The organism is Streptomyces sp. NPDC020965 (assembly GCF_044333555.1).
In the GTDB taxonomy this organism is placed as follows: Bacteria; Actinomycetota; Actinomycetes; order Streptomycetales; family Streptomycetaceae; genus Streptomyces.
In genome coordinates, this window is record NZ_JBIRRE010000009.1 from 74,615 (window position 1) to 301,467 (window position 226,853).

A 226,853-nucleotide genomic window follows, 5' to 3' on the forward strand; every position below is an offset into this window, starting at 1 on the left:
ACACGGGCGACGCGACCGCCGGGGGGTGGGAACCTTTCAGTCCTCCGGCAGTTCCACCGGAGCGATCTCGTCATAGACGTCGCCCGGCCCCGGGTTCCCCGGATCGGTGGCGCCACCGAAGTGCGCCATCACCCCCCACACCGCGTTCAGCGCGGTCTGCACGGCGCCCTCCGCCCACCCCGCCGTCCAGGAGATGTCGTCGCCCGCCAGGAAGATGCCCCGCTTGTCCTCGGGCAGCGCGTCCTGCATGAAGTGCGTGAACAGCCGCCGCTGGTAGCGGTAGTGACCGGGCAGGTTCGCCTTGAACGCGCCCATAAAGTAGGGCTCGTTCTCCCAGGACACGGTGACCGGGTTGCCGATGACATGGCTGCGGATGTCGACCCGCGGATAGATCTCGCCGAGCGACTTCAACATGACCTCCATCCGCTCGTGCGCGGAGAGCGGCAGCCACTTCAGGCTGTCGTCGCACCAGGTGTACGAGAGGCAGATGACGGCCGGCTTGTCCGGGCCGTTGTCCAGCAGATACGTCCCCCGGGTCATTCGGTCGGTCAGCGTCATCGACATGGTGTCCCGGCCGGTCACCTCGTCCTTGTCCAGCCAGAACGGCCGGTCGACCGGGACGAACAGCTTGGACGACTCCATGTAGTGGGTGCGCTCGATCGCGGTCCAGTGGTCGATCGGGAAGAGCGAGTCATCGCAGGCGATCTTGGACAGCAGCATCCAGGACTGCGCGGTGAAGACGGCGGCGTCGTAGGTACGGATGTCCCCGGAGGCGTCCGTCACCGTGATCCGGTTGCCGGCCGTCCGGTTCAGCCGGGTCACCGCGGGCTTCGGCTCGCCACCGTGCAGCGAGGAGAGCGAGGTCCCCAGCGGCCAGTGGGTGATCTTCGCGGGTTCGCGGTCCCACAGTCTCAGCGGCAGCTGCTGGCTGCCCTCGACGATGCCGCGGTGGTGGTCGTCGGCCTCGGAGTAGACCACCCGCAGGATCTCCAGGATGGAGTTGGGGAAGTCGGTGTCCCAGCCGCCGGTACCGAAGCCGACCTGTCCGAAGATCTCCCGGTGCCGGAAGGACTTGAACGACTCGGCGTCGCAGAGGAACCCGTAGAACGTCTGGTTGTCGAGCTTCTCGACCAGCCGCGCCCAGATCTCCCGGATGCGGGGCACATCGCGTTCGCGCATGGCGCGGTTCATGTCGGAGAAGTCCGCGCCCTCCTCCAGGCAGGCGTTCCACGCGTCCATCACATCGCGGTAGACCTGGGGCAGATCGTCGATGGTCTCGGCGTAGTGCGACTCCCCCTTGAGGTCGACGACGGTCGACGGGGTGGTCGGGGCCAGCGGGTTGGGGAACGGCGTGGTGGTCAGCCCCACCAGGTCGATGTAGTGCTGTAGGGCGGTGGACGACGGCGGGAACCGCATCGCGCCCATCTCGGCGCTCAGCTCGGGATCGCAGCCCTCGAAGCCGACCGTGCGCAGCCGTCCACCGATCTGGTCGGCCTCGTAGACGACCGGCTTGAGGCCCATCTTCATCAGTTCGTACGCGGCGACCAGGCCGGAGAGCCCACCGCCGATGATCGCGACCTCGGTGCCGTGCTCGGTCGCCGGGATCTGCCCGAGTCCGGCCGGATGGGCCAGGAAATCGTCGTACGCGTACGGGAAGTCCGGACCGAACATGGTGATCGGCGGCTGCGCGTCGGTGTGCTGGACGGCGGTGGGCACCGTGGACGTCATGGGGTACGGACTCCTTGCGGGTGGTACGCGCGAGGTGAGGGGGTCAGCTCGGCGTCGGGTGGAGCGCGGGACGGTGGTCCCGGTGCCGGCCGTGCCGCCCCCCCGGCGGGCGGGACGGGGCACGGCGGCATGGCTGACCTGGGTCGGCGGCAATGTATGGGGGCAGGCAGGCTTCCGGGGGAAGTTCCCGGGAGATTTCCCGGGAACTTCCGAGGGGTGCGGAAGATGTTCAAAACGGTACGTTCCCGGGGCATGGCCGGACAAGGCGCGACCGTTGCGCGCCGATGAGCGATTCATTGCGCGATCCGGGCCGGATCCGGCGATTCATTGCGCGGAAGACCGCATCGGCGGCGGGCCGGCCCGGTGGGGACCGCGCGGGCGCCCCACCCGCGGGGGGCCGCGCCCGTACGCCGGGGGCAGCTCAGCCGGGCGAGCCGGAGGAGAAGCGGCGCAGCAGCGGTGACAGCACCAGGACCGACTTGGTGCGCTCCACGAAGGGCTCGCCCGCGATCCGCTCCAGCACCCGCTCGAAGTGGCGCATATCGGAGGCGAAGACCTGGACGATCGCGTCCGCCGCACCGGTGACGGTCGAGGCCGACGCGACCTCGGGATAGCGTTCGAGGCCGCGTTCGATGGCCTCGGGCGAGGTGTTGCTCCGGCAGTACAGCTCGATGAACCCCTCGGTCGCCCAGCCGAGCGCCGCGGGGTCCACCCGTACGGTGAATCCGGTGATGGCGCCGACGGCTCGCAGCCGGTCCACCCGCCTCTTCACCGCGGGGGCGGAGAGTCCCACCAGCGAGCCGATGTCGGCGTAGGAGCGGCGGGCGTCCTCCGCGAGGGCGTGGACGATGCGTTCGTCGAGGTCGTTGAGTCGCACTGCGGATGGATCACTTCTCTGCCGGGCCGGTCGGGGGACGGAATATGCCGTCACCGCAGTAGAACACGCCTACGGACCTGATCCGGGACAGCCGGGTCGCGGCCGTACGGGCGGTCCGGGACTGGCGGTTCGGGACGGGCGGTCCAGGGCGGTCCGGGACGGGCGGAACCGATCCATGGGCCCGGCCCGCCGGGGGGGCCCACGTGGGGCGGTGCGGCCCCCGTGCTGGCGGTTCGGACAGAGGGGCGGACAGCGCGACTACCCCCGGGTAGCCCCCGGCGTTCGGGCCGCACGACCCGGGTCATATCCGCCATGCTCCATGAGGTGTACGCGGCCGAGCCGACCCGAACCGCCCTTGACACCTGGCCGGTTCTGCCGCATCGTGCCGCCTCGGTCCATCGACCCGGAACCCCCGGTCCAGCATCTCTCCGCCAGGGCCCCCTCCCGTCCCTCCCGATCCCATGTTCGAGATCCGATGTCCCGCACCCCGGAGGCACCCATGACGACCTGGCTCGATCCCCGTCCCTTCCTCCGCGGGGTGGCCTGGCTGGACGAGGGACGCCCGGTGCGCGCGGACCCGGCCGATCGGGGCAGGCTGCCGTGGGACGTCTGTGAGCGCGCGGCACTGCCCATCGGCGTACGGCTGGAATTCATCGCCGAGGGGGCCGCTGCGGTCGAGATCCGCTACCGGGCCGCGGGCAGCGACGGCACGGCACACGGGGACTCCGGCGATCCGGCGCGGGGAAGGACCGCACTGCCCGACTGTTTCGCCCTCTGGCACAGCGGGGGCCGGGTCGGTGAGACCTATGTCGAACCAGCGGCGGAGGCCGTGGTGACCGTCCCGCTGCCCGCCACGGAGGACGCCCGGCTGCGCCGTCTCATCGTCCATCCGCCGGAGTCACGCTCCCCCGAGTTCCTGGGGCTGCGTGCCGTCGGCGGCCGTATCGCGCCGGCCCCGGCGCAGCCGCGCTGGCTCGTCCACGGCGACTCCATCACCGAAGGCTGGTGGTCCACCCGCCCCGCGCACTCCTGGCCCGCCCGGGTCGGCCGGTCCCTCGGTCTGGACACCGTCAATCTGGGTTACGCGGGCTCGGCGCACGGGGAGCCGGCCGTCGCGGAACAGTTGGCGACACTGCCCGCCGACCTCATCACGCTCGCCTTCGGCACCAACTGCTGGACCGATGTGCCCAGCTCCCCGCCGCTGCTGTACGAGACGGTCCGGGCGTTCCTCACCGTCGTGCGGCAGGGTCATCCGCGTACCCCGCTGCTGGTGGTCTCCCCGGTGGTGCGGCCGGAGGCGGAGCACGTACCGAACCGGCTGGGAGCCACCTTCGCCGAGCTGCGCACGGCGCTGGAACGGGCGGTCACCGACCGGATCGGCGACGCGGACACCCGGCTCGCGCTGTTGCCGGGGCGCGATGTGATCGGCCCCGGGCAGCTCGCCGACGGTGTCCACCCCCATGACGAGGGCCACGCCGCACTGGCTGTGGCAGTGGGCGAGGCCCTGAGGTCACTGGGGGTCTGTGCGGCCGGGGTCTCCGGAGTAGCCCGGGTTCCCTGGCGGAGGCGGCTACTCCACCACGAGCAGGCCCTCGCGCAGTCGGGTCGTGATCCGCGTCAGCAGCCGGGAGACGTGCATCTGTGACACACCGAGCCGGGCGCCGATCTCCGACTGGGTCAGCTCGTCACCGAAACGCATCCGCAGGATCTGCCGGTCCCGCTCGTCGAGCTCCTCGATGAGCGGCTTGAGCGCCTGGACGTTCTCCGCGATCTCCAGATCGGCGTCGGGCGCGCCCAGCCGGTCGGAGAGCGGCGATGCCGCGTGGTCGGATGAGTCGTCCATGGGCATGTCGATCGAGCCGGCCGTGTAGCCGTTGCTGGCGACGACGCCCTCGATGACCTCGTGCTCCTCGATCCCGAGATGGGCGGCGAGCTCGGCGGTCGTCGGCGAGCGGTCCAGGTCCTGGGAGAGCGCGTCCGTCGCCTTCGCCAGATCGATCCGCAGCTCCTGGAGCCGGCGGGGGACGTGGACGGCCCAGCTCGTGTCACGGAAGAATCGTTTGATCTCACCGACGATGTACGGGACGGCGAAGGTGGCGAACTCGACCTCCCGGCTCAGCTCGAAGCGGTCGATCGCCTTGATCAGCCCGATGGTGCCGACCTGGACGATGTCCTCCATCTGCTCGGCCCGGTTCCGGAAACGCCCGGCCGCGTACTTCACCAGCGCCAGATTCAGCTCGATGAGCGTGTTCCGTACGTACTGGTGGTCGCGGGTGCCCTCCTCCAGCGCCGCCAGCCGGACGAAGAAGATCCTGGAGATCTCGCGTGCGTCCTTGGGGGCGACAGCCCCAGGGTTCGGCACGTCCGGCAGATCCAGCTTCATGCCGGCGCATCGTGTACCAGGCTGTGTGAGTTCGGTCGCGACCGTGCTCGCCGTGGACACTTAGTCCCTCCCCTGCTCCGTGGTCAGTGCAAAGCGCGCCTACCCCGGCTCATACCTTCCATGCCTGCTAATTCCGAGAGTTGGCCGAACCGGCCCCGGAGCCCTTCCCAACGACCGCGCCAGGCCCGTCACAACGGTCCGGCGACGCCGCCGAAAACCGGCCGGCGCCAGGGGACGAACGGGACGATACGGGGTGAAATCCCGGCCGGACAAGGGGTGGTCGTCCGCCGGGGGGCGCCCTCCGCGGCAACGCGGAGGAGCCGGGCCCGAACAGGGCCCGGCTCCAACGGCGCATGTCCCGATGCCCCCACGGCCGGCAGGCGGTGCGGACGGCGGCGCTCAGCTCCAGCTTGCGTGCAGCGGCTTGCCCTCGGCATATCCGGCGGCGCTCTGCACGCCGACGATCGCCCGCTCGGCGAACTCCTCCAGGGAGTTCGCGCCCGCGTAGGTGCAGGACGAACGGACGCCCGCGACGATCGAGTCGATCAGGTCCTCGACACCCGGACGGGCCGGGTCCAGGAACATCCGCGAGGTGGAGATGCCCTCCTCGAAGAGGGCCTTGCGGGCACGGTCGTACGCCGACTCCTCGCTCGTACGGTTGCGGACGGCGCGCGCGGAGGCCATGCCGAAGGACTCCTTGTACAGCCGCCCGTCGGCGGACTGCTGGAGGTCGCCCGGGGACTCGTACGTACCGGCGAACCAGGAGCCGACCATCACATTGGAGGCGCCGGCCGCCAGCGCCATGGCGACATCGCGCGGATGCCGCACTCCGCCATCGGCCCATACGTGCTTGCCGTACTTCTTGGCCTCGGCCGCGCACTCCAGCACGGCGGAGAACTGCGGCCGGCCGACGCCGGTCATCATGCGGGTGGTGCACATGGCGCCGGGACCGACACCGACCTTGATGATGTCGGCGCCCGCCTCGATGAGGTCGCGCACCCCCTCGGCGGCGACGATGTTGCCGGCGACGATCGGGACCTGCGGGTCAAGCGCGCGGACCGCCTTGATCGCGGAGATCATCGACTCCTGGTGGCCGTGCGCGGTGTCGACGACGAGCGTGTCGACGCCCGCGTCGAGGAGCTGCTTGGCCTTGCCCGCCACATCGCCGTTGATACCGACGGCCGCGGCGATCCGCAGCTTGCCCTGGGCATCGACGGCGGGGGTGTAGAGGGTCGCGCGGAGCGCACCCCGGCGGGTGAGGATGCCGGCGAGCCGGCCGTCCTGGTCGACGGCGGGGGCGTAGCGCCGGTTGGCGTTGTCGAGCTGGTGGAACGCCTCGCGCGGGTCTATGTCGGCGTCGAGGAGCAGCAGGTCCTTCGACATGACCTCGGAGAGCTGGGTGAAGCGGTCGACGCCGGACAGGTCGGCGTCGGTGACGACACCGACCGGGCGGTGGTCCTCGTCCACGACGACGCCGGCGTCGTGCGCCCGCTTCGGCAGCAGGGACAGCGCGTCGGCGACGGTCTGGTGGGGGGCGAGCACGATCGGCGTGTCGAGGACGAGGTGGCGGGTCTTGACCCAGGAGACGACCTCGGTGACGACCTCGATCGGAATGTCCTGGGGGATGACGACCAGGCCGCCACGGCGGGCGAGCGTCTCGGCCATCCGACGGCCGGCGATGGCCGTCATATTGGCGACGACCAGCGGAATCGTGGTGCCGGTGCCATCGGGGGACGAGAGGTCCACAGCCTGTCGCGAACCGACGGCCGAGCGGCTCGGCACCATGAACACGTCGTCGTACGTGAGGTCGTACGGCGGCTTCAGATCATTGAGGAAACGCACGTGCTGAACATCCCAGTCGATCGGAGTTGGCCCCCGGGCATTGCAGCCGGGGAAACGCACGTACTTCAGTGTCCCACGGGTGGGCCGTCGCGCGTTCTGGGAGAAAGCTCCAGCTCATGGCGGTGCGCTCAAGCGGATCGTCCAAGGACCTCGGCTCGCGGGCCCGGGGTGCGGGCCGGATCGCGCAGGGTTCCGGCCCGCACCCCTGGGGTGTCAGGGACCCTCGCGCGGGCGCGGGCTTCCGGCGTGCCGGTCAGGCGTCGGGGTCGGCGCGCTCCAGCGCGGGCCGGACCCCGGCCGGGGCCGCCAGCAGCAGGTCGGCCGCCGCGGTGTCCGTCACCAGGCTGGTGACGAGGCCGGAGCGGAGCACCGCGCCGATCGCCTCCGCCTTGCGCTGCCCGCCCGCGATGGCCACCACCTCGGGGATGCGGCGCAGCCGGTCGGCCTCCACCGTGATGCAGCGCTCCCCCAGATCCCGGCCGACCCGGCGGCCGTCCCGGTCGAAGAGGTGCGCGGACATCTCGGCCGCGACGCCGTACGAGGCGTACCGCGCCCGCTCGTCCTCGGCGAGCATGTCGTGGACCGTCGAGACGCCCGGCTCCCACGAGCCGATCGAGACGGCTGCGACGGTCACCTTGTCGAAGTAGTCGAAGGCGCGGGCGATACCGGTCTGGTGCCGCAGGGCGGTGGCGGTCGCCGCGTCGGGCAGCAGCATCGGTGCGTAGATCGGGTGGGCGTCGCCGCCGGAGACCTGGGCGGCGCGTCGGACGGCCTCCACCGAACCCCGTTCGGCGGTGCCCGCGTCGTACACGCCGGTGAGCTGGACGACGGTGCACGGCGGCAGCCGGTCGAGCGCGGCGGCCATGTGGATCGTGGACCGGCCCCAGGCGAGACCCAGTACAGCGCCCTCGTCCACCAGCTCGCCGAGCAGGTCCGCGGCCACCTCGCCCAGGTTCTCCGGGTCCGGCGACTCCTCGGCCTCGGCGGGGGACTCCACGACGACCGCGTGCCGCAGTCCGAAGTGGGCGCGGAGGGCGTCGGAGCGCTCGGCGTCCAGTTCGGCGGGGACCCGGATCTCGATGCGTACGAGATCACGTTCCAGCGCCGTCTCCAGGACCCGCGCGACCTTGAACCGGCTGACGCCGAACTCCTCCGCGATCTGGATCTTGGACTTGCCCTCCAGATAGAAGCGGCGGGCCATGGCCGCCGCCTGCACCAGCTCCGCGGGTCCCATCCGCAGGGCAGCCCGTCCCGCCGACCTAGCAGACACCGCGTTCTCCTCACTGCTGTTCACACTTCGGATCCGCAATCCTGTCAGATCCGACGGATGTCGATCAGCCCCGATGGGCCGAGTTCACTTGCTCATGGTTCAGTCGTCGCACGCGCGTGGCTCAGTGTGCGCGGGCGCTTCGGTTCAGTGACCGCAGGCCCAGCCGGCCGCGGTGGTGCTCTGTTCGGCGCGGGCCCGCAGCGACCGCACGGCAGCCGCCGGGTCACTGGCTCCGTAGACGGCCGACCCGGCGACGAAGACATCGGCACCGGCCTCGGCGCAGCGCTCGATGGTGGCCTCGGAGACTCCGCCGTCCACCTGGAGCCAGAGTTCGAGTCCGTGCTTGGCGATCAGCTCACGGGTGCGGCGGATCTTCGGAAGCATGATGTCGAGAAATGCCTGCCCGCCGAAACCGGGCTCCACGGTCATGATCAGCAGCATGTCGAGCTCGGGGAGGAGGTCCTCGTACGGCTCGATCGGCGTGGCGGGCTTGAGCGCCATCGAGGCGCGGGCGCCCTGGGCGCGGATCTCCCGCGCCAGCCGTACGGGCGCGGCGGCGGCCTCGACGTGGAAGGTGACGGAGCCGGCCCCCGCCTCGACGTACTGGGGCGCCCAGCGGTCCGGGTCGGCGATCATCAGATGGCAGTCCAGCGGAGTCCGCGTCGCCCGGCTGAGGGATTCCACGATCGGCACGCCCAGGGTCAGATTGGGCACGAAGTGGTTGTCCATCACATCGACATGCAGCCAGTCGGCACCCTCGACGGCCTCGGCCTCTTCCGCGAGGCGGGAGAAGTCTGCGGAGAGGATGCTGGGGTTGATCTGTACGGCCATGGCCCAAGCCTGCCATGCTCCGGGGCCGTTCCCGTCCCCGGTGCCGGTTCCGGTACAGACCAATTCGGCGCGGCGGCACGAAAGTCCCGACAATCCCGGCTTTTCACCTGGCGCTCTGGACGGAGGCGCAGGCCATCACCTCGTACGGAAACCGCCCCCAGGTGCGGCGACGTGCCGGCCGGGGTGGTGGGCCCCGGCCCGCACGTCAGGAGCGGGCGCCCCTCGGTGGACGCGTCACGCGGTCCGCCGCAGCAGCGCCAGATACATCGCGTCCGTCCCGTGCTTGTGCGGCCAGAGCTGCACATCGGGCCCGTCACCCAGGTCCGGCACACCCGGCATCAGCGGGCGGGCGTCGACCCACTCGGCGGCCACCGGCGATCCGCCACGCCCGCGCAGCACGTCGTCCACGACCACCCGGGTCTCGGCGAGATGGGGCGAGCAGGTCGCGTACCCCACCACTCCCCCGACCCGGACCGCGCTCAGCGCCTCCCGCAGCAGGCCGCGCTGGAGCGGGGCGAACCCCTCCAGGTCCTCCGGGCGACGGCGCCAGCGCGCCTCCGGACGGCGGCGCAGCGCGCCAAGGCCGGTGCACGGGACATCGACCAGCACACGGTCGAAGACGCCCGGCAGCCACGGCGGACGGGTGCCGTCGGCGGCGATCACCTGGTACGGACCCGGATTCCCGGTCAGCGCGCGCTCCACCAGCCTGGCCCGGTGCGGCTGCTTCTCCGAGGCCAGCAGCGCGGCACCGCGGCCCGCCGCGAGCGCGGCCAGCAGTGCCGCCTTGCCCCCGGGGCCGGCGCAGGCGTCCAGCCAGCGGGCGTCGGAACCCTCCAGCGGCGCGTTGGCCAGGGCGAGGGCGACGAGCTGACTGCCCTCGTCCTGGACACCGGCCCGCCCCTCCCGCACCGCGTCGACCGCGCCCGGCTCGCCGCCCTCGACGAGCCGTACGGCATACGGCGACCAGCGGCCGGGCAGCCCGGCCTCCTCCCCCAGCGCGTCGAGCAGCTCATCGGCCGTGGCCCGGCCCGGCCGGGCCACCAGGGTCACCTCGGGCCGTTCGTTGTCGGCCTCCAGCAGGGCCTCGATCCCGGCGCGGCCACCGCCCGCAGCGTCCCAGAGCGCGGAGACGATCCAGCGCGGATGCGAGTGCACCACGGCGAGGTGTTCCTCCGCGTCCTCGTCGTAGGGCGGGGCGACCCGTTCGAGCCAGGCGTCGAGATCGTCCCGGGAGATCTTGCGCAGGACGGCGTTGACGAATTTGGCCCGACCGTCGCCGAGCACCACCCGGGCGAGCTCCACACTGGCCGACACCGCGGCGTGCGTGGGGATACGGGTCCCCAGGAGCTGATGGGCGCCGAGCGCCAGCACATCGAGCACCGGGGGGTCCACCTCGCGCAGCGGCCGGTCGATACAGGCCGCGATGATCGCGTCATAGGTGCCCTGGCGGCGCAGCGTGCCGTAGACCAGCTCGGTCGCGAGCGCCGCGTCCCGCGCGTCGAAGTCCTCCTGCTCCTCCCGGGCCTTCCGCAGCAGCGGCGGGAGGACGAGGTTGGCGTACGCGTCCCGCTCGTCGACGGCTCGCAGCGCCTCGAAGGCCAGGATCCGCACGGGGTCCTTCTGCGGGCGGCGGTAGGGCTTGTGGGGGCGGCGAGGCCGGTGGGGGCGTGCCTGGTCGTTCAAAGGTGCTCCGCGGTAGAAAAAGGGTCGAACCAAAGGGGTACGAACCCATTCAGCCTACGTCCGCCGCGCCCAGCCGCTCGTCCGGGGCGATCCGCACCCCACGCGCCCAGTCGGCGGCGCGCATCGGCTTCTTGCCCTGCGGCTGCACCCAGAGCAGCTCGACGGCGTGCGATCCGGTGCCGACGTGGACGTTGTTCTTGCCCGCGGCGAGCACACCGGGGGCCAGTTCGGTACGGTCCGGGACCGGCTGTACGGAGACCAGCTTGAGCCGCTCGCCGCGGAACTCCGTCCATGCGCCGGGGACGGGGGTGCAGCCGCGCACCACCCGGTCGACACGGAGGGCGGGGGCCCGCCAGTCGACGCGGGCGTCGTCGACGGAGAGCTTCGGGGCCAACGAGACGCCCTCGGCGGGCTGGGGCACGGCCCGCAGGGTGCCGTCCTCGATGCCGTCCATGGTGGCGGCGAGCAGCCCGGAGCCGGCGAACGCGAGCCGGGTGAGCAGGTCACCGCTGGTGTCGGTGGGCCGGACGCGCTCGGTGAGCACCCCGTAGACCGGGCCCGAGTCGAGCCCCTCCTCGATGAGGAAGGTCGCGGCGCCCGTCATCTCGTCCCCGGCGATCACGGCGTGCTGGACGGGGGCGGCGCCGCGCCAGGCGGGCAGCAGCGAGAAGTGCAGATTGACCCAGCCGTGGGCGGGGATGTCGAGCGCGACCCTCGGGAGCAGGGCGCCGTAGGCGACGACCGGGCAGCAGTCGGGCGCGATCTCGCGCAGCCGGGCCAGGAAGTCCTCGTCACGCGGCCGACGCGGCTTGAGGACCTCGATACCGGCCTCCTCGGCGCGCTGGGCGACGGGGCTGGCGACCAGCCGGCGCCCGCGACCGGCCGGCGCGTCGGGCCGGGTCACGACGGCGGCGACCTCGTGCCGGTCGGAGGCGATCAGGGCGTCCAGGGCCGGTACGGCGACCTCGGGGGTACCTGCGAAGACGAGCTTCATCGGTGCTGACTGCCTCTCGGGCTGATACATGCGGTGTGCTCAGGGCGGGGAGCGCACCAGTCTAAGTCGCTTCCGACGGGTCCCGCCGTGCCGCCCCGGATCGTGGGTCGCCAGGGGGCGTACGGCCGCTTGTGCGCCCTGCGCGGACGCGCATACGCCCCCGCACCGTGACCACATCGGCCGGTGGCGCGTTGGTCAAGAGAGATTGACCAAGCGGGCCGCCTGGATGCGGCCCGACTCCTTTTCAACGCCGGTTCGAGAGGCTTCCCCATGGCCGACCACGCAACCCACGACGCCCAAGCCCGGGCGAGTCTGCACCTCTTGGTGCGGGACATCGAGCGGGTCCGCCGGCAGGTGGACGCATTGCGCACGCTCACCGCCCAGCTAGGCAATGTCTACCGCCCGCGGCGCTCCGGTCCCTCCACGGGCTTCGTCGTCTACGGCAGGGCCCCCGCCCCGACCGTCCGCCTCGCGCAGGAGCTGCGGGACAGCGTCGAGACGCTGGTGACGGCGGCGGTGGACTTCGACCGCTCCCTGGGATTCTCGTGGGACGCGGTGGGCTCGGCGCTCGGGGTGACCAAACAGGCCGTGCACCGCCGGTACGGAGCGCGCCGCGCCGCGCCGCCGACCGGGGGCACGGAGGTGGAACACGGCCCGGACGCGCCGACCAGGACACTGCCGGCCCTGCCCCCGCTGCCACCGCTGCCGGCCGCGGTGCCCGCCGCCCGCGCGATGCCGCCCCAGCCGACGGTGCAGTCGTTCCGCGAGGAGACCCGGCCGAGCGCCTTTCCGGGTCCGCGCAACGGCTGACGCGCGCCCCCGACGACACCCGCCGCCGGGCCGCACCGGTTTGCTCTCCGGTCCGTACCGCCCCCGGCCCGGCAGGGCGGAGGCGGCACGGACCCACCCCCACAATCGCTCGTACGTTCGATCAAGAGCTCCCGGCCGACGCCCCGGGTTCCCCCGGCCCCTGTCGCGCCGACCGACGGCATCAGACCGGTCCGGCGCCATCGCGCTAACCGATGTCCAGGGGATCGACCCTGATCCGGACCTGGCCCGTGCCCCCGCGGGCCAGCCGGGCCGCCTGCGCCGACTTCAGCGCCGCCGCGAGCGCGGCGCCGCTGCCCGGGGGAACCCGCAGCAGCGCACGCTCCCAGACCTCCCCCACCGGCGGGTCACCCGGCCGCCGTGGTCTGCCCGCCGGCGGGACAGCCAGCGGCACCGGTCCCAGGATCTCCACATCGCCGGGCAGCTCCGCCGTCGCCAGGAAGGCGCCGACGACATCCGCGCGCCCGGTCACGGCCGCCATCCGGGAGACGGGTGGAAAGCCCAGCTCGGCCCGCTCGGCCAGCTCGCGCCGGGCGTGACCGGCCGGATCCCAGCGCACCAGGGCCTGGACCGGGCGCAGGGTCGGCTCGGCGACGATCACCACGGTGCCGCCGTCGCCCTGGGGCCGGACCAGCGAGGCCGCGTCCAGCCAGCGCCGCAGCGCATCCTCGGCGGCCCGCAGATCGGGGCGGCCCAGCATCGCCCAGCCGTCCAGCAGAAGGGCCGCCGCGTACCCCTCGTCGGCGACGGGCTCGGCGCCCGGGGTGCTCACCACCAGCGCGGGCCGCGCGGGCACGGTGTCCAGCACATGGTCCCGGCCGGAGGTCCGCACCGGGACGGCGGGGAAGGCCCGACCCAGCTCTTCCGCCGTCCGCCGCGCGCCCACCACCTGGGCCCTCAGCCGTCGGCCCCCGCAGGCGGCGCAGTGCCAGTCCACCGCGCCGTGTCCACACCAGCGGCAGGTCAGACCGCGTTGGTCAGGGGCCTCCAGCGGTCCGGAGCACTCCCGGCAGCGTGCGGGGGCCCGGCAGTGCTCGCACGCGAGCGCGGGCACATAGCCGCGCCGCGGCACCTGCACCAGCACAGGACCGGTCTTCAGGCCCTCCCGCACGGCCTGCCAGGCGAGACTGGGCAGCCGTGCGGCGCGGGCCGCCTCGTCCCGGGCGAGGTCGTGATCGCCGACGGTACGGACGCGGGGGGCCGCCCGGCGCACCTCGTCGCGGTCGGCGGCCAGCGGCAGGGCCCAGCCGCTCTCCACGAGCTGGGCCGCCTCCACCGTGCAACTGGTGCTCCCGACGAGGAAGGCACACGATTCGTGGGTGGCCCGTAGTTCGAGGACCTCCCGGACATGCGGGAAGGGGGCGTTCTCGTCGCTGTGACTGGAGTCGCCGTCGTCCCAGACGGCGACCAGGCCCAGGTCCCGTACGGGGGCGAACATCGCGGCCCGCGTCCCGACCACGGCACGCACCGAACCGCGGCGCACCGCGAGCCACTGTCGGTACCGCTTCTCGGGCCCGGACTCGGCGGTGAGCACGGCGTGATGACCCGCGCCCAGCAGCGCGGTGAGCGCGGCGTCCACCCGGGCGGCACGGCGCCCGTCGGGCACGACGACCAGGGCGCCGCGCCCGGAGGCGAGGGTGGCGGCCACGGCCCGCGCCAGCTCGTCCGGCCAGGTGGGGCCGGGCAGCGCGGTCCACACGGCCCGGGGTGCCCCACCGCCGGCGAGCGCCTCCAGGAATGCCGCGCCCCGGCCGTACCGCAGCCAGCCACCCGGCTCGGGGGCGGCGGGCGGCGGCAGCGGCTCGGGCGACGGCTTGGACTCGGCCCGGCCGTTTCTGGGCGGGACGGCGAGCTGGAGCACATCGGCCAGGGAGCCCGCATACCGATCCGCGACGGCACGGGTGAGGGCGAGCATCTCGGGGCCGAGGACGGGCTCGGGCGAGACGACATAGGCGAGGGCGGCCAGCGCTCCCCCGTAATCCGTGTCGGCACGCCGCTCGATCAGGAAGCCGTCGATCAGCCCGCCGCCCTCGCGCCGCCCGTCCCGCACCCGGTGCGCACCGGCGCCGAACCGCACCCGCACCCGCACCCCGGGCTGCGCCTGAGCGTCCAGCTCCGCGGGCACGGCGTAGTCGAAGAACTGATCGAGATGAAGCACGCCCTTATTGACCAGCACCCGGGCGACGGGCAACTCCGTCGCCAGCGCGGCCCCCCGCCAGGTCCGTGGCTTGGCCTTCGGCACCTTGGCCCGCCGCACCGTCTCCCGGATGAGCGCAAGCTGCTCGGGCCCGCTCTCCGCGGGCTCGCCGGGCCGCTCGTCGTCGCTGCTCACAGCCGAATTCCTATCAGACACCACTGACACCGGCACCGGACGGACGTTCGTACGCCGGAGGCCCCGGCGCCCATTCCTGGGCGCCGGGGCCTCCGGCGTACGACGCTACTTCGACGACACGACCTACAGGCCCGCCGCCGTGCGGAGGGCGTCCACACGGTCCGTGCGCTCCCAGGTGAAGTCCGCCAGCGCGCGGCCGAAGTGGCCGTACGCCGCCGTCTGGGCGTAGATCGGGCGGAGCAGGTCAAGGTCCCGGATGATCGCGGCCGGGCGGAGGTCGAAGACGTCCCCGATGGCCTGCTCGATCTTCTCGACGTCGACCGTCGCCGTGCCGAAGGTCTCGACGAAGAGTCCGACCGGCTCGGCCTTGCCGATGGCGTAGGCGACCTGGACCTCGCAGCGCGCCGCCAGGCCCGCCGCGACGACGTTCTTCGCGACCCAGCGCATGGCGTACGCGGCCGAGCGGTCCACCTTCGACGGGTCCTTGCCCGAGAAGGCGCCACCGCCGTGGCGGGCCATGCCGCCGTAGGTGTCGATGATGATCTTGCGGCCGGTGAGGCCCGCGTCACCCATCGGGCCGCCGATCTCGAAGCGGCCGGTCGGGTTCACCAGGAGGCGGTAGCCCTCGGTGTCCAGCTTGATGCCGTCCTCGATGAGCTGGGCGAGCACATGCTCGACCACGAACTCGCGGATGTCCGGCGCGAGCAGCGACTCCAGGTCGATGTCCGAGGCGTGCTGCGAGGAGACGACGACGGTGTCCAGCCGGACCGCCTTGTCGCCGTCGTACTCGATGGTGACCTGGGTCTTGCCGTCCGGGCGCAGGTACGGGATGGTGCCGTTCTTGCGGACCTCGGAGAGCCGGCGCGAGAGCCGGTGCGCCAGGTGGATCGGCAGCGGCATCAGCTCGGGCGTCTCGTCGCAGGCGTAGCCGAACATCAGGCCCTGGTCGCCCGCGCCCTGCTTGTCGAGGTCGTCGCCCTCTTCGCCGGCGGCACCCTGGACCCGCTTCTCGTACGCGGTGTCCACACCCTGCGCGATGTCCGGCGACTGCGCGCCGATCGAGACCGAGACTCCACAGGACGCGCCGTCGAAGCCCTTCTTCGAGGAGTCGTAGCCGATCTCCAGGATCTTGTTGCGCACCAGCGTCGGGATGTCGGCGTACGCCTTGGTGGTGACCTCACCGGCGACGTGCACCAGGCCGGTGGTGATCAGGGTCTCCACGGCGACCCGGGAGGTCGGGTCCTCACGGAGAAGGGCGTCGAGAATGGTGTCGCTGATCTGGTCGGCGATCTTGTCGGGGTGACCTTCGGTCACAGACTCCGAGGTGAAGAGACGGCGGGACACATCGCTCCCTGGGGTTGCAGCGGCTGCTGGCTGATCATTGGCGGACCGGCAGGGGGCTGCGCCCCGCGACGTTCCACGGACCAGTTTATCGGTCGACCTCCCTCGGTGGTCCACCCGTCTCGCTCCGTGGGAGTCGGACAGGGGTCGAATAGGGGTCGGTCAAGCCCGCTCCCACCTGCGTCGAAGGGGCGGGGCAGGGGGTTTGGGACCGGAAAACACGAGTCGTGTGCCGTGTTTCACGCACCCCTGCACACATAACAGAGGTCACAGAAGACGCGGGAGCACCAGGTCCCACACCATGTCCGCGAGTGCCTCCTTGGGCCCGTACGGCACCGAAGTCTCCCCGCCGTCCGCGGCGAGCACCACCGCCTCGTTCTCCTCCGAGCCGAAGGTCTTGCGCTCGCCGACCTCATTGACCACGAGCAGATCGCACCCCTTGCGGCGCAGCTTCTCGCGGCCGTTGGCGAGGACGTCGTCCGTCTCCGCGGCGAAGCCGACGATCACCTGGTCGGCCCGGGGCCGTTCGGCGGAGATCTCGGCGAGGACGTCGGGGTTGCGGACCAGCGCCACGGGCGCCGGTTCCCGGCCGTCCTTCTTCTTGATCTTGCCGGAGGCATATTCGGCGGGCCTGAAGTCGGCGACGGCCGCCGCCATCACCACCGCGTCGGCGTCGCCCGCGGCCTTGATCACGGCTTCACGGAGCTGGACGGCCGTGCCCACCCGGACCACATCGACACCGGCCGGATCGGCCATCGAGGTGTTCGCGGCGATCAGGGTCACCCGGGCGCCGCGGGCGGCGGCCGTCCGGGCCAGGGCGTACCCCTGCTTCCCGGAGGAACGGTTCCCCAGGAAGCGGACCGGGTCCAGCGGCTCCCGGGTGCCGCCCGCGCTGACGACCACATGGCGGCCGGCCAGATCGGGCGCCACGGCGCCGCGCGCCAGCACCCGGCGGCAGACCTCGAAGATCTCACCCGGGTCCGGCAGCCGCCCCTTGCCCGTGTCGACGCCGGTGAGCCGGCCCACGGCGGGCTCGATGACGATCGCACCACGGCGGCGCAGTGTGGCCACGTTCTCCCGGGTGGCGGGGTGCTCCCACATCTCGGTGTGCATCGCCGGCGCGAAGACGACCGGACAGCGGGCGGTGAGCAGGGTGTTGGTGAGCAGATCACCGGCGAGGCCGTGCGCCGCCTTGGCGAGCAGGTCCGCGGTGGCCGGCGCGACGATCACCAGATCGGCCTGCTGGCCGATCCGCACATGCGGGACCTCGTGCACATCGGACCAGACCTCGGTCGAGACCGGGTGTCCGGAGAGGGCCGACCAGGTCGCCTCGCCCACGAAGTGGAGGGCCGATTCGGTCGGCACGACCCGTACGTCATGGCCGGACTCCGTCAGTCTGCGCAGCAGCTCGCACGCCTTGTACGCGGCGACGCCGCCACCGACTCCCAGAACGACCTTCGGCTTCTCCACTGTGGCTCCCCAGACTCGATCGGTTCACCCCTATGACACACCACAGGCCCGGCGGACGCGGCCGCCGGGCCTGTGGAAGGAGAATGCTGAACGCTGCTGACTACTGCGCGGGGCCCTCGATGGCCTCGGAGGTCAGCAGACCCGCGTTGATCTCACGCAGGGCGATCGAGAGCGGCTTCTCGTGGACGTGGGTGTCCACGAGCGGACCGACGTACTCCAGCAGGCCCTCGCCCAGCTGCGAGTAGTACGCGTTGATCTGACGCGCCCGCTTCGCCGCGTAGATCACGAGGCTGTACTTCGAGTCCGTGGCCTCAAGCAGCTCGTCGATCGGCGGGTTGATGATGCCCTCGGGCGCGGTGATGGAAGAGGACACGCTCTACCTTCCAAAGATGGGAAAAGATCGAAAGGTGTACGGATCCGGGGATCGTTCCCCGAAGAGTCCGGGATCCCGTCAAGCGGATCCCCGTCAGGCACCGGAAGGTCACTCTCCGGTGGACACCGCCACCAAGGCTAGCAGCTCACGCGCGACATCCTCGACGGAGGTGTTGACCAGGGTGGTGTCGAACTCCGACTCGGCCGCCAGCTCCACCTTCGCGGCGGCCAGCCTGCGCTCGATCACCTCGGCCGACTCGGTGCCCCGGCCGGTGAGCCGGCGGACCAGCTCGTCCCAGCTCGGCGGGGCGAGGAAGACCAGCCGGGAGTCGGCCATGGACTCCTTGACCTGCCGGGCTCCCTGGAGGTCGATCTCCAGCAGCACGGGCTCACCCGACTCCAGCCGCTCCAGGACCGCGCCGCGCGGTGTGCCGTACCGGTTTCCCGCGAATTCGGCCCACTCCAACAGCTCGCCATTGGCGATCAGCTTGTCGAATTCATCGTCGGAGACGAAGAAATACTGAACGCCGTGACGCTCGCCGGGTCGCGGCCTTCTCGTGGTGGCCGACACCGAGAGCCAGACCTCGGGGTGAACCTTGCGCATATGCGCGACGACCGTGCTCTTACCCACCCCGGAGGGGCCGGAGAGCACGGTCAGCCGCGGACGTACTTCTGCTGCCATGCAGCAGATTATCCAGGTTCCCGGGAGTGCCCGAGAACGTCAGGCGGCGCCACCGCCGAACTCGCGCTCCAAAGACGCGATCTGATTCGAGCCGAGACCACGGACCCGTCGGCTCTCGGAGATCCCGAGCCGCTCCATGATCTGCTTGGCACGGACCTTGCCCACACCGGGCAGGGACTCAAGCAGGGCGGAGACCTTCATCTTGCCGATGACGTCGTTCTCCTGGCCCTGCTTGATGACCTCGTGGAGCGAAGCGCCGGAGTGCTTGAGTCGATTTTTGACCTCGGCCCGCTCCCGGCGAGCCGCGGCGGCCTTTTCGAGCGCGGCTGCGCGCTGTTCAGGGGTAAGGGGCGGAAGAGCCACGCCTACGTCACCTCGGATGTCGAACTGTCGGATACGGACCGGTGAGGAACCTAGTCGCCCCACACCAGGCGAGCAACGAGCAACGCGTTGCACGTTCACTCTTCGACGGAGACTAGCGGCCATCACCGCTCCAGTCAGCGAGAACAGACGAAAAGTCCTGGTCAGCATCGACCGACCAGGACTTTCCCGACATAACGACTGAGATTTTCCCCAAGTTTCCGTCAAGACGGCGTCGGACAGGTTTCGCCGGGAACCCCCACGGGGTGTGCGCCGGGCGCCCGGACGGCGCGCGGTGCTGCCCCGATCCGGACATCGGACCGTACTAAATGGCCGAGACCGCCGCCCTGACCTCGTCCGCGAACCTCGCCGCCGCCGAGCGCAGCGCCGCCGCGTCCGGTCCGTGGCGGAGCACTCCCCGGCTCACGCTCGGCACCACATCGCCGACCGCCGAGCCGAAGACCCGCGGCAGATCGGCGGGGGTGGCGCCCTGGGCGCCGATACCCGGGGCCAGCAGCGGGCCGTTGATCGCCAGCTCCACCCCGGCGTCGTGCAGCGTCGCGCCGACCACGGCGCCGACCGAGCCGAGCGGGACCGCGCCCGCGTTCTCCGCCGCCATGTGGTCGAGCATCACCTGCGCCAGCGAACGCCCGTCCGCCGCGGTGGCGCGCTGGACCTCCGCGCCCTCCGGGTTGGAGGTGAGCGCGAGGACGAAGACACCGGCGCCCGCCGCGGCCGCCGCGTCCAGGGCGGGGCGCAGCGAGCCGAAGCCGAGGTACGGGGAGACCGTCACCGCGTCGGAGAACAGGGGCGATTCGGGGGCGAGGTAGGTCGCGGCGTACGCGGCCATCGTGGAGCCGATGTCGCCGCGCTTGGCGTCCATCAGCACCAGCGCGCCCGCCGACCGGGCCTCCGCCACCGCCTTCTCCAGGACGGCGACTCCGCGCGAGCCGAACCGCTCGAAGAACGCGGACTGCGGCTTGAGCACGGCGACCCGGTCGGCCAGCGCCTCCACCGTCGTACGGGTGAACCGCTCCAGGCCGGCGACGGTGTCGTCCAGGCCCCAGTCCGCCAGCAGGGACGCGTGCGGGTCGATGCCGACGCAGAGCGGGCCCCGGGTGTCCATCGCGGTACGGAGCCGGGCGCCGAAGGGGACGGGGGCGGTGGTGGTGGTGGTCGCGGTCATGCGGCGGCCTGCTTCCGGAGGTCGTGGATGTCGTGCTCCCCGTGCGTACGGGTGCGGGGCCGGCGCGCCTCGTGACGCGTACGGGTGTCGGGCCGGGCCCGCTCCCCGTGTGCGGGGGCGTCGGGCCCGGGCGCGTCACCTGAGGGGTGGCGGATCTCACCCGTACGCGTGACCGGTCCCGTGCGGGTGACCGGTGTGGCGCCGACGGTGGTGCCCGGGGCCCGCCGATCAGTCGCGGGGAGCGTCACGCGGCGGCCTTCCCGGTGGGGCGGGCATCCGCGCCGACCGCCTCCGCGAGGGTGGCGTACGGGCTGGCCGCCAGGCGCGCGGCGAGCCCCCGGTGGACGGCGCGGCTCCAGAACGGGCCCTCGTAGACGAAGGCGCTGTAGCCCTGCACCAGGGTCGCCCCGGCGAGAATGCGCTGCCAGGCGTCCTCGGCGTCCGTCACGCCCCCGACGCCGACCAGGGTGATCCGGTCGCCGACCCGCGCGTACAGCCGGCGCAGCACGTCCAGCGAGCGTTCCTTCAGCGGCGCCCCCGAGAGTCCGCCGGCATGCTCGGTGAGGGCCGGCTCGGAGAGCAGTCCCTCCCGCGCGATGGTGGTGTTGGTGGCGATGATCCCGTCGAGCCCCAGCTCCACGGCGAGATCGGCGACCGCGTCGATATCGGCGTCGGCGAGGTCGGGCGCGATCTTGACGAGGAGGGGGACGCGGCGGCCGGTGACCGAGCGGTCGGCGGCCTCGCGCACCGCCGAGAGCAGCGGGCGGAGGGACTCCGTCGCCTGGAGGTTCCGCAGTCCCGGGGTGTTCGGGGAGGAGACGTTCACCACGAGGTAGTCGGCGTGCCGGGCCAGCCGCTCGGTGGAGGTGACGTAGTCGGCGACCGCCTCGGACTCCGGGACGATCTTGGTCTTGCCGATGTTGACGCCGACGACGGTCCGGAAGGCCGCCCGGCGCTCGCCGAGCCGCTGGGCGACGGCGGCCGAGCCCTCGTTGTTGAAGCCCATCCGGTTGATCAGCGCCCGGTCGGGGACCAGCCGGAAGAGGCGCTGCTGGGGGTTGCCGGGCTGGGCCATGGCCGTGACCGTGCCGATCTCGACATGGTCGAAACCTAGCATCGACAGACCGTCGATCCCGGTCGCGTTCTTGTCGAAGCCGGCCGCGAGTCCGAAGGGTCCGTGCATCCGCAGGCCGAGGGCCTCCGTCCGCAGCGCCTTGTGGCGGGGCGCGAGCACGGCGGCGACGAAGGTGCGCAGCACGGGGACGCGGGCGATCAGCCGGATCCAGCCGAAGGCGAGGTGGTGGGCCCGCTCCGGGTCCATCCGCTTGAAGACGAGGTCGAAGAGCAGTTTGTACATGGTGGGGTCCTCAGGGGTCCTCATCAGAAGGGGGACACCGGTTCCGGTGTCCCCCTTCCCGTTCGCCAGGTTCGCTAGGGAGTGTTTTCGATGCGGCGGGACCGAGAAAGCACTCGCTAGTCGCGCGCCGCGGTCAGTCGCTGGGCGTGCTCCTGGAGGGAGCGGACGCCGACGTCACCACGGTTGAGGGCGTCGATGCCCTGGACCGCGGCGGCGAGCGCCTGGACCGTGGTCAGGCAGGGGACGGAGCGGGCCACCGCGGCCGTACGGATGTCGTAGCCGTCGAGCCGGCCGCCGGTGCCGTACGGGGTGTTGACGATGAGGTCGACCTCGCCGTCGTGGATCAGCTGGACGATGGTCTTCTCGCCCTGGGGGCCCACGCCCTCGCTCTGCTTGCGCACGACGGTGGCGCTGATGCCGTTGCGCCTGAGGACCTCGGCCGTGCCGGAGGTGGCCATCAGCTCGAAGCCGTGGGCGACCAGCTCGCGCGCCGGGAAGATCATCGAGCGCTTGTCGCGGTTGGCGACGGAGATGAAGGCGCGGCCCTTGGTGGGCAGCGGGCCGTACGCGCCGGCCTGGGACTTGGCGTACGCGGTGCCGAAGACGGAGTCGATGCCCATGACCTCGCCGGTGGAGCGCATCTCCGGGCCGAGGATGGTGTCCACCCCGCGGCCGTGGATGTCCCGGAAGCGGGACCACGGCATCACGGCCTCCTTGACGGAGATCGGGGCGTCCAGCGGGAGGGTGCCGCCGTCCCCGGAGGCGGGCAGCAGTCCCTCGGCGCGCAGTTCGGCGACGGTCGCGCCGAGCGAGATCCGGGCGGCGGCCTTCGCCAGCGGTACGGCGGTCGCCTTCGAGGTGAAGGGGACGGTCCGGGACGCGCGCGGGTTGGCCTCCAGGACGTAGAGGATGTCCCCGGCCAGCGCGAACTGGATGTTGATCAGTCCACGGACGCCGACACCGCGCGCGATGGCCTCGGTGGAGGCGCGCAGCCGCTTGATGTCGAAGCCGCCGAGGGTGATCGGGGGCAGGGCACAGGCGGAGTCGCCGGAGTGGATACCGGCCTCCTCGATGTGCTCCATGACGCCGCCGAGGTAGAGCTCGTGACCGTCGTAGAGCGCGTCGACGTCGATCTCGATGGCGTCGTCGAGGAAGCGGTCGACCAGGACCGGCCGGGTGGGGCTGATCTCGGTGGACTCGGCGATGTACGACTGGAGGCGGGCCTCCTCGTACACGATCTCCATCCCGCGACCGCCGAGCACGTAGGACGGGCGGACGAGGACGGGGTAGCCGATCTCGTCGGCGATGGCCTTGGCCTCGGCGAAGGTGGTGGCGGTGCCGTGCTTGGGCGCGGGCAGGCCGGCCTCGTGCAGGACCCGGCCGAAGGCGCCGCGGTCCTCGGCGGCGTGGATCGCCTCCGGGGAGGTGCCGACGACGGGGACGCCGTTGTCCTTGAGTGCCTGGGCGAGGCCGAGCGGGGTCTGGCCGCCGAGCTGGACGATGACGCCCGCGATCGGGCCGGCGAGCGACTCGGCGTGCACGATCTCCAGCACGTCCTCCAGGGTGAGCGGCTCGAAGTAGAGCCGGTCGGAGGTGTCGTAGTCGGTGGAGACGGTCTCGGGGTTGCAGTTGACCATCACGGTCTCGTACCCCGCGTCGCTCAGCGCGAAGGAGGCGTGGACGCAGGAGTAGTCGAACTCGATGCCCTGGCCGATCCGGTTCGGACCCGAGCCGAGGATGATCACGGCGGGCTTCTCGCGCGGCGCGACCTCGGTCTCCTCGTCGTAGGAGGAGTAGAAGTACGGGGTCCGGGCGGCGAACTCGGCGGCGCAGGTGTCGACGGTCTTGTAGACCGGGCGGATGCCGAGCGCGTGCCGGACCTCGCGGACGACGTCCTCGCGCAGACCGCGGATACCGGCGATCTGTGCGTCGGAGAAGCCGTGCCGCTTGGCCTCGGCGAGCAGCTCGGGGACGAGCTTCTCGGCGCCGGCCAGCTCGTCCGCGTATTCCTTGATCAGGAAGAGCTGGTCCACGAACCAGGGGTCGATCCGGGTCGCGTCGAAGACCTCGTCGGGGGTGGCGCCCGCGCGGATGGCCGCCATCACCGTGTTGATCCGGCCGTCGGTGGGCCGGACGGCCTCGCGCAGCAGCTCGGCCTTGTCGCCGACGGGGCCGGTGAAGTCGAACTGGCTGCCCTTCTTCTCCAGCGAGCGCAGGGCCTTCTGGAGCGCCTCGGTGAAGTTCCGGCCGATCGCCATGGCCTCGCCCACCGACTTCATGGTGGTGGTGAGGGAGGAGTCGGCGGAGGGGAACTTCTCGAAGGCGAAGCGGGGGGCCTTGACCACGACGTAGTCGAGGGTGGGCTCGAAGGACGCGGGGGTCTTCTCGGTGATGTCGTTGGGGATCTCGTCCAGCGTGTAGCCGACGGCGAGCTTCGCGGCGATCTTGGCGATGGGGAAGCCGGTGGCCTTGGAGGCCAGCGCCGAGGACCGGGAGACGCGGGGGTTCATCTCGATGACGATGATCCGGCCGTCGTCGGGGTTGACGGCGAACTGGATGTTGCAGCCGCCGGTGTCGACGCCGACCTCGCGGATGATCGCGATACCGATGTCGCGGAGCCGCTGGTACTCGCGGTCGGTCAGCGTCATCGCGGGGGCGACGGTGATCGAGTCGCCGGTGTGGACGCCCATGGGGTCGAAGTTCTCGATGGAGCAGACGACTACGACGTTGTCGTTCTTGTCGCGCATCAGCTCCAGCTCGTACTCCTTCCAGCCGAGGATGGACTCCTCCAGGAGGACCTCGGTGGTCGGGGAGAGCGTGAGGCCCTGGCCGGCGATCCGGCGCAGCTCGTCCTCGTCGTGGGCGAAGCCGGAGCCGGCGCCGCCCATGGTGAAGGAGGGGCGGACGACGACGGGGTAGCCGCCGAGCGTGTCGACGCCGGCGATGACGTCGTCCATGGTGTGGCAGATGACCGAGCGGGCGGACTCGCCGTGGCCGATCTTCGCCCGTACCGCTTCGACGACCCCCTTGAAGAGGTCGCGGTCCTCGCCCTTGTTGATGGCCTCGACATTGGCGCCGATCAGTTCCACACCGTACTTCTCCAGCACTCCCTGCTCGTGCATGGAGATGGCGGTGTTGAGCGCGGTCTGGCCGCCGAGGGTGGGCAGCAGGGTGTCGGGGCGCTCCTTGGCGATGATCTTCTCGACGAACTCCGGGGTGATCGGCTCGACGTAGGTGGCGTCGGCGATCTCCGGGTCGGTCATGATCGTGGCCGGGTTGGAGTTGACCAGGATGACGCGCAGGCCCTCGGCCTTGAGGACCCGGCACGCCTGGGTGCCGGAGTAGTCGAACTCGGCGGCCTGGCCGATGACGATCGGGCCGGAGCCGATGACGAGGACGGACTGGATGTCGGTGCGCTTAGGCACGCTGGCCCTCCATCAGGGATACGAAGCGGTCGAACAGGTACGCGGCGTCGTGCGGGCCCGCGGCCGCCTCGGGGTGGTACTGGACGCTGAAGGCCGGCCGGTCGAGGAGCCTGAGCCCCTCCACCACGTCGTCGTTGAGACAGACGTGGGAGACCTCGGCGCGGCCGTAGGGGGTGTCGGAGACGGTGTCGAGCGGTGCGTCGACGGCGAATCCGTGGTTGTGGGCGGTGACCTCGACCTTGCCCGTGGAGCGGTCCTGGACGGGCTGGTTGATACCGCGGTGGCCGTACTTCAGCTTGTAGGTGCCGAAGCCGAGGGCGCGGCCGAGGAGCTGGTTGCCGAAGCAGATGCCGAAGAGCGGGGTGCCCCGCTCCAGGACCGCCTTGACGACGGTCAGGTCGGCGGTGGCCGGGTCGCCGGGCCCGTTGGAGAGGAAGACGCCGTCGGGGGCGACCGCGTACACCTCGTCGACGGTGGCGGTGGCGGGCAGGACGTGCACCTCTATGCCGCGTTCGGCCATCCGGCGCGGGGTCATGCCCTTGATGCCGAGGTCGATGGCGGCGACGGTGAAGCGCTTGGTCCCGATCGCGGGGACGACGTACGACTCCGCGGTGGCGACCTGCGCGGAGAGGTCGGCGCCGGTCATCGGCGGGGCGGCGAGGACGCGCGCGAGCAGTTCCTTCTCGTCGGCGACGCCGGCGCCGGAGGTGTTCCTCAGCGCGTCGCCGGAGAAGATGCCGACGCGCATGGCGCCGCGCTCGCGGAGGTGGCGGGTGAGGGCGCGGGTGTCGATGCCGCTGATGCCGACGACGCCCTGGGTAATCAGCTCGTCGTCCAGGGTGCGCCGGGAGCGCCAGTTGGAGCTGACGCGGGCGGGGTCCCGTACGACATAGCCGGCGACCCAGATCCGCCGCGACTCGTCGTCCTCGTCGTTGACGCCGGTGTTGCCGACGTGCGGGGCGGTCATCACCACGACCTGGCGGTGGTACGAGGGGTCGGTGAGCGTCTCCTGGTAGCCGGTCATTCCGGTGTTGAACACCGCCTCGCCGAAGGTCTCCCCCACGGCCCCGTAGGCACGGCCGCGGAAGGTGCGGCCGTCCTCCAGGACGAGTACGGCGGGAGCCTGGGCTCCCCGGGTGGAGGTGGTCATCGTGCGCCTTCCGTCGTGCTGGTCAGGTGGTTCAGGGTGGTGACCCATTCGGCGTGCTCGGCCACCCGCTCGGAGCGGAAGCCGGAGTCGAGCAGGGTGCCGCCGTGCTCCCAGGTGATGATCAGGAGTCCGCCCTCGGCGAGGACCTTGCCCGCGATGCCCTTGTCGAGGCGGGCCTCGCGGACGGCGTCCAGCGGGATGAAGAAGTCGGTCGCCCCGGGCCGTACGACATCGAGTCCCGCGTCGGTCAGGGTCAGCTCGACCCTGCTGCGGACGCCGAGGCCGTGGGCCACGATCCGGTCGAGCCAGTGACCGGCGGTGGTCGAGCCGTGGTAGCGGCCGGTCAGGGTGGCGCGCGCCGCGCCGGGGATCTCCGGGGCGGTCGGGAGTTCCGGCAGCCCGGACTGGAGGCTGCCGCGCCACTTCCACCCCTGGCGCATCAGCCAGTAGACGAAGGCGACGAAGAGCAGCAGGCCGATGACCCAGCCGATACGGGCCGACCAGTCGGTCACCTCCGCCGACTTCTGCTCGGCCGCGAGCAGCGCGGCGCCGGAGTGCGAGGTGATGAGGTTGAGAGATGTCACGCGAGTTTCCCGTCGACGACCGTTGCCCGGCCCCGCAGGAAGGTGTGGGTGACGCGTCCCGGCAGCTCACGGCCCTCGTAGGGGGTGTTGCGGCTGCGGGAGGCGAAGCCCGCGGGGTCCACCGCTCCACGGTATGCCGGATCCACCAGCGTCAGGTTGGCGGGCTCGCCCACCGCAATCGGGCGGCCGTGGCCGGACAGCCTGCCGATCCGCGCCGGGCGGAAGGACATCCGGTCGGCGACGCCGGCCCAGTCCAGCAGACCGGTCTCGACCATCGTCTCCTGGACGACGGAGAGCGCGGTCTCCAGACCGACCATGCCCATGGCCGCCGCGCCCCACTCGCAGTCCTTGTCCTCGTGCGGGTGCGGGGCGTGGTCGGTGGCGACGCAGTCGATGGTGCCGTCGGCGAGCGCCTCGCGCAGGGCCAGTACGTCGGCCTGGGTGCGCAGCGGCGGGTTCACCTTGTAGACGGGGTTGTAGCTGCGGACCAGCTCGTCGGTGAGGAGGAGGTGGTGCGGGGTGACCTCGGCGGTGACGTTCCACCCCTTGGACTTGGCCCAGCGGACGATCTCGACGGAGCCGGCCGTGGAGAGGTGACAGATGTGCACCCGGGAGTCGACGTGGGCGGCGAGGAGGACATCGCGGGCGATGATCGACTCCTCGGCGACGGCGGGCCAGCCGCCGAGGCCCAGCTCGGCGGAGACGACGCCCTCGTTCATCTGGGCGCCCTCGGTGAGCCGGGGCTCCTGGGCGTGCTGGGCGACGACACCGTCGAACGCCTTCACGTACTCCAGCGCGCGGCGCATGATCACGGCGTCGTCCACGCACTTGCCGTCGTCGGAGAAGACCTTCACCCGGGCGGCGGAGTCGTGCATCGCGCCCAGCTCGGCGAGCTGCTTGCCCTCCAGGCCGACGGTGACGGCGCCGACGGGCTGGACGTCGCAGTAGCCGGACTCCTTGCCGAGCCGGTAGACCTGCTCGACCACGCCGGCGGTGTCGGCGACGGGGAAGGTGTTGGCCATCGCGTGCACGGCGGTGAATCCGCCGACGGCGGCGGCCTTGGTGCCGGTGAGGACGGTTTCGGAGTCCTCCCGGCCGGGCTCGCGCAGATGGGTGTGGAGGTCCACCAGACCGGGGAGCAGAACGCTGCCCCCGGCCTCGATCACCGTCGCGTCGCCCGCCGGGATCGCCTCGCCGATCTCGGCGACGGTCTCGCCGTCGATCAGCACGTCCCGCGTCTCGCCGCCGAGCACCTTCGCGCCACGGATAAGAATCTTGCTCATGGTTACTTGGTCTCCTCGGTACGGGCGGGGGTAACGGCGGGCTCGGCGCCGCCCAGCAGCAGGTACAGGACGGCCATCCGGATGGAGACACCGTTGGCGACCTGCTCGACCACGGTGCAGCGGTCGGAGTCGGCGACCTCGGCCGTGATCTCCATGCCGCGGTTCATCGGGCCGGGGTGCATCACGATGGCGTGCTCCGGCATCCGTGCCATCCGCTCGCCGTTCAGTCCGTAGCGGCGGGCGTACTCGCGCTCGGTGGGGAAGAAGGCGTCGCTCATCCGCTCGCGCTGGACGCGCAGCATCATCACGGCGTCGGACTTGGGGAGCACCTCGTCCAGGTTGTACGAGACCTCACAGGGCCAGCTCTCGACGCCGACGGGCACCAGGGTCGGCGGGGCCACGAGGGTGACCTCGGCGCCGAGGGTGTGCAGCAGCAGGACGTTGGAGCGGGCGACCCGGCTGTGCAGGATGTCGCCGACGACGGTGATCCGGCGGCCGTCGAGGTCGCGGCCGATGCCCGCGTCGTGGCCGACGAGGCGGCGGCGCATGGTGAACGCGTCGAGCAGGGCCTGGGTGGGGTGCTCATGGGTGCCGTCACCGGCGTTGACGACGGCGCCGTCGATCCAGCCGGAGTTCGCCAGCCGGTAGGGGGCGCCGGAGGCGTGGTGGCGGATGACGACGGCGTCCGCGCCCATCGCCTCCAGGGTCAGCGCGGTGTCCTTGAGCGATTCGCCCTTGGAGACCGACGAGCCCTTGGCGGAGAAGTTGATGACGTCGGCGGAGAGCCGCTTGGCGGCGGCCTCGAACGAGATCCGGGTCCTGGTCGAGTCCTCGAAGAAGAGGTTGACGACGGTACGGCCCCGGAGGGTGGGCAGCTTCTTGATCGGCCGGTCGGCGACGCGGGCCATTTCCTCGGCGGTGTCGAGGATGAGGACGGCGTCGTCACGGGTGAGGTCGGCGGCCGAGATGAGGTGATGCTTCATCTGGGGGGCTCCGGTGTGTCGGCAGGGTCAGCGGTCGGAGTGCGGGGGCTCGCGCCGTCGCCGCCCGGTCGGCCGGGCTCCCCGCTGGGGGCTCGGTGGGCATACGGGCGCGCGGGACCCGCGGGCTGGTGGCGGGGGGCCGTACGGGAAGGGGGTCGCTAGCGCTCGGTGGCGAGCGCGGCACCCGGGGCGGCCTCGCGCAGACCGAGCAGCACGGTGTCGCGACCGTCCTCCTCGGCGAGCTGGACCTTGACCGTCTCCCGCAGCGAGGTGGGGAGGTTCTTGCCCACGTAGTCGGCGCGGATGGGCAGTTCGCGGTGGCCCCGGTCGACGAGGACCGCGAGCTGTACGGCGCGCGGGCGGCCGATGTCGCCGAGCGCGTCGAGGGCGGCGCGGATGGTCCGGCCGGAGAAGAGCACATCGTCGACGAGCACGACCAGGCGGCCGTCGACGCCCTCACCGGGGATGTCGGTGCGGGCCAGCGCGCGGGCGGGCCGCAGGCGCAGGTCGTCGCGGTACATGGTGATGTCGAGCGAGCCGACCGGCATCACACGGCCGGTGATCTCTTCGAGCTTCTCGGCGAGCCTGCGGGCGAGGAAGACGCCGCGGGTCGGGATGCCGAGGAGAACCACGTCGTCGGCGCCCTTGGCGCGTTCGACGATCTCGTGGGCGATGCGGGTCAGTACCCGCGCGATGTCGGGTGCCTCAAGAACGGCACGGGCAACATCGGGATTGTCGGTGTCCATAAGAAACGGACCTCCTTCTCCGCCTCACGGGACGGACCTTAAAGGACGTCGGATTTGCGTCATCCACCGTATCAGGCCCCGCTCCGCACGCCGACCCGGCCCGCGCGCCGGACGACCACGGTCCGGATCATGACAACCGACCGGTCCGGACCATTCGGCTTGACGCATCCAAGTAACGCTGCGTAACCTCACAGTGAGTTACCAGACTTCGTCCGGGGAGCTATATGTCCAGCGAATACGCAAAGCAGCTCGGGGCCAAGCTCCGCGCCATCCGCACGCAGCAGGGGCTGTCCCTCCACGGTGTGGAAGAGAAGTCCCAGGGCCGCTGGAAGGCCGTTGTGGTCGGGTCGTACGAGCGCGGCGACCGCGCCGTGACCGTGCAGCGGCTGGCCGAGCTGGCCGATTTCTACGGGGTCCCGGTGCAGGAACTGCTGCCCGGCACCACGCCTGGCGGGGCCGCCGAGCCGCCGCCGAAGCTCGTGCTGGACCTGGAGCGGCTGGCGCATGTGCCGGCCGAGAAGGCGGGTCCGCTCCAGCGGTACGCCGCCACGATCCAGTCCCAGCGCGGCGACTACAACGGCAAGGTGCTGTCGATCCGCCAGGACGACCTGCGCACCCTCGCGGTCATCTACGACCAGTCGCCGTCGGTCCTGACCGAGCAGCTCATCAGCTGGGGCGTGCTGGACGCGGACGCGCGCCGCGCGGTCACACACGAGGACGTCTGAAGCCTCACAACGCCGTCTCCGCTTGAGGAGAAACGTCACATCGAGGGTCTTTCGTTTGGATCAGGCTGGATCAGTGAGCCCAGCAAGATCCAAACGAGAGGCCCTAGGGGCGGACCCGGACGACCGGGTCCGCCCCTTCTGTGTTTCCCCAGGACCCCGGGGTCCTGATGCCTCGGGGATGCCGTCGAACGAGCGTGCGCACCAGGGCGCGGCGGTCGGACAGGACGTCGTGGCACAGCCCCCGGAGAGCGGCCGTCACCCGCGCGGAGCAGTGCGGTCATACCGGTTGCCGAGCGACCCTCCCGTACCGCCGTCACAGGCCGTACGGTCGGGCAGGAGGGCGCCGCGCCGGCCTGGGGGCCCCGGGTGTCCCCCGGAACCGCCACCAGCTCCTACGGCCGGTGTACGCCGCCCCGGAGTCTCCCCCGCGACCTCTCCCGGCCGGGGAGCCACGGGCGGGAGAGCCGTACGGCGGTCACCCGATTCGCCCCGTACTCCCGTCCGCCGGGAAATCTCCGCCACCGGCCTGCGCCGTTCGGGTCCCCCGACCGCCCTGACCGGCCACGGGGAGTGGCGTCCCGCTCCGGTCACGCCGCTCCAGGCGCCCTCGGCGGCTCCGGGAACGCCATCGGCCCGGCCCGGAGGACGAGGTGTCCTCCGGGCCGGGCCGGTGCCGTGCGGGCGGCGGCGGGGTTCCTCCCACCGGCGCGACTAGTCGCGGCGCAGACTCGGCTTGAGCTCCTTGAAGCGGCCGAGCAGACCGTTGACGAACGAGGGGGACTCGGCCGTGGAGAACTCCTTGGCGAGCTGCACCGCCTCGTCGATGACCACCGCGTCGGGAGTCCCGTCCACCCAGACCAGTTCGTACGCGCCGAGCCGGATGATGTTCCGGTCGACGACCGGCATCCGGTCGAGGTCCCAGTCGACCGCGTACGTGACGATCAGCTCGTCGATGCGGTCCGCGTACTCCGCGTACCCCTCGACCAGCTCCATCGTGTACTCGGTGACCGGAGGCTGCCGGGTGTCGGTCCGTGAGTGCCGGATCCAGTCGGCGAGGACCGTCTGCACGGTCGTCCCGCGCTGGTCGGCCTCGAAGAGGATCTGGAAGGCGCGCTTACGGGCCTTGTTGCGGGCGGCCACGGTTAGCTGTTCACCCGGCTGAGGTAGTCGCCGGAGCGGGTGTCGACCTTGATCTTCTCGCCAGTGGTGATGAAGAGCGGGACCTGGACGGTGAAGCCGGTCTCCAGCGTCGCCGGCTTGGTGCCACCGGTGGAGCGGTCGCCCTGGACGCCGGGCTCGGTCTCCTGGATGACCAGCTCGACGGCGGCGGGCAGCTCCACGTAGAGCACCTCACCCACGTGGGTGGCGACGGTGGCCGTGAAGCCCTCGATCAGGAAGTTCGCGGCGTCACCGACGGCGGGGCGCGCGACATGCAGCTGGTCGTACGTCTGCATGTCCATGAAGACGAAGTAGTCGCCGTCCATGTACGAGAACTGCATGTCGCGGCGGTCGACGGTGGCCGTCTCGACCTTCACGCCGGCGTTGAACGTCTTGTCGACGATCTTGCCGGAGAGCACGTTCTTGAGCTTGGTGCGCACGAATGCCGGGCCCTTGCCGGGCTTGACGTGCTGGAACTCGACGACGGACCAGAGCTGGTCGTTGTCGAGCTTGAGCACCATGCCGTTCTTGAGGTCGTTCGTGGAAGCCACGGTTGCGGAATCTCCTGGACTGACGCTGGTGGACGACCGGGGGGCTACGGCGTACGCGCTCAGAGCGCGAGCAGCTCCTTGGTCGTGATGGTGAGTAGCTCGGGTCCGCCGTCCGCCTCCTGGCGTACGACGAGCGTGTCATCGATCCGGACGCCGCCCCGGCCCGGGAGGTGGACCCCCGGTTCGACGGTGACCGGCACGCAAGCGTCCAGTTTACCCATGGCTGCCGGGGCCAACTGCGGGTCCTCGTTGATTTCGAGGCCGACCCCGTGTCCGGTGAGCGGCGCGAGGCCCTCGCCGTGGCCCGCGGCGTCCAGGATCTGGCGGGCCGCACGGTCCACGTCGCGGCAGGCGGCGCCCGGCAGCAGAGCCTCGCGCGCGGCCCGTTGAGCGGCGAAGACCAGGTCGTACAGCTCGATCTGCCACTCCGCCGGACTCGTACCGATGACGAACGTCCGGCCGATCTCACAACGGTAGCCACGGTACTCCGCACCGACACGGACAGTGAGGAAATCTCCCTCCTCGACCCGCCGGTCGGTGGGCCGGTGGCCGCGGCGCCCCGAGTTCGGGCCGGTGGCGACGGAGGTGGCGAAGGCGGGTCCGTCGGCGCCGTGGTCGATGAGCCGGCGTTCCAGCTCCAGGGCGAGATGCCGCTCGGTGCGGCCCACCAGGATGGACTCCAGCAACTCGCCGAGGGCCTGATCGGTGATCTCGGCGGCGATGCGGAGGCAGGCGATCTCCTCCTCGTCCTTCACGATCCGCTGCTGTTCGACGGCGAGACCGAGATCGGCGATGCGCAGCCGGGACGCGACCGACCGGATGGCGCGGTGCCGGGCGACCGTGAGGTGGTGTTCCTCGACGGCGAGCGAGTCGGCGCCGGCCGTCCGGGCCAGTTCGGCGGCGGCCACCGCGGGATCGCCGGCCGAGGTCGGCAGGGCCGTCAGCCGTAGCTGTTCGTCGGGGCGGCCGTCGGCGGTGTCGCCGGGGGAACGGGGGCAGAGCAGCACATCGTCGACCGGACCGAGGAGCAGTACGGCCCCGAGGGGCGCACCGCCCGCGAGATAGCGCACATTAGCGGGCCGGGAGACCAGGGCCGCTGCGCTGCCGGTGGCCGCGCAGCGGTCGCGCAGACGGGCGCGGCGGAGACCGAACACCTCTGACATGGTCCGAGCGTACGAGCGGGTGGGCGGGACGGCCCGGCCAGCGCGTCCGACCGGGGCGGGGGCCGCGGCGGGGCCTGTCCGGGGCGGCCGGTACGCGCGGGTGGCCGCGAACCGCGATCCGGCAGCGGGCGGGCGGGGAGTGGCGGGCAGCAGGCGGCGGACAGGGAGCAGCAGGTGGCGGGCGGGGAGTGGCGGGCAGCAGGTGGGGCTACCAGCTCAGGGGGCTGGAGATGGAGCGGGCCAGCACATCGTCCAGCACCCGGGCCGTCGTCTCCACGTCGTACCCGGAATTGTCGATGATCGGCAGACCCGAGCCGTACCACCCGGCCATCCGGCCGTGGATGGTCGCGACCTCCTCGTCCGAGAGCCGTCGGTTCCCACTGCGCCCGGCGTTGCGCTCCAGCACGATCTCCAGGCCGGGGAGGAGGACGACCGGCAGCAGACCGGGGCCGACATGGCGCTTCCAGCCGCCGAGGCCGACGACGGGCCGGTCCGGGAAGACGGCGTCGTCGAGGATGCAGGAGATGTTGTTCGCGAGGAAATTGCGGGCGGCGAAACCGCAGGTGCGGCGGGCGAGGCGGTACTGCGCCTCGGAGTGGTCGTTCCAGCCCGTCTGGGGATCGGCGAAGCCGGAGCGGACCCACTCGCGGACATCGTCCAGGCTGATGTGGGCGGTGGGCACCCGGCGACGGGTGGCCCAGTGCCGGGCGACGGTCGTCTTGCCCGCGCCGGCCGGGCCGATCAGCAGAACGGCGAGGATGGCGGCGCCGGTGCCGCTGTCGGCCGGCGGTGGCGCGGGGAGGCCCACCGGGGCTCCCGGGGGGAGCTGCACATAACCCGTCGTTTCGCGGGCGTCGCGGGCGTCACGCGGCGCGACGGGGTGGTGGTGAGGCGGCTGGGGAGGGTGTGGCACGGCGCCCGGGGTGGTCCAGCCGGACGCGGGCCCGGTGCCGGACATCTGCCGCGGCGGTGCGGGGGGCGCGGGCGGGCCGGGGGGAACAGGCGGCCCGGGAGGAACCGGCGGGCCGGGAGGCGCTGGCGGAACCGGCGGCCCGGGAGGCACGGGCGGGACCGGTGGCTCCGGAGGCACGGGCGGGCCGGCCGGACCGCCGCTGGGACCTCCCGGTGGCGGCGGATACCGGTCCCCCGATGAACCCGGGCGGTGATCTGCCGTGGGGGCCGGCTGACCGCCGCCCTCCGACCCTCCGGCCGGTCCCCGCCCCGGGCCAGGGGGCGGCGGCAGCGGAGCCCCCACTGCGTGCTCCATCCGGTGCCCACTCCGTCTCGTACGACTGACGCCGATCGGGCGACAGCTCGACCGCCCGTGTCCTCGAACGGTACCCCGAAGCCGCGCGGCCACGCGGCCGCGCGGCCATGTCGCCCAACGTCCCGGCCGTCACGGGGTGAACGGCCGGCAGGCGCCCGAAGTGCCCCCCGCCGGCGCGGTGATGCGGGCGGGGGGCGGCGTCAGGCGGAGAGTTCCTCGGCCAGCGCGCGCAGGGCGAGCCGGTAGGAGCCGATGCCGAAGCCCGCGATCGTGCCGCTGGCAACAGCGGCGACCACCGAGGTGTGCCGGAACGCCTCACGCGCGTACGGATTGGAGATGTGCACCTCGATCAGCGGGGCGGTGCGCTGGGCCGCCGCGTCCCGCACCCCGTACGAGTAGTGCGTGAACGCGGCGGGGTTGAGCACCACCGGGATCGCGCCGTCCGCCGCCTCGTGGAGCCAGCGGATCAGTTCGCCCTCGTCATTGGTCTCCCGGACCTCCACGTCCAGGTCCAACTCCTTGCCGAGCGCCTGACAGCTCTCCACCAGACCGGCGTACGAGGTCGCCCCGTAGACATCGGGCTCGCGGGAGCCGAGCCGCCCCAGATTGGGGCCGTTGAGCACCAGCACCCGGCGGGTCACTCGGACACCTCCCCGTACGCGGCGAGCAGCACGGCCGGGTCGGGGCCCTCCAGCACGGTCGGCCTGCCGAGACCGTCGAGGACGATGAAGCGGAGCAGATTGCCCCGGGACTTCTTGTCGACCTTCATGGTCTCCAGCAGCTTGGGCCACTGGTCGCCCCGGTAGGTCAGCGGCAGTCCGACCGACTTCAGCACGGCCCGGTGCCGGTCGGCCGTGGTGTCGTCCAGCCGGCCGGCCAGCCGGCCGAGTTCGGCGGCGAAGACCATGCCGATGGAGACGGCGGCGCCGTGCCGCCACTTGTACCGCTCGTTCTTCTCGATGGCGTGGGCGAGGGTGTGCCCGTAGTTGAGGATCTCGCGCCGGCCGGACTCCTTGAGATCGCCGGAGACGACCTCCGCCTTGACCCGGATGGCGCGTTCGATCAGCTCGGCGGTGTGCGGACCGGACGGCGTCCGCGCGCCCTCCGGATCGGCCTCGATCAGATCGAGGATCACCGGGTCGGCGATGAAACCGGCCTTGATGATCTCGGCCAGGCCACTGACGTAGTCATGGACGCCGAGCGAGTCCAGCGCGGCCAGGTCACAGAGCACACCGGCCGGCGGGTGGAAGGCGCCGACCAGGTTCTTGCCCTCGGCCGTGTTGATGCCGGTCTTGCCGCCGACCGCCGCGTCCACCATGCCGAGCACGGTCGTCGGCACGGCGATCCAGCGCACTCCGCGCAGCCAGGTCGCCGCCACGAAGCCGGCGACGTCGGTGGTGGCGCCGCCGCCGACACCGACGATCACGTCGCTGCGGGTGAAGCCGGTCTGGCCGAGCGCCTTCCAGCAGTACGCGGCGACCTCGACGGTCTTGGACTCCTCGGCGTTCGGGAGCTGGATCGCGATGGCCTCGTACCCCTGGGCGGCGAGGTCCTCACGGATCGCCTCCCCGGTCCCGGCGAGCGCCTCGGGGTGCAGCACCGCGACCCGTCGTCCGGCCCCGCCGATCAGCCCGGGAAGCTCGTCGAGGAGCTGCCTGCCCACCAGGACCTCGTACGGGTCGGTGCCTTCCGACCCGCCGACCTGGATACGGGTCACAGTCCGATCGGTCATACCTTGTTCAGCTCCAAAGCGTCGAGCACCGCCTGGGCGACCTCTTCTGGGGTGCGTTCGTCGGTGGCCACGGTCACCCGGGCCACCTCGGTGTACAGCGGACGGCGCGCGTCCATCAGCTCCCGCCACTGGCGGCGCGGGTTGATGGCGAGCAGCGGCCGGGCCTGGTTGAGACCGACGCGCCGGACCGCCTCCTCCACCTCCAGGGAGAGGTAGACCACGGGCAGTCCGGTCAGCAGCGCGCGGGTCTCCGCGTCCAGGACCGCGCCGCCGCCGAGGGCGAGCACACCGGTGTGCCCGGCGACCGCCTCCCGGACGGCCGCGCGCTCCAGCTCGCGGAAGTGCGGCTCGCCCTCTTCGACGAAGAGGTCCGCGATCTCACGGCCCTGGGCGGCGACGATATCGGCGTCGGTGTCCCGGTAGGCCACCTGGAGCCGCTGGGCGAGCAGTTCGCCGACCGTGGACTTGCCCGATCCCATGGGCCCGACCAGGACGATCAGTGGGCCGCTCACCGAATGTGCAGATTGTCGAGGTAGGAACGGACGTTGCGGCGGGTCTCCACCACATTGTCGCCACCGAACTTCTCGGCGACCGCGTCCGCGAGGATCAGCGCGACCATCGCCTCGGCCACGATGCCCGCGGCGGGCACCGCAGCGACGTCGGAGCGCTGGTGGTGGGCGGCGGCGGCCTCGCCGGTGGTGATGTCGACGGTGGCCAGCGCCTTCGGCACGGTCGCGATGGGCTTCATCGCCGCCCGCACCCGCAGCAGTTCACCGGTGGACATGCCGCCTTCGGTGCCGCCGGCGCGGCCGGTGGTGCGGCGCAGGCCCTCATCGGTGGCCACGATCTCGTCATGGGCCTGCGAGCCCGGCACCCGCGCCAGACCGAAGCCGTCGCCGATCTCGACGCCCTTGATGGCCTGGATGCCCATCAGGGCGCCCGCGAGCCGGGAGTCGAGCCGTCGGTCCCAGTGGCCGTACGAGCCGAGGCCGACCGGCACGCCGTAGGCCAGCACCTCGACCACACCGCCGAGGGTGTCAGCGTCCTTGTGGGCCTGGTCGATCTCCGCGACCATCGCCTTGCTGGCGTCCGCGTCGAGGCAGCGCACCGGGTCGGCGTCCAGCTTCGCCACATCGGCGGGCGTGGGGTAGACGCCGTACGGGGCCTTGGCGCCGGCCAGCTCCACCACATGGGAGACGATCTCGATGCCGGCCGTCTCCTTGAGGTAGGAGCGGGCCACGGCACCCAGCGCGACACGCGCGGCGGTCTCCCGGGCGCTGGCGCGCTCCAGGACCGGCCGGGCCTCGTCCAGTCCGTACTTCTGCATCCCGGCCAGGTCGGCGTGGCCGGGGCGGGGACGGGTCAGCGGGGCGTTACGGGCGAGCGCGGCCAGCTCGTCGAGGTCGACGGGGTCGGCCGCCATGACCTTCTCCCACTTCGGCCACTCGCTGTTGCCCACCATGATCGCGACCGGCGACCCCATGGTCAGCCCGTGCCGTACGCCACCGAGGAAGGTCACCTCGTCGCGCTCGAACTTCATCCGGGCGCCGCGGCCGTAGCCCAGCCGGCGCCGGGCCAGGTGGTCCGCCACCATCTCCGTGGTGATCGGCACACCGGCGGGAAGACCCTCCAGCGTCGCCACCAGTGCGGGGCCGTGCGACTCCCCCGCTGTCAGCCAACGCAACCTGCTCAACGGTGCTCCTCCTGATCGCGCCCGGAACTACGGCGGCGCGACCGGGTGCGCGGCCCTGGTCCGCCTGGTCCGATCCTCCCATGTCCGAGAACGGAAGCGGCCTCCGGTCCAGCAGACGGACGGCGGCGGGAGCGGCGGGAGGAGCTTCCGGAAGGCCCCGCTCCGAGGTGTCCCCGGGCAGCCCGCGACCGCCGTGTCCCCGCCTCGCCACACGGGAACGGGCGTCCGGCACCCGCACGGGAGCACGGCCGGAAGCGCGGCGGCGAGGCCGCTGTCCGGCCGCCCGGGCGGGAGGATCAGGTGTCATGGAATCGTAATCACGGCGTCACAGACGGCCCGGCCGGGGCCCACTGCACGGCCCCGAAGGGCCCCGCACCCGCGCCACCGTCCGGTACCGGGGACGCGGCGTGGCCGGGCCGGGAGTGCTACCGGCCGCGGAGCGCCCGCTCCCCCGCCGCCCGCATCACGGCCAGCGGAGCCGGGGCACAGCCGGTCATCGACTCGACCTGGAGGACCGCCTGGTGCACCAGCAGGTCGAGACCGCCCACGACGGCCCCGCCCCGCGCCGACCAGGAGGCCGCGAGCGCCGTGGGCCACGGCTCGTACAGCACGTCGAAGAGCGTGCCGGGCCGCTCCGGCACCCCGGCCGCCAGGCCGTCGGTGCTCCCGGCCGGCGTCGTGGCGATCACCAGCGGCGCGCTCAGCGCCTCGGCGGCCCTGCCCCACTCCTCGGTCCGCACCTCGATCCCCAGCCGCCCACCCCAGCCGCGCATCTCCACGGCCCGGGCCTCCGTGCGCACATACGCGGTGACCGGGCCGGTGCAGATGCGGGCGAGCGCCGCGAGCGCCGATGACGCCGTCGCGCCCGCGCCGAGCACGGCCGCCGACTCCACCTTGTCGACACCGCGCTCCCGGAGGGCGGCGACCATGCCGGGGATGTCGGTGTTGTCGCCGACGAGACGGCCGTCCCCGGTGCGGAGCACGGTGTTGACCGCCTCCACCGACGCCGCCGTGTCACTGATCCCGTCGAGCGACGGGATGATCGCCCGTTTCAGCGGCATGGTCAGCGACAGCCCGGCCCAGGATCCGTCCAGCCGCTCCAGGAACTCCACCAGCGTGGTCTCGTCCACCTCGAACCGGTCGTACGACCAGTGGTCGAGGCCCAGCTCGGCGTAGGCCGCGCGGTGCAGGACCGGGGAGAGGGAGTGGGCGATGGGCGATCCGAGGACCGCCGCGCGCCGTGTGGTCGTCTTGGTCACTGGTCCGACTTCTTCTGCTGTTCCAGATACTTCTGACGCGCCCGCTCGTGCTCCTCGTTGGTCGCCGAGAAGACCGTGTCGTCCTCGGTGATCGACACGAAGTAGTACCAGGGGCCGGGCTTCGGGTTGAGCGACGAGGAGAAGGCGTCCAGACCGGGGTTTCCGATCGGCCCCGGCGGTAGACCCGTGTTCCGGTACGTGTTGTACGGGTGCTTGATCGTGCGCAGCTTGTCGACCGAACCGATGGCCAGCTTGCTCTCGCCCCTGAAGTAATTGACGGTGGAGTCGAACTCCAGCCGGCCGACCGTCTCGATGTTGTCGGGCTTGAGACGGTTGTAGACGACCCGGGCGACCTTGTCGAAGTCATCCTGGGACTTGCCCTCGGCCTGGACGAGGCTGGCGACGGTCAGCAACTGGAGCGGGGAGTCGAGCCCCTGCTTCCGGGCCTCGGCCGCGAGATTCGCCTTGTCGAACTCCCGGGTCGCCTCGGCGACCATCTTCTTCAGGATGGCCTCGGGCTTCATCCCCTTGGCGACGGGGTAGGTGGCCGGGAACAGGAAGCCTTCCAGCGGGTCCATGAGCCCCTTGGCATTGGCCCACGCCGGCAGTCCGAGGGTGTTCGCCTTCGCCTTGGCGACGGCCGCGGTGGTGCCCTTCTTGAGGTCGAGGCGCTTGTCGATCTCCTTGTAGACCGTGATGTTGCGCGAGCCGGGGATGACCAGCAGGTTGTTGCGGCTCTTCGGGTCGAGCATCAGCTTGACCGCGTTGCCGCCCGACATGCCCTCGGCGAGGGTGTAGACACCCGCCGAGATGGCCTTGCCGTCGGCGGCCGAGACGAAGGCGCCGGCGCTCTTGACGACGCCCGCCTTCTTCAGGATGTCGCCGATTTCCTGGAGCACCGCGCCCCTGGGGACCTCGACCTGGACGGAGCCGCTGCCGACACCGGAGTAGTCCTCGGGGGCGCCGAACTTGCCCTCCCAGAACTGGTAGCCGAAGTAGCTGACACCGCCGACACCGCCGACGAGGACCAGGGAGACGAAGAGACAGGCGAAGCCATTGCGGCTCTTCTTCTTGCCCTTGCCCCGGCGGTCACCACCACCGCCGTCGCCACCGCGGCGGCGGGGCTCGCGCGCGTCGTCACCGTCGGCGGCGTCGGGGCCGTCCTCGCCGGTGAAGAAGGGGTGCTGCTCGTCGCCGGCGGCCTCTGCCTCGGCCTCCCAGGGCGTGGGCTCCGGCTCGGCGCGGCGCCGGCTCGGCGGCTCCGGCGGCGGATACGCCTCGGGGGTGGCGTAGTAGTCGGCCTCCTGCTGGCTGTTGTAGCCGGGGGGCGCTCCGCCGTAGCCGTCGGCCGGGGTCCCGCCGTACGGCATCGCGGTCTGCTGGCCCGTGTCCCAGCCACCGTTGTACTGCTGCGGGTCCTGGCCGGGCTGCTGTCCCTGCTGGCCGGGCTGCTGCTGGGGATGCTGCTGGCCTTGTTGTCCGGGGTGGCCGGGCTGCTGTCCCTGCTGGGGATGGTGTCCCTGCTGAGCCGCACCCTGGCCGTCGAAACCCTGCCCAGGGTGCCCCGTGTACGGCTGACCGTCCTGCCCGTGGGGACCGCCCTGACCGTGCTGGTCCGGCTGACCGTGCTGGGCGGCCTGCGCGTACTGCCCGGACTGATCGTGCTGCCCGTACGGCTGGCCCTGCTGCCCGCCCTGCCCGTACGACTGCGCACCCTGCTGACCTGTCTGGTCCTGCTGACCCCCGTACGGCTGCTGGCCGTCGTACTGCTGGCCGTACTGCTGCTGGTACGGGTCCTGCGCCGGGTACTGCTGCTGCGGGTACTGGCCGCCGTAGGGGGCGTGGCCGTTCGCGGCCTGCTGTCCGTCCCATCCCTGGTCACCGTAGAGAGGGTCATCGGGATGCCACGGTTCGGAGCCGGGGCCCCGGCCATAATCAGTCATCGATCCCCTAGGGCCGCGAATGGGGCGGTGTGACCGCCCTCGCCATGTGCTGTGCGGCGGCTGTTCGAACACCGCCGCTTGGCGCGGAACGTTACCGTATCGCGATCAGACAACCACTTCGACGGACTCGCCGGGGGCCACCCCTGACGCCCGTTCGGACTCCAGAGCGTTCTGAAGGATCACCACAGCGGCAGCCTGGTCGATGACAGAGCGGCCCTTTCTGGACTTCACACCCGAGGCCCGGAGGCCCTGGGCGGCCGTCACTGTGGTCATCCTCTCGTCCAGCAGCCGGACCGAGACCGGGGCGATGCCGCGCGCCAGCTCCTGGGCGAACGCCCGGACCTTGGTCGCGGCCGGGCCCTCCCCACCACTGAGCGAACGCGGCAGGCCGACGACGACCTCCAGCGGCTCGTACTCCTCGACCAGTTGGCGCAGTCGCCGGTGGGCGGCCGGGACATCGCGTCCCGGCACGGTCTCCACCGGGGTGGCGAGGACCCCGTCGGGGTCGCACGAGGCGACCCCGATCCGGGCGTCCCCGACATCGATCGCGAGACGTCGGCCGCGCCTCACGAGGTCTCGGCCACCAGACGCTCGACGGCGGCCACCGCGTCGTCCAGGGCGGCCGGGTTCTGGCCGCCGCCCTGGGCGACGTCCGGCTTGCCGCCACCGCCGCCGCCGAGGGTCTTGGCGGCGGCCCGGACCAGGTCACCGGCCTTGAGCCCGCGCTCGCGGGCGGCCTCGTTGGTGGCGATGACGGTCAGCGGACGGCCGTTGGCGACGGTGAAGAGCGCCACCACGGCCGGACGGCCGCCCTGGACGCGGCCACGGACGTCGAGGACGAGCTTGCGCAGGTCGTCGGCCGAGGTGCCGTCGGGCACCTGCCCGGTCACCAGCGCCACACCGTGGACGTCCTTGGCCCCCTGGGCGAGCCCGGCGGCGGCCTGGAGGACCTTCTCCGCGCGGAACCGCTCGATCTCCTTCTCGGCGTCCTTCAGCTTGGCGAGCATCCCGGAGATCTTCTCCGGCAGCTCCTCCGAGCGGCCCTTGACCAGCTCCTGGAGCTGGGCGACGACCGTGTGCTCCTTGGCGAGGAAGTTGTACGCGTCCACCCCGACGAGGGCTTCGATACGGCGCACGCCGGAGCCGATCGACGACTCGCCGAGCAGCTTCACCAGCCCGAGCTGGGCGGTGTTGTGGACGTGCGTGCCGCCACACAGCTCCTTGGAGAAGTCGCCGATGGTGACCACGCGCACCCGCTCGCCGTACTTCTCGCCGAACTCGGCGATGGCGCCCTGCTTCTTGGCGTCGTCGATGCTCATGACCTCGGCCTGGACGTCCAGCTCCCGGGAGAGGACCTCATTGATCCGCTGCTCGACATCGGTGAGGACCGTGCCGGGTACGGCGGCGGGCGAACCGAAGTCGAAGCGGAACCGGCCCGGCGAGTTCTCCGAACCGGCCTGGGCGGCCGTCGGGCCGAGCGCGTCGCGCAGGGCCTGGTGGGTGAGGTGGGTGGCGCTGTGGGCACGGGCGATGGCACGCCGGCGCCCGGTGTCGATGGCGGCGTAGGCGGGGGCGCCCACGGTGACCTCGCCGACCTGGACCGATCCCTTGTGCACCGAGACACCGGGGACCGGCTGCTGGACGTCGCGGATCTGGATGACGGCGCCGGAGTCGAGCTTGATACGTCCCTGGTCGGCGAGCTGGCCGCCGCCCTCGGCGTAGAACGGGGTGCGGTCGAGGACGACCTCGACCTCATCGCCCTCGGTGGCGGCGGGCGAGGGCACACCGTCCACGAGCAGGCCGACGATGGTCGACTCGCCCTCGGTGGCGGTGTAGCCGGTGAACTCGGTGGAGCCGGAGGTGTCGGCGACCGCGCGGTAGGCGGAGAGGTCGGCGTGACCGGTCTTCTTGGCCCTGGCGTCGGCCTTGGCCTTCTCCCGCTGCTCCTTCATGAGCCGGCGGAAGCCGTCCTCGTCCACCGAGAGGCCCTGTTCGGCCGCCATCTCCAGGGTGAGGTCGATCGGGAAGCCCCAGGTGTCGTGGAGCAGGAACGCCTTGTCGCCGGCGAGGACCTGGGCACCGCTGCCCTTGGCCTCGGTGATGGCGGTGTCGAGGATGTTGGTGCCGGCCTTCAGGGTCTTGAGGAAGGCGGCCTCCTCGGCGAGGGCGACGGTCTCGATCCGCTGACGGTCGGTGAGCAGCTCGGGGTACTGCTCGCCCATGGTGGTGATGACGGTGTCGGCCAGCTCGGCGACGACCGGTCCGGTGGCGCCCATGAGGCGCATATTGCGGATGGCGCGGCGCATGATGCGGCGCAGCACATAGCCGCGGCCCTCGTTGCCGGGGGTGACGCCGTCGCCGATGAGCATGACGGACGTGCGGATGTGGTCGGCCACCACGCGCAGCGAGACGTCCGAACCGTGCTCGGCGCCGTACCGCACGCCGGTCAGCTCGGTGGCCTTCTCCATGACGACGCGCAGGGTGTCGGTCTCGTACATGTTCTGTACGTCCTGCAGGATCATCGCGAGGCGTTCGAGGCCGAGGCCGGTGTCGATGTTCTTCGACGGCAGCTCGCCGAGGATCGGGAAGTCCTCCTTGCCCTCGCCCGGACCGCGCTCGTACTGCATGAAGACCAGGTTCCAGATCTCCACGTAGCGCTCGTCGTTGACGGCGGGGCCGCCCTCCTCGCCGAAGGCGGGGCCACGGTCGTAGTTGATCTCGGAGCAGGGGCCGCAGGGGCCGGGGACGCCCATGGACCAGAAGTTGGGGCCCATGCCGAGGCGCTGAATGCGCTCGGCGGGCACGCCGATGACCTCGCGCCAGATCCGCTCGGCCTCGTCGTCCTCCTGGTAGACCGTGATCCACAGGCGCTCCGGGTCGAGGCCGTAGCCACCGCTCGCGACGGAGCTGGTGAGCAGCTCCCAGGCGAGCTTGATGGCGCCTTCCTTGAAGTAGTCACCGAAGGAGAAGTTGCCGCACATCTGGAAGAACGTGCCGTGCCGGGTGGTCTTGCCGACCTCTTCGATGTCCGGGGTGCGGACGCACTTCTGCACGCTCGTGACGCGCGGGGCCGGCGGCTTGACCTCGCCGAGGAAGTACGGCTTGAAGGGGACCATGCCCGCGGGGACCAGCAGCAGAGTCGGGTCGTCCGCGATGAGCGACGCCGAAGGGACGACGGTGTGACCGCGCTCCTCGAAGAAGCTCAGCCAGCGGCGGCGGATTTCAGCCGACTCCATTAGTGGTCCTCATTCCGGTTGTACGAGTTGTAGGAGTACGTGTCGTGTGTGTGGTCGGGGTGCCCGATCGCGCGGGGCGGGCGCTGTGCGGGCAGCTCGGGACCGGCCGGGGCGCGCGTGCCCAGCACTTCACCCAACTGTTCCTCGCGCTGGATCATTCCGGCCCGGACGTCGAGCGCGAAGTCCTTGAGCCGGTGGCCCGCGTCGACGGCCTTGTTCGCGGCCTGCGCCGCGAGGCTCTCGGGTGTGAGCTGCTTGAGCTTGCTGTTGACCTTGGTGGTGGCCCAGACGCCGGCTGCGGCGCCCGCGGTGAACCAGAACGTGCGGCGGAACATATGCGTCAGCCCTTCCTGCCCCAGCGGGTGCGCCGACCGGCGGGCGGCACGGAGCGGCCGGCGACGACCGTCGCGCGGGACCGCTTCCGGGGGGCTTCGTCGGTGGTGCGGCTCATCGCCTGGCGTACGCCGTACCCGAAGGCGGCGACCTTCACCAGGGGGCCGCCGAAAGTGGAGGCGACGGTCGTGGAGAGTGCGGAGGCGTTGGAGGTGACCTCCTGGACGTCCGTGGCGATGGCGTCGACCCGGTCGAGCTGGGTCTGTGCGGAGCGGACCGTCGCGGAGGCGTCCGCCAGCAGGGGCACCGCCTGCTCGGTCACGTCCGCCACCAGCCGGGTGGTCGCCTTGAGCGTCTGGGCCAGCCTCACCAACACCACGGCGAGGAACGAGACCAGGATCGCCCAGAAGACGGCCACCAGGATCCCGGCAACCTCTCCACCGGTCACACCGCACCGCTCTCTGTTCGTCCGTACGTCCATCCGGTCTTCGATCGTGTCGCCGAAGACCGGTGAAAACCTCTGGAAACCCTATCGCGCCCGGGGTCTCGCCCCGTACCCGATTACGCCCCCCGTACGGCCCTCCCGACGGCCCCGGAAACGCGGGAGCCCGCCGTCTCCACCGCCGCGAACGGTGGGGAGACGACGGGCTGAAGCGCGGGGTACCGCGCCCGGATCAGCGGGCGTAGTACTCGACGACGAGCTGCTCGTCGCAGATCACGGGGACTTCCTTGCGCTGCGGGTCACGGTCCAGGCGGAACGCCAGGGCCTTCAGGTTGACCTGCAGGTAGCGCGGGGTCTCACCGTCGGGGGCGAAGCCACCCTCACGCGAGACCTGGAACAGGGTCTTCTCGCGGGAGCGCTCGCGGACCATCACGACGTCGTCGGGACGGACACGGAAGGACGGCTTGTCGACCTTGCCGCCGTTGACCTCGATGTGGCCGTGGACGACCATCTGGCGGGCCTGGTAGATCGTGCGGGCGATGCCCGAACGCAGAACCAGGGCGTCGAGACGACGCTCCAGCTCGATGACCAGCGCCTCGCCGGTCTTGCCCTCGGCCTTGCGGGCGCGGTCGTAGGCACGCGCCATCTGGCGCTCGCTGATGTCGTACTGGGCGCGCAGGCGCTGCTTCTCCAGCAGACGGACCTTGTAGTCCGAGTTCTGCTTGCGCCCACGGCCGTGCTCGCCCGGCGGGTAGGGGCGGGCCTCGAAGTACTTGACGGCCTTCGGCGTCAGCGCAATGCCGAGCGCACGAGACTTCTTGACCTTGGGACGCGACTGGTTAGGCACGTTCTCCAGACCTCCGTTGTAGGTTAGGTTAGGCTCACCTTACTCAAGGAGATCGCATGTCTCGCCCTGGGAACACCAAGCGCATCACGGACAGCACAAAAGACGCCGACGCCTCAACGGGCGACGAGGTGACGGAGGTCCGATCAGCTCATGGTCAGCCGCGTCCCAGCGGGCTTGAAATCACTCGGATGCCGTCAGCAGCCGAGCGCACACGAACTCTCGTACAGAGTACATGCTCCGCCGTGCTGCTCATCCCCGGTATGGACGGCCCCCGCCCGGAGACGCCCGCGCCGCAGCCGCGGGTCGTGGGCGTCGACGGCGAGGTGTTCCTGATCCACCCGGTGGATTCACCGGCCGTGCGCGCCGCCACCCACGCCCAGGACGACGAGCTCTCCGCCGTGCTGGAGATCACGGATGTCGCGCCGGTCTCCGTGCCGCACCGCATCCGTGGCCGGGCCTGGGTCTCCGGCTGGCTCACCTGCGTCCCCGGGCTCGCCGAGGCCGGTTCCATGATGCTCCGCCTGGAGGTCGGCGAACTGTACGTGGACGATCTGTGGGGAGCGACCGCGGTCGAACCCGACGACTTCGCCCGCGCGGCGGCCGACCCGCTGGTGGCCCATGAGGCGGAGCTGCTCCAGCATCTGCACTCCGCGCACGGTGAGCAGCTCCAGGAGCTGTGCGGACTCCTCGGTGACCGGGTGGAGGGGACGGGCGCCGGGCGGCAGCGGGCCGTGCCCCTGGCGCTGGACCGGTTCGGGCTGCGGGTGCGGTTCGTCGGTCGGAACTGCTTCGACGCCCGCTTCGACTTCCCTGAACCGGTGCGGGACGTCACCGAACTGCGGCGGGCCATGCACACGCTCTTCGAGGCCGCCGCGCACTGACGCCCCGTACCGCCCCCGTACGCGAGAACCGGGGCGCCCGCGCCCGGGGTCTCTCCTTGTGGCCCTCGCCCGGGTGACGCATGCGCGCTCGCGCGTCCACGCCCGCGCGTTCGGAGCCGCTCGGCGCGCACCCGTACGTACCAACGGCTCGCGCGCGCCCGTATACGCCGGCCGGCTCACTCGGAGCGCAGCCGCTCCCGCACCTTCTCCACCACGTCCGCGTACCGCGCCTCCGCTCCATAGCGCGTCGGCTCGTAGTACCGCTTGCCGTGGATCGCGTCCGGCGCGTACTGCTGGGCCGCGATGGCGCCGGGGACGTCGTGGGGATACACATACCCCTGGGCATGGCCGAGCTTCGCCGCGCCCTTGTAGTGGCCGTCCCGCAGATGCGTGGGGACCGGGCCCGCCAGCCCCGCCCGCACATCGGCGAGCGCCGCGCCGATCGCCGTGGTGGCGGTGTTGGACTTCGGGGCGAGCGCCAGCGCGATGGTGGCGTGGCTGAGGGTGAGCGCGGCCTCCGGGAATCCGATCAGGGCCACCGCCTGTGCCGCGGCGACGGCGATGGGGAGCGCGGTCGGGTCGGCGAGGCCGATGTCCTCACTCGCCGAGATCATCAGCCGGCGCGCGATGAACCGTGGGTCCTCCCCCGCCTCGACCATCCGGGCCAGATAGTGCAGCGCCGCGTCCACGTCGGAGCCACGGATGGACTTGATCAGGGCGCTCGCCACGTCATAGTGCTGGTCGCCGTCCCGGTCGTAGGTCACCGCGGCGCGGTCGACCGTCTCCTCCAGGGTCCGGAGGGAGATCTCCGCCTCGCCCTGCTCCAGGGCGGCGCCGGCCGCGGCCTCCAGCGCGGTCAGCGCCCGGCGCGCGTCACCGCCCGCGATCCGCAGCAGATGCGCCTCGGCGTCCCCGGCGAGGGTGAGGGCACCGCCCAGACCGCGCTCGTCGGTCAGCGCCCGGCTCAGCAGGCCGGTCAGATCGTCGGCGGTCAGCGGCTCCAGCGTCAGCAGCAGGGAGCGGGAGAGCAGCGGGGAGATCACCGAGAAGTACGGATTCTCGGTGGTGGCGGCGATCAGGGTCACCCAGCGGTTCTCCACGGCGGGGAGCAGGGAGTCCTGCTGGGCCTTGGAGAAGCGGTGGATCTCGTCCAGGAAGAGGACGGTCTCCTTGCCATAACCCCCGACCGCGCGACGGGCGCCGTCGATGACCGCGCGGACCTCCTTGACGCCGGCGGTGATCGCGGACAGCTCCACGAAGCGCTTGTTGGTCGCCTGGGAGACCACATGGGCGAGGGTGGTCTTGCCGGTCCCCGGCGGGCCCCAGAGTATGACGGAGGACGCGCCCGCGGGGCCACCGCCACCGCCCACGAGCCGCCGCAGGGGTGAGCCGGGTTTGAGCAGATGCCGCTGCCCGACGACTTCCTCAAGGGTGCGGGGGCGCATCCGGGCAGCCAGGGGGCTGCTGGACGGATCCTTCTCCTGGCGGTCTTCGGCTGCGGCGGTAAAGAGGTCGGGCTCCACGCTGGAAGCCTATGTCAGCCCACTGACAACGCCCCCGGACAGGGGCCGGAGCGGCCGGGGGGGGGACCCTCGGTCAGCTAGTCCAGAAGTCCCACCAGCGGGTCAGGATGAGCATCCCGATGATGCCGATCCAGAGCACCGGCGGCATCCAGTGGAACTCCAGCAGCGCGCTGCGCAGCCCCTCGGGCACCTTGATCGTCCGGTGCCGGACGTTGTGCGTGGTGACGTAGCAGAACATCACGATCGTGGCGGCCCAGGCGAGGGAGCACCACAGACAGAGGGAGTTGATGTTGTACAGCGACTGGTACATCAGCCAGGTGCAGAAGACGACGCCGAAGGCACAGCCCGCGTTCAGGCCGAGCCAGTACCAGCGCTTGAAGCGGGCGCCCGAGAGCAGGGCGACGCCGATCGCGATCACCATGGAGTAGGTCACCAGGCCCAGCATCGGGTTCGGGAAGCCGAACACCGCCGCCTGGTCGCTCTTCATGATGTTGCCGCAGGAGACGACCGGGTTGAGGCTGCACCCGGGGGTGAAGGACGGGTCCTCCAGCAGTTTGAACTTGTCGATCGTGATGACCCAGGAGGCCAGCAGGCCGGCCGCGCCCGTGATCACCAGAAGCCAGGAGAAGGCACGGCCGGCGCCGATCCCGCCGGTCGGGCCGGCCGTCCGCTCACCGGATGACACGTCGTCCACCGCTGCTGTCGTCATGTCGCCGCTTCCTCGCTCGGGGTGTGCTCGGGCACGTCATTCTGCCGCACCGGGAACGACGTCCACCGTTCGATGGACATAAGGATGTACGCATGGTCGTTCCCCGGACACGCTCCGCGACCACGCTGACCGTGAGGGCAGAAGTGACAGAACTCGCGGTGAAGGTATCCGGACTTCGGAGGCGCCACGGCGATGTCCAGGCCGTCGACGACCTGGACCTGGGCATCAGCGGGGGCTGGTCTCGGGGGTCTTCGGGATCCTCGGCCCGGACGGAGCGGGCCGGAGCACCGCGGTGGAGATCTTCCAGTGCCATCGCGAACGGGACGCGGGCGGGGTGTTCGTCCTCGGCGCCGATCCCGCCACCGGGAGCCGGCTCCCCGACGGTCCCGAATCGACTCCGTCCGGCAGGATGAATCGGCGCCTGCCGAGTTGACGGCGCGGGAGACGGGCACCCGTTTCGCCGAGTACCGCCCCCACCCCGGGCCCCCGAAGAGGTCATCTCGCCGGCCGGTCTCATGGAGAAGGCGGACAGCCGGGTCGAGCAACCCTCCGGAGGGCGGCGACGGCACCTCGATGGGGCGCTCGGCGGGTCAGGAGGTCGCCGAGGGCGACCCGTCCGATCCGCGGGAGAGGTACGGCACCGGGTCCCCGGGCCCCTACAGGCAGAGTGGCCCGGGGTGCGCGCACCCCGGGCCACTCTCCTGTCACACCGGCACCTCAGCCCAGCCGGGCGCGCAGCTCCGCTTCGACCTCGGCCAGCTTCACCGCCGTCTGCTCACCCGACGCCATGTCCTTGAGCTGGACGACGCCCTCGGCGAGATCCCGCTCACCCGCCACGATCGTGAAGCGGGCGCCGGAGCGGTTGGCCGCCTTCATCGCGCCCTTCAGCCCCCGGCCGCCGTACGAGAAGTCCGCCGCGACGCCCGCCCTGCGGAGCCGGGTGACGACGCCGAACAGCACCTTGCGGGCCTCCTCGCCCAGCGGGACCGCGAACACGCTGGTGGTGGCCGGGAGGTCCAGCACGATCCCCTCCGCCTCCAGCGCCAGCACCGTACGGTCGACACCCAGCGCCCAGCCCACCGAAGGCAGCGCGGGGCCACCGATCATCTCGGAGAGACCGTCGTAGCGACCGCCGCCGCCCACGGCGGACTGCGAGCCCAGACCGTCGTGGACGAACTCGAAGGTCGTCCTGGTGTAGTAGTCGAGACCGCGCACCAGCCGCTCGTCGTCCTCGAAGGGGACGCCCTCCTCGATCAGCAGCTCGCGCACCTCGCGGTGGTACGCGCGGCAGGCGTCGCAGAGGTAGTCACGCAGCAGCGGCGCCCCCACCAACTGCTTCTGGACGTCGGCGCGCTTGTCGTCGAGGACCCGCAGGGGGTTGATCTCGATCCGGCGCCGGGTCTCGTCGTCCAGGTCGAGTCCGCGCAGGAAGCCCTGGAGCGCCTCGCGGTAGACCGGTCGGCACTCCTTGTCACCGAGCGAGTTGAGCAGGACGCGGAAGTTCCGCAGACCGAGGGCCCGGTACGCCTGGTCGGCCAGGATGATCAGCTCGGCGTCCAGCGCCGGGTCCTCCGCGCCGATCGCCTCGGCACCGACCTGGGAGAAGTGGCGGTAGCGGCCCTTCTGCGGGCGCTCGTAGCGGTAGTACGAGCCCGAGTACCAGAGCTTGACGGGCAGCGCGCCCTGCTTGTGGAGGTTGGCCTCCAGGGCGGCGCGCAGCACGGACGCGGTGCCCTCGGGGCGCAGCGCGAGCCGGTCGCCGCCCTTGGTCTCGAAGGCGTACATCTCCTTGCTCACGATGTCGGTGGACTCACCGACACCGCGCGCGAAGAGTTCGACGTTCTCGAAACCGGGCGTCTCGACGTAGCCGTAACCGGAGTTCCGCAGCGGCGCGGCGATGGCCTCGCGCACCGCGAGGAAGGTCGCGGAGTTCGGCGGGATCAGGTCGTACGTGCCCTTGGGGGCCTGAAAAGTGCTCACAGAACTCTCTTGTCACATTCCTCGTCGGGGAGCTTCGGCGCTCCCGAGGCCGGCGGCCACATCCCGCAGATAGGGATTGGTGGCGCGCTCACGGCCGATGGTCGTCTGGGGACCGTGCCCCGACAGCACTACGGTCGAGTCGTCGAGCGGCAGGCACACACGGGCCAGCGATTCGAGCATCTCGGCGTGGTCGCCGCCGGGCAGGTCGGTGCGTCCGATGGAGCCGGCGAAGAGCAGGTCACCCGAGAAGAAGACCGACGGAACGTCGTCCGCCGCGGGCATCCTGAACGCCACCGACCCCTTGGTATGGCCGGGCGCGTGCGACACGGTCAGCTCCAGACCGGCCAGGCTCAACTGGGCCCCATCCGTCAGTTGCCGCAGGTCGGACGGCTCTCCTACGGTCAGCTCACCCATCAACTGGGCGCCGATGGAGCGCCCGAGTGCCGCCTCCGGATCGCTCATCATGTACCGGTCGGCGGGATGGATCCACGCGGGCACGTCATGGGCGCCGCAGACCGGGACGACCGAGGCGACATGATCGATGTGGCCGTGGGTGAGCACGACGGCGACGGGCTTCAACCGGTGCTTGGCGACCGCATCGGCGACGCCGTCGGCGGCCTGGTGGCCCGGGTCGATGATCACGCACTCTTCGCCCGCGGCGGGGGCGACCAGGTAACAGTTGGTCCCCCAGGCCCCGGCGGGGAACCCGGCAATAAGCACGATCGTCCTCAATGTGGTCGCGGAGAGGAATTCTTGCTGTGTCGAATTGCAGCAGTTCAGAGCCTACCGGCGCTGCTCCTCACACAGCCAACCCGTATACGGTACGGGCACACGCGGCATGACGTAGAAGAGAAGAGGGAGAAGACCCGGTGGTCACCAGCGATCAGCGGCGGCGGCAGCTCGCCAGGGAAAAGTTCGAGCGCCAGCAGCAGCGCAGGACGCAGTCCCGCAAGAAGAAGCAGCGGAACACGATCATCGCGGCCACGCTCGCCGTGGTACTCGCCGCGGGCGCGGCGGCGTACGCCTCCATCGGGCTGTCCGACGGGGACGGCGACAAGGAGAGCCCGGCCGCGAGCGGCAAGGGGACCGAGGCGGCGAGCCCGAAGCCGTCCGAGGCCAAGAGTCCCGAGCCTGCCTTGTCGATCGACAAGAAGGCCAAGTACGCGATGACGCTCACCACGAACCAGGGCGCCATCAAGATCGGGATGGACGCGGCGAAGACGCCCCGTACCGTGAACTCGTTCAAGGCCCTCGCGGACAAGGGCTACTTCGACGGTACGAAGTGTCACCGGATGACCACACAGGGCATCTATGTGCTCCAGTGCGGCGATCCGAAGGGCGACGGGACCGGCGGCCCCGGCTACACGATCCCGGACGAGAACCTCACCGGACTGGGCAAGGCCGCCGCCGACGGCACCGTCACCTATCCGCCGGGGACGGTGGCGATGGCCAATACCGGCCAGCCGGGCACGGGTGGCAGCCAGTTCTTCCTGGTCTACAAGGACACCAAACTCCCGCCCACCTACACGCCGTTCGGCACGATGGACGCCGCGGGCCTGAAGGTGGTGGAGAAGGTGGCCAAGGCCGGAGTCACTGGAGGCGGCGGCGACGGCGCCCCGAAGTCCCCGGTCACCGTGACCAAGGCGGCCGTCACCAAGGGATGACCGCCGACGCGCGGCCGGGGGAATTTCGGCCGCGCGGAGTGCGGACAGGCGGGCGGCCGGTCGCCTAGATTGGCGTTGTGCAGGGCGGGCGCGGCCCGCCCCCAGGAACTGTGGACGATGCCCGGGGGGCGAACCCTTCGCGGGTATCAGGTGGAGGAGGCGCTGTGAGCAGCGACCCGTGGGGCCGTGTCGACGAGACGGGCACCGTGTACGTGCGTACAGCCGATGGCGAGCAGGTCGTCGGATCGTGGCAGGCCGGGACTCCCGAGGAGGCACTGGCCTATTTCGAGCGCAAGTACGAGGGCTTGGTGGTCGAGATCGGCCTCCTCGAACGGCGAGTGAAGACCACCGATCTGTCGGCCAAGGACGCCCAGGCCGCCATCGACCATCTGCGTCAGCAGGTGGTCGAGCATCACGCCGTGGGCGATCTGGACGCGCTGGGCAAGCGGCTGGACGCCCTCGTGGAGGCCGTCGACAAGCGCCGCGAGGAGCGCAAGGTCCAGCGGGCGAAGCAGCACGACGAGTCCCGGGTGGCCAAGGAGAAGCTGGTCACCGAGGCCGAGGAGCTGGCCCGCAGTGAGCAGTGGCGGTCGGCCGGTGAGCGGCTGCGGGCCCTGGTGGACACCTGGAAGGGGCTCCCCCGGCTCGACCGGAAGTCCGACGACGAGCTGTGGCACCGCTTCTCGCACGCCCGCTCGGCGTTCTCCAAGCGCCGCAAGGCGCACTTCGCCTCGCTGGACGCGCAGCGCGAGGAGGCCCGCAAGGCCAAGGAGAAGTTGGTCACCGAGGCCGAGTCGCTGGCCGGCTCCACCGACTGGGGCACCACGGCCGCCCGCTACCGCGATCTGATGGCGGAGTGGAAGGCCGCGGGCCGCGCCCAGCGCGAGGCCGAGGACGATCTGTGGAACCGGTTCCGGGGTGCGCAGGACGTCTTCTTCGCGGCGCGCAGCGGGGTCTTCGCCGAGCGGGACGCCGAGCAGGCGGAGAACCTCAAGCTCAAGGAGGAGCTCGCGGCCGAGGCCGAGAAGCTGGTGCCGGTGACGGATCTGAAGGCCGCGCGGGCCGCCTTCCGGGCCCTCAACGAACGCTGGGAAGCGATCGGCCATGTGCCCCGGGACGCCCGTCCCCGGGTGGAGGGCCGGATGCACACCGTGGAGCGCGCCCTCCAGGAGTCCGAGGACAACGAATGGCGCCGGACCAACCCTGAGGCGCGGGCGCGTGCCGCGGGTCTGACGGGGCAGCTCCAGGCGGCCGTGGACAAGCTGCGCGGTCAGATCGACACCGCGCGGGCGACCGGCAACAACGCCCGGGCGGACAAGCTCGCCAAGGAGTTGGAGGGGCGGCAGGCGCTGCTCGACCAGGCACTGAAGGGCCTGGAGGAGTTCGGCGGCTGACACCCGGACCGGCGCCCGGCGCATCCGGGGGTCGTACGTACGCAGAAGGGCCTCCCGCACATCGTGTGCGGGAGGCCCTTCTGCGTGGCCGGGGTCGTGCGGTCGTCGGCGCGGGAGCCGGGGCTGTGTGGCGCGCTCCGGGCCCCGGACTACGGTCGGCGGGCCGAGGTGACCCGGTACACGTCGTAGACGCCCTCCACGCCGCGTACCGCCTTCAGGACGTGTCCGAGGTGCTTGGGGTCGCCCATCTCGAAGGTGAACCGGGAGGTGGCCACCCGGTCGCGGGAGGTCTGGACGGCCGCGGAGAGGATGTTGACGTGCTGGTCGGAGAGGACCCGGGTGACGTCCGACAGCAGCCGGGACCGGTCCAGCGCCTCGACCTGGATGGCGACCAGGAAGACCGACGACTGGGTGGGTGCCCATTCGACGTCGAGGATGCGCTCGGGCTGCTGTGACAGCGAGTCGACGTTGACGCAGTCGGCGCGGTGCACCGACACTCCGCTGCCCCGGGTGACGAAGCCGATGATCGGGTCGCCCGGCACCGGGGTGCAGCAGCGGGCGAGCTTGACCCAGACGTCCTCGACGCCCTTGACGACGACGCCGGGATCGGCGTTGGCGCGGCGCTTGGAGCGGCTGCGCGAGGGTGGGGTCGACTCCGCGATGTCCTCGTTGGCGGCCTCCTCACCGCCGAGCGCCTGCACCAGCTTCTGGACGACGCCCTGCGCGGCGACATGGCCCTCGCCGATCGCCGCGTACAGCGATGAGATGTCGGGGTAGCGCATCTCGTGCGCGAGGGTGACCAGCGAGTCACCGGTGAGGATGCGCTGGATCGGCAGATTCTGCTTGCGCATGGCCCGGACGATGGCGTCCTTGCCCTGCTCGATCGCCTCGTCGCGGCGCTCCTTGGAGAACCAGGCGCGGATCTTGTTGCGGGCCCGGGGCGATTTGACGAATCCGAGCCAGTCCCGGGAGGGTCCGGCGCCTTCGGCCTTGGAGGTGAAGACCTCGACGAGATCGCCGTTGTCGAGCGTGGACTCCAGAGGGACGAGCCGTCCGTTGACCCGGGCGCCTATGGTGCGGTGGCCGACCTCCGTATGGACGGCGTACGCGAAGTCGACGGGGGTCGCCCCCGCCGGGAGCGCTATGACGTCGCCCTTGGGCGTGAAGACGAAGACCTCGTTGCGGGAGAGGTCGAAGCGCAGCGACTCCAGGAACTCCGAGGGGTCCTCGGTCTCCTTCTGCCAGTCCAGCAGTTGGCGCAACCACGCCATGTCGTTGATGTGGTCGTCCTTGCCGGCCTTCTTCGGTACGTCGGTGCGCACCTTGGAGGCGCCGGCGACGGCCTCCTGCTTGTACTTCCAGTGCGCGGCGATGCCGTACTCGGCGCGGCGGTGCATGTCGAAGGTGCGGATCTGGAGTTCGACGGGCTTGCCGTTGGGGCCGATGACCGTCGTGTGCAGCGACTGGTACATGTTGAACTTCGGCATCGCGATGTAGTCCTTGAACCGGCCGGGGACCGGGTTCCATCGCGCGTGGACGGTGCCGAGCGCCGCGTAACAGTCGCGGACCGTGTCCACGAGGACGCGGATGCCGACCAGGTCGTAGATCTCCGCGAAGTCACGACCGCGGACGATCATCTTCTGGTAGACGCTGTAGTAGTGCTTGGGGCGCCCGGTGACGGTGGCCTTGATCCGGGCGGAGCGCAGATCGGACTGGACCTCGTCGGTCACTATGGCGAGGTACTCGTCCCGCTTGGGCGCCCGCTCGGCGACGAGCCGCACGATCTCGTCGTACATCTTGGGGTAGAGGATCGCGAAGGCGAGGTCCTCCAGCTCCCACTTGATGGTGTTCATGCCCAGCCGGTGGGCGAGCGGGGCGTAGATCTCCAGCGTCTCGCGGGCCTTCTTCTCCTGCTTCTCCCGCTTGAGATAGCGCATGGTGCGCATGTTGTGCAGTCGGTCGGCGAGCTTGATCACCAGGACCCGGGGGTCCTTGGCCATCGCGACGACCATCTTGCGCACGGTCTCGGCCTGCGCGGCCTCGCCGAACTTGACCTTGTCCAGCTTGGTGACGCCGTCCACGAGCAGGGCGACCTGGTCGCCGAAGTCGCGGCGGAGGGTGTCCAGGCCGTACTCGGTGTCCTCCACGGTGTCGTGGAGCAGCCCGGCCATCAGGGTGGCCGGGTCCATGCCCAACTCGGCGAGGATGGTGGTGACGGCCAGCGGGTGGGTGATGTACGGGTCGCCGCTCTTGCGCTTCTGGCCCCGGTGCCAGCGCTCGGCGACCTGGTAGGAGCGCTCGATCTGGCGGAGTGTGGCGGTCTCGATCTTGGGATCGTTGCCGCGCACTATGCGCAGCAGGGGTTCCAGGACCGGGTTGTACGGGGACGAGCGCTGCACGCCCAAGCGGGCGAGACGGGCCCGCACCCGGTTCGACGAGGCGGCGCCGCGGGCGGCGGCCGAGGGGGCGGACGTCGTCCGCGGCTTGTACGCCGATGCCGGGGTGGCGGGCTTCAGGGCCGATGCCGGGAGCGCGCCCTTCGCCCGCTCGGGCTGGGCCGGCGCGGGCCGCTCGGCCGGCGTCTTCTCGGGCGTCACAGCGCCCGCCGCGGCCTTGTCGGCCTGCTGGGCGGGGTGCGCGGCGGTGGCGGGACGGGCCTCGTCTGGCAAGAGCGCTCCTCGTGCGGTTCCGGGTCCCCCGGGACAGGTCCGGAGAGGCCATCGTATCGACCTCGGCGTACTGGTGCTCCAGGGGATGAAACGGGCCCCTGGGGTCCTGGAATTCCCAGGACGCCCCCAGGGGCCCGTTCCGACAGCCTCGGAAGGCGTGGCTCACAGGGTGAGCAGCGCCTCCAGCGGAGCTCCGCGCAGGGCGGGCTCCAGGCGGTCACGGCCGCCGAGGAAGCCCAGCTCCATCAGGACCGAGACGCCCGCCACCTCGGCGCCGCCGCGGCGGATCAGCTCCAGCGCGGCTCCGGCGGTGCCACCGGTGGCGAGCACATCGTCGATGACCATGACCCGGTCGCCCGGCCGCAGGTCCTCGGCGTGCACCTCGATCTCGGCGGAGCCGTACTCCAGGTCGTACCCCTGCGAGAGGGTGACTCCGGGGAGCTTGCCCGCCTTGCGCACGGGGACGAATCCCAGCCCGGCGCGGACCGCCACGGGGGCGCCCAGGATGAAGCCGCGCGCCTCCAGACCGACGATCTTCGTGGCCCCGTGCCGCACGCACAGACCGACGAGCGCGTCGGTCAGGGCGGTGAACGCCTCGGGGTCAGCGAGCAGCGGGGTGATGTCCTTGAAGACCACTCCCGGCTGCGGATAGTCGGGTACGTCACGGATGCGGCTGAGGAGCAACTCCTGGGGGACGGTGGTCATCGGCGTCGGTCCGACGAACGGCCGCGACCCCGGCCACGCGGGCCGACCACGGCACCGGCGGCACCCGCGGCGGCGGTGTCACCGGGCAGCGCATCACCCTCGGACCCCTCCGAACCGTCGGTGTCGTCCGGGGACTCGCCCCTGGCCTCGGCGGCTGCACGCTTGGCGAGCACCCGCTTCTTCAGGGCCTTCATCTGCGGGTCGCGTTCCTTGAAGTCGGCGACGAGCGGGGTGGCGATGAAGATGGAGGAGTACGCACCGGCCGCGAGGCCGACGAAGAGCGACAGGGAGATGTCGTTCAACATGCCGGCGCCGAGGAAGCCACCGCCGATGAAGAGCAGACCGGCGACCGGGAGCAGGGCGACCACGGTGGTGTTGATGGAACGCACCAGGGTGGCGTTGAGGCTGCGGTTGGCGACCTCGCTGTAGGTCGATTGCGTCTGTTTAGTGATCCCGACGGCGCCCTCCTTGAGACCGTCGAACACGACGACGGTGTCGTAGAGGGAGTAACCAAGGATCGTGAGCAGACCGATCACCGTGCCCGGGGTGACCTCGAAGCCGACCAGTGCGTAGACACCGACGGTGATGGTGAGGTCGTGGATGAGCGCGATGAGCGCGGCGAGCGCCATTCTCCACTCGAAGGCGATGGCCAGATAGATCACCACCAGCACCATGAAGATGGCGAGGCCGGTCCATGCCTTGTTGGCGATCTGCTTGCCCCAGCTCGGACCGACCAGCTCCGCGTCGATCTTGTCCGCGGGGATCTTCATGTCCTGCGCGAGCTGGTTTTGGATCTTGGTGGCCTGGGCCGTGTCCAGGCCACTGACCTGGATGCGCATCGTGCCGTTGCCCAGCTTCTGGACGATGGCGTCGTGGCCGGATGCCTCTTCCGCGTACTCCTTGGCGTGAGTCACGGAGACGCTGGTCTTCGGGGTGGTGAAGACCGCGCCGCCCTTGAACTCGATGCCCATGTTGAGGCCCCGGATCGCCAGGCCCGCGATGGCCGCGATGGTGATCAGGATCGAGACGGCATACCAGAACTTGCGCTTGGCGACGAAGTCGTAACCGATCTCGCCGCGATAGAGCTTGGCACCAATGGTGCTGAGACGCGACATCTCACGCCTCCTTCGGGTCGGTGGGGGCGGAAGCGACGCGGCGCGAGCGACGCAGCGGGGGCTTGGCTCCCAGACGCGTCGGATCGAGACCGGACCAGGGGTGACCGCCGGCGAAGAACTCGGTACGGGCGAGGATGGTCATGATCGGCTTGGTGAAGAAGAACACCACGACGACGTCGAGCAGGGTGGTCAGACCGAGCGTGAACGCGAAGCCCTGGACCTTGCCGACCGTGACGAGGAAGAGCACCGCGGCGGCGAGGAACGACACGAAGTCGGAGACCAGGATGGTGCGCCGCGCGCGCGGCCAGGCACGCTGCACGGCCGGCCCGAGCGTGCGGCCCTCGCGGATCTCATCTCGGATGCGTTCGAAGTACACGATGAACGAGTCCGCGGTGATACCGATGGCGACGATAGCGCCACAGACGGCGGGCAGGTTCAGCGCGAAGCCGATGGCCGGGCCGAGCAGTGCCATCAGCGAGTAGGTGAGACCGGCCGAGACCAGGAGGCTCAGGATGGCGACCATGGCCAGACCGCGGTAGTAGGCGATCAGGTAGATGATGACCAGCGCGAGACCGATGGCACCGGCGATCAGACCGGCCTTCAACTGCTCACCGCCGAGCGCCGCGCTCACGGTGGTGACGCTCTGCTCCTCGAAGGTCAGGGGCAGCGCGCCGTACGACAGGATGTTGCCGAGGTCCTGCGCCGACTGCTGGTTGAAGTTGCCGGAGATCTCGGCGTTGGCGCTGAGCGTCTGGTTGACCTGCGGGGCCGAGACGACCTCGCCGTCCAGGACGATCGCGAACTGGTTCTGCGGCGACTGCGACTGCGACAGCTTGCTGGTGATCTTCTGGAACTTCTTCGAGCCGGAGCTGGTGAAGTCCATCGTGACGATCCACATGCCGCGCTGCTGGTCGAGCTGGCCCTTGGCGTCGTCGACGTCCTTGCCGTCGACCTCGGCCGGGCCGAGGATGTACTTCTCCCACTGGTCGGCGCCGTTCTTGCCACAGGCGACCGTGGGCTCCTCGGGCCGGACATTGTCACCGACCGCGCCGCGCGCCTTGGGGTCGAGGCAGTTCAGCGCGGTGAACTTCTTCTCCAGCTCGGCCGCGCCCGGAGGGGCGGAGGGGGTCGGGGCCGGGGGCTCCGACGCCTTCGGCGTGCCGGACGGGGTACCGGAGGCGGCCGGCGTGGGAGCCTTCAGCCCTTCGGTGACGGCGCGGCCCTGGGGACTGCCGCTGGGGTTCGACTCACCGGACGGGGGGGTCGCCTTCTCGGCGTCCTTGTCTGTCTTGCCGTCGGTGGGCTTGCCCTTGGCGGACTCCGAGGGGCTCGGGACGGGCGCCGGGGTCGTGCCCCCCGCGGCGACGTTCAGAACGGGCCGGAAGTAGAGCTGGGCGGTGGTACCGACCTGCTTACGGGCCTGCTCGGAATTGGTCCCCTTGGGGATGTTGACGATGATGTTCTCGCGGCCCTGGGTCTGGACCTCGGCCTCCGAGACACCCAGACCATTGACACGGCGCTCGATGATGCCGACCGCGGTGTTCATATTGGTCTCGTTGATCGCGCTTTCCTTGCCGGGCTCAGCCTCGGCCTTCAGCGTGATCGTCGTACCGCCCGCGAGATCGATGCCCAGCCGCGGCGTGGTGTGTCCGGAGACAAACATCCCGGCGGTCAGTGCGACCATGGCGATCAGGATCAGAACCAGGGTGCGCCCCGGCTTTCCCTGAGCCCCCGCGGGCCTTCGGCCCCTCTTCGGTGCTGCCACCTTCTCGATTCTCCCTGTCCAACCGCCCCGCGCCGGGTACGCGCCGGGGCGGCCACGAAGTGTTGTGGGGACCTGCCCCCGCAGAAGTCAACACGACCAAGGGACCGCGCGGCACCGGTCAGAGCCGCCGCGGTCCCAGAACCTGGCTACTTGTCGCTGTCGCCCTTGCCGTCCTTGGGCTCGTCGGCGGCGTCCGTGCTCCCGGTCTCCTCCGACTCGGGCTTCTTGCCGAGGTCGATCTTGGGCGCATCCGACGCGGCGGAGTCGTCGGAGCCGGTCAGCGAGGAGGCGTCGTCCGGGACGACCGGCGTCTCTTCGTCGGCCACCTGAGCGTCGCCGTGCACGATGCGGTTGTACTCGTCGTCGTCGAGAACCGCGCCGATGGCGTTCTTCGCATAGATGGCGTGGACGCCGGGGGCGACCTCAAGGAGCACGGTGTCGTCGTGAAGCTCCTTGACGGTGGCGTACATGCCCCCGATCGTCCGCACGCCGGTGCCTGGCTGCATCGAGTCACGCATCTGCGCGGCCTGCTGCTGCTTCTTCTTGGCGGACCGGGTCATCAGGAACATGGCCCCGATGAGCACAATGAAGGGGAGGAGGGTCACGAGACTCACGGGAAGAAACTTCCTTCACACGACCGCGTCGGAGAGGCGGCCTATCTACGGGGGTGGGTACGCCGACGTGGAAGGTCGGCATCGGCGGAGTCTAAGCGAGTCCGCATCATTGGAACAACGCCCAGCATCCCACTGTGGTTCCTGCCCGGCCCGGTGCCCGCGCCGTCACGCCCCGAACAACCCGGGTTGTCCGCTTGCGCCCGGTGTCTGCGGTGGGGGTACGAGACCGAGATGAGCCCAGGCCGCAGGGGTGGCGACCCGGCCGCGCGGGGTGCGGGCCAGCAGTCCCTCCCGTACGAGGAAGGGCTCCGCGACCTCCTCGACGGTCTCCCGCTCCTCCCCCACGGCCACCGCGAGCGTCGACAGGCCCACCGGGCCGCCGCCGAACAGCTTGAGCAGGGCCTGGAGCACGGCGCGGTCGAGCCGGTCGAGGCCGCGGTGATCCACCTCGTACACCCGCAGGGCGGCGGCGGCCACCTCACGGGTGATCCGGCCGTCCACCTTGACCTGGGAGTAGTCGCGGACCCGGCGGAGCAGGCGGTTGGCGATACGGGGGGTGCCCCGGGAGCGGCCGGCGATCTCCGCGGCGCCCTCGACGTCGATCTCCAGGTCGAGCAATTGGGCCGAACGGTGGATGACCCGCTCCAGCTCGGCCGGGTCGTAGAACTCCATGTGACCGGTGAAGCCGAACCGGTCACGCAGCGGGGGCGGCAGCAGTCCGGCCCGGGTGGTGGCGCCGACCAGGGTGAACGGCGGCAGCTCCAGCGGGATGGCGGTGGCGCCGGGGCCCTTGCCCACGATCACGTCGACCCGGAAGTCCTCCATGGCCATGTAGAGCATTTCCTCGGCGGGCCGGGACATCCGGTGGATCTCGTCGAGGAAGAGGACCTCGCCCTCCTGGAGGGAGGAGAGGATCGCGGCGAGATCACCGGCGTGCTGGATGGCGGGGCCCGAGGTGATCCGGATCGGCGCCTTCATCTCCGCCGCGATGATCATCGACAGGGTGGTCTTGCCGAGCCCCGGTGCACCGGAGAGCAGGACGTGGTCGGCGGTGGCGCCACGGGCGAGAGCCGCCTTCAGGACGAGGTCGAGCTGCTCACGGACGCGCTCCTGGCCCACGAACTCGCCCAGCGACTTCGGCCGCAGGGCCGCCTCGACGGCCTGGTCCTCGCCGTCGGCGGAGGCGCCGACGAGCCGTCCGTCGGCCGGGGCCGGGGCGTCATCGGCCGGGGCGGGAGTGCTGTCGTCCCAGTTCACTGCGGATGTGCCTCATGTGGTCGGGGCGGCGGGAGCCACCTGCGGTCAGGTCTTGATCCATGAGAAGCGCGAATCGACTAGCGCTCCTCCCGTACGGAAGTGGCTGCTGCCGGGCCCGGTACCGTCCGGCGCGGAACAGTCGCGCCGGTCGACCAGCGCATCGACTCGGAGCGGGGCCGGGGTCCGCGAGTGACTCACGGCCCTCCCGCCGGGGGGGACCCGCGTCATCTCGTGCGGTTCAGGGTTTGGAGGGCGGCCTTGAGCAACCGGCCGACCTGGGGCTCCCCGGCCATCGCCTCGGCCTCCGGGGTGACCGCCGCCACCGCCTCGTCGGCCTCGCGGGTGGCGTACCCGAGGCCGATCAGGGCGGCGTGGAGCTGGTCCCGCCAGGACGGGGTGACCGCGCTGCCGACCCCCCGCAGGGCGCCCGGGGTCCCGACGGGCTCCCCGAGGCGGTCCCGCAGCTCCAGGAGCAGCTTCTGCGCGCCCTTCTTTCCGATGCCGGGGACGGCGGTCAGCGCCTTCTCGTCACCGGAGGCGACGGCGATACGCAGCGCGTCGGGGCTGTGCACGGCGAGCATCGCCTGTGCCAACCGGGGGCCGACACCACTCGCCGTCTGGAGCAGCTCGAAGATCTGGCGCTCGTCGTCGTCCGCGAAGCCGTACAGGGTGAGGGAGTCCTCGCGGACCACCAGGGAGGTCGCGAGCCTGGCCGGCTGTCCCAGCCGGAGCCCAGCGAGGGTGTTCGGCGCGCACTGGACGGCCATCCCGACACCGCCGACCTCGATCACGGCGGTGGTGGGGGCGAGGGCGGCGACCGGGCCGCTCACAAAGGCGATCATGCGGTACGGCCTTTCGCTGCGTGCTGGGCTACTGCCCGCTGGAGACGGTTCTGCGCGGGGGTGCGCCAGATGTGACAGATGGCGAGCGCGAGGGCGTCCGCCGCGTCCGCGGGCTTCGGCGGGGCGTCGAGCCTCAGCAGCCGGGTCACCATCGCGCCGACCTGGGCCTTGTCGGCACGACCGCTGCCGGTGACGGCGGCCTTCACCTCGCTGGGGGTGTGCAGGACGACCGGGAGGCCGCGGCGGGAGGCGCAGAGCATGGCCACCGCGCTGGCCTGGGCGGTGCCCATCACCGTACGCACGTTGTGCTGGCTGAACACCCGCTCCACGGCGACGCATTCGGGCTGGTACTCGTCGAGCCACTGCTCGATACCGCGCTCGATGGCGACCAGCCGGGTGCCCAGCTCCGCGTCGGCCGCGGTGCGGACGACGCCAACGCCGAGCATCGTCAGCGGGCGGCCGGCGACACCCTCGACGACGCCGACACCGCACCGCGTCAGCCCTGGGTCCACCCCGAGAACGCGCACGCACCCCTCCTTGGTTCAGCTGTTCGTGCAGGCTATCCGCTCGCACTGACAACGCACACGGAACGGGCCGACGGGGATGTCTCTCCCGTCGGCCCGTTCTCGGCGGCAACCATGAGCAGGTCCGTGTGAAGGCGTGGCGGACCGGCTCCGTGCGCGGCTGTCAGACGTCGACCTTCTCCATGACCTCATCGGACACGTCGAAGTTGGCGAAGACGTTCTGCACGTCGTCGCTGTCCTCCAGCGCGTCGATCAGCTTGAAGATCTTCCGCGCACCGTCCTCGTCCAGCTCGACCTGCATGGTCGGGACGAAGTTGGCCTCGGCGGAGTCGTAGTCGATGCCCTCGGCCTGGAGCGCGGTACGGACCGCGACCAGGTCGGTGGCCTCGCTGAGCACCTCGAAGGACTCACCGAGGTCGTTGACTTCCTCGGCGCCCGCGTCGAGCACCGCACCGAGCACGTCGTCCTCGCTCAGCCCGGCCTTGGGGACGATCACCACGCCCTTGCGGTGGAAGAGGTAGGAGACCGAGCCGGGGTCCGCCATCGAGCCGCCGTTGCGGGTCATCGCGACGCGGACGTCGGAGGCCGCGCGGTTGCGGTTGTCGGTGAGGCACTCGATGAGCACGGCGACGCCGTTCGGGCCATACCCCTCGTACATGATCGTCTCGTAGTCGGCGCCGCCGGCCTCCAGGCCGGCGCCGCGCTTGAGGGCCGAGTCGATGTTCTTATTGGGAACCGACTGCTTCTTCGCCTTCTGAATGGCGTCGAAGAGGGTCGGGTTGCCTTCGACATCGGCGCCGCCGGTCCGGGCCGCGACCTCGATGTTCTTGATCAGCTTCGCGAAGAGCTTGCCGCGCTTGGCGTCGATCACGGCCTTCTTGTGCTTCGTCGTAGCCCATTTAGAGTGGCCGGACATCTGCCTGTCTCCTTCGCGTTACCCATTGCTGCTGCGTTCGGCAGCGATCCTACCGGGAGCGCGTCATCGGGCCGCGCGCACCATATCCACGAAGAATCCGTGCACCCGGTGGTCTCCGGTGAGTTCGGGGTGGAAGGAGGTCGCGAGCGCCCGGCCCTGTCGTACGGCGACGACATGACCGTCGTACTCGGCGAGCACCTCGACCTCCGCGCCGATCGACTCCACCCAGGGCGCCCGGATGAAGACGCCCTCGACCGGGCCGCCCTCGATCCCCGTCAGTTCGACGGCCGCCTCGAAGGATTCGTTCTGGCGGCCGAAGGCGTTACGGCGGACGATCATGTCGATGCCGCCGATGGTCTCCTGGCCGGACCGGGGGTCGAGGATCTTGTCGGCGAGCATGATCAGACCGGCGCAGGTGCCGTACACGGGAAGGCCGGCGCGGACCCGCTCACGCAGCGGCTCCATCATGCCGAAGAGGTTCGCCAGCCGGGACATGGTGGTCGACTCGCCACCGGGCACGACCAGGCCGTCGATCTCGGCCAGCTCTTCCGGGCGCCTGACCGGCCTGGCCACGGCGTCCACCGCGGCCAGGGCGATCAGATGCTCCCGTACATCGCCCTGGAGAGCCAGGACACCGATCACGGGAGTGGTCATCACCAGCCCCGGTTGGCGTAACGCTCGGCCTCGGGCAGGGTGTCGCAGTTGATGCCGACCATGGCCTCGCCCAGGTTGCGGGAGGCGTCCGCGATGACCTTGGGGTCGTCGTAGAAGGTGGTGGCCTTCACGATCGCGGCGGCGCGCTTGGCCGGGTCACCGGACTTGAAGATGCCGGAGCCGACGAAGACGCCCTCGGCACCGAGCTGGCGCATCAGCGCGGCGTCGGCGGGGGTGGCCACACCACCGGCCGAGAAGAGGACCACGGGCAGCTTGCCCAGCTCCGCGACCTCCTTGACCAGCTCGTAGGGGGCGCGCAGTTCCTTGGCCGCGGCGTACAGCTCGTTGTTGTCGTAGCCGCGGAGCCGGGCGATCTCGTTCTTGATCTGCCGCAGGTGGCGGACGGCCTCGACCACATTGCCGGTGCCGGCCTCGCCCTTGGAGCGGATCATCGCGGCGCCCTCGGCGATCCGGCGCAGGGCCTCGCCCAGATTGGTGGCACCACAGACGAAGGGCGTGGTGAAGGCCCACTTGTCGGAGTGGTTGACCTCGTCGGCGGGGGTCAGCACCTCGGACTCGTCGATGTAGTCCACTCCGAGCGACTGGAGCACCTGGGCCTCGACGAAGTGGCCGATCCGGGACTTCGCCATGACCGGGATGGAGACCGCCTCGATGATCTCCTCGATCATGTTCGGGTCGGACATCCGGGCCACTCCGCCGTCCTTGCGGATATCGGCGGGGACCCGCTCCAGGGCCATGACGGCGACCGCGCCGGCGTCCTCGGCGATCTTGGCCTGCGCGGCGTCGACCACGTCCATGATGACGCCGCCCTTGAGCTGCTCGGCCATGCCGCGCTTGACGCGGGCGGTGCCGGTCGCCGGGCTGCCGGCCGACTGCGGGGTGCTGGAGAGCGTGCTGGACACGGAGAGACCTCACTGGATGACGACAACGGGGGATGTGTCATCGATGGAACAACTCGCGACCAGTCCACAGCAAGGGCCAATGAATAGCCGGTGGATCGTTTTCGACCGGCGTTCCGCCCGCCACGCGCGGGGGTGTGGTCGGGGACGGCCGGGCGGGTGGCTCAGGTGACGGGTGGCTCAGGTGACGGAGCGATCCGCCAGCGCGGTCGGCGGCTCGTCGTCCATCTCGAAGGCCAGCGGGAACGGCGCGTGGCCGGCCAGCCGGAACCAGCGCACCGTGCGGTGGCGGCGGAGCGCCCTGGCCGCGCGCACGGTGTCGTTGTGGAACCGCCGTGCCATCGGGACCCGGCGTACGGACTGCGCCAGCTCGACGGTGGCGTCCTCGCCGCCCGGCACCTCGCGGACCGCCTCGACCTGCGCCGTCTCCTCGAACACGGCCCGCAGGGCGGCGCTCAGCTCGCTCTCGGAGACCTCGCGGTTCTCCTCCTCCGCCTGGCGGGCGGCGTGGGCCGCCTCGTACAGCACGATCGAGGCGGCCGGGTCGAGCACCCCGGAGGTGGCCAATTCCTGGGTGACCGAGGCGCGTCGCAGGAGTTGGGCGTCGAGGGCGGCGCGGGCGGCGTCGATACGGGCGTGGAGGCGGTCGAGACGGCCGGCGGTCCAGCTCAGGTACATGCCGATGAGGAGGAGGGCGACGAGGATCCAGATGAGCGTTGCGGTCACGGCGCCCAAGGCTACCGCTGTGGGGGGCTGCGGCTGGTCGTGCGGCCGGTTACCCCCGGCAGCGGTCCGTTTCTCTGTGGCTCCCTGGGCACGAGGGTCCGTCCTCAATCGCCGGACGGGCTGGGAATGCGGCCCCCCGGCACGAAGGTCCGTCCTCAAACGCCGGACCGGCTGGGAATCGGCCCCCCGGCACGAAGGTCCGCCCTCAAACGCCGGACCGGCTGGGAATCGGCCCCCCGGCACGAAGGTCCGCCCTCAAACGCCGGACCGGCTGGGAATCGGCCCCCCGGCACGAAGGTCCGCCCTCAAACGCCGGACCGGCTGGGAATGCGGGCCCCATCCTCCGGCGGCCCGCTGGGAATGCGGGCCGGGGGAGGAAATTCAGCCCGTCCGGCGATTGAGGACAAGCCCCGGGGCCAGGAGGCCGAGGTAGAAATCCAGCCCGTCCGGCGATTGAGGACAAGCCCCGGAGCCAGGAGGCCCAGGATGACCCCGCCCCCCCGGAGGGGTCAGCCGCGGGCGAGGCCGAAGCGGGCGCGCAGCCCGGGGCGTTCATCCGCGGCCACCGATGCCGCGCCGTCGGTCACCGTCTCGTACACCGACAGGATGTCCGCCCCCACCGTCGACCAGTCGAAGCGCCGTACGTGCGCGCTCCCCCTGTCCCGTAGCTCCGCCCGCCGCCGGGGGTCCCCCAGCAGCCGGATCGCCGCGCCCGCCAGCGCGTCCGCGTCCTCATTGGCGAAGAGCTCCCCCGCCTCGCCCCGGTCGAGGACCTGGGTGAACGCGTCCAGGTCGCTCGCGAGCACGGGCGCGCCCGCCGACAGCGCCTCGACCAGAATGATCCCGAAGCTCTCGCCGCCCGTGTTGGGCGCGACGTACACATCGACACTGCGCAGCAGCCGCGCCTTGTCCTCGTCGCTGACCATGCCGAGGAATTCGACGCTCCCGCGCATCTCCTTCGGCAGTGCGGCGACCGCCTCCCGCTCGTCCCCGCGCCCCGCCACCAGCAGCCGGGTCTCCGGGTACGCGGCCAGGATCGCGGGCAGCGCCTTCATCAGCACCGGCAGTCCCTTGCGGGGCTCGTCGATGCGGCCGATGAAGCCGATGGTGCCGCCCTGCCAGTCGGGGTTCGGTTCCGCTCGTTCGAAGAAGCCGACGTCGACGCCGTTGGGGATGACGACCGCATCCCCGCCCAGATGTTCCACGAGGGTCCGCCGCGCGTACTCGCTGACCGCGATCCGCGCACTGATCTTCTCCAGCGCGGGCTGCAGGATCGGGTACGCGGCGATCATCGCGCGGGAGCGCGGGTTGGAGGTGTGGAAGGTCGCCACGATCGGCCCCTGCGCCGCCCAGCAACTGAGCAGCCCCAGCGAGGGCGTGGCCGGTTCATGGATGTGGATGACGTCGAAGGTGCCGTCGTGCAGCCAGCGCCGGACCCGCGCGGCGGAGAGGAACCCGAAGTTGAGCCGCGCGACCGAGCCGTTGTACGGGACGGGCACGGCCCGGCCGGCCGAGACGACGAAGGGCGGCAGCGGGGTCTCGTCGTCGGCCGGGGCCAGCACGGAGACCTCGTGGCCGAGCCGGATGAGGTGGTCCGCCAGATCCCGGATGTGGAACTGGACGCCGCCCGGCACGTCCCAGGAGTACGGGCAGACGATGCCGATCCTCACGACCGGCCCTCCGGGGATGTGCGGGGTTCGAGATCCGCGAGCCAGAGCCGCTGAAGCATGTGCCAGTCCTCCGGGTGCTCGGCGATTCCGGTGGCGTAGACGTCCGCCAGCGCCTGGGTCATGACCGCCCCCTTCTCGGCCCGGGTGCCCGTCTCCGGCACCTCGATGGGCGCGTGGATCCGCCCGTACATCCGGGGCGCGTCCCCGTACCAGAGGGTGACCGGCAGCAGCGCGGCGCCGGTCTGCTGGGCCAGCATCGCGGGTCCGGCCGGCATCCGGGCCGTCTCGCCGAAGTAGGACACCTCGACGCCGGACGCCGACAGGTCGCGGTCGGCGACGAGGCAGACCAGACCGCCCGCGCGCAGCCGCCGCGCCAGGGTGCCGAAGGCCGAGCCGCCCGCGTGCGGCAGCACCTCCATGCCCAGGCTCTCGCGGTAGGCCACGAACCGGTCGTACAGCGATTCGGGCTTCAGTCGCTCGGCGACGGTGGTGAAGGGGATGCCGAGCGTCCGGGTCGCCCACACGCCCGCGAGGTCCCAGTTGGCCAGGTGTGGCAGGGCGACGATCGCCCCCCGGCCGGAGTCGATGGCCTCCAGCAGATGGTGCGTGTCCTTGATCTGCACATTCTCGCGGACCTGGTCGGCGCTCCAGGTGGGCAGCCGGAAGGATTCCATCCAGTACCGCATGTACGAGCGCATCCCGGCCTTCGACAGCTCGGCGAGGCGCTCGGAACCGGCGTCGGGGACGACGCGGGCGAGGTTGGACTCCAGTCGGAGCACGCCCTGGCCACGGCGTTTCCACGCCACGTCGGCGACGGTGCGGCCGAGCGCGGCGGCCACCGGCTCCGGCAGCTTCTTGACGGTGCTCCAGCCCGCGCCGTACAGCTTGTCGGTCAGACGGTCGCGCATCAGCTCGCCTCCGCCTCGCTGCGGGCGGCGGCGTCGGCCTCCGCGGACTCCCGGCGTACCGTCACGACACGCTGTCCCAGGGTCACCGCGCTGCCGACGGCCACGATCCAGAGCGCGATCGGCAGCAGGACGTCAATACCGGGCACGCCGAAGCCGTGCAGTCCGGCCAGACCCGCCGCGACCAGAGTGATGACCAACCGTTCGGCGCGCTCGATCAGGCCGTTGACGGCGACCGGCAGTCCGATGGCCTCGCCGCGCGCCTTGGTGTACGAGACGACCTGGCCACTGGCGAGGCAGAAGATCGACACGGCGCAGAGCGCGTTGTTGTCGCCGTCGCCCGCGTACCAGAGCGCGAGCCCGCCGAAGATCGCGCCGTCGGCGACCCGGTCGAGGGTCGAGTCGAGGAACGCGCCCCATCGGCTGGAGACGCCCGCCTGGCGGGCCATATTGCCGTCAATGAGGTCCGAGAAGACGAACAGCGTGATGACGATCGTGCCCCAGAAGAACTCTCCCCGGGGGAAGAAGACCAGCGCACCCGCCATGACTCCGGCCGTACCGATGAGAGTGACCGCGTCGGGGCTCACTCCACGGCGGAGCAGAAATGCGGCGAGCGGTGTGAGGACACGCGTAAAGAATGCACGCGCGTACTTGTTCAGCATGGCCTTCCCGAGGTTTGGCTGGGCCGTGTGGCCCCATCGGCCACCGGCTGGCCCATCGTAGCCACGACGGACGCCCTCCACCGCTGGGACCCGTCGTCGCCGGCCCGTGCGCGGCGGTGCCTGGTGGTCCCCCCGGCGGTGTACGGGGGCCGGGCGTGGCGGCGGGCGGACGGAATCCGGCCGGTGCCGCCGCCACCGTCCACCTCGGCGGCGTACGACGTATGGACGCGCCCTGACCGGAGTGGAAAGCTCGAAAGACGACTGCGGGCTCCCAGGAGCCGCCACCGGACGCCGTCCGGTGGCCATCGCCCTTGTTTCCCCGCGCCCGCGGCCCCATCTCCTCACCGTGCCATCGACGCGATCGATCGGGAGGCAAGAAACATGGGCGACAAGGCGAAGAACGCACATCCCGGAGCCGCCGGCAGGGCTACAACGGCCGACCAGCCCGCATCCGTACGGAATGTGGTGCTGGTCGGCCACAGCGGATCCGGCAAGACCACCTTGATCGAGGCGCTCGCCCTCACCGCGGGAGCGGTGAACCGGGCCGGCCGGGTCGAGGACGGGGCGACGATCTCCGACTACGACGAGATCGAGCACCGGCAGCAGCGTTCCGTGCAGCTCTCGCTCGTCCCCGTCGAATGGGGCGGGTACAAGGTCAATCTGCTGGACACCCCCGGGTACGCCGATTTCGTGGGGGAGCTGAGGGCCGGTCTGCGCGCGGCGGACGCGGCCCTCTTCGTCGTATCGGCTGCGCAGGAGCCCGAGGCCGTGGCGGGCGCGACCCGCGCGGTGTGGGAGGAGTGCGCCGCGGTCGGGATGCCGCGGGCGATCGTGGTGACCCATCTGGAGACCGCCCGGACGGGGTACGACGAGCTGACCCGGGTCTGCGGGGACATCTTCGGCGGCGACGACCCGGACGCGGTGCTGCCGCTGTATCTGCCGCAGTACGGGGCACCGGGGCCGGACGGCCACCCGCCCGTCACCGGCCTGGTCGGACTGCTCACCCGGAAGATCTTCGACTACTCCTCCGGCGAGCGTAAGGAGACCCCGCCGGCCCCCGAACAGACGCCGCTGATCGAGACGGCCCGGAACCGGCTGATCGAGGGGATCATCGCCGAGAGCGAGGACGAGACCCTGATGGACCGCTACCTCAGCGGCGCGGACATCGATCTCGGCACCCTGATCGCCGATCTGGAGAAGGCCGTCGCGCGCGGCATCTTCCATCCGGTGCTGGCCGCCGCCCCCGCGGCCGATGGCGCCCGGCAGGGGCTGGGCACCGTCGAACTCCTGGATCTGATCACCGGTGGCTTCCCCACCCCGCTGGAGCCCGAGAGCCCGCTCGTCACCACTCCGCAGGGCGCGCCGCGCCCGCCGATCACCTGCGATCCCGGGGGGCCGCTGGTGGCCGAGGTGGTCAAGACCACCTCCGACCCGTACGTCGGCCGGATCTCCCTCGTCCGCGTCTTCTCCGGCACCCTGCGCAGCGACGAGACGGTGCATGTCTCCGGGCACGGTCTCACCGACCACCGGCGGGACGGCCATGACCTGCACGAGGCCAATGAGCGCGTCGGCGCGCTCTCCGTACCCTTCGGCAAGCAGCAGCGTCCGCTCGGACAGGTCGTCGCGGGCGATCTCGCCTGTGTCGCCAAACTGTCCCGCGCGGAGACCGGCGACACGCTGTCGTCGAAGGACGATCCGCTGCTGATGGACCCGTGGACGATGCCGGATCCACTGCTGCCGCTGGCGATCCAGGCGCACAGCAAGGCCGACGAGGACAAGCTCTCGCAGGGGCTGTCGAGGCTGGTCGCGGAGGATCCGACCATGCGTCTTGAACAGAACCGCGCCACCCGCCAGGTAGTGCTCTGGTGTCTGGGCGAGGCCCATGCCGATGTCGCCCTGGAGCGGCTGCGCAGCCGTTACGGCGTCCAGGTGGACGTGGTCCCGCACAAGGTGTCGTTGCGGGAGACCTTCGGGGAGCCGGCGGCGGGGCGGGGCCGGCACGTCAAGCAGTCGGGGGGCCACGGGCAGTACGCCATCTGCGAGATACGGGTGGAGCCGCTGCCCGCCGGTTCCGGTATCGAGTTCGTGGACAAGGTGGTGGGTGGCGCGGTGCCCCGCCAGTTCATCCCGTCGGTGGAGAAGGGGGTGCGCGCACAGGCGGCGCGCGGCGTGGTGGCCGGCTATCCATTGGTGGACATCCGGATCACCCTCCTGGACGGGAAGGCGCATTCGGTGGACTCGTCCGACGCCGCCTTCCAGACCGCTGGCGGGCTGGCGCTCCGCGAGGCCGCGGCGGACACCCGTATCCATCTGCTGGAGCCGGTGGCCGAAGTCCGGGTACTGGTTTCGGACGAATACGTCGGCCCGGTGATGAGCGATCTGTCCGGGCGGCGCGGCCGGGTCGTCGGTACGGAGCAGTCCTCGGGCTCCCGGACGCTCGTGCGCGCGGAGGTGCCGGAGATCGAGATCGGCCGGTACGCGATCGATCTGCGCTCCATCTCACACGGGACGGGCCAGTTCAGCCGCGCTTACGCCCGGCACGAGCCGATGCCGGCGCAGGTCGCCGACAAGGTCAGGGAGGGCACCGGGGCCGCCGTCTGACCCCCGTACGGAATGCCGCCGGCCACCCGCCCCCGGGTGGTTGGACGGCGGCGTTCCGCCACCCGCTCGCCGCCCCGGACGGGCCCCCTGTCGAAGTCACCTGACGCGGACGACGCACCCCGGATACGCTGAGGTGCCCAGTTCAGCAGGTGTGCCGGGCGCGGTAGTTGGGAACAGGCCGCAGAGCGGACGGCGACGCGGCGTTGGGGGCAGGTAGTGACGAGTGACGGTTTCGATTTCAGTCCCGGTGCCCAGATCCCGATCATGGGGTCGGCGGGACAGACCGCGGCGACGCACGCGCTGGCCTCGGCCGCGTACCGCGACAGCCCGGTCGCGGAGATCCTCACGGCGAACAGCGAGTGGCACAAGTCCGCTGTGACGGCGGGCAAGTTCTCGCTCTTCGAGCCCAATCTGGGCGAGGCGTTCTCCCGCGCGGTCCAGATGCGGACGCTCGGCGGCGGGCGCGGCGCCCTGATCCAGTCCTTCGGCACCGAGCCGCGGACGGTGGTCGAGCACTGCCTGTCCGCCAACCGCATCCGTAAGGAGCGCGACGCCAAACTCACGGCCATCACCGGGGTCTTCGGACTGCTCTTCCTGCCCGGGATGCTGCTGTGGATGGGCATCTTCCAGCTCCGCCGCACGATGGCGGGCTCCCAGGACAAGAAGGCGGGTGCCCTCGGCGTCCTGCTGATGCTCGGCATCGGCGTACTCGCCGTGATCTTCCTCATCAAACTGCCGTTCACCGGCATCCTCTCCTACTATCTGCGCGCCATGATCGTCGCCCCGGTGCTGGGCTGGTTCCTGGCGAAACAGATCTGTGAGGCCACCGCCAAGGATCTGCGGGACCGCTGGGACGGGCTGCTCTCCGGCGGCGGGGTCGCCGCCAAGGTGCCCGAGGCGGTGCCCGGGAACCCCGGCGAGACCTCGCGGGAGGAGCTGCGGCAGAACCTGGAGAAGCTCACCGCCGAGCAGCACTCCAACGCCGTCTTCTACGCCGGTCCCAAGGGGATACTCGGCATGGGCACCCGCTGGGGCAGTTGGCAGTTGGCCGAGGAGCTGGTCTCCAAGGAGCCGGGCAAGGACATCAACCAGTTCCGTAGCTGGGACGTGATACGCGCCATCCACGACCGGCTGAAGCTGCTGGAGCGCGGCCCGCTGAATTCGGGCGGGTTCCCCACTCCGTCGGTCAAGCACTGGATCGTCTCCCCGGTCGGCGAGAACGCCGGATCGGTGTCCCGGCCGGAGGGCCAGGATGTGGAGGCGTTCCAGGTCAAGGGCCATGAGCTACAGCGCATCTGCAATCACCAGCAGTTCGGCGGCGGCAATCGCCACTATCTGGGCGTGCAGTTCACGCTCTGGGACGGCCAGTTGGTGATCACCATGATGATCACGGTGACGGTGCTGCACGAGACGCTCCGCATCGAGGTCACCGGCCATGCGCTCGGCCCGGTGCACGGGCTCTTCACCAGCAAGTCGTCGCCGAAGACGGTCACGGTGAGCAAGACGGTCCGGTTCTGGGAGACCCGTACCCGGACGCTACCGCTGATCGACGCGCCGGAGGTCGTCCGCCTCGCGGTGCGCGCGCCCTTCACCTGGTACCCGCCGATCCTCGACTTCCTCGGCGGCAAGCTGGTGCTGCCGGAGCCGTTCGGGCTGCGGCACGCCTGGGCGCAGCAGCCTTGGCGGCACCGGTTCATGGCGGACGACGCGATGCGCGCGGCCACGCCGGTGCTGCGGGTGGCGCACGCGGCGGCGATGAAGGTCCTGGAGGAGAACGGCGTGGACACCGAGCGCTTCAGCAGCCGCGCCGGTTCGCTCAGTGGAGGCATCCAGGAGGCGGCGCCGAAGAAGGCCGATCTGTACGACGCCTAGCCGTTCGAGGCGGCCGAGGTTCGAGGCGGCCGAAGTCGGAGGTGTCCAGGGCGGTCGGAGGTGTCCGGGGCCGGTGGATCATCGGCCCCGGACCCGGACACCCGGACCCTCGCGTGCGGACCGGTCAGACCGGCCAGGCCGCCGCCAGCATCGCCCGCGTGTCCGCGAGGAGCTGCGGCAGCACCTTCGTATGGCCGACGACCGGCATGAAATTGGTGTCCCCGCCCCATCTCGGCACGATGTGCTGGTGCAGATGGGCCGCGATGCCGGCCCCGGCCGACACCCCCTGGTTCATCCCGATGTTGAAGCCGTGCGCGCCGGACGCCGCGCGCAGCGCGGTCATCGCCCGCTTGGTGAACAGGGCCAGCTCGGCGGTCTCCGCCTCGTCCAGCTCCGTGTAGTCGGCGACGTGCCGGAAGGGCACGACCATCAGATGTCCGCCGTTGTACGGGTAGAGGTTGAGCACCGCGTACACGGTCTCGCCCCGCGCGATCACCAGCCCGTCCTCGTCGGACTTGGCGGGGATGGAGCAGAAGGGGCAGCCGTCACCGGCCTCGGGCCCGCTCGGCTTGTTCTCACCCTGGATGTAGGCCATCCGGTGGGGCGTCCACAGGCGCTGGAACGCGTCGGGCGTCCCCACTCCGATCTGCTGCTCCGGCTCACTCGTCATGCTGTGCAGCATATTGCTTCGCCCATACGGATCGTGTCGTCGGGGGCGGCCTCCCGCCGGGGGCCGCGATGCTGGGCGGATGAGCGACGAGAGCGGGCTGTCGGAGTGGCGCCGGCGCACGGAGGTCCCCCTGTTCGCGGCGTCGGGGCTCTTCCTCGCGTCCTACGCGGTCCGGGTGCTCGCCACGGATCTGCCCCAGGGCTGGCGGGACACCTGTCTGGCGGTGACCTACGCGGCGTGGGCGCTGTTCGTCGTGGACTACGTGGTGTGCTGGCGGCTCAGCGGCGAGGGCGCCTCCTACGTCCGGCGGCATCCACTGGACGCGATCGTGGTGGTGCTGCCGCTGCTGCGCCCGCTGCGGGTGGTCCGGATCTACGAGTCGGTCCAGCACCGGCGCGCCCGTCCCCGGCTGGCGCTGCACGCCCGCGTGATCGTCTACTCGGGCATGTCCGCGGTGCTGCTGGGGTTCGCGGGCGCGCTGGCGGTGTACGCGTACGAGCGCGGGGCGCCGGGGGCGACGATCAGGACGTTCGGCGACTCGGTGTGGTGGGCCTGCTCCACGCTGACGACGGTGGGGTACGGGGACGTGGCGCCGGTGACCTTCATGGGCCGGACGGTGGCGGTGGTGATGATGGCGGGCGGGCTGGCGCTGCTGGGGGCGGTGACGGGGTCGTTCTCGTCGTGGCTGATCCAGACCTTCTCGATGGACGAGGACAGCGGGCCCCCGGGGAACACCCCGGGGGCCCGCCAGTAGGTCCCTGTCCGGGCGATCTTCGAGCCCGACAAGCTCGCCCGGACAGGGACCTGAGCGGCCCGGTGGGCCGCGATCACGCTCAGACCTGGCTGCGGTCCTCGACGACCTGCACCAGCTTCGCGAGGGCGGCCTCGCGCGGGATGCCGTTCTCCTGGGAGCCGTCGCGGTAGCGGAAGGAGACCGTGCCCGCGTTCATGTCCTCGTCACCGACGATGATCATGAAGGGAACCTTGAGCTTCTGGTGGTTCCTGATCTTCTTCTGCATCCGGTCGGAGGACGCGTCGACCTCGACCCGCAGACCCTTCTTCTTCGCGTCGGCGGCGAACTCCCGCAGGTAGTCGACGTGTCCGTCACCGATCGGGATGCCGACCGCCTGGACCGGGGCCAGCCACGGCGGCATGGCGCCCGCGTAGTGCTCCAGGAGCACGGCGAAGAACCGCTCGATCGAGCCGAAGAGCGCCCGGTGGATCATGACCGGCTGCTGTCGCGAGCCGTCCGGGGAGGTGTACTCCAGGTTGAACCGCTCGGGCAGGTTGAAGTCGAGCTGGATCGTCGACATCTGCCAGGTCCGGCCGATGGCGTCGCGCGCCTGCACCGAGATCTTCGGGCCGTAGAAGGCCGCGCCGCCGGGGTCGGGGGTCAGCGGGAGGCCCTGCTTCTCGGCCACCTGGCGCAGCACCTCGGTGGCCTCCTCCCAGGCGTCGTCCGAACCGACGTACTTCTCCGGGTCCTTGGTCGACAGCTCCAGGTAGAAGTCGGTCAGACCGTAGTCCCGCAGGAGGTTCAGGACGAAGGTGAGGGTGCGGTCGAGCTCCTCCGCCATCTGCTCGCGGGTGCAGTAGATGTGCGCGTCGTCCTGGGTGAAGCCGCGGGCCCGGGTCAGTCCGTGGACCACGCCCGACTTCTCGTACCGGTACACCGTGCCGAACTCGAACAGCCGGAGCGGCAGCTCGCGGTACGAGCGCCCCCGGGCATCGAAGATCAGATTGTGCATCGGGCAGTTCATGGGCTTGAGGTAGTAGTCGGTACCACCGTCGAGCTGCATGGGGGGGTACATGCCCTCCGCGTACCAGTCGAGGTGACCGCTCTTCTCGAAGAGGGCGCCCTTGGTGGCGTGCGGGGTGTAGACGAACTCGTACCCCTCCTCCTCGTGCCGGCGGCGCGAGTAGTCCTCCATCACCCGGCGCACGATGCCGCCGCGCGGATGGAAGACGGCGAGGCCGGAACCGATCTCGTCCGGTACGGAGAAGAGGTCCAGCTCGCTGCCGAGCTTGCGGTGGTCGCGCTTCTCGGCCTCGGCGAGGAATTCGAGGTGCGCCTTCAGCTCGTCCTTGGACGGCCAGGCGGTGCCGTAGATCCGCTGGAGCATCGGGTTCTTCTCGCTGCCCCGCCAGTACGCCGCGGCGTTCCGCATCAGCTTGAACGCCGGGATGTTCCGGGTGGTGGGCAGGTGCGGACCCCGGCAGAGGTCCTTCCAGCACAGCTCGCCGGTCTTGGCGTCCAGGTTGTCGTAGATGGTCAGCTCGCCGGCGCCCACCTCGACGTTCGCGCCGTCGTCGCTGGAGGCCGAGCCCTTGAGCCCGATCAGCTCCAGCTTGTACGGCTCGGCCGCCAGCTCCTCGCGGGCGGCCTCGTCGGTCACCACCCGGCGGGAGAAGCGCTGGCCGCGCTTCTGGATCTCCTGCATCTTCTTCTCGACGGCCTTGAGGTCCTCGGGCGTGAAGGGCTTCTCGACGTCGAAGTCGTAGTAGAAGCCGTCCTTGACCGGGGGGCCGATGCCGAGCTTGGCGTCGGGGAACAGCTCCTGCACGGCCTGCGCCATGACGTGCGCGGCCGAGTGGCGCAGGATGTCGAGGCCGTCGGGGGAGGAGATCTCGACGGGTTCGATCTCCTCGCCGTCCGACACGACGTACGCGAGGTCCTTCAGCTCGCCCGCGACCCGGGCGGCGACGATGGTGCGCTCACCGGCGAAGAGGTCCGCGGCCGTCGTCCCCGTCGTCACCACGCGCTCGTCCCGCTCGGAATCGCGTTGGATGATCACACGGACGTCTGACACCGGTCTCTCCTGACTGAGGGAAATGCGCCAGTGGACACTGCGCGCGCCTGAATCGTACCGAGCCGACCGGGCCGTCCGCTAAACGAATAGCCCTCAGCGCTCCTGGTCGGCCGCGGCGCCGCGGCTCCCCCGGTCCTGGCGGGCTTCGCCGACCGGGGCGGAGACCACGTTCGACGCGTCGGTGAGACGCCGGAAGCCACCCCGGCTCTCCAGCCGCCCCACCACCCGGATCGGCACCCCGGCGAGATGGGCGTGGCCCGCCGTGCGGTACGCGTCCTCCTCCAGCGCGACCCGGATGTGCGGCACCTCCGCACCCGCCAGCACTCTCAGCCGTACCGTGCCCGGTCCGGCCGGGGCCGCGCGGCTCATCCGTACCACCGTGCCCGTGATCCGGACCGGGACAGAGGGCTCGGACCGCAGGTAGCGCTCGCTCGCCAGGCGCAGCGCGGGCAGGTCGCCGGGCGAGAACTCCACCGGCTCGTGCCGGGCCGGGCAGCCGTCGGGCACCCCGGCCACCGGTGACCACGCCAGCGAGATCCGGGCCCCCTCCGAGCCGCGCACCAGCGCGACGACCGCCTCGGTGAGCTCCCGGCTCACGCCCAGCGCGACCGCGGTGTCGAAGGCCCCCATGCCCCCGGTGGCCAACTGTCGGTCGGTGGCCGCCCGCGCCGCCCTGAGTGCGTGGTGGAGCCGGACCGTGACCGCGCGTCCGCTGTCGACCGGGACGAAGGCGGTGAGCGCGCGCCCGCCGGGCGCCACGCCCACGAGGACGCCGTCGAGCGACGCCAGCGCCCGGCGCCGGTGGCGCGCGCCGTGGTAGCCCGCCCGGCCCCGCACGGCGAGGGCGCCCGCCATCAGTATCTGCCGGGCGGCGGCGCGCAGTTGTTCCTGTGCGGTCCAGGAGACGGCGAGGCCCTGGGGGACATCGCGCCACCAGCGGATCTCATCACTGGGCACGGTGAGGCCGACGAGCACCTCACGGGCGGAGGGGGCGGCGCTGTGGGCGAGCGCGGTGAGGGCCTCGCAGAGCAGGTCCTCGCAGTCGGGGAAGGAGCGGCTCTCCGGTACGAGCACACTGGTGGCGCCCCCGGTGTGGCCCGGTGGCGTCCAGCGCGCGTACCGTCCGGCCGCTCCGGCGCGACGGCGCCAGCCGTGCCGGTGGAGCAGGGCGCCGAGGACGACCGGGTCGACCTGGGCCGGATCCGGCTCCGCCGCGTACCGGGGTTGGGCCGCCCGCGCCGTGGCGTGGGGGCGGACGGAGTCGTCGTGGGGCCGGTGCATCAGGGTCTCCCTCCCGCCCCGACCCTCCTGGTGAGTTTCGCGGACGCCCGGTCGCCGGCGATCCGTGGGGTCGGGATCCGCACAATGGTCCTGCGCGCGCCCGTCACCGGGGCGGTCCGCCAGGATGGTGCCTCAGAGCCTGTCTTCCGGATCGAGCCGGCGCGCCCCCCGGCGCCTCGCACGAGGCACCGGTGGCCCGCGGGGTCCTGCCGGTCCCCCGACCCGCATGTCCGGACAGGGCGTCAGATGTCGTCCCCGTCATCTGTGTTGTCACCGCCCCGCGTACGGCGCAAACGGTCCGGGTATCACCGATTCGGCGCGTGACGCGCCATTCGCCGAGCAGGGACGAGGAGTTCGGCCATGACGCTCTGGTACGACGGCCCCCTGGCCGCTTTCGACACGAAGACCACAGGAGTCGACGTCGAGCGGGACCGCGTCGTCTCGGCCTCGGTGGTGGTCCAGGACGCGGCGGGCGGTCCGCCGCGGATCACCCGCTGGCTGGTCGGCCCCGGGGTGCCGGTGCCGGCCGCCGCGGTGGAGGCGCACGGGCTCACCGACGACCGCCTCCGGCGCGACGGGCGCTGGCCGGCGCCCGTGCTGGAGGAGGTGGCGCGGTCGCTGGCCGAACAGTGCGCGGCGGCCCGCCCGCTGGTGGTCGTGGACGCGCCGTTCGGCCTGACCCTCCTCGACCGTGAGCTGCGGCGGCACCGAGCGGCGCCGCTCTCCCGCTATCTGGAGCACGTATCGCTGTGTGTGCTCGACCCACGTGTACTGGACAGACAGCTGGACCGCTACCGCAAGGGGCCTCGCACGCTCACCGATCTCCGCGAGCGGTACGGGGTGTCGTCCGACGGCACACCCGACACGGTGGCCGACGCGCTGGCGGCGCTGGAGGTGACCCGGGCGGTGGGCCGTCGGTTCGCCGCCCGGCTGGAGCGGCTGTCCGCGCCCGAGCTGCACACCCTTCAGGCGGTGTGGCACGCGGCGCACACGCGCGGGCCGCAGGCGTGGTTCGCCCGCGGGGGCGCACCCGATGTGGTGGATCCGGCGTGGCCGCTCCGGACCGAACTGCGCGCCTCCGTCTGACGCGTGCGCGCCCGCGGCGGGGCCTGGAAGCGGTGATCCGGAGAGCGAGGACGGGCGACCGGAAACAGACGAGGCCGGTCCGTCGATGACGGACCGGCCTCTTCCCGGTGGGCGATACTGGGTTCGAACCAGTGACCTCTTCGGTGTGAACGAAGCGCTCTCCCACTGAGCTAATCGCCCGGGAACGGACTGAACCATACAGGCCCCGGCCGCCCACCTTCAAATTCCGCTCACCGGGAGCGCAGCCGGGCGGCGAGACCGCGCCGCCCGGACCGCATCATGATCGCGTGGTTGGCCCGGAACAGCGGGCGGCAGGCGGGTGCGAGCCGTCGCATCAGGGGTTTGCGCACCTCCACCTCCTGGTCGTAGCGGACCCGGGTGCCGGTGCCGCGCGCCGTCAGCGTCCAGCGCGCCCAGCCCGTCAGATCGCCCGTCATACCGACCTCCAGCAGCAGCGCCCCGGGATCGCGCCGCCGCGCGCGGACGGTGACCCGGAGGTCGTACGGGAGGACGGAGCGGAAGCGCACGATCCCGCTCTCCTCGTCGACCGGGGTCACCTCGCGGACCTGCGGCCACCACAGGGGGTACTCCGCCGCCCGCTCCAGCACGGCGTAGACGGCGGGTGGTTCGGCGCTGAGGTCCCAGATGCTGTGGAAGCGGTAGTGGCACCAGTTCATGGGGCGAGTCTGCGCTCCCGGCCGACGGTACGGGGGCGGTACGCGCCCGGCACCCGGCCGGCGACCAACGACCAGCCGAAGGCTGCGGGCTGCGGGCTGCGGGCTGCGGGCTGCGGGCTGCGGGCTGCGGGCTGCGGGCTGCGGGGCATCGTGTGCCGGCCGGGCTGACCCTCGGTCACGCCGAAGGCCCCGGAGACTCACTGAGTCTCCGGGGCCTTCGATCCGGGTGGGCGATACTGGGTTCGAACCAGTGACCTCTTCGGTGTGAACGAAGCGCTCTCCCACTGAGCTAATCGCCCGGGCGCACCGCAAACATTACCCCATGTCAGCGGGTCCCCCCGACCGGTTTCCGGTCAGGATTCGATCTTCCACGGCAGGGTGATACCGAACTTCCAGAGGTAGATCCCGGCGAGCACCGCACAGATCGTCACACCGGCCGTGGTGAGGATGATGTTGCGCCGCCGCACCCTCGGATCGAGCGCGCGCTGTGCCGCCTCGCTCACCTTGCGCTTGGTCCAGCGCAGGACGAGCTGGGCCCAGACGAACTCGGTCGCCCAGATCGCCATACCGCCGAAGATCACGACCCAGCCGGGACCGGGCAGCACCAGCATGGCCACACCGGCGGAGACCACCGCGAGCCCGACCACGAAGACGCCGACCTGCCAGCTCAGATGCAGGGTTCGGCGCGCCTGGACATAAGCAGGCGCTCGCGACCCGAGGGGTTTCTCGGCGTCTTTTCCGTCACCGTCCGTCGTCGTGCCCCCAGCCGGTTCCGCACCGTCGGCGGGCTTCTCCCCGTCCGTCGGCTTCACTTCCTCAGCGGCCGCCATCGCGACCTCCGTGCCGTTACTCCCCGTGTTCATGCAAGCCAATCTACCCGACCGGGTGGAGTCACCGGAATGGTCCCAGGGAACGAAGAATCACTCCGCCGTTAGGGGTACCTAAACGCACCCAAAACCCTCAGAGGGGTTTACAACGGCACCGTAGGTGGCATGTCGATTTCGCCGACGTGCGAATCCCCGAGCGCACACTGAGCGAAAGGCCCTGGCGCTTATGAACACCACGGTCAGCTGCGAGCTGCACCTGCGCCTCGTTGTATCGAGCGAGTCTTCACTGCCTGTACCCGCGGGCCTGCGGTATGACACGGCCGATCCCTATGCCGTGCACGCCACCTTCCACACCGGAGCCGAAGAGACGGTCGAATGGGTCTTCGCCCGCGATCTTCTCGCCGAGGGTCTGCACCGGCCCACCGGCACGGGTGACGTCAGAGTCTGGCCGTCCCGCAGTCATGGCCAGGGCGTCGTCTGCATCGCGCTCAGCTCCCCGGAGGGCGAAGCCCTGCTCGAGGCCCCGGCGCGGGCCCTGGAGTCGTTTCTGAAGCGGACGGACGCGGCGGTGCCACCGGGTACCGAGCACCGTCACTTCGATCTCGACACGGAACTCTCGCACATCCTGGCGGAGAGCTGAGCCAGGCCGAGAGCCGCACGGCGCCGTCCTACTCGGGGAGACGGCGCCGCGCGGACAATCACATACGGCGGACGTATCGGCGTCGGCATCGCGCATTCCAACGCGGTGACGACGCCGATACGCTTTGACACGAGCCGCTAGAGTCAGCGCAATTCTTCGGGCACCGGCCCGCAGCTGGCCAGGGAGCGAATCGTGCTGATCCCCCACGACACCAGAATTGCACTCGACATGGTCGTCGATCTGGTGAACACCGCACCGGAAGGCGACCAGGGCGACCGGCTCGCGAATGTCACCGCCCTGGAGGATTTCGTCCGGGGCCACCAGATAAGCGATGTGGGTGAGCTGACCCCCCGGGATCTGCGGGGTGTGCAGGGCGTACGCCGCCGGTTCGCGGATGTCTTCGCCTCCACCGAGAGCCGAATCGCGGCGGAGTTGATCAATGACCTCGTCGCCGCGGCGGGCACCACTCCGCAACTCACCGACCACGACGGCTACGACTGGCATGTGCACTACTTCGCACCGGGCGCCTCGGTGGCCGACCATCTCGCGGCCGACGGCGGGATGGCGCTGGCCTTCATGGTCGTCGCGGGCGAGCAGGAACGGTTGCGGCGCTGCGAGGCGCCGGACTGCGGCCGGGCGTTCGTGGATCTCTCCCGGAACCGCTCGCGCCGCTACTGCGACAGCCGCACCTGCGGCAACCGCCTCCATGTCGCCGCTTACCGCGCGCGCCGCAAGGAAGCGGCCGGCTGAGCCGCGCGGCCGGAGCACCGGTCACAGCAGGAAGAGATCGTGTACGGCGGCCATGAGCAACAGCACGCCGATCACCGCGAGGAAGATCATTAGGGGCGGCTGGGAGAGCGCGAAGAGACAGCCTCGCGGCTCCTGCGGCTCTTTCGGGGGTGCGGGGGACTCGCCCCGGGAGGTATCGAGCATCTCGGGGTGATGATGACGCAGGCCGGGGCGTGGTGATCAACCAACACGCGCCGGGATGGCGGGAGTTCACCTCGGGACGGACCACCCCCGCCTGGCATTCGCCCTGGTGACAGACGCGGAAGCTTAGATTCCGTGCTTCTTGAGGATCGCCTCGATGTCGCTGAAGTCCTCACCGGAACGCGCCGCCTTGGGCTTCGCCGACGGCGGTGCCACGGGCTGCGCAGCCGGCTTGACGGTGGGCTGCGCCGCGGGGCGGGTTCCGCCGAGGGAGGGCGCGGAGGCCGCGGGCGCGACCGCCTCGCGCTGCGCGGCCTTGGCCGCCTTGCGCTCCTTCCGGCCGCCGCCGGTGCGTCGCTCGACGGCACGGGTCGTCATGAAGAGCAGCCAGGCGCCGCCCAGCAGTCCGAAGCCGGCCCATGCCGTGGGGCTGAAGGCGGTGTCGACCGCCCACTCGACGGCGCCCGTCAGCACCAGACCGATCGGCACCAGGGAGTAGGCCGCGATCCGGGTAGCGGCGAGAAAACGCTTGCGGTACGCCGTGATCGCGGCGATGCCCAGGCCCGCCGCGGACACCGCGGAACAGATGGTCTCGGCAATCATTCCGGGTCCTCCAGGCATCGGGGGCATCGACGGGATCCCTCCGGCATTCCGGGGGGACTCCCCCTCCATCCTGCACCGACCGGGGCCGTTGCGGCCACGGTCCGGTACGACCTCAGGGAGATCTCGGGGGCGACCTCATCCCCAGGTCCCGGTCCCGTCGCAGGTGGGAGCGGTCCGGAACACCCGTCCGGACGGATTCACGGCCGCCGAACACCCCCGGCTGAGCGGGGGGATGCGCAGGCGGTCGGCCGGGCTCGCCGGCCGGCTGGGGTGACCGGTGCCCGGTTGGGCCCCGGGCCGGGGGCTGGGAGACTGCCCCCATGAACGACTCCCCCACCACCGGCCGTGCCGTCCTCGATCTCTGGTGCGATCTCCAGTGCCCCGACTGTCTGACCGCCCTCGACGATGTCCGGGCCCTGCGTGAACGCTACGGCGACCGGCTGGAGATCCGGCTGCGGCACTTCCCACTGGAGGGCCACAAGCACGCCTACGCGGCGGCCCAGGCTGCGGAGGAGGCAGCCGACCAGGGGAAGGGCCGGGAGTTCTACGAGGCCGTGCTCGACGGGGTCGATGAGCTGCGGCGCAGAGGTGAGCCGTTCCTGCTGGACACCGCTCGCGAACTGGGCCTGGACGCCGATGAATTCGACACCGCCCTCATCGACGGCCGCCATCTCCTGATCGTCGACGCCGACCAGGCCGAGGGCAAGGCGATCGGGGTGACCGGCACCCCGACCTATGTGATCGGGGACGAGCGTCTCGACGGGGGCAAGAGCCAGGACGGGCTGCGGGCCCGGATCGAGGAGATCGCCGACCGCCTCCTGGCCGACGCCGGCTGATGACCGACGGCTGATGACTGACGGCGACGGCTGACGGCTCCTCGCGTACCGCCGACCGGTCGGGGGCGGTCCGGGAACCGGCCGTCAGATCGGTGGCTTGACGAGGCCGGCTGCCGTCAGATCGGTGGCTTGACGAGATCGGCGGTCGTCAGAGCAGCGGTTTGGCGAGGTTGACGGCCGTCGTCCGGTAGCCGAGCGACTCGTAGAGGGCGAGCGCCGGGGCGTTGCCCGCGAAGACGTGCAGCCCCAGCAGACGGGTCCCGGCCTCCCGGGCGTCCCGTTCCGCGAGCAGCATCAACGACCGCCCATTGCCCCGGCCCCGGTGCGCCACGGCGACCTCGACGTCATACACGTAGGCGCCGCGCTCCCCGGGCCGGACCTCCCGCCACCCCAGATAGAGGTGGCCGACGACGGCGCCGCCCCGGACCAGGACCTGGAGCCGGACCCCCGGGGTGGCGAGGCCGTCGGGCAACCCGGAGTTCCGGTCCGCCTCCGCCTTGGCCAGCGCCAGGTCGGCCGGGAGTCCCCGCTCGGCCCAGCTCCGCGCGTACCCTTCGAGTTCGGCCTCCCACCACACCCGGAACTCGGCCTCGGTCATCGACCGTGCCTCGACGTCCGCCGGCAGCGCGGGCGGTTCCGGGTCCAGCTCCTTGAGCATGAGGCGACCGCGTTCGGTGTAGCCGAGGGCGGTGGCGAGCCGGGTCGCCCCGGTGGCCGCCGGCGGTACGGACACCTGCGCCTGGGTGCAGCCCCACCCCCGTAGCACCTCTTCGGCGGCGAGCGCGGCGACGGTCCCCCGCCCCCGGCGGCGGTCCGGCTCGTCGATGCGCAGCGAGCGGATGGTGCCGATGCCCGGCCCGAGCGAGGGCAGCGTGGCGATCTCGACCGCTCCGACGGGACGGCTGTTGACGCGGACCTCGTACTCGCGTGACCGCGCGCCGTTCGCCTCGTCCTGAAGCGGCCCGGTCGGCCGCAGAGTGGTGGTCATCTGACGTGTTCTACCTGCCACACGGTCACCCGTCACGCGGTTTTACGCAGCCTTCTCCTGAAGTACGCGCGCTCTTGGGAAACCGACGCCACCCACGGTCGGGGGCACGGGGCTCAGGACAGCCGGGGGTCCGGGTCGGCCGCCGCGCGCTCCTCGAAGACCCGCATGGCCTTGGCGGTCACCGGTCCCGGCGCATCGGCGAGCGGCCGGCCGTCGATCCCGTGGACGGCCTGCACGTCCCGGGTGCTGGAGGTCAGGAAGACCTCCTCGGCCCGCTCCAGCACGTCGAAGGGCAGCTCGGTCTCCCGGGCGCCCGCCCACTCCACGGTCAGGGCGCGGGTGATGCCCGCGAGGCAGCCGGAGGAGACGGGCGGGGTGTGGAGTTCGCCGTCGATCACGACGAAGACATTGGAGCCGGTGCCCTCGCAGAGCTGTCCGACGGTGTTGGCGAAGAGCGCCTCGGACGCGCCCCGCTCGGCCGCCCTGGCGAGGGCCACGACGTTCTCCGCGTACGAGGTGGTCTTCAGCCCGGTCAGCGCGCCGCGTTCGTTGCGGGTCCAGGGGACGGTGATGACGGCGGTGGTGTCGGGGCGGCGCGAGATCTCGCCGACACCGACGACCAGGGTCGGGCCCGCGGTGCCGCGGTCGGAGCCGAGCGGGGAGAGCCCTCCGGTGTACGTGATCCGCAGCCGGCCGCGTTCCACCGGGTTGGCGTCGAGCACGGCGGCGCAGGCGCGGCGCACCTCGTCGTGGTCGGGGGCGGCGAGTCCGAGTCCGCGTGCGGAGCGGGTCAGCCGGTCGAGGTGGAGGGTGAGGGCGAAGGGCTGTCCGTGGACGGTCTTGACCGTCTCGAAGACGCCGTCGCCGACGGTGAGGCCGTGATCGAGCACGGACACCCGGGCGTCGTCGGCGTCCCGCAGGCCGCCGTTGACCCAAAGCTTCATCTGACTGGTCCTTCCACTTGCGTGTGCGCTCGTCCCCCGGCGTCCGGGTCCGACGCTATCGCGAGCAGCCGGGACGCCTTGAGTTCGGTCTCGTCCCACTCCCGCTCGGGGTCGGAGCCCCAGGTGATGCCCGCTCCGGTGCCGAACCGCAGTTGGGCGCCGCCGTCGCCGGAGCGGTCGAGCCAGAAGGTGCGGATGCCGACGGCCAGCTCCCCGGTGCCCCGGTCGGCGTCCACCCAGCCGATGCCGCCGCAGTACGGCCCGCGGGGCGCCGTCTCCAGCGCCTCGATGATCCGCAGGGCGCTGGACTTGGGCGCCCCGGTCACCGAGCCGGGCGGGAAGGTCGCGGCGAGGAGCCGCTGCCAGCCCTCCTTGGGTCCCAGCTCGCCGCGGACGGTCGAGACGAGGTGGACCAGTCCGGGGTGGGCCTCGACCGCGCAGAGCTCGGGGACGGTGACGGTGCCGGTGGCGCAGACCCGTCCGAGGTCGTTGCGGACGAGGTCCACGATCATCACGTTCTCGGCGTGGTCCTTCTCCAGCAGGTCCGCCGCGGTCCGGCCGGTGCCCTTGATCGGCCCGGACTCGATGACCGGGCCCGTGCGGCGCAGGTACAGCTCGGGGGATGCGGTGGCTATCTCCACCCCGTGGTCGGGCAGCCGAATCGTTCCGGCATAGGGGGCGGGGTTGCCGTGGGCGAGCAGGGCGGTGAGCGCGTCCACGTCGGCGCCCACGGGGTCCGGCAGCGGTGCGGAGAGCACCCGGCAGAGGTTGGCCTGATAGACCTCGCCGGCCGCGATGTGCTCCCGTATGCGGTGGACGCCCGCGATGTACCCGGCCCGGTCCAGGGACGAGGTCCAGTCGCCGGCGGCGGGTCCCCGCCAGCGTCCCGGTACCGCCGCGGGCACCGGTTCCGTCCTCACCTCGCCGAAGCGGGCGCAGGTCAGACCGCCCTCGAAGTCGGCGGCGACGGCCCAGAAGCCGGCGGAGTCGAGGGCTTCGGGGTCGCTGGTGACGTCCCGGAGGTCGGTGGCGATCAGTCGCCCGAAGCGGGCCAGGGGAGGGAGGTCGTGCACGTCTGCGAGTCTATGACCGGCGCCGATCGGACCACGACGACCGTCGGCCGCCCCCGCCGGTCGGCCACTGCGGCACGAACACACGTCAGCACGCTGCGGAAACGCGTTTTTGTGCTGGCTCAGGAATCCGCTAGAGTTCAACACGTCGCCGGGACGCGCAGCGGATCGGAAAAAGACAAGCGGACGTGGCTCAGTTGGTAGAGCATCACCTTGCCAAGGTGAGGGTCGCGAGTTCGAATCTCGTCGTCCGCTCGAAGTGGGGGATCTTCCCGGACCCCTGCACTCCTGGTGGAGTGGCCGAGAGGCGAGGCAACGGCCTGCAAAGCCGTCTACACGGGTTCAAATCCCGTCTCCACCTCCAAGGACGATTAGCTCAGCGGGAGAGCGCTTCCCTGACACGGAAGAGGTCACTGGTTCAATCCCAGTATCGTCCACTGGATCCGCGAGGATCCCCCGCGCGATTAGCTCAGCGGGAGAGCGCTTCCCTGACACGGAAGAGGTCACTGGTTCAATCCCAGTATCGCGCACGCAGGTACAGCGACAACGCAGGTCAACAGCATATGCAGGACTTCCCGCGCGATTAGCTCAGCGGGAGAGCGCTTCCCTGACACGGAAGAGGTCACTGGTTCAATCCCAGTATCGCGCACCACCCGGAACCCCCCGGCCGTCTCGACGGCCGGGGGGTTCCGTCGTACCCGCCTCGCCCGGTACGGTCCGCCGACCCGGCCGAATCGGTCGGGTCGGCGGCGCGCGGCGGTTCAGGACGAGAAGAGCATCCGCCCGAAGCCCTTGTTGCGGTGGTGGCCCCCCTGGTGACCGCCGTGATGACCGTGGTGACCGTGGTGACCACCGTGCTGCGGCGCGCCCCAGGCGGGCGCGGGGGCGGCCGGGTACGCCTGCGGCGCGGGCGGCGCCGGCGGATACCCCTGGGGCGCGGGGGCCGCCGGCTGGTACCCCTGGGGTCCGGGCGGGGCGGGCGGCGCCTGCTGGGTCCACTGCGACTCCAGACGGGTCAGGGCCTCAAGCTCGCCGTAGTCGAGGAAGATCCCCCGGCATCCGCCGCACTGCTCGATCTGGACGCCGTTCCGGTTGTACGTATGCATCGGTGCGTGGCACTTGGGACACTGCATGGTCTTGGCTCAGCTCCTCGCCGTTCGGTCGCCACCGCCGGAGGTGATCTCTCCCCCGGCGGGCGGACAGCAGCAGCCTACGACGGAGCCCGGGTCTCCAACTCGGGCGGGAGGCGGGCGATTCGGGCACAGGCGTCGATCATCGCCCGGTCGACCTCGTCGGGTTCACGCCGCTCCGCCGCCGCCCTGACGACGGAGAGCGCGGCCGTCTGGACGGTCAGGGCGCGGGCGGGTACGTCGAGCCGGCGCCAGGGATCACCGCCGGGGTCCACCGCGGGGCCGCCGGCCGCCGTGTACGCCCCGAGGAAGCGCTGCCAGATCTCCGGGGCGAGCAGACCGGCGAGGTACCAGGCGGCGGGGCGGGCCAGATCCCAGCCGGGGTCGCCGATTCCGAGGTCGTCGACGTCGATCAGCAGCCAGGGCCCGGCCGGGGCGGGATGCCGCACGAGCTGGCCCAGATGCAGGTCCCCGTGGCAGAGGGTGCCGCCGCGGAGCGGGGCCGCCTCGCCACGGGCCCAGGTGGGCAGACTCCCCCAGGCCCGCTCGACGGTGGCGGATGCGGCCGGGTGCTCCCCCGCCGCCCGCATCCGGGCGAGCGCGCGGGCGGCCTTCAGCGGGCCGCGCATGGGCGGTAGCGGACCCGGCAGGGCGCCGGTCCCGACGGAGTGGAGGCGCGCCAGCAGGGTCGCCGCCGCCTCCCACGGGGCGGCGTCCGGGTCGGCGGGGTCGACCGGCACCCCGTAGGGCCAGGCGGTGACGGGCCGGCCCGCCGCCTCCCGTACCCCGAGGGGCAGCGGTGGGAGCAGTATCCCGGCGAGGCGCGGGTGCGCGGCGACCGCGAGCCGGGCGCGGTGGCCGGCCGGATCAGTGCCGGGGGCGTGGGCCTTGGCGACGGCCGCCCCGTGCCGTACGACCGTCCCGTCGTCCCGGTCCGCGAGGACGGCCTCAGCGGGGGCGCAGGCCCGACAGTCCCGGGTGCCCGGCGTGGGATGGGCCGCGGCCCGGGCGGCGCCGTGGAGCGCGGTGATGACGGCTGTGGTCACGATCTCCCCCGGTACGGACGAACACCCTGGCGGGCCTGGCGGGGAGCCTACGCGCGCGGGCCGGCCGGGCGGCGAGCGGGAACGCATCGGGCGGAGCCTGACGAAGCTGACGGGGACTGACCGCGGAGTACCCGGCCGGTACGGGGACCACAGGGCCGGAGCCCGGAGTACGGGTGACGGGCCGGGGCCGGGGCGGCCGATCGGTGGGCACCCGGTGCACGGGCCTCGGCGGTCCGGGCTCCGCGTACACGAGCGACGGGGCGGAGGGGTGCGAGCCGACGGGCCGGAGCGGGACCGGCCGCAGGGTACGGACCGGAAGGCAGCGGTCGGAGGCGACGGGCCAGAGGAAGTGCCAGCCCGGGGGTGGGACCGGAGCGGGACCGGCCGCAAGGCGCGGACCGAAGAGCAGCAGCCGGAGGGGGACCGGCCGCAGGGTACGAGCCGGGGACAGCGGCCCAGGTGGGGCCGGAGGGCGACCGACCGCAAAGTACGAGCCGGGGGTGGGACCGGAGCGGGACCGGCCGCAGGGCAGGGGCTCAGGGGGACGGGTCCGCGGGGAAAACGCGTTGGCCGGTCAGCTCCCCAGCTGACCGGCCATCGCTGCCGTCCGCCGCACCCCCGTCCCCACGGGGTTTTGGCCGGATGTCCCCGACCCGGACCGCTCTTCCGGGTCCGGGGCGCCGCTCAGCGCCCCAGCATCACGCCCACGGACGACGCTTGTGTCACCACTGCTTCCCAGCCGCCGAAGACGACCACCAGCAGTGCTGCCAGGGGAAGGACCATGGCCGTGGCCACCAGCGGATGCCGCTGGCCGGACCGTCGGCCGCCGAACGCGGCTGATGCCCTGCGTCCCTGCGTGCGGATCATGGTCCGCGATGCCGTGTCCGCCATGGTTCCTCTCCTGTCGTATAGAACAGCGGCGGGTGTCTGACCTCGGGGGACGAGTGCTGCACCCGCCGCTTGACCTCAACACTAGGGAACCGTGGAGCCCCGGGCGTCATGCCCGCGTACCGATTGCCGGGCCTCCCGGAGGATGAGCCCCCACCCCTCGGCGTACTCCCCTGGGTGGAGACGCGGGTCCAGGACTTGGGGTCTTCCCTGAGAGGGCCCGCTGAGGGGCGGCCGATCCACCGGAGCGGGCGCTCCGGCGCCCCGGGCGACAGGGGCGCGGACCACCGACGACCCCGGGTGACTTCGCTCACTTCCACCACCACCCGCCCCACCGTGCTCCCTACCCGACGGGCCGCCCGGCTTGCCATGACTTCGTACGTACGGGGGGTGTCACGGGTACCCACCACCGGGACCGGCGGCCACCCCGACCTGATCCAATCCCCGTGTACGGAAAGTCTGTTGACAACCCCCGCGGGGCGGGTCGGGCGGATACCGTCTTCCCCGACGGCCGGTCAAGTCTCCCACCGGCCACCGACAATCCGTCGGCCCCGGAGGGCGCGGCCTCTGAGCGCACCGGGGCGGGTGTACGTAAGCTGTGGCACGTCAAAATCGGACGCTCGGGCAGCGGAGTGGAGCTCGCCTCCATCCACTGGACAGGGGTGGGACTTCCCCCACCGCTTGGCACGGGTGGGGCATTCCCCCACCGCTAGGTAGGGGTGGGGGGAACAACCTCACCGCAGGCAGGGGACGGACATGGCGATGATGCGGCTCCGGCGCGAGGACCCGCGTGTCGTCGGCTCGTTCCGGCTGCACCGACGACTCGGCGCGGGCGGGATGGGCGTTGTCTATCTGGGGTCCGACCGACGCGGCCAGCGGGTGGCGCTGAAGGTGATCCGGCCGGATCTGGCCGAGGACCAGGAGTTCAGATCGCGGTTCGCCCGCGAGGTCTCGGCCGCCCGGCGGATCCGGGGCGGGTGCACGGCCCGGCTGGTGGCGGCCGACCTGGAGGCGGAACGCCCCTGGTTCGCCACGCAGTACGTCCCCGGTCCCTCCCTGCACGACAAGGTCGCCGAACACGGTGTGCTCCAGGCCGCCGAGGTCGCCGCGATCGGGGCCGCGCTCTCCGAGGGGCTGGTGGCGGTGCACGAGGCCGGTGTCGTCCACCGGGATCTGAAGCCGTCGAACATCCTGCTCTCCCCCAAGGGCCCGCGCATCATCGACTTCGGCATCGCCTGGGCGACCGGCGCGAGCACGCTGACGCACGTCGGTACGGCGGTGGGCTCGCCCGGATTCCTCGCCCCCGAGCAGGTGCGGGGCGTGGCGGTCACGGCGGCGACGGATGTCTTCTCGCTGGGTGCGACCCTCGCGTACGCGGCGACCGCCGACTCCCCCTTCGGGCACGGCGGTTCCGAGGTCATGCTCTACCGGGTCGTCCACGAGGAGCCGCACCTCCAGGGCGTGCCGGACGCGCTGGCCCCGCTGTTGCGGGCCTGTCTGGCGAAGGACCCCGAGGAGCGCCCCAGCACGCTCCAGCTCTCCATGCGGCTCAAGGAGATCGCAGCCCGGGAGGCGCAGGGCCTGCCGGAGGGCAGGCCGCCGGTCCAGCGAGACCGGGCCGAGGCCGATCGGCCGACCTCGCGCTACCCCGGTCGGCTGGACCGGACCGAGCGCCTGGAGCGGCCGGTCCGCGGCACGGCGGGCGGGCCCGGGCAGCGTTCCCAGCCCTCTCGTACGGACGGCTCCGCGCGACCGTCCCGTACGGATGGCACCGGGCGCCCGGCTGGTGCCGCGCGCCCCCAGCGTCCGCGTGGCGCCGCGCGGACGAACGGCCGGCCGGGTCCCCGCTCCGGAGTGCGGACGACCTCGACGGGGCGCCGGCCCGCCAATCCGAGGCTGCTGCGTCAGCGCCTCGTCGTGTTCTTCGTGGTGACGCTGATCGTGGCGCTGGGGATCGCGGCGGCGCAGCAGTTGTAGCCCGGTCTCACGGCCGCGGCCCGGTCGGGGATCGGCCCGGCCCGGTCGGGGATCAGGCCAGACCGGCACTGATGGGACCGGTCGGGGTTCCGTCGGGAGCCTCCCGGCCGGCCGGTCCCGTGCACGCGCGGTCCCCCCGGCCGGGGTGCCGGTCAGCCCCGCGGGCGACCGGTGGCGACCGCGTAGAAGGCGACCGCCGCGGCCGCGCCCACATTGAGCGAGTCCACGCCGTGCGCCATGGGGATGCGCACCCATTCGTCCGCCGCCACCAGCGCCCGCGTGGAGAGTCCGTCGCCCTCCGCACCGAGCATCAGCGCGACCCGGTCGAGCCGGTGGGGGGCGGCCTCGTCGATCGAGGTGGCCTTCTCCGAAGGGGTGAGCGCGAGCAGTTTGAAGCCCGCTTCCCGGACGGTCTCCAGTCCCCGGGGCCAGACGTCGAGACGGGCGTACGGGACGGAGAAGACCGCCCCCATCGACACCTTCACGGAGCGGCGGTAGAGCGGGTCCGCGCAGTCCGGCGAGAGCAGCACCGCGTCCATGCCGAGGGCGGCGGCGCTGCGGAAGATGGCGCCGATGTTGGTGTGGTCGTTGACCGACTCCATGACGACGACCCGGCGCGCGGTCGTCAGCAGTTCGTCCGCGGTCGGCAGGGGCTTGCGCTGCATGGAGGCGAGCGCGCCCCGGTGGACGTGGTAGCCGGTGACGCGCTCGGCGAGTTCCGGGGTCACCGCGTACACGGGCGCCGGGAGTTCGTCGATGACGTCCCGCATCACATCGACCCACTTGGCGGAGAGCAGCATCGACCGCATCTCGTAACCGGCGTCCCTGGCCCGTCGGATGACCTTCTCGCCCTCGGCGATGAACAGCCCCTCGGCGGGCTCGCGTCGGCGGCGCAGCTCCACATCGGTCAGGCCGGTGTAGTCGTGCAGACGGGGGTCTTCGGGGTCATCGATGGTGATGAGATCAGCCACGGGGTGATACTGCCTTCTCCTGTGTGGTGGTGCCAACGCCCGGGTGGCGGTCGGTACCGATGGTTATGCGTGAGCGCGCCGGCCGACGGTGACCACATCGCCGATGACGATCACCGCCGGGGGGCGGACGCCCTCGGCGACGACGGTGTCCGCGACCGTGGCGAGGGTGGCGTCGACCCGGCGCTGGGCGGCCGTGGTGCCCTCCTGGACCAGGGCGACCGGGGTGTGCGGGGCCCGGCCGCCCGCGATCAGGGCCCCGGCGATGGCACCGATCTTGTCGACGCCCATCAGGACGACGATCGTGCCCCGGAGGCGGGCCAGCGCGGGCCAGTCGACCAGCGAACGGTCGTCGTCCGGCGCGACATGGCCACTGACGACGGTGAACTCATGGGCGACGCCCCGGTGGGTGACCGGGATGCCGGCCGCGCCCGGCACACTGATCGAGCTGGAGATGCCGGGCACGACGACGCAGGGGATACCGGCGTCGGCGAGCGCCTCGGCCTCCTCCATGCCCCGGCCGAAGACGAAGGGGTCGCCGCCCTTGAGCCGTACCACCGCCCGGCCCGCCCTGGCGTGTTCTATCAGCGCGTTGTTGATGGCCTCCTGGGCCATGAAACGGCCGTACGGGATCTTGGCGGCGTCGATGACCTCGACGTGCGGCGGCAGTTCGTCCAGCAGGTCGCGGGGGCCGAGCCGGTCGGCGATGACGACGTCCGCCTCGGCGAGCAGCCGACGGCCCCGGACGGTGATCAGATCGGGGTCGCCGGGGCCGCCGCCGACGAGGGCGACGCCGGGAGTCCTCGACCGGTGCCGGGGGGCGGCGATCGTGCCGTCGCGCAGGCCCTCGACGATGGCGTCGCGCACGCTGGCGGAACGGCGCGGGTCGCGGCCGGTGAGCACGGCGACGGTGACGCCTTCGGAGCGTCCGGTGGCGGGCGTCCAGGCGGTGGCGGCACCGGCGTCGTCGGACCGTACGCACCAGGTGCGGTTCCGTTCGGCCTCGGCGGACGCGTGCTCGTTGGCCTCGGTGTCGGAGGTGGCGACGAGGACGTACCAGGCGTCGGCGAGGTCCCCGGCGGCGTACCGGCGCCGTTCCCAGCGGATCTCCCCGGCGTCGGCCATGGCCTCGACGGAGGGTGTCGCGGACGGGGAAACCAGGACGATGTCCGCGCCGGTCGCGATGAGGGCGGGCAGCCGGCGCTGGGCGACCTGTCCGCCGCCGACGACGACGACGCGCCGCCCGGAGAGACGGAGACCGACGGGATAGGCGGGGTGCTCGGGCGCGTGCTCGACCATGGTGGTGGGGACTCCTCGGGCGGTCCGACGATGCGTAAGGGGCCGCTGCGTCGGCGAAGCGGCTGGTGAGGGGCGGGGCCCCTGGTCTCAGCCTACGGCGCGGGGCGCGGCGGGCGGGCCGCGGGCCGGGCGGGAGTCCTCCCTGGCCGGGGGCTGTCCGCCGGGCTGCTCGGGGGCGGGTGCCGGCGGCTCTCCCGAGGGGACCGGGGTGCCCCTGGGGCCGGGGGGATCCTGGGGCCGGGGTGCTCCTGGGGCCGGGGTGCTCCTGGGGCTTCGGGGACGTGCCGGCGCGGCGCATCGGGCCGACGGGGATACGGGGCCGGGCCCGGCCCCGTACGGCGCCCGAGCACGGCGGAGCCGTGGCACAGGGGGCGTTCGACGCCGCCCGGTGCCACGGCTCGGGACTACTTCTCCGTGACGCCCGCCGAGTCGAAGGTCGCCACCTCGTGCATCGCACGGGCCGCGCTCTGCACCACCGGCAGGGCCAGCAGCGCGCCCGTCCCCTCGCCCAGCCGGAGGTCCAGGTCCACCAGCGGGCGCAGGCCCAGCTTGTTCAGGGCCGCCACATGGCCCGGTTCGGCGCTGCGGTGACCCGCTATGCAGGCCGCCAGCGCCTCGGGCGCGATGGCACGGGCGACCAGGGCCGCCGCGCCCGCCGAGACACCGTCCAGCAGCACCGGCGTACGCAGGGACGCGCCGCCCAGGATGAAGCCGACCAGCGCCGCGTGCTCCAGTCCGCCGACCGCCGCGAGCACCCCGATAGGGTCGGCGGGGTCCGGCGCGTGGAGGTCCAGCGCGCGGCGCACGACATCGACCTTGCGCGCGTGCATCTCGTCGTTGATGCCGGTGCCACGGCCGGTCACCTCGACCGGGTCGCTGCCCGTGTAGACGCAGATCAGCGCCGCCGAGACGGTCGTGTTGGCGATGCCCATCTCACCGGTGAGCAGCGCCTTGTTGCCCGCCGCGACCAGGTCACGCGCCGTCTCGATGCCGACCTCGATCGCCTGGAGCGCCTCCTCGCGGGTCAGCGCCGGGCCGGTGGTGAAGTCGGATGTGCCGGGACGGACCTTGCGCGGCAGCAAGCCGGGGGTCGCGGGCAGATCGGACGCCACCCCGACGTCGACCACGCAGACCTCGGCGCCGACCTGGTTGGCGAAGGCGTTGCAGACCGCTCCCCCGCCGAGGAAGTTCGCGACCATCTGGCCGGTCACCTCCTGGGGCCACGCCGTGACGCCCTGCGCGTGCACCCCGTGGTCACCCGCGAAGACGGCGACCGCCGCGGGCTCCGGGATCGGCGGCGGACACATCCGGGAGAGCCCGCTCAGCTGTGCGGAGATGATCTCCAGCATCCCGAGCGCACCGGCCGGCTTGGTCATCCGCTTCTGCCGGTCCCACGCCTCGCCGAGCGCCTTCGCGTCCAGCGGGCGGATGTTGGTCACGGTCTCCTGGAGCAGGTTCTGCGGCTCCTCGCCGGGCAGCGCCCGGCGGCCGTAGGTCTCCTCGTGGACGACCCAGGACAGCGGGCGGCGCTTGGACCAGCCCGCCTGCATCAACTCGGGCTCCTCCGGGAACTCGTCCACGTATCCGACGCACAGATACGCGACGACCTCCAGGTGCTCCGGCAGCCCCAGCGCGCGGACCATCTCGCGCTCGTCGAAGAAGCTGACCCAGCCGACGCCGAGGCCCTCGGCGCGGGCGGCGAGCCAGAGGTTCTCGACGGCGAGCGCTGATGAATAGGGCGCCATCTGCGGCTGGGTGTGACGGCCCAGGGTGTGTCGGCCGCCGCGGGTCGGGTCGGCGGTGACGACGATGTTGACCGGGGTGTCGAGGATCGCCTCGATCTTCAGTTCCTTGAACTGCTTCGCCCGGCCCTTGGGGAGCGATTTGGCGTACGCGTCGCGCTGGCGCTGTGCGAGTTCGTGCATCGTGCGCCGGGTCTCGGCGGACCGGATGACGACGAAGTCCCAGGGCTGCGTGTGACCGACGCTGGGGGCGGTGTGCGCGGCCTCCAGGACGCGCAGCAGTACCTCGTGCGGGATCGGGTCGCCGCGGAAGCCGTTCCGGATGTCCCGGCGTTCGCGCATCACCCGGAGGACGGCCTCGCGCTCGGCGTCGTCGTAGCCGGGCGCGGGCGGCTTCTGGGCGGCGGCGGGGGGCTGTTCGGCCGCGGCCTCCGGCTCGGGTCCTGCTGCCGGCTCGGGTCCTGCTGCCGGCTCGGGCGCGGCTTCGGGCTCGACCACGGGTACGGGAACGGGCTCTGCTTCGACCACGGCTGCCGGCTCGGGTACGGCGTTCGGCTCCGGCACGGCTTCCGCTTCGGCGGCGGGGCCGACTTCCGGCTCCGGCTCGGGCTCGGGCTCCGGCTCGACCACTGCCAGGGGCGCCGGAGCGGGTTCGGGGGCCGGCTCGGGAGCCACGGCGACCGGCACGGCGGACGCTTCCACGACCGGCTCCGGAACTGGCTCGGGCGCCGCCTGGGCCACCGGCTCGGGCACGGCTTCGACCACCGGTGCGACGGCCGGCACGGGCGCCGGTTCCACGACCGGTCCGGCTGTCGGCCCGGGTGTCGGCTCGGGCATCGCTTCGATCACCGGCGCGGGTACGGGCACGGCCTCGGCGGACGGCTCCGGCGTGGGCGTCGGTGTCGCGGTCACCTCGGCGGACTGCTCCGGCTCCAGTCCCGCCTCGGGCGTCGGCTCCGGGGCGGCGGCCTGCTCGGGAGCCGGAAGCGGAGCCTCCGGTACGGGCTCCGGCTCGGGGGCCTCCTCGGCGACGACGACGGCCACGGGCTCGGGGACCGGCACGGGCACAGCGTCGGCCTCAGCAGCCGGCTCCGGCTCGGCGGCGTCCTCGGGGACAGCCACGGCTTCGGGGGCGGGTTCGGCTTCGGGGGCGGGTTCGGCTTCGGCTTCGGCTTCGGCTTCGACGGTGGCCTCGGCCTCCTCGGCGACGGGCTCGGGCTCGGCGTTCGGCACGGGCACAGCGTCGGCCTCGGCAGCCGGCTCGGCGTTCGGCACGGGCTCTGGCTCGACGGCCTGCTGAGGCTGAGCCTGAGGCTCGGGCACGGCCTCGGCAACCGGCTCGACGGCCTGCTGAGGCTGCGGCTCCGCCGCCTCGGTGGGCGCGGGCGCGGGGGCCACCGCCGTCGGGACGACCGTTTCTGCTGGCGCCGCCCCCTCGGGCTGCGAAGGTCGCGGATCCCACGGGGCACCGGCCTGCGGCGGGATCTCGCCGAGCTGCGGTCCCGGCAGCACCGGGGCCGCCTCCTCGCGGGGAGCGTCGAGGTACTCCAACCCGGTCGCGGGCGCGCCCGGGTTGTTCTGCACGGTCAACGGGTGCGGGGGCGTGTGGGCGGGCCCCCGGTCGGCGAGCGAGCGGACGACACCGCCCGAGGTGTCCGGCAGCGGCGGACCCATGTGCAGCGGACGCCGGGCCTGCGGCGGCACCGGTGCGGACGCCGTGGTCTCGGGCTCCCGCTGGGGTACGGCCCCGGGCAGGGGCTCCGGCGCCATCGGCGGCGACCCGGCTGCGGACTGCTCCGCACCGGTCACGGACGCGGGAGCGACAGCGGACGGGGCGCCCTGCGCGGGCTGCTCGGCGACGGCCGCCACCGGGGCGGGCTCGACGACGGCAGGTGCCGGGACGGCGGGATCGGGAGCCGCGGACTCCGGCGCGCCGAGATCGGTCGGGGCGCCGACGCTCGGGGCGGCGCTCAGGGACGCGGCGGACTCCGACCCCACCAGCTGATCGGGGGCGCCGAGGTCCGTCGGCCCCTGCACGGGCGCGCCGTTCACCAGCCGCTGTTCGATTACCGGCGGCTGCGGCGGGCGCTGCGCCGCCTGAGCGGCGAGCGGCGCGGCCGGAGGCACCGGCACGAACTGCTCCGGAACCGGCACCCCGGCCGGCGGCGTGTGCATCGACTGCGGATCGCTCCACGCCCCCTGGGCGCTCGGCATCAGCAGGAGGTCGTCCTCTTCGGGGAGCTGCCCGTTGGGGTCCAGGAAGGTGTAGGCATCGGAGCCGGGCACACCCGGTCGCTGCTCCACCACGCCTGCGTTCCCCGGCAGCCCCTCGTCCGGGATCTGGCCGGTGTCGGTCATGCGTACCCCTCGCCCATCGCTTGTGATCCTTCGCCCATCGCCCGAGCGCCCGTCGCGGCACGCCCGGCGCCCGTCAACAAGAACGAGCGCGTGCGCCGCGCGGCACGATGGCCCACGGACACTCAGCATTCTCGCGCCCGTTCGCGGACCCGGCGGGGGAGATCCGCCACCGTCCACTGTGGGCTGCGCCACGTTGCGCGCCCCCGGTCACGACGTACCACATACCGGGGCCGAAGCGGCACTGGTTTTCCGGTCTTCCGGGTCCCGTCGAAGGAAGCGACGAGCGCCCGGAGGTGCGGTACAACGGTCGGTCAGCCTACCTCGGGCTGTTCGAGTGGCGGGTCATGGGGCGCGGTCCGGCTGCCTGCCGGAGAGCAGGAAGGCGACCGACCTCTCCCGCTCCTCCCAGTCCCCGGGATCCAGCTCGACGGACTGGAGCAGCGCGCACTCGACGGTGTAGCCGCCGCCCTTCAGGGCCGCTCCGATCGCCTCGGCCTCGTCGCGCGTGGAGGCATGGGTCACGATGCGTTCGGGACGCCGGTCGGCGCAGGCGGTGACCACCCGGGCGCCCCCGCCCCCGATCCGTACGACGTCGGGTTCCGGCAGCCGTTCCAGCACCTGCGGGGCGAGGCCGTTCACCACCCGCACCTGGACGCCGGCGCGCCGGGCGGTGGCGTCGGTGTGGGCACAGGCGGCCGGATCGGCGTCGACGGCGATCACTGCGGCGCCGAACCGGGCGGCCTCCGCCGCGAGCGCGCCGCTGCCGGAGCCGATGTCCCAGACCAGATCGCCGATCCGCGGCCCGAGGCGGGCCAACTGGGCGGCGCGCAGCCGCTCCGACTCGCCCGCGCCGAGCCGCCGGGCGACGCCGCCGTACGCCTCCGGGGGCAGTGCCCACCCTCGTATCACCGGGGGGTATCCGGGGTCGTGGCCCGCGAGCCAGCCGCCGCCCGTCGCCGGGTGGGTCCCCGTGCCGCCGATGACGATCACGACATTGGGGTCGCGCCAGACGTGGTCGGCGGCCTTGTCGGAGGTGAGGACGGAGACCTGTTCCCGGTCGGTGCCCAGTTCCTCGCAGATGACGAAGGTGCGGTGGACGCCTTCGAGCAGGAGGGCCAGTTCGGCGGGGCCCGCGCCCGGGGAGGTGAGGACGGCGACCTTCGGATGCGCGCGGCAGACGTTGACGGCGCGGCGCAGGGTGCGGGGGTGGGCGACGACCACGCGGGCGTCGTCCCACGGCATTCCGGCACGGGCGAAGGCGGTGGCGACCGAGGAGACCGCGGGCACGACCTCGACCTCCAGGCCGTGTTCCGGCGCGCGGAGGGTGCGGACGACACCGAAGAAGCCGGGGTCTCCGTCGGCGAGTACGACGGCGCTGCCGCGGTGGCCGGCGATCCTGCGGGCGGCGAGGTCGATGCTGCCGAGGCGGACGCGCTCGGCCGACGGGGGGACCTCGGGGAGTGCGAGATGGTGTGCCGCCCCGGCCACCAGGGTGGCGGCGGAAAGGGCGGATCTCGCCGCGGCGGTGAGGGGCGAACCGTCCCAGCCGATCACCGTGACGCGGTCGGCCATCGTCGTCAGTCTCCCTGAGGTCGTCGCGCGGGGGGCACCGCTCCGGTGGAGGGCGGGCACGGTGAGGTTACCTGGCGCGGGCGCCGGGCGACCCGGTCCGGGTCGTATGGTTCGCCACCCCCGCCGGCACCGCCCCGGCCAGGGGGAGGGGACGTCGGGCGGGTCGCTCCGGAGCCCGTGGTCCGGAGCCCGTACGCCGTCGCCTGCCGGCCGGCGCGGCTCAGCCGAGTTCGGTGAAGGAGGCGTAGCCGAAGCGCGCCATGTCGTCCGTGCCGCCCTCCAGGTCTTCGGGCAGCAGGCTCCAGACGATCAGATCGGTGCGGATGTCGGTCCAGCGGCCGTCGTTCGTCGGGGTGCGCGCTATCCAGGCGTTCCGCAGGACGCCCTCGCTGATGCAGCCCATCTTCTGGGCGACCTGCTGGGCGGCGGTGTTGTCGGCGGGGGTCCGCAGCTCCAGTCGTTCGAAGAACTGGTCGCGGAACAGCCATTTGGCGACGGCCAGCACGGATTCGGTGGCGTAGCCCTCGCCGCGCGCCCAGGGCGCGGTGACATAGGAGACCTCGGTGGCACGGGTGCGCCAGTCGGTGCCGTGGAGCCGCACGGTGCCGACGAGCCGCTGGGTGAGGAACTCGGTGACGGCGAAGGCGATGCCCCGGCCGCCGGTCCGCTCGGCGGGCGCGAGCGTGCGGACCCAGGTCCGGGCGTCGGCGACGGTGTACGGGTGGGGCGCGGAGGTCCAGGCCGTCACCATCTCGTCGTTCATCATGTCGGTGTACGCGGGGACGTCGGCCTCTTCGAAGGCGCGCAGTACCAACCGCTCCGTGCTGATGGACACGTCCGGGAAGGTGGTCGTCATGCGCCGCTCCATAACCAGGGGCCCGTTGAAGCCAGGAACCAGGGGACTGCCGAAGGGCCCAGCATGCAGCATGGGCCGGTCGGACCGCATCACAGGGTCCTGCTCCCGTTCATCCGGGCGCGCACGGCGGCGGCGGCCCCGCACGCCCCCGGACGAACGGGAGCGGTGCGGGGCCGCCGAAGGGTCCGTCCCGGCCGGAGCCGGGCCGGCCGTCGGTCAGAACGCCGCGATGACCGAGCCGTCGTACTCGTCCTCGATGAACTTCTTCACCTCGGGCGAGTTCAGCAGCTTGGCGAGCTTCGCCACGCGCTCGTCCTTCTCGTTGCCCTTCTTGACCGCGAGGAAGTTGCCGTAGGGGTTGCCCTGAGCGGCTTCGAGCACGAGGGAGTCGTTCTTGGGGCTGAGCTTGGCCTGGACGGCGTAGTTGCCGTTGATCACCGCGGCGTCGACGTCGTCGAGCGCGCGCGGCACCTGGGCCGCCTCCAACTCCTTGAACTTGAGCTTCTTCGGGTTCTCGGTGACGTCCTTGGGCGTGGCCTCGCTGCCCGCGCCGGCCTTCAGCTTGATGAGGCCGTTCGCCGCGAGGAGCTGGAGGGCGCGCGCCTCGTTGGTGGTGTCGTTGGGGAGCGCGACGGTGGCGCCCTGCTTGAGGTCGGTGATCTTCTCGGCCTTCTTGGAGTAGAGGCCGAGCGGCTCCAGGTGCACCGTGGCGACGGGCACGATCGTGGTGCCGTTCTTCTTGTTGAAGTCGTCCAGGTACGGCTTGTGCTGGAAGTAGTTGGCACCCACCTCGCCGCTCTGCGTGGCCGTGTTCGGCAGCACGTAGTCGGCGAACTCCTTGACCTCCAGCTTGAGGTCTTCCTTGGCGGCCAGCTTGTCCTTGACGAAGCCGAGGATCTCGGCGTGCGGGACTGAGCTGGCGGCGACGACGAGCGGGGAGTCCGCGTCGCTCTTGGCGTCGGAGTCGGAGCCGCACGCGGAGAGCCCGAGGGTGAGGGCTCCGACGGCCAGGACAGCGGTGGTGATCTTGGTGGTGTTACGCACGAAAAGTGCCTTTCTCCATGGGTGGTGCGGGTGGTGCGACCCGGGTGGGGTCAGGACGGACGGCTCAGGGGGTCCGGGTGGGACTCCCCACGGCCTCCGAGTTCTGGGCGGCCGGACGGGTGTCGGCGGTTTCGGCCAGCGTGGTCTGGGCGCTGCCGACGCCCATGACGGTGCTGGGCGGGCCGGCCTTGAGGAATCGCAGCCTGGGCGCGGGCCCGCCGCGCCCCCGGCGGTGCAGGCCCCGGGCCGCGAAGTCACCGGCGAACTGGATGATCGAGATGACGACGGCGAGGATCGCCACCGTGACCCACATCAGTTCGGTCTCGAAGCGCTGGTGGCCGTAGCGGATGGCGATATCGCCGAGTCCGCCGGCGCCGACGGTGCCGGCCATGGCCGAGTAGCCGATCAGCACGACCACGGTGGTGGTGGCGCTGGAGATCAGCGACGGGAGCGACTCGGGCACGAGGACCTTCCGTACGACGGTCCAGGTGCTGCCGCCCATCGACTGCACGGCCTCGACGAGACCGCCGTCCACCTCGCGCACGGCGGTCTCCACCAGCCGGGCGAAGAACGGGATGGCGCCGATCGCGAGCGGCACGATCGCGCCCTCACGGCCGATGGTGGTGCCGGTGATCGCCTTGGTGAAGGGCATCAGCGCGACCATGAGGACGATGAACGGCATCGAGCGGGTGATGTTGACGATCTGGCCGAGCACCTTGTTCACGGCGGCGTTGCCGAGCAGTCCGCCCCGGTCGGTGAGGACGAGGACGATGCCCAGCGGCAGTCCGGCGATGACGGCGATGGCGGTGGACCAGCCGACCATGTAGAGCGTGTCCCAACACGCCTGCGCCAGCAGGGGTGACATCTCGGACCAGGTCACTTGGCACCTTCCTTGACCGCGTCGGTGAGGGTGCCCGCGGCGGCGACGTCCACCTGGAGGCCCTGTTCGCGCAGAAAGCCGATCGGGACGACGTTCTCCTCGAAACGGCCGGGCAGCTCGATCCGCATCCGGCCGACCTGCTTGCCGCCGACGGTGTCCATCGCGGCGCCGAGGATCGAGATGTCGATGTTGTACGTACGGGAGAGCTGGGAGATCACCGGCTGGGTGGCGGCGTCACCGTGGAAGGTCACGTCGACGACGGTGCGATCGGCGCCGGACGCCTCACCGCTGACCGGGAAGAGCGCGGCGGCCAGTTCGGAACCGGGCGTGGCCAGGAGTTCGGCGACCGTCCCGGACTCCACGATCCGCCCGTTCTCCATCAGCGCGGCGGAGTCGCAGACGGTCTTGACGACATCCATCTCATGCGTGATGAGCAGGACGGTGAGGCCGAGGCGGCGGTTGAGGTCGCGCAGCAGTTGGAGGATGGAGCGGGTGGTCTCGGGGTCGAGCGCGCTGGTCGCCTCGTCGGAGAGGAGCACCTTCGGATCGCCGGCGAGCGCACGGGCGATGCCGACGCGCTGCTTCTGCCCGCCCGAGAGCTGGCTCGGGTAGGACTTGGCCTTCTCGGCGAGGCCCACCAGGTCGAGGAGTTCGAGCGCCTTGCGGGTGCGCTCCCGGCCGGAGAGACCGAGGATCTCCAGCGGCAGTTCGACGTTGTCCAGGACGGTGCGGGAGGACAGCAGGTTGAAGTGCTGGAAGACCATGCCGATACGGCTGCGCGCCTCGCGGAGGTCCTTCCCGGCGCGCGGTCCGCGTCCGGCGAGGGCGGTGAGGTCCTGGCCGTTCACGGTCACGGTGCCCGATGTGGGGCGCTCCAGGAGGTTGACGCAGCGGATGAGCGAGGACTTTCCGGCGCCGCTCTGGCCGATGACGCCGTAGACCTCGCCCTCCTCGACATGGAGATCGACGCCGTCCAGGGCGGTTATCTCGCGGTGTCGCGAGCGGTAGACCTTGGTGAGGCCCGTTGTGGTGATCACTGGGATGTCCATCACTGTCGAGTGCGCGGCACACGTCCTCAGCCGGGCACGGGGCGTTCGTCTTCGGGGGCTTCTGTCATGGGGACGCGGCGCGGTCTCGCTCCCGGGGCGCCGTCGGGGGCACCGGGGCGGGAGGACTGCACACACGTGGGGCAGCGGCGGTCCGGATCAGCGGACACGGCGTCTGCGCGGTCTCACTTCGGGGCGTGAGGCACAGGCAGGGACCCTCAGAAGGCGCGCATTCGACACATACAACGAGCACCGGGCGTCGTGATCGCCTCGGTCGCAAGGATGCGGCTGCTCGTCGTGGTCATGTCGGCCAGTAAAGCAGACCGTTCGGTCGCGCGATCAACCCTGTCCGAATAGCGGACGGCCGTTATTCGGCATTCGGACATCGTCGCCGGCCCGGGCACCTCCGCCCGTTCCCCGGCTGACCTGCGCGGATACCGTACGGACCGGGGGTGGGACCGGGTCGGCGCACCCGCCTGCTGTGGCCAAGGCCACGATCGCCCACGCCGGCGGGGGGCACCTTCGCCAGCCGGGGCCGCGCGCACCGGGCGCCCCGGCCCGTAATAGTCTCGGGGCCATGCTTGACGCCCTGACGGTCGCGGTCGGTGTGGCCGCGCTCGCCCTCGCCGCCTGGTGCGGTTTCGCCGCCTACCGGGACCAACCGACCAAGGACTGGCACTTCATCGGCATGGCCGTGGTGTCGTTGCTGGCACTGGCGCAACTGGTGGTGGGCATCACGCAGCTCGCGCGCGGCGAGGAGCCGCACGCCGGCGCGACCACGTTCGTCGTCTATCTGATCGGCGCGTTCGCCTCGGTCCCGGCCGCCGGTTTCCTCTCACTCGCGGAGCGGACCCGCTGGGGCTCGGCGACCGTGGCGGCCGGTGCGGTGGTCCTCGCCGTACTCGAAGTACGGCTCTACGAGATCTGGGGAGGCTGACGGTGTCCGAGTCCGTCACCGAGGAGAAGCGGCAGCGCGGCACCCGGCTGGTCCAGGGCCCCGGGGTGCTGCTGGTCTGGCTGTACGGGGTGATGTCGGTCGGCGCGGTCTCCCGCTCCGTCTACCAGATCCTCACCGACTTCGGCAGCGCCCCGCTCGCCCACACCCTCTCCGCCGTCGCCGCCGTGGTGTACGCGTTCATCACGTACACCCTGGTACGGGGCGGGGAGACGGCCCGCAGGGCGGCGCTGGTGTGCTGCGCCGCCGAGCTGGCCGGGGTACTGATCGTCGGCACCTGGACGGTGCTGGAGCCGTCCGCCTTCCCCGACTCCACGGTCTGGTCGGAGTACGGGATGGGCTACCTCTTCATCCCGGTGCTACTGCCGGTCACCGGGATGCTGTGGCTGCGCCGCGCCCGCGAGGAGCGGCCGGACCAGCCCCGGCCCCGCGCGACGAAGGCTCCGAAGACTCCGCAGCGGCCGGTCTAGGCGCTCGCCGCGAAGGCGCCGAGGGTCACGGTCTCCTTCTCCAGGGTGACGATCGTCAGTCTCGGGCCGACCTGCTCACTGGCGACCGGTACATAGCCCCGGCTGCGGTAGAGCCGGAGATTGCCCTCGCTGCGGTGACCGGTGAAGAGCTGGAACCGCTGCGCGGCCGGCTCCGTGACGAAATGGTCCTCGATCGCGTCGAGCAGCCGTCCGCCGAGACCGTGCCGGCGCATCCGGGGATGCACGATCAGCTTGGCGATCCTGGCCGTGCCGTCCTCGTCCACCCTGCCCCGGACGGACGCGACGACCTCGTCACCGAGCCGGGCCACCAGGGCGGGACCACGGGTGATCTCGGCGCACAGATCGTCAAGTGACTGGGTGAGGGGCTCGATCGCGTAGTCGCCGTAGAGCTCAGCCTCGGTCTGGTAGCACAGATACTGAAGCTTGAGGATGTGTTCCGCATCCTGTGCTCTCGCCGCTGAGATCGTCACGCTCATGCCCATGCGCGCATTCCTCCCGCTCACCTGTTTCGCTCCGGTTGTCTATCGCTCCATTCCCCCATGTTCAGGAGCCGCAACCTCCGTCGGGAGCATTCTGCGCAGGCATCCCAGGCAACGGGAACGCATGGGGCCCAGACTTCCTTGTGAGATTCCCAACGCTCCTGCGATTTCACGGTAAGTGGGGTCATTCGGCGACAACATCGCAGTCAACAACCGGGGGCAGCCACCGGGAGTCCGGGCCACGGCGGCCCAGAGGGCGTGACTCCGTTCGGCCCTGAGCGCGGCGCGTTCCGGATCCCGTTCGGGGTCGGCGGGCGGGCCGGCGCCCAAGGGGCGCTCGCGGGCCGTGACACGGCGGGCGCGGCGGGCCTCGGCGCGGACGGCGGACCGCACCCAGCGGGCCGCGTCGGACGGCGGGCCCGATCGGTCCAGATGTTCGAACAGTCGAACCCACACGGCTTGTTCGAGGTCCGCCGCCTCCGCTCCGGCACCGGGCGCCTCGGCGGTCGCCTCCGCGGCCACGAGCGGACGCAGCTCCCTGACCAGCCGGTCGGAGAGGTCCGCGGGAAGCGTCATGCCTGGCGGGACGAACCGCCGTGCGGGGGCGGTTGCCGTACGAAGCTCCATTCACCCGTACGGGTGAACGTGCGGCGGCGCCGGAGTGGCGGAGTGGTGGGGCGGCGCGCGGTGCCGGAGCAGCGCGCGCCCCGGAGGCACCCGTACACCGTGCGCCCCGCCCGCGGCCCCGATACCCCCCGGCGAGCCGGCCGTTCAGTCCCGGAAGTCGGCGGCGGCGAGGAGGCCCGTGTCCGGATGGTCCGTGAAGATGCCGTCGATGCCCGTCTCGAAGTAGCGCCGGAAGGCACCGAAGACATCGCCGTACCCGTTCGGATCGATGCCCGGGACGGTGGCGTCGTCATCCCGCCGGAAGTCGGCGGGCAGGAAGGCATTCTCGTTGCGGAGGGTGTACGGGTGGACTATCAGCCCCTTGCGGTGGGCGTCCCGGACCAGGGTCGTCGGCTCGCCGAGCCGGCCGGCCGCGTCCTTCGGGATGATCAGGTTCAGCGTCGGGCCGATGCCCCGGGCGAAGGAGGCGATCCACGCCAGCCCGCGCGGCGCGACCAGATCGTCGACCGTGCGCGGGTCACCCGTGGCGACGAAGTCCCAGGGCCGGGTGCCGGCCGCGTCGAGCAGCACGACGCCCGGCGCGGAGACCAGCCGGGACAGCCGCCGCACACTGCTCGGCTCGAAGGACTGGAGGAAGACCGGCGCATCGCGACGGTCCCGGCCGTACCGGCGCAGCAGCCGGGCCAGCGGCTCCTCAAGTCCGAGACCGATGCCACGGAAGTAGGTGGGGTGCTTGGTCTCGACATGCAGCCAGACCGGGCGCCCCCGGCGGCGTCCTTCCCGTTCGGCCCAGCGCAGCACCTCGTCGAAGGAGGGGATCGTCCAGCGGCCGTCGTACAGCGTGTTGTCGCGCCGGACACCGGGGATGCGCTCCTTGGCGCGCAGCGTCTTCAGCTCGGCGAGGGTGAAGTCCTCGGTGAACCAGCCGGTGATCGAAGTGCCGTCGATCTTCTTCGTCGTTCTCCGGGAGGCGAACTCCGGGTGGTCGGCGACGTCCGTGGTCCCGGTGATGTCGTTCTCGTGACGGCAGACGAGATGGCCGTCCCTGGTGGGGACCAGATCCTGTTCGACGACGTGCGCGCCCATGTCGAGGGCGAGCTGGTACGCGCCGATGGTGTGCTCGGGCCGGTAGCCGCTGGCGCCCCGGTGGGCGATCACCGTGGGGTGCGGCAGCTCCCGGTACCCCCCGCCGGGTGCTCCCCGCCCGTCGCCCGGCCGCTCCCCGGCGGCGGCCGGTGCGGCTCCACCGCCGACGCCGATCGCGGCCGTGGAGAGCGCCGCCGCCCCCAGTACCGTCCGCCGTCCCGGACCGCTGTCCGTGCCCTGTGTCATCGAAGCTCCTCCCGATGCTGCCCCGTGCTCTTCCGCACCTGTCAGGCGATGCCCGACGCTAGGGACCGATCCCTGCCGCCGGGAAGACCCGGGGCGGCTCCCGCGCGAACGTGACGCGAACTCATGTCAACACCGCGCATCCGGAACGTGAACCCGATGTGCGATCGGACGCGTGCCGCGAGTATCGTCCTCACCTGCACAGACTTCGCCGTATCTGGTAACGGGTGGCGCGGAGCCGCGCGCAGGTCGCCGACCACCGCCGTCCGTCCACGACACCGGAGGACCCGTTGTCCCGCTTGTCCCTCATCAGGGCCGTTCTAGGACCGTTTCTGCGCCTGATGTTCCGTGCGCGCGTGGAAGGGGTCGAGAACATTCCGGGCTCCGGTCCCGTCATCCTCGCCGGGAACCACCTCACCTTCATCGACTCCATGATCATGCCGCTGGCGTGCCCGCGCCCGGTGTACTTCATCGGCAAGGACGAGTACGTCACGGGCAAGGGGATCAAGGGCAAGGTGATGGCCTGGTTCTTCACCGGCGTCGGCATGATCCCGGTGGACCGGGACGGCGCGAACGGCGCGGTGGCCGCGCTGAACACGGGCCGCCGGATGCTGGAGGACGGCAGGGTCTTCGGCATCTACCCCGAGGGCACCCGCTCCCCCGACGGCCGGCTCTACCGGGGACGTACGGGCATCGCCCGGCTCACCCTGATGACGGGCGCGCCCGTGGTCCCGTTCGCGGTGATCGGCACCGACAAGCTCCAGCCGGGCGGCTCGGGGCTGCCCCGGCCGGGCCGGGTGACGGTCCGCTTCGGCGCGCCGATGGAGTTCTCCCGGTACGAGGGCATGGGCCGTGACCGCTATGTGCTGCGGGCGATCACGGACTCGGTGATGACCGAGGTCATGCGGCTGTCCGGGCAGGAGTACGTGGACATGTACGCCACGAAGGCGAAGGCGGCCTGAGAGACGGTACGACGAAGGGCCGGGACCCCCGCTCGGGGTTCCCGGCCCTTCGTCATGGCTCCCGCGGGACCGGCACGGCCAAGGGCGACCCGGTCAGGGGCGACCGGTCAGGGGTGACGGTCAGGGGTGCTCGATGCCGTCCTCCAGCCGCTGTCCCTTGAGCAGGAACCAGGCCGCGACCGCCGTCACCAGCAGCACCACCGAGCCGACCGCGGCGGCGACGTGGAACCCTTCGGCGAAGGCGTTCTGCGCCGAGGAGAGCAGGGCGGCGCCCTGGTCCGCCGGAAGCGCCTTGATCGCCTCGGTCGCGCCGCCGAGGGAGTCCTGGGCGGCCGCCGCCGCATCGGCCGGCACCCCGGCCGGCACGGTGAAGTCCCGGTAGACGCCGGTCACGAGCGAGCCCAGCAGGGCGATACCGAGCGCCGCGCCCAGCTCGTACGCCGTCTCGGAGACGGCCGACGCCGCGCCCGCCTGCTCCTTGGGCACGCTGGAGAGAATGACGTCCGCGGTCACCGTGAAGGCGAGTCCGGAGCCGAGTCCGCCGAGGAAGAGCGCGAGGCCCATGGCGACCGGCCCGGTCTCGGCGGTCAGCAGCACACAGGCGCCGAGGGCGAGACCGACCGCCGTCAGTCCGGCCGAGACCGCACTGCGCACGGAGGCCCGGCGGGCCAGCCGGCCGGCCATCAGACCGGCACCGACGGCGCCGATCGCGGCGGGCAGCTCGATCAGACCCGCCTCCAGGGGGGAACGCCCCTGCACCAACTGGAGGAACTGCGAGAGGAAGAAGACCAGGCCGGAGAGGCCGAGGATGGTCAGCAGATCCGCCAGCACCGCGCCGGAGAAGCCCCGGTTGTGGAAGAGCCGCACATCCAGCAGGGGTGACGGCAGCGTGAGCTGGCGCCGTACGAACCAGAACAGCGCGCCGACACCGATGACGGCAGCCGCGATCGTGACCGGGCCGGGACCGTGGACGGCCGTCTCCTTCACCGCGTACACGACGGCGACCATGCCGATCAGGGAGAGGGCGACGCTGATGAGGTCCCACGGGCCCGGGTTCGGGTTGCGCGACTCGGGGAGCAGCTTGATGCCGACGACGACCAGGACGGCCATGACCGGCAGATTGATGAGGAAGACCGAGCCCCACCAGAAGTGCTCCAGCAGGGCACCACCGACGACGGGACCCACGGCGGCGCCGGCGGAGGCCGCGGCACCCCAGATGCCGACGGCGACGCTGCGCTCCCGGGGGTCGTGGAAGAGGTTGCGGATCAGGGCGAGCGTGGACGGCATCAGGGTGGCGCCGGCGACACCGAGCAGGGCGCGGGCCACGATCATCATCTCGGGGCTCGTGGCGTAGGCGTTGATCACGGAGACCGCGCCGAAGGCGACGGCGCCGACCAGCAGCAGCTTCTTGCGGCCGATCCGGTCGCCGAGGCTGCCCATGGAGATCAGCAGACCGGCGATGACGAAGGAGTAGACGTCGCCGATCCACAGGAGCTGGGTGCCGGAGGGCTTGAGGTCCTCGCTGAGGAAGGGGGTGGCGAGGCCGAGCACGGTGGCGTCGACCGCGACGAGCAGCACGGCCAGCACCAGGACGGAGAGCGCGAGCCAGCGACTCGCCGAGGGGACCGTCTCCTGGTCCTTGGTCGTGAGATGGGTGCCGGTCACGGGTTTGTCCTCCGTCGGGTGCAGCCGCCGAGTAGCAGCTCCACGATCATGAATGAGTAGTCATTGGCGGCGACCCGACCGCTCTGGATGGCCCAGGCGCCCGAGCTGAGCAGGCCGTACAGGGCGTCGGTGAGCCAGTTCGCGGTGAGGTCGATCCGGAAGTCGCCCTCGCTCTGCCCGCGCTGGAAGAGCGCGGCGATCCGGGCGTCCATCCTGTCCCAGCCGTCGTGCATCTCGGCGCCCTCGAAGAGCTGGTTCTCGGTGATGAGGAAGGCGAGCAGGCCCGCGACCGGTTCGGACCCGGCGACGAACCTGCGCAGCGCGTCGGTCGCGCTGCCCTCGTCGAGCCGGGCGGCGTCGAGCGCCCGCTCGAACTCACTGATCCCGAACTCCTCCAGCGCACGCACCAGGGCCTCCCGGCCGGCGAAGTGCCGGTGGAGGGTGGCCCGGCCGATGCCGGCCGATTTGGCCACCTCGTCCATGGTCGCGGTGGCTTTGCGGGAGAGCAGGGTCGCGGCACTGCGCAGGACCTGCTCACGATCGACTGTCATGAGACAACCATAGACCCAGTGAGACATTTTTGTCTCATCAGCTAGCTGTCCGGCTCATTCGAGGCGTGGGTGGGCGCGGTACGGGAGAGGCCAGAACACGACAGACGCGGCACGGGAGACCCGGTACGGGAGACGCCCGGACACGACAGCACCCCCCACGCCTCGCGGGCGTGGGGGGTGGGAGCCGGGGGTGTCAGCGCTTGGCGCCCGCCCAGTCGTGCTGGACGGCCAGATCGGCCTTGACCTCCGCGAGCTGTACCGCGACCGCCGACGGAGCCGTGCCGCCCCGGCCGTCGCGGGAGGCCAGCGCCCCGGGGACGTCGAGGACCGTACGGACCTCCGGGGTCAGATGCTCCGAGATCTTGGCGAACTGGGCGTCCGACAGCTCGTCCAGCTCGATGCCGAGGGCCTCGCACTCCTTGACGCACTCGCCCGCGACCTCGTGCGCGACCCGGAACGGCACACCCTGGCGCACCAGCCACTCCGCGATGTCCGTGGCGAGCGAGAAGCCGGCCGGGGCCAGCTCCTCCATCCGCGCGCGGTTGACCGTGAGCGTGGCCATCATCCCGGTGAAGGCGGGGAGCAGGACCTCCAACTGGTCAATGGAGTCGAAGACCGGCTCCTTGTCCTCCTGGAGATCCCGGTTGTACGCCAGCGGCAGCGCCTTCAGCGTCGCCAGTAGTCCGGTGAGGTTGCCGATGAGCCGGCCGGACTTGCCGCGGGCCAGTTCGGCGATGTCCGGGTTCTTCTTCTGCGGCATGATCGAGGAGCCGGTGGAGAAGGCGTCGTGGAGGGTGACGAAGGAGAACTCCTTCGTGTTCCAGATGATGATCTCCTCCGCGATCCGCGACAGATTGATGCCGATCATCGCGGTGATGAAGGCGAACTCCGCGACGAAGTCCCGGGAGGCCGTGCCGTCGATCGAGTTGCCCACCGAGCCCCGCTCGAAGCCCAGGTCGGCGGCGACCGCCTCGGGGTCGAGCCCGAGCGAGGAGCCCGCCAGCGCCCCGGAACCGTACGGGGAGACCGCGGTCCGCTCGTCCCACTGCCGCAGCCGCTCCGCGTCCCGCGAGAACGCCTGTACGTGGGCGAGGACGTGGTGGGCGAAGAGCACCGGCTGGGCGTGCTGGAGATGCGTACGGCCCGGCATCGCCACCGCCGGATGCGCCTCGGCCAGGCCCACCAGCGCGTCCTGGAGTTCGGCGACCAGCCCGCCGACGATCCGGGCGTGGTCGCGCAGATACATCCGGAAGAGGGTGGCCACCTGGTCGTTGCGGGAACGACCGGCCCGCAGCTTGCCGCCGAGGTCGGGGCCGAGTCGCTCCAGCAGGCCCCGCTCCAGCGCGGTGTGCACATCCTCGTCGGCGATGGTCCCGGTGAAGGAACCGTCGGCGACATCCGCTTCCAGCAGGTCGAGCCCGGCGAGCATCCGGGTCAGCTCGTCCGCGGTGAGCAGGCCCGCCGTGTGGAGCACCCGGGCGTGGGCACGGGATCCGGCGATGTCGTACGGCGCGAGCCGCCAGTCGAAGTGGACCGAGGCGGAAAGCTTGGCCAGCGCGTCGGCGGGGCCGTCCGCGAACCGTCCGCCCCAGAGCCGGACATCACCGTTGTTGCTGCTCACTGCTCGGGCTCCTCGGATGAGTGGATGTGCCGCGCCTCCCCGTCGTACGGAGGATCGAGGAGGCGGCCTTGGTGCGGGTGGGAGGGATCAGACGAGGTCGCGCCGGGCGGCGATCTTCGAGGAGAGGCCGAAGATCTCGATGAAGCCCTGCGCCTTCGACTGGTCGAAGGTGTCGCCGGTGTCGTAGGTCGCCAGGTTGAAGTCGTACAGCGACTGCTCCGACCGCCGGCCGGTGACGACGGCGCGACCGCCGTGCAGCGTCAGCCGGACGTCACCGGTCACATGCTGGTTGGCCTCGTCCACGAAACCGTCCAGGGCCCGCTTGAGCGGGGAGTACCACAGGCCGTCGTAGACCAGCTCGCTCCAGCGCTGCTCGACCTGCCGCTTGTAACGGGCCAGCTCGCGCTCGACCGTGACGTTCTCCAGCTCCTGGTGGGCGGTGATCAGCGCGATGGCGCCGGGCGCCTCGTACACCTCACGGGACTTGATGCCCACGAGCCGGTCCTCGACGATGTCGATCCGGCCGATGCCCTGCGCGCCGGCCCGCTCGTTGAGCTGCTGGATCGCCTGGAGGACGGAGACGGGCCTGCCGTCGATCGCGACCGGGACGCCCGCCTTGAAGGAGATGACGACCTCGTCGGCCTCGCGGGGCTCGGCGGGGTTGGAGGTGTACTCGTAGATGTCCTCGATCGGGGCGTTCCAGATGTCCTCCAGGAAGCCGGTCTCGATGGCCCGGCCGAAGACGTTCTGGTCGATGGAGTACGGGGACTTCTTGGTGGTCGCGATCGGGAGCTGCTTCGCCTCGCAGAAGGCGATCGCCTTGTCCCGGGTCATCGCGTAGTCACGGACCGGGGCGATGCAGGTCAGGTCGGGGCCGAGGGCGGAGATCCCGGCCTCGAAGCGGACCTGGTCATTGCCCTTGCCGGTGCAGCCGTGGGCAACGATGCTCGCGCCGTGCTTGCGGGCGGCGGCGACCAGGTGCTTGACGATGGTGGGCCGGGAGAGCGCCGAGACCAACGGGTACCGGTCCATGTAGAGGGCGTTCGCCTTGATCGCCGGGAGGCAGTACTCGTTGGCGAACTCGTCCTTCGCGTCGGCGACCTCGGCCTCGACGGCACCGCAGGCGAGCGCGCGCTTGCGGATGACGTCCAGGTCCTCGCCGCCCTGGCCGACGTCCACCGCGACGGCGATGACCTCGGCGCCCGTCTCCTCGGCGATCCAGCCGATGGCGACAGAGGTGTCCAGGCCACCGGAGTAGGCGAGTACGACGCGCTCGGTCACGGGATTCTCCTAACGATGCATTCGGTGATGGAATAAGTATGCACTCCTCCGTATGTTTCGTCAACGCGTCGGGGGTGGCCCCCGCCGCGCCCTCACCCACCCGGACCCCCGGGGCCCGAGCCCGGCGCGGCCGATAATCCCCGTATGGGAAAGCGCTATGAACGCATAGAAGGCCGGATCCGCGACTTCATCGAGCAGCAGCCTGTTTTCTTCACCGCCACCGCCCCGCTCGACGGCGACGGGCATGTGAACCTCTCCCCCAAGGGCCGCGCGGGCACCCTCGTCGTCATCGACGAGCAGACCCTGGCCTATCTCGACTTCGGCGGCAGCGGCGCCGAGACCGTCGCCCATCTACGGGAGCCCGGGAACGGCCGGATCACCCTGATGTGGTGCGCCTTCGAGGGGCCGCCCAAGGTGCTGCGGGTGCACGGGAGCGGCGAGGCGGTCTTCCGGGACGATCCGCGCTGGCCCGCGCTGATCACGCACTTCGCCGGGGTGGACGGGCCCAGCGCCCGCGCGATCGTCGTCGTCCACGCGCGGCGGATCAGTGACGCGTGCGGCTTCGCCGTGCCGTTCATGACATACCAGGAGGAGCGCACCCAGCACGCCGAGCACTTCGGACGGAAGACGGACGACGAATTCGCGGCCTACTGCGCCAAGAAGGAGCATGTGGGGGTGAGCCTGGACGGACTCCCGGCCCTGCCGCTGCCCCTGCCGCCGCGGACGGAGTGACGGGTGTACGGGTCGGCCCCCGCACCCCCCTCACCAAGGGGGGTACGGGGGCCTTGACCGGGCGCCCCTGAGGCGGCCTAGCGGTCGTTCTGCGCCAGGCGCAGCAGATGGTCCGCGAGCGCCTGGCCGCCCAGCGGATCCCGGCTGATCAGCATCAGGGTGTCGTCACCCGCGATGGTGCCGAGGATGTCGTGCAGCTCGGCCTGGTCGATGGCCGACGCGAGGAACTGCGCCGCGCCCGGCGGCGTCCGCAGGACCACCAGATTGGCGGATGCCTCCGCGGAGATCAGCAGCTCCCCGGCGAGCCTGCGCATCCGCTCCTCCTTCGCGGACTCACCGAGCGGGGCCTGCGGGGTGCGGAAACCGCCCTCGCTGGGGACCGCGTAGATCAGCTCGCCACCGGTGTTGCGGATCTTCACCGCGCCCAGTTCGTCGAGGTCCCGGGAGAGCGTCGCCTGGGTGACGCTCAGTCCGTTGTCCGCGAGGAGTCTGGCGAGCTGGCTCTGCGAGCGCACCGGCTGTCGGTTGAGGATGTCCACGATCCGACGGTGGCGGGCCATCCGGGTCTGCGGTACCGCGGGCCCCCCGTGCTCGGTGTCCTGCGCCTCGGTCATCGTCGTCTCATTCTCCGGATCGTCCTTCCCCGTTCTTCACGTACACCGCGTCGAGAACACCGGGCAGGGCCTGGAGGAACGCGTCCACTTCGGCCTCGTCGATGATCAGCGGCGGCATCAGCCGTACGACATCGGGAGCCGGGGCGTTCACCAGGAAGCCGGCGCTCTGAGCCGCGAGCTGCGCCTGCGGCGCGAGGGGCTCGTTGAGCACGATACCCAGCAACAGTCCCGCGCCACGGACCTGGGAGACCAGGGGGTGTCCGAGAGATTCGATTCCGTCCCGGATCTTCTCCCCCAACCGCTTGACCTCGTCCAGGGTGCCCTGGGCGGCGAGGGTGTCCAGTACGGCGAGTCCGGCGGCGCACGCGACGGGGTTGCCGCCGAAGGTGGTGCCGTGGTGACCGGGCCGCAGCAGATGGGCGGCGGCGCCGAAGACGACGGTCGCGCCGAGCGGCAGTCCGCCGCCGAGCCCCTTGGCGAGCGTGACCACATCGGCCTCGACGCCCTCGGCCTGAGCGGCGAACCAGTGGCCGGTCCGCCCGATGCCCGTCTGCACCTCGTCCAGGACGAGCAGGGTGCCGGTGGCGCGGGTGATCTCGCGGGCCGCCTTCAGATAGCCGGCGGGCGGGACGACCACGCCGTTCTCGCCCTGGACCGGCTCGATGATGACGAGCGCGGTCTCCCCGGTGACGGCGGCGCGCAACGCATCGACGTCCCCGTACGGAACGTGCGTGACATCGCCCGGCAGCGGCTCGAACGGCTCCCGCTTGCCCGGCTGGCCAGTGAGGGCCAGGGCGCCCATGGTGCGGCCGTGGAAGCCGCCGACGGTGGCGACCATATGGCGGCGGCCCGTCAGCCGGCCGACCTTGAAGGCGGCTTCGTTGGCCTCGGCGCCGGAATTGCAGAAGAAGACCCGGCCGGGGCGGTCGAAGAGCTGGATCAGCCGTTCGGCGAGGGCGACGGGCGCCTCGGCGGTGTAGAGGTTGGAGACATGGCCGAGGGTCGCGATCTGGCGGGAGACGGCGGCCACGACGGCGGGGTGGGCGTGCCCGAGGGCGTTCACCGCGATCCCGCCGACGAAGTCGGTGTACGCGGTGCCGTCCGCGTCCCAGACGGTGGCGCCCTCGCCCCGGACCAGGGCGAGCCCGGGGGTGCCGTAGTTGTCGGCCATGACGCTCTGCCAGCGCTGGGCGAACTCCTGGTTGGTCATGCTTCCCCCCGTACGACTCTGTTGATCGGTTGTTGTCCGTCGGGCACGACCATCGTGCCGATGCCTTCGTCGGTGAAGATCTCCAGCAGGATGGAGTGCGGTACCCGGCCGTCGATGACCCGGGCGGTGTTGACGCCGTTCCGCACGGCGAAGAGACAGCCCTGCATCTTGGGCACCATGCCGCTGGAGAGATCGGGCAGCAGCTTCTCCAGCTCGGTGGCGGTGAGCCTGCTGATCACCTCGTCGCTGTGGGGCCAGTCCTCGTACAGCCCCTCGACATCGGTGAGCACCATCAGCGTTTCCGCGCCCAGCGCCGCAGCGAGTGCCGCAGCCGCCGTATCAGCATTGACGTTGTAGACATGTCCGTCGTCCTCCGCGCGGGCGATGGAGGAGATGACCGGGATCCGGCCGTCCTCCAGCAGCGCCTCCACGGCGCCGGTGTCGATCCTGGTGATCTCGCCGACCCTGCCGATGTCGACCAGCTCGCCGTCGATGGTCGGCAGATGCTTGGTGGCGGTGATGGTGTGCGCGTCCTCGCCGGTGAGACCGACGGCGAACGGCCCGTGCTGGTTGAGCAGCCCGACCAGCTCCCGCTGGACCTGACCGGCCAGCACCATCCGGACGACGTCCATCGCCTCGGGCGTGGTGACCCGCAGACCCGCCTTGAACTCGCTGACCAGGCCGTGCCGGTCGAGCTGGGCACTGATCTGGGGGCCGCCGCCGTGCACGACGACCGGCCGGAGTCCGGCGTGCCGCAGGAAGACGACGTCCTGTGCGAAGGCCGCCTTCAGGTCCTCGTCCACCATGGCGTTGCCGCCGAACTTCACCACGACGACCTTGCCGTGGTGGCGGGTCAGCCAGGGCAGCGCCTCGATGAGGATGCGGGCCTTGGGCAGCGCGGTGTGCTTCCGCGTCGGCGTGCTCATGAGCTGTACGCGCTGTTCTCGTGGACGTAATCGGCGGTGAGGTCATTGGCCCAGATCACGGCGGACTCGGAGCCGGCCGAGAGGTCGGCGGTGATCCGTACCTCGCGGTAGCGCATATCGACGAGATCGCGGTCCTCGCCCACGCTGCCGTTCTTACAGACCCAGACGCCGTTGATGGCGACATTGAGCCGGTCGGGCTCGAAGGCGGCACGCGTCGTGCCGATCGCCGAGAGCACCCGGCCCCAGTTGGGGTCCTCGCCGTGTATGGCGCACTTCAGCAGGTTGTTACGGGCGATGGAACGACCGACCTCGACGGCGTCGTCCTCGGATGCGGCGCCGACGACCTCGATGCGGATGTCCTTGGACGCGCCTTCGGCGTCGCCGATGAGCTGCCGGGCGAGGTCGTCGCAGACACCACGGACGGCTTCGGCGAACGCGTCGTACTCCGGGGTGACACCGGACGCGCCGGAGGCCAGCAGCAGGACGGTGTCGTTGGTGGACATGCAGCCGTCGGAGTCGATCCGGTCGAAGGTGAGCCAGGTGGCGTCGCGCAGCGCCTTGTCGAGGGTGGCGCTGCCGAGGTCCGCGTCGGTGGTGAGGACGACGAGCATGGTGGCCAGGCCGGGCGCGAGCATCCCGGCGCCCTTCGCCATCCCGCCGACCGTCCAGCCATCGCCCTGTCGGACGGCGGTCTTGTGGACGGTGTCGGTGGTCTTGATCGCGATGGCGGCCTTCTCGCCGCCGTGCTCGGAGAGGGCCGCGGCGGCCCGCTCGATCCCGGGCAGCAGCTTGTCCATGGGCAGCAGCAGACCGATGAGGCCGGTGGAGGCGACGGCGATCTCGCCCGCGCTGTGGCCCGTGAGGACCTCGGCGGCCTTCTCGGCGGTGGCGTGGGTGTCCTGGAAGCCCTGCGGGCCGGTGCAGGCGTTGGCGCCGCCGGAGTTGAGGACGACGGCGGTGACCTCGCCGCCCTTGAGGACCTGCTCCGACCAGAGGACGGGGGCGGCCTTGACGCGGTTGGAGGTGAAGACGCCCGCGGCGGCGCGGCGCGGTCCGTTGTTGACGACGAGGGCCAGGTCCGGGTTGCCGTTCTCCTTGAGCCCGGCGGCGATGCCCGCCGCCGTGAATCCCTTGGCTGCCGTGACGCTCACTGCTTCTTCTCCTCGCTCGGTGCGGTCGCCGTCTGTGCGGTGGTCGTCTCCGCGGTGGTCTGTGCGGTCGCCGTGTCCGCGGCCGTCTGTGCGGGGCTCGGTACGGGATGTCGTACGGGGTGCTGTACGGGGTTTCGTACGGGGCTCACGGGGCGAGGCCCACGGTGGAGAGCCCGGTCTCCTCGGGGAGCCCGAGGGCGATGTTCATGCTCTGCACGGCACCACCCGCGGTGCCCTTGGTGAGGTTGTCGATGGCGCTGATCGCGATGACCCGCCGGGCGCTCTCGTCGTACGCGACCTGGAGGTGGACGGCGTTCGAGCCCTGCACCGATGCGGTGGCGGGCCACTGTCCATCGGGCAGGAGACGGACGAACGGCTCGTCGGCGAGGGCCTTCTCGTACGCGGCCCGCACCACGGTCGCCGTGACGCCCGGCCGGGCCTTCGCGGAGCAGGTGGCGAGGATGCCGCGGGCCATGGGCGCGAGGGTCGGGGTGAAGGAGACGGTGACCGGCTCCCCCGCCACCGCGCTGAGGTTCTGGATCATCTCGGGGGTGTGCCGGTGCGTGCCCCCGACGCCGTACGGGCTCATGGACCCCATCACCTCGGAGCCGAGCAACTGCGGCTTGGGCGCCTTGCCCGCGCCGGAGGTGCCGGAAGCGGCGGTGATCACGGCCTCGGGCTCGACGAGTCCGGCCTCGTACGCCGGGAAGAGGGCGAGGGAGACGGCCGTGGGGTAGCAGCCGGGCACCGCGATCCGCCGGGCACCGGCCAGCGACGCCCGCGCGCCCGGCAGCTCGGGCAGGCCGTAGGGCCAGGTCCCGGCGTGCGGCGAAGCGTAGAACCGCTCCCATGCGGCGGGGTCGAGCAGCCGGAAGTCGGCACCCATGTCGACCACGAGGACCTCGTCACCGAGCTGCTCGGCGACGGCGGCGGACTGTCCGTGGGGCAGGGCGAGGAAGACGACGTCGTGTCCGGCGAGCACGTCGGCGGTGGTCGGCTCCAACACCCGCTCGGCGAGCGGCGTCAGATGGGGCTGGAGCGCCCCCAGGACCTGTCCCGCGTTGGAGTTCCCGGTCAGCGCGCCGATCTCGACCCCGGGGTGCCCGAGAAGCAGTCGGAGAACCTCTCCGCCCGCATACCCGCTCGCCCCGGCAACTGCCACTCGTACCGCCATCGAACCCTCCTCGTCGATGGCATGACTATACGCAGCACCGCAGTTTTATGCAATACCGTGCGTCTCGCACCAGCCGCGGGCCGGTGCGATGGGGATTTCATTTTGCGGACGAGGCGGTTAGCTTCCGGAACAGCGCGCGACATCCGCAGCGGCGCTCGCACCTTCGGATTCCCCGACCTCGCGCCTCCACGTCCGATAGGGCTCCACAGAGTGGTGGCTCACACCTGACCTGGCCCCTGTGACCGATCAAGACCAGACTCTGCCGGTGGGCCTGGCGAGGCGATGATGTACAAGCAGTTCGGCGTCGAACCCGAGGACTCGTGGACGCCAGGTCTGCGGATGCGTGGTCTGGCCGGCGCGCAGCCGGGTGACGACCGGCTCGGCTATGACTACCTCATCCACGACGGCGACGCGACCCACTTCACCCAACCCGGCCTCACAGAAGATCAACTGCTGCACACTCAGATGAAGCTCCGTTTCAACCTTCCCTGAACATCGAGTTCCCGATAGATCGCGATTCGGTCAATATGCCGAGGCGTCTTCTGAGTGGTGATGGGCAAATATGAGGGCTCGTGTTGAGGAAATCCGCAGTAAATGGGCCGATAGGGTGAGAAGTTACTTCCCAGTCACGAGCTAGGGGCACCTCCGCGATTCTCGCCATACTGTGTGGATCAGGTGGCATCCGCAGCTTCGGACATGTCTAGTGACGCCATGACTGATCACGGGGGCGATCGGAAAGTACGGGCCGACGAAGGGCTCACGCGCAGGCTCAAGGCCCTGGCCTGCACGGCGCCCTTGCATGACCTCGACATTCGCAAGGCGAAACTGCCGTGGCTGGACGGTGCTCAGTACCAGATGGCCGAGGTGGCTCTGCAGATCATCGACCATGTGGCCATCGCGATGGACTATGACACAGGAGCGAATCACGAACAGGTTCTGCTCAGGGCTGGGGCGTTCGTCGGCTGGCAGGCGCCTGAGCGTCCGGCCGACGAGCGCATGCGTGTCGCCGGATGGGTGCTCGACTCCCTGATCAACGTTCGGGACACGGACAGAGGCTTTCGCCGCTTCTACGGAGAAGTGGACGGTGCGGGCGCATACGCTTTGAGGAAGTGGGACTTCAAGCTGATCGAAGAGCGTTCGGACAGCAACGGAGACCTGTATCTTCGTGCTTCCAACGAGGCGTTGAACGTTCTGGTCGGTGCGTTGGACACAGATGTGGAATCGGCTCAGATCGCCGCCGAAGTGAGGTTGCGTAACCTCATCGGCAGGGGACGGTTGGCCGACGCCAAGGCTGTGGCCGAGCAGGCCCGTATCCGCACCATTCAGTACGCGGAGATCATCCGGGCCCAACTCGAAGCCACGAGCCGGAATGTGACGACGGTCGACTGGACGGACGAGATACCAGACCTCCTTAACGAGGCTCTTGACCACGTCGACCACCGCCTTAAGGAAGAGTCCGCGATCTCCCGGTCCGTCTCCACCGAGCGTGACCAGTCCGAGGACCAGGTCCGGAGGAGACAGGCCGCCGACCTCGTCGACATCGTGGAGGACTGCATCCGTCGGCACACTCGGCTGCAGACCCGTTTGCGCGGCGCTCGCACGCTCTTCCTCGACGAACAGGACCGCCAACAGTTCTCCGACACCGCCCTCAGAGCTCCGGTGGACGTGTACGGCGACCTCCTTCAACCGATTCTCGGACTCACCCTGGTCGATGCCTCCCGCCCGGTGCGGTCCTTCTACGAGCAGTCCGTGGGGCCGACGGGGGATGACCAGTTCTGTCTGGCCACGCTGGTTCCCGCGTTACTCGCTCCGTCACCCGAACGAGCCCGGTTCACGGGTGAGGAGGAAGAGCCGGAACTCGTCCCGGTCGTGGAAGTGCGCGGGTACACCGACGAGCAGCAGCGTGTGGCAGAGTCCATGCTCGATCTGGTCGACGAGGCACGCCCGTTGTCCGAGCTACTGGAGGAGGCCGCCGATTTCGATCCAGAACTTCCGGGCCTACTAGTCCTGTTGGCGTTGCGTGCCTTCAGTCCGCAACTGGGGGCGGCGTTGAGTGAGGGAGCCGACCGCGTCCTGCTCGCCGTATCGGCCGGGTCCCCCTTGGACAGTCAAGGGTTCGAGGGTGACGACCTATTGCTGACGTCTGCAGCGTTCGACCGAGAGGCTCTGGACAGCGACCGTCTGGAGAGGAACATCGGACAATCATGACCATCGAGACCATCGCCGACGATGCGGAGGCCGCGGGCAGGCTCATCGGCTACGGCTTTAGACCCAAGGTCCGACCTGTGCGCGACAGCTCCTACGCAGCACTCGTGAAGCGCTACGCCGAGGATCCGGACTTCGAGACCCTCGTCACCCGGTATGCGGCGGGAATGGGGCTGAGGGTCATCGCGGTCACCACGCGCGCCGGGATGGTACACACCGCGTTGCCTGGATCGGCCTTCGAGACTCGGATGGACCAATACGCCCGGCAGGTGCGGATGCGGGAGAGCCGGGAGGCCGAGCGCATCCTCTACGGCATCACGCACCTGGCGATCGCGGCCCTGGCCTTCCCCCGGCCCGAGGACTTGGCCGATGACGGCTACCAGGGCAAGGCTCGGGTGTCGTCCATCGACCGACTCGTGCGATCGGTGTGCCAGCTGCTGGCGGGACGCGTCGCCGCGAGCGAGGAGTCGCAGGATCCACCGGCCGATGCTCTGGAACTGGAGAGGGCCTGGCGAGCGTACGAGCGTCGGCCCGAAGTCGCCCCCACCAAAGCTGGACGATCAGGGGCAGCGGCCACCCGCACCCTCATCGGCCGAGCTCTTGCGCACCTTGTCGACCGTGGAATGTTCCACCAGGGCAGAGCCGACTCCGAAGACGGGGAGAAGATCTTCCTCGCCACCCACCGCTACCAGGTCCATGTGCGTGAACTTGCCAGCACACGCGCCTACGAGGAACTGACCGAACTCGGGGTGCTGCCACCCATCACTGGGAACGTGACGCTCCGCACCACCCGCGCCGAGACGCTGCACGACTAGGAGAACCGCATACATGTACGAGCTGTCCCGTGTCCGGTTGAGAACAGTCGGACCGGCCGGTGCCCGTTTCCACGACGTCACTCTGGACCTAAGTGGTGCTGGTCACCCGGTGGGCGCCGAGCAGGGAGCCCTCTTCGACACCGCCGCCACGACTCACCGGCCCTCGCCCGCCAGCCTGATCCTGCTGGAGAACGGGGGCGGCAAGTCCGTTCTGCTCAAGCTCGTCTTCTCCGTCGTTCTTCCCGGACGTCGCCACACCGTGGGCACTACCAACACGCGTGTCCTGGAGAAGTTCGTCATGCCCAAGGACGTAGCCCACATCGTTCTGGAGTGGATGAACCCGCTCACCGGGCAACTGCTGCTCACCGGAAAGGTGCTGGCCTGGCGTAATCAGGTCGCCTCCGAAGTCTCCGACAACCTGCGCGAACGCTGGTACTGCCTGCAACCCAGTGACGAGATCAGCCTTCACACCCTCCCGATGGCGGTCGGCACAAAGTCGTGCAGCCTGGACACATACCGGGACGAGCTCCAGGAGGCGTACGCAGCCGACCAGAGCCTGGCCCTGTACTGGACACGACATCAGGGCGACTGGACGAATCGGCTGCAGCTGCTCGAACTTGACCCCGAACTCTTCCGATATCAACGGGAGATGAACGTTGACGAAGGTGAAGCGGCGAACTGGCTCAAGCTTGATTCGGACGTGAAGTTCGTCGATTTCCTGCTGCGGGCGATCGTCAAGTCCGATGAGATGGATGATCTGGCGGCGCTGGTCACTGAACATGTGGAGCGGCTCGCCAGTCGTGGTTTGCTTCTCACCGAGCGGGAGTTCGTCGCAGGCGCGCTCGATCTCCTGGGTCCGATCGCTCAGCGAGCCGAAGCTGTTCGGAAGTCGCGGCGCCGAGCGGAGCAGGCCGCTCATGATGTCGCGGAACTGGGTGGACGACTTCGGGTACGTACGCGAAACGAGCATGACGTAGTGCTCGGGCGGCGAGCAATGCTCGTCGAGTCACACGAAGCGCTTGATGAGCTGGCCCGCGATGCCGAACAAGCCAAATCGATCAACTCCGAACTGCGGCGCCATTTCGCCGACTTGAAGAACAAGGGGGCTCAGCAAGAGCTGACTGCGAGGGAGAAGGCACTGTCCCGGGCACGAGACCTCGTCGAAGCGTGGCGAGAGACATCGACCGTGCATGAGTACGACGACAGCATCGCCCAGGTCAAGGCATTGACCGATCTCATCGGCGTCGAGGAGGAAAAGGCGCGTCCCGCACTGGAAGAGCGCGACGTCGCGGCCCGCCACCTGGCGCGCAGCCTGTGGGCGACGGCTGACGAGGCTGCGCAGACCGCCTTCACCGAGCTGAAGCAGGTCTCGACGCGGGAGGAAGAGAAGAGCGCGGCACAAGAGCGTGCTCGCGCGGCGCACCGGGACGCCACAAAGGCCGAAGGCGAGGCCGCCAGATTCGACCAGCTGATTACACGTCTGCGCGAGGACATCAAGGCGGCTGTCGGCGACGGTCTGCTGCATGACGCCGCCGCGTTGCCCCGGACCGTGGAGACCGTTCAGGAGGAACGCGACAACACAGCCCAGCGCGTCACAGACCTGGAACACGAATGGGAGGAACTCGCAGACCGAGAGGCCCTCGCACAGGGCGAGTTACGGAAGGCCGAGTCGGAGAAGGGCGATCTGCGGGGGCGTCGTAGGCAGCTCTCCGCCCGTCTGGACGAGGTCCGGACACAAGCTGCGCGCTTGGAGAAGGACGCCCGGCTTGTGGCACTCCTCGCTGTGCCGGATATCGACCTCGAGCGCGACATCGCCTCGCTCCTGGAGGCATTGAACACCGCACGCCGTGAGGCTGAACGCGAGCGGACCAAGTTGAGGGTCGCCGAGTCCATCGACGAAGAGGCGCGTCTCGCTCTGGCTGCGGGCGACCTCCTGCCGCCCGCCCAGGTGGTCACCGACGCCTGTAAGGCTCTTGAGGACGCCAAGGTGGTTGCGGTCCCGGGATGGCGCTACCTCGCTGCCGTCCCTGATGCCAGCCGGCGACGAGACATCGTGGAGCGACTGCCGCACCTGGCCGCAGGCATCCTCCTCCATGATCCCGAAGACGTCGACCGGGCCCGGGAAGTACTCACGGCGCTGCGCCCCCAACCGACTGTCTTCGTGTCGGTTGCGACAACCAGGACCTTCAGCGACCCCGAGGCTGAATTGACAGACGGCGTCAAGGTGGTAATCCCGCCCCACCCCGCTCTCTACGACGTGGACGCGGCGGCCGCCGAGCACGAGGCCATCGACGCTCGGCACGCCGTACACACCGCCCGTACCGAAGAGCTGACGGCCCGCATCGAGCAAGACGGCACCCTGACCTACGCTCTCACGGACTGGCGGACACGCTACCCGGAAGGCAGCATCATCGTACTGACGGAAGAGCACGCGGGTGTGGTGCGGGAGCTCACAGCGGCCGATGCGAAGGTAGCCGAACGCCAGGAAGTCCTTGAGGCACTCCAGGAACGGCGGCAGAAGATCAAAGAGGAGCTGCCACCTCTGCGTGAGTCTCGGGACTCATTCGCCAAACGGCTCTTACGTCTCACGGAACTCGCCGACCGCTACGGCCACCTGTCGGAATGGACGGAGCGGGCCTCGTCCGAGAAAGAGAGGATGCGGGAGCGCCGGGAAGCCGCCGGAAAGGCAGAGGATGAGGTCATCGAGCTACAGAAGCTCGTTACAGAGCATCAACGCAGAGCCTACGAGCACCAGCGCACCGTGCGTATCGTCAACGACGATCGGGCCAAACTACCCGGGAGCGAAAACGTTCGCCGTTCCGATCCTATTCCTGAACTCTCCACAGCCTTGCTGCGGAGCACATACGACCAGGCCGCAGCACGATATCTCCGTGTTCAGGTCGGGAGCGACCTGTTGGAAGAGCGCGAGCGAGCGAACGAACGCGCCGCCAAAGCGAAGCAAGGCTACTTCAAGCTCTCCGAGAGACTCCGCAGCAGTGCGGCCGGGCTGCTGCGGAGCCCCGAGGGCTCCGACGAAGCGGCACGAGCGACGGCTCTGTCGAGCGCAGTCCACGCGGCGCAGGATGCCGAGACCATGGCGCGGAACGCGGCAGTGGCCGCGTCCCGCTGTGCGGACGAACTCACCGATGCCGAAGCCCGTGTCACGACCCGAGTAGAGCTTCCCAAATACCCGGCCGATATCGAGTCCTGCGCCGAAGCCGTCAATGAGGCCGACCGGCGGCAGACCTCTAGCGCTCGTAAGTTGGCGGGCCAACAGGAAGTTCACAGGCGGCTCGAACGTCAACTGGAGGGTTTCAAGTCGTCGGCCAATGCCTTCCAATTCATCGTCGACGGGTTCACCCAAGACATGCCCGATGTCGACGGAAACGCCGCCGACATCGCGCCCTACGAAGGGGACGCGGACGCGGCCCAGGACCTCGTCACCCGGCTGACCAAGGAACGTAGGACACACGAAACGAATGCCCGCACCGACGAACAGACCCTACGCACGGCAACGGAGCGGCTCACACACCACGCCGGCGCCGAGGAGTTCAAAGACCTGCACGTCCGTGTACAGACACAGATTCGTATCGCGGGTTGGGAAACAGTGGCGGTCCGTGCCACGGAGTGGTCCGACGCTCTCAGACCGCGCCTGCGCGCCTTGTCCGAAGAGATCGACCAGACGGAGCGACACCGCACTTTGATCGTGCGGAACCTCAAAGCCAAGGTCGACAAGGCATTGGCCCTGTTGCGCCAGGCACAGCGGATGTCACGGCTGCCGGCGAGCCTGGACGACTGGGCCGCTCAGGAATTCCTCCGCTTCCGCTTCACCCCGGCACAGGACGGCACCGCACAGCTGCACATCGGGGAGGTCATCGACCAGGCGGCGAAGGGCCATACCGCGGATGGGCGGACTGTGCGCAGGGACGGAATGTCGTTGCTGCTCGCCGGTGTGAGGGCAGCGGTGCCCAGGGGGTTCCGGATCGACATGCTCAAACCCGACGCCGTGCTGCGCAACGAGCGCATCAGAGTCTCCGAGATCAAGGATGTCTTCTCTGGCGGGCAGCACCTTACGGCGGCCATCCTCCTGTACTGCACCATGGCCGCCCTTCGGGCGAGCAACCGGGGGAGGGAGAGGGACACGCACTCTGGTGTCCTCTTCCTCGACAACCCGATCGGCCGGGCCAACGCAGACTATCTGCTCGCCCTCCAACGCAAGGTCGCCGAGGCACTGGGTGTGCAACTCATCTACACCACAGGGCTGTCCGACGACGGCACGCTGAAACGCTTCCCCCTCATCCTGAGGTTGCGCAACGACGCCGATCTCCGGGCGGGTCGCAAGTACCTGACCGTGACCGAGCGGGTCCAGGAGAAGCTCGACGAGTTCGCAGAGCCGGACGGCACGGGCAACGTCACCACCACCAGGATCTTCAAGCGGGAGACGGAGGACAGACACACCCGTGAAGCACAGGCAGAGTGAATTCATCCGGCACCTGAGAGCCGGTGCAACCGAAGCCGGCTGGAACGGCGCACGCAGGACGCGCGTCATGCTGGACGATATCTGGATCGCGTTCCGAAAGGTGAACAACCGTAATCCGGACGGCGAATTCGAACCCCTGCTCATGTCGCGGATTTTGGGCGAACTCGAAGAGCAAGGCCTGATCGAGCAGATGAAACAACGCACCCGGGACGCAGTGCCCCTGCCTCTCAAGATCTGGCTCTGCGCCACCGCATCCCCGCGACTCCCCACACCGCCCATGCCGCACTGGCACCCCGATCTCTATCAGCTCGCCCGGGAATGGCCGACGGCTACCTCGAAGCAGCGCTCCGCCTACGTGGCCGTCAACCATTGGCTGATGAGTAATCCGGACCTTTTCCCTGTGCCGCTCCGGGAACGGGCTCTGGAGATCTTCGGGACATACGGAAGCGAAGCGGAATTTCCCATGCCGGAGAAGACCTTCGACACTCTGCGCTCGGGGCTTCTTTTCGGCGACTTCGACAGGCTACACACGACGCTGCGCACGTTCACGACGCACCCACCACTGCTCGCAGAGACGTTCCTAACCGAAATCGGGGACGGCTATTACCAACGTGTCGGCGGCGGAGACATCCTGCTCGTGGTCGAGAACTCGGCCACCTGGTGGTCTCTCGTGCACAGCCTCCCCGACAGCCACCGTCTGGGGTACGTCGCCTGGGGGCTCGGCGGCACATTCCGCGCCTCGGTCAACACGCTCGCGGCCAAGCACCGCATCGCGGAGATCCGCTACTTCGGCGACCTCGATCTCAGCGGGATCCGCATCCCGTGCGCGGCATCCAAGACGGCCAGCGAGCGGGGCCTTCCAACAGTTCAGCCCACTGAGCGCCTGTACGGCGCGCTACTGGCACTCGGACGCGCACGAGGTGCCAAGGAGAAGGCCATCAATGAGGGGGAGGCCCGCGCTCTGGTCGAGTGGATGCCTGCGGCACACCGAGCGAAGGCAGTCGGCCTCCTGGTCGCCGGTCAGCGCCTGGCACAGGAGTGGGTCGGCTACCGGTACCTGACCCGCAACACGGCTTGGCACGCCGACCTCATTTGATCAGGTTCGGGCTCACCTCTGAGCTGAGGCAAGGGGATAACAGGCTCAGGTGGTCGGCGAAGGCGAGGACCGTGTCCGCCGTCCGGCACGAGGACAAGGGCGACTGGGCGGCCGCCCCTGAGGAGGGTAGCTCCGCGACCGTGACCTCATGTGCCTGGCCCGGCGCCTGTGGCAAAACCGGGCGCGCAGATAGCCAGGGTGTGGCTGTGCCGGGCTGCGGCCCCCAGGGGGCGAAGCGGATTACACAGCTCAGCCCGGACAACGTGTGTCGACCATGCACAACTACGAGGCCGAACACCACTGCTCCTTCTAGAGTTCCCCCGCAAGCATCGCCTGCACGAAGTAAACGTGCAGGTCGTGATCGGCCCCAGCCCGGCGGCTGCGGTGGATCCCACCCGCACGGCCCCGGCTGTGCCCACGACCTGACCGCGGCCCGCACCCACCGGATCATCCGGGCTGTGAACCCAAACTAAACCCTCGGTCACAGCCGCGACCGGCCGCACCAACCGTGCCTACCTGAGCGGACGCGGGATCACCGCGGTGATCCCGAAGAAAGATGACCTGGCCGCCAACCGGAAGAAGAGGGCCCCGGCCGGACCAGCATTCTCACCCCGCGCCGGTGGCCGACCCTCATCAGATCAGCCACCTGGTCCGGCCCTCACGCTGCTGGAGACACCCCTCAGGCATTCCCCAGTTGTTCCGCCGCACGCCGCGCCAGTGAGGCCGCGAGCGTCACCCCGGGGTGCGCGGCCAGTGCGATGACCCCCGGTGCGCCCGCCAGTGGTGCGCAGATCACTCCGTCGCCCGTCGGTATCGGGCGGAATCCGGTGGTCACGTCCCGCGCCACCGGTTCCCGCGGCAGTCCGAACGCCTCCCGCACGGCGCTCAGGGACTCGCGCACCCGCGCCCGCGTCGCCGTCTCCGTCTCGCCCGGGACGACGTCCTCGGCGCCGACGAAGCCGTGCCGGGCGGACGGCCGGATCTCGAAGTCCGGTGTGGAGACCACCCGGTCCAGGCGTAGCTCCGGCGCGGAGAAGGTGAAGCGCGCGGCCGGGACACCGGGCACTTCGATGGGCTCGCCGAGCTGCTCCGTGAGGGTGGGCAGGCCCGTCCCACAGGCGAGTACGACCCGATCGACGACGAGTGTCGTTCCGGTGCCCGACAGCTCGTAACCGCCCGCCCGCCGCGCCCGGACGCGATCCACCCGAGCGGCGACGACGGTGGCCCCACCGGCCCGCGCGCGGGTCAGGAACGCGCGGCGCAGATCGTCCGGCTCAACCATGCCCTCGTCGATCGCGTGCGCGACGAGCGGCGGCGACACCCGCAGGCCGGGCAGGATCTGCCGCAGGGCCGCAGCCTCGACGGGCTCGACGCCGGGGCCCGATCGCTCGGCGAATCGAGCCGTCGCGGCTGCGGTCGATGCCCAGCTCACGGCGCCGTTCCACCGGATGACGCCGCGCAGCGGCGGTGTCGCCGTGATGTCACGCAGCGCGCCGAGCGACCGGGCGAGCTCGCCCCGATCGCGCGCGCCCGACAGCGGCTCCGCCGCCGACCCGTGCGCATTGAGCCAGCCGAACGCCACATCCGTCACCGGCGGCAGCGACTCCTCCGCCGTGCAGACCACGACGGACAGTCCGCGGCGCACGAGTTCGTCCGCCGCCGCCGCTCCCAGCACGCCCGAACCGACCACGGCGACGCGCATCATGCTCTCCCGAACCATTCGCCCACCTCTGTGTTCGCCCACTTCTGTTTCCTCGCTCCTCGGCGACCATGCGCACCGCACGGCGACCGGGCTCAAGCGGGTGACGGGCAGGTCGTGCCACGGCTCGATCGTTTCATGGAGTCAAACGGAGTGAATGGAGTCAATGGGGGACGACGGTGCGGACGTCGCCGCGAGCGGGTGCACGGGATCGGCCGGCATGAGACCGCAGGGCTGCCCTGACAGGAAGCCCTTGGTGAATCGGCAGTCGGGCGGAGGCGGCCGGCCGGTGTCGGAGGCGGTCGGCCAGCGTCCGCGCACCCGGGCCGGGGCGATGTGCGCCGTGGACGTGCCCGGCCGGCGCGGAGGCCCGCACCCACCGCTGCGCCAACCGGCGGAGAGTTCCGAGCCTGTTCGGCATGGCGCCGTGCCGGGCCGCGACGGGCTCGGATGCTGAGGGCCCCCGACCACGCAGGAGCGGCCATGGACGACCCCGGCCCAGACGACTCCAGCCCGCATGACCCCGGCTCGTACAACGCCAGTCCGCATGACCCCGGCCCGTACAACGCCAGTCCGCATGACCCCGTCCCGCATGACGCCAGGCGATCGGCGCCTCAGGACGCGAACCGTGCCACGCCCGGCCAGCCGGGGGTCATCGGCATCGCGCTCGCCGCCGTGCTGACGTTCGCGCTCACTCAGGGTTCCTGGCAGTGGTTCTCCACGTATATCGGGGTGACGCTCCTCGCCCTGGTCCTCACCTTCTACCGGCTGCCGGCCTGGACGCCCGGCCTCCGGTCCGCGTACACGCGGAGTCTGGGCGCGTACGCCCTGGTCATCGGCCTGTGCGCGGCAATCACGCTGGCCCCCGCGCTGCAACGCTGGGCGTGGCTGTTCCCGATGCCGGGCACCCGTGACGGCTGTCCCGAGCTGGGCGCGTACGAGGCCATCAGCGCGGAGGCCGCGCTGGGGAACCTGGCCGGTCGCGACAGTGCCGCCCTGGCCCGTGCGCAGGAGGCCCGGAGCCATGAGGCCGTCGCCGACTGCCTGTCGGCCACGACGACGTTGTGGTTGCCGGTGTACGGGGTCGGGGCGGCCGTCCTGGTGGGGCTGGGCGCCTGGTGCGTCGACCGGGCCCGGGCGGGTAGGGCGACGGCCAGACGGGTCCCGGCTCCGGGGGGGCTGAGCGGGCGGGGTCGCCCGCCGGGAGTCGGTGCCGTCCCCCTGCCCCGAGGGTTCGAACGGGACCGCCGCGACCGGAACAGCACCCTCGGGGCTTCGCGGGGACCTGTCGAGACGGTCGCTCGCCCGGAGTCGGTTCCCGGAGTTACCTCAGCTCCCGCTCGGCGAAGGCAGCGAAGTCACGCGGTGGCCGGCCGGTGAGGCGCAGCACCGTATCGGTGGTGCGGTCCTCGGCGCCTTCGGCGATGGCCCGATCCATATCGGCGAGCATCGCGGCGAACGTGGCGGGCATATCGACGGCCAGGCGTCGGCGCATCTGTTCATGGGTCAGCCGCTGATGGGTGACGGGTCGGCCGGAGATGCGGGTGAGGGCGGCCGCGATGTCCCCGTAACTCAGCGACTGTGGTCCGGTGATGATCAGATCGGTGTCCGGGGCCCGCGGCGCGGTCAGCGCGCGCACGGCCACGGCAGCAATGTCGTCGGCGTCGACGAACCCCACGCGACCCTCGCCGGTCGCCGTTCGGATGGTGCCGTCCGCCCTGATGGTCCGGGCGTGCGCATGGTCGCCGGTGAAGTTCTGCATGAACCACGAGGGCCGCAGGACCGCCCATTGGGGAAAGAGGCCGGGCAGGGCCTGGTGGACCCGCCCCACCGCGGGGCCTCCGACGGGGATCGCGGACGAGCTGAGCAACACCGCCCGGTGGACTCCCGCGGCGCGGGCCAGCCGGAGGAAGGGCAGCATGACGGCGGCCGGGTCCGGGGAGCCGGGCGGCGGGACGAGATAGAGCCGATCCGTGCCTTCGAGTGCGCCCGCGAAGGACAAGGGGTCGTCCCAGTCAAACCGCACGGGGTGGGCTCCGGGCATGGGGGTGCCACGCCTACTGGCGGCCCCGACCCGGTGGCCGGCGGCGGCCAGCGCGGCAACGACCCGGCGGCCGGTGGTGCCGGTGGCCCCGATCACCAGGGTGGACCTCTCGGGCGCACTCATCGGCCGCTCCCGGCGAGGTCGGTGCCGGAGGGGTCGGTGCCGGAGGAGTCGCTCCCGGCGAAGTCGGTGCCGGAGGAGTCGGTCGGCAGCGGCCACGGGCCGTGCTGGAAGAGGTCGACCGGTGCGGTGTACGCGCTCATGAGTATCCGTCTCATCCCGTCTCATAAGATACGGACCCTCGGTCCGTATCACCCGACCGACGATACGGACCCGGGGTCCGCTTTGTAAACGGAGATCGCATGACCGAACGCAGACCACGCGCGGACGCCACCCGCAATCGAGCGGCCGTCCTCGCCGCCGCGGACGCGCTCTTCGCCCGCCGCGACCGCCCCGCGACGGTCACCATGGCCGATATCGCGGCAGCGGCCGGCGTCGGCAAGGCGACGCTCTTCCGCGGCTTCGGTGACCGCACCGGCCTGATCCACGCGCTCTACGAGACCCGGCTCGCGCCGATCAGACGCGCCGTCGAGGAAGGACCACCACCGCTGGGGCCCACCACCCCACCGCTCCGGCGCGTCCCCGCCCTCCTCGACGCACTCCTGCGCTTCAAGCTCGACAACCGTCACCTCACCCTGGCGCTGGAAGGAACCGGCGGCGGCAGCCCCTACGAGGCGGAGCACTACGGACGGTGGCACAGCACACTCCGGAGCACGCTGGAGCGGATCCCCGGACACTCCGACAGCGGATTCACCGCACACGCCCTGCTCGCCGCCGTCCGCGCCGATCTCGTCGAACACCTCGTCGGCCAGGAGGGGGCGACTCCCGAACAACTGCGGGCCCATCTGGCGGCCTTCACCGAGAGGGTCCTGGAGTCGCGTGCGCCAGGGGAGTGAACGGCCCCGATCGGACGGGACCTGGATGCCGGCCCGGATCCAGGTTCGCCGGCCCGGATACGGGGCCGGGCGCCCGACCACACTGGAGTCGCACACGCCGCGGCCGAGCGCTCGATCGGGTGAATCTCCCGCGAACAGCCCCAAACGGGACGCCTCATGGAGGAGGCTGCTGTTATAGGCCCGCTCCGACAGAGCGATTTCCAGGGGTGTGCCGACCCCCGCAGAGGAGACGAGACCCATGCGCCTCTCCCCATGTTTCGCCGCACTGGCCGCCGCCGTCGCACTCGTGGTCACCCCACCATCCGGGCCCACCCCGTCCACCGCAGCCCCGGCGCCGAAGGCCCAGGTCACCGAGGACGGCTCGCCGCGACTGGCGGGCGCCTATCTGAATCTGCACCAGTGCGCTTACGCGCCCTTCGCCCCCTCCGGTGGCAACTGGCTGACGACGGTGGTCACGCCCAGTGGCGACGGGCGGTTCGCGACCGGGACCAACACCTCCGACATCCCCGACCCCAACGACCCGACCAGCACGGCTTCGTGCGGTGCCGGGGACGGCAACTACCGGCCCGTCCAACCCCGGTCGGGCGTCGGGGCGCTCCATCTGACCACCGGACGCTTCCTCAGCCTGCACCAGTGCGTCTACTACCACCAGGAGCTGAACGACCACTACACATCGGTGGTGAGACCCCGCGACCTCGGGCCGTTCTCGACCGGGACGAAGGTCTCCAACACCCCCGACACACTGGCGTCCTGCGGCGGCGGATTCCCGGCGGAGCGGCCCGTACCCCTGCTGTCGGGGGTCAAGGCGCTGGACCTGACCGCGGGGCGCTATGTGAACCTGCACCAGTGCGTCTACTACGCGCGCTCGGCCGACGACCACTTCACGACGGTGACGCCGAGCCGGGACGGGAGGTTCACGACCGGCACCAACATCTCCAACACCCCCGACCCCAGGCCGTCCTGTGGCGCCGGGGACGGCAACTTCGTACTGATTCCGCTGCTGTCGGCGGCCAGAGCCATCTCCCTGATCTGAGGTCCCGGTGCGGACCGGGCCGGGAGTGCGGTCAGGGTCCCACTGAGACGGCGGGCGCCGCGCCACGGAACCGGTTTGCCGGAACGGCAAGACGACTCGCGGTGGTCCCGGCTTCCGTCAGATGATCGGGTCTGAGCCGCCGGAGAGTGCGCCACGGCGGACGGCCGGTCGAGAGCCTCGGAGGTTCCATGTCGCAGCCCGCCCGCACCACGGACACCACACACCGACTGGTCCCCGCCCCCGCCGGCCGGATCCACCTGGTGGAGCGCGGGGACGGGCCGCTGGTCCTGCTGGTGCACGGATTCCCGGAGTCCTGGTACTCCTGGCGCCGTCAGCTCCCGGCGCTGGCGGCGGCCGGATACCGCGCGGTCGCCATCGACGTACGGGGGTACGGACGGTCCTCCGCGCCCGATGACCCGGCCGCGTACCGGATGCTCGACCTGATCGAGGACAACGTCGCCGTGGTGCGGGCGCTCGGCGCGGAGACCGCGGTGATCGTCGGGCACGACTGGGGCGCCACCATCGCCGCGCACTCCGCCCTCGTCCGGCCGGAGGTCTTCCGCGCCGTCGGTCTGCTGAGCGTCCCCTACACACCGCCCGGTGGGCCGCGCCCCAGTGAGGTGTTCGCCGGGATGGGCGGCGACGACGAGTTCTATATCTCCCGCTTCCAGCAGCCCGGCCGGGCCGAGGCCGAGATCGAACCGGACGTACGCGGCTGGCTCGCCGGTTTCTACGCGGCCCTGTCCGCCGACACCATGCCCGCGGCCGACGCACCCGACCCGCATTTCGCGAGCCGTGGCGGGACGCTGCGCGACCGGTTCCCCACCGGGCGGCTGCCCGGCTGGCTCAGCGAGGAGGACCTCGACTTCTACGCCGGGGAGTTCGAGCGGACCGGTCTGCGCGGAGCCCTCAACCGCTACCGGAACATGGACCGGGACTGGGCGGACCTCGCGCCCTTCGCGGGTGCCGCCGTCACCCAGCCCGCCCTGTTCGCCGGTGGCACCCGGGACGCCTCCACCACCTGGCTGGCCGAGGCGATCGAGGCGTACCCCGTCACTCTGCCCGCCCTGGTCTCCGCACACCTCCTGGACGGCTGCGGCCACTGGATCCAGCAGGAGCGCCCGGAGGAGATCAACCGGATCCTGATCGACTGGCTCGCCGCGCTGCCGGGCTGAGCACCGGTCGCGGGATCCGCCCGAGCAGTCGTGGGATCCGCCCGAGCACCGGCCGCGGAGCCTGGGTGCCGTGTCCGGGTGCCGTGTCCGGGTGCCGTGTCCGGGTCCCAGATCGAGAGGCCGCGTCGAGCCGGCCGGATCGAGGGGCTGGCCCCGGCCGGCAAACCGGAGCCCCGGTGCCAGGAGTACGGCACCGGGGCGGGCGGGTTCGGTGAGGCCCAAGGGGGTCCAAACGTAAGACCCTGGATCCGAACGGAGAAGATCTAGTCGCGGGAGTCGGCCTCGCGCGCCGCGGCCTTCTCCTTCTTCTTCTCCTTGATGCGCACCGATTCCTTCCGGACCTCGGCCTGGGTGGCGCGCTCCTTGCCCAGCCACTCGGGGTCGTCCTTCTTCAACGCTTCGATCTGGTCGGTGGTGAGGGCGTCCGTGACACCGCCGCGCGCGAGGCCGGCGATGGAGACACCGAGCTTCGCCGCGACCACCGGCCGGGGGTGCGGGCCGTCGCGTCGCAGTTCCAGCAGCCACTGGGGCGGATCGGCCTGCAGCGCGGCCAGCTCGCTGCGCGAGACGACCCCTTCCTGGAACTCGGTGGGGGTGGCCTGGAGGTACACACCCAGCTTCTTCGCCGCGGTCGCGGGCTTCATGGTCTGGGTGGTCTGGTGCGACGTCATGGTGTCAAGGGTATCGAGCATGTGCGACACCTCCGACCACGACGGGTAGCCTGGCGGGGTGACAGGCTCGGAAGCATCCCCTTCGTTCCGGCTCGCCTACGTCCCGGGTGTGACGCCGACCAAGTGGGTGCGGATCTGGAACGAGCGGCGGCCCGACGTCCCCCTGACCCTCGTCGCGGTCTCCGCCGCCGAAGCCCCCGGCCTCCTGCGGGACGGCGGCGCTGACGCGGGTTTCGTGCGGCTGCCGATCGACCGGACGGATCTCAGTGCGATCCCCCTCTACACCGAGACGACGGTCGTCGTGGTCCCGAAGGACCACCTGATGGCCGCGGTCGACGAGGTGTCCGCCGAGGATCTGGCCGAGGACATCGTGCTCCACCCTCTCGATGACACCTTCGACACCCTGGAGTGGGCGGACCGGCCGGGACGCGCCGCGCTGGAGCGCCCCGCGACCACGGCGGACGCCGTCGAGCTGGTCGCGGCCGGAGTGGGGCTGCTCGTCGTCCCGCAGTCGTTGGCCCGTCTGCACCACCGCAAGGACCTCACCTACCGGCCGGTCCCGGGCGCCCCGGAGTCCCGTATCGCGCTGTCGTGGCCGGAGGACCGGACGACCGACCTGGTGGAGGACTTCATCGGGATCGTCCGGGGCCGGACGGTCAACAGTTCACGGGGCCGTCCGACCCCGCCGCAGCCGAGGGCCAAGCGCGCGGACAAGAGCGGCGCCAAGGGGGGCGACAAGGGCGGCGCGCGACGGAAGCCGGCCGCGGGCAAGTCGACCGGCAAGAGCCCGCGGGGCGCTTCCGGGGGCGCCCGGGGCAGCGCCAAGCGCGGTAAGCCCGGCCGCCGCGGCTGACCGCCCGCCCGGGCCTCCCCGCGACCCACGGCCAGCGCGAAGACGGCGGCAGCTCACCGCGCCGGGCCGGAGACCTCCCGCAGAGCGCGCCGGATGATGGCGTCAAGGGCCCGGTCCGGCAGCAGCCGGCGGAGCAGGACCAGCGGTTTGGCGCCCAGCCCGGCCGCGTACCGGGTCCGGGGCCGGCTGACGGTGGCGGCCCGGCCGATCACCTCGGCGATGACCGACGGTTCGGACATGCGCCGGGTGTACGTCTCCGAGCTCAGCCGCGAGGCGACGGCCTCGGCCTGCCGGGCGTAGACGCCCCGCCGGGAGACCTTCCGCAGGTTGTCGACGGCGATCCCGGCCCATTCGGTACGGATGCCCCCGGGCTCGATGACCACCACATCGACGCCGAACGGTTCCACCTCCAGCCGCAGCGCGTCGCTGAAACCCTCCAGGGCGAACTTGGTGGCGTGGTACCAGGCACCGAGCGGGGTGTAGATCTTCCCGCCCACGGAGGAGACATTGATGACCCGGCCCGCGCCCCGGCTCCGCATGACGGGCAGGACGAGCTGGATGAGCCGGGCGGCGCCGAAGACATTGACCTCGAACTGGCGCCTGGCCTCGTCCATCGGGACGTCCTCCACCGCACCGTAGGAGCCGTACCCGGCGTTGTTGACGAGGACGTCGATCCGTCCGGTGTCGGCCACGATCCGGTCGACGGCGTCCCGTACGGACCGCTCGTCCGTCACGTCCAGCGCGATCGTCCGCACACCCCGCTCGGCGAGGTGCCCCATGCGTTCCACCCGGCGGGCAGCGCCGTAGACGGTGAATCCCAGCTCGACCAGTCCGAGCGCGGTGGCCGCGCCGATGCCCGAGGAGGCACCGGTGACCAGGGCGACCCTGTCCGACATCCACCACACCTCATTCCACCGACCGGGGCCCCCACCCCTCTCAGCGTGGGACAGGCGCGCCGGCCGTGCAAACCCGTCCCTCGCCGGAGAGCGAGGGTCACAGATCGCGGCGGTGGACCACCACCATGGTGATCAGCACGGCCGCCAGCGGCCAGATCGCGTACACCAGCCACGCCCCGCCGACCGTCGACGGATAGAGCACCATGGCGTCCGGCTCCCGCAGATCCACCAGCCGGTCCCACCCGCCGAACGGCAGGGCGTGCTTCAGGACGGCTCCCCAGTGCTCCCGGTCACTGGCCAGCGACGGCAGCAGCAGCAGGACGGAGCTGACCGTGGCTATGGTGGTCGCCGTGTGCCGGAGGAGCGCGCCGAGCCCCATGCCGACCAGCGCGCAGACCGGTGCCAGCAAGGCGGAGGCCAGAATGACCCGGTCGACACCGGGGTGGTCGATCGGCACTCCGATGTCCCGCCCGGAGAGGATGGCCTGGGTCACGCCGAACGAACTCAGCGCCACGACGGCCCCGTACCCGAGCATCACCACCGTCACCACGGCCATGCGCGCCGCCATCACCGAACGGCGCGCGGGTACGGCCGCGAACGTCGTACGGATCTGCCCGGTGCCGTACTCACTGACGACCGTGAGCGCGCCGATGGTGCCGGCCGCGAGCATCAGCGCGTTCGCGGCACCGACGGAGAACGCGTCCCGGATCGACCAGTGCGGGACGAAGCCGTTCTGGATGGGCGGCGGATAGCTGTGCCAGTCGTCGTAGTCGGCGTAGGCCCCGGCCGCGTTGATGGCGATCACGATCAGCGCGCTGAGGCCGACCGCCCAAGGGGTGGAGCGCAGCGACCAGAGCTTGATCCACTCGGCGGCGAGAAGGTCCGCGAAACGGGCGCGGGGTTCGGCGCCGACCGCCGTCGCGCCGAGCACGGTGGGGGTGGTCGGGGTCGGCGGAGCCGGTGGGGTCGGCTGGGTGTTCATCGGATTCCTCCCGCCCGGTACTCGGCGCTGTCGGTGGTGAGTTCCATGAACGCGTCCTCCAGTGAGGAGGTACGGGTGGTCAGTTCGGCCAGCCGGACGCCGTCGCGGGCGGCGAGCGCGCCGATCCGGGACGCGTCCAGTCCGGTCACGGTGAGCAGATCGCCGCCGCCGGGATGGACCGAGGCGCCCTCCGCGGTCAGCGTGGTGGCGAACGCCGTCGCGTCGGGGGTCCGCACGGTCACACCGGCCCGGGTCCCCCGGGCCGCGAACTCCGTCACGCTCTCGGCGGCGATCAGTTCGCCCCGCCCGATCACGATCAACTGATCGGCCGTGTTCGCCATCTCGGTCATCAGATGACTGGAGACGAAGACCGTACGACCCTCGCCGGCCAGCCTCCGGAAGAGCGACCGCACCCACAACACCCCCTCGGGATCGAGACCGTTCAGCGGTTCGTCGAAGAGCAGCACCGGCGGATCGCCGAGCAGCGCCGCGGCGATCCCCAGCCGCTGCCGCATCCCGAGCGAGAATCCGCCGATCCGGCGCCGGGCCGACCCGGCGAGGCCCACCTCCGCCAGCACCTCGTCCACCCGGGCGCGCGGTACGCGATTGCTCCGGGCCAGGGCGGAGAGATGTGCCGCCGCGCTCCGCCCGCCGTGGACGTCGGCCGCGTCCAGCAACCCGCCGGCGTGGCGCAGTCCGCGCGGCCGGTCCCGGAACGGGCGGCCGGCGACGGTGACCGTGCCGCTCGTGGGTGTGTTGAGCCCCAGGATCATACGGAGGGTGGTGCTCTTCCCGGCGCCGTTGGGCCCGAGGAATCCGGTGACCCGCCCCGGCCGCACCGAGAAGGTCAGGCCGTTGACGGCCGGGGTCCCGCCGTACCGCTTGGTGAGTTCATTGACTTCGATCACCCGGCCAACGGTGCCGCCCGGCGGGCCGGTGGCGCATCGGAACCCGGGCCACTCTTCTGAGCGGGACGGTGGCCCACGGGTGTACGCCCGTGGACTACTGTTCCGCCGCAGGTCAGCGAAGTACGATCGCGCTCATGCCCGTCCCAGCGCCGTCTCCACGACTCCGGCAGGCCGCAGGGACCGCCCTGGCCTGGTGCGGGGCCATCGTCTATCCGGCCGCACTGGTCACCGCCGTACGGTCCGGTCCTGGCGGGAGCGGGGAGCTGCTGGAGTTCACCCTCGCGGCCACCGCCACGATCCTGCCCGCCGGCCTGCTGCGGCGCAGTCCGCTGTCGGCGCTGACGCTGATGCTCCTCGGCACCTTCGCCGCGGCGACGACCCGGCCGAACGATGAGATCGCCTATCTGCTGGTGCTGATCAATGACATCGTCGTCGGCGGAATCGTCGCGCACCGGCGGCGGGCGGAGGCCGTCACCGCCGCTGTACTGACGCTGGCCACTCAGATCTCCGCCGTCGGCTACCTGCGCACCGGGTCGTCCGTCTTCACCAACAGCGTCACGGGAATCGTGCTGGCGCTCGTGGCCGCCTGGGTCATCGGATCGTCGGTACGCGAGCGCCGGGAACACGCCGAGGCGCTGCGCACCCAGAGCGCGGCCCGCGCGGTGGCCGCCGAACGGCTGCGGATAGCGCGCGAGTTGCACGACATGATCGCGCACAGCATCGGGGTCATCGCCATCCAGGCGGGGGTGGGGCGGCGCGTCATCGACACCCAGCCGGACGAGGCCAGGAACGCCCTCGCCACCATCGAGGTCACCAGCAGGGAGACCCTGGCCGGGCTGCGGCGCACCCTGGGCGCGTTACGCCGCTCCGCGCCGGAGGCCGGCGCGGCGGCACCGCTGGACCCCACCCCCGGGCTGGCCGATCTCGGCCGGCTGACCGACGCGACGCACGACGCCGGCGTCCGGGTCGAGGTGCGGTGGCGGGGCGAGCGGCGACCGCTGCCCCCCGATATCGATCTGGCCGCCTTCCGGATCGTCCAGGAGTCGCTGACCAATGTCGTGCGGCACGCGCGGACCCGGGACGCCCGGGTGGGCGTCGACTACGGCGACGGCGTGCTGACCGTGGAGATCGACGACGACGGCCGGGGGGCGGCCGGGCCGGGCACCGGTTACGGGATCGTCGGTATGCGGGAGCGGGCGGCCCTGCTGGGCGGCGAATTGACGGCGGGGCCGCGCGCCGGTGGCGGATTCCGGGTGACGGCACGGCTGCCGCTGCCCGGGGAACCGAGGGAGACAGGGGTACGGACGAGTGGGGAGCGTGGAGCCGGATGACGAACCGTGTCGTACTCGTCGACGATCAGCCGCTGGTCCGGGCCGGGCTGCGGGTGCTGATGGCCGACACCCCCGATATCGAGGTGGTGGGTGAGGCCGCGAACGGCGCCGAAGCGGTGCGGATCACGGGTGAACTCCGCCCCGATGTCGTGGTGATGGACATCCGGATGCCCGGGATGGACGGGATCGAGGCCACCCGTCTGATCACGGCGGGCCCCGCGCCGACGCGGGTGCTCGTCCTCACCACCTTCGACGACGACGAGTACGTCTACGGTGCGCTCCGCGCGGGCGCGAGTGGATTCCTGGTCAAGGACATGGCGCTGGAGGACATCCTGGCGGCGATCCGGGTGGTGGCGGCGGGGGACGCCCTGATCGCGCCGAGTGTGACCCGGCGGCTGATCGGGGAGTTCGCGGCCCGGCCGGAACCGGCGCGGCCGGCCCGGCCGGTGGAGGGGATCACCGGGCGGGAGCGGGAGGTGCTGGTCCTGGTGGGTCGGGGGATGTCCAACGCCGAGATCGCCGGCGAACTGTGCATCAGTGTGGCGACGGCCAAAGCGCATATGGCGCGGCTCTTCGCGAAGCTGGCGGCGCGGGACCGGGTGCAGTTGGTGATCATCGCCTATGAGCACGGGCTGGTGGCGGCACCGCCCCGCTGACCGCCCGGCCGCGCAGTCACGCAGTGGCCCCGGCCGCCCGGCCGCCCGTTGGGCCTGACCGGGCCCGGTGTCACATTCGTGCGCCGGGATCCGTCCTGGAGGGGACAGCGGATACGGAACGTCATGAAGGAGCGGGAACCATGCGGGCATGGACGGAGCACGGCGGGACCGATGAGCGACCGCACGCCACGGCACCCTGGCGGAACGCCCCGTACCGCACCGGGACGGAGCGCACGACGCCTGCCCTGACCCGGGAGGCGACCGGGGACGCGACCGGGGACGCGACCGGGCTGAACGACCGTCCGGACTCGGTGCCGGACCCCATCTGGGACAAGGCCGCGGACCTCCTTGACGAGGGGCCGTTCACGGCGGTCATGATGACGATCCCTCTCGATCTGACGACCCGGCAGCCCGCGGGCGCGACCCGGTAGTCCGACCCCAACGGCGGCTGCCCGAGCCATCGTTCGGTGGTTCGGGGACCTTCCGGCTCCGGCTGGGGATGCGCTGCGCCGCCGTACGGTCCGGTCCTCCCGGGCGCCCCGGCCAGCGGGCGAAGCAGAGCGCCGCGAGGAGCTGCACACCAGCGGCGGTGAGCAGCGCGCCCGGGAGCGACCAGGTGGCGAGGGGGCCCGCGACACCGGCGCCGACGGCGAAGGACGTGAGTTTGAGGCTCGCGCCCGTGGTGAAGACCTGGCCGCGCAGCCGCTCGGGCGCCTCCCGGTGGCGGATCGCGAACAAGGCGGTGAGCTGCGGCCCCTCACCGATACCGGCCAGGAGTACGGCGGCGCACAGCGGTACGGTCCCGCCCGTCGCGGCCAGCGCGAACGCGACGGCGAGGACGACCGGGCTCCAGCGGATGACGGTCTCCGGCCGTGGGGGCACGGCGCGGCGGGCGAGCAGCGCGTTGACCGCGAGCGCGACGAGGGCGACACCGGAGAGGAGGAGCGCCCCCCGGCCCGCGCCGCCGAGTACCCACTGCCACAGGAGCGGGGCGCAGGCGACGAACATCCCTTCCGCGGCGCAGGAGATCGAGGTGGTGGCCGTCGCGCGGGCGAGGTGCGGGTTCCCGGTGGTCGCCCGGAATCCGGCGCGGAGTTCGGTGGCGATCGATGCGGTGGGTTCCCGGCGGCGCGCTCCAGGCAGCGCCGCCGGCAGTGACCAGGCTGCGGGCAGCGCCAGACAGATCAGGACGGTGGAAACCACCACGCCCGCGCTCGCACCGGCGAGTTGGGCGACCACCCCGGCCAGCGCTGGGCCGAGCAGCCCCGCCGCGTGGTAGGTCATCGCGTCGACGGCGTTGGCCCGGGCCAGCCCGCCGCCGGGGGCGATCCTGGGGAGCTGGGCGGTCCAGCCGCCCGCGAGCGCCGGGCCCAGCAGTCCGGCGCACACCGCGATCAGGACGGTGACCGGGAGCGGCAGCCGGCCGAGGCAGGTGAGGACGGCGAGGAGCGCCAGGGCGTAGCCAGTGAGCGCAGCGGCGAGCAGCCGGCCGGGCCGGGCCGCCCGGTCGAGCAGTACACCGATGAGCGGGCCGCCGAGCGCCGAAGCGATCATGACTCCCGCCAGCAGGGCCGATGCCGAGACCGCCGATCCCGTGACGGCGAGGCCCAGGAGCAGCAGGGCGGGCCCCGACATCTCGTCGCCGGTGCGGGCCGCCGCCGCGCCCGCCGCATAACGCCCCAGTCCGTAACGCTTCGCCATGCGGTGCACGTTACGCAGGTAACGCAATCATGCGCCAGAGGCGTTACATTGGCCGGATGGATCCTCTCTCCGGCGCATCGCACGACGACTGGTCGGCCCGGCATTCGGTACGGGCCGTCGCCCGGCGCACGGCGGCCCTGGTGAACGCGCTGGTCGTCGAGGAGCCGTCGGTGGCGCGGATCTCCGACGTGCTGCGCGCCCACGGCGAGACCGAATCCGCCAGCCCCGCCAGCCCCTCTGCCCTCTCTGCCCTCTCTGGCCCCTCCGTCCTCGCCAGCCTCTCCGAGCTGGATGTCGCGGAGATGCGGACGATCGCACTCCAGTTGCGCGAAGTCTTCGCCGCCGATGGCGTCGACGAGGCGGCCCGTCTGCTCAATGCGCTGCTCGCCCGGAGCACCGGCACCCTCCGGCTCACCTCGCACCACGGCGATTCCCCCTGGCACCCCCATCTCGACAGTCATGACGACGCACCCTGGGGGGAGTGGCTGCTCGCCTCCTCCTGTCTCGCGCTCACGGTCCTCGTCTGGGACCGGCAGCGACCGCCCGGAGGTGTGTGCGCCTCGCCGTCCTGCCGGAACGTCTTCCTCACCGAGGGCGGCGGGCCGGTGCGCCGCTACTGCTCCCGCCGCTGTGCGACCCGGGAGCGGGTGGCCGCCCACCGCCGTACGAAGAACCCCCCGGAGCCCACGGGCTGAGCGCGCGCCACCACCCGGGGAGCCGGGGGCCCTGGGTCAGGCTGCCGTCGGGAGCCGCAGGCTCCAGTACCCCGCCCGGCCGGTGAGCACCACGGTCGACAGCGGCGGAACGTCCACGTTCCAGTACGAGGACGGGGGCGCGTTCAGCGCGTACACCAGGGCCGCCCGTACGACGGACGGTTCGGCGACCGCCACCACGGAACCGCCGTCGCCGGCCGGTCTGGTGTCCAGCCAGCCCCCTATCCGGGAGATGAACGCGAGCAGGGACTCCCCGCCGTGCGGCGCGGAGCGCGGGTCGGCGAGCCAGAGCTCGACCGCGTCCGGGGTGACCGCGGTCACCTCCCCGAGGGTGTGACCGCGCCAGCGGCCCATATCGCAGTCGCGCAGCGCGGGTTGGGCCATCGACGCGAGGCCGAGCGCCTGGGCGGTGGTGCGGCAGCGGACGGTCGGCGAGCAGTACCGCAGTTCGGCGGCGTTGAGCGGTACGAGCCCCCCGGCGGCGAGCCGCGCCGCGTACCAGCCGGCCTGGTCGAGCGACCGGTCGTCACCGAAGCGCTCGGAGAGCAGCGCGGAGCCACCGGCGGCGGCCACCAACGTGATCCGGACACCCATGGCGCGATGGTGCGGGGCGGAACGGGCCGGGTCAAGGGTCCGGACCGAGCGGGAACCCGGGCCGGGGCGGCTCGGACCGGACCAGGCCCCCAGCGGGGGGACATCGCGTCGGGCGGCGAGCGGGCTACCGCCCCGGCCGGACCGGTGCCGGACCCGGCCCGCCCCACACCTCGTCACACGCGCCCCGCAGCCGTCCGACCCCCTCCGTGATCTCCGCCCCGCCCGCCACCCCGGCGAAGCTGAGCCGTACGTACCCGGCCGGGGGTTCCGCGCAGAAGTAGGGCCGGCCGGGCGCGAGCGCGACCCCGGCGCGCAGCGCGGCGGAGAGCAGCGCCGCCTCGTCGGCGCCGTCCGGGAGCCGGAGCCAGAGGTGGTAGCCCCCCGACGGGATGTGCGACAGGGCCAGCTCCGGCAGCCGGAGCCGGAGCGCGGCGGCCAGGGTGTCCCGACGGGACCGGAGTTCGGTCGCGACGGTGCGCAGATGCCGGTTCCAGGCGGGCGCGCCGACCAGTTCGAGGGTGGCCTCCTGGAGCGGCCTGGGCACGAAGAAGGTGTCCACGACCTGGATGGCGCGCAACCGTTCCAGCACCGGTCCGCGTGCCGCCAGCATCCCCACCCGCAGGCTCGGCGAGGTCACCTTGGTCAGCGAACCGACATGGACGACGACCCCGTCCGGATCGTCGGCGGCGAGCGGGGGTGGTGGCGGTGGTGCGTCCTCGTGGACCAGCCGGCGCGCGAAATCGTCCTCGACGACGAAGGCCCCGGCCTCCCGGGCGATGCGCAGCACCTCGGGGCGGCGGGCGGCGGAGAGCACCGCGCCGGTGGGGTTCTGGAAGAGCGGCTGGCAGACGAACACCCGGGCGCCGGTGGCCCGGAAGGCGGCGGCGAGGAGTTCCGGGCGGACCCCGTCCTGGTCGACCGGTACGGGCACGGGCCGCAGCCCGGCCGCGCGGGCGATGGCGAGCATTCCGGGGTAGGTGGGCGACTCGACCAGGACGGGTGCGCCCGGGGGTGCGAGCGCGCGCAGGGCGGTGGTCAGCGCGGACTGACCACCCGCGGCGATCAGGACGTCGGCGGCGCCGATCGTGCCGCCGATGCCCCGGGCGAACCATTCGCGCAGCTCGGGCAGGCCCTCCGTGGGCGGGCGGCCCCAGGCGCCGGGCCGGCGTCCCGCGCGGGCGAGGGCCGCCGCCAGCGCCCGCTCGGGCTGGAGCCGCTGGTGCAGATAGCCGCCGTTGAACTCGATGACGCCCGGAGGTGGCGCGGCGAGGGTGACGAGCACTCCGGAGGCGTCGACCGACCGCGGTACGGGGTCGGCGGTGGCGTCGGCGCTGAGGGTGACCTCCTGCCAGGAGGTGTCCCCCGGCGCTCTGCCCCCGGCCGGCGGCTGGGCGCGGTAGGCCCCGGCGCCGGGGCGGGTGACGACCAGGCCCTCCGCGGTGAGCCGGGCGAGGGCGCGCGCGACGGTCACCGGGGAGACCCGATAACGCTCGACGAGCGCCCGACTCGACGGCAGCTTTCCACCTGGAGAGTAGCGGTCCAGCTCTTGCCGCAGGGAATCCGTCAATTCGCTGACGCTGCTACGCTCGTGCATGAGAGCACAGAATAGCGCTACCCTTGGCGCCCCGATAGCGGTCAACGCCATCCCGGCACCCGCGCCGGCTGACCGCCCGTCCCACGGCACCCTCCTCGCCGCGCTGGGCGTGGTCGCCTTCTCGCTCACCTTCCCGGCCACGGCCTGGGGCCTGGAGTCCTTCGGCCCCTGGTCGCTGGTGGCCGTGCGGAGCGTACTGGCCGCACTGATCGCGGGCGGATTCCTGCTGGCGCTGCGGGTGCCACCGCCCGAGCGGCGCCACTGGGGCTCGCTGCTGGTCGTCGCCGGTGGCGTGGTGGTGGGATTCCCGCTGCTGACGACGCTGGCGCTGCAAACCTCCACCACCTCGCACGCCGCCGTGGTCATCGGACTGCTACCGCTGACGACGGCGGCCTTCGCGGCCGTGCGCACCGGTCGTCGGCCGTCGCGCGCCTTCTGGCTGGCGGCGGTCGCCGGGGCGGCCGTGGTGATCGTCTTCACCGTGTCGGAGAGCGGTGGCGCGCTGCGGACCGGCGACCTCTACCTCTTCGGCGCGCTGCTGGTGTGCGCGGCCGGATACACCGAGGGCGGCCGGCTGGCCCGGCACCTGCCGGGTTGGCAGGTGATTGGCTGGGCCCTGATCCTCTGTCTGCCGCTGGGGCTGCTGGCATCGGCGGTGGCACTGCCCCTGGAGCCGGTACGGCTGACCGCCCGGGGGGTGGTCGGTCTTGTCTGGGTGGCGGGTGTCTCGACGTTCTTCGGGCTGTACGTCTGGTACCGGGGCATGGCCGCGATCGGTATCGCCAGGGCCAGCCAGCTCCAGTTGGCCCAGCCGTTGCTGACTCTCGTCTGGTCGGTCGCCCTGCTGGGCGAGCGGCTCTCGCCGGCCGCACCGGTGGCGGCGGCCGGGGTGCTGGTCTGCATCGCGGTCACCCAGCGGGCCCGGAGCTGAACCTCCCGGCCGACGGCGCGGCGGGGGCCGGATCCCGGCCCTGACCTGGAGCCCGATGCGGCGCCCTGTCCCGAGCTGGGCCGCACCCCTGTCCGGCGCGGACCGTGACCCTGACCCGAAGCGCCAGCCCGACCCGTACCCCTGCCCCGGCGCGGACCGTGACCCGACCCGAAGCTCCGCTGCGACCTGGCCGGAGCCCCTTCCGGGCCCCCCGGCGAGGGGCCGCGCCCTCCCGGTTCCGGGTGCGGCCCCGTACCCCCGCCGTAGACTCGACACCACCGAGCACCCCTGCGAGGAGGTCAACCCGATGCGTGCGAACGTGGGCGACAGACTGCTGGTGCACGGTAGGACCGTGGGCCACCACGACCGGATCGCCGAAGTCGTCGAAGTGCTGGGACCGGAGGGCACTCCCCCGTACCGCGTCCGCTTCGAGGACGGCCACGAGACCGTGATGTCCCCGGGCCCCGACACCGTCGTCAGGCCGCCCGAACCCGCCTGACCCGTCCCTTCCGTGCCGGCCGCCGGGAGACCCGGCGGCCGCCCCCCTCCGGACGGATCAGCCCCGTGGTAGCGCCCGGGTCCGGTAGTGGTCGGCCACCACCCGCGCCATGGCCCCGTTCCGGTCCGCCCGTACCTCCTTGGCCGAGAAGAAACAGTGCCCGCCCACGCCGCCGTACTGCCCGGCCAGGGTCAGATGGCGGGACAGCTCGGCCGGGTCCTGCCAGGGCGCGCCCTGCGCCGGGTCACCCGCCTTGTAAAGGGCCTCGCCGATGTAGAGGTCGACGCCTGTGCCCCGTACCACCTCGTTCCACCAGGGCAGCAGTCTGGCGTAGTCGGCGGCGGCGAAGCCGATGTTCCAGTAGACCTGCGGCACCACATGGTCGATCCAGCCCTTCCGCACCCACAGCCGGGTGTCGGCGTGCAGATCGTCGTAGGTCTGCACCCCCGCCCTGGTGTCCGAGCCGAGCGGGTCGGTGGCCTTGTTGCGCCAGACGGCGAACGGGCTGATGCCGAACCGGACGCCCGGTCTGATCGCCCTGATCCGCTGTGACATCTCCCGCACCAGCCGGTCGATGTTGTCGCGCCGCCATGCGGCCCGGGTCGCGAAGCCCGCGCCGTAGCGCTGGTAGGTCGCCTCGTCGCCGAAGACCTGACCGGCGACCGGATAGGGGTAGAAGTAGTCGTCGAAGTGGACGGCGTCGATGTCGTAGCGGCGTACGGCGTCGATCATCGCGTCCTGGACGAAGGCCCGCACCTCCGGGATGCCGGGGTTGTAGTAGAGCTTCCCGCCGTACGGCAGGATCCACTCGGGGTGGAGCCGCGCCGGATGGTCCGCCACCAGCCGCGAGGGGTCGGTGTGGGTCGCGACCCGGTACGGGTTGAACCAGGCGTGCAGTTCGATTCCCCGGGCGTGCGCCTCGTGCACGGCGGTGCCCAGCGGGTCCCAGCCGGGGTCCCGGCCCTGCGTGCCGGTGAGGTACTGCGACCAGGGCTCGTACGGAGACGGCCAGAGCGCGTCCGCCGCCGGGCGGACCTGGAAGACGACCGCGTTCAGTCGCCGGGTGACGGCGGTGTCGAGATGGGTGAGGAGTTCCGCGCGCTGCTGGGCCGCGGTGAGGCCGGACCGGGACGGCCAGTCCCGGTTGGTGATGGTGGCGAGCCACATCCCGCGGAACTCCCCGCTGGGCGCGTGCCGCCCAGCCCGCTCCTGCGCGGGTACGGCCGCCGCGTCTCCCGCGACCGTCAGCCCGGCCAACGCTCCCGCTGCCGTCCCCACAAAGCCTCTTCTTCCGATACGTGTCATATGTCACCCCGGCTGTCTCGTTCTGCCTGGCTCTGTCCGCACAGGATGCCCGCCCCTCCCGACGGCGCACACCCACGTCCGGGTAACGTCGTGGGGTCGGGATGGGCAACGGTCCCACGAAGGACCGCGCCCCGTCGGACCAGCACTGGATCAGCGAAAGGCACGAGGTGACGGACTCAATGGCCGACATTGCACGCGTCGGAGTGGTGGGGTGTGGCCAGATGGGCGCGGGGATCGCGGAGGTCTGCGCCCGCAGCGGCCTGGAGGTGAAGGTCGCCGAGACCACGGGCGAGGCACTGGAGATCGGCCGTACCAGGCTCTACAACTCCCTCGCGAAGGCCGCCGAGCGGGGCAAGATCACCGAAGCGGAGCGGGACGCGACCCTGGACCGCCTCAGCTTCACCACCGACCTCGGGGAGTTCGCCGACCGCGATCTCGTCATCGAGGCCGTCGTGGAGAACGAGCAGGTCAAGACCGAGATCTTCCAGGTGCTCGATCAGGTGCTGACCCGGCAGGACGCGATCCTCGCCTCCAACACCTCCTCGATCCCGCTGGTGAAGCTGGCCGTCGCCACCTCCCGGCCCGATCACGTCATCGGCATCCACTTCTTCAACCCGGCGCCGGTCCAGAAGCTGGTCGAGCTGATCCCCGCGCTCACCACGTCCGAGGAGACCATCAAGCGCGCCGAGGCCGTGGTGGAGCAGATCCTCGGCAAGCACGCCATCCGCGCCCAGGACCGCTCGGGCTTCGTGGTGAACGCGCTGCTCATCCCCTATCTGCTCGCCGCGATCCGGATGTTCGAGTCGGGCATCGCCAGCCGCGAGGACATCGACAACGGCATGGAGCTGGGCTGCGCCCATCCGATGGGCCCGCTGAAGCTGGCCGATCTGATCGGTCTGGACACCGTCGCGTCGGTGGCCGATTCCATGTACACGGAGTTCAAGGAGCAGTTGTACGCCGCTCCGCCGCTGCTCCAGCGGATGGTGGACGCGGGGCGCCTCGGCCGTAAGACGGGCTCGGGCTTCTACCCGTACGCCTGACGCCGGTCCGGCTCGTACGACTGACCGTGGCCGGGCTCTGCCGACCGGCCCGGTCCCGCTCGTACGACTGACGCGGGTCCGGCTCATCCCGCCGACGTACCGGGACGCCCCCGTCCCATCGGCTATCCCAGCCGCAGGTGGTGCAGCATCAGCAGCCCGGCCGCCATATTGGCGGCCGGGATCTCACCCCGGGCGATCATGTCCGGCACCAGCTTCAGCGGGACCCACTCCCGCCGCGAGGACTCGAAGTCGTCCTCGGGGTGGCCGATGTAACTGGCCCGCTCGGACCAGTAGAGGTGGTGCCGGGCGTCGGTGAGGCCGTTCGACGGCTCGACGGTCAGCAGATGCCGGAGGGGCCCCGGGCGCCAGCCGGTCTCCTCCTCCATCTCCCGGGCCGCCGCCGCCGCGATGTCCTCGCCGTCCTCCACGACACCGGCCGCCAGTTCCCAGCCCCAACTGTCGGTGATGAAACGGTGCCGCCAGAGGAGCAGTACCTCGTTGGCGTCGTTGACCGCCGTCGCGACGGCGACCGGCCGCAGCCGGATCACAAAGTGGTCCAGATGCCGGCCGTCGGGGAGGACCACATCGGCGAGGTTGACCTTGAACCACCTGTTTTCATAGACAGGTTGTTCGCTTGAGTTCGTCCATTGCATACTTCTGCCACCTTTCGGCGAGTAGGTGGCAACATCGCAGCAGGCGTCCGCTCCCCCGCGAAACCAGGTCCAGGGCCGTCCGGGGGACCCCGCACCCGGCCCCGACGCCCGGTCAGAGCGGGACGCGCAGCGCCCCGTCGATCAGCTCGGCTGCCTCCGCCGCCGAGGCGGACCCGCTGGCCATCAGATGCTCCCGGACCAGCCGCAGCCGGTCCCGCAGCCGCTGGGACTCCATTCCCCTGACCCGCTCGGTCATCTCCACGGCCGTGCTCGCCGCCCCGTCCGCCTCCCCCTGCCGCAGCTCGATCTGGCAGAGCATGGCGAGCCGGTGCACCCGACCCCGGTCGTGCGCGGGTGAGCCGACGGCCGCCGTCGCGTGCTCCCGGGCCGCGACGAGATCCCCCAGCGAGAGCAACGCCTCCGCCACCTGGACGTTGACGAGACCCGGCTGCACATATCCCGTCTCGTCGGGTTCGCTCCCCCGGCTGATGCGCTCCGCCTCCCCCTCCGCGCGCCGGACGCACCGCAGCGCGGCGGCGCCGTCGCCGAGGTGGGCGTACGCCTTGGCCTGCATGGCGTGCAGATCGGATGCGAGGGCCGGGGTGATCCGCCCCCCGGCCGCCCGCAGCGCCGCCTCGGCGAACGCCACCGCCTGCCGGTGCTCGGACAGGAACAGCGACTGGTTGACCAGCAGCGCGATCACATACGCGCCAAGACCCCGGTCCCCGCTGGCCTTCGCGAGCCGCAGCGCCTGGTGGAAGTAGCGCTGGGCCAGACCGTGGGCATCGGAGTCGTACGCGCAGATCCCGGCGACCGCGACCAGCCCACCGGTGGCACGGTGCAGTTGACGGCCCAGGTCGTCGTCGTAGGAACCGCGCAGCAGCGGCGCGGCCTCCGTGTTGAGGAAACCGACGATCCGGGCGCGGGTCGCGATCCCCCCGGCCCTGCGGTACATCAGCTCGTAGTGCGCGCGGGCGGCGCGCAGGGTGGCGATATCGGCCGGGCGGACACCGGTCTGACCCGAACGGGAGACGTCCGCGTCCTCCGGCGGATTCTCCCACTCCCATACGGGCATCACCGCGGGCGTCCCGATGACGGCGGGCGCGTCGATGATGTGGCTCCGCTGCTGCTCGTCGGAGCGCCAGAGCGCGGTGGCCCGCTCCACGAAACCGGCGAGCGTCGAACCGGGCGGGCCGTTCGCGCCCCCGTCGGGTCCCAGTCCGATGTCAGCGGGGGTCAGCGCCCGGTTCAGCCGGGCCGCGAACACCTCACAGAGCAGATACGGCACCTGGCCCCGGGGTCGCTGGCCCTTCAGCCACCGGGCCACGGCCGTGTGCTCGTACCGCAGGGTCAGCCCCCTGGCACGGCCCGCGAGATTGACCCGGGTGGCGAGGCCCGCGTGGGAGAATCCGGCTTCGTCGAGCAGCGCGTCCAGCAGGGCGTTGGGCTGCATGGCCCCTCCGATGGCTCGGTGCGCCCAGGGTAGTGGAGCGGCGATTCGCACGGGGTGTGAATGGAGTACGCCGACCCGGGCCGCACGCGCTCTGCCGCCGCGTGGGGTACGGCTGTTGACTGAACTGCCTCTTACCGAGGCGGTCGGACCACCGGGCTCCCCCTCGTACAGTGCGGTGGTCGTGCGCGCCCGCCGTCCCGCCGATCTGCCCGACACTCCGCGGCGGGGCGGGGGCGTCGGCCGCCGCCGCTGCGGCTGTGCGGCTGTGCGGCTGTGCGGCTGTGCGGCTGTGCGGCTGTGCGGCTGTGCGGCTGTGCGGCTGTGAGAGATTTCCGAGGCGTCCGGCGCGGCACTTCCCCACGCCCGCCCCGGACCCCTCGGGGAGCGGGACCGGTCCCCGTACCCGGAACCGGCCCTCGGGGCGGGACCGGTCCCATGGCAGAAGGGGCGCGCCCGGAACTCCCGGACGCGCCCCTTCTGCGTGGGTGCCGTGGCGGTCAGATGCCGCGCAGGACGGCCCCGGTGGCCTCGGCGGCGCGTGCGACAGCGGCATCGCGCGCGGCCGTCGCCTCTTCCGCAGTCAGCGTCCGGTCGGGGGCGCGGAACCGCAGCGCGTACGCCAGCGACTTCTTGCCCGGACCGACCTGGTCACCGGTGAAGACGTCGAACAGCCGGATGGACTCCAGCAGCTCGCCGGCGCCGAGGGTCAGCAGTCGCTGCACATCGGCGGCCGGGACGCTGTCGTCGACGACGAGCGCCACGTCCTGGGTGGCCATCGGGAAGGAGGAGATCCGGGGCGCCGTGAGCGCCTCGTCCCCGGCCTCCGCCACCAGGTCCAGATTCAGCTCCATGGCGCAGGTGCGGGCGGGCAGCCCGAGCGCCTTGACGACCCGGGGGTGCAGCTCGCCCGCGTACCCGACGGACGTCTCGGTCCCGCCGATGACGACGGACAGCTCGGCGCAGCGGCCGGGGTGCCACGGTCCGTACCTGGCCTGCGCGACGGTGAGCTCAGCACCGGACTCGCCGGCGATCAGCCGGGCGGCCTCGACGGCGTCCGCCCAGGCGGCCGGGCGGCCCTCGCCCCACCAGCCGGCCGGCTCACGGGCCCCGGTGAGGACGACGGCGGCATGGCGCGGCTGCACGGGCAGTCCGGCGTTCAGTCCGGCGATCTCCTCGTCGGTGGGCCTGCGGTCGCCCGGCGGGGAGACCGCGACCCGGGCCTCGTCGGCCGGGTGGAAGACCAGCCCGGTCTCGAAGAGCGCGAGGTCGTGGCTGCCGCGGCCGTCATTGCGGCGCAGCGCTCCGAGCAGTCCGGGCAGCAGCGTGGTGCGCAGCGCGGGCTCCTCGTCGGAGAGCGGGTTGACCAGGGTGACGAGCCGCCGCTTGGGGTCGTCCGCCGGGATGTCGAGCTGGTCGAGGACCCGCTCCCCGATGAACGGGTAGTTCGGCGTCTCCACATAGCCGGCCCCGGCGAGCACCCGACCGACCCGGCGGTGCAGCCGCTGGCGTCCGGTGAGTCCCCGGCCGGCCGGCGGCCTCGGGAGCGTGGACGGCAGGTTCTCGTACCCCTCCAGCCGGATGACCTCTTCGGCGAGGTCGTTCGGCGCGGTGAGGTCGGGGCGCCACGACGGGACGGTGACGACCAGTTCGTCCTGTCCGTAGACGTCGCAGCCGACCTCCTGGAGGCGGCGTACGACGGTCTCGCGGCCGTACTCCACACCGGCCACCCGGTCGGGGTGGTCGGCCCGCATCGCGACGGTGCGCGGCGCGGACGGGGAGATGACCTCGGTGACGCCGGCCTCGGCGGTGCCTCCGGCGAGGAGGACCAGCAGGTCGACGGTCCGCTGCGCGGCGGCGGGCCCGGCCAGCGGGTCCACACCGCGCTCGAAGCGCCGGGACGCCTCCGACGAGAGCTTGTGGCGGCGCGCGGTGCGGGCGATGGTGACCGGATCGAAGTGCGCGGCCTCGATGACGACCTCGGTGGTGCTCCGCGACTGGGCGGGGTCGGTGTCGGCGATCTCGGTGTCGGCGCCGCCCATCACGCCCGCGAGGCCGATCGGCCCGCGGTCGTCGGTGATGACGAGGTCCTCGGCGGTCAGGACGCGGTGGGCGCCGTCGAGGGTGGTGAGCTTCTCACCGGGCTCGGCCCGGCGGACCCCGATGGGGCCCTGGACGAGCGCGCGGTCGTAGGCGTGCAGCGGCTGGCCCAGTTCGAGCATCACGTAGTTGGTGATGTCGACGGCGAGCGAGATGGGCCGCATCCCCGCCTTCTGGAGGCGCCGGCGCAGCCAGATCGGAGAGCGCGCCTCGGGGTCGAGACCGACGACGGTCCGGGCGGTGAAGCGGTCGCAGCCGACCGGGTCGGCGACCTTGACCTCGTAGCCGTGTGCGTTGGGTCCGGGCACGTCCAGCAGTGCCGGGTCGCGCAGCGGCAGCCCGTAGGCGGTGGCGGTCTCGCGGGCGACGCCGCGCAGCGAGAGGCAGTAGCCGCGGTCGGGGGTGACGGCGATGTCCAGGACCTCGTCGTACAGCTCCAGCAGCGCGGTGGCGTCGATGCCGACCTCGTGCTCGGGCGGCAGCACGATGATGCCGTGGCTGCCGTCGTCGCCCAGGCCCAGCTCGTCGCCGGAGCAGATCATGCCGCGGGACATCCGGCCGTACGTCTTGCGCTCGGCAATCCGGAAGTCCCCGGGCAGCACGGCGCCGGGGAGGGCCACGACGACCTTGTCGCCGACCGCGAAGTTCCGGGCGCCGCAGATGATCTCCTGCGGCTCGCCCGTGCCGTTGGCGGTGCCCACGTCGACCGTGCAGTGGCGGATGGGCTTCTTGAACTCGGTCAGTTCCTCGATGGTGCGGACCTGGCCGACCACCAGCGGGCCGGTGAGCCCGGCGCCGAGCTGTTCGACGGTCTCGACCTCAAGACCTGCCGCGATGAGCTTCGTCTGTACGTCACGACCGGTAGCCGTCGCCGGCAGGTCGACGTACTCCCGCAGCCATGAAAGCGGGACCCGCATCAGATCTCCATCCCGAACGGCCGGGTGAACCGGACGTCGCCCTCGACCATGTCTCGCATGTCCTCGACACTGTGGCGGAACATCAGCATCCGCTCGATGCCGAACCCGAAGGCGAATCCGCTGTACTTCTCGGGGTCGACGCCGCAGGCGCGCAGCACCTTCGGGTTGACCATCCCGCAGCCGCCCAGCTCGATCCAGCCCTCGCTGGAGCAGGTGCGGCAGGGCCGGTCCGGGTTGCCGACGGACTCGCCGCGGCAGACGTAGCAGACCATGTCCATCTCGGCGGACGGTTCGGTGAACGGGAAGAAGTTCGGCCGCAGCCGGGTCTTCATGCCCTCGCCGCCGAAGAGCGCCCGGACCATGTGGTCGAGGGTGCCCTTGAGGTCGGCCATGGTCAGGCCCTCGTCCACGGCGAGCAGCTCGACCTGGTGGAAGACGGGGGTGTGGGTCGCGTCCAGCTCGTCGGTGCGGTACACCCGGCCGGGGCAGATCACATAGACCGGGGGCTCCCGGTCGAGCAGCGAGCGGATCTGTACGGGTGAGGTGTGCGTCCGCAGCACCACTCCCTGAGCATCGGCGTCGCCGGTCTCGCCGCCGCCCTCCGGGGCCGCCACGAAGAAGGTGTCGGCCTCGCCGCGGGCGGGATGGTCGGGCCCGATGTTCAGTGCGTCGAAGTTGAACCACTCGGCCTCGGCCTCGGGGCCCTCGGCGACCTCGTAGCCCATGGCCACGAAGACGTCCTCGATCCGCTCCGAGAACGTGGTGAGCGGGTGGCGGGCGCCCGCCGGGGACCGGTCGTACGGCAGCGTGACATCCACCGCCTCCTCGACCAGCACCCGGGTGTCGCGCTCAGCCTCCAGCTCGGCCTGGCGGGCGGCCAGCGCCTTGTTCACGGCGCCGCGGGCCTGGCCCACGCGCTTGCCGGCCTCGGCCTTCGCCTGGGGCGGCAGTGCGCCGATCTCCCGGTTGGCCAGCGCGAGCGGCGAGGTGCCGCCGGTGTGCGCGACCTTCTCGTGGGCGAGCGCTTCGAGATCGCCGGCGGCGGCGAAGGCGGCGAGCGCCTCGTCCCGCATCCGCTCGATCTCTTGCGGTTTCAGGGCCTCGACCTCGACAGGGTCGTACGACTTGTTGGGTGCGGACATCTCTTCCCGTGTTTCCGATTGGCTGGTGGCCGCGGCCCCCGCTCGACGACCGAGGACACGTAAGTGCCAGACGCCGAGTCTAAAGGCCGCGGGTGGGCTGGTTCTCCGGGGGAAGCCCGCCGAGGGCTCAGGCCAGATAGGCCGGGGCGCCGACGGGCAGGATAAATCGGAACTCGGCCCCGCCGCCGGGGCCCCGGCCGACGGTGATCGTCCCGCCGTGCGCCTCGACGATGCCCTTGACGATGTAGAGGCCGAGACCGGTCCCGCCGCGCTTGCTCCCCCGCCAGAAGCGGGTGAAGACACGGCCCATCGACTCCTCGGGGATGCCGGGGCCTTCGTCGCTCACGGTGACGGCCGTGCCCTTCTCGTCGTCCTTCGCCGCTGCCGGCGCCACCTCGATGGTGACGGTTCCGGCGCCGTGGCGCACCGCGTTTTCGAGCAGATTGCCGAGCACCTGATCGATTTTGTCGGGGTCGGCCCAGAGATCGGGCAGCTCACGGCGGATCCGGACGAGGAAACGGTCGGGGCGCTGGCCGTTCGCTATCAGGGCCTGGACATGGCGTCCGACCGCCGATGGGACGTCCACGGGCTGGCGGCGCAGCTCCAGCCGGCCGGAGTCGATACGGGAGATGTCGAGCAGTTCGGCGATCAACCGGGTGACGCGGTTGGCGTCGGCGTCGACGGTCTCCAGCATCAGCCGCTTCTGGTCGTCGGTGAACCGCTCCCACTTGGCGAGCAGGGTGGCCGTGAAGCCCTTGACCGAGGTGAGCGGGGAGCGCAGCTCATGGGCGACCGTGGCGATCAGCTCGGCGTGACTGCGTTCGTTACGACGGCGGGCCTCGGTGCCGCGCAGGCTGATGACCAGGCGCCGGACGGGGCCGGTGGGCCGCTCGCGGACATAGCGGGCGGAGACCAGCACCTCACGCCCGCCTGGCAGCAGCAGATTGCGCTCGGGCTGTCCGACCCGGATGGCGAGTCCGCCGTACGGGTCGGTCAGGGCCCACCAGCGGCGCCCCTTGAGGTCCTCCAGGGGCAGTGCGTGCTCCAGGGGGAGCCCGATGGCGTCCCTCTTGGCGACGGCGGTGATCCGGGCGGCGGCGGCGTTGAATCCGACGATCCGGCCCGTCTCGTCGGCGACGACCAGCCCGTCGGGGAGATCGTCGGGGTCCACGCCGAAGAGCTCGGCGGCGGACTCGCCGCCGCGCGGGCGCGGCACGGTGCCCCGTGTCTCCGCGGACCTGCTCGTCCCGACAGCCATATCCCCGTATCCCACCTCTCCGCCAGCACAGCGGGCCCCCGAGTCCGTCACCCTACTAGCTGGATGTGACAGGGCCGAGCCCTCGGGCGAGTGCGCCCTCAGCGAGCCCCCCTCGGGTCACGGTGAGCGCCGTCGGTCGGCGCGCTGGGCGCGCGCGGAGGCGTAGAGGCACACGGCCGCGGCGGTCGCGAGGTTCAGGCTCTCGGCCTTTCCGTGGATCGGCACGCGTACGACGGCGTCGGCGAGGGCCCGGGTCTCCTCGGGGAGTCCCCACGCCTCATTGCCGAAGATCCAGGCGGTGGGCCCGCCCATGGTGCCCGCGTCGAGTTCGTCGTCCAGGTCGTCCCGGCCGGCGCCGTCGGCGGCCAGGATCCGTACGCCCGCGTCCTTGAGGCCGCGTACGGCCTGTTCGACGGGGACGCCGACGGCGACCGGCAGATGGAAGTGCGAGCCGACGGAGGCCCGTACCGCCTTGGGGTTGTAGAGGTCCACCGAGGCGTCGGTGAGGACGACGGCGTCGGCACCGGCGGCGTCGGCGCACCGCAGCACGGTGCCGGCGTTGCCCGGGTCGCGCACATGGGCGAGGACGGCGACCAGCGTGGGCCGGGCCCGGACGATGTCGTCGAACGGCGAGTCCAGGAAACGGCAGACCCCGACGAGTCCCTGCGGGGTGACCGTGGTGGAGATGTCGGCGATCACGCTCTCGTCGGCGAACTGCACCTGGGCGCCGGCGTCCCGCGCGGCACCGACGATATCGGCGTACCGCTCGGCGGCCTCCGGGGTGGTGAACAGCTCGACGAGCGTGGGGCCCGCCGCGACCCGGTGTCCGGCCGCCTCGCGCACGGCCTGCGGTCCCTCGGCGAGGAACAGCCGCTCCTTGCCGCGGAAGTTCCGCTTCCCGAGCCGTCGGGCGGCGGCGACACGGGGCGAACGCGGGGAGATCAACTCGGGGGCGGCCATGGACTCGCTTTCGGGGATCGGGAATCGTCGGGGCGGTGACCACGCGCGGACACGCGGTACGGCGCCACCGGGCCGGGTCCCCCGGCCGCGATACCGGGGCCTGGCGCCCCCATCAGGGGAGGCCGCAGCCGGGCCGGCGCCCGGCTCCGGCCCGGACGGGGGCAGCCACGGTGCCGAACCGCGACCGGCCGGGGACAGCCGCGGACCCGCAGGCCACCAGGGGCCTGCGGGTCCGGAGGTCGTACACCTACCTCAGCGCGAGGCTCAGGCAGCGGCCTTCGGCGCGTTGACGTCGGCCGGCAGGGCCTTCTGCGCAACCTCGACCAGCGCGGCGAACGCGTTGGCGTCGTTGACGGCCAGCTCGGCGAGGATCTTGCGGTCCACCTCGATGTTGGCGGCCTTCAGACCCTGGATGAGACGGTTGTAGGTCATACCGTTCTCACGGGCCGCGGCGTTGATCCGCTGGATCCAGAGCTGACGGAAGTCACCCTTGCGCTTCTTGCGGTCGTTGTAGTTGTAGACCAGCGAGTGGGTGACCTGCTCCTTGGCCTTGCGGTACAGGCGCGAACGCTGACCGCGGTACCCCTTGGCGGCTTCGAGGATCGCCCGGCGCTTCTTGTGGGCGTTGACTGCCCGCTTGACGCGTGCCACTTGTTAACTCCTTGTAGCGGGGCCGTGGTTGAGCTTCCACGACCCGAATTCGAATAGGTCCCGGTCTTGACGTCGTGTCCGTGCCGCCGTCTCCGTCATCCGGAGTCGGGCACAGCGCGACGTCACTTGCCGAGAAGCTTCTTGATCTTCTTGGCGTCGCCCGGAGCCATCTCCGCGTTACCCGAGAGGCGGCGCGTCAGCGTGGACGGCTTGTGCTCAAGCAGGTGGCGCTTGCCGGCGCGCTCACGGAGCACCTTGCCGGTTCCGGTGATCTTGAAGCGCTTCTTGGAACCGCTGTGCGTCTTGTTCTTCGGCATAGCGCCGTATCTCCTCGTCAGTGGCGCTCCCCCGGCGCACGGGGCACCGGCGGGCGGGAGCGTCAGATCTTTGGTTTATGGGTCCGGGCAGGACCGGGGGCGGTGGGCCGCCCCTCGGGTCACGCCTCGGAAGGCGTCTCGGCCGGGGCCTCGGCGGGCGTCTCGTCGGGGGCGTCGGCGTGTGCCTTCACTCCCGTACGGTCCGCCTTGCGCGCGGCCTGGGCCTCGCGCGCCTCGGCCATGGCCTCGGTCTTCTTCTTGTGCGGGCCAAGAACCATGATCATGTTCCGGCCGTCCTGCTTCGGGTTCGACTCGATGAATCCGAGGTCTTCGACATCGGATGCGAGCCGCTGGAGCAGGCGGAAACCAAGCTCGGGGCGGGACTGCTCACGACCACGGAACATGATCGTGATCTTGACCTTGTCGCCCTGCTTGAGGAAGCGGACGACATGGCCCTTCTTGGTGTCATAGTCGTGCGGGTCGATCTTCGGCCGGAGCTTCATCTCCTTGATGACCGTGTGCGCCTGGTTCTTGCGCGCCTCACGGGCCTTCATGGCCGACTCGTACTTGAACTTCCCGTAGTCCATGAGCTTGCACACGGGCGGCCGGGCGGTCGCCGCGACCTCGACCAGGTCAAGGTCGTACTCCTGAGCGAGCTCAAGGGCCTTGGCGAGCGGGACGATGCCCACCTGCTCGCCACTCGGACCGACAAGCCGCACTTCGGGAACGCGAATCCGGTCGTTGATGCGGGGCTCGGCGCTGATGGATCCTCCTCGGTAGCACCACGCGGCCGACTGGCAGACAGCCGCGTAACGTCTATTGGTAGACCAACCGCGTCGGAACATAAGAAATGCCCCGGACGGGACACAGGCGGGAGCTCCTCGAATACCGGAACACCGCCGCGTCTGCCGCGGGGCGCACATCGGGCGACTTCCATCGTCCGTACGGAACGATGGGCATCGCCTGACCGGTGACCCGCCGCCCCGGAGGGCGGTCAGGTGGGAGATCGGAGCCTCCACTTGTGGGCCGGACACATAGGCGTCCGGCCGGTCGTCACACAAGGTTAACAGCTCCCCCGGGGAACGTGCCAACCGGCGGCGGTGGAATCGGCCGGCGCGCCGGGGCATATCGTGTCCGTCATGAGTGACGCGACCCCCGACCCCACCGCCGCCGATACCGCGGCTTCTCCCGAGACTCCCGGCTTCGACGCCATGACCCGCGATATCGCGGAGGTCCCCGCCGTCGAGGTGATCGTCACGGTCGCGGTGAACCTGATGAGCGCCGCCGCCGTGAAGCTCGGTCTGACCGAGGACGGGGCGGAGCACAAGGACCTGGACGAGGCGCGGAAGCTGGTGCACGCACTGGCCGGGCTGCTGGACGCGAGCACCACCGAGGTCAGCTCCTTCCACGCGGCGCCGCTGCGGGACGGTCTGAAGTCGCTCCAGCTCGCGTTCCGCGAGGCGTCCCTGGTGCCGGACGAGCCGGGTCAGGGTCCGGGCGAGAAGTACACCGGCCCGGTCTACGGCTGACCGACGGCCCGATCCCGCCCGGTCTACGGCTGACCGACGGCCCGATCCCGCCCGGTCTACGGCTGACCGACGGCCCGATCCGGCCCGGTCTACGGCTGACCGACAGCTCGATCCCGTACGAACAAGGGCTCGCCCGGAGGGGTGGCCTCGGTCGGCAGCAGTGCCAGATCGAGGCCCCGCACCAGGCGGGCCCTCAGTACGTCGTGGCCCGCGAGCGCCGCGGCGACCCGGCGGACCGCGTCGGCGGGGACCGCTTCGGCCGCCAGGACGAGGGCGAGGATGCCGTCCGCGCCGCCCGACCCCAGATGGGCCCGGACCACGGCGGACTCGGCCGCCACCACGTCCCGTACCGCACCGGTGACGGCCGGATCGTCCAGCGGATCGGTGCTCGTCCGCCCCTCGGCGAGCGCACGCAGCGCGGCCCCGGACAACTGGAACGGCACCGGCCCGGCCAGATCCAGCACCAGGGTGTCGGCCTTCTCGTGGGCGGCGGCCCGGAGCGCCTGACCCAGCGGTACGGCGACGGGGCGGGCCTCCGGGTCCCAGCGGGCGAGCGACGCGATGGAGGTGAAGGCGGGCAGCGCGCGCCGGTCGCCCGCGGTGAGGGTCGGCACGGCCATATCGCTGGTCTTCTCCCGGCGCAGTCCGTTCCCGTCCACCTCGACCTCGCCGAGCACGGCGACGACGGGGACGAGCAGCCGGGCCGCCAACAGGGCCTCCAGCACCGGCCGCTCGGCGGTCCGGTCCTGGGCCCAGGCCGCGAGGGCCGCGGTCAGCCGGGGATCGGCGGTGCCGTCGTCGTCGGAGAAACCGGGGTCGGGAATGTTCTTGAGCGCCACACGCCGAGCCTATGCCGCGCGGACCGCTCCACCGCCACCGGGTGCCCCCGCCACCGACCCGGGAAAGCGCCGGTAAGGGGCGGTACGGGGGTGGGCGTAGGCGCTGGGGCGGTACGGGGACGGGCTCGGGGTCGGTATCGGGCGGCGGGGTGGCTCAGGGGGCGCCGGTACGGGTGCCGCGCCACAGGAACACGGCCGCCGTCAGCACCAGCGCGCCGACACCGCCCGCCGCGGGGGCGAGCCAGCCCGCCGGCTCGGCCTTGGTCTCCGGCTCCTTGGGGCCGGACCCGAAGTACTTGCCCCCGTACCCCACCGCTGCCGGTGGCGGGGCGGCCGGTGGCTGCCGGTCCGCCGCCCTGATCGCGGCCGCGGGATCGACCATCCCGTAACCCCTGGCGTCGTCGCGGCCGCCCTCCGGGCTGTCCCGGGCCGTCTCGATCAGCAGCTTCTTGATCTGGGCGGGGGTGAGTCCGGGATGGGCAGAGCGCACGAGGGCGGCGGCGCCGGAGACGAAGGCGGCGGCGGCGCTCGTGCCCCACCCCTGGTAGTACCTGCGGTCCGGGTCCGGGATGACGACATCGACACCGGGCGCGTTGACCGTGGCGTACCAGCGCTGGGTGGAGAACGAGGCATGGGTGCCGAAGCGGTCGACGGCCGTCACGGCGATCACACCGGGGTACGCGGCGGGGTAGGAGATCCGGTCGCCCTTCTCGCCGCCGTTCCCCGCCGAGGCGACGACGACGGCACCCTTGGCCAGGGCGTACTGCACGGCGGCGTCCTCCCCGGCCTCCGGGTGCGCGGACTCGCTGTCGTCGCCGAGCGAGAGGTTGATGACGTCCGCGCCCCGGTCGGCGGCCCAGCGGATGCCCTGGGCGAGCGCGGTGCCCCGGGAGTTGCGGGCCTTGTCCCGGGCCTCGTCGGTGCCTTCGAGGATGACCCGGACGGGGAGGATCTTCGCCTTGGGCGCGATGCCCATGACGCCCTCCTCATCACCGGGACCGTGTCCATGGGCCGCGATGATGCCGGCCATGGCGGTGCCGTGGCGCGCCCAGGCCCGGTCGCCGCGCGCCGCGCCGAAGCCGATGAAGTCCTTGCCCGGCAGGATGTTCCCCACCAGATCGGGGTGCTGGTCGTCCACGCCGGTGTCGAGCACGGCGACGGTGACGCCCTCGCCCTTGGCGGTGCGCCACGCCGTGTCCGTGTTGAGGGCGTCGAGGCCCCACTGCTGGACCCTGATGCCGTCCGCGCGGGCGGGGGCGGCGGGGAGCACCGCGAAGGCGGCGGCGGTGAGGGCCGCGACGGCGCGGCGGCGGTGCGGCCCCGTCATTCCGGTGGCTCCAGGGCGGCGCCGAGGCTCGCGCGCAAAGTGCTCTCGACGCCGTCGGCGAGCCCCTCGGCCTCATGTCCGAGACCCGCCTGCGCCGGCGCCGATGTCGCTCCCTTGCCGCGGGCCTTCTCCGCGGGTTGGGGGTCCACGACCGTACGGCCGTCGGCGAATCCGGAGACGGCGTAGACGACGACGGGCACATCGGTGAGCACCTTCACGGTCCAGCTCGCGCGCTGCGGGTCGCCGAAGCGGGCCGCGACGGTCCCGGTGGCCGGGAAGGCCCGGGGCATCAGATCGGTCCGCTCGGTGAGGCCCTCGGTGGCGAAGCGGGAGCCCAGCGCGCGCATGGCGGTGGCGTCGGCCTCGGCGAAGACCATGCCGACGGTGGTGACATGGCTGGCGGTGGCGTCGGTGTAGGTGGCGCGCAGGGCACGGGCGCAGCCGACGGGCTGGAGGGTGGTGACCAGGTGGGGGTCGAGGGCGGTCGCGCAGGTGCCGTCGGGGGCGACGGCGACCCGGGTCCAGACCCGGTCGGCACCGCCAGGGCCGGCTTCCTCCCCCTTGAGGGTGCGCGGGAAGAGGGTGTCGACGGGGGCGCTGTGCCAGAAGGCGCGGGCCTCGGTGTACGGGGTCCGGGCGGCGGTGTGGGCGGTGGAGTCGCCGGTGAGCCAGCTCCCGGTGACGGCGCCGCCGATGAGACCGAGACCGAGGACGGCGCAGACGACGGCGGCGGCGGTGCGCAGGGGGTGCCGGGCGGGGGCGGGCCGCAGCCGGGTGGTCATCTCGACCAGGTGCTCCGGCGGCGGCCAGGCGCCGTTCGCGGGGTGCGCGGGGTACTGCGGGTGCGGCCGGGCGCCGTCCCGCGCGGGGCGCGACCAGATGTCGTCGGGTCCGGCGTACGGCGGGGCGGGGTGGTCGGCGGGGTACGGCGGTCGGGGGCCGTCCATCCCGGCGCGACCGGGAAGCGGCGCGTGCTCCGGCCGGAGCCGGGCGGTGGAGTCGGCGGGGGTCGACGGGGAACCGAAGGACCCCCGCGCGGCGGACGGCGGGGGTACGGCGGGTGCACGGCGCGCGGGAGGCGGCGGGGGTGCGGCGGGACCGCGTCCGGCAGCGGACGGCGGGGCGATCGGGCCAGGGCGAGGACCGGAGCCCGACGCCGGAGACACAGCGGGACCACGACGGGCAGGAGGCGGCGGAGGTACAGCGGGACCCCGTCCGACAGCGGACGGCGGGGCAATCGGGCCGGGGCGAGGACCGGGGCCCGGGGGTGGCGGGCCGGGGCGCTGCGGCGCGCCGGGGCGGAGCCGGGCCGGGTCGCCCTGGGACGGCACACCGGGACGGCCGGGGCGGTTCTCCGGGGGACGCCGCAGCCCGCCGGGGTCCGTCCGTGTCCCGGGCGTACCCCGGCGCTCCGGCGACACCGGTCGGGGTGGGCCCGGGACGCGCTCGGGCCGCGGGGGCGGTCCGTCGCCGGTCGCGGCGGGATCGAGGCGGCGGAGTGCCCGGGTGTCGGTGTCGCGGTGGTCGGCCGGGGACCGGCGGGGCTGCCGGATGCCGCCGGGGGCGCGGGACGGAGGGTCGTCGGCCGGCCGGGGGGCGCCGGGCGCGCGCTCGATGGCGTACGGCTCGCGGCGGAAGGCCAGGGTGTCCTCGTCGGGACGGGCGGGCCGGTCGCCCCACGGCACGGCTCCGACGGGTCGGGACGGACGGGCGGGGGGTTCGGCCGGCGGGCGGTGGGGGTCCCCCGTCGGGCGCGGGGTACGCGGAGTCCCCTGGGCGTCCGGGGCGAGGGGCGGTGGGGAGGCGTCGTCGGGGACAGGAGGGCGTTCCGCCTCCGTGCTCATTCCGCCCCCCGCTCTCCCGTGCCGCCGCGCCGCTGGACCGCCCTTGCGGGCCTGCCCGTTCGTCCGCGCGTCTCCGTCACTCTACGGGTTGATTCCCGCGTCGCGGCGCCATCACCGCACCCCCGCGAGGATCTGCCCAAAACGTCCCCCTACCCCGTGGTAATCAGGTCTGGCAAGCTCGGTCCATGACTCCCCGCGCCACGGACCGAGCCCGCTATGACCGGGCCACCGCCCATCTCGACGCACCGTTCGCCGTGGTCGATCTCGACGCCTTCGACGCCAACGCCGACGACCTGGTGCGCCGGGCCGGGGGCAAGCCCCTCCGGGTCGCCAGCAAGTCCGTCCGCTGCCGGGCGCTGCTGGAGCGGGTGCTCGCGCGGGACGGGTTCGCCGGGATCATGGCGTTCACCCTGGCCGAATCGGTGTGGCTGGCGCGGGCCGGGTTCGACGACGTGCTGCTGGCCTACCCCTCAGCGGACCGGGCCTCCTTCGCCGAGCTGGCCGCCGATCCCAAGCTCGCCGCCGCCGTGACGGTGCTGGTGGACGACACCGCGCAGTTGGAGTTGATCGACCGTGCGCGCGGCGGTGGCACGGAGGAGATCCGGGTCTGTCTGGAACTCGACACCTCGCTGCGGCTCCTCGGCGGCCGGGTGCGCATCGGGGCGCTCCGTTCGCCGCTGCGCGAGCCGGTCCACCTCGCCGAGCTGGCCAGGTCGGTTGCCAGGCGTCCGGGGTTCCGGCTGGTGGGGCTGATGGCGTACGAGAGCCAGGTGGCGGGTGTGGGTGACGCGGTCGCCGGGCGTCCGGTGTTCTCGCGGGCGATCCGGCTGATGCAGCGGATCTCCCGCGACGAGTTGGCGGCGCGGCGGGCGGCGGCGGTACGGGCCGTCCGGGCGGTGGCGCCGGAGTTGGAGTTCGTCAACGGCGGCGGCACCGGCAGCGTCCAGCACACGGCGGCGGAGGCGGCGGTGACCGAGATCGCGGCCGGTTCCGGGCTCTACGTCCCCCGGCTCTTCGACAACTACACCTCCTTCTCGGGCCGTCCCGCCGCGCTGTTCGCGCTGCCGGTGGTGCGGCGGCCGGGGGTGGGGGTGGTGACGGTGCTCGGCGGGGGCTATCCGGCGTCCGGGGCGCCCGGTGGGGACCGGTCCCCCGTTCCGTACCTTCCCGAAGGGCTGCGCCACGACCGGCTGGAGGGCGCGGGCGAGGTGCAGACGCCGCTGCTCGGTCCGGCCGCCGACGATCTACTGATCGGGGATTCGGTCTGGTTCCGGCACGCCAAGGCCGGGGAGATGTGCGAGCGCTTCGACGCGTTGCATCTCATCGAGGGCGACCGGGTGACGGGGTCCGTACCGACGTACCGGGGTGAGGGCCGCACCTTTCTCTAGCGGGCGCGGCCCTCCGTGACCGACCCGTCGGGCTAGATCGGGGTGACGTAGGCGCCCGCGATGCCGCCGTCCACCAGGAAGTCCGTCGCGTTGACGAAGGACGAGTCGTCGCTGGCGAGGAAGGCCACGGCCGCCGCGATCTCGTCGGCCTCGGCGAACCGTCCGACCGGGATGTGCACCAGCCGGCGGGCCGCCCGCTGGGGGTCCTTGGCGAACAGCTCGCGCAGCAGTGGGGTGTTGACGGGCCCCGGGCAGAGCGCGTTCACCCGGATTCCCTCGCGGGCGAACTGCACCCCGAGTTCGCGGGACATGGCGAGCACGCCCCCCTTGGATGCGGTGTAGGAGATCTGGGAGGTCGCGGCTCCCATGACGGCCACGAACGAGGCGGTGTTGATGATGGAGCCCCGGCCCTGGCGGCGCATATAGGGGATCGCGGCCTTGCAGCACAGATAGACGGAGGTGAGGTTGACGTCCTGGACGCGCTTCCAGGCGTCGAGGCCCGTCGTGAGGATGGAGTCGTCGTCGGGCGGTGAGATGCCCGCGTTGTTGAAGGCGATGTCGACCGAGCCGTAGGTGTCGTACGCGGTCCGGAACAGCGCCTCCACCTGGTCGGCGTCGACGACGTCGACCCGGACGAAGAGGCCGCCGACGGCCTCGGCCGCCGCTCGGCCGGCCGGTTCGTCGATATCGGCGCAGACGACGTTCGCGCCCTCGGACGCGAGCCGGTGGGCGGTGGCGAGGCCGATGCCGCTGCCCGCGCCGGTGATGACGGCGGTCCGGCCGACGAGGCGGCGGCAGACGGGTACGGGGGGCTCGGGTGCGACGGCCGGCTCCAGGATGTCGGAGCACGCGGTGCCGAAGGCCCCGGCAGCGGGAGGGGTGTCACGCGGGGGGACGATGCTGTCGGTCATGGGCGCTCATGCCTCCGTGCTGAAGAAGACGTTCTTGGTCTCGGTGAATGCGGTGAGGGCGTCGGGGCCGAGTTCGCGGCCGAGGCCGGACTGCTTGTAGCCGCCGAACGGCGTCGCGTAGCGGACGCTGCTGTGCGAGTTGACGGAGAGGTTGCCCGCCGCGAGCGCCCGGGAGACGCGGACGGCGCGGCCGAGGTCGCGGGTCCAGATCGATCCGGCGAGTCCGTAATCGGTGGCGTTGGCGAGCCGGATCGCGTCCGCCTCGTCGTCGAACGGCAGCACGGCCGCGACCGGTCCGAATACCTCGTCGCGGGCGGCCGGGGCGTCGGGGGCGAGGTCGGTGAGGACGGTCGGCGGGAACCAGAAGCCGGGTCCTTCGGGGGCGGTGCCGCGGATGCCGGGCAGCCCGTCGGGGACGTACGACCGCACCCGGTCCAGTTGGGCCCGGGAGATCAGCGGTCCCATCCCGGTCCGCTCGTCGGCCGGGTCGCCGACGACCACCGAGGTGATCGCGGGCGCCAGTAGCTCCAGAAACCTTTCGTACACCGGGCGCTGCACCAGGATGCGGGTGCGGGCGCAGCAGTCCTGGCCGCTGTTGTCGAGGAAGGACATGGGGGTGGCGGCGACGGCGGCCTCGATATCGGCGTCGGCGAAGACGATGTTGGGGCTCTTGCCGCCGAGTTCGAGGGTCAGCCGTTTCACGCTCCGCGCGCATGTGGCCATGATCTCCCGGCCCACCCGGGTCGATCCGGTGAACACGATCTTGGCGACGCCGGGGTGCTCGACCAGCGCGTTGCCCGCCACTTCGCCCGCGCCCGGGAGCACCTGGAAGAGGTGTTCCGGCAGTCCGGCCGCGAGGGCGAGTTCGGCCAGTCGGAGTGCGGTCAGCGGGGTGGTCTCGGCGGGTTTGAGGAGGACGGCGTTCCCGGCGGCGAGGGCGGGTGCGGTGCCCCAGGCGGCGATCGGCATGGGGAAGTTCCAGGGCGCGATCACCCCGACGACACCGAGGGGCTCCAGGAAGGTGATGTCGAGTCCGCCGGCGACGGGGATCTGCCGGCCGGTGAGGCGTTCCACTCCCCCGGCCGCGTAGTCGAGGAGGTCCCGGACGTTGCCCGCCTCCCACCGGGCGTTGCCGATCAGGTGTCCGGCCTCGCGGACCTCCAGTCGGGCGAGTTCCTCGCGGTGTTCGTCCACGGCGGTGGCGAAGCGGCGCAGCAGTCGGGCCCGGTCGGCGGGGGCCGCGGCCGCCCAGCCGCGCTGGGCCGTGGCGGCCCGGGAGACGGCGGCGTCCACCTCGGCGGCGGTGGTGGCCCGGACGGTCTCGACGATCCGGCCGGTCGCCGGGTCGAGGACTTCGTGGTGCGTGTGCGGCAAGTCGTCCCTCACAGACGGGCGGGTGGCGGGGGCTCGGTTGCGCCCCCGGCCGGGGGCGTTCAGAGGCGTTCGAAGGAGCGGCGCAGTTCCCAGTCGGTGACGGCGGCGTCGTAGGCGGCGAGTTCGACGCGCGCCATGTTGCTGTAGTGCGCGACGACCTCGGCGCCGAACGCCGCCTTCGCGACAGGACTGTTCTCCCAGAGTTCGGCCGCTTCGCGCAGGGTGGCGGGGACCTGGGCGTGTCCGGCGGTGTAGGCGTTCCCGGTGCACTCCTCGGGGAGTTCCAGCCGCTGTTCGACACCGTGCAGTCCGGCCGCGACCAGCCCGGCGACGGCGAGATAGGGATTGACGTCACCACCGGGCAGCCGGTTCTCGAAGCGGGTCGAGGGGCCGTGCCCGACGACCCGGAGCGCGCAGGACCGGTTGTCGTGACCCCAGGCGACGGCGGTGGGGGCGAAGGAGCCCGGCTGGAACCTCTTGTACGAGTTGATGTTGGGCGCGTACAGCAGGGTAAAGTCCCGCAGCGCGGCGAGCTGTCCGGCGAGGAAGTGCCGCATGACGGGGGACATGCTCCGGGGCCCGTCCCCGGCCATCGCGTTCCGCCCGTCGGCGTCGGTGAGCGAGAGGTGGATGTGGCAGGAGTTGCCCTCCCGCTCGTTGTACTTGGCCATGAAGGTCAGTGACATGCCCTCCTGGGCGGCGATCTCCTTGGCGCCGGTCTTGTAGATGGCGTGCTGGTCGCAGGTGACCAGGGCCTCGTCGTAGCGGAAGGCGATCTCGTGCTGACCCGGGTTGCACTCGCCCTTGGCGGACTCGACGGTCAGCCCGGCCGCCGCCATCTCGTTGCGGATCCGGCGGAGCAGGGGTTCCACCCGGCCGGTGCCGAGGACCGAGTAGTCGATGTTGTACTGATTGGCCGGGGTCAGTCCCCGGTAGTCGCGGTCCCACGCCTCCTCGTAGGTGTCCCGGAAGACGATGAACTCCAGCTCGGTGCCGACCTGGGCGGTGTGGCCCAGCTCCGCCAGCCGTTCGAGCTGGCGGCGGAGGATCTGGCGGGGGGCGGCGACCACGGGTGAGCCGTCGTGCCAGGCGAGGTCGGCGAGGAGCAGGGCGGTGCCCTCGTGCCAGCGGACCCGGCGCAGCGTGGCGAGGTCGGGGCGGATGGCGAAGTCGCCGTAGCCCCGGTCCCAGGAGGACATCTCGTAGCCGTCGACGGTGTTCATCTCCGGGTCGACGGCTAGCAGGTAGTCACAGCCCTCGGCGCCGTGCTCCAGCACTTCGGCGAGGAAGAACGGGGCGGCGAACCGCTTGCCCTGGAGCCGGCCCTGCATATCGGGGAAGGCGAGCACCACGGTGTCGATCTCGCCGTTCGCGACGAGGGAGCGCAGTTCCTCGACGGCGAGCGGGGGTGTGCGGTCTGCCACGGGATTGTTCCTCCTTGGGTCAGCCGGAAGCCATAAGGTATTGCTGATGACCATTGATTGGGAAGAGGAAACGGCGACGTGGCGAAGACGAACGACCCGGCCGATCGGCTGACCCCTGTCTTGCGGCCGGTGCGCGCGGGCAACGGCTTCGAGGAGGCGTTGGAGCAGATCCTCCAACTGCTGCGCCTCGGCCTGGTGCCCGGCGGCGGGCGGCTGCCCGCCGAACGGGAGCTGGCGGAGCGGTTGGGGATCAGCCGGGTCACCCTGCGCGAGGCGCTGAAGGTCCTGGCCGATCAGGGGTTGGTGGAGAGCCGGCGCGGGCGGTACGGCGGGACGTTCGTGCTGGAGCGGGGGGGCAGTCCAGGCGAGGACGAGCTGCGCCGGCGGGTCGCGGGGGTGGACGTCGAGGACACGCTGCGCTTCCGGGAGGTGCTGGAGGTGGGGGCGGCCGGGCTCTGCGCCGCGCACGGTCTCGACGGGCCGGAGGCGCGGCGGCTGCGGACGGCGCTGGCCGCTACGCACGACGCCCCGCTCGCGGAGTACCGGCGCCGGGACACGCTGTTCCATCTCACGCTCGCCGAGCTCTCCGGCTCGCCCTCGGTGGCCGCGCGGTACGCCGCGGTCCGCGCGACCCTCAACGACCTGCTGGACTGCATCCCCCTGCTCGTACGGAACCTGGAGCACTCGCAGCGGCAGCACGCGGCGCTGGTGGATGCGGTGCTGGACGGGGACGCGGACGGCGCGCGCGAGGTGGCGCGGGAGCACTGTGACGGCACGGCGGCGCTGCTGCGCGGCTTCCTCTCCTGAGAGCCGCTGGACATCCACCGCCTGGGACCCTGGGACCCTGGGACCCTGAGCCCGCCGCGACCGGAGAGCCGGAGCCGCCCGAGCCCCCCGGAATCCCGGAACCGTGCGGGAAAGCTCGCGGGGAGGCGACGTGCACAGGCCCCGGGTGGGTCGTACACCGTCTCGCGCGGGTCGTACGCGGGGCGTACGCGGGTCTTGCGCAGGCCCGACCGCTACCGCAAAGGTGTTCGTACAAACCTTTGAACGCCAGGAGTGACCATGGCCGAAGGCACCATCCCACCCCCGCCGGACACCACCGCCGACGACACCTATCTGCGCCGCCGCATGCTGCGCGCGGGCAGCGCCGGCTGGCTGCTGCTCACCGGACTCGGCGTCGCCTATGTCGTCTCCGGCGACTTCTCCGGCTGGAACATCGGCCTGTCCAAGGGCGGCTTCGGCGGACTCGCCGTCGCCATGGTGGTGATGGGCGTGATGTACGCCTGTCTCGTCTTCGCCCTCGCCGAACTGTCGGCGATCCTGCCCACGGCGGGCGGCGGTTATGGATTCGCCCGCCGCGCGCTCGGCCCCTGGGGCGGATTCCTGACCGGTACGGCGATCCTGATCGAGTACATCCTCGCCCCCGCCGCAATCTCGATCTTCATCGGCGACTACGTGGAATCGCTCGGCCTCTTCGGTCTGGAGTCCGGCTGGCCGATCCAACTCGCCTGCTTCGTGGTGTTCATCGGCATCCACCTCTGGGGCGTCGGGGAGGCGCTGCGCTTCAGCCTGATCGTGACCGCCATCGCCGTCGCCGCGCTGCTGATCTTCGCGGTCGGCGCGTTCACCGACTTCAGCGCGGACCGGCTGAACGACATCCCCGTCGATCCGGACGCGTTCGGCGCCAACTCCTGGTTGCCGTTCGGCGTGCTCGGCATCTGGGCGGCGTTCCCCTTCGGCATGTGGTTCTTCCTCGGGGTCGAAGGCGTGCCGCTCGCCGCCGAGGAGGCGAAGGACCCGGTGCGCTCCATGCCGAGGGCCCTCGCCGTCTCCCTGGCCGTCCTCGTCCTGCTCGCCGTCCTCACCTTCCTCGCCGCCACCGGCGCACGCGGCTCGGCCGCCATCCAGGAGGCCGGGAACCCCCTGGTGGTGGCCCTCCAGGGGGAGGGCGACCCGACCGCGCTGAGCCGGTTCGTCAACTACGCGGGACTGGCCGGACTGGTCGCCTCCTTCTTCTCCCTCATCTACGCGGGCTCCCGCCAGCTCTTCGCACTCTCCCGCGCGGGCTACTTCCCCCGCTTCCTCTCCCTCACCAGCCGCCGCAGGTCGCCCTACCTCGCCCTGCTGGTCCCCGGTGCGATCGGTTTCGCCCTGGCGGCCTCGACCGGCGACGGCGCGCGGATGCTCAACATCGCCGTCTTCGGCGCGACGATCAGTTACGCGCTGATGGCGCTCTCCCACATCGTGCTGCGGCGCCGCGAACCGGCGCTCCCCCGCCCGTACCGCACCCCCGGCGGGAGCCTCACCTCGTCCGTCGCCCTCGTGCTGGCGCTCTCGGCCCTGGTGGCGACCTTCCTGGTGGACAAGGTGGCGGCGCTCATCGCGCTCGGTGTCTACGCCGCCGCCCTCGCCCACTTCGCGCACTACAGTCGCCACCGGCTGGTGGCCACGGCGCCGGAGGAGGAGTTCGCCGCGCTGGCCGCCGCCGAGGCGGAGCTGAAGCGGAACTGAACGAACCACGGACCCACAAACGGACCCACGGAATCACGGAATCACGGAACGGAACCCCTGTGCCCAAGCCGCTCATCGGTGTGACGACCTATCTCACCCCGGCCGCCTGGGGGGTGTGGCAACTGCCCGCCGCGCTGCTGCCCGCGGCCTACCCCGGCCTCGTACAGCGGGCCGGCGGGATCGCGGCCCTGCTCCCGCCCGACGAGGACCCCGCATCGGCGACGGCGGTCGTGGCCCGGCTGGACGCGGTGATCCTCGCGGGCGGCGCGGACGTCGACCCCGTACGGTACGGGGCCGCGCCCGACCCCCGCACGGGGCCGCCCGCCCGCGAACGGGACGACTGGGAACTGGCGCTGATCGACGCCGCCCTGGCGAGCGGCACCCCGCTGCTGGGGATCTGCCGGGGTATGCAGCTCCTCAACGTGGCGCTCGGCGGCACTCTGCTCCAGCATCTGGACGGCCACACCGGGGGCGAGGGGGTGTTCACCAGCCACACGGTGAAGCCGGTCCCCGGCACGCGGTACGCCTCGATCGCCCCGGAGGCGGTGCGGGTGCCGGCCTACCACCATCAGTCGGTGGACCGGCTCGCGGCGCCACTGACGGCGAGCGCGTACGCGGAGGACGGGACGGTGGAGGCGGTGGAACTCACGGACGGCGGCTGGGCGGTGGGGGTGCAGTGGCATCCGGAGATGGGGGACGACCTCCGGGTGACCCGGGCACTCGTCGAAGCGGCGGGGGTACGGGCGGCCGTCTGACCCCCGCCCCGGGAGCCGCCGCGCTCCCGCGCCGGTCCGACCGGTCCGACCGGTCCGGTCGGACCCATCCGGCTCGTCTGACTCGTCCGGCCCGCCTGACCCGCCCGGTCTCGTACGGTCTCGTACGGTCCGTCTGACCCGCCCGGTCTCGTACGGTCTCGTCTGACGGTACGAGCGGTATCCGCACCGCCCGCAGCTCCCGCGCCTGACTCACCCCCTGGTCAGACCCAACAACTCCCGCGCCGGGCCCGTCGGACGGTGCGAACGGCACCAGACCGCCCGCAGATCCCGGCGCAGACTCACCCCGTCCGCCCGCACCTCCCGCAGGCGTCGCGCCGCCAACTCCTCCGTCACCGCCAGCTCACTCAGCACCGCCGGCCCCGCCCCACTGATCGCCGCCGCCTTCACCGCCGTGGTCGACGCCAGCTCCAGCAGCGGTTCCGCCAGTCCGGCGTACTCCGGGAGCGCCGAGGCCAGCGCCGAGTCGAGCACCTGCCGGGTCCCCGACCCGCGCTCCCGCAGGATCAGCGGTGTGGCCGCCAGTTCCCGCGCCGTCAGCGGGGTGCGGCGGCGCGACCACGGGTGTCCCGGGCCCACGACCACCACCAGCCGGTCATGGCCGATCACCGCCCCGTCCAGCCCCTCCGGCACCGAGAGCCCCTCCACGAACCCGAGGTCGGCCTCCCCCGCCAGCAGTCGTTCGGCCACCACCGCCGAGTTCCCGGCCAGCAGCGAGACCGCCGTATCGGGCCAGCGCGTACGGAGCGCGATCAGCCACCCCGGCAGCAGATACTCCGCGATCGTCATCGACGCGGCGACCCGCAGCCGTGTCTCCCGTCGCCCGCGCAGCGCCTGGGTGCCCACGTCGAACGCCTCCGCCGCCTCCACCACCCGCCGCGCCCAGTCGGTGACGAGCACCCCGGCCTCGGTGAGTCGTGACCCGCGCGGTGACCGGTCCACCAGGGCCAGCCCGAGCCGCCGCTCCATCGAGCTGATCCGGCCGCTCGCGGCGGGCTGGCTGATGCCCAGGTCACGGGCCGCGCGCCCGAGACTGCCGTGCCGGGCGACGGCGATCAGCAGCTCCAGCGCGCCCAGATCGGGCACCCGGTGCGCGAGCGGCGCCCGCTCGTCCCCTGTGCTCATCAGCCCAGGTTATGCCCTCATAGCCGGGAGGCCCCTGGTCAGGGCGGTCCACCGGGCGGACAGTGAGGTCATGGCCACCGCCGTCCCCGTACGAACCGCGCCGTACACCCCCGTGCCGCGGCTCCCCGCCCTCCGGGACTTCACCCCCAACTGGTACGCGACCGTCATGGGCACGGCGATCGTCGCCAACGCCGGCGCCGTGCTCCCCGTGCCCGTACCGCGTCCGGTCCTCGTCCTGGTCTGGGCCCTGTCGGCCGTCCTGCTGGCCCTGGTCGGCGCCGCCCGGGCCGGGCACTGGCTGCGCCACCGCGACCGGGCCCGGGCGCATCTGCTCGACCCGGAGATCGCACCGGCCGTCGCGCCCTTCTACGGATGCGCGTCGATGGCGCCGCTGGCGGTCGGCATCGGCACCCTGACCGTCGGAGCGGACGTGATCGGCACGACGGCCGCGGTATCGGTGGCGGCCGTCCTCTTCGCCATCGGTACGGCCGTCGGCCTCGCCGCCGCCGTGGTCGTCCCGTACCTCCTGATCACACACCACCGCCCGGCACCCGGCACCGCTTCGCCGGTATGGCTGCTGCCGGTGGTGGGCCCGATGGTCTCGGCCTCCTTCGGCCCGCTCCTCGCGGCGCGGCTGCCCTCCGGTGGCTGGCGGGAGACCCTGCTGCTGGCGAGCGCCGGGATGTTCGGCGTCAGCCTGCTGGCCACCCTCGTCATCCTGCCGCTGGTCTTCGCGCGGCTGGTCCACCACGGGCCGCTGCCGCTGGCGCTGACCCCGTCGCTCTTCCTGGTCCTGGGACCGCTCGGCCAGTCGACGACCGCCGTCACCAACATGGCCGCGCTCCCGTCCCCGTACACCGAGGACTTCCGGACCCTCGCGGTGCTGTACGGGGTGCCGGCGCTGGGCTTCGCCCTGCTGTGGCTGGCGCTGGCGGGGGCGATGGTGGTGCGGGCCGCGCGGCTGGGGATGCCGTTCACGATGGGGTGGTGGGCCTTCACCTTCCCGGTCGGCACCTGTGTGACGGGGGCTGCGGGACTCGCGCACCGCACGGACCTCGGGGCCTTCGGCTGGCTGGCGACCGGCCTCTACGCGCTGCTGGTGGCCGCGTGGGCGGTGACCGGACTCCGGACCCTGCGCGGTCTGTTCAGCGGAGCGCTGCTCGCAGCGCCGCGCCCAGCACCGCCGGCGCCTCGACCAGCGACGGACCGTACCAGGTCAGATGGCGACCGCTGACGAGCGCCGCGGGCAGCCCGGGAAACGCCTCAGGACCGTCGTCGGCGGTGAAGCGGTACGGCTCGTCGGGAAGGACGACCATCCCGGCTGCGCCGCGCAGTTCGTCCAGGGGCACCCGCGGATAGCGCTCGGCGTGGTCCGCGTACAGCTGCGGGACACCGAGCCGGGCAAGCAGGTCACCAGCGAAGGTGTCCCGGCCGAGGACCATCCAGGGCCGCCGCCAGATCGGTACGACGGCGGGCGGCGCCGCCAGCGGCACCACCCGCTCCCACGCCTCGGCCGCCTCGTCCAGCCAGCGGGGGCGCGGCACCCCGCAGCCGTCCACGAGCACCCGCGCCAGCTCTTGGAACGCCTGTTCCAGACCGCGCACCTCGGTCACCAGCACCTCGACACCGGCGGCGCGCAGGGCGGCGAGATCGGGCTCCCGGTTCTCCTCCTCGTTGGCGATCACCAGATCGGGGCGGAGCCGGATCACGGCCGCCACATCGGGGTTCTTGGTGCCGCCGATCCGTGCGACGTCGAGACCGGCCGGGTGGACGCACCAGTCGGTCGCACCGACCAGGAGGCCCGGCGCGCCGACGGCGACGGCCTCGGTCAGTGACGGGACGAGCGAGACGATTCGCAGGGTCACCCGGGGTCCTCAGTGCTCCGACGAGACATGGTCGGCGACGCTGACGACGACGATCCGGGTCTCCGGCACGGTGGCCCGCCAGCGGTGCGGTACGCCACCGGAGAGGAACAGGGTGTCACCGCGCCCCAACCGGTGGGCCCGGCCGTCCGCCTCGACCTCCACCGCGCCGTCGGCGACGTACATCACCTCGTCGTTGCGGTGCTGGAACTCGCCCTCGGTGTCGTACCCGCCGGTGAATTCCACGGCCTCCAGCTGATGGCGTCCCGTGATGAGGCGCCGGGCACGCCCCCCTGCTGCCGGCTCGTCGTCCCGGGCGCGGACGACGGCGACGGTCCGCGCCGCGTCGGAGGCGGCGATCAGCCGGTCCGCGGTGGTCCCCAGGGCGTCGGCGACCCGCTGGAGGGAGCGCTGGCTGGGGCGGGCCCGTTCGTTCTCGACCTGGCTGAGGAAGGGCACCGAGAGCCCACTGCGCTCCGCCACCGCGGCGAGCGTGAGATCGAGTGCCCGGCGTCGTCTGCGCACGGCAGCGCCCACCCGAAGACGTTCGGTCTCCTTCGGGTCCTTGCCGTCCTTCGCGTCCATCCGCCCGGCTCCCCTTCCTGGTCCTGTCTCACCATACGCAGCTTCCGGCTCGGCTTCGCCCGCTCGGCCCACACCACCGGGAGACCGGGCGGTGGAGCGCGGGACGGCCGCGGGAAGCGTAAAGCGGACGGGGCGGCCCCCGCCACTGGCGGGAGCCGCCCCGTTTCGCTGGGTGACGGCGACGTGGGGAGCCGAGGCTACTGCGGAGCCATCCGGTCGGCGACCCCCGGATTGTCCTCCAGCCAGGTCCGCACGGCCTCCTGCTCCTTGCCCTTGCCGGTCTGCTGGATCTGCGCTTCGAGACCGGTGAGCTGCTTCTCGGTCATCTTGAAGCCCTTGAGCCATTTCCCGATCTCCGGGTGATCACTGGAGAAACCCTTGCGCGCGACGGTGTGGACGCCGTCGCCCGCGCCCCAGGAACCCTTCGGGTCGGCGAGCTTCTTCAGGTCGTACGTGCTGTACGCCCAGTGCGGCGACCAGAGGGTGGTGACGATGGGTTCCTTCTTGGCGTAGGCGCGCTTCAGCTCGGCGAGCATCCCGGGCGTGGAGCCGTCCACGACCTCGTACTCGCCCGCCAGGCCGTACTCCTTGAGCACCTTGTCCTTGAGGAGGCCCATCATGCCGGCGCTCGGTTCGATGCCGATGATCCGGCCCTTGAACTTCCCCGACTGTCCCTTGAGGTCGTCCAGGGAGTCGATGCCGTTCACATACGAGGGGACCGACAGCTCCAGCGAGGTGGGGCCGAACCAGGATCCCAGGTCCTCCAGCTTGTTGCCGTACTTCTTCCAGTACGTGGCGTGGGTGACGGGCAGCCAGGCGTCCGTCTGGAAGTCGATCTGGCCTCCGGCCAGCCCGGTATAGAGCGCGCCGGCCTCCAACTGCTGGGTCTCGACGGTGAAGCCGCGCCGCTCCAGCACCTCCTTCCAGAGGAAGGTGGAGGCGATGCCCTCGTCCCAGGGGATGTAGCCGATGGTGACCTTCTTGCCCTTGCCGACACCGGAGGCGTTGGCGGTGGCGGACGGGGCGCCGCCGAAGATGCCCATGCCGCCCGCGACGAGCGCGAGGACGACGACGCCGACGAGCGCCACGACGGGCTGGGGGCGGTGGTCCCAGAGCTTGGGGGCGCCGGCGAGCGCCTTGGCCTTCGCGATGGCGCGGCGGCCCAGCGGCGAGACCTGACGGCCCAGTTCACCGGTCATCCGGTCCAGGTACATCGCGAGGACGACGATGGAGACACCGGCCTCGAAGCCGAGACCGATATCGACATTGCCGATGGCCCGGTAGACGGCGCCGCCGAGGCCACCGCCGCCGACCATGCCGGCGATGACGACCATGGACAGGCCCAGCATGATGACCTGATTGACACCGGCCATGATCGTGGGCAGGGCAAGCGGGAACTGAACGCGCAGCAGGGTGTCGCGCGGCGTGGTGCCGAACGCCTCGGCGGCCTCGACCAGTTCTTTGTCGACCTGACGGATGCCCAGCTCGGTCATGCGCACGCCCGGGGGCAGCGCGAAGACGATGGTGGCGATGATGCCCGGGACCACGCCGACGCCGAAGAAGATGATGCCGGGGATCAGATAGACCATGGCCGGCATGGTCTGCATGAAGTCGAGCACCGGGCGGGTGATCGCGCTGACGGTCTTGGAGCGCGAGGCCCAGATGCCGAGCGGTACGGCGATCAACAGGGTGACGACGGTGGCGACGAGCACCAGCGAGAGGGTCGACATGGCGTCGTCCCAGAGCTCGATGGAGTCGATGAGGGCGAAGCCCGCGAAGGCGAGCACACCGGCGAGGAGTCCGCGCAGCCACCAGGCGACGACGGCGAGCACACCGGCGAGGAGCAGCGGCTCGGGCGCGGAGAGGGCCGCGTCGATGCCGTCGTACATGCCGGTGACGACGGAGCTTATGGCGTCGAAGAGCCAGCTGAGATGGGACTGGAGCCAGTCGACACCGCTGTCGACCCAGCCGCCGAGGGGGAGTCTAGGCACGGGCCACCGCCTTGGTGGTGGCCTGCGCCGGGGTCACGGCGGAGGTCGGGGCCGGGGCGGGGGCCGGGGCGGGGTTCGAGTCCGTGGCGGGCGTCATCGGCTCCCCGAGGACGGCGAGCAGCCGGGAGCGCGGTACGACGCCGACGAGGGTGCCCGCCTCGTCGGTGACGGCGACGGGCGCTTCACTGGTGGAGCAGGGGGTGAAGAGCTCGATGATCGGGGCGTCCGGACGGACGGCGGCGGGCGCGGCGGCCAGCACGTCGGCCGGGCAGTCCGGTGCGCCCGCTCCGGTGCCGTAGGCGGTCTCCGGGTCGGCCATGATCGCGCCGGCGGTGAGGACGCGGGAGCGGTCGACGTCCTGGGTGAAGGAGGCGACGTAGTCGTTGGCGGGGGTGACCAGGATGTCCTCGGCGGTACCGAGCTGGACGATCCGGCCGTCCCGCATCACGGCGATCCGGTCGCCGAGGCGCATGGCCTCGTTGAGGTCGTGGGTGATGAAGACGATGGTCTTCTTCAGGGTCTTCTGGAGCTGGATGAGCTGGTCCTGCATATCGCGGCGGATCAGCGGGTCGAGCGCGCTGAAGGACTCGTCCATCAGCAGCAGATCGGCGTCGGTGGCGAGCGCGCGGGCGAGGCCGACGCGCTGCTGCATCCCTCCGGACAGCTCGTCCGGCCAGGACTCCTCCCAGCCGGCGAGGCCGACCAGGGCGAGCGCCTCGGCGGCGCGGCGGTCGCGCTCGGCGCGCGGGACGCCCTGCACGGCGAGACCGTAGGCGGCGTTCTCCAGCACGCTGCGGTGCGGGAAGAGCGCGAAGTGCTGGAAGACCATGCTGATCTTCCGGGAGCGGACGGTGCGCAGTTCGCGCGGGCTCAGGGCGGTGAGGTCCTGGCCGTCGAAGAGGACGCGACCGGCAGTGGGGTCGAGCAGTCCGTTCAACATGCGGAGCAGGGTGGACTTGCCGGACCCGGAGAGCCCCATGACGACAAACGTCTGACCTGGTTCGACGGTGAATGACGCGTCGATCACGGCGGCGGTCGTGCCGTCGGCGCGCAGCTCCTCACGGTCCGCACCACCTTCGAGTCGGCCTACCGCGACGTCGGGTCGTCTGCCGAAGACCTTGTACAAGTTTTCGGCCTGGAGCCTGGACACATACACCTCACGCGTTGAACCGAGAACGGTCCCGCCACCCCCGTGCGGCGGGACCGTGGAGCACCGCGGGTTCCGCCCGCCCACCCCGGATAGTCGTTGAAACTGAAACGGGGCCCGCTCCGACGCGCCCCTGCCCGGGACTTCTCGGGGCAAACTCAACAGTGATCCACATCACACGCGAGATGGGGTGTTCCGGGTGGATGCCGAAGGGACCGGGACGGACGGGCACAGGGGCGACGATGGATGGGCACCTTCGCAAACCGCGCATCGTGAGCCATGACCGTGACCGTGACCGCGAGCTGCGAGCTGCGAGCTGCGAGCTGCGAGCTGCGAGCTGCACATCGTGCCGTGACCGTGAACCGTGAGCCGCGTGTGGCAGGAGCCATGAACCGCGTGTGGCGGGAGCCGAGGGCCGCGAGCCGCGAGCCGCGGGTGGCAGGCGCGCGACCGTCGGGCGCACCGGACCCAGGGCGTCCCGCCGCCGCGATTCGCGCGCACCCGGGACTTCCGGGTGCCTGTCAGTGGGGTGCGGCATGATCGGGGTGTGACGCGACGCCTGATGCTCCTCGACACCGCCTCCCTGTATTTCCGTGCCTACTTCGGAGTCCCCGATTCGGTCCGCGCGCCCGACGGCACCCCGGTCAACGCCGTGCGCGGACTGCTGGACTTCATCACCCGGCTGGTCCAGGACCACCACCCGGACGACCTCGTGGCCTGCTGGGACAATGACTGGCGCCCCCACTGGAGAGTCGAACTGATCCCGTCGTACAAGGCGCACCGCGTCGCCGAGGAGACCGAGCTGGGCCCGGACGAGGAGGAGACCCCGGACACGCTGGCGCCACAGGTGCCGGTGATCGCCGCGGTGCTGGACGCGCTCGGCATCGCCCGCGTCGGCGCCGACGGGTACGAGGCGGACGACGTGATCGGCACCCTCACCGCGCGCGCCACCGGCCCGGTGGACATCGTCACCGGCGACCGCGACCTCTTCCAGTTGGTGGACGACGCCCGCGGACGACGCGTCCTCTATCCGCTGAAGGGCGTCGGGACGCTCCAGACGACGGACGAGGCATGGCTGCGCGAGAGGTACGGGGTGGACGGGCCGGGCTATGTCGATCTGGCGCTGCTGCGCGGCGACCCGAGCGACGGACTGCCTGGCGTGCCGGGCATCGGCGAGAAGACCGCGGCCAAGCTGCTGGCCACGTTCGGCGATCTGGCGGGCATCATGGCCGCGGTCGACGATCCGGCCGCGAAGCTGACCCCCTCCCAGCGCAAGCGGTTGGACGAGGCCAGGGCGTATGTGGCGGTGGCGCCGAAGGTCGTGCGGGTGGCGCCTGACGTACCGCTGCCCGACTTCGACCCGGCACTGCCCGACGAGCCGCTCGATCCGGCGACGCTGGAGGAGTTGTCGGCGCGCTGGGGTCTGGGCGGCGCGCTCCAGCGGCTGCTGACCACACTGCAGAGGTGACGGCCCGCGCGGCGCGGACTTCCGACTGACCTACTGACCTCCGGCCCGGTTTCCCATTCCCCGGCCCCCGACTCCGCTGACCCTCCGACGCTCCGACGCTCCGACCGCGTGGGCTACCGGGTCACCGGACCTCCAGGGGTGAGGATTCCACCGACGGGATTTCCCGGACTGAGCTTTTCCGGTCGGCGTGTTAACTTAGGCAAGCCTAAGTAGCGCGCGATTCCAGGGAGACAGCCGTGGCAGAACGACCGGCTCGTACATCACCGACGGCGTACGAGGCCAAGGTGGTGCATACCGAGCGGATCACCCCGCACATGACCCGGGTCGTCCTCGGCGGCGAAGGGCTGACCGGGTTCGCCACGGACGGGTACACCGACCATTACGTGAAGCTGCTCTTCGCCCCGGAGGGTGTGAGCTATCCCGAGCCGTTCGACATGGACCGGATCCGCGAGGAGTTCCCGCGCGAGCAGTGGCCCGCCAACCGCACCTACACGGTTCGGAGCTGGAACCCCACCCTCCTGGAGATGACGATCGACTTCGTGGTCCACGGTGACGAGGGCCTCGCCGGACCGTGGGCGGCGGGCGCCAGGGCCGGCGATCTGATCCACATCCTCGGCCCCGGCGGCGGCTACGCGCCCGACCCGGCCGCCGACTGGCACCTGCTGGTGGGCGACGAGAGTGCGCTGCCCGCCATCGCCGCCTCGCTTGAGCGGATGCCGGCCGGCGCGGTCGTCCACGCCTTCATCGAGGTCGAGAGCGCCGACGAGGAGCAGAAGATCGTCACCCCGGACGGCGTCGAGGTCCAGTGGCTGCACCGGGCCGGCCGCCCGGTCGGCGAGGCGCTGGTGACGGCGGTGACGGAGCTGGAGTTCCCGTCGGGCGCGGTGTGCGCCTTCGTGCACGGGGAGGCGGCCTTCGTGAAGGAGCTGCGGCGCCACCTGCGGCTGGAACGCCAGGTGCCGCGCGAGCAGTTGTCCATCTCGGGCTACTGGCGGCTCGGCAAGACCGACGAGGCGTGGCGCGAAGTGAAGCGCGAGTGGAACGAGCAGGTGGAGCGCGAGCAGGAGCGGGCGGCCTGACCCCTTCCCCGCAGGGCTCTTCCCACCCGATGAACCCGACCCGATGAACCCCATCTGACGGACCTGTCGCGATCGGCCGGGGGTCCGTCAGGTGGGGTTCATCGTGCCGCGGGTGACGATCAGCCCTCGGCGGCCTCGCCCCGGGAGACCTGACCGTTGATCGCAGGGGGCTCCCCCGTGCCGCCACCCCCGGAATCCCGGCGGTCGCCCCCGTCACCCGGGGCTCCGAACCCGCCCGTCGCCGTCACCCCGTCGCCCGGGGACTCCGACCGCTCACCCACCTCACGCCCGGACTCGCCGGGCGGGACCACCGCACCCGCGCCCGCTCCGTCGTCCGCGACTTCCCGGCCCTCGGGTTCCCCGTGCCCGGACTCCCGGTCATCGACCTCCCCACCCGCGGCCCCCTCGGACCCGTGCTTGCTGTTCTCGTACAGCCACGCGGACCGGTCCACATGCGCGAGGTGGCGCAGTGAGGCGACCAGCGCCTCCCCCATCGCCGTCCCGACGATCGCCCGTTCCACCACCCGGTGGCGGTCCGTCGCGCCCGCGACATAGGCGAGATCGGCCTTGGCCATCAGCTCCGCGGCATCGGCATAGGTGTCCAGCACCTCGGTGAAGCCGCCGTGGCCGACACCCTCCAGCGTGGCCACCGCGGTGGCGAGCGAGTTCCGGGCCGGGCAGTCGTCATTCACCCGCCAGCCCCGGCGTTCGATCAACTCGTCCACCTGCTCGCGGGCCGCCGCCACCCCGCAGTCGGTCTCGGCGCTGTCCGCGTAGCGCGGTACGAGCAGATCCGTGGCCACGCCCAGCACCTTGTGCACCGACTTGTCGGGGTCGTCCACCGCCGCCAGGACATCCGCGATGGCCGCCACTTTGAGCCCGCCCACATCGAGCAGCGCTCGGATCAACCGCAGCCGGTGCTCGTGCGACTCCCCGTAGGTCGCCTGATTCGGGCTGGTCAACTCGCCGGGCGGAAGCAGCCCTTCGCGTACGTAGTACTTGATCGTCGGCACCGGGACTCCTGTCCTCCGGCTCAACTCTCCTATGCGCACGCCCATTTCACCTTTCAGCACTTGCCTCTGCCAAGCCCATCATAGATAGTGGCGCTAACGGATAGCGGGTAGTCCCACTATCCATTATTGCGGGGGTACTTCCATGACGTCCTGGCGCTCTTGGCATCGACCATTGCTGATCGTCTCCGCCCTGATGATCCTTCTGACGGTGGGCTCCGCCGTCGGCGTGTTCATCGACGACCGAATAATCGTCGGCACGCGGATCTGGTCCAAACCACTCAAATTCTCGGCCTCCTTCACCCTCTACGGGCTCTCCCTGGCCTGGATGCTCTCGCTGAGCACCCGCGCCCGCCGGACGGGCTGGTGGGCCGGGACCGTCGTCGCGGCCACCATCGTGATCGAGATGGTGATCGTCATCGTTCAAGTGGCCCGCGGCCGGCGCAGCCACTTCAACCAGGAGACCGAGCTGGACACCACGCTCTACGACGTCATGGGCACCACCGTCGCCGTCCTGTGGGGCGCTTCGGTCCTCATCGCGATCCTGCTGTTCCGCTCCGACCTCCCCGACCGCGCCTCCGCCTGGGCCCTGCGGCTGGGCGCGCTGATCGCGATGATCGGCGCGGCGCTCGGCTTCCTGATGACGACGCCCACGGGCGAGCAGCAGGCCGCCGCCGCGAAGGGGCCGACGGACACCGTGGGCGCCCACGCGGTCGGAGTCCCGGACGGCGGGCCCTCGATGCCGCTGACCGGCTGGTCCACCACCGGCGGGGATCTGCGCATCCCGCACTTCGTCGGGATGCACGCCCTGCAACTGCTGCCGCTGCTCGTCCTCGCGCTGCTGGTGCTCGGAGCGCGACTCCCCCGGCTGCGGGACGAGGGCGTACGGCTCCGGCTCGTGGTGACCGCGGCGGCGACCTACGCGGCCCTGGTCGCCCTCGTCACCTGGCAGGCCCTGCGCGGACAGCCGCTGATCCACCCGGACGCCGCCACCCTCCTCACCCTGGCGGGCATTCTCGCGGCGGGCGCGCTGGGTGTGTACACATCACTCCGCTCAGCACCCGAGACCACCCCTGACACCGAGACCAAGACCGCTACCGATACCGAACGGGAACTGGTGCGATGACCGACTTCCTCTTCGCCCTCGCCTTCTGGCTGGCGGCCCCGATCTGGCTGGCGCTGATCGCGGCGCCGACCCGGCCCCTCACCGCCCGGATCGCCGCCTCACCCCTGACCGTCCTGCCGATCCTGCTGGTCTACACGGCCCTGGCCGTGCCCGCGTTCCCCGAGCTGTGGACCTTGGTGACCGCTCCCGACCTGGACAAACTCCGGGACCTGGTGGCCGTCGCGGACGGCGCGGGGGCGATCTGGGCCCAGGTCATCGCCTGGGACCTGCTGATCGGGCAGTGGATGTTCCTGGAGGCGCGACGGCTGAGGATCACCCCCTGGGTGATGAGCCCGCTGCTGTTCCTGACGATCCTGCTGTCACCGTTCGGGCTGTTGATCTTCCTGGCGCTGCGCGCGGCACGGATCCGCCGCTCGGCGGCGGCGGACGCCTGGGACCCCGCGGGGCACCCGGATCCCCTCCAGGAGCCCCGACCGACGGCGGACGCCTAGGGAGTGTCTGACAAATAGCGTCGTCCACCCGAAGGGTGGGGCGCGCGGCGTCCGGTGCGTGCAATCGCAAGGCGGTGGGGGTCCCCCCGGCGAAGCCAGGGGGAGGTCGTCCTCGTACTGGACGTACTTGGATGACTCGACAACGCAGCGAGTGTGCGTGCAGGGCGTCGCGCGCCAGACGAGATTTGTCAGACACGACCTAGGGAGTGTCACCCGGCCCCCGGGCCTCTCCCCCGGATCCTGCCGGGCCCCCCGCGACGACGGGAGCCCTCACCGAAGGCCCCCGGGCCACCCGGCCGCGACCCGTGAGCGCCACCGGACCGCCCCACGGCGTGCGAGCCTCTCCCCTCGTATCCGCTCGTGAGGGCGGTTCGCCGCGTTCCCCGCGGTTCCCGCAACACTCACCGTCACTCCATCGAGTGATCTTGGACGTCCAGTGTGCCCATCGCGTGCGACCATCTCCGGACCAGGATCGAACCTCCGCTCGCGCGGCCCCGCCCCTGGTGGGTCACGGCCGGGGACGGCCGCCGCCCGGGGACTCCGGGGGAAGCCGCGCGAACCAGCCCGCTCAAGGTGCTTCCCCCGCCCGAGGAAGGACGGCGAATGACCGTCTCCGTCATGCTCTTCACCTCCGATCTGCGTGTGCACGACCAGCCGGCGCTACGCGCCGCCGTGCGCGGGGCGGATGAGGTGGTACCCCTGTTCGTGGTCGACCGGGGAGTGCGCCGGGCGGGCTTCGACACCCCCAATCGGCGCGCCTTCCTCGCTGACTGCCTGGCCTCGCTGGACGCCGGGCTCCGCGAGCGCGGCGGCCGGCTGGTGATCCGTACGGGCGAGGTCACCGAACAGGTCTGCCGGGTCGTCACCGAGACCGGCGCCGCCGCCGTACACATCGCCGCCGGCGTCAGCGGCTACGCCAAACGCCGGGAGGACCGGCTGCGCGGGGCGCTGAAGGAGGTCCGCTGCGCCCTGCACGCCCATGACGGAGTGATCACCGCACTGCCCCCGGGGGAGGTGACCCCCGCCGACCGCGATCACTTCGCCGTCTTCACCCCGTACTTCCGCCGCTGGGAGGAGGCCGGGCCGCGGGCCGCGCTCGCCGCTCCGCGCGCGGTGCGGGTGCCCGAACTGCCGGGACACCCCCTGCCCCGGCGCACGGCGGTCACCGGCGTCTCCCCCGGGGTGGCCAGGGGCGGCGAACGTGAGGGACGGCTCCGGCTGAGCGCCTGGCTCGCCCATCCGCGCGGCGGTGCCGACGCGTACGAGGAGCGCCACGACGACCTGCCGGGCGACACCACCTCACGCCTCTCGCCGCATCTGCACTTCGGCACCCTCTCCGCGACCGAACTGGTGCAGCGGGCGCGGAAGCGGGGCGGGCCCGGCGCGGAGGCGTTCGTCCGCCAGTTGGCGTGGCGGGACTTCCACCACCAGGTGCTCGCGGCCCGGCCAGACGCGGCCCACACCGACTACCGGACGCGCGGCGACCACTGGCGCTCCGACGAGAAGGAGATCGCCGCCTGGAAGGAGGGCCGCACCGGCTGTCCGATCGTGGACGCGGGTATGCGGCAACTGCTGCACGAGGGCTGGATGCACAACCGGGCCAGACTGCTGACGGCGAGCTATCTCACCAAGACGCTGTACACGGACTGGCGGGTCGGCGCCCGGCACTTCCTGGACCTCCTGGTCGACGGCGACCTCGCCAACAACCAGCTCAACTGGCAGTGGGCGGCGGGCACCGGGACGGACACCCGCCCCAACCGGATCCTCAGCCCGCTCGCCCAGGCGAAGCGATTCGACCCGCAGGGCGACTATGTGCGGCGCTGGGTGCCCGAACTGGCGGAGCTCGCGGGGGCGTCCATCCACCGTCCGCAGGACCTGGACGGCCCGACCCGCGCCCGGCTCGACTACCCGGACCCCCTGATCGACCCGGCCGACGGCCGGGCCCGGTTCCAGCGGGCGCGCGGCCTGGACTGAGCCGCCCAGGCCGGCAGCACGTCGGCCGGCCCCGCCCGGCACCGGTGCCGGGCGGGGGAGGTGCGCCTCACCCGACCGAGCTGTACGCCACCACACCCCGTCGCAGGGAGTCCACCGCACGCCGTGCGTTCCGCGCGACCGTGCTGTCCTCGGCCGGTGCCGCCACGGCGATCTGGCCCAGCACATCGATCACCTGCTTGGTCCACCGTACGAAGTCCCCGGCCGGCATCTCCGCCTCGCGGAGCACCTCGTCCAGGCCCTTGTCCGACGCCCACTGGTGGACCGCCCAGGCGAAGCCCAGGTCCGGCTCGCGCTGGCCCACTCCCTCCGCCTGATTGATCTTGAAGTCCTCCTCCAGGGCGTCCAACCGCCCCCAGATCCGGACCATCTCACCGAGCGCCGCCTTCGCCGCCCCTCCGGGGACCTTCGGCGCCACCGCGTCGTCCGACTGACGCGCCTCGTACACCAGCGCCGAGACGCAGGCCGCGAGCTCCGCGGGGCTCAGCCCCTCCCACACCCGGTCCCGCAGGCATTCGCTCGCCAGCAGGTCCAGCTCCCCGTACAACCGGGCCAGCCGGCGGCCGTGCTCGGTGACCTCGTTGCCGCGCAGATAGTCCAGCTCGGTCAAGAGGGCCACGATCCGATCGAAGGTGCGTGCGATCGTGTTCGTACGCCCCTCGATCCGCCGCTCCAACTGCTGGGTGTCCCGGCGCAGCCGGTGGTAGCGCTCGGCCCACCGGGCGTGGTCCTCACGCTCGGCGCAGCCGTGGCACGGATGGGCCCGCAGCTCGGCACGGAGCCGGGCGATCTCCCGGTCGTCGGCCCCGGCGGCCCGCTCCTTGCGGTGCCGGTCGGGCACGATGTGACCGGCCTTCGTCCGCAGCGCGGACGCCAGGTCCCGTCGCGACTGCGGCGAGCGCGGATTGAACGTCTTCGGGATCCGCATCCGCTCCAGCGGCTCCACCGGCACCGGGAAGTCGATCGACGCCAGCCGCTTGACCTGCCGCTCGGCGGTCAGCACCAGCGGTCGGGGGCCGTCGTGCTGCTCCAGCCCGCGGTGGCCGTTGGTCCGGCCGCCCGGAATACCGGGGTCGAGGACGAGCGCGAGTCCGGCGAACTTCCCCGTCGGGACATGGATGACATCCCCGGTCTTGAGCCGCTCCAGCGAGCTCGCGGCGGCGGCCCTGCGCTGCACCGCGCCCTGCTTGGCCAGCTCCGTCTCCCGGTCCTTGAGGTCGCGGCGGAGCCGCGCGTACTCCTCGAAGTCCCCGAGGTGGCAGCTCATGCCCTCGCGGTAGCCCTCCAGGCCCTCTTCGTTCTTCTGCACCTGCCGGGAGATGCCGACGACCGAGCGGTCCGCCTGGAACTGCGCGAACGACGTCTCCAGCAGCTCCCGCGAGCGGTGCCGCCCGAACTGCTGCACCAGATTGACCGCCATGTTGTACGACGGCTTGAAGCTGGAGCGCAGGGGGTACGTCCGGGTGCCGGCCAGGCCCGCGAGCGCGCCGGGGTCCATGGCCCGCTGCCACAGCACCACCGCGTGCCCCTCGACGTCGATGCCGCGCCGCCCCGCCCGGCCGGTGAGCTGGGTGTACTCGCCGGGGGTGATGTCGGCGTGCTGTTCGCCGTTCCACTTGACGAGCTTCTCCAGCACCACGGAGCGCGCGGGCATGTTGATGCCGAGCGCCAGGGTCTCGGTGGCGAAGACCGCCTTCACCAGACCGCGGACGAACAGCTCCTCCACGACCTCCTTGAACGTCGGCAACATGCCGGCGTGGTGTGCGGCGATGCCCCGCTCCAGGCCCTCCAGCCATTCGTAGTAGCCGAGGACGTGCAGATCCTCGGTGGGGATGGAGGCGGTCCGCTCCTCGACGATCTCCCGGACCCGGAGCCGGGCCGCGTCGTTGTTGAGCCGCAGCCCGGCGTAGAGGCACTGCTGTACGGCGGCCTCACAGCCGGCCCGGCTGAAGATGAAGGTGATCGCGGGCAGCAGGCCCTCCGCGTCGAGGCGCTCGATGACCTCGGGCCGGCCGGGCGTCCAGATCCGGCCGCGCTGGCGCCGCTCGCGCTCGCGGTCGGCCTCGCGCACCATCTTGCCCCGGCGCCGGTCGCGCGGATTGTAGGTGCGCTGGTTCTCCATCCGGGCGAGCCGGACGAGGTCGGGATTGACCTCGCGCCGGCCGGTGCCGCGGCCGCCGTGGTCGCTCTCCTCCTCGAAGAGGTCGTACATCCGGCGCCCGGCCATCACGTGCTGCCAGAGCGGCACGGGGCGGTGCTCGGAGACGATGACCGCGGTGTCGCCCCGGACGGTGTCCAGCCAGTCGCCGAACTCCTCCGCATTGGAGACGGTCGCGCTCAGCGAGACCAGGGTCACGGACTCGGGGAGGTGAATGATCACTTCCTCCCAGACGGCGCCCCGGAACCGGTCGGAGAGGTAGTGGACCTCGTCCATGACCACATAGCCGAGGCCGAGCAGCGCCGGGGAGCCGGCATAGAGCATGTTCCGCAGCACCTCGGTGGTCATCACGACCACCGGCGCCTCGGAATTGACGCTGTTGTCACCGGTGAGCAGGCCGACCTTGTCCGCGCCGTACCGCTTGGCGAGATCGGTGTACTTCTGGTTGGAGAGCGCCTTGATCGGGGTGGTGTAGAAGCATTTGCGGCCCTGCTGGAGGGCGAGGTGGACGGCGAACTCGCCCACGATGGTCTTTCCGGAGCCGGTCGGCGCGGCGACCAGCACACCCCGACCCGCCTCCAGGGCCTGACAGGCTTCGATCTGGAACGGGTCCAGGTCGAATTCGTACATCGCGCGGAACGGGGCCAGTGCGGTGGCGTTCTCGGCGGCGCGGATGCGGGCGGCGGCGTAGCGCTCGGCGGGGGAGAGATCGTCGGTCATCTTGCTCACGAGCCTACCCAAGAGGGGTGACAGTCAGCGCGGTGTTATTGGCTCGGTACGGGAACGGGGTGCGGGGTGCGGGGCTGGTCGGGGCGGTCAGGGCCGCCCGGCCGGGGTGTCCGGGGGTGGTACGAGCACCCGGACCGCGCCCGGCACGCACTCGGCGGTGAGCGGCAGCGCTCCCAGCGGCTCCCCGTCGGCGTATCCGGTGACCCCGTCGGCCTCCAGCGTGACCGTGCGCACCCGGTGCGAGGTGACCCGGGGGTGGCCGAGGTGCGTCCCCCGGTACACCCGGGGGAACACCCTGAGCAGGGTCGTCCGGGAGCAGTCCGCGACCACGGTGACGTCGAGGAGTCCGTCGTCCGGCGCGGCCCCGGCGCACATCCGCATCCCGCCCCCGTACGAGGGGCCGTTACCGACGGCGACGAGCGTGGCCGCGATCTCGAACGGCCGGCCGCCGTCGAGGGTGATCCGGTACGGGATCGGGCGCAGCGCCGCCAGTTCCGCGAGCATCGCGAGGTCGTAGCGGAACCGGCCGACGGGCAGCCGCATCCGATTGCCCCGGTCGTTGACCCGGGAGTCGAAGCCGGAGGCGAGGATCGTGCCGAACCAGGTCCGCCCGACGCGTCCCAGGTCGATCTCCCGCACGGTGCCGCCCGCGAGCGCCTCGGCGACCACCCGGGCGGCGCCCGCGGGGTCCCGTACGGGCAGGCCGAGCATCCGGGCGAAGTCGTCACCGGTACCGACGGCTATCACTCCGAGCGGGGTCGGGGTCCCGGCGACGGCCTGGAGGGCGAGGGACACCATCCCGTCCCCGCCGACGGCTATGAGGGCGCCGGTGCCGCCCGCGACGGCTTCCCCGGCCCGCCGCAGCGCGTCGGCCGAGTCCTCGCCGAGGACCGTACGGACCGAGAAGCCGGCGTCCCGCAGGACGCGGGCCGCGGGCGTCGCGGCACGGGCGCCCCGGCCACGGCCCGCGGCGGGGTTGACGAAGAGAGTGATCTCGCTGGTCATCCGCGCGACGCTACTGCACGCCGGGGGCCCTGTTCAGGTGTTTCCCCCAGCTCCGGGCGGACCCGGGCCGTCCCGGGGCCCCACCGGGCCGGAACGCGGACGTCCCCCGTCGGGCGATGCCGAGGGGGACGTCCGGACCGGGCCGATGCGGGTGGCTCAGGTGATGTCGTCGTAGCCGTTCAGTCGCTGCACCCGGCTGCCGTCCGATTCGCCACGGGTCTGCTCGGGCAGGGCGCGCGCGGCGGGGACCGACTCGATCGCCCCGATGTCCTCCGGGGTGAGATCCAGCTCGGCCGCCTCGTCGACACCGGGTGCCTTGGCGTCGCGGATGGCCCGGCGCCGGTCGTTGATCAGTGAGAAGCCGGTGGCGAAGAAGTAGAGCAGCACGATGGGGCCGGCGAGGAGGACCATGGTCAGCGGGTCGGTGCTGGGCGTCGCGAGCGCCGAGAACACGGTGATGCCCATGATCATGCCGCGCCACCAGCCGAGCATCCGCCGGCCGGTGATCACTCCGCCGAGGTTGAGCATGATCAGCAGCAGCGGCAGCTCGAAGGCGAGCCCGAAGACGATCACCATCCGGGTGACCAGGTCGAGGAGGTCGTCCAGCGGGAGGAGGTTGTCCACCCCGACGGGGGTGAAGGTGATCAGCACCTCCGCCGTCGTCGGCAGGACCCGGTAGGCGAAGAAGCCGCCGCCGAGGAAGAGCGGGAAGCCCGCGCCGACGAACGCCAGCGCGTACTTCTTCTCATTCCGGTGCAGACCGGGCGCGAGGAAGGCCCAGAGCTGATAGAGCCAGACCGGCGAGGCGAGGACGACGCCCGCCATCAGCGAGACCTTCAGGGCCAGGGTGAACGGCGTCAGCAGACCATTGATGGTGATCTGCGCGCACGTCGCACCGTCGGGCAGCTTCCGCAGCTCGGAGAACGAGGACGGGCACCCCACCGACTCCAGGACCGGTTTGGTGAAGAAGTTGATGATCTCGTTGTAGAAGAAGGCGGCCACGATGGTGACGGCGACGATCCCGAGCAACGCCTTCGCGAGCCGGTTCCGCAGCTCACGCAGATGCTCGACCAGGGGCATCCGCCCCTCGGGATCCTTCTCCTGCTTGCGGGCAGACTTGAGCAACCCACGTCCTCATCTCGTGCGGCAGGCCCTCACCGGACAGGGGCCTGTGGCGGCCCTGTCTAACGCTGGGTGGAGTCCGTCGGCTCGGTCACCGGACGCGCGCTGGCGACATCACCTGGCGCGGCCTTGATCGTCCGCGCGGACGGCGCGTCCTGGGCCGTGCCGGGCTGCGGCGGGTCGGCGGGGGCCGCCTGCTGACCCTCGGACTTCATCGCCTTGGCCTCGCTCTTGAGGATGCGGGCCGACTTGCCCAGCGAACGGGCCATGTCCGGAAGCTTCTTGGCGCCGAACAGCAGAATGATGACGACGAGGATCAGGATGATCTCCGGAGCGCCGATCCGTCCACCAAACATAAGCGTGTACCTTCTCACCGAGGCGGTTGGGGTGTTGCCGGCCCGAGGCCCGGACAGACGTCCGAGCGTCGCGCTGACAGCGATCGTAACCCGGGGGAGTTAACGCCGGGCAATGCCTGTGCATACTCCACATTGCGGCCCGCGCCCCGCCACCTGGGCCACTGGGCGAAGCCTACCCCCGTGCGGAAGGGCCCCCGGCGCCTCCAGGACAGGAGGCGATCACCGCGTGAAGCGACCGCGGGATCAGTGCGGGACGCCGCTCGCGCGGGCGAGATCGGCGGCCGACCGCTCCAGCTCCTCCGCCGCCCGGTTGATCCGCTCCGTGGTGCGCGCGACCTCCCGCCCCAGGCGCTGGGCCTCGATGAACACCCGGATCGCGAGGATCCCGAGCACGGCGGTCCCGAGGAACCCGAGAGCGACGGCGAGCATGGGCCAGAACATGGGGGGACCTAAACCGTTCCGGTGGGCGGGGCGAGACGCAGGGTGCGGACGCCGCCGCCGGTGAGCAGTTCGACGATCCGCTCCCCGGCGGGTTTACGGACGGACGATCCGCATTCGGGACAGGTGAAGGAGTAGAAGGTCGTCCGGTGACTGGCCCCGATCGCCAGCCGCAGGGCCTCGGCCGCCAGCTCGAAGCGGGCCCGGCAGTCGGGGCAGGCGGCCTTGAAGAGCACCGGACCCACCGACGCCGCCAGATCAGAGATCAGAGACATTTTGGCGCGAAACTCCCTATTCCTGGGTGTCATAGGCCGCGAGCGCGTCCCGCGCCGCCTGCCGGACACTGTCCGCCAGCTCCACGGGCGAGACGATCCGCCCGTCCCGCCCCAACCGCAACCCCAGCCGCCGCAACGACGCCGGTGACGGCGTCCGCAGCGTGATCCGCAGCCCACCGTCCGGCAGTTCGTCGGCCCGGTCGTGCGGGTAGTACTCCGCCACCCAGCGCCCGCCGGGCGCCACCTCGACCACCACCTCCGGATCGTCCACCGACGGCTGCACCAGCCCCTCGGACAGATCCCTCAGCTCGATCTCCGGCGCCTCCGCCGGGGCGTCCAGCAGTTTGATCTCGGCCACCCGGTCCAGCCGGAAGGTCCGGCGCGCCTCGGAGAGACGGCACCACGCCTCCATGTACGTGTGGCCCACCGCGAAGAGCCGGATCGGATCGACCTCGCGCTCGGTCAGCTCGTCGCGCGCCGGCGAGTAGTACCGCAACCACAGCCGGCGCCGCTCCGAGATCGCCCGGTCCACCTCGGCGAAGACCCCGCCCTCCGACTCGAACGTCACCGAGAGCCGGGAACTCGCCCCCGCCACCTCACCCGCCGCCGTCTCCAGCTTGGCGGTGGCCCGCAGCAGCGCCTCCCGGTCGCCCTCGCGCAGCCCCGGCAGCGTCGCCACCGCGCGCGCCGCCACCAGCAGCGCCGTCGCCTCGTCGGCCGCCAGCCGCAGCGGCTCGGCCACATCGTCCGGGTTGTGCCACCAGATCCGCTCACCGTCCGTATCGATATCGAGCAGATCACCACCGCGGAAACTGGTCCCGCACATCGGCAGCACATCGAGATCGGAGATCAACTCGTCCTCGGTGATCCCGAAAGCACGGGCCACATCGGCGATGTAGGCGCCGGGGCGCTCCCGCAGATAAGTCACCAGCGACAACATGCGCCGGGTCTGGTCAATGGCGTTGGCGGCCACGGTCGAAGTCCCCTCAGCCCTTGGCGACGGCGCGCAGCCGGTCCACCACATCGGCCCGCAGATCCGCGGGCTCCAACACGACCACGTCCGGGCCGAACTCCACCAGCCAGGCATCCAGCCCGTGCCCGTACGGAATCTCCAGCTCCTCCCAGCCGTCCCCGACCTCCCGCACGGACCGCGCCCGGGAACGCAGCGGATAGCCGCTGCCCGCCCGCAGCCTGATCCGCGCCGTACGGGTCGCCGTCTCGCCCGCCCAGCGCTCCACGGTCTCCCGGACGGTCACCACATCGGGCACGGGAGCCGTGAAGGCACCCGCCCGGGACCGGACCCGGCCGCTGATACGGGAGAGCCGGAAGACCCGCTCGGCACCCCGGCCCCGATCCCAGCCCGCCAGATACCAGTGGCCCCGCCAGCACTCCAGAGTCCACGGCTCGACCTGGCGCTGCTCGGGGCGGGCCGCATTCGCCTTGCGGTAGTCGAAGACGACGGGACGACGGTCCCGGCAGGCGAGCATCAGCGGCTCGAACGCCACCTCATGCACCGGAATACGCGGCTCAAGAGCGCTGTGCGGGGTGTCGTACACATCCTCCGCCTCCGGCATCCCGGCCGCGCGCAGCTTCTGCAGCGCACCGCTCGCGGCCCCCGCGAGCCGAGCCTGCTGCCAGACCCGGGCGGCGAGCCCCAGCGCCGCCGCCTCCTCCGCGTCCAGCGTGATCGGCGGCAGCCGGTTACTGTCCCGACGGGCGAGGTAACCGGTCTCCCCGTCGAAGTTCTCCACCGTCTCGATGACGAGACCGAGCTCCCGCAGATCGTCCTTGTCCCGCTCGAACATCCGGTTGAAGGAGTCGTCGGAACCCGCGGGCCCCCCGCCCGTCCCGAACGCCTCGACATACGCTTCGATCGACCCGCGCAGCTCACGCTTGCTCAGCGGGCGCCGCGTCCCCAGCAGGCACAGCGCCAGATTCATCAGCCGCTCGGCCTTGGCAATGGCCATCGACGCCCTGCACCTCTTCTGCTTGAGTCGCTACCGCCCCCGACGACGGTACCGTCCCCGGGTGTCGGGACAAAAGCCGAGGCCCACGCCCCCAAGGGAGCGTGGGCCTCGGACCGGTCGATCGTGCTCAGACAGCGAGCAGATCGACGACGAAGATCAGCGTCTCGCCCGGCTTGATCCGGCCGCCCGCGCCCCGGTCCCCGTACCCGAGACGCGCCGGGATGGTCAGCTGGCGACGGCCGCCGACCTTCATCCCCTGCACGCCCTGGTCCCAGCCGGCGATGACCTGTCCGCCGCCGAGCGGGAACCGGAACTGCTGACCGCGGTTCCAGGACGCGTCGAACTCCTCGCCGGTGGAGAAGGCCACACCCACGTAGTGGACGGAGACGACATCGCCGGCCTTCGCCACCGCGCCGTCACCCTCCCAGATGTCCTTGATCTCCAGGTCCTTCGGCGGCTCGCCGCCCGGGAAGTCGATCTCGGGCTTCTCGATGCTCACTGAACTGCTCCTCCACATGATGTACGGGCCACCAGTCTTACATCCCCGCCGGCGCGGCACCCCCCGGGCGCCACGCCGGCAGCGGTCACGCCTTCGCCAGCAGGTCCAGCACGAAGACCAGCGTGGAGTTCTTCGGAATGCTCTGCTGCTCCTTCGCACCGAAACCCTGGTCCGGCGGAATCACGACCAGCACCCGGCTGCCGACCTTCTTGCCGACGATGCCGTCCTTGAGACCCTTCAGCGTGACCTGACCCAGCGCGAACGTCTGCGTCGTGTTCATCTTGTACGTGCTGTCGAACTGCTTGCCGCCCGCCCACAGGTACGCCTCGTACTTCAGGACGACACTGTCCTTCGCGGTGAGCGCGGGACCCGTGCCCTCCAGCACATAGTTGGAGACGAGCTTCTTCGGCGGCGCCACCGACTTCGGGAAGGTCACCGACGGGGCCTTGCCGTCCGCATTGGTGCCCACCTTCGGCAGCGCGGCGTCGCCCTGCGCGACCTCGGCGCCCTTCGCGGAGACCGGGACGCTGGCGCCCTTCACGATGTCCATGACGAAGACCAGCGTGGCGTTGGCCTTGATGTCACCCTGCCCCTGAGCGCCGTAGCCCAGATTCGGCGGGATCGACACCTCCAGACGCGAGCCGACCTTCTGTCCGTCCAGCGCCTTCTGCCAACCCTCGATCACACCGCCGCCGCCGATCGCGACATCGAACGGCTGACCACGGTCGAAGCTGTTGTCGAAGGGCTTGTCCTCGTCCCACTCCTGGCCCAGGTAGTTCACCTTGGCCTGGTCGCCCTTCTTCAGCACCGCGCCCTTGCCCTCGCTGATGACCTCGACCTTCAGCTCCTTGGGCGGATTACCCTCCCCCTTCGCCAGCGTCGGCTTCTCACCGAACTTGGCACCGGCGGTCATGGCGGGCAGACCGCCCTGGGACGAGATGGAGTCGGAGCCCTTGTCCTCACTGCCACACGCCGCTGTCGACAACAGCAGCAGGGGGACGACAAGAAGGCCGGTCAGTCGGCGCACGTGTTCCTCAGATCTCAGACGGCACAAGTTAGGGTCCTCGACACTCTAGATGCGCCAAGGGCCCCGCACGAAGAACGCACGAGGCCCGAGTGGCGTTCCGGTCGAGCGGAAGCACCTGTGTACGACTGAGACACCTCTGCACGGCGGGGGCGCCGGGGCCCCCACCGCCCCTACATGCCCGCGATGAGCTTCTCCACCCGATCGTCCACCGAACGGAACGGGTCCTTGCACAGCACCGTGCGCTGCGCCTGGTCATTGAGCTTGAGATGCACCCAGTCGACCGTGAAGTCCCGGCGCTGCTCCTGCGCCCGCCGGATGAAATCGCCCCGCAGCCGCGCCCTGGTCGTCTGCGGGGGCACCGACTTGCCCTCGAAGATCTTCAGGTCGTTGCAGATCCGCGCCGCCTGCCCCCTGCGCTCCAGGAGGTAGTACAGCCCGCGCCTGCGATGGATGTCGTGGTAGGCCAGATCTATCTGCGCGACCCGGGGATGCGACATGGTCATGTTGTGCTTCGCCCGGTACCGCTCGATCAGCTTGTACTTCATCACCCAGTCGATCTCGGTACCGATCCGGTCGAGATCCTCGGCGTCGATCGCGTCCAGGGTGCGGCCCCACAGCTCCAGGACCTGCTCGACCACTCCGGTCCGGATCCCGCGCCGGTCCACGAAGTCCACGGCCTTCTCGTAGTACTCGCGCTGCACCTCCAGGGCGGACGCCTCCCGCCCACTGGCCAGCCGCACCTTGCGCTGACCCGTGATGTCATGGCTGACCTCGCGAATCGCCCGGATCGGGTTCTCCAGGGTGAGATCGCGCATCACCGTGCCCGCCTCGATCATGCGCAGCACCAGATCGGTGGCGCCGACCTTCAGCAGCATGGTCGTCTCGGACATGTTCGAGTCGCCGACGATGACATGGAGACGCCGATAGCGCTCCGCGTCAGCGTGCGGCTCGTCACGGGTGTTGATGATGGGCCGCGAACGGGTCGTCGCGGAGCTGACACCCTCCCAGATGTGCTCGGCACGCTGACTGACGCAGTAGACCGCGCCACGCGGCGTCTGGAGCACCTTCCCCGCGCCGCAGAGCAACTGCCGGGTGACCAGGAAGGGGATGAGAATGTCCGCGAGCCGGGAGAACTCTCCATGGCGGGCGACGAGATAGTTCTCGTGGCAGCCGTAGGAGTTTCCCGCCGAATCGGTGTTGTTCTTGAAGAGGTAGACGTCGCCCGCGATTCCCTCCTCGTGCAGGCGGCGTTCGGCGTCGACGAGCAGACCTTCGAGAATGCGCTCGCCCGCTTTGTCGTGGGTGACCAGCTCGGTCACATTGTCGCATTCGGGTGTCGCGTATTCCGGATGCGAACCCACGTCGAGGTAGAGGCGGGCACCGTTCCGCAGGAAGACATTGCTGCTGCGGCCCCATGAGACAACTCGGCGGAAGAGGTAGCGCGCCACTTCGTCAGGTGACAGTCGGCGCTGTCCCCTGAACGTGCACGTGACGCCGTACTCGTTCTCCAGCCCGAAAATGCGGCGGTCCATGTCTGAACATTACGCCTCAAGCCCTGAGCTGAAACCGGGTTCGGCGGCACCGTTCCGATCATTTTCCGCAGGCTCCACCGCCGGATCGTCACCGGAGCCCCCGATGTCCTTGGTGCGCAGGGGAACCGCGAGGACCCGCTGAGTCGCCATCAGAACCAGCAGAGCGGCGATTCCCCCGGCCGCCGCGACGGCGAAACTCCACGCCGTGGAGCCCAGCTCGACCGCGGGCCCCGCCACCGCCGTCCCCGCCGCCGCACCGACACCGAACGTCGTCACCAACCAGGAGAACGCCTCCGTGACCGTGCCCCGGGGCGCGTGCCGGTCCACCACGATGAACGCGCAGGCGATCGCCGGCGCGAGGAACACCCCGGAGAGCGCGGCCAGCCCCGTCATCGCGACCACCCCCGGCGTGAGCGACAGCGGGAGATAGCCCACCGCCAGCAGCGCCACCAGCACCCGCAGCCGCCGCTCCGGCGCGCCCGTCCACTGCCGGGCACCGTAGAACGCGCCGCCGACCAGGGCGCCGAGACTGAGGGCCGCCATCAGCAGGCCGTAGATCGCCTCATGACCGTGATCATCGGCGTAGGCGACACCGGCGACCGTGATGGACCCCAGCGCCAACCCGACGAAGAAGAACGCACCGAGCAGCGCGAGCAGCCCCGCCGACCGCAACGCACCCAGCCAATGGGCCTCGCGGGGCGCGGAACGCCAGACCCGGGAGGGCTCGGAGAGGACGACGGAGAGCGCTCCGATCACACCGATGACATTGATGACGACCAGGGCGGCACCGGCCGACCAGAACGAGATGAGGACCGTGACCAGCAGCGGCCCCACCGTGAACATGATCTCCTGGGCGACCGCGTCCATCGCGTACGCCCGGTGGACCCGGTCCTCGCGGCCCAGCACACTCGGCCAGAGCGCCCGCAACCCACCCTCCAGCGGAGGCGTGAAGAGACCGGCGAGCACGGCGGCCGTGTACGCCAGGAGCAGCGAGTCGATCCCGGCCACCGCGAGCAGCACCATGGCGAGCGCGGAGAGCACGGCCGCGGGCAACTGGACGCGGAACTGCCCGCGCAGATCGACGGCCCGCCCCAGCAGCGGCTGCCCGATGGCGGTCGCGAATCCGTACGCGGCCGCGAGCCCCCCGCCGAGGGTGTAACTGCCGCCCTCGGACCGGGCGAACAACATGATGGCGATGGCGGCGGTCGCATTGGGCAACCGGCCCACCAGCGTCCCGACGAGCAGCCGCGCCGCGTGCGGCGTCCTGAGAATCTCCCCGTACCCGCTGTTCCCCGCGGCCATGTCCCGCCCCTCTCCCCCGGCCCGACCGAGGTGTTACGTATAACGACCGGGGTCATACGTACCATGTCCGCAGTCCGCAGGTCCACCGAACCGCCACCTCCGGACACCCCACGAACCAGACGGCGGCCCCGGCCCGAGGACGGCACGCATGGCACAGAACACCCCCGACGGCCGCACCCGGGACACCGACCACCGGGCACCCACCACCGGCACCGGACGCCCCACCAGCCGGGACGTGGCACGAGCCGCCGGCGTCTCCCAGGCCACCGTCTCCCTCGTCCTCGGCGACAAATGGCGCGGCCGAGTCTCCGAACGCACCGCCGACACCGTCCGCGACACCGCCCGCGCCCTCGGCTACCGGCCCAACCTCGCCGCCCGCAACCTACGCCTCGGCCACACCCGCACCGCGCTCCTCGTCGTCCCCGCCCTCACCAATGAATTCTTCGCCCGCGTCCACACCGGCGCCGCCGCCATCGCCGCCGAACACGGCTTCGGCGTCGTCATCTACCCCTCCCCCGACGGCACCGGCCCCGCCCGAGACCCCTTCGCCTCCGCCCGCACCGCCCTCGACGGCGTCATCGCCTCCTCCATGGCCACCGAGGCACTCACCGCCTTCCGCGGCACCGACCTCCCCCTCGTCATGCTCGACAGCGACCCCACCGACCGCACCGCCGCCGCCCACGTCAACCTCGACATCGGCGACGGCATACGACAGACCGCCCACCACCTCCTCGACCTCGGCCACCGCCGCATCCTCCACCTCGCATCCGCCATCTCCTCCTGGACCTTCGACGTACGCGCCCAAACCCTCGCCGACACCCTCAACCCCGTCCCCGACGCCACCCTCCACACCATCCGAGCCCCCTTCGACATCGACACCGCACGCGCCGCGACCGAACACGCCCTCACCACCCAGCACCCCCGACCCACCGCCATCGTCTGCGACGGCGACATCCTGGCCGCCGGAGCCTGCAAAGCCGTACGCCGACTCGGACTCGGCATCCCCGAAGACATCTCCGTCACCGGCTTCGACGACCTCACCCTCGCCACCGCCGTCGAACCCGAACTCACCACCGTACGACTGCCCGCCGAACACGTCGGCCGGCGCGGCATGTCCGCCCTCCTCGCCATCCTCGACGGCCGCCCACCCGCCGAAGGCGACCTACCCGTCGAACTCATCGTCCGCGGCTCGACCGCCCCCGCCCCCAACCCCGAACCCTGAACCAGGGCCCACCCCACACGAACGACCCTTGAGACCAGCGGGGCCCCATGGAACGATCACGATCATGACGAGCGCAGCGGAGACACCGATCGACGCCGCGCCGCTCGGAACCGTCCCCACCACCGGCACCGTGACCCCCACCGCCGACGGACACCTCGCCCTCCACCACGACGACCGGCTGGAAATCCACCACGCCCGGACCCTCCTCGCCGGCACCCTCACCCCCCTGCACACCCTCCGACTCCCCCCACACGCCCGAGCGACCCCCCTCACCGACGGCGCCGTCATCGCCGAGGCCAACCGCATCCGCCGCCTCCACCACGACGGAACCACCCGCTGGGAACTCCCCCACACCCCCTGGCCCGGCGGCCACCAGGACCCACGCCCCCCGGGACCACCCGCCGTACACCCCACCGGCACCACCGTCAGCGTCCTCATCCCCACCAGCGCCGACGACACCCCCCACCCGAACGGCCCACCCCCCACCCGGAGCGACACCCTCCTCCTCATCGACACCGACACCGGCCACCCCCACGCACAACGCCCCATCAGCGGCAACACCTCCATCGCCACCCAGCGCTGGCACCCCAGCGGCACCCTCCTCACCCTCTCCTGCTGGACCGCCTGGTACAGCTGGTCGACCTGGTGGATCCAGCCACGCCACGACGGACTACACATCCGCGGCGGCACCACCATGCGCGAAGTGATCGACTTCCTGCCCGGCGCACCCCACACCACCCCCCGGATCCTCACCCTGCGCCGCGCCGAACACATCGCCGCCAACGACGACCGCGACGAACTCGCCACCCACGACCCCGGCGCCGACGAACCCACCGCCCGCTACGACCTCACCCGACTCGCCACCGAACGCGACCACGACGAATTCGACGGCGCATTCCTCATCGACGACCGCCACCTACTGATCACCGGCCGGATCCATCCCCCCGGACGCCCCGCCCTGATCCGCCACTGGCTCTGCGACGCCACCACACTCCAGCCACTCGGCCACCTCCGCTACCCCCGCCCCGTCGGCTGGGTCACCCCCCTCGGCGACGGCACCTGGCTCACCCGGGGCACCGACACCCTGCACCGCTGGACCCTCCCCCACCGCCCCTGAACCACGCCCGACCAGCGGCCACACACGACAGCGCCCCGGCCCGCACACGCGGACCGGGGCACCCCCGAACATCAACCCACCAGCAGGGCGGAAGAACTACTCCCCGCCCTCCTCGCTCTCCTCCGTGTCCGACGGCGCGTCCGTCGGCGTCGACGCGGCACCGTCCGCCTCCAGCAGCCGGGCCAACTGCCGGCCCACGACACGCTTGAACTTCCGCTGCTGCGGACGCGTACGATCCAGCACCGCCACCTCCAGCCGATCGGCCGGAATCTCGCGCTCCGTACCGTTCGTCTGACTGGACAGCGCCTGCACCGCCAGCTTCAGAGCCTCCGCCAACGACATCCCGTCACGGTGCCGCTGATCAAGGAAAGTGCTGATCTGCTCGGCATTGCCCCCGACCGCCACCGACCCGTGCTCATCGACGATCGAACCGTCATGCGGCAGCCGATAGATCTGATCGCCGTCCGACGTCGCACCCACCTCGGCGACCACCAACTCCACCTCATACGGCTTCTCGGCCGCCGAGGAGAAGATGGTGCCCAGCGTCTGCGCGTACACGTTCGCCAGACCACGAGCGGTCACATCGTCACGATCGTAGGTGTACCCCCGCAGATCGGCGTAACGGACACCACCGATCCGAAGATTCTCGTACTCGTTGTACTTACCGGCCGCGGCGAACCCGATCCGGTCATAGATCTCGCTGAACTTGTGCAGCGCGCGGGACGGATTCTCACCGACGAAGACGATGCCGTCGGTGTACTGCAGCACAACCAGGCTGCGTCCACGGGCGATGCCCTTCCGGGCGTACTCCGCCCGGTCCTGCATGGCCTGTGCGGGCGAGACATAGAACGGCGTCGTCACCGGCTATCCGTCCCTTTCTGTCAGTGGCGTGGGGCCCCGCCGAGCGGTGGCCCGCCTGCGAGCACCACCCGGCGACGGCCGGGTGGCGGCACCGCTCAGCGGTAGCTGGAGAAGCATCAGAGCAACGCGGCGCGCGGACCATCGGGCTGTTCGAGACGCCGCTCCAGGATCGCGCGCGCGATGTCGGACGACTCGTCGTCCGTGAGCCGCCGCACACCGTCCTCGGTGATCACCGTGACGATCGGATAGATCCGCCGCGCCACATCGGGCCCACCGGTCGCCGAATCGTCGTCCGCCGCGTCGTACAGCGCCTGGATCACCAGCGTCGTGGCCTGATCCTCGGTGAGATCGTCCCGGTAGAGCTTCTTCATGGCCCCACGGGCGAAGATCGAACCCGAGCCGGTGGCGGCGAACCCCTGCTCCTCGGAACGGCCGCCCGTGACGTCGTACGAGAAGATCCGGCCCCTCCCGCGATCCACGTCGTACCCCGCGAAGAGAGGCACCACCGCCAGACCCTGCATCGCCATCCCGAGATTGCCGCGGATCATCGTGGAGAGCCGGTTCGCCTTGCCCTCCAGAGAGAGCTGGGTCCCCTCGACCTTCTCGAAGTGCTCAAGCTCCAACTGGAAGAGCTTCACCATCTCCACGGCGAGGCCCGCCGTGCCCGCGATGCCCACGGCCGAATACTCGTCGGCCGGGAACACCTTCTCGATATCGCGCTGCGCGATCATGTTGCCCATGGTGGCTCGCCGGTCACCGGCGAGCACCACACCGCCGGGGAACGTCGTCGCGACGATGGTCGTGCCGTGCGGCGCCTGGATGGCCCCCTGCACGGGCGGCAGCACCCGCTTCCCGGGCAGCAGGTCCGGGGAGTGCTGCCCCAGGAAGTCCATGAAGGAGGACGACCCGGGCGTCAGGAAGGCAGCTGGTAGACGCCCGGTGCCACGAGTGTTGGCTTCCACGAGATTCCTTCCAAGTAGGCGGCAGCCCGACGGACGGTGTCGGGATCGTCTCCCAACTTGCCGATGGCCGAATTGCAGTTGAAGCACAGTACGCCACGGACCTTACCCGTCTTGTGGCAGTGATCCACATGTACGGCGGGGGCGGCGAGACAGATGACGCAGAGACCCTTCTGGGACGAGACCATGTCGTCGCGGTCGGCTTCGGTCATGCCGTACTTCCTTCGCAGGTGCCCGGCAGGTCCAGCGGCCTTCGCGCACACCTTGCAGCGACTCGCCAAACCGTCAGGGGCACTGGTCTTCCAGTGCCAGTCGGAATGGGGCCTCACCTCATCACATCCGCGACAATGCTTATGGCCAGGTGGGGTGGAAATCTTCGGGCGCACCGTCCGCCCTTTTGCCGTCTGGCGTTGCCGGTAGTACTCGGCTGAGCATTCTCGGCAGTACGCCTGAAGACCGTCAGACATCGACCTATTGCTGGCGAATGCGTCGCGGGCCAGTGTCCGCTTGCATCGAGAGCAAACCCTTCCTTGATGCAATTCGGACATTTCTGCGCTATTCACCACCTTTCTGAACAAAACTTCGAACGAAGTCCTCGGCGTTCTCTTCGAGTACATCGTCGATTTCGTCCAATACCGAATCGACATCGTCGGAAAGCTTTTCCTGGCGTTCCTTGAGGTCTTCCGAAGCCTGCGCGTCCTGCGTCTGCTCCTCGGTCTCCTCCGTGGAACGCGTCGCCTTCTGCTGACCGCCGCCGCTGTCCTTGGTAGCCATGTCCCTCACCCCGCTCGGTTTGCCCTGACGTGAGTTCTTCCGGTCAAGATCAGACCCTACAAGCCGGGTCCGACATCGGCCCCGCACTTCCCTCAACGTGCGGGGACCTCCATGATTCCCCGAGATGATTCCCGGACCACCATCTTTTAGCCTCCGGACAGCACTCGGACCAGATCTTCGGCCGTGCGGCACCGGTCCAGCAGTTCCTTGACGTGGTTGCGCGTGCCGCGCAGGGGCTCCAGGGTCGGGACGCGCTGGAGCGAGTCACGGCCCGGCAGGTCGAAGATCACCGAGTCCCAGGAGGCCGCGGCCACGTCGTCCGCGTACTGCTCCAGACAACGGCCACGGAAGTAGGCGCGGGTGTCTTCGGGAGGCTTGGTGCCGGCCCTGACGACGTCCCGCTCGTCCAGGAGTCGTTTGATCCTGCCGCGGGCCGCCAGCCGGTTGTAGAGGCCCTTCTCGGCCCGCACATCGGCGTACTGGAGGTCGACCAGGTGGAGCCGGGGCGCGTCCCAGTCCAGGCCGTCCCGGCGCCGGTAGCCCTCCATCAACTCCTTCTTCGCGATCCAGTCGAGTTCGCCCGCCAGGCTCATCGGATCGTTCTCCAGCCGGTTGAGGGTGTCCTCCCAGCGGCTCAGGACGTCCTTGGTCTGGTCGTCGGCGTCCACGCCGAAGCGTTCGTCGACGTATTTCCTGGCCAGTTCGTAGTACTCCATCTGGAGCTGGACAGCGGTGAGTGTCCGGCCGCTGCGCAGGGTGACCAACTGGCGCAGTGTGGGGTCGTGGGAGACCTGGTGCAGGGTGCGTACGGGCTGGTCGACGGCGAGGTCGACGGCGATGAAGCCGTCCTCGATCATGGAGAGCACCAGGGCCGTGGTGCCGAGCTTCAGATAGGTCGAGATCTCGGAGAGATTGGCGTCGCCGATGATCACGTGGAGTCGTCGGTACTTCTCGGCGTCGGAGTGGGGTTCGTCGCGGGTGTTGATGATGGGGCGTTTCAGGGTGGTTTCGAGGCCGACCTCGACCTCGAAGTAGTCCGCCCGCTGGCTGATCTGGAAGCCGTGTTCGTGGCCGTCCTGGCCGATTCCGACGCGTCCGGCGCCGGTGACGACCTGGCGGGAGACGAAGAACGGGGTGAGGTGGCGGACGATCTCGGAGAACGGGGTCTCCCGTTTCATGAGGTAGTTCTCGTGCGTCCCGTAGGAGGCGCCCTTGTTGTCGGTGTTGTTCTTGTAGAGGTGGATCGGCTGGGCGCCGGGGAGCTGGGCGGCGCGTTCGGCGGCCTCGGCCATGATCCGCTCGCCGGCCTTGTCCCAGAGGACGGCGTCGAGCGGGTTGGTGATCTCGGGGGAGCTGTACTCGGGGTGCGCGTGGTCGACGTAGAGCCGGGCTCCGTTGGTGAGGATGACGTTGGCGAGGCCGATGTCCTCGTCGGTGAGCTGGCTGGAGTCGGCGGCCTCGCGGGCGAGGTCGAAGCCGCGGGCGTCCCGCAGCGGGTTCTCCTCCTCGAAGTCCCAGCGGGCGCGCCGCGCCCTGTGCATCGCCGCCGCGTAGGCGTTGACGATCTGGGACGAGGTGAGCATGGCATTGGCGTTCGGGTGGCCCGGGACGGAGATGCCGTACTCCGTCTCGATGCCCATTACTCGCCGTACGGTCATGCGGCCCTCCTTGCCCTGCGACGCTCCCCTCCGGGAGCGGCGCTCAAGTACCGCTGGTGCTCCTGTGCGTGTGCGGTGCCCGTCCCCGCACCGCGAGACTCGGCGGTACGGAAGAGCCTAGAGCGCCTCTGCGCCGGTGGGGAGATCGATTCCGTCATTGCTGCGGTATGGCCGGACCTGTCGGGAAAGCAGCCGGCTGCGGATGCCCGGCCGGGGGCATCCGCAGCCGGTGTGCTTTTACAGGTATTGACCGGTGTTCGCCACCGTGTCGATGGAGCGTCCGGTGTCGGCGCCCTGTTTTCCGGTGACGAGGGTGCGGATGAAGACGATCCGCTCGCCCTTCTTTCCGGAGATTCGGGCCCAGTCGTCCGGGTTCGTGGTGTTGGGAAGGTCTTCGTTCTCCTTGAACTCGTCCACACATGCTTGGAGGAGGTGGGAGACGCGGAGACCTTTCTGGTTGTGGTCGAGGAATGCCTTGATGGCCATTTTCTTGGCCCGGTCGACGATGTTCTGGATCATCGCTCCGGAGTTGAAGTCCTTGAAATAGAGGACTTCCTTGTCACCATTGGCATAGGTGACCTCAAGGAAGCGGTTCTCCTCGGTTTCGGCGTACATCTGCTCCACGACCGACTGGATCATGGCGTGCGCGGCCGCTTCCTTCGAGCCGTTGTGCTCGGAGAGGTCGTCGGCGTGCAGGGGCAGTGAGGCGGTCAGGTACTTCGCGAAGATGTCCTTGGCGGCCTCGGCGTCCGGGCGCTCGATCTTGATCTTCACATCGAGGCGGCCGGGGCGCAGGATCGCGGGGTCGATCATGTCTTCGCGGTTGGAGGCGCCGATCACGATGACGTTCTCCAGGCCCTCGACGCCGTCGATCTCGGCGAGGAGCTGGGGGACGATGGTGTTCTCGACGTCGGAGCTGACGCCGGATCCGCGGGTGCGGAAGAGGGATTCCATCTCGTCGAAGAAGACGATGACGGGGGTGCCCTCGGATGCCTTTTCCCGGGCGCGCTGGAAGACGAGGCGGATGTGCCGTTCGGTCTCGCCGACGTACTTGTTGAGGAGTTCCGGGCCCTTGATGTTGAGGAAGTAGCTCTTCCCAGCGGGCTGGCCGGTGACCTCGGCGACCTTTTTGGCGAGCGAGTTGGCGACGGCTTTGGCGATCAGTGTCTTTCCGCAGCCGGGCGGGCCGTAGAGCAGGATGCCCTTGGGGGGGCGCAGCTCGTGCTCTTTGAAGAGGTCGGGGTAGAGGTAGGGCAGCTCGACCGCGTCGCGGATCATTTCGATCTGGCCGCCGAGGCCGCCGATCTTGGTGTAGTCGACGTCGGGGACCTCTTCGAGGACGAGTTCTTCGACCTCGCTCTTGGGGACCACTTCGTAGACGTAGCCGGAGCGGGGTTCGAGGAGTAGGGCGTCGCCGGGCCTGATGGTGATGTCCAGCAGTGGCTCGGCGAGCCGTACGACGCGTTCTTCGTCGGTGTGTCCGACGACGAGGGCGCGCTCGCCGTCCTCAAGGATTTCCTTGAGGGTGACGATGTCCCCGGCGCGCTCGTATGCCATGGCCTCGACCACGTTGAGCGCTTCGTTGAGCATGACTTCCTGGCCTCGTCGCAGCTCTTCGAGCTCGACGCCGGGACTGACGTTCACCCGGAGTTTGCGGCCACCGGTGAAGATGTCGCAGGTGCCGTCCTCGTTGGACTGTAGGAAGACACCGAAGCCGGCCGGTGGCTGGGCGAGCCGGTCGACCTCTTCTTTGAGGGCCACGATCTGGTCGCGGGCCTCACGGAGAGTATTGGCGAGCCGTTCGTTCTGGGCGGATACGCCGGCCAGGTTGGTTTGCAACTCGACGATCCGCTCTTCGAGAATCCTCGTATGGCGCGGAGAGTCGGCGAGCTTGCGGCGCAGGACGGCGATTTCCTGCTCAAGATAGGCAACCTGGCCGGCTGGGTCCTCAGACCCCCGCACGGGCCGGATGCCGCGGTTGATGTCGTCGTCGTGGGCTGCCACGGTCCTCACCTCCTCCAAGGGGAGCTGGACGCTTCCTGACCCTACCTGCGTGGGTGGTGATTGAAACCCCTAGATCACAAAGACGGTAGAGGCGTGTCCGATCTTCACCCTTGCGCTCTCCCTCATGTGAGGGGAATACCCACCCAACAACATCGGAAAGCGGGCGGTTGTATCGTCGAGGTGTTCAACACCCGTCAGGGCTGGCGCGACTTGCTTGACATTGCCCGGCCCGGCGAAGGAAACGGCAGGAGACATGAGCGTGCAGCAGGAGTCGTCGTCCGACAGTGCCCCGGAGGCCGTGGAGGTCTGGATCGACCAGGACCTCTGTACGGGGGACGGTATCTGCGCCCAGTACGCGCCGGATGTCTTCGAGCTGGACATCGATGGGCTGGCGTATGTGAAGAGTGCGGAGGACGAGCTGCTGCAGGATCCGGGGGCGACGACGCGGGTGCCGTTGCCGTTGTTGCGGGATGTGGTGGACTCGGTGAAGGAGTGTCCGGGCGACTGTATTCATGTGCGTCGCGTTTCGGACAAGGTCGAGGTCTACGGTCCGGACGCGGAGTAGCGGTCGGTGCCCCGCGGAGGGGCGTAACGATTCGCCAGTGTGATCGGCGGGGTCGTGTTCGCTGGTGCGACGCCCGGGGCGGGGGTCGCACCAGGGCGGGTCACGGGCCGGGGTCGTGTGGGGGGGCGTGGCGCGGGTCCGGTGCCGCGTCCGGGTGTGCGCCTCCGGTTGTCCGCCTCCGGGGGCCGGGGGCTCTCGTACCGCCGTCCTGGTACGGGCGTGGTCGGTCCGTGGGCTGGCTTTGCCGGGGGAGGTGGGTGGCGGGGGGTCAGACGCCGCGTGTTCCGGCCTGCGGGGCGCGGACGAACTTGCCGTCCCGCCACTGCCATTCGGTCTGCTCCCGCTGGTCGGGGCAGCAGCCGGGCACGTCCGGTGAGGAGTAGCCGAGCAGGGTGGCCGAGATCACGCCGTCGTTGATGGCCAGCTCCGCCACGCTCTGCCCGTGCGCGGGCTCCAGCAGGGTCGCGATCAGGCGCGGGGTGGGGTCACCGGCGCCGGTCAGTACGTAGAGCCCGCTCGGCGGGGTGCCGGAGCCCGCTGCGCAGCGGCCCGCCACGACGGTCTCGGGTCGGCCGTCGCCGTCCAGGTCGCCCGTGGCCTGCTTCGTGGCGATGCCGGCCACGGTGCCGCACTCCAGTGGGAGGCGTACTCGGGAGGGGTCGGGGGCGGGGGCCGCGGTGATGGTCCGGCCGGGGTCGGTGGCGGCGCGGCTCGCGGTGGCCTGGTCGGGTTGGAGCAGTCCGGCGCCGGTGACGACGGCGGCCAGGGCGGCCGCGATGGCGAGCCAGTGTGCCGGGCGCGTCCGGGTGTGCGCGGGGTCCGGGGCGGCGGAGGTCTGCACCCGTGGGGTCTCCTGTGCGTGCGGAGCCGGCGACCGGGTCGGCGGCGGGAGGCGGGCGGGAGGTCTGCATCGTGCCACAGGTCACAGGGGTCGGGAACGGCGGGGTGCGGGCCGGTTCGCCGGGGTCGGGTGGCCGGGGGTGGCGGCCAATGCGAAGGCGCCGCCGTCGAGTTCCCCGGTGCGAAGGGGGAACTGGTCGGCGGCGCCCGGCGTGTTGTCGCGGTGGTCAGCCCTTGTTGGGGCCTTCGTAGTCGTCGCCGTACGCGCCCTTGGCGGGGCGGCGGCGGCGCATCGGGGGCTCAACGCCGTCGGCGAGGCGTCGGGCGGTGAGCAGGAAGCCGGTGTGGCCGATCATCCGGTGGTCGGGGCGGACGGCGAGTCCTTCGACGTGCCAGTTGCGGATCATCGATTCCCAGGGCTGCGGCTCGGCGAAGCATCCGATCTCGCGGATGGACTCGACGGTGCGGGCGAGCTGGGTGGTGGTGGCCACGTAGCAGCAGAGGATGCCGCCGGGGACGAGCGCCTTGGAGACGGCTTCCAGGCACTCCCAGGGGGCGAGCATGTCCAGGATGACCCGGTCGACGTCCGCGTCGGTGAGGTTGTCCTGGAGGTCGCCGACGGTGAGCTGCCAGGCGGGGTGCGGGCCGCCGAAGTAGCGTTCCACGTTCTGCTGGGCGATCTCGGCGAAGTCTTCGCGGCGCTCGTAGGAGTGCAGCATGCCGTGGTCGCCGATGGCGCGCAGCAGGAAGGCGCTGAGTGAGCCGGAGCCCACTCCCGCCTCGACGACGCGCGCGCCGGCGAAGATGTCGGCGAAGGCCAGGATCTGCCCCGCGTCCTTGGGGTAGACCACGGCGGCGCCGCGGGGCATGGACAGGACGTAGTCGGGGAGCAGGGGGCGTAGCGCGAGGTACGCGACGTTCCCTGTGGTTCGGACAACACTGCCCTCGGGAGCGCCGATCAGCTCGTCGTGGGGGAACGACCCTTTGTGGGTGTGGAAGTTCTTCCCGGCTTCGAGCGTGAACGTGTAGTGGCGGCCCTTGGGGTCGGTGAGCTGGACCTGGTCCCCGACCTTGAAGGGCCCGCGTCGGCGGGCGGCACCGGTCGGTTCGGACATGTGACCAGCGTACCGGGCCTGGGGAGGGGTCGAGCACCTGGGCGAGTGGGGCGGGTGTCCGGCGGGGGGTGCAGGGCCCGGCTGGGGTGCGGGGGCCCGGGGTGCCCCCGGACGTCCCTCGGTGCCTGCCGGGGGTCGTGGGGCCCGTGAGCCTCCGGAGGGGGCGTCCGTGGGCCGTCAGGTGGCGTGGGGCCTGGCCATGGCGGCGACGAAGGCGCGTTCGACGTCGGCGGTGGAGAGTACGCCGTAGATCTCGCCGGTCTCCTCGATGACGAGGTACTCGGTCGCGGGGGTGGCCCTGAGCCGGTCCAGGAGGGGTTCTCCGGCCAGGGCGGCGGGGATTTTCATGCCGTCGGTGAGTTCCTGGGCGAGGCCGCTGACGGCGACCCAGGGGCGTCGGTGTTCGGGTACGCCGACAATGGCCGCCTCGCGGACGAGTCCGGTGGGGGTGCCTTGGCCGTCGACGACGACGAGGGCGCGGGCGCCGGCCTCGTTGGCGCGGCGGAGCGCTTCGGAGAGCGGGGTGCTGGATTCGACGGGTACGGCGCGCCGGGTGAGGGTGCGGGCGGCCAGTTCGGGGAGGTGTTCGCGCAGTCGGGCGACGCGGAGGCTGTTGCCGGCTCCGGTCCAGATGATGGCGGCGAGGATGGCGGCGAGCAGGGCGTCGGTGACGGTCTCCATGCCGCCGATGTCCTGGGCGGGGTTGCCGAGGGCGCCGGTGTGGGTGAGGAGGGGGAGGCCGATGAGGACGGCGACGGCGAGGGCGCGGCCGACCCAGGCGGCGGCGATGGTGCCGCTCATGGGCTTGCCGGTGATCTTCCAGACGACGGCGCGGAGCATGCGGCCGCCGTCGAGCGGCAGGCCGGGGAGGAGGTTGAAGGCGGCGACGATGAGGTTGGAGATCATCAGGCCGGCGAGGAGTACGCCGGGGACGGTGCCGGGTTCGACGGCCTGCATGCCGAGGTAGAAGACGCCGGCGAGGACGAGGGAGAGCAGGGGTCCGACGAAGGCGAGGATGAATTCGCGGCCGGGGGTCTCGGTCTCCTTCTCGATCTCGGAGACGCCGCCGAAGAACTGGAGCTGGATGCGGCGGACGGGCAGTTTGAAGCGGAGGGCCGCGATGGTGTGGGCGAGTTCGTGGACGAGTACGGAGGCGTAGAAGGCGACCGCGAAGAAGAGGGAGACGAGGTAGCGGGCGCCGCCCAGGTCGGGGAGAACGCGGTCGAGCTGGCCGCCGAAGACCCAGGTGATGAGGGCGGCGACGAGGAACCAGCTGGGGGCGACGTAAACGGGCACGCCGAAGGGGCGGCCCATGAGGAGGCCGCCGCCGGGGCCGTCGGAGCGGCGGCGCTTGCCGTCGGGGGGTGTCCCCTGGGGGGCGGCGCCTCCGGTCTCGGCCCGCGCTCGTTCGCGCTCGCCCCTCGTGTCGTCCTCGTTCACGGGTTCCCTTCGTTCTGGTGGGGTGGTGGCCGGTCGTGGGACCGGGCGGTGGGGTACCTCTGACGTCGATGGTATTGCGCTCGGTGTCAGTGGCGGGCCGTAGGGTCGTGGTCATGAGTACGACTCAGGACCGTCCGGTCGGTCATCTGCCCACGTCGTTGTCGCCGTCCCGGGCGAGCGACTTTATGCAGTGTCCCCTGCTGTACCGGTTCCGGGTGATTGACCGGCTGCCGGAGAAGCCGAGTGCGGCGGCGACGCGGGGCACTCTGGTCCATGCGGTGCTGGAGCGGTTGTTCGACGCGCCGGCGGTGGAGCGTACGCCGCCGCGGGCGAAGTCGCTGGTTCCGGGGCAGTGGGATCGGCTGCTGGCGAGCAGGCCGGAGCTGGCGGAGCTGTTCGAGGGGGATGAGGGCGGCGAGCGGCTGGCGGGTTGGCTGGGTGAGGTGGAGTCGCTGGTGGAGCGCTGGTTCTCGTTGGAGGATCCGACGCGGCTTGAGCCCGCCGAGCGGGAGATGTTCGTGGAGACGGAGCTGGAGTCGGGGCTGCGGTTGCGCGGGGTGATCGACCGGGTGGATGTGGCGCCGTCGGGTGAGGTGCGGATCGTCGATTACAAGACGGGGAAGGCGCCGCGTCCGGAGTACAGCGAGGGTGCGCTGTTCCAGATGAACTTCTACGCGCTGGTGATCTGGCGGCTGCGGAAGGTGGTGCCGCGTCGGTTGCAGTTGGTGTATCTCGGCAGTGGTGATGTGCTGACGTTCGATCCGGTGCCGGCCGATCTGGAGCGGGTGGAGCGGAAGCTGCTGGCCCTGTGGGAGGCGATTCGGCTGGCGACGGAGTCGGGTGACTGGCGGCCGCGGCCCACGAAGCTGTGTGGCTGGTGCGACCACCGGGCGGTATGCCCTGAATTCGGGGGCACTCCCCCGGTATATCCGCTGAGCGTTTCCCCGGCGGGATCGTCCGACGATGGTCAGGGCAGAATGGGCCCCGACCAAGTGTGAGGAGTTCCCCGTGGCCATCCGCGTCCTGCTGGTCGATGACCAGCCGTTGCTGCGTACCGGTTTCCGGATGATTTTGGAGGCCGAGCAGGACATCGCGGTCGTCGGAGAGGCCGGGGACGGTCTCCAGGCGCTCGACCAGGTGCGGGCGCTCCAGCCCGATGTGGTGCTCATGGACATCCGGATGCCCCGGATGGACGGCGTCGAAGCGACCCGGCAGATCACCGGCCCGGGGCGGGACGGCCCGGCGAAGGTGTTGGTGCTGACCACCTTCGACCTCGATGAGTATGTGGTGGAGGCGCTGCGGGCGGGTGCGAGCGGCTTTCTGCTGAAGGACGCGCCGGCGAATGAGCTGGTGCAGGCGATCCGGGTGGTCGCGGCGGGTGAGGCGATGCTCGCGCCGAGCATCACCCGCCGGCTCCTGGACAAGTACGCGGAGCATCTGCCCTCCGGCGAGGAGCCGGTCTCGGACACGCTGCACACGCTGACCGACCGCGAGGTGGAGGTGCTGAAGCTGGTGGCCCGCGGCCTGTCGAACGCGGAGATCGCCGCGGATCTCTTCGTCAGTGAGACGACGGTGAAGACCCATGTGGGCCATGTGCTGACGAAGCTGAGCTTGCGGGACCGGGTGCAGGCGGCTGTCTACGCGTACGAGAGCGGTCTGGTGCGCCCCGGGGCGCAGTAGGAGGCCACACCTGGCTCTTCCGGGGGGGCGGTAGTGACGGAGCGGCGGCGGGGCCTCGGGCCCTGCCGCCGCTCCGTCGTGCCGGGGGTGCGTCAGTTGGAGCTGCCGAGTTCCCCGAGCTGGAGGTCGGAGCTGCCGCTGAGGAGCCGCTCGACGCCGGTGATGCCCTTGCGGGCGGCGACGTACTGCTTGCCCTGCCACAGCGGGAGCACGGGCACGTCCTCGGCGATGATCTCCTGGAGCCTGGCGAAGTCGTCGGCGACGGCGGCGCGGTCGGCCTTGCGGCGTGACTGCGGGATCAACCGGTCGGCCTCTTTGTTCACGTAGGGCGAGTTGAGGAAGTTGTCCTTCTCCAGGAACGGGGCGATGTAGTTGTCGGGGTCCGGGAAGTCGGGGACCCAGCCGAGGCCGTAGACGGGGTAGTCGCCGCGGATGCCGGCGGCGCGGTACTGCGACCAGTCGGCGCCCTTGACGGTGACCGAGAAGAGGTTGGAGGCGTTCAGCTGGTCGCGGATGACCTCGTACTCCTTCACCGGGTAGCGGTCCTTGGCGTAGTGCAGGGTGAGCTTCACCGGTGTGCTGATGTCGGCCTTGCGCAGGATCTCCTTGGCCCTCGCGCGGCTGGGCTCGCCGTACTTGTTGTAGAAGGCGTTCTTGTGCCCGCTGACGTTGGTGGGGATGAGCGAGTACAGCGGTTCGGCGGTGGAGCCGTACACGTCGTTGGCGATCTGGCCGCGGTCGATGAGGGCGGCCATGGCCTGGCGGACGGCCTTGTCCTTCACGGACGGCGCGTCGGTGTTGAAGGCGAGGTACTGGATGGAGAGTCCGGGCAGCTCGGTCAGCTCGATGCCCTCCTTGGGATTCTCCTGCATGGCCTTGATCTGCTCGGGGTCCATCTCGCGCGTCGCGACGTCGATGTCCCCCTTCTCCAGGGCCTTGCCCATGGCCGCGGAGTCCTCGAAGATCCGCATCTCGACCTTGCTGTTGTGCAGCTTGAGGTCGCCGTTGTAGGACTCGTTCTTCCGGAAGACGATCTTGGTGGCCTTGCCGCCCTTGGCCTCGATCTTCAGGGTGTACGGGCCGGAGCCGTCGACGTCGAAGCCCGGACGGAGCTTCTTCCCGTCGTACTTCGCCTTGCTGACGATGGCGGCGGCCGGGGTGGCGAGCTTGTACGGGAAGGTCGCGTCCGGCGTGGCCAGGTGGAAGACGATCTCGCCGTCGCCCTTGGTGTCGATGGTGTCGATGTTCGACAGCAGGGCGGAGGCGCCGTTGTCGTCGTTGATCTTCAGCAGTCGCTGGATGGAGAACTTCACGTCCTCGACGGTGACCGCGCCCCCGTTGGCGAACTTCAGGCCGCTCCGCAGTTTGCAGCGGTAGCTCTGCGACGCGTTGTCGGTGAAGGCGCAGGACTGGGCGGCGTCCGGGACGAGTTCGCCACCGCCGTTGGGCGCGCGCATCAGCGTCTGGAAGGTCTGGCGCAGGACGTTCCACGAGCTGACGTCGTAGGCGAAGGCGGGGTCGAGGGGTGCGGGCGCGTCCTTGTCGACCACGAGCCCGTCCGTCGTGCCCACGACCAGGGAATCGTCGCCACCGGCTCCGCTCTCCGCCGTGCCGCAGGCAAGGAGGGCCGGCGCCAGCAGGCCGACCACGGCGGGCAGCACCAGAGTCTTACGGTTCATCCTGGACGTTCTCCTCATCCGGCACTGGGATACAGCGTGTTCGGGGAGGCTTCGCCGCAGCCGCCCTGTGGGGCGGTTCGATCGGTCCGGGGAAATCAGGACGATCGGTCCTGTGTTCGCGGCGGTCCGTATGACACCCCCGCCGAGGGGAACGCGTCGGAGTTGCTGCGAAGACTCGCGAAGAGATTAGTCGGCGAGGCCGGGGCGATCTCACCAGGCCCGGGGCGGTCCGTATTCGCTGAGTGATCGTCTATATCGCTACGTGGATGATCACGTCCTGGAATGTTTCGTACAGCGCTTCACCAATGCGGACACAAGGTCACATCAGGCACCATCGGCGACGGCCACAGGACTCCGAAACCGCTTCCGTCCACCAAACACGCGGTGATGAATGTCACGCCCGGAAACATATTGGAGGGGCCCTGTATAAACGCGATTGGGGGAGCCGGATAAACCCGGCTCGCGCGGTCCGAGTTCCCTTCGCTATTCAAAAAACACGGACCGTACACGCATCAGTTCACGGGCGTGATGAGTGTACGGAGAAATCCGAGGTCCACTTCTTCCAACGACCGCACCACGACCCGGCCGGCGGCGGGGGCGATCGGGGCCACGGACGGGACGGCGACCACCCGGCAACCCGCCGCCTCGGCGGAGGCCACCCCGGTCGCCGTGTCCTCGATGACGGCGCATCTCGCCGGCTCGGCGCCGACCCCGCGCGCGGCCACCAGATAGGGATCCGGGTGGGGCTTCGTCCGCGGCACCTCGTCACCGGCGACCGAGAGCGCGAAGTTCTGCGGGCCGAGTGAGGCCAGCACCCGGTCGATGATGCGGCGGTGGGAGGCGGAGACCAGCGCCGTGGGCACCCGGTGGGCGGCCAGCTCGGCGAGCAGCCGCGCGGCGCCCGGCATCAGCGGGACACCCCCGTCGATACGGGCTTCGAAGCGGTCGTTGAGCAGCACGGTCAGCTCGGGGAGGGTGATGTCGGCGCCGGTCGCCTCGATGAGATAGCCGGCGCTGCGCGTCATCGGACCGCCGACGACCACATCGCGCCATGCCTCGTCCAGCTCGTGGCCGAGCTCCGCGAAGACCGCCCGCTCCGCGTCCCACCAGAAGCCCTCGGTGTCCACGAGGGTGCCGTCCATGTCGAGGAAGACGGCCTGGAGGGCGGAGCGATCCGCCGAACGGGTCAAGGACGCGGGGACCGTACTGGTCATCGGCACACCTCCGGGAGGGACGAGAAGGCCGGCCACCTGTCCCCGCGGCTCTTCCCGCGGGGACAGGCGACCGGCCTGCGTGGGACCGACCAGTGTACGACCGGTTGGCCGAAAGTGCCTCTGGATATGGCCGGGGCCCCTGGGAGCGCTGGCGACAAGGGCACCGGGGGCACCGGGGGTACCGGTGGTGACCGGGGGTACCGGTGGTGACGCGCCGTGCCGGGCGGTCAGCGGGCGTTGAAGTACTTGGCCTCGGGGTGGTGGATGACGATGGCGTCGGTGGACTGCTCGGGGTGGAGCTGGAACTCCTCGGAGAGTTCGACCCCGATCCGCTCCGGCCGCAGCAGTTCGGCGATCTTCGCCCGGTCCTCCAGGTCGGGGCAGGCCCCGTAGCCGAGGGAGAACCGCGCGCCCCGGTACTTCAGCGCGAACATGTCCTCCACGTCCGCCGGGTCCTCGCCGCCGTAACCGAGTTCACCGCGGACCCGGGCGTGCCAGTACTCGGCGAGCGCCTCGGCGAGCTGGACGGAGAGCCCGTGCAGTTCGAGGTAGTCGCGGTACGAGTCCGACGCGAACAGTTCGGCGGTGGCCCCGCCGATCCGGGAGCCGACGGTGACGACCTGGAGGCCGACCACATCGGTCTCGCCGGATTCCTCCGGGCGGAAGAAGTCGGCGAGGCAGAGGCGCCGGCCGCGGCGCTGGCGGGGGAAGGAGAAGCGGGTGCGTTCGGAGCCGTCCTCGTTGAGGAGGATCAGGTCGTCGCCCTTGGAGACGCAGGGGAAGTAGCCGTAGACGACGGCGGCCTCCAGGAGGTTGCGGGTGTGGAGCTGGTCGAGCCAGCCGCGCAGCCGGGGCCGGCCCTCGCTCTCGACCAGCTCCTCGTAGGAGGGGCCGTCTCCCGCGCGGGCCTGCTTGAGTCCCCACTGCCCCTTGAAGAGCGCGCCCTCGTCCAGCCAGGACGCGTACTCCTTGAGCTGGATCCCCTTGATGACGCGGGTGCCCCAGAACGGCGGGGTGGGCACCGGGTTGGTGGTGGAGACGTCGGAGCGCGCGGCGCCCTCCTCGGGCCGTTCCTCGATCACGGTGGCGGCGGTGGCCCGCACCCGGCGCTGCTTCAGTTCGGGGAGCACGGCGCCGGGGACGCCGCGCTTGACCGCGATCAGGGCGTCCATCAGGCGCAGTCCCTCGAACGCGTCGCGGGCGTAGCGGACCTCACCCTCGTAGATCTCGTGCAGGTCCTGTTCGACATAGGCCCGGGTGAGGGCGGCGCCGCCGAGGATCACCGGGTAGTCGGCGGCGAGTTTGCGCTGGTTGAGCTCCTGGAGGTTCTCTTTCATGATCACCGTGGACTTGACCAGCAGGCCGGACATCCCGATGACGTCGGCGCGGTGTTCCTCGGCGGCCTCCAGGATCGCCGACACCGGCTGCTTGATCCCGAGGTTGACCACGTTGTAGCCGTTGTTGGAGAGGATGATGTCGACCAGGTTCTTGCCGATGTCGTGGACGTCCCCGCGGACGGTGGCGAGCACGATGGTGCCCTTGCCCTCGGCGTCCGACTTCTCCATGTGGGGTTCGAGGTAGGCGACGGCGTTCTTCATCACCTCGGCGGACTGGAGCACGAACGGGAGCTGCATCTGTCCCGATCCGAACAGCTCGCCGACGACCTTCATGCCCTCCAGGAGGGTGTCGTTGACGATCGCCAGGGCCGGCCGTTCTTCGAGTGCCGCGTCGAGGTCCTGTTCGAGGCCCTTCTTCTCGCCGTCGACGATCCGGCGCCGCAGCCGCTCCTCCAGGGGCAGCGACAGCAGCTCCTGGGCCTTGTCCTCCTTCATCGACTTCGTGTTGACGCCCTCGAACAGCTCCATCAGCCGCTGGAGCGGGTCGTACCCCTCCGCCCGGCGGTCGTAGATCAGGTCGAGCGCGGTGGTGACCTGTTCGTCGTCGAACCGCGCGATCGGCAGGATCTTCGACGCGTGCACGATCGCCGAGTCCAGGCCCGCCTTCACGCATTCGTCCAGGAAGACGGAGTTCAGCAGGATGCGCGCGGCCGGGTTGAGGCCGAAGGAGATGTTCGACAGTCCGAGGGTGGTCTGCACGTCGGGGTGGCGGCGCTTCAGCTCGCGGATCGCGCCGATGGTGTGGATCCCGTCCTTGCGGGACTCCTCCTGGCCCGTGCAGATGGTGAAGGTGAGGGTGTCGATGAGGATGTCCGACTCCAGGATTCCCCAGTTCCCGGTGAGGTCGTCGATGAGGCGTTCGGCGATGGCGACCTTGTGGTCCACGGTCCGCGCCTGGCCCTGCTCGTCGATGGTGAGCGCGATCAGGGCGGCGCCGTGCTCCCGCGCCAACTCGGTCACCTGCGCGAACCGGGATTCCGGCCCGTCCCCGTCCTCGTAGTTGACCGAGTTGAGGACCGCCCGGCCGCCCAGCTTCTCCAGCCCGGCGCGGAGCACGTCGACCTCGGTGGAGTCCAGCACGATCGGCAGCGTGGAGGCGGTCGCGAACCGGCCGGCCAGCTCCTCCATATCGGCGGCGCCGTCCCGGCCGACGTAGTCCACGCAGAGGTCGAGCATGTGGGCGCCCTCGCGGATCTGGTCCCGGGCCAGCTCCACACAGTCGTCCCAGCGGGCCTCCAGCATCGCCTCGCGGAACTTCTTGGACCCGTTGGCGTTGGTCCGCTCGCCGATCGCCATGTACGCGGTGTCCTGCCGGAACGGCACCGTCTGGTAGAGCGAGGCCGCGCCCGGCTCGGGGCGCGCCGTCCGCTCGCCGGGGGTCAGGCCCCGTACCCGCTCCACGACCTGCCGCAGGTGCTCCGGCGTCGTACCGCAGCAGCCGCCGACCAGCGAGAGGCCGTACTCCTGGACGAAGGTCTGCTGGGCGTCGGCCAGCTCGGGCGCCGTCAGGGGGTAGTGGGCGCCGTCCTTGCCGAGGATGGGCAGACCGGCGTTGGGCATGCAGGACAGCGGGATGCGGGAGTGCCGGGCCAGGTACCGCAGGTGCTCGCTCATCTCGGCCGGGCCGGTGGCGCAGTTCAGGCCGATCATGTCGATGCCCAGCGGCTCCAGGGCGGTGAGGGCCGCGCCGATCTCCGATCCCAGCAGCATCGTGCCCGTGGTCTCCACCGTCACCGAGCAGATCACCGGCAGATTCAGCCCGGAGACCTCCAGCGCCCGGCGCGCGCCGATGACGGCGGCCTTGGTCTGGAGCAGGTCCTGGGTGGTCTCCACGAGCAGCGCGTCGGCGCCACCCGCGATCATGCCCTCGGCGTTCTCCTGGTAGGCGTCCCGCAGTGCGGTGTACGGGGCGTGGCCGAGGGTCGGGAGTTTGGTGCCGGGACCCATCGAGCCGAGCACCCAGCGCTGCTGTCCGGTCGCGGCGGTGAACTCGTCGGCGACCTCGCGGGCGATCCGCGCCCCCGCCTCCGACAGCTCGTACACCCGCTCGGGGATGTCGTACTCCCCCAGTGCCGCCAGGTTCGTCCCGAAGGTGTTCGTCTCCACGCAGTCCACGCCGACCTCGAAGTAGGCCGCGTGGACGGAGCGCACGATGTCGGGGCGGGTCACATTGAGGATCTCGTTGCAGCCTTCGAGGTTCTCGAAGTCCTCCATGGTCGGATCCTGCGCCTGGAGCATCGTCCCCATCGCGCCGTCGGCGACGACGACGCGGGTGGCGAGGGCTTCCCGGAAGGCGTCGATCCGGGCCCGGTCGGCCAGTGGGGTATCGGTCCGGCGGTCGGCGGAAGAGGCTGAGGGGGTCGGCAACGAGGCCATGGAATGCGCTCCCTGGGATGCGACGGCTGTCGGCTTTGCGCCCTCCAGTGGGAGGGGGCACGGTGCCAGGGTAGCCGGGCGGGCCGCCGTTGGAACGGGTGCGTCCCACGGGACGGACACCGTGACGGTCGCGCCACCCCTGCGCGGATTCCTGGAGTATGTTCCGGTTCGCCTGCTGGGGTGTCCCTTGGGGTTCAGCGAACCCGTCCGGCGCGAGATACTCACTCGACAGTGCCCATGGTCGGCATCGACCGATAGTGTTCAGCATTGTCGAACAGCGTGGGAGAGGGCCGATCAGATGGCGAAAAGCATCCAGTCGCTTGAGCGCGCCGCGGCGATGCTGCGACTGCTCGCGGGCGGAGAGCGCCGGCTGGGCCTGTCGGACATCGCGTCGTCCCTGGATCTGGCGAAGGGCACGGCCCACGGCATTCTGCGCACCCTCCAGGCAGTGGGCTTCGTGGAGCAGGACGCGGCCTCCGGGCGCTACCAGTTGGGCGCGGAGCTGCTCCGGCTGGGCAACAGCTATCTGGACGTGCACGAGCTGCGCGCCCGTGCCCTGGTCTGGACGGACGATCTGGCCCGGTCCAGCGGCGAGAGCGTCCATCTGGGGGTACTGCACCAGCACGGTGTGCTCGTCGTCCACCATGTGTTCCGGCCGGACGACAGCCGGCAGGTGCTGGAGGTGGGCGCGATGCAGCCGCTGCACTCCACCGCCCTGGGCAAGGTGCTGGCGGCGTACGACCCGGTGGCGCACGCCGAGGCCGTCGAGCTGGAGCGGGAGGCGTTCACCGGGCGCACCGTGACCGGTCTGGACGAGTTCGAGGCCGTGCTCGACCACACCCGGGCGCGCGGCTGGGCCACGGACGTGGAGGAGACCTGGGAAGGCGTGGCCGCGGTGGCGGCGCCCGTCCACGACCGGCGCAGGATGCCGGTGGGGGCGGTCGCGATCACGGGCGCGGTGGAGCGGGTCTGCGAGGGCGGGGAGCTGCGGTCGGAGCTGGTGGCGGCGGTACGGGAGTGTGCCCGCGCGGTCTCCCGCGATCTCGGCGCCGGCCGGTTCTGACCCCCTGGGCACCCTGGGGGCGGGGCGCGGAGGGTACGGGGCCGAACCGCCGCCACCAGCTCCGGCGCGGCCCGGCGCGCCCTTCTGACCGCCGGTGAGGGCGCCCCGCCGCCCCGACCGTACGCCCCGACACTCACCCACTGCGCGCGCACCCGCACCCGTACGCCCCGACACACATCCACCGCACCCGCGCCCGTACGCCCCGCGCACCCGCACGCGCCCCTTGCCCGCGCGCGCCCCTCCGTGGCCCGGACGCCCCCCGGCCGCCCCTCTCGCGCCGGGCGGTTCCGTCCGGCCTGGCGCATCATCGATAACGATCCGGTTTTCGGACAACACGGCTCTTGACGTCGTGTTAACCAGGGATAAAACTGCCGTTCATCGGTCGGCATTGTCGAACACCTACCGGAAATACGCGTTAGAGTGTGGCAAGCGCCAAGGGCCGACAACGCCCTCACGTGAGGGCGCGGATCACCCGGCTGAGGCCCCGGGATCCGCCTTCCCCTGGACGAAGGACAAAGGAGTCGCGGTGTCCAGCTCCGACATCTTTATCGGCGAGACGATCGGCACAGCCGTTCTGATCCTGCTGGGTGGTGGCGTTGTCGCCGCCGTCACCCTCAAGAATTCCAAGGCGCGCGGCGCCGGATGGGTGGCCATCACCTTCGGGTGGGGCTTCGCGGTCATGACCGCCGTCTATATGACCGGCTTCCTCTCCGGAGCCCATCTGAACCCCGCGGTCACCCTCGGCATCACGATCACCAACGGTGGCTGGGGCGACGTCCCCTTCTACCTCGCGGGTCAGATGCTCGGCGCGATGATCGGCGCCACCCTGGTCTGGATCACCTACTACGGCCAGTTCCAGGCCCATCTCACCGATCGCGCGATCGTGGGCGACCCCGCCGACAAGCCCCTGGAGGGCCCGCACAGCGGTCAGGCCGCCGGTCCCGTGCTCGGCATCTTCTCCACCGGCCCGGAGATCCGGGTCGTCTGGCAGAACCTCGCCACCGAGATCATCGGCACCGCGGTGCTCGTCCTCGCGGTGCTCACCCAGGGACTCAACGCCGACGGCAACGGCCTGGGCACCCTCGGCGCCCTGATCACCGCCTTCGTCGTGGTCGCCATCGGTCTCTCGCTCGGCGGCCCGACCGGTTACGCCATCAACCCGGCCCGTGACCTCGGCCCCCGTATCGTCCACGCCCTGCTGCCGCTGCCCAACAAGGGCGGCTCCGACTGGGGCTACGCCTGGATTCCCGTCGTGGGCCCGCTGACAGGATCAGCGCTCGCCGCGGGTATCTATCAGCTCGCGTTCGCCTGAGGCGATCGTGAACCCACGCCGTGAACTCACGCCGTACCGGCACAGTCGTATCCCCATCGACCTCAGCAGGAGCACACCGTGACAGACGCACACACGTCGGGACCGTTCATCGCGGCCATCGACCAGGGCACCACCTCCAGCCGCTGCATCGTCTTCGACAAGGACGGCCGGATCGTCTCCGTCGACCAGAAGGAGCACGAGCAGATCTTCCCGAAGCCGGGCTGGGTGGAGCACGACGCCGTAGAGATCTGGACCAACGTCCAGGAAGTCGTGGCGGGCGCCATCGCGAAGGCGGGCATCACCCGTGACGACGTGAAGGCGATCGGCATCACCAACCAGCGTGAGACCACGCTGCTCTGGGACAAGAAGACCGGCCTGCCCGTCCACAACGCCATCGTCTGGCAGGACACCCGTACCGACGCCCTCTGCAAGGAACTGGGCCGCAACGTCGGCCAGGACCGCTTCCGCAGGGAGACCGGCCTGCCGCTGGCGAGCTACTTCGCCGGGCCCAAGGTCCGCTGGCTGCTCGACAACGTCGAGGGCCTGCGCGAGCGCGCCGAGCGCGGCGAGATCCTCTTCGGCACCATGGACTCCTGGGTCATCTGGAACCTCACCGGTGGCGTCGACGGCGGTGTCCACGTCACCGACGTCACCAACGCCTCGCGCACCATGCTGATGAACCTCTACACCATGAAGTGGGATCAGAAGATCCTCACCTCCATGAAGGTACCGGCCGAGGTGCTCCCGGAGATCCGTTCCTCGTCCGAGGTGTACGGGCTGGCCAAGGGCGGCGTCCTCGACGGCACCCCGGTCGCCTCCGCGCTCGGCGACCAGCAGGCCGCCCTCTTCGGCCAGACGTGTTTCGCCGAGGGCGAGGCCAAGTCCACGTACGGCACCGGCACCTTCATGCTGATGAACACCGGCGAGACGCCCGTCAACTCGTACAACGGGCTGCTGACGACCGTCGGCTACCGGATCGGCGACCAGAAGGCGGTCTACGCCCTGGAGGGGTCGATCGCGGTCACCGGTTCGCTGGTGCAGTGGATGCGCGACCAGATGGGCCTGATCAAGTCGGCCGCCGAGATCGAGACGCTGGCCAGCTCCGTCGACGACAACGGCGGCGCGTACTTCGTGCCCGCCTTCTCCGGCCTGTTCGCCCCGTACTGGCGCTCCGACGCCCGCGGTGTGATCGCCGGTCTGACCCGCTACGTCACCAAGGCGCACATCGCGCGCGCCGTCCTGGAGGCGACCGCCTGGCAGACCCGCGAGATCACCGACGCCATGACGAAGGACTCCGGCGTCGAGCTGACCTCGCTCAAGGTCGACGGCGGCATGACCTCTAACAACCTGCTGATGCAGACCCTCTCGGACTTCCTGGACGCCCCCGTGGTGCGCCCGATGGTCGCCGAGACGACCTGCCTCGGCGCGGCGTACGCCGCCGGACTGGCCGTGGGCTTCTGGCCGGACACCGACGCGCTGCGCGCCAACTGGCGCCGCGCCGCCGAATGGACCCCGCGCATGGACGCCGACCGGCGTGAGCGCGAGTACAAGAACTGGCTCAAGGCCGTCGAGCGGACCATGGGCTGGCTCGACGAGGAAGACTGACGAGGAGTATCGACCATGACCACCCTGCAGAGCGTCCCCGCCCTGGGGACGCACCCGGCCTACGGCTCCCTCCCGAGCCGCGCCGAGACGAGGGAGCAGCTCTCCAAGGCGACCTACGACCTTCTGGTGATCGGCGGCGGCATCCTGGGCATCTCCACCGCCTGGCACGCCGCGCAGTCCGGGCTGCGGGTGGCTCTGGTGGACGCCGGCGACTTCGCCGGCGCGACCTCCTCCGCCTCCTCCAAGCTGCTCCACGGCGGTCTGCGCTACCTCCAGACCGGCGCGGTGAAGCTGGTGGCGGAGAACCACTTCGAACGGCGCGCGGTCTCCCGCGAGGTGGCCCCCCACCTCGCCAATCCGCTGACGTTCTACCTGCCCGTCTACAAGGGCGGACCGCACGGCGCGGCGAAGCTCGGCGCGGGCGTCTTCGCCTACTCGGCGCTCTCCGCGTTCGGTGACGGCGTCGGTCATGTCATCAGCGCGGCGAAGGCGCGGCGTGATGTGCCCGAGCTGCGTACGGAGAACCTGAAGGCCGTCGCCGTGTACGGGGACGACCAGATGAACGACGCGCGGATGGCACTGATGACGGTCCGCGCCGCCGCCGAGGCGGGCGCGACGGTCCTCAACCACGCCGAGGTGACCGGACTGCGGTTCACCAGCGGCCGGGTGACGGGCGCCGAGCTGAAGGACCGTACGGACGGTACGGAGTTCGGGGTGACGGCCCGTCTGGTGCTCAACGCGACCGGCCCGTGGGTGGACCACCTGCGCCGGATGGAGGACCCGAAGGCGGCCCCGTCGATCCGTCTCTCCAAGGGCGCGCACCTGGTGCTGAAGCGCACCTCGCCCTGGAAGGCCGCGCTGGCGACCCCGATCGACAAGTACCGCATCACCTTCGCCCTCCCCTGGGAGGACATGCTGCTGCTCGGTACGACGGACGAGGAGTACGAGGGCGACCCGGGTGACGTCGCGGTGAACGAGAAGGACACCGCGCAGATCCTGGACGAGGCCGCGTACTCGATCCGCGACCAGCAGTTGTCGCGCGATCTGATCACCTACTCGTTCGCCGGTCTGCGGGTGCTGCCGGGTGGCCCCGGCGACACCTCGAAGGCCAAGCGGGAGACGGTGGTGTCCGAGGGCAGCGGCGGGATGCTGTCGGTGGCCGGCGGCAAGTGGACGACGTTCCGTCATATCGGCCGTACGGTGATGAACAAGCTGGCGGCGCTCCCCGGGCAGCCGCTGGCCGAGGACATGGAGCCGATCTCCCGGCTGCCGAAGAAGCTGCCGCTGCCGGGCATAGCCAACCCGAACGCGGTGGCGCACCGGCTGCTGGTCGACGGCGGCACGCCGGGTCCGCGGATGGCGGCGGACACCGCGCGCCATCTGGCGACCCACTACGGTTCGCTCGCCTTCGACATCGCACGGCTCGCCAACGACGACGCGGCGCTGGCGGAGCGGATCCACCCGGACGCCCCGGAGATCTGGGCGCAGGTGGTGTACGCGCGTGACCACGAGTGGGCGGAGACCGCGGACGACGTGCTGCGTCGCCGTACGACGCTGACGATCCGGGGTCTGGCGACT

Annotated in this window: 202 protein-coding genes and 7 tRNA genes (1 of these 209 cut by a window edge); 60 read left to right on the forward strand and 149 right to left on the reverse strand. The window is 71.2% G+C overall.

Going from position 1 to position 226,853, the window contains the following annotated elements:
- Positions 1 to 36: 36 nt before the first annotated feature.
- Both ACH4S7_RS25510 and ACH4S7_RS25515 read right to left on the reverse strand, forming a co-directional pair.
- Positions 37 to 1,728, reverse strand: coding sequence for a flavin monoamine oxidase family protein (locus tag ACH4S7_RS25510; RefSeq protein ID WP_398523614.1), 1,692 nt, complete (start codon positions 1,726 to 1,728; stop codon positions 37 to 39).
- Positions 1,729 to 2,149: 421 nt separating this feature from the next.
- Positions 2,150 to 2,605 (reverse strand): Lrp/AsnC family transcriptional regulator, encoded by a 456-nt coding sequence (locus tag ACH4S7_RS25515; RefSeq protein ID WP_398523615.1) that lies wholly within the window; start codon positions 2,603 to 2,605, stop codon positions 2,150 to 2,152.
- A 499-nt stretch (positions 2,606 to 3,104) separates the two neighbouring features.
- Between ACH4S7_RS25515 and ACH4S7_RS25520 the strand changes: the two genes are divergently transcribed.
- The gene (locus ACH4S7_RS25520; RefSeq protein WP_398523616.1) at positions 3,105 to 4,250 is read left to right on the forward strand and encodes a GDSL-type esterase/lipase family protein; all 1,146 of its coding nucleotides are present in this window, start codon (positions 3,105 to 3,107) and stop codon (positions 4,248 to 4,250) included.
- On the opposite strand, the gene ACH4S7_RS25525 is transcribed toward ACH4S7_RS25520, so the two are convergent.
- The 6 genes from ACH4S7_RS25525 to fmt form a co-directional block, all read right to left on the reverse strand.
- On the reverse strand, positions 4,176 to 5,048 hold the full coding sequence (locus ACH4S7_RS25525; protein ID WP_398523617.1) for an RNA polymerase sigma factor SigF: 873 nt from the start codon (positions 5,046 to 5,048) through the stop codon (positions 4,176 to 4,178). The genes ACH4S7_RS25520 and ACH4S7_RS25525 overlap by 75 nt on opposite strands.
- A gap of 339 nt (positions 5,049 to 5,387) precedes the next feature.
- Entirely contained in the window at positions 5,388 to 6,830 is a 1,443-nt protein-coding gene (locus ACH4S7_RS25530; RefSeq protein ID WP_398523618.1) for a GuaB1 family IMP dehydrogenase-related protein, read from the reverse strand.
- Positions 6,831 to 7,083: 253 nt separating this feature from the next.
- Complete coding sequence (locus ACH4S7_RS25535) at positions 7,084 to 8,124, reverse strand: sugar-binding transcriptional regulator (protein ID WP_398523619.1); 1,041 nt, start codon at positions 8,122 to 8,124, stop codon at positions 7,084 to 7,086.
- A 120-nt stretch (positions 8,125 to 8,244) separates the two neighbouring features.
- Positions 8,245 to 8,931, reverse strand: a complete 687-nt coding sequence (rpe, locus tag ACH4S7_RS25540; RefSeq protein ID WP_398523620.1) for a ribulose-phosphate 3-epimerase — start codon at positions 8,929 to 8,931, stop codon at positions 8,245 to 8,247.
- Between the two features lie 234 nt (positions 8,932 to 9,165).
- Positions 9,166 to 10,614 (reverse strand): RsmB/NOP family class I SAM-dependent RNA methyltransferase, encoded by a 1,449-nt coding sequence (locus tag ACH4S7_RS25545; RefSeq protein WP_398523621.1) that lies wholly within the window; start codon positions 10,612 to 10,614, stop codon positions 9,166 to 9,168.
- A gap of 49 nt (positions 10,615 to 10,663) precedes the next feature.
- Positions 10,664 to 11,608 carry a methionyl-tRNA formyltransferase gene (fmt, locus tag ACH4S7_RS25550; protein ID WP_398523622.1) on the reverse strand — a complete coding sequence of 315 codons (945 nt, stop codon included), beginning with the start codon at positions 11,606 to 11,608 and terminating at the stop codon, positions 10,664 to 10,666.
- A gap of 270 nt (positions 11,609 to 11,878) precedes the next feature.
- Between fmt and ACH4S7_RS25555 the strand changes: the two genes are divergently transcribed.
- A complete protein-coding gene (locus tag ACH4S7_RS25555; RefSeq protein ID WP_398523623.1) occupies positions 11,879 to 12,418 on the forward strand; it encodes a hypothetical protein in 540 nt (179 codons plus the stop codon).
- Positions 12,419 to 12,623: 205 nt separating this feature from the next.
- On the opposite strand, the gene ACH4S7_RS25560 is transcribed toward ACH4S7_RS25555, so the two are convergent.
- The 15 genes from ACH4S7_RS25560 to pyrR all read right to left on the reverse strand — a co-directional run bounded on the left by ACH4S7_RS25560 (position 12,624) and on the right by pyrR (position 29,707).
- Entirely contained in the window at positions 12,624 to 14,768 is a 2,145-nt protein-coding gene (locus ACH4S7_RS25560) for a primosomal protein N' (protein ID WP_398523624.1), read from the reverse strand.
- A 123-nt stretch (positions 14,769 to 14,891) separates the two neighbouring features.
- Positions 14,892 to 16,112 carry a methionine adenosyltransferase gene (gene metK, locus ACH4S7_RS25565; protein WP_398523625.1) on the reverse strand — a complete coding sequence of 407 codons (1,221 nt, stop codon included), beginning with the start codon at positions 16,110 to 16,112 and terminating at the stop codon, positions 14,892 to 14,894.
- A 264-nt stretch (positions 16,113 to 16,376) separates the two neighbouring features.
- Positions 16,377 to 17,579: a bifunctional phosphopantothenoylcysteine decarboxylase/phosphopantothenate--cysteine ligase CoaBC gene (gene coaBC, locus ACH4S7_RS25570; protein ID WP_398523626.1), complete on the reverse strand. Its 1,203-nt coding sequence runs from the start codon at positions 17,577 to 17,579 to the stop codon at positions 16,377 to 16,379.
- A 100-nt stretch (positions 17,580 to 17,679) separates the two neighbouring features.
- On the reverse strand, positions 17,680 to 17,952 hold the full coding sequence (gene rpoZ, locus ACH4S7_RS25575) for a DNA-directed RNA polymerase subunit omega (RefSeq protein ID WP_005319902.1): 273 nt from the start codon (positions 17,950 to 17,952) through the stop codon (positions 17,680 to 17,682).
- Positions 17,953 to 18,060: 108 nt separating this feature from the next.
- On the reverse strand, positions 18,061 to 18,633 hold the full coding sequence (gmk, locus tag ACH4S7_RS25580; RefSeq protein ID WP_398523627.1) for a guanylate kinase: 573 nt from the start codon (positions 18,631 to 18,633) through the stop codon (positions 18,061 to 18,063).
- Between the two features lie 39 nt (positions 18,634 to 18,672).
- Positions 18,673 to 18,996, reverse strand: coding sequence for an integration host factor (locus ACH4S7_RS25585; protein ID WP_005319887.1), 324 nt, complete (start codon positions 18,994 to 18,996; stop codon positions 18,673 to 18,675).
- A gap of 322 nt (positions 18,997 to 19,318) precedes the next feature.
- Positions 19,319 to 20,179 (reverse strand): orotidine-5'-phosphate decarboxylase, encoded by an 861-nt coding sequence (gene pyrF, locus ACH4S7_RS25590; protein WP_398523628.1) that lies wholly within the window; start codon positions 20,177 to 20,179, stop codon positions 19,319 to 19,321.
- Complete coding sequence (locus ACH4S7_RS25595) at positions 20,176 to 20,427, reverse strand: hypothetical protein (protein WP_398523629.1); 252 nt, start codon at positions 20,425 to 20,427, stop codon at positions 20,176 to 20,178. Before ACH4S7_RS25595 ends, pyrF begins: the two co-directional genes overlap by 4 nt.
- Positions 20,424 to 21,536 (reverse strand): quinone-dependent dihydroorotate dehydrogenase, encoded by a 1,113-nt coding sequence (locus ACH4S7_RS25600; protein WP_398523630.1) that lies wholly within the window; start codon positions 21,534 to 21,536, stop codon positions 20,424 to 20,426. Before ACH4S7_RS25600 ends, ACH4S7_RS25595 begins: the two co-directional genes overlap by 4 nt.
- Before the next feature lie 116 nt (positions 21,537 to 21,652).
- The gene (carB, locus tag ACH4S7_RS25605) at positions 21,653 to 24,961 is read right to left on the reverse strand and encodes a carbamoyl-phosphate synthase large subunit (protein WP_398523631.1); all 3,309 of its coding nucleotides are present in this window, start codon (positions 24,959 to 24,961) and stop codon (positions 21,653 to 21,655) included.
- On the reverse strand, positions 24,954 to 26,111 hold the full coding sequence (gene carA, locus ACH4S7_RS25610; RefSeq protein ID WP_398523632.1) for a glutamine-hydrolyzing carbamoyl-phosphate synthase small subunit: 1,158 nt from the start codon (positions 26,109 to 26,111) through the stop codon (positions 24,954 to 24,956). Before carA ends, carB begins: the two co-directional genes overlap by 8 nt.
- On the reverse strand, positions 26,108 to 26,677 hold the full coding sequence (locus tag ACH4S7_RS25615; RefSeq protein ID WP_398523920.1) for a hypothetical protein: 570 nt from the start codon (positions 26,675 to 26,677) through the stop codon (positions 26,108 to 26,110). The genes carA and ACH4S7_RS25615 overlap by 4 nt, the downstream gene beginning before the upstream one ends.
- Before the next feature lie 14 nt (positions 26,678 to 26,691).
- A complete protein-coding gene (locus ACH4S7_RS25620; protein WP_398523633.1) occupies positions 26,692 to 27,978 on the reverse strand; it encodes a dihydroorotase in 1,287 nt (428 codons plus the stop codon).
- A gap of 2 nt (positions 27,979 to 27,980) precedes the next feature.
- Positions 27,981 to 28,961: an aspartate carbamoyltransferase catalytic subunit gene (locus ACH4S7_RS25625; protein ID WP_398523634.1), complete on the reverse strand. Its 981-nt coding sequence runs from the start codon at positions 28,959 to 28,961 to the stop codon at positions 27,981 to 27,983.
- Positions 28,962 to 29,119: 158 nt separating this feature from the next.
- Entirely contained in the window at positions 29,120 to 29,707 is a 588-nt protein-coding gene (gene pyrR / locus ACH4S7_RS25630; RefSeq protein ID WP_398523635.1) for a bifunctional pyr operon transcriptional regulator/uracil phosphoribosyltransferase PyrR, read from the reverse strand.
- Positions 29,708 to 29,931: 224 nt separating this feature from the next.
- Between pyrR and bldD the strand changes: the two genes are divergently transcribed.
- A complete protein-coding gene (gene bldD, locus ACH4S7_RS25635; RefSeq protein ID WP_398523636.1) occupies positions 29,932 to 30,432 on the forward strand; it encodes a transcriptional regulator BldD in 501 nt (166 codons plus the stop codon).
- A 711-nt stretch (positions 30,433 to 31,143) separates the two neighbouring features.
- Here bldD and nusB read toward each other — a convergent pair.
- The 15 genes from nusB to rpsD all read right to left on the reverse strand — a co-directional run bounded on the left by nusB (position 31,144) and on the right by rpsD (position 46,056).
- Positions 31,144 to 31,572 carry a transcription antitermination factor NusB gene (gene nusB / locus ACH4S7_RS25640; RefSeq protein WP_398523637.1) on the reverse strand — a complete coding sequence of 143 codons (429 nt, stop codon included), beginning with the start codon at positions 31,570 to 31,572 and terminating at the stop codon, positions 31,144 to 31,146.
- Positions 31,573 to 31,574: 2 nt separating this feature from the next.
- A complete protein-coding gene (efp, locus tag ACH4S7_RS25645; protein ID WP_398523638.1) occupies positions 31,575 to 32,141 on the reverse strand; it encodes an elongation factor P in 567 nt (188 codons plus the stop codon).
- Between the two features lie 59 nt (positions 32,142 to 32,200).
- Entirely contained in the window at positions 32,201 to 33,304 is a 1,104-nt protein-coding gene (locus ACH4S7_RS25650) for an aminopeptidase P family protein (protein ID WP_398523639.1), read from the reverse strand.
- Positions 33,305 to 33,512: 208 nt separating this feature from the next.
- A complete protein-coding gene (locus ACH4S7_RS25655) occupies positions 33,513 to 34,571 on the reverse strand; it encodes an AAA family ATPase (RefSeq protein WP_398523640.1) in 1,059 nt (352 codons plus the stop codon).
- Positions 34,572 to 34,771: 200 nt separating this feature from the next.
- A complete protein-coding gene (aroQ, locus tag ACH4S7_RS25660) occupies positions 34,772 to 35,212 on the reverse strand; it encodes a type II 3-dehydroquinate dehydratase (RefSeq protein WP_398523641.1) in 441 nt (146 codons plus the stop codon).
- On the reverse strand, positions 35,209 to 36,303 hold the full coding sequence (gene aroB, locus ACH4S7_RS25665) for a 3-dehydroquinate synthase (RefSeq protein ID WP_398523642.1): 1,095 nt from the start codon (positions 36,301 to 36,303) through the stop codon (positions 35,209 to 35,211). The genes aroQ and aroB overlap by 4 nt, the downstream gene beginning before the upstream one ends.
- Entirely contained in the window at positions 36,300 to 36,815 is a 516-nt protein-coding gene (locus tag ACH4S7_RS25670) for a shikimate kinase (RefSeq protein ID WP_398523643.1), read from the reverse strand. Before ACH4S7_RS25670 ends, aroB begins: the two co-directional genes overlap by 4 nt.
- Positions 36,812 to 37,996 (reverse strand): chorismate synthase, encoded by a 1,185-nt coding sequence (aroC, locus tag ACH4S7_RS25675; RefSeq protein WP_398523644.1) that lies wholly within the window; start codon positions 37,994 to 37,996, stop codon positions 36,812 to 36,814. Before aroC ends, ACH4S7_RS25670 begins: the two co-directional genes overlap by 4 nt.
- Before the next feature lie 425 nt (positions 37,997 to 38,421).
- Positions 38,422 to 39,255, reverse strand: coding sequence for a shikimate dehydrogenase (locus tag ACH4S7_RS25680; protein ID WP_398523645.1), 834 nt, complete (start codon positions 39,253 to 39,255; stop codon positions 38,422 to 38,424).
- Positions 39,252 to 41,198, reverse strand: coding sequence for an endolytic transglycosylase MltG (mltG, locus tag ACH4S7_RS25685; RefSeq protein WP_398523646.1), 1,947 nt, complete (start codon positions 41,196 to 41,198; stop codon positions 39,252 to 39,254). Before mltG ends, ACH4S7_RS25680 begins: the two co-directional genes overlap by 4 nt.
- A 105-nt stretch (positions 41,199 to 41,303) precedes the next feature.
- Positions 41,304 to 41,768 (reverse strand): Holliday junction resolvase RuvX, encoded by a 465-nt coding sequence (gene ruvX, locus ACH4S7_RS25690; RefSeq protein WP_398523647.1) that lies wholly within the window; start codon positions 41,766 to 41,768, stop codon positions 41,304 to 41,306.
- Complete coding sequence (gene alaS, locus ACH4S7_RS25695; RefSeq protein WP_398523648.1) at positions 41,765 to 44,434, reverse strand: alanine--tRNA ligase; 2,670 nt, start codon at positions 44,432 to 44,434, stop codon at positions 41,765 to 41,767. The genes ruvX and alaS overlap by 4 nt, the downstream gene beginning before the upstream one ends.
- Complete coding sequence (locus tag ACH4S7_RS25700; protein WP_398523649.1) at positions 44,434 to 44,769, reverse strand: hypothetical protein; 336 nt, start codon at positions 44,767 to 44,769, stop codon at positions 44,434 to 44,436. The genes alaS and ACH4S7_RS25700 overlap by 1 nt, the downstream gene beginning before the upstream one ends.
- A 5-nt stretch (positions 44,770 to 44,774) precedes the next feature.
- Positions 44,775 to 45,215, reverse strand: coding sequence for a DUF948 domain-containing protein (locus ACH4S7_RS25705; protein WP_398523650.1), 441 nt, complete (start codon positions 45,213 to 45,215; stop codon positions 44,775 to 44,777).
- A 226-nt stretch (positions 45,216 to 45,441) separates the two neighbouring features.
- On the reverse strand, positions 45,442 to 46,056 hold the full coding sequence (gene rpsD, locus ACH4S7_RS25710; RefSeq protein WP_398523651.1) for a 30S ribosomal protein S4: 615 nt from the start codon (positions 46,054 to 46,056) through the stop codon (positions 45,442 to 45,444).
- A gap of 188 nt (positions 46,057 to 46,244) precedes the next feature.
- Here rpsD and ACH4S7_RS25715 point away from each other — a divergent pair, with 188 nt between their 5' ends.
- Positions 46,245 to 46,937 (forward strand): DUF2470 domain-containing protein, encoded by a 693-nt coding sequence (locus tag ACH4S7_RS25715; RefSeq protein WP_398523921.1) that lies wholly within the window; start codon positions 46,245 to 46,247, stop codon positions 46,935 to 46,937.
- Positions 46,938 to 47,113: 176 nt separating this feature from the next.
- Here ACH4S7_RS25715 and ACH4S7_RS25720 read toward each other — a convergent pair whose 3' ends face one another.
- The 4 genes from ACH4S7_RS25720 to ACH4S7_RS25735 all read right to left on the reverse strand — a co-directional run bounded on the left by ACH4S7_RS25720 (position 47,114) and on the right by ACH4S7_RS25735 (position 51,869).
- Entirely contained in the window at positions 47,114 to 48,460 is a 1,347-nt protein-coding gene (locus ACH4S7_RS25720) for a replication-associated recombination protein A (protein ID WP_398523652.1), read from the reverse strand.
- A gap of 73 nt (positions 48,461 to 48,533) precedes the next feature.
- Entirely contained in the window at positions 48,534 to 49,169 is a 636-nt protein-coding gene (locus ACH4S7_RS25725) for a vitamin K epoxide reductase family protein (protein WP_398523653.1), read from the reverse strand.
- A 717-nt stretch (positions 49,170 to 49,886) separates the two neighbouring features.
- Complete coding sequence (gene hisS / locus ACH4S7_RS25730) at positions 49,887 to 51,149, reverse strand: histidine--tRNA ligase (protein WP_398523654.1); 1,263 nt, start codon at positions 51,147 to 51,149, stop codon at positions 49,887 to 49,889.
- A gap of 12 nt (positions 51,150 to 51,161) precedes the next feature.
- Entirely contained in the window at positions 51,162 to 51,869 is a 708-nt protein-coding gene (locus ACH4S7_RS25735; RefSeq protein ID WP_398523655.1) for an MBL fold metallo-hydrolase, read from the reverse strand.
- Between the two features lie 149 nt (positions 51,870 to 52,018).
- Between ACH4S7_RS25735 and ACH4S7_RS25740 the strand changes: the two genes are divergently transcribed.
- On the forward strand, positions 52,019 to 52,813 hold the full coding sequence (locus ACH4S7_RS25740) for a peptidylprolyl isomerase (RefSeq protein WP_398523656.1): 795 nt from the start codon (positions 52,019 to 52,021) through the stop codon (positions 52,811 to 52,813).
- A gap of 164 nt (positions 52,814 to 52,977) precedes the next feature.
- Positions 52,978 to 54,207, forward strand: a complete 1,230-nt coding sequence (locus tag ACH4S7_RS25745) for a DUF349 domain-containing protein (protein ID WP_398523657.1) — start codon at positions 52,978 to 52,980, stop codon at positions 54,205 to 54,207.
- Positions 54,208 to 54,356: 149 nt separating this feature from the next.
- On the opposite strand, the gene ACH4S7_RS25750 is transcribed toward ACH4S7_RS25745, so the two are convergent.
- The 15 genes from ACH4S7_RS25750 to pgsA form a co-directional block, all read right to left on the reverse strand.
- On the reverse strand, positions 54,357 to 56,876 hold the full coding sequence (locus ACH4S7_RS25750) for a RelA/SpoT family protein (protein WP_398523658.1): 2,520 nt from the start codon (positions 56,874 to 56,876) through the stop codon (positions 54,357 to 54,359).
- A gap of 162 nt (positions 56,877 to 57,038) precedes the next feature.
- A complete protein-coding gene (locus ACH4S7_RS25755; RefSeq protein ID WP_398523659.1) occupies positions 57,039 to 57,581 on the reverse strand; it encodes an adenine phosphoribosyltransferase in 543 nt (180 codons plus the stop codon).
- Positions 57,578 to 58,696: a protein translocase subunit SecF gene (secF, locus tag ACH4S7_RS25760; protein WP_398523660.1), complete on the reverse strand. Its 1,119-nt coding sequence runs from the start codon at positions 58,694 to 58,696 to the stop codon at positions 57,578 to 57,580. The genes ACH4S7_RS25755 and secF overlap by 4 nt, the downstream gene beginning before the upstream one ends.
- A gap of 1 nt (position 58,697) precedes the next feature.
- Positions 58,698 to 60,461, reverse strand: a complete 1,764-nt coding sequence (gene secD / locus ACH4S7_RS25765) for a protein translocase subunit SecD (RefSeq protein ID WP_398523661.1) — start codon at positions 60,459 to 60,461, stop codon at positions 58,698 to 58,700.
- Positions 60,462 to 60,607: 146 nt separating this feature from the next.
- Positions 60,608 to 61,075 carry a preprotein translocase subunit YajC gene (gene yajC / locus ACH4S7_RS25770; protein ID WP_398523662.1) on the reverse strand — a complete coding sequence of 156 codons (468 nt, stop codon included), beginning with the start codon at positions 61,073 to 61,075 and terminating at the stop codon, positions 60,608 to 60,610.
- 165 nt (positions 61,076 to 61,240) lie between these two features.
- Positions 61,241 to 62,332 carry a Holliday junction branch migration DNA helicase RuvB gene (gene ruvB / locus ACH4S7_RS25775; RefSeq protein ID WP_398523663.1) on the reverse strand — a complete coding sequence of 364 codons (1,092 nt, stop codon included), beginning with the start codon at positions 62,330 to 62,332 and terminating at the stop codon, positions 61,241 to 61,243.
- A gap of 224 nt (positions 62,333 to 62,556) precedes the next feature.
- Positions 62,557 to 63,174 (reverse strand): Holliday junction branch migration protein RuvA, encoded by a 618-nt coding sequence (gene ruvA / locus ACH4S7_RS25780; RefSeq protein WP_398523664.1) that lies wholly within the window; start codon positions 63,172 to 63,174, stop codon positions 62,557 to 62,559.
- Positions 63,171 to 63,701, reverse strand: a complete 531-nt coding sequence (gene ruvC / locus ACH4S7_RS25785) for a crossover junction endodeoxyribonuclease RuvC (RefSeq protein WP_398523665.1) — start codon at positions 63,699 to 63,701, stop codon at positions 63,171 to 63,173. The genes ruvA and ruvC overlap by 4 nt, the downstream gene beginning before the upstream one ends.
- Positions 63,702 to 63,861: 160 nt before the next feature.
- Entirely contained in the window at positions 63,862 to 64,614 is a 753-nt protein-coding gene (locus ACH4S7_RS25790) for a YebC/PmpR family DNA-binding transcriptional regulator (RefSeq protein WP_398523666.1), read from the reverse strand.
- Between the two features lie 63 nt (positions 64,615 to 64,677).
- Positions 64,678 to 65,268, reverse strand: coding sequence for a pyridoxal 5'-phosphate synthase glutaminase subunit PdxT (gene pdxT, locus ACH4S7_RS25795; RefSeq protein WP_398523667.1), 591 nt, complete (start codon positions 65,266 to 65,268; stop codon positions 64,678 to 64,680).
- Positions 65,268 to 66,191 carry a pyridoxal 5'-phosphate synthase lyase subunit PdxS gene (gene pdxS, locus ACH4S7_RS25800; RefSeq protein ID WP_398523668.1) on the reverse strand — a complete coding sequence of 308 codons (924 nt, stop codon included), beginning with the start codon at positions 66,189 to 66,191 and terminating at the stop codon, positions 65,268 to 65,270. Before pdxS ends, pdxT begins: the two co-directional genes overlap by 1 nt.
- A 177-nt stretch (positions 66,192 to 66,368) precedes the next feature.
- On the reverse strand, positions 66,369 to 66,914 hold the full coding sequence (locus ACH4S7_RS25805; RefSeq protein ID WP_398523669.1) for a hypothetical protein: 546 nt from the start codon (positions 66,912 to 66,914) through the stop codon (positions 66,369 to 66,371).
- Positions 66,915 to 67,423: 509 nt separating this feature from the next.
- On the reverse strand, positions 67,424 to 68,584 hold the full coding sequence (locus tag ACH4S7_RS25810) for a glycosyltransferase family 4 protein (protein ID WP_398523670.1): 1,161 nt from the start codon (positions 68,582 to 68,584) through the stop codon (positions 67,424 to 67,426).
- A complete protein-coding gene (locus ACH4S7_RS25815) occupies positions 68,581 to 69,492 on the reverse strand; it encodes a phosphatidylinositol mannoside acyltransferase (RefSeq protein WP_398523671.1) in 912 nt (303 codons plus the stop codon). The genes ACH4S7_RS25810 and ACH4S7_RS25815 overlap by 4 nt, the downstream gene beginning before the upstream one ends.
- A complete protein-coding gene (gene pgsA, locus ACH4S7_RS25820) occupies positions 69,492 to 70,151 on the reverse strand; it encodes a phosphatidylinositol phosphate synthase (RefSeq protein WP_398523672.1) in 660 nt (219 codons plus the stop codon). Before pgsA ends, ACH4S7_RS25815 begins: the two co-directional genes overlap by 1 nt.
- 381 nt (positions 70,152 to 70,532) lie before the next feature.
- Here pgsA and ACH4S7_RS25825 point away from each other — a divergent pair, with 381 nt between their 5' ends.
- Together ACH4S7_RS25825 and ACH4S7_RS25830 are read left to right on the forward strand one after the other, a co-directional pair.
- Complete coding sequence (locus ACH4S7_RS25825) at positions 70,533 to 72,752, forward strand: elongation factor G-like protein EF-G2 (protein ID WP_398523673.1); 2,220 nt, start codon at positions 70,533 to 70,535, stop codon at positions 72,750 to 72,752.
- 216 nt (positions 72,753 to 72,968) lie between these two features.
- A complete protein-coding gene (locus ACH4S7_RS25830) occupies positions 72,969 to 74,624 on the forward strand; it encodes a hypothetical protein (RefSeq protein ID WP_398523674.1) in 1,656 nt (551 codons plus the stop codon).
- A gap of 124 nt (positions 74,625 to 74,748) precedes the next feature.
- Here ACH4S7_RS25830 and ACH4S7_RS25835 read toward each other — a convergent pair whose 3' ends face one another.
- A complete protein-coding gene (locus ACH4S7_RS25835) occupies positions 74,749 to 75,306 on the reverse strand; it encodes an HIT family protein (protein ID WP_398523675.1) in 558 nt (185 codons plus the stop codon).
- Positions 75,307 to 75,373: 67 nt separating this feature from the next.
- On the opposite strand from ACH4S7_RS25835, the gene ACH4S7_RS25840 reads away from it, so the two are divergent.
- Positions 75,374 to 76,048, forward strand: coding sequence for a potassium channel family protein (locus ACH4S7_RS25840; protein ID WP_398523676.1), 675 nt, complete (start codon positions 75,374 to 75,376; stop codon positions 76,046 to 76,048).
- Positions 76,049 to 76,127: 79 nt separating this feature from the next.
- On the opposite strand, the gene thrS is transcribed toward ACH4S7_RS25840, so the two are convergent.
- Both thrS and ACH4S7_RS25850 read right to left on the reverse strand, forming a co-directional pair.
- Positions 76,128 to 78,104, reverse strand: coding sequence for a threonine--tRNA ligase (gene thrS / locus ACH4S7_RS25845; RefSeq protein ID WP_398523677.1), 1,977 nt, complete (start codon positions 78,102 to 78,104; stop codon positions 76,128 to 76,130).
- 93 nt (positions 78,105 to 78,197) lie between these two features.
- Positions 78,198 to 79,385: a hypothetical protein gene (locus tag ACH4S7_RS25850; protein ID WP_398523678.1), complete on the reverse strand. Its 1,188-nt coding sequence runs from the start codon at positions 79,383 to 79,385 to the stop codon at positions 78,198 to 78,200.
- A 360-nt stretch (positions 79,386 to 79,745) separates the two neighbouring features.
- Here ACH4S7_RS25850 and ACH4S7_RS25855 point away from each other — a divergent pair, with 360 nt between their 5' ends.
- Positions 79,746 to 80,471 (forward strand): exonuclease domain-containing protein, encoded by a 726-nt coding sequence (locus ACH4S7_RS25855; protein ID WP_398523679.1) that lies wholly within the window; start codon positions 79,746 to 79,748, stop codon positions 80,469 to 80,471.
- 108 nt (positions 80,472 to 80,579) lie between these two features.
- On the opposite strand, the gene ACH4S7_RS25860 is transcribed toward ACH4S7_RS25855, so the two are convergent.
- The 4 genes from ACH4S7_RS25860 to ACH4S7_RS25875 form a co-directional block, all read right to left on the reverse strand.
- Positions 80,580 to 80,651 (reverse strand) — tRNA-Val (locus tag ACH4S7_RS25860).
- Between the two features lie 50 nt (positions 80,652 to 80,701).
- A complete protein-coding gene (locus ACH4S7_RS25865) occupies positions 80,702 to 81,148 on the reverse strand; it encodes an SRPBCC family protein (RefSeq protein WP_398523680.1) in 447 nt (148 codons plus the stop codon).
- A 227-nt stretch (positions 81,149 to 81,375) separates the two neighbouring features.
- Positions 81,376 to 81,447: transfer RNA gene (locus ACH4S7_RS25870), tRNA-Val, on the reverse strand.
- A 54-nt stretch (positions 81,448 to 81,501) separates the two neighbouring features.
- A complete protein-coding gene (locus tag ACH4S7_RS25875) occupies positions 81,502 to 82,011 on the reverse strand; it encodes a TIGR02611 family protein (RefSeq protein WP_398523681.1) in 510 nt (169 codons plus the stop codon).
- A gap of 190 nt (positions 82,012 to 82,201) precedes the next feature.
- On the opposite strand from ACH4S7_RS25875, the gene ACH4S7_RS25880 reads away from it, so the two are divergent.
- Positions 82,202 to 82,615, forward strand: a complete 414-nt coding sequence (locus ACH4S7_RS25880) for an SsgA family sporulation/cell division regulator (protein ID WP_003959770.1) — start codon at positions 82,202 to 82,204, stop codon at positions 82,613 to 82,615.
- A gap of 192 nt (positions 82,616 to 82,807) precedes the next feature.
- On the forward strand, positions 82,808 to 83,365 hold the full coding sequence (locus tag ACH4S7_RS25885; RefSeq protein ID WP_398523682.1) for a CGNR zinc finger domain-containing protein: 558 nt from the start codon (positions 82,808 to 82,810) through the stop codon (positions 83,363 to 83,365).
- A gap of 21 nt (positions 83,366 to 83,386) precedes the next feature.
- Here the strand turns inward: ACH4S7_RS25885 and ACH4S7_RS25890 are convergent, their stop codons facing one another.
- Both ACH4S7_RS25890 and ACH4S7_RS25895 read right to left on the reverse strand, forming a co-directional pair.
- Positions 83,387 to 83,548, reverse strand: a complete 162-nt coding sequence (locus ACH4S7_RS25890; protein WP_398523683.1) for a hypothetical protein — start codon at positions 83,546 to 83,548, stop codon at positions 83,387 to 83,389.
- 123 nt (positions 83,549 to 83,671) lie between these two features.
- On the reverse strand, positions 83,672 to 84,148 hold the full coding sequence (locus ACH4S7_RS25895) for a PT domain-containing protein (RefSeq protein WP_398523684.1): 477 nt from the start codon (positions 84,146 to 84,148) through the stop codon (positions 83,672 to 83,674).
- Between the two features lie 320 nt (positions 84,149 to 84,468).
- Between ACH4S7_RS25895 and ACH4S7_RS25900 the strand changes: the two genes are divergently transcribed.
- Entirely contained in the window at positions 84,469 to 84,984 is a 516-nt protein-coding gene (locus ACH4S7_RS25900) for a DsbA family protein (protein ID WP_398523685.1), read from the forward strand.
- A 148-nt stretch (positions 84,985 to 85,132) separates the two neighbouring features.
- Here the strand turns inward: ACH4S7_RS25900 and ACH4S7_RS25905 are convergent, their stop codons facing one another.
- The 3 genes from ACH4S7_RS25905 to ACH4S7_RS25915 form a co-directional block, all read right to left on the reverse strand.
- Positions 85,133 to 85,972 carry a GNAT family N-acetyltransferase gene (locus ACH4S7_RS25905; RefSeq protein ID WP_398523686.1) on the reverse strand — a complete coding sequence of 280 codons (840 nt, stop codon included), beginning with the start codon at positions 85,970 to 85,972 and terminating at the stop codon, positions 85,133 to 85,135.
- Positions 85,973 to 86,085: 113 nt separating this feature from the next.
- Positions 86,086 to 86,916 (reverse strand): aminotransferase class IV, encoded by an 831-nt coding sequence (locus ACH4S7_RS25910; protein WP_398523687.1) that lies wholly within the window; start codon positions 86,914 to 86,916, stop codon positions 86,086 to 86,088.
- Complete coding sequence (locus ACH4S7_RS25915) at positions 86,913 to 87,989, reverse strand: chorismate-binding protein (RefSeq protein ID WP_398523688.1); 1,077 nt, start codon at positions 87,987 to 87,989, stop codon at positions 86,913 to 86,915. Before ACH4S7_RS25915 ends, ACH4S7_RS25910 begins: the two co-directional genes overlap by 4 nt.
- Before the next feature lie 179 nt (positions 87,990 to 88,168).
- Here ACH4S7_RS25915 and ACH4S7_RS25920 point away from each other — a divergent pair.
- From ACH4S7_RS25920 to ACH4S7_RS25940, 5 genes are all read left to right on the forward strand, one after another.
- A tRNA-Gly gene (locus ACH4S7_RS25920) sits at positions 88,169 to 88,241 on the forward strand.
- A gap of 35 nt (positions 88,242 to 88,276) precedes the next feature.
- A tRNA-Cys gene (locus tag ACH4S7_RS25925) sits at positions 88,277 to 88,350 on the forward strand.
- Position 88,351: 1 nt separating this feature from the next.
- Positions 88,352 to 88,423: transfer RNA gene (locus ACH4S7_RS25930), tRNA-Val, on the forward strand.
- A gap of 21 nt (positions 88,424 to 88,444) precedes the next feature.
- Positions 88,445 to 88,516, forward strand: a tRNA-Val gene (locus ACH4S7_RS25935).
- Positions 88,517 to 88,563: 47 nt separating this feature from the next.
- A tRNA-Val gene (locus ACH4S7_RS25940) sits at positions 88,564 to 88,638 on the forward strand.
- Positions 88,639 to 88,747: 109 nt separating this feature from the next.
- Here ACH4S7_RS25940 and ACH4S7_RS25945 read toward each other — a convergent pair.
- From ACH4S7_RS25945 to ACH4S7_RS25955, 3 genes are all read right to left on the reverse strand, one after another.
- Positions 88,748 to 89,119, reverse strand: a complete 372-nt coding sequence (locus ACH4S7_RS25945) for a zf-TFIIB domain-containing protein (protein WP_398523689.1) — start codon at positions 89,117 to 89,119, stop codon at positions 88,748 to 88,750.
- A 77-nt stretch (positions 89,120 to 89,196) separates the two neighbouring features.
- Positions 89,197 to 90,162 carry a phosphotransferase family protein gene (locus ACH4S7_RS25950; protein WP_398523690.1) on the reverse strand — a complete coding sequence of 322 codons (966 nt, stop codon included), beginning with the start codon at positions 90,160 to 90,162 and terminating at the stop codon, positions 89,197 to 89,199.
- 684 nt (positions 90,163 to 90,846) lie between these two features.
- Positions 90,847 to 91,053, reverse strand: coding sequence for a hypothetical protein (locus tag ACH4S7_RS25955; protein WP_398523691.1), 207 nt, complete (start codon positions 91,051 to 91,053; stop codon positions 90,847 to 90,849).
- Positions 91,054 to 91,806: 753 nt separating this feature from the next.
- On the opposite strand from ACH4S7_RS25955, the gene ACH4S7_RS25960 reads away from it, so the two are divergent.
- A complete protein-coding gene (locus ACH4S7_RS25960; protein WP_398523692.1) occupies positions 91,807 to 93,027 on the forward strand; it encodes a protein kinase in 1,221 nt (406 codons plus the stop codon).
- A gap of 152 nt (positions 93,028 to 93,179) precedes the next feature.
- Here ACH4S7_RS25960 and ACH4S7_RS25965 read toward each other — a convergent pair whose 3' ends face one another.
- From ACH4S7_RS25965 to ACH4S7_RS26000, 8 genes are all read right to left on the reverse strand, one after another.
- Complete coding sequence (locus ACH4S7_RS25965; protein WP_398523693.1) at positions 93,180 to 93,998, reverse strand: TrmH family RNA methyltransferase; 819 nt, start codon at positions 93,996 to 93,998, stop codon at positions 93,180 to 93,182.
- A 63-nt stretch (positions 93,999 to 94,061) separates the two neighbouring features.
- Positions 94,062 to 95,294 carry a uroporphyrinogen-III C-methyltransferase gene (cobA, locus tag ACH4S7_RS25970; RefSeq protein ID WP_398523694.1) on the reverse strand — a complete coding sequence of 411 codons (1,233 nt, stop codon included), beginning with the start codon at positions 95,292 to 95,294 and terminating at the stop codon, positions 94,062 to 94,064.
- A gap of 404 nt (positions 95,295 to 95,698) precedes the next feature.
- Positions 95,699 to 99,394 (reverse strand): nicotinate-nucleotide--dimethylbenzimidazole phosphoribosyltransferase, encoded by a 3,696-nt coding sequence (gene cobT, locus ACH4S7_RS25975; protein ID WP_398523695.1) that lies wholly within the window; start codon positions 99,392 to 99,394, stop codon positions 95,699 to 95,701.
- A 342-nt stretch (positions 99,395 to 99,736) separates the two neighbouring features.
- Positions 99,737 to 100,966: a precorrin-6y C5,15-methyltransferase (decarboxylating) subunit CbiE gene (cbiE, locus tag ACH4S7_RS25980; RefSeq protein WP_398523696.1), complete on the reverse strand. Its 1,230-nt coding sequence runs from the start codon at positions 100,964 to 100,966 to the stop codon at positions 99,737 to 99,739.
- 220 nt (positions 100,967 to 101,186) lie between these two features.
- Complete coding sequence (locus tag ACH4S7_RS25985; RefSeq protein ID WP_398523697.1) at positions 101,187 to 101,834, reverse strand: GNAT family N-acetyltransferase; 648 nt, start codon at positions 101,832 to 101,834, stop codon at positions 101,187 to 101,189.
- Positions 101,835 to 102,038: 204 nt separating this feature from the next.
- Positions 102,039 to 102,866 (reverse strand): MetQ/NlpA family ABC transporter substrate-binding protein, encoded by an 828-nt coding sequence (locus ACH4S7_RS25990; protein WP_398523698.1) that lies wholly within the window; start codon positions 102,864 to 102,866, stop codon positions 102,039 to 102,041.
- 64 nt (positions 102,867 to 102,930) lie between these two features.
- Entirely contained in the window at positions 102,931 to 103,746 is an 816-nt protein-coding gene (locus ACH4S7_RS25995; RefSeq protein WP_398523699.1) for a methionine ABC transporter permease, read from the reverse strand.
- Positions 103,743 to 104,783 carry a methionine ABC transporter ATP-binding protein gene (locus tag ACH4S7_RS26000; protein ID WP_398523700.1) on the reverse strand — a complete coding sequence of 347 codons (1,041 nt, stop codon included), beginning with the start codon at positions 104,781 to 104,783 and terminating at the stop codon, positions 103,743 to 103,745. The genes ACH4S7_RS25995 and ACH4S7_RS26000 overlap by 4 nt, the downstream gene beginning before the upstream one ends.
- A gap of 586 nt (positions 104,784 to 105,369) precedes the next feature.
- Between ACH4S7_RS26000 and ACH4S7_RS26005 the strand changes: the two genes are divergently transcribed.
- Both ACH4S7_RS26005 and ACH4S7_RS26010 read left to right on the forward strand, forming a co-directional pair.
- The gene (locus tag ACH4S7_RS26005; RefSeq protein ID WP_398523701.1) at positions 105,370 to 105,729 is read left to right on the forward strand and encodes a hypothetical protein; all 360 of its coding nucleotides are present in this window, start codon (positions 105,370 to 105,372) and stop codon (positions 105,727 to 105,729) included.
- Positions 105,730 to 105,731: 2 nt separating this feature from the next.
- Positions 105,732 to 106,217, forward strand: coding sequence for a hypothetical protein (locus ACH4S7_RS26010; protein ID WP_398523702.1), 486 nt, complete (start codon positions 105,732 to 105,734; stop codon positions 106,215 to 106,217).
- Here ACH4S7_RS26010 and ACH4S7_RS26015 read toward each other — a convergent pair.
- From ACH4S7_RS26015 to ACH4S7_RS26025, 3 genes are all read right to left on the reverse strand, one after another.
- Entirely contained in the window at positions 106,214 to 106,720 is a 507-nt protein-coding gene (locus tag ACH4S7_RS26015; RefSeq protein ID WP_398523703.1) for a GNAT family N-acetyltransferase, read from the reverse strand. The two genes, ACH4S7_RS26010 and ACH4S7_RS26015, sit on opposite strands and share 4 nt — an antisense overlap.
- Before the next feature lie 39 nt (positions 106,721 to 106,759).
- Positions 106,760 to 107,293 (reverse strand): sigma factor, encoded by a 534-nt coding sequence (locus tag ACH4S7_RS26020; protein ID WP_398523704.1) that lies wholly within the window; start codon positions 107,291 to 107,293, stop codon positions 106,760 to 106,762.
- Positions 107,294 to 107,488: 195 nt separating this feature from the next.
- Positions 107,489 to 108,676 carry a glycerophosphodiester phosphodiesterase gene (locus ACH4S7_RS26025; protein ID WP_398523705.1) on the reverse strand — a complete coding sequence of 396 codons (1,188 nt, stop codon included), beginning with the start codon at positions 108,674 to 108,676 and terminating at the stop codon, positions 107,489 to 107,491.
- A gap of 296 nt (positions 108,677 to 108,972) precedes the next feature.
- On the opposite strand from ACH4S7_RS26025, the gene ACH4S7_RS26030 reads away from it, so the two are divergent.
- Positions 108,973 to 109,635, forward strand: coding sequence for a lysophospholipid acyltransferase family protein (locus ACH4S7_RS26030; RefSeq protein WP_398523706.1), 663 nt, complete (start codon positions 108,973 to 108,975; stop codon positions 109,633 to 109,635).
- A 120-nt stretch (positions 109,636 to 109,755) separates the two neighbouring features.
- On the opposite strand, the gene ACH4S7_RS26035 is transcribed toward ACH4S7_RS26030, so the two are convergent.
- The 4 genes from ACH4S7_RS26035 to ACH4S7_RS26050 form a co-directional block, all read right to left on the reverse strand.
- Complete coding sequence (locus ACH4S7_RS26035) at positions 109,756 to 111,300, reverse strand: MFS transporter (RefSeq protein ID WP_398523707.1); 1,545 nt, start codon at positions 111,298 to 111,300, stop codon at positions 109,756 to 109,758.
- Positions 111,297 to 111,851, reverse strand: coding sequence for a TetR/AcrR family transcriptional regulator (locus tag ACH4S7_RS26040; RefSeq protein ID WP_398523708.1), 555 nt, complete (start codon positions 111,849 to 111,851; stop codon positions 111,297 to 111,299). The genes ACH4S7_RS26035 and ACH4S7_RS26040 overlap by 4 nt, the downstream gene beginning before the upstream one ends.
- 193 nt (positions 111,852 to 112,044) lie before the next feature.
- A complete protein-coding gene (gene argH / locus ACH4S7_RS26045) occupies positions 112,045 to 113,472 on the reverse strand; it encodes an argininosuccinate lyase (RefSeq protein WP_398523709.1) in 1,428 nt (475 codons plus the stop codon).
- 87 nt (positions 113,473 to 113,559) lie between these two features.
- Entirely contained in the window at positions 113,560 to 114,753 is a 1,194-nt protein-coding gene (locus tag ACH4S7_RS26050) for an argininosuccinate synthase (protein ID WP_398523710.1), read from the reverse strand.
- A gap of 144 nt (positions 114,754 to 114,897) precedes the next feature.
- Between ACH4S7_RS26050 and ACH4S7_RS26055 the strand changes: the two genes are divergently transcribed.
- Positions 114,898 to 115,485: a pyridoxamine 5'-phosphate oxidase family protein gene (locus tag ACH4S7_RS26055; RefSeq protein ID WP_398523711.1), complete on the forward strand. Its 588-nt coding sequence runs from the start codon at positions 114,898 to 114,900 to the stop codon at positions 115,483 to 115,485.
- 77 nt (positions 115,486 to 115,562) lie between these two features.
- On the opposite strand, the gene ACH4S7_RS26060 is transcribed toward ACH4S7_RS26055, so the two are convergent.
- From ACH4S7_RS26060 to argC, 6 genes are read right to left on the reverse strand one after another with little or no spacing between them, the layout of a single operon-like run.
- A complete protein-coding gene (locus ACH4S7_RS26060) occupies positions 115,563 to 116,099 on the reverse strand; it encodes an arginine repressor (protein WP_398523712.1) in 537 nt (178 codons plus the stop codon).
- Between the two features lie 7 nt (positions 116,100 to 116,106).
- The gene (locus ACH4S7_RS26065; protein WP_398523713.1) at positions 116,107 to 117,309 is read right to left on the reverse strand and encodes an acetylornithine transaminase; all 1,203 of its coding nucleotides are present in this window, start codon (positions 117,307 to 117,309) and stop codon (positions 116,107 to 116,109) included.
- Positions 117,306 to 118,235: an acetylglutamate kinase gene (gene argB, locus ACH4S7_RS26070; protein ID WP_398523714.1), complete on the reverse strand. Its 930-nt coding sequence runs from the start codon at positions 118,233 to 118,235 to the stop codon at positions 117,306 to 117,308. Before argB ends, ACH4S7_RS26065 begins: the two co-directional genes overlap by 4 nt.
- A complete protein-coding gene (gene argJ / locus ACH4S7_RS26075; protein ID WP_398523715.1) occupies positions 118,232 to 119,386 on the reverse strand; it encodes a bifunctional glutamate N-acetyltransferase/amino-acid acetyltransferase ArgJ in 1,155 nt (384 codons plus the stop codon). Before argJ ends, argB begins: the two co-directional genes overlap by 4 nt.
- Positions 119,383 to 119,535: a hypothetical protein gene (locus ACH4S7_RS26080; RefSeq protein ID WP_398523716.1), complete on the reverse strand. Its 153-nt coding sequence runs from the start codon at positions 119,533 to 119,535 to the stop codon at positions 119,383 to 119,385. The genes argJ and ACH4S7_RS26080 overlap by 4 nt, the downstream gene beginning before the upstream one ends.
- Positions 119,532 to 120,560: an N-acetyl-gamma-glutamyl-phosphate reductase gene (gene argC, locus ACH4S7_RS26085; protein WP_398523717.1), complete on the reverse strand. Its 1,029-nt coding sequence runs from the start codon at positions 120,558 to 120,560 to the stop codon at positions 119,532 to 119,534. The genes ACH4S7_RS26080 and argC overlap by 4 nt, the downstream gene beginning before the upstream one ends.
- A 282-nt stretch (positions 120,561 to 120,842) precedes the next feature.
- Between argC and ACH4S7_RS26090 the strand changes: the two genes are divergently transcribed.
- The 5 genes from ACH4S7_RS26090 to ACH4S7_RS26110 all read left to right on the forward strand — a co-directional run bounded on the left by ACH4S7_RS26090 (position 120,843) and on the right by ACH4S7_RS26110 (position 129,156).
- Positions 120,843 to 121,052 (forward strand): hypothetical protein, encoded by a 210-nt coding sequence (locus ACH4S7_RS26090; protein ID WP_398523718.1) that lies wholly within the window; start codon positions 120,843 to 120,845, stop codon positions 121,050 to 121,052.
- A 219-nt stretch (positions 121,053 to 121,271) separates the two neighbouring features.
- Positions 121,272 to 122,768 (forward strand): hypothetical protein, encoded by a 1,497-nt coding sequence (locus tag ACH4S7_RS26095; protein WP_398523719.1) that lies wholly within the window; start codon positions 121,272 to 121,274, stop codon positions 122,766 to 122,768.
- Entirely contained in the window at positions 122,765 to 123,580 is an 816-nt protein-coding gene (locus ACH4S7_RS26100) for a hypothetical protein (protein WP_398523720.1), read from the forward strand. Before ACH4S7_RS26095 ends, ACH4S7_RS26100 begins: the two co-directional genes overlap by 4 nt.
- A 13-nt stretch (positions 123,581 to 123,593) precedes the next feature.
- Positions 123,594 to 128,060, forward strand: coding sequence for a hypothetical protein (locus ACH4S7_RS26105; protein ID WP_398523721.1), 4,467 nt, complete (start codon positions 123,594 to 123,596; stop codon positions 128,058 to 128,060).
- Positions 128,041 to 129,156 (forward strand): hypothetical protein, encoded by a 1,116-nt coding sequence (locus ACH4S7_RS26110; protein WP_398523722.1) that lies wholly within the window; start codon positions 128,041 to 128,043, stop codon positions 129,154 to 129,156. Before ACH4S7_RS26105 ends, ACH4S7_RS26110 begins: the two co-directional genes overlap by 20 nt.
- Positions 129,157 to 129,835: 679 nt before the next feature.
- Here the strand turns inward: ACH4S7_RS26110 and ACH4S7_RS26115 are convergent.
- Positions 129,836 to 130,876 carry an NAD(P)/FAD-dependent oxidoreductase gene (locus tag ACH4S7_RS26115; protein ID WP_398523723.1) on the reverse strand — a complete coding sequence of 347 codons (1,041 nt, stop codon included), beginning with the start codon at positions 130,874 to 130,876 and terminating at the stop codon, positions 129,836 to 129,838.
- A gap of 462 nt (positions 130,877 to 131,338) precedes the next feature.
- Between ACH4S7_RS26115 and ACH4S7_RS26120 the strand changes: the two genes are divergently transcribed.
- On the forward strand, positions 131,339 to 132,235 hold the full coding sequence (locus ACH4S7_RS26120) for a hypothetical protein (RefSeq protein ID WP_398523724.1): 897 nt from the start codon (positions 131,339 to 131,341) through the stop codon (positions 132,233 to 132,235).
- Here ACH4S7_RS26120 and ACH4S7_RS26125 read toward each other — a convergent pair.
- Together ACH4S7_RS26125 and ACH4S7_RS26130 are read right to left on the reverse strand one after the other, a co-directional pair.
- Positions 132,180 to 133,022, reverse strand: a complete 843-nt coding sequence (locus ACH4S7_RS26125) for an NAD(P)H-binding protein (protein ID WP_398523725.1) — start codon at positions 133,020 to 133,022, stop codon at positions 132,180 to 132,182. The genes ACH4S7_RS26120 and ACH4S7_RS26125 overlap by 56 nt on opposite strands.
- A complete protein-coding gene (locus tag ACH4S7_RS26130) occupies positions 133,019 to 133,177 on the reverse strand; it encodes a hypothetical protein (protein ID WP_398523726.1) in 159 nt (52 codons plus the stop codon). Before ACH4S7_RS26130 ends, ACH4S7_RS26125 begins: the two co-directional genes overlap by 4 nt.
- 84 nt (positions 133,178 to 133,261) lie before the next feature.
- On the opposite strand from ACH4S7_RS26130, the gene ACH4S7_RS26135 reads away from it, so the two are divergent.
- The 3 genes from ACH4S7_RS26135 to ACH4S7_RS26145 all read left to right on the forward strand — a co-directional run bounded on the left by ACH4S7_RS26135 (position 133,262) and on the right by ACH4S7_RS26145 (position 136,063).
- Complete coding sequence (locus ACH4S7_RS26135) at positions 133,262 to 133,855, forward strand: TetR/AcrR family transcriptional regulator (RefSeq protein WP_398523727.1); 594 nt, start codon at positions 133,262 to 133,264, stop codon at positions 133,853 to 133,855.
- Between the two features lie 238 nt (positions 133,856 to 134,093).
- Entirely contained in the window at positions 134,094 to 134,888 is a 795-nt protein-coding gene (locus ACH4S7_RS26140; protein WP_398523728.1) for a hypothetical protein, read from the forward strand.
- A gap of 188 nt (positions 134,889 to 135,076) precedes the next feature.
- The gene (locus ACH4S7_RS26145) at positions 135,077 to 136,063 is read left to right on the forward strand and encodes an alpha/beta fold hydrolase (RefSeq protein WP_398523729.1); all 987 of its coding nucleotides are present in this window, start codon (positions 135,077 to 135,079) and stop codon (positions 136,061 to 136,063) included.
- A gap of 263 nt (positions 136,064 to 136,326) precedes the next feature.
- On the opposite strand, the gene ACH4S7_RS26150 is transcribed toward ACH4S7_RS26145, so the two are convergent.
- A complete protein-coding gene (locus ACH4S7_RS26150; protein ID WP_398523730.1) occupies positions 136,327 to 136,755 on the reverse strand; it encodes a DUF5997 family protein in 429 nt (142 codons plus the stop codon).
- A 37-nt stretch (positions 136,756 to 136,792) separates the two neighbouring features.
- On the opposite strand from ACH4S7_RS26150, the gene ACH4S7_RS26155 reads away from it, so the two are divergent.
- The gene (locus tag ACH4S7_RS26155) at positions 136,793 to 137,587 is read left to right on the forward strand and encodes a LysR family substrate-binding domain-containing protein (protein WP_398523731.1); all 795 of its coding nucleotides are present in this window, start codon (positions 136,793 to 136,795) and stop codon (positions 137,585 to 137,587) included.
- 53 nt (positions 137,588 to 137,640) lie between these two features.
- On the opposite strand, the gene ACH4S7_RS26160 is transcribed toward ACH4S7_RS26155, so the two are convergent.
- The 3 genes from ACH4S7_RS26160 to ACH4S7_RS26170 form a co-directional block, all read right to left on the reverse strand.
- A complete protein-coding gene (locus ACH4S7_RS26160; protein ID WP_398523732.1) occupies positions 137,641 to 138,483 on the reverse strand; it encodes an oxidoreductase in 843 nt (280 codons plus the stop codon).
- A 97-nt stretch (positions 138,484 to 138,580) separates the two neighbouring features.
- Positions 138,581 to 139,465 (reverse strand): ABC transporter permease, encoded by an 885-nt coding sequence (locus ACH4S7_RS26165; protein WP_398523733.1) that lies wholly within the window; start codon positions 139,463 to 139,465, stop codon positions 138,581 to 138,583.
- Positions 139,462 to 140,373: an ABC transporter ATP-binding protein gene (locus ACH4S7_RS26170; RefSeq protein ID WP_398523734.1), complete on the reverse strand. Its 912-nt coding sequence runs from the start codon at positions 140,371 to 140,373 to the stop codon at positions 139,462 to 139,464. The genes ACH4S7_RS26165 and ACH4S7_RS26170 overlap by 4 nt, the downstream gene beginning before the upstream one ends.
- Positions 140,374 to 140,507: 134 nt before the next feature.
- Between ACH4S7_RS26170 and ACH4S7_RS26175 the strand changes: the two genes are divergently transcribed.
- The 3 genes from ACH4S7_RS26175 (at position 140,508) to ACH4S7_RS26185 (ending at position 142,791) form a co-directional block, all read left to right on the forward strand.
- Positions 140,508 to 141,704, forward strand: coding sequence for a sensor histidine kinase (locus ACH4S7_RS26175; RefSeq protein WP_398523735.1), 1,197 nt, complete (start codon positions 140,508 to 140,510; stop codon positions 141,702 to 141,704).
- Entirely contained in the window at positions 141,701 to 142,360 is a 660-nt protein-coding gene (locus ACH4S7_RS26180) for a response regulator (protein WP_398523736.1), read from the forward strand. The genes ACH4S7_RS26175 and ACH4S7_RS26180 overlap by 4 nt, the downstream gene beginning before the upstream one ends.
- Positions 142,361 to 142,500: 140 nt before the next feature.
- Positions 142,501 to 142,791, forward strand: coding sequence for a hypothetical protein (locus ACH4S7_RS26185; RefSeq protein ID WP_398523737.1), 291 nt, complete (start codon positions 142,501 to 142,503; stop codon positions 142,789 to 142,791).
- Here the strand turns inward: ACH4S7_RS26185 and ACH4S7_RS26190 are convergent.
- Complete coding sequence (locus tag ACH4S7_RS26190; protein WP_398523738.1) at positions 142,733 to 144,061, reverse strand: MFS transporter; 1,329 nt, start codon at positions 144,059 to 144,061, stop codon at positions 142,733 to 142,735. The genes ACH4S7_RS26185 and ACH4S7_RS26190 overlap by 59 nt on opposite strands.
- 56 nt (positions 144,062 to 144,117) lie before the next feature.
- On the opposite strand from ACH4S7_RS26190, the gene ACH4S7_RS26195 reads away from it, so the two are divergent.
- Positions 144,118 to 144,756 carry a CGNR zinc finger domain-containing protein gene (locus tag ACH4S7_RS26195; protein WP_398523739.1) on the forward strand — a complete coding sequence of 213 codons (639 nt, stop codon included), beginning with the start codon at positions 144,118 to 144,120 and terminating at the stop codon, positions 144,754 to 144,756.
- A gap of 36 nt (positions 144,757 to 144,792) precedes the next feature.
- Here the strand turns inward: ACH4S7_RS26195 and ACH4S7_RS26200 are convergent, their stop codons facing one another.
- Together ACH4S7_RS26200 and ACH4S7_RS26205 are read right to left on the reverse strand one after the other, a co-directional pair.
- The gene (locus ACH4S7_RS26200; protein WP_398523740.1) at positions 144,793 to 145,368 is read right to left on the reverse strand and encodes a histidine phosphatase family protein; all 576 of its coding nucleotides are present in this window, start codon (positions 145,366 to 145,368) and stop codon (positions 144,793 to 144,795) included.
- 124 nt (positions 145,369 to 145,492) lie between these two features.
- A complete protein-coding gene (locus ACH4S7_RS26205; protein WP_398523741.1) occupies positions 145,493 to 146,962 on the reverse strand; it encodes a PLP-dependent aminotransferase family protein in 1,470 nt (489 codons plus the stop codon).
- Between ACH4S7_RS26205 and ACH4S7_RS26210 the strand changes: the two genes are divergently transcribed.
- Together ACH4S7_RS26210 and ACH4S7_RS26215 are read left to right on the forward strand one after the other, a co-directional pair.
- Entirely contained in the window at positions 146,961 to 147,893 is a 933-nt protein-coding gene (locus ACH4S7_RS26210) for a DMT family transporter (RefSeq protein ID WP_398523742.1), read from the forward strand. The genes ACH4S7_RS26205 and ACH4S7_RS26210 overlap by 2 nt on opposite strands.
- Before the next feature lie 307 nt (positions 147,894 to 148,200).
- Positions 148,201 to 148,392 carry a DUF1918 domain-containing protein gene (locus tag ACH4S7_RS26215; protein ID WP_398523743.1) on the forward strand — a complete coding sequence of 64 codons (192 nt, stop codon included), beginning with the start codon at positions 148,201 to 148,203 and terminating at the stop codon, positions 148,390 to 148,392.
- 57 nt (positions 148,393 to 148,449) lie between these two features.
- On the opposite strand, the gene ACH4S7_RS26220 is transcribed toward ACH4S7_RS26215, so the two are convergent.
- A complete protein-coding gene (locus tag ACH4S7_RS26220) occupies positions 148,450 to 149,697 on the reverse strand; it encodes a glycoside hydrolase family 10 protein (RefSeq protein ID WP_398523744.1) in 1,248 nt (415 codons plus the stop codon).
- A 179-nt stretch (positions 149,698 to 149,876) separates the two neighbouring features.
- Here ACH4S7_RS26220 and ACH4S7_RS26225 point away from each other — a divergent pair, with 179 nt between their 5' ends.
- Positions 149,877 to 150,737, forward strand: coding sequence for a 3-hydroxybutyryl-CoA dehydrogenase (locus tag ACH4S7_RS26225; RefSeq protein ID WP_398523745.1), 861 nt, complete (start codon positions 149,877 to 149,879; stop codon positions 150,735 to 150,737).
- 122 nt (positions 150,738 to 150,859) lie between these two features.
- Here the strand turns inward: ACH4S7_RS26225 and ACH4S7_RS26230 are convergent, their stop codons facing one another.
- The 9 genes from ACH4S7_RS26230 to infC form a co-directional block, all read right to left on the reverse strand.
- The gene (locus tag ACH4S7_RS26230) at positions 150,860 to 151,390 is read right to left on the reverse strand and encodes an NUDIX hydrolase (RefSeq protein WP_398523746.1); all 531 of its coding nucleotides are present in this window, start codon (positions 151,388 to 151,390) and stop codon (positions 150,860 to 150,862) included.
- Between the two features lie 112 nt (positions 151,391 to 151,502).
- Positions 151,503 to 152,843: a transcriptional regulator gene (locus ACH4S7_RS26235; protein ID WP_398523747.1), complete on the reverse strand. Its 1,341-nt coding sequence runs from the start codon at positions 152,841 to 152,843 to the stop codon at positions 151,503 to 151,505.
- 497 nt (positions 152,844 to 153,340) lie between these two features.
- Positions 153,341 to 155,857, reverse strand: a complete 2,517-nt coding sequence (gene pheT / locus ACH4S7_RS26240; RefSeq protein WP_398523748.1) for a phenylalanine--tRNA ligase subunit beta — start codon at positions 155,855 to 155,857, stop codon at positions 153,341 to 153,343.
- Positions 155,857 to 156,999, reverse strand: a complete 1,143-nt coding sequence (pheS, locus tag ACH4S7_RS26245) for a phenylalanine--tRNA ligase subunit alpha (protein ID WP_398523749.1) — start codon at positions 156,997 to 156,999, stop codon at positions 155,857 to 155,859. Before pheS ends, pheT begins: the two co-directional genes overlap by 1 nt.
- 127 nt (positions 157,000 to 157,126) lie before the next feature.
- Positions 157,127 to 158,257, reverse strand: a complete 1,131-nt coding sequence (locus ACH4S7_RS26250; RefSeq protein ID WP_398523750.1) for a sensor histidine kinase — start codon at positions 158,255 to 158,257, stop codon at positions 157,127 to 157,129.
- A 117-nt stretch (positions 158,258 to 158,374) separates the two neighbouring features.
- Positions 158,375 to 159,217, reverse strand: coding sequence for a TrmH family RNA methyltransferase (locus tag ACH4S7_RS26255; RefSeq protein WP_398523751.1), 843 nt, complete (start codon positions 159,215 to 159,217; stop codon positions 158,375 to 158,377).
- A 264-nt stretch (positions 159,218 to 159,481) separates the two neighbouring features.
- The gene (rplT, locus tag ACH4S7_RS26260; RefSeq protein ID WP_190124401.1) at positions 159,482 to 159,868 is read right to left on the reverse strand and encodes a 50S ribosomal protein L20; all 387 of its coding nucleotides are present in this window, start codon (positions 159,866 to 159,868) and stop codon (positions 159,482 to 159,484) included.
- Between the two features lie 122 nt (positions 159,869 to 159,990).
- Positions 159,991 to 160,185 (reverse strand): 50S ribosomal protein L35, encoded by a 195-nt coding sequence (gene rpmI / locus ACH4S7_RS26265; protein ID WP_250920741.1) that lies wholly within the window; start codon positions 160,183 to 160,185, stop codon positions 159,991 to 159,993.
- Positions 160,186 to 160,304: 119 nt separating this feature from the next.
- Complete coding sequence (gene infC / locus ACH4S7_RS26270) at positions 160,305 to 161,030, reverse strand: translation initiation factor IF-3 (RefSeq protein ID WP_398523752.1); 726 nt, start codon at positions 161,028 to 161,030, stop codon at positions 160,305 to 160,307.
- Between the two features lie 294 nt (positions 161,031 to 161,324).
- Here infC and ACH4S7_RS26275 point away from each other — a divergent pair, with 294 nt between their 5' ends.
- Positions 161,325 to 161,714 (forward strand): DUF1844 domain-containing protein, encoded by a 390-nt coding sequence (locus tag ACH4S7_RS26275; protein ID WP_398523753.1) that lies wholly within the window; start codon positions 161,325 to 161,327, stop codon positions 161,712 to 161,714.
- A gap of 89 nt (positions 161,715 to 161,803) precedes the next feature.
- Here the strand turns inward: ACH4S7_RS26275 and ACH4S7_RS26280 are convergent, their stop codons facing one another.
- The 3 genes from ACH4S7_RS26280 to ACH4S7_RS26290 all read right to left on the reverse strand — a co-directional run bounded on the left by ACH4S7_RS26280 (position 161,804) and on the right by ACH4S7_RS26290 (position 164,662).
- Positions 161,804 to 162,553, reverse strand: coding sequence for an SseB family protein (locus ACH4S7_RS26280; protein ID WP_398523754.1), 750 nt, complete (start codon positions 162,551 to 162,553; stop codon positions 161,804 to 161,806).
- Positions 162,554 to 162,707: 154 nt separating this feature from the next.
- On the reverse strand, positions 162,708 to 163,880 hold the full coding sequence (gene mycP / locus ACH4S7_RS26285) for a type VII secretion-associated serine protease mycosin (protein ID WP_398523755.1): 1,173 nt from the start codon (positions 163,878 to 163,880) through the stop codon (positions 162,708 to 162,710).
- A complete protein-coding gene (locus tag ACH4S7_RS26290) occupies positions 163,877 to 164,662 on the reverse strand; it encodes a hypothetical protein (RefSeq protein ID WP_398523922.1) in 786 nt (261 codons plus the stop codon). Before ACH4S7_RS26290 ends, mycP begins: the two co-directional genes overlap by 4 nt.
- A 1,247-nt stretch (positions 164,663 to 165,909) precedes the next feature.
- Here ACH4S7_RS26290 and ACH4S7_RS26295 point away from each other — a divergent pair.
- Positions 165,910 to 167,112, forward strand: coding sequence for an amino acid deaminase/aldolase (locus ACH4S7_RS26295; protein ID WP_398523756.1), 1,203 nt, complete (start codon positions 165,910 to 165,912; stop codon positions 167,110 to 167,112).
- A 32-nt stretch (positions 167,113 to 167,144) separates the two neighbouring features.
- On the opposite strand, the gene ACH4S7_RS26300 is transcribed toward ACH4S7_RS26295, so the two are convergent.
- Genes ACH4S7_RS26300 through ACH4S7_RS26310 form a run of 3 tightly spaced genes read right to left on the reverse strand, consistent with a single transcriptional unit; the run spans position 167,145 to position 170,821 of the window.
- Positions 167,145 to 168,023 carry a 3-oxoacyl-ACP reductase gene (locus tag ACH4S7_RS26300; RefSeq protein ID WP_398523757.1) on the reverse strand — a complete coding sequence of 293 codons (879 nt, stop codon included), beginning with the start codon at positions 168,021 to 168,023 and terminating at the stop codon, positions 167,145 to 167,147.
- Between the two features lie 6 nt (positions 168,024 to 168,029).
- Positions 168,030 to 169,397 (reverse strand): aldehyde dehydrogenase family protein, encoded by a 1,368-nt coding sequence (locus tag ACH4S7_RS26305; RefSeq protein WP_398523923.1) that lies wholly within the window; start codon positions 169,395 to 169,397, stop codon positions 168,030 to 168,032.
- A gap of 59 nt (positions 169,398 to 169,456) precedes the next feature.
- Positions 169,457 to 170,821: a glutamine synthetase family protein gene (locus ACH4S7_RS26310; RefSeq protein ID WP_398523758.1), complete on the reverse strand. Its 1,365-nt coding sequence runs from the start codon at positions 170,819 to 170,821 to the stop codon at positions 169,457 to 169,459.
- Between the two features lie 78 nt (positions 170,822 to 170,899).
- On the opposite strand from ACH4S7_RS26310, the gene ACH4S7_RS26315 reads away from it, so the two are divergent.
- The 3 genes from ACH4S7_RS26315 to ACH4S7_RS26325 all read left to right on the forward strand — a co-directional run bounded on the left by ACH4S7_RS26315 (position 170,900) and on the right by ACH4S7_RS26325 (position 174,090).
- The gene (locus tag ACH4S7_RS26315; protein WP_398523759.1) at positions 170,900 to 171,628 is read left to right on the forward strand and encodes a FadR/GntR family transcriptional regulator; all 729 of its coding nucleotides are present in this window, start codon (positions 170,900 to 170,902) and stop codon (positions 171,626 to 171,628) included.
- Positions 171,629 to 171,886: 258 nt separating this feature from the next.
- Positions 171,887 to 173,335, forward strand: a complete 1,449-nt coding sequence (gene eat / locus ACH4S7_RS26320; RefSeq protein ID WP_398523760.1) for an ethanolamine permease — start codon at positions 171,887 to 171,889, stop codon at positions 173,333 to 173,335.
- Between the two features lie 59 nt (positions 173,336 to 173,394).
- Positions 173,395 to 174,090, forward strand: coding sequence for a gamma-glutamyl-gamma-aminobutyrate hydrolase family protein (locus ACH4S7_RS26325; RefSeq protein ID WP_398523761.1), 696 nt, complete (start codon positions 173,395 to 173,397; stop codon positions 174,088 to 174,090).
- A 210-nt stretch (positions 174,091 to 174,300) separates the two neighbouring features.
- Here ACH4S7_RS26325 and ACH4S7_RS26330 read toward each other — a convergent pair whose 3' ends face one another.
- On the reverse strand, positions 174,301 to 175,233 hold the full coding sequence (locus ACH4S7_RS26330) for a LysR family transcriptional regulator (RefSeq protein WP_398523762.1): 933 nt from the start codon (positions 175,231 to 175,233) through the stop codon (positions 174,301 to 174,303).
- Between the two features lie 70 nt (positions 175,234 to 175,303).
- On the opposite strand from ACH4S7_RS26330, the gene ACH4S7_RS26335 reads away from it, so the two are divergent.
- Positions 175,304 to 176,467, forward strand: coding sequence for a TDT family transporter (locus ACH4S7_RS26335; RefSeq protein WP_398523763.1), 1,164 nt, complete (start codon positions 175,304 to 175,306; stop codon positions 176,465 to 176,467).
- Here the strand turns inward: ACH4S7_RS26335 and ACH4S7_RS26340 are convergent.
- From ACH4S7_RS26340 to ACH4S7_RS26355, 4 genes are all read right to left on the reverse strand, one after another.
- A complete protein-coding gene (locus ACH4S7_RS26340) occupies positions 176,379 to 177,092 on the reverse strand; it encodes a helical backbone metal receptor (protein ID WP_398523924.1) in 714 nt (237 codons plus the stop codon). The two genes, ACH4S7_RS26335 and ACH4S7_RS26340, sit on opposite strands and share 89 nt — an antisense overlap.
- A gap of 15 nt (positions 177,093 to 177,107) precedes the next feature.
- Complete coding sequence (locus tag ACH4S7_RS26345) at positions 177,108 to 177,680, reverse strand: helix-turn-helix domain-containing protein (protein ID WP_398523764.1); 573 nt, start codon at positions 177,678 to 177,680, stop codon at positions 177,108 to 177,110.
- 197 nt (positions 177,681 to 177,877) lie between these two features.
- Positions 177,878 to 179,671, reverse strand: coding sequence for an ABC transporter permease/substrate binding protein (locus tag ACH4S7_RS26350; RefSeq protein WP_398523765.1), 1,794 nt, complete (start codon positions 179,669 to 179,671; stop codon positions 177,878 to 177,880).
- Complete coding sequence (locus ACH4S7_RS26355; protein ID WP_398523766.1) at positions 179,664 to 180,821, reverse strand: glycine betaine/L-proline ABC transporter ATP-binding protein; 1,158 nt, start codon at positions 180,819 to 180,821, stop codon at positions 179,664 to 179,666. The genes ACH4S7_RS26350 and ACH4S7_RS26355 overlap by 8 nt, the downstream gene beginning before the upstream one ends.
- Positions 180,822 to 181,380: 559 nt before the next feature.
- On the opposite strand from ACH4S7_RS26355, the gene ACH4S7_RS26360 reads away from it, so the two are divergent.
- Together ACH4S7_RS26360 and ACH4S7_RS26365 are read left to right on the forward strand one after the other, a co-directional pair.
- Positions 181,381 to 182,286 (forward strand): 5'-3' exonuclease H3TH domain-containing protein, encoded by a 906-nt coding sequence (locus ACH4S7_RS26360; RefSeq protein ID WP_398523925.1) that lies wholly within the window; start codon positions 181,381 to 181,383, stop codon positions 182,284 to 182,286.
- A gap of 236 nt (positions 182,287 to 182,522) precedes the next feature.
- On the forward strand, positions 182,523 to 183,365 hold the full coding sequence (locus ACH4S7_RS26365; protein ID WP_398523767.1) for a siderophore-interacting protein: 843 nt from the start codon (positions 182,523 to 182,525) through the stop codon (positions 183,363 to 183,365).
- A gap of 119 nt (positions 183,366 to 183,484) precedes the next feature.
- Here the strand turns inward: ACH4S7_RS26365 and ACH4S7_RS26370 are convergent, their stop codons facing one another.
- Positions 183,485 to 184,423 carry a MerR family transcriptional regulator gene (locus ACH4S7_RS26370; protein WP_398523768.1) on the reverse strand — a complete coding sequence of 313 codons (939 nt, stop codon included), beginning with the start codon at positions 184,421 to 184,423 and terminating at the stop codon, positions 183,485 to 183,487.
- Positions 184,424 to 184,571: 148 nt separating this feature from the next.
- On the opposite strand from ACH4S7_RS26370, the gene ACH4S7_RS26375 reads away from it, so the two are divergent.
- From ACH4S7_RS26375 to ACH4S7_RS26385, 3 genes are all read left to right on the forward strand, one after another.
- Entirely contained in the window at positions 184,572 to 185,501 is a 930-nt protein-coding gene (locus ACH4S7_RS26375; RefSeq protein WP_398523926.1) for a hypothetical protein, read from the forward strand.
- Positions 185,498 to 185,992 (forward strand): ABA4-like family protein, encoded by a 495-nt coding sequence (locus ACH4S7_RS26380; RefSeq protein ID WP_398523769.1) that lies wholly within the window; start codon positions 185,498 to 185,500, stop codon positions 185,990 to 185,992. Before ACH4S7_RS26375 ends, ACH4S7_RS26380 begins: the two co-directional genes overlap by 4 nt.
- A gap of 603 nt (positions 185,993 to 186,595) precedes the next feature.
- Positions 186,596 to 187,966 (forward strand): cryptochrome/photolyase family protein, encoded by a 1,371-nt coding sequence (locus ACH4S7_RS26385; RefSeq protein WP_398523770.1) that lies wholly within the window; start codon positions 186,596 to 186,598, stop codon positions 187,964 to 187,966.
- Between the two features lie 67 nt (positions 187,967 to 188,033).
- Here ACH4S7_RS26385 and ACH4S7_RS26390 read toward each other — a convergent pair whose 3' ends face one another.
- The 12 genes from ACH4S7_RS26390 to ACH4S7_RS26445 all read right to left on the reverse strand — a co-directional run bounded on the left by ACH4S7_RS26390 (position 188,034) and on the right by ACH4S7_RS26445 (position 200,394).
- The gene (locus ACH4S7_RS26390) at positions 188,034 to 190,862 is read right to left on the reverse strand and encodes a DEAD/DEAH box helicase (protein ID WP_398523927.1); all 2,829 of its coding nucleotides are present in this window, start codon (positions 190,860 to 190,862) and stop codon (positions 188,034 to 188,036) included.
- A gap of 96 nt (positions 190,863 to 190,958) precedes the next feature.
- Complete coding sequence (locus ACH4S7_RS26395; RefSeq protein WP_398523771.1) at positions 190,959 to 191,876, reverse strand: diacylglycerol kinase; 918 nt, start codon at positions 191,874 to 191,876, stop codon at positions 190,959 to 190,961.
- A gap of 156 nt (positions 191,877 to 192,032) precedes the next feature.
- Entirely contained in the window at positions 192,033 to 193,001 is a 969-nt protein-coding gene (gene tatC, locus ACH4S7_RS26400; RefSeq protein WP_398523772.1) for a twin-arginine translocase subunit TatC, read from the reverse strand.
- A 59-nt stretch (positions 193,002 to 193,060) separates the two neighbouring features.
- Positions 193,061 to 193,354: a Sec-independent protein translocase subunit TatA gene (gene tatA, locus ACH4S7_RS26405; protein WP_398523773.1), complete on the reverse strand. Its 294-nt coding sequence runs from the start codon at positions 193,352 to 193,354 to the stop codon at positions 193,061 to 193,063.
- Between the two features lie 243 nt (positions 193,355 to 193,597).
- Positions 193,598 to 193,795, reverse strand: coding sequence for a hypothetical protein (locus ACH4S7_RS26410; protein WP_398523774.1), 198 nt, complete (start codon positions 193,793 to 193,795; stop codon positions 193,598 to 193,600).
- An 8-nt stretch (positions 193,796 to 193,803) separates the two neighbouring features.
- On the reverse strand, positions 193,804 to 194,067 hold the full coding sequence (locus tag ACH4S7_RS26415) for a hypothetical protein (RefSeq protein WP_398523775.1): 264 nt from the start codon (positions 194,065 to 194,067) through the stop codon (positions 193,804 to 193,806).
- Between the two features lie 16 nt (positions 194,068 to 194,083).
- Positions 194,084 to 195,040 (reverse strand): helix-turn-helix transcriptional regulator, encoded by a 957-nt coding sequence (locus ACH4S7_RS26420; RefSeq protein WP_398523776.1) that lies wholly within the window; start codon positions 195,038 to 195,040, stop codon positions 194,084 to 194,086.
- A 13-nt stretch (positions 195,041 to 195,053) separates the two neighbouring features.
- Positions 195,054 to 196,034, reverse strand: a complete 981-nt coding sequence (locus ACH4S7_RS26425) for a helix-turn-helix transcriptional regulator (RefSeq protein ID WP_398523777.1) — start codon at positions 196,032 to 196,034, stop codon at positions 195,054 to 195,056.
- A gap of 127 nt (positions 196,035 to 196,161) precedes the next feature.
- Positions 196,162 to 196,533, reverse strand: a complete 372-nt coding sequence (locus tag ACH4S7_RS26430) for an FKBP-type peptidyl-prolyl cis-trans isomerase (RefSeq protein WP_398523778.1) — start codon at positions 196,531 to 196,533, stop codon at positions 196,162 to 196,164.
- Between the two features lie 85 nt (positions 196,534 to 196,618).
- Entirely contained in the window at positions 196,619 to 197,560 is a 942-nt protein-coding gene (locus ACH4S7_RS26435; RefSeq protein ID WP_398523779.1) for an FKBP-type peptidyl-prolyl cis-trans isomerase, read from the reverse strand.
- Between the two features lie 170 nt (positions 197,561 to 197,730).
- Positions 197,731 to 199,092, reverse strand: coding sequence for a Pup--protein ligase (pafA, locus tag ACH4S7_RS26440; protein WP_398523780.1), 1,362 nt, complete (start codon positions 199,090 to 199,092; stop codon positions 197,731 to 197,733).
- A gap of 9 nt (positions 199,093 to 199,101) precedes the next feature.
- Entirely contained in the window at positions 199,102 to 200,394 is a 1,293-nt protein-coding gene (locus ACH4S7_RS26445) for an MFS transporter (protein ID WP_398523781.1), read from the reverse strand.
- A gap of 148 nt (positions 200,395 to 200,542) precedes the next feature.
- Between ACH4S7_RS26445 and ACH4S7_RS26450 the strand changes: the two genes are divergently transcribed.
- Complete coding sequence (locus tag ACH4S7_RS26450) at positions 200,543 to 201,616, forward strand: LacI family DNA-binding transcriptional regulator (protein WP_398523782.1); 1,074 nt, start codon at positions 200,543 to 200,545, stop codon at positions 201,614 to 201,616.
- A gap of 64 nt (positions 201,617 to 201,680) precedes the next feature.
- Positions 201,681 to 202,733, forward strand: a complete 1,053-nt coding sequence (locus ACH4S7_RS26455) for a hypothetical protein (RefSeq protein WP_398523783.1) — start codon at positions 201,681 to 201,683, stop codon at positions 202,731 to 202,733.
- A gap of 96 nt (positions 202,734 to 202,829) precedes the next feature.
- Here the strand turns inward: ACH4S7_RS26455 and prcA are convergent, their stop codons facing one another.
- From prcA to arc, 6 genes are all read right to left on the reverse strand, one after another.
- Positions 202,830 to 203,594, reverse strand: coding sequence for a proteasome subunit alpha (prcA, locus tag ACH4S7_RS26460; RefSeq protein WP_398523784.1), 765 nt, complete (start codon positions 203,592 to 203,594; stop codon positions 202,830 to 202,832).
- Positions 203,595 to 203,710: 116 nt separating this feature from the next.
- A complete protein-coding gene (gene prcB / locus ACH4S7_RS26465; RefSeq protein WP_398523785.1) occupies positions 203,711 to 204,556 on the reverse strand; it encodes a proteasome subunit beta in 846 nt (281 codons plus the stop codon).
- Entirely contained in the window at positions 204,508 to 205,200 is a 693-nt protein-coding gene (locus ACH4S7_RS26470; protein WP_398523786.1) for an endonuclease VII domain-containing protein, read from the reverse strand. Before ACH4S7_RS26470 ends, prcB begins: the two co-directional genes overlap by 49 nt.
- Complete coding sequence (locus tag ACH4S7_RS26475) at positions 205,109 to 205,327, reverse strand: ubiquitin-like protein Pup (RefSeq protein ID WP_398523787.1); 219 nt, start codon at positions 205,325 to 205,327, stop codon at positions 205,109 to 205,111. The genes ACH4S7_RS26470 and ACH4S7_RS26475 overlap by 92 nt, the downstream gene beginning before the upstream one ends.
- A gap of 146 nt (positions 205,328 to 205,473) precedes the next feature.
- Positions 205,474 to 206,985: a depupylase/deamidase Dop gene (gene dop / locus ACH4S7_RS26480; protein ID WP_398523788.1), complete on the reverse strand. Its 1,512-nt coding sequence runs from the start codon at positions 206,983 to 206,985 to the stop codon at positions 205,474 to 205,476.
- Positions 206,986 to 207,222: 237 nt separating this feature from the next.
- Entirely contained in the window at positions 207,223 to 208,989 is a 1,767-nt protein-coding gene (gene arc, locus ACH4S7_RS26485) for a proteasome ATPase (protein WP_398523789.1), read from the reverse strand.
- 253 nt (positions 208,990 to 209,242) lie between these two features.
- On the opposite strand from arc, the gene ACH4S7_RS26490 reads away from it, so the two are divergent.
- Positions 209,243 to 209,554 carry a ferredoxin gene (locus ACH4S7_RS26490; RefSeq protein ID WP_398523790.1) on the forward strand — a complete coding sequence of 104 codons (312 nt, stop codon included), beginning with the start codon at positions 209,243 to 209,245 and terminating at the stop codon, positions 209,552 to 209,554.
- Positions 209,555 to 209,822: 268 nt separating this feature from the next.
- Here the strand turns inward: ACH4S7_RS26490 and ACH4S7_RS26495 are convergent, their stop codons facing one another.
- The 3 genes from ACH4S7_RS26495 to ACH4S7_RS26505 all read right to left on the reverse strand — a co-directional run bounded on the left by ACH4S7_RS26495 (position 209,823) and on the right by ACH4S7_RS26505 (position 212,949).
- Positions 209,823 to 210,395, reverse strand: coding sequence for a hypothetical protein (locus ACH4S7_RS26495; protein WP_398523791.1), 573 nt, complete (start codon positions 210,393 to 210,395; stop codon positions 209,823 to 209,825).
- 226 nt (positions 210,396 to 210,621) lie between these two features.
- Complete coding sequence (locus ACH4S7_RS26500) at positions 210,622 to 211,509, reverse strand: tRNA (adenine-N1)-methyltransferase (RefSeq protein ID WP_398523792.1); 888 nt, start codon at positions 211,507 to 211,509, stop codon at positions 210,622 to 210,624.
- Between the two features lie 177 nt (positions 211,510 to 211,686).
- Complete coding sequence (locus tag ACH4S7_RS26505) at positions 211,687 to 212,949, reverse strand: site-2 protease family protein (protein WP_398523793.1); 1,263 nt, start codon at positions 212,947 to 212,949, stop codon at positions 211,687 to 211,689.
- 113 nt (positions 212,950 to 213,062) lie between these two features.
- On the opposite strand from ACH4S7_RS26505, the gene ACH4S7_RS26510 reads away from it, so the two are divergent.
- Both ACH4S7_RS26510 and ACH4S7_RS26515 read left to right on the forward strand, forming a co-directional pair.
- Complete coding sequence (locus tag ACH4S7_RS26510; RefSeq protein ID WP_398523794.1) at positions 213,063 to 213,947, forward strand: RecB family exonuclease; 885 nt, start codon at positions 213,063 to 213,065, stop codon at positions 213,945 to 213,947.
- Positions 213,948 to 213,957: 10 nt separating this feature from the next.
- Complete coding sequence (locus tag ACH4S7_RS26515) at positions 213,958 to 214,629, forward strand: response regulator (RefSeq protein WP_398523795.1); 672 nt, start codon at positions 213,958 to 213,960, stop codon at positions 214,627 to 214,629.
- A gap of 92 nt (positions 214,630 to 214,721) precedes the next feature.
- On the opposite strand, the gene ACH4S7_RS26520 is transcribed toward ACH4S7_RS26515, so the two are convergent.
- The 3 genes from ACH4S7_RS26520 to metH all read right to left on the reverse strand — a co-directional run bounded on the left by ACH4S7_RS26520 (position 214,722) and on the right by metH (position 221,295).
- Positions 214,722 to 216,308: an ABC transporter substrate-binding protein gene (locus ACH4S7_RS26520; protein ID WP_398523796.1), complete on the reverse strand. Its 1,587-nt coding sequence runs from the start codon at positions 216,306 to 216,308 to the stop codon at positions 214,722 to 214,724.
- Between the two features lie 512 nt (positions 216,309 to 216,820).
- Entirely contained in the window at positions 216,821 to 217,522 is a 702-nt protein-coding gene (locus ACH4S7_RS26525) for an HAD family hydrolase (RefSeq protein WP_398523797.1), read from the reverse strand.
- A gap of 227 nt (positions 217,523 to 217,749) precedes the next feature.
- Complete coding sequence (gene metH / locus ACH4S7_RS26530) at positions 217,750 to 221,295, reverse strand: methionine synthase (protein WP_398523798.1); 3,546 nt, start codon at positions 221,293 to 221,295, stop codon at positions 217,750 to 217,752.
- Between the two features lie 298 nt (positions 221,296 to 221,593).
- On the opposite strand from metH, the gene ACH4S7_RS26535 reads away from it, so the two are divergent.
- From ACH4S7_RS26535 to ACH4S7_RS26550, 4 genes are all read left to right on the forward strand, one after another.
- A complete protein-coding gene (locus ACH4S7_RS26535; RefSeq protein ID WP_398523799.1) occupies positions 221,594 to 222,358 on the forward strand; it encodes an IclR family transcriptional regulator in 765 nt (254 codons plus the stop codon).
- 526 nt (positions 222,359 to 222,884) lie between these two features.
- On the forward strand, positions 222,885 to 223,670 hold the full coding sequence (locus tag ACH4S7_RS26540) for an MIP/aquaporin family protein (RefSeq protein WP_398523800.1): 786 nt from the start codon (positions 222,885 to 222,887) through the stop codon (positions 223,668 to 223,670).
- Between the two features lie 78 nt (positions 223,671 to 223,748).
- Positions 223,749 to 225,275 (forward strand): glycerol kinase GlpK, encoded by a 1,527-nt coding sequence (gene glpK, locus ACH4S7_RS26545; protein WP_398523801.1) that lies wholly within the window; start codon positions 223,749 to 223,751, stop codon positions 225,273 to 225,275.
- Positions 225,276 to 225,290: 15 nt separating this feature from the next.
- Positions 225,291 to 226,853, forward strand: partial view of an FAD-dependent oxidoreductase gene (locus tag ACH4S7_RS26550; RefSeq protein ID WP_398523802.1) — the 5' portion only. The gene runs 48 nt beyond the window's last position; 1,563 of the gene's 1,611 nt are visible here — the first part of the coding sequence; the start codon lies at positions 225,291 to 225,293; its stop codon lies off the right edge, out of view.

What these genes read in the sequence shown, in the direction of transcription:
- ACH4S7_RS26230 (WP_398523746.1), bottom strand. Translation starts at nt 151,390, where the DNA reads ATGCAATGGACGAACTCAAGCGAACAACCTGTCTATGAAAACAGGTGG.
- ACH4S7_RS26475 (WP_398523787.1), bottom strand. Translation starts at nt 205,327, where the DNA reads ATGGCTACCAAGGACAGCGGCGGCGGTCAGCAGAAGGCGACGCGTTCC.
- ACH4S7_RS26025 (WP_398523705.1), bottom strand. Translation starts at nt 108,676, where the DNA reads ATGACACAGGGCACGGACAGCGGTCCGGGACGGCGGACGGTACTGGGG.
- ACH4S7_RS25815 (WP_398523671.1), bottom strand. Translation starts at nt 69,492, where the DNA reads ATGCGCGACCGTCTGACCGACAAGCTGTACGGCGCGGGCTGGAGCACC.
- ACH4S7_RS26015 (WP_398523703.1), bottom strand. Translation starts at nt 106,720, where the DNA reads ATGGGCATGAGCGTGACGATCTCAGCGGCGAGAGCACAGGATGCGGAA.
- ACH4S7_RS26510 (WP_398523794.1), top strand. Translation starts at nt 213,063, where the DNA reads ATGAGTACGACTCAGGACCGTCCGGTCGGTCATCTGCCCACGTCGTTG.
- ACH4S7_RS26190 (WP_398523738.1), bottom strand. Translation starts at nt 144,061, where the DNA reads ATGGCGAAGCGTTACGGACTGGGGCGTTATGCGGCGGGCGCGGCGGCG.
- eat (WP_398523760.1), top strand. Translation starts at nt 171,887, where the DNA reads ATGGCCGAAGGCACCATCCCACCCCCGCCGGACACCACCGCCGACGAC.
- ACH4S7_RS26235 (WP_398523747.1), bottom strand. Translation starts at nt 152,843, where the DNA reads ATGCAGCCCAACGCCCTGCTGGACGCGCTGCTCGACGAAGCCGGATTC.
- ACH4S7_RS25955 (WP_398523691.1), bottom strand. Translation starts at nt 91,053, where the DNA reads ATGGCGGACACGGCATCGCGGACCATGATCCGCACGCAGGGACGCAGG.
- argB (WP_398523714.1), bottom strand. Translation starts at nt 118,235, where the DNA reads ATGAGCACGCCGACGCGGAAGCACACCGCGCTGCCCAAGGCCCGCATC.
- ACH4S7_RS26125 (WP_398523725.1), bottom strand. Translation starts at nt 133,022, where the DNA reads ATGAGTGCGCCCGAGAGGTCCACCCTGGTGATCGGGGCCACCGGCACC.
- argC (WP_398523717.1), bottom strand. Translation starts at nt 120,560, where the DNA reads ATGGCGGTACGAGTGGCAGTTGCCGGGGCGAGCGGGTATGCGGGCGGA.
- ACH4S7_RS26360 (WP_398523925.1), top strand. Translation starts at nt 181,381, where the DNA reads ATGCTCCTCGACACCGCCTCCCTGTATTTCCGTGCCTACTTCGGAGTC.
- ACH4S7_RS26490 (WP_398523790.1), top strand. Translation starts at nt 209,243, where the DNA reads ATGAGCGTGCAGCAGGAGTCGTCGTCCGACAGTGCCCCGGAGGCCGTG.
- ACH4S7_RS25865 (WP_398523680.1), bottom strand. Translation starts at nt 81,148, where the DNA reads ATGAACTGGTGCCACTACCGCTTCCACAGCATCTGGGACCTCAGCGCC.
- ACH4S7_RS25655 (WP_398523640.1), bottom strand. Translation starts at nt 34,571, where the DNA reads ATGGAGCACGCAGTGGGGGCTCCGCTGCCGCCGCCCCCTGGCCCGGGG.
- ACH4S7_RS26415 (WP_398523775.1), bottom strand. Translation starts at nt 194,067, where the DNA reads ATGTCTCTGATCTCTGATCTGGCGGCGTCGGTGGGTCCGGTGCTCTTC.
- ACH4S7_RS26220 (WP_398523744.1), bottom strand. Translation starts at nt 149,697, where the DNA reads ATGACACGTATCGGAAGAAGAGGCTTTGTGGGGACGGCAGCGGGAGCG.
- ACH4S7_RS25555 (WP_398523623.1), top strand. Translation starts at nt 11,879, where the DNA reads ATGGCCGACCACGCAACCCACGACGCCCAAGCCCGGGCGAGTCTGCAC.
- mycP (WP_398523755.1), bottom strand. Translation starts at nt 163,880, where the DNA reads ATGACGGGGCCGCACCGCCGCCGCGCCGTCGCGGCCCTCACCGCCGCC.
- ACH4S7_RS26210 (WP_398523742.1), top strand. Translation starts at nt 146,961, where the DNA reads ATGAGAGCACAGAATAGCGCTACCCTTGGCGCCCCGATAGCGGTCAAC.
- cobT (WP_398523695.1), bottom strand. Translation starts at nt 99,394, where the DNA reads ATGACCGACACCGGCCAGATCCCGGACGAGGGGCTGCCGGGGAACGCA.
- ACH4S7_RS25985 (WP_398523697.1), bottom strand. Translation starts at nt 101,834, where the DNA reads ATGGAGCGGCGCATGACGACCACCTTCCCGGACGTGTCCATCAGCACG.
- aroB (WP_398523642.1), bottom strand. Translation starts at nt 36,303, where the DNA reads ATGACCGATCGGACTGTGACCCGTATCCAGGTCGGCGGGTCGGAAGGC.
- ACH4S7_RS25790 (WP_398523666.1), bottom strand. Translation starts at nt 64,614, where the DNA reads ATGTCCGGCCACTCTAAATGGGCTACGACGAAGCACAAGAAGGCCGTG.
- ACH4S7_RS26300 (WP_398523757.1), bottom strand. Translation starts at nt 168,023, where the DNA reads ATGACCGACAGCATCGTCCCCCCGCGTGACACCCCTCCCGCTGCCGGG.
- ACH4S7_RS26500 (WP_398523792.1), bottom strand. Translation starts at nt 211,509, where the DNA reads ATGTCCGAACCGACCGGTGCCGCCCGCCGACGCGGGCCCTTCAAGGTC.
- ruvA (WP_398523664.1), bottom strand. Translation starts at nt 63,174, where the DNA reads ATGATCGCCTTTGTGAGCGGCCCGGTCGCCGCCCTCGCCCCCACCACC.
- ACH4S7_RS26140 (WP_398523728.1), top strand. Translation starts at nt 134,094, where the DNA reads ATGCGCCTCTCCCCATGTTTCGCCGCACTGGCCGCCGCCGTCGCACTC.
- infC (WP_398523752.1), bottom strand. Translation starts at nt 161,030, where the DNA reads ATGTTCCGACGCGGTTGGTCTACCAATAGACGTTACGCGGCTGTCTGC.
- ACH4S7_RS26185 (WP_398523737.1), top strand. Translation starts at nt 142,501, where the DNA reads ATGCGGGCATGGACGGAGCACGGCGGGACCGATGAGCGACCGCACGCC.
- rpmI (WP_250920741.1), bottom strand. Translation starts at nt 160,185, where the DNA reads ATGCCGAAGAACAAGACGCACAGCGGTTCCAAGAAGCGCTTCAAGATC.
- pheT (WP_398523748.1), bottom strand. Translation starts at nt 155,857, where the DNA reads ATGCGGGTCCCGCTTTCATGGCTGCGGGAGTACGTCGACCTGCCGGCG.
- secF (WP_398523660.1), bottom strand. Translation starts at nt 58,696, where the DNA reads ATGTCGCGTCTCAGCACCATTGGTGCCAAGCTCTATCGCGGCGAGATC.
- ACH4S7_RS26255 (WP_398523751.1), bottom strand. Translation starts at nt 159,217, where the DNA reads ATGGCCGCCCCCGAGTTGATCTCCCCGCGTTCGCCCCGTGTCGCCGCC.
- ACH4S7_RS26115 (WP_398523723.1), bottom strand. Translation starts at nt 130,876, where the DNA reads ATGGTTCGGGAGAGCATGATGCGCGTCGCCGTGGTCGGTTCGGGCGTG.
- pafA (WP_398523780.1), bottom strand. Translation starts at nt 199,092, where the DNA reads ATGGACCGCCGCATTTTCGGGCTGGAGAACGAGTACGGCGTCACGTGC.
- ACH4S7_RS25850 (WP_398523678.1), bottom strand. Translation starts at nt 79,385, where the DNA reads ATGCACCGGCCCCACGACGACTCCGTCCGCCCCCACGCCACGGCGCGG.
- ACH4S7_RS26180 (WP_398523736.1), top strand. Translation starts at nt 141,701, where the DNA reads ATGACGAACCGTGTCGTACTCGTCGACGATCAGCCGCTGGTCCGGGCC.
- ACH4S7_RS26160 (WP_398523732.1), bottom strand. Translation starts at nt 138,483, where the DNA reads ATGTCGGACAGGGTCGCCCTGGTCACCGGTGCCTCCTCGGGCATCGGC.
- ACH4S7_RS26250 (WP_398523750.1), bottom strand. Translation starts at nt 158,257, where the DNA reads ATGGCTGTCGGGACGAGCAGGTCCGCGGAGACACGGGGCACCGTGCCG.
- ACH4S7_RS25905 (WP_398523686.1), bottom strand. Translation starts at nt 85,972, where the DNA reads ATGACCACCACTCTGCGGCCGACCGGGCCGCTTCAGGACGAGGCGAAC.
- mltG (WP_398523646.1), bottom strand. Translation starts at nt 41,198, where the DNA reads ATGACTGATTATGGCCGGGGCCCCGGCTCCGAACCGTGGCATCCCGAT.
- ACH4S7_RS26520 (WP_398523796.1), bottom strand. Translation starts at nt 216,308, where the DNA reads ATGAACCGTAAGACTCTGGTGCTGCCCGCCGTGGTCGGCCTGCTGGCG.
- ACH4S7_RS26195 (WP_398523739.1), top strand. Translation starts at nt 144,118, where the DNA reads ATGGATCCTCTCTCCGGCGCATCGCACGACGACTGGTCGGCCCGGCAT.
- pyrF (WP_398523628.1), bottom strand. Translation starts at nt 20,179, where the DNA reads ATGACCGCGACCACCACCACCACCGCCCCCGTCCCCTTCGGCGCCCGG.
- dop (WP_398523788.1), bottom strand. Translation starts at nt 206,985, where the DNA reads ATGACCGTACGGCGAGTAATGGGCATCGAGACGGAGTACGGCATCTCC.
- cobA (WP_398523694.1), bottom strand. Translation starts at nt 95,294, where the DNA reads ATGGTCGAGCACGCGCCCGAGCACCCCGCCTATCCCGTCGGTCTCCGT.
- carA (WP_398523632.1), bottom strand. Translation starts at nt 26,111, where the DNA reads ATGACCACCTCCACCCGGGGAGCCCAGGCTCCCGCCGTACTCGTCCTG.
- ACH4S7_RS26105 (WP_398523721.1), top strand. Translation starts at nt 123,594, where the DNA reads ATGTACGAGCTGTCCCGTGTCCGGTTGAGAACAGTCGGACCGGCCGGT.
- ACH4S7_RS26295 (WP_398523756.1), top strand. Translation starts at nt 165,910, where the DNA reads ATGACTCCCCGCGCCACGGACCGAGCCCGCTATGACCGGGCCACCGCC.
- ACH4S7_RS26330 (WP_398523762.1), bottom strand. Translation starts at nt 175,233, where the DNA reads ATGAGCACAGGGGACGAGCGGGCGCCGCTCGCGCACCGGGTGCCCGAT.
- bldD (WP_398523636.1), top strand. Translation starts at nt 29,932, where the DNA reads ATGTCCAGCGAATACGCAAAGCAGCTCGGGGCCAAGCTCCGCGCCATC.
- ACH4S7_RS26425 (WP_398523777.1), bottom strand. Translation starts at nt 196,034, where the DNA reads ATGGCCATTGCCAAGGCCGAGCGGCTGATGAATCTGGCGCTGTGCCTG.
- pyrR (WP_398523635.1), bottom strand. Translation starts at nt 29,707, where the DNA reads ATGGACACCGACAATCCCGATGTTGCCCGTGCCGTTCTTGAGGCACCC.
- ACH4S7_RS25625 (WP_398523634.1), bottom strand. Translation starts at nt 28,961, where the DNA reads ATGAAGCATCACCTCATCTCGGCCGCCGACCTCACCCGTGACGACGCC.
- ACH4S7_RS26370 (WP_398523768.1), bottom strand. Translation starts at nt 184,423, where the DNA reads ATGGGCGTGCGCATAGGAGAGTTGAGCCGGAGGACAGGAGTCCCGGTG.
- ACH4S7_RS26205 (WP_398523741.1), bottom strand. Translation starts at nt 146,962, where the DNA reads ATGCACGAGCGTAGCAGCGTCAGCGAATTGACGGATTCCCTGCGGCAA.
- tatA (WP_398523773.1), bottom strand. Translation starts at nt 193,354, where the DNA reads ATGTTTGGTGGACGGATCGGCGCTCCGGAGATCATCCTGATCCTCGTC.
- ACH4S7_RS25725 (WP_398523653.1), bottom strand. Translation starts at nt 49,169, where the DNA reads ATGACGACAGCAGCGGTGGACGACGTGTCATCCGGTGAGCGGACGGCC.
- ACH4S7_RS26005 (WP_398523701.1), top strand. Translation starts at nt 105,370, where the DNA reads ATGCTTGACGCCCTGACGGTCGCGGTCGGTGTGGCCGCGCTCGCCCTC.
- ACH4S7_RS26335 (WP_398523763.1), top strand. Translation starts at nt 175,304, where the DNA reads ATGGCCACCGCCGTCCCCGTACGAACCGCGCCGTACACCCCCGTGCCG.
- ACH4S7_RS26130 (WP_398523726.1), bottom strand. Translation starts at nt 133,177, where the DNA reads ATGAGACGGATACTCATGAGCGCGTACACCGCACCGGTCGACCTCTTC.
- ACH4S7_RS26345 (WP_398523764.1), bottom strand. Translation starts at nt 177,680, where the DNA reads ATGGACGCGAAGGACGGCAAGGACCCGAAGGAGACCGAACGTCTTCGG.
- ACH4S7_RS26065 (WP_398523713.1), bottom strand. Translation starts at nt 117,309, where the DNA reads ATGACCAACCAGGAGTTCGCCCAGCGCTGGCAGAGCGTCATGGCCGAC.
- ACH4S7_RS26095 (WP_398523719.1), top strand. Translation starts at nt 121,272, where the DNA reads ATGACTGATCACGGGGGCGATCGGAAAGTACGGGCCGACGAAGGGCTC.
- ACH4S7_RS25960 (WP_398523692.1), top strand. Translation starts at nt 91,807, where the DNA reads ATGGCGATGATGCGGCTCCGGCGCGAGGACCCGCGTGTCGTCGGCTCG.
- ACH4S7_RS25510 (WP_398523614.1), bottom strand. Translation starts at nt 1,728, where the DNA reads ATGACGTCCACGGTGCCCACCGCCGTCCAGCACACCGACGCGCAGCCG.
- ACH4S7_RS26090 (WP_398523718.1), top strand. Translation starts at nt 120,843, where the DNA reads ATGATGTACAAGCAGTTCGGCGTCGAACCCGAGGACTCGTGGACGCCA.
- ACH4S7_RS26445 (WP_398523781.1), bottom strand. Translation starts at nt 200,394, where the DNA reads ATGGCCGCGGGGAACAGCGGGTACGGGGAGATTCTCAGGACGCCGCAC.
- ACH4S7_RS26410 (WP_398523774.1), bottom strand. Translation starts at nt 193,795, where the DNA reads ATGTTCTGGCCCATGCTCGCCGTCGCTCTCGGGTTCCTCGGGACCGCC.
- ACH4S7_RS26375 (WP_398523926.1), top strand. Translation starts at nt 184,572, where the DNA reads ATGATCCTTCTGACGGTGGGCTCCGCCGTCGGCGTGTTCATCGACGAC.
- ACH4S7_RS25840 (WP_398523676.1), top strand. Translation starts at nt 75,374, where the DNA reads ATGAGCGACGAGAGCGGGCTGTCGGAGTGGCGCCGGCGCACGGAGGTC.
- ACH4S7_RS25875 (WP_398523681.1), bottom strand. Translation starts at nt 82,011, where the DNA reads ATGAACACGGGGAGTAACGGCACGGAGGTCGCGATGGCGGCCGCTGAG.
- ACH4S7_RS26060 (WP_398523712.1), bottom strand. Translation starts at nt 116,099, where the DNA reads ATGACCGAGGCGCAGGACACCGAGCACGGGGGGCCCGCGGTACCGCAG.
- ACH4S7_RS26390 (WP_398523927.1), bottom strand. Translation starts at nt 190,862, where the DNA reads ATGACCGACGATCTCTCCCCCGCCGAGCGCTACGCCGCCGCCCGCATC.
- ACH4S7_RS25755 (WP_398523659.1), bottom strand. Translation starts at nt 57,581, where the DNA reads ATGACCACCGTCCCCCAGGAGTTGCTCCTCAGCCGCATCCGTGACGTA.
- ACH4S7_RS25715 (WP_398523921.1), top strand. Translation starts at nt 46,245, where the DNA reads ATGCCGTCAGCAGCCGAGCGCACACGAACTCTCGTACAGAGTACATGC.
- ACH4S7_RS26150 (WP_398523730.1), bottom strand. Translation starts at nt 136,755, where the DNA reads ATGCTCGATACCCTTGACACCATGACGTCGCACCAGACCACCCAGACC.
- ACH4S7_RS26055 (WP_398523711.1), top strand. Translation starts at nt 114,898, where the DNA reads ATGGGAAAGCGCTATGAACGCATAGAAGGCCGGATCCGCGACTTCATC.
- ACH4S7_RS25650 (WP_398523639.1), bottom strand. Translation starts at nt 33,304, where the DNA reads ATGTCAGAGGTGTTCGGTCTCCGCCGCGCCCGTCTGCGCGACCGCTGC.
- ACH4S7_RS26225 (WP_398523745.1), top strand. Translation starts at nt 149,877, where the DNA reads ATGGCCGACATTGCACGCGTCGGAGTGGTGGGGTGTGGCCAGATGGGC.
- pdxT (WP_398523667.1), bottom strand. Translation starts at nt 65,268, where the DNA reads ATGACCACTCCCGTGATCGGTGTCCTGGCTCTCCAGGGCGATGTACGG.
- ACH4S7_RS26290 (WP_398523922.1), bottom strand. Translation starts at nt 164,662, where the DNA reads ATGACCACCCGGCTGCGGCCCGCCCCCGCCCGGCACCCCCTGCGCACC.
- ACH4S7_RS26145 (WP_398523729.1), top strand. Translation starts at nt 135,077, where the DNA reads ATGTCGCAGCCCGCCCGCACCACGGACACCACACACCGACTGGTCCCC.
- gmk (WP_398523627.1), bottom strand. Translation starts at nt 18,633, where the DNA reads ATGGCAGCAGAAGTACGTCCGCGGCTGACCGTGCTCTCCGGCCCCTCC.
- ACH4S7_RS26215 (WP_398523743.1), top strand. Translation starts at nt 148,201, where the DNA reads ATGCGTGCGAACGTGGGCGACAGACTGCTGGTGCACGGTAGGACCGTG.
- ACH4S7_RS25895 (WP_398523684.1), bottom strand. Translation starts at nt 84,148, where the DNA reads ATGATTGCCGAGACCATCTGTTCCGCGGTGTCCGCGGCGGGCCTGGGC.
- ACH4S7_RS26200 (WP_398523740.1), bottom strand. Translation starts at nt 145,368, where the DNA reads ATGGGTGTCCGGATCACGTTGGTGGCCGCCGCCGGTGGCTCCGCGCTG.
- alaS (WP_398523648.1), bottom strand. Translation starts at nt 44,434, where the DNA reads ATGGAGTCGGCTGAAATCCGCCGCCGCTGGCTGAGCTTCTTCGAGGAG.
- ACH4S7_RS26040 (WP_398523708.1), bottom strand. Translation starts at nt 111,851, where the DNA reads ATGACAGTCGATCGTGAGCAGGTCCTGCGCAGTGCCGCGACCCTGCTC.
- ACH4S7_RS25600 (WP_398523630.1), bottom strand. Translation starts at nt 21,536, where the DNA reads ATGTACAAACTGCTCTTCGACCTCGTCTTCAAGCGGATGGACCCGGAG.
- ACH4S7_RS26120 (WP_398523724.1), top strand. Translation starts at nt 131,339, where the DNA reads ATGGACGACCCCGGCCCAGACGACTCCAGCCCGCATGACCCCGGCTCG.
- ACH4S7_RS26175 (WP_398523735.1), top strand. Translation starts at nt 140,508, where the DNA reads ATGCCCGTCCCAGCGCCGTCTCCACGACTCCGGCAGGCCGCAGGGACC.
- pgsA (WP_398523672.1), bottom strand. Translation starts at nt 70,151, where the DNA reads ATGCTGAACAAGTACGCGCGTGCATTCTTTACGCGTGTCCTCACACCG.
- ACH4S7_RS26455 (WP_398523783.1), top strand. Translation starts at nt 201,681, where the DNA reads ATGACGAGCGCAGCGGAGACACCGATCGACGCCGCGCCGCTCGGAACC.
- metH (WP_398523798.1), bottom strand. Translation starts at nt 221,295, where the DNA reads ATGGCCTCGTTGCCGACCCCCTCAGCCTCTTCCGCCGACCGCCGGACC.
- fmt (WP_398523622.1), bottom strand. Translation starts at nt 11,608, where the DNA reads ATGAAGCTCGTCTTCGCAGGTACCCCCGAGGTCGCCGTACCGGCCCTG.
- ACH4S7_RS26135 (WP_398523727.1), top strand. Translation starts at nt 133,262, where the DNA reads ATGACCGAACGCAGACCACGCGCGGACGCCACCCGCAATCGAGCGGCC.
- cbiE (WP_398523696.1), bottom strand. Translation starts at nt 100,966, where the DNA reads ATGGCCGACCGCGTCACGGTGATCGGCTGGGACGGTTCGCCCCTCACC.
- ACH4S7_RS26535 (WP_398523799.1), top strand. Translation starts at nt 221,594, where the DNA reads ATGGCGAAAAGCATCCAGTCGCTTGAGCGCGCCGCGGCGATGCTGCGA.
- ACH4S7_RS25700 (WP_398523649.1), bottom strand. Translation starts at nt 44,769, where the DNA reads ATGTTCCGCCGCACGTTCTGGTTCACCGCGGGCGCCGCAGCCGGCGTC.
- rpe (WP_398523620.1), bottom strand. Translation starts at nt 8,931, where the DNA reads ATGGCCGTACAGATCAACCCCAGCATCCTCTCCGCAGACTTCTCCCGC.
- ACH4S7_RS26380 (WP_398523769.1), top strand. Translation starts at nt 185,498, where the DNA reads ATGACCGACTTCCTCTTCGCCCTCGCCTTCTGGCTGGCGGCCCCGATC.
- ACH4S7_RS26395 (WP_398523771.1), bottom strand. Translation starts at nt 191,876, where the DNA reads ATGACCAGCGAGATCACTCTCTTCGTCAACCCCGCCGCGGGCCGTGGC.
- ACH4S7_RS25835 (WP_398523675.1), bottom strand. Translation starts at nt 75,306, where the DNA reads ATGCTGCACAGCATGACGAGTGAGCCGGAGCAGCAGATCGGAGTGGGG.
- ACH4S7_RS26525 (WP_398523797.1), bottom strand. Translation starts at nt 217,522, where the DNA reads ATGACCAGTACGGTCCCCGCGTCCTTGACCCGTTCGGCGGATCGCTCC.
- ACH4S7_RS26020 (WP_398523704.1), bottom strand. Translation starts at nt 107,293, where the DNA reads ATGACGCTTCCCGCGGACCTCTCCGACCGGCTGGTCAGGGAGCTGCGT.
- ACH4S7_RS25890 (WP_398523683.1), bottom strand. Translation starts at nt 83,548, where the DNA reads ATGCTCGATACCTCCCGGGGCGAGTCCCCCGCACCCCCGAAAGAGCCG.
- ACH4S7_RS25945 (WP_398523689.1), bottom strand. Translation starts at nt 89,119, where the DNA reads ATGCAGTGTCCCAAGTGCCACGCACCGATGCATACGTACAACCGGAAC.
- ACH4S7_RS26165 (WP_398523733.1), bottom strand. Translation starts at nt 139,465, where the DNA reads ATGAACACCCAGCCGACCCCACCGGCTCCGCCGACCCCGACCACCCCC.
- ACH4S7_RS25825 (WP_398523673.1), top strand. Translation starts at nt 70,533, where the DNA reads ATGGGCGACAAGGCGAAGAACGCACATCCCGGAGCCGCCGGCAGGGCT.
- ACH4S7_RS25900 (WP_398523685.1), top strand. Translation starts at nt 84,469, where the DNA reads ATGAACGACTCCCCCACCACCGGCCGTGCCGTCCTCGATCTCTGGTGC.
- ACH4S7_RS26385 (WP_398523770.1), top strand. Translation starts at nt 186,596, where the DNA reads ATGACCGTCTCCGTCATGCTCTTCACCTCCGATCTGCGTGTGCACGAC.
- pheS (WP_398523749.1), bottom strand. Translation starts at nt 156,999, where the DNA reads ATGTCCGCACCCAACAAGTCGTACGACCCTGTCGAGGTCGAGGCCCTG.
- ACH4S7_RS26450 (WP_398523782.1), top strand. Translation starts at nt 200,543, where the DNA reads ATGGCACAGAACACCCCCGACGGCCGCACCCGGGACACCGACCACCGG.
- ACH4S7_RS26275 (WP_398523753.1), top strand. Translation starts at nt 161,325, where the DNA reads ATGAGTGACGCGACCCCCGACCCCACCGCCGCCGATACCGCGGCTTCT.
- ACH4S7_RS26470 (WP_398523786.1), bottom strand. Translation starts at nt 205,200, where the DNA reads ATGTCGATTCGGTATTGGACGAAATCGACGATGTACTCGAAGAGAACG.
- ACH4S7_RS25880 (WP_003959770.1), top strand. Translation starts at nt 82,202, where the DNA reads ATGAACACCACGGTCAGCTGCGAGCTGCACCTGCGCCTCGTTGTATCG.
- ACH4S7_RS25910 (WP_398523687.1), bottom strand. Translation starts at nt 86,916, where the DNA reads ATGAAGCTTTGGGTCAACGGCGGCCTGCGGGACGCCGACGACGCCCGG.
- ACH4S7_RS25620 (WP_398523633.1), bottom strand. Translation starts at nt 27,978, where the DNA reads ATGAGCAAGATTCTTATCCGTGGCGCGAAGGTGCTCGGCGGCGAGACG.
- ACH4S7_RS26100 (WP_398523720.1), top strand. Translation starts at nt 122,765, where the DNA reads ATGACCATCGAGACCATCGCCGACGATGCGGAGGCCGCGGGCAGGCTC.
- ACH4S7_RS25520 (WP_398523616.1), top strand. Translation starts at nt 3,105, where the DNA reads ATGACGACCTGGCTCGATCCCCGTCCCTTCCTCCGCGGGGTGGCCTGG.
- ACH4S7_RS25855 (WP_398523679.1), top strand. Translation starts at nt 79,746, where the DNA reads ATGACGCTCTGGTACGACGGCCCCCTGGCCGCTTTCGACACGAAGACC.